Annotated in this window: 213 protein-coding genes, 2 tRNA genes and 1 pseudogene (1 of these 216 cut by a window edge); 113 read left to right on the forward strand and 103 right to left on the reverse strand. The window is 68.6% G+C overall.

Features of this window, described 5'->3' with window-relative positions; genetic code table 11:
- Window positions 1–439: 439 nt before the first annotated feature.
- The gene (locus tag FEK34_RS18335) at window positions 440–1,075 is read left to right on the forward strand and encodes a hypothetical protein (protein WP_138449183.1); all 636 of its coding nucleotides are present in this window, start codon (window positions 440–442) and stop codon (window positions 1,073–1,075) included.
- Between the two features lie 25 nt (window positions 1,076–1,100).
- On the opposite strand, the gene FEK34_RS18340 is transcribed toward FEK34_RS18335, so the two are convergent.
- The gene (locus FEK34_RS18340) at window positions 1,101–1,541 is read right to left on the reverse strand and encodes a hypothetical protein (protein WP_138449185.1); all 441 of its coding nucleotides are present in this window, start codon (window positions 1,539–1,541) and stop codon (window positions 1,101–1,103) included.
- Window positions 1,542–2,010: 469 nt separating this feature from the next.
- Between FEK34_RS18340 and FEK34_RS18345 the strand changes: the two genes are divergently transcribed.
- Window positions 2,011–2,928, forward strand: a complete 918-nt coding sequence (locus FEK34_RS18345) for a hypothetical protein (protein WP_138449187.1) — start codon at window positions 2,011–2,013, stop codon at window positions 2,926–2,928.
- A gap of 113 nt (window positions 2,929–3,041) precedes the next feature.
- Here FEK34_RS18345 and FEK34_RS18350 read toward each other — a convergent pair whose 3' ends face one another.
- Both FEK34_RS18350 and FEK34_RS18355 read right to left on the reverse strand, forming a co-directional pair.
- A complete protein-coding gene (locus FEK34_RS18350; RefSeq protein WP_138449189.1) occupies window positions 3,042–3,479 on the reverse strand; it encodes a MerR family transcriptional regulator in 438 nt (145 codons plus the stop codon).
- 76 nt (window positions 3,480–3,555) lie between these two features.
- The gene (locus FEK34_RS18355) at window positions 3,556–3,945 is read right to left on the reverse strand and encodes a MarR family winged helix-turn-helix transcriptional regulator (protein WP_138449191.1); all 390 of its coding nucleotides are present in this window, start codon (window positions 3,943–3,945) and stop codon (window positions 3,556–3,558) included.
- A gap of 196 nt (window positions 3,946–4,141) precedes the next feature.
- Between FEK34_RS18355 and FEK34_RS18360 the strand changes: the two genes are divergently transcribed.
- Both FEK34_RS18360 and FEK34_RS18365 read left to right on the forward strand, forming a co-directional pair.
- The gene (locus tag FEK34_RS18360) at window positions 4,142–5,470 is read left to right on the forward strand and encodes an MFS transporter (RefSeq protein ID WP_138449832.1); all 1,329 of its coding nucleotides are present in this window, start codon (window positions 4,142–4,144) and stop codon (window positions 5,468–5,470) included.
- Window positions 5,471–5,723: 253 nt separating this feature from the next.
- Window positions 5,724–6,593: an NAD(P)-dependent oxidoreductase gene (locus FEK34_RS18365; protein WP_138449193.1), complete on the forward strand. Its 870-nt coding sequence runs from the start codon at window positions 5,724–5,726 to the stop codon at window positions 6,591–6,593.
- Between the two features lie 87 nt (window positions 6,594–6,680).
- Here FEK34_RS18365 and FEK34_RS18370 read toward each other — a convergent pair whose 3' ends face one another.
- A complete protein-coding gene (locus tag FEK34_RS18370) occupies window positions 6,681–7,121 on the reverse strand; it encodes an Lrp/AsnC family transcriptional regulator (RefSeq protein WP_138449195.1) in 441 nt (146 codons plus the stop codon).
- A gap of 79 nt (window positions 7,122–7,200) precedes the next feature.
- On the opposite strand from FEK34_RS18370, the gene FEK34_RS18375 reads away from it, so the two are divergent.
- The 4 genes from FEK34_RS18375 (at window position 7,201) to FEK34_RS18390 (ending at window position 9,507) form a co-directional block, all read left to right on the forward strand.
- On the forward strand, window positions 7,201–7,938 hold the full coding sequence (locus FEK34_RS18375) for an AzlC family ABC transporter permease (protein ID WP_249359374.1): 738 nt from the start codon (window positions 7,201–7,203) through the stop codon (window positions 7,936–7,938).
- Window positions 7,931–8,254: a branched-chain amino acid transporter permease gene (locus FEK34_RS18380; protein WP_138449199.1), complete on the forward strand. Its 324-nt coding sequence runs from the start codon at window positions 7,931–7,933 to the stop codon at window positions 8,252–8,254. The genes FEK34_RS18375 and FEK34_RS18380 overlap by 8 nt, the downstream gene beginning before the upstream one ends.
- 42 nt (window positions 8,255–8,296) lie before the next feature.
- On the forward strand, window positions 8,297–9,094 hold the full coding sequence (locus FEK34_RS18385; protein ID WP_138449201.1) for a thioesterase family protein: 798 nt from the start codon (window positions 8,297–8,299) through the stop codon (window positions 9,092–9,094).
- 80 nt (window positions 9,095–9,174) lie between these two features.
- Window positions 9,175–9,507 carry a thioredoxin family protein gene (locus FEK34_RS18390; protein ID WP_138449203.1) on the forward strand — a complete coding sequence of 111 codons (333 nt, stop codon included), beginning with the start codon at window positions 9,175–9,177 and terminating at the stop codon, window positions 9,505–9,507.
- 28 nt (window positions 9,508–9,535) lie between these two features.
- Here the strand turns inward: FEK34_RS18390 and FEK34_RS18395 are convergent, their stop codons facing one another.
- Window positions 9,536–9,871: an MmcQ/YjbR family DNA-binding protein gene (locus FEK34_RS18395; RefSeq protein ID WP_138449205.1), complete on the reverse strand. Its 336-nt coding sequence runs from the start codon at window positions 9,869–9,871 to the stop codon at window positions 9,536–9,538.
- Between the two features lie 200 nt (window positions 9,872–10,071).
- On the opposite strand from FEK34_RS18395, the gene FEK34_RS18400 reads away from it, so the two are divergent.
- The gene (locus FEK34_RS18400) at window positions 10,072–10,734 is read left to right on the forward strand and encodes an O-methyltransferase (RefSeq protein WP_138449207.1); all 663 of its coding nucleotides are present in this window, start codon (window positions 10,072–10,074) and stop codon (window positions 10,732–10,734) included.
- Between the two features lie 40 nt (window positions 10,735–10,774).
- Entirely contained in the window at window positions 10,775–10,942 is a 168-nt protein-coding gene (locus FEK34_RS30055) for a hypothetical protein (protein WP_171048273.1), read from the forward strand.
- Window positions 10,943–10,992: 50 nt separating this feature from the next.
- Here the strand turns inward: FEK34_RS30055 and FEK34_RS18405 are convergent, their stop codons facing one another.
- Complete coding sequence (locus FEK34_RS18405; protein WP_138449209.1) at window positions 10,993–12,138, reverse strand: CHAP domain-containing protein; 1,146 nt, start codon at window positions 12,136–12,138, stop codon at window positions 10,993–10,995.
- Window positions 12,139–12,443: 305 nt separating this feature from the next.
- On the opposite strand from FEK34_RS18405, the gene FEK34_RS18410 reads away from it, so the two are divergent.
- The 8 genes from FEK34_RS18410 (at window position 12,444) to FEK34_RS18445 (ending at window position 21,851) form a co-directional block, all read left to right on the forward strand.
- Window positions 12,444–13,082, forward strand: a complete 639-nt coding sequence (locus FEK34_RS18410) for a hypothetical protein (protein ID WP_138449211.1) — start codon at window positions 12,444–12,446, stop codon at window positions 13,080–13,082.
- A gap of 212 nt (window positions 13,083–13,294) precedes the next feature.
- Entirely contained in the window at window positions 13,295–14,920 is a 1,626-nt protein-coding gene (locus FEK34_RS18415) for an acyl-CoA synthetase (RefSeq protein ID WP_171048274.1), read from the forward strand.
- A gap of 176 nt (window positions 14,921–15,096) precedes the next feature.
- The gene (locus FEK34_RS18420) at window positions 15,097–16,746 is read left to right on the forward strand and encodes an acyl-CoA synthetase (RefSeq protein ID WP_138449215.1); all 1,650 of its coding nucleotides are present in this window, start codon (window positions 15,097–15,099) and stop codon (window positions 16,744–16,746) included.
- A 67-nt stretch (window positions 16,747–16,813) separates the two neighbouring features.
- Window positions 16,814–17,377 (forward strand): hypothetical protein, encoded by a 564-nt coding sequence (locus tag FEK34_RS18425; protein ID WP_171048275.1) that lies wholly within the window; start codon window positions 16,814–16,816, stop codon window positions 17,375–17,377.
- 475 nt (window positions 17,378–17,852) lie between these two features.
- Complete coding sequence (locus tag FEK34_RS18430) at window positions 17,853–19,307, forward strand: PepSY-associated TM helix domain-containing protein (RefSeq protein WP_138449217.1); 1,455 nt, start codon at window positions 17,853–17,855, stop codon at window positions 19,305–19,307.
- A 403-nt stretch (window positions 19,308–19,710) separates the two neighbouring features.
- Window positions 19,711–20,412, forward strand: coding sequence for a hypothetical protein (locus FEK34_RS18435; protein WP_138449219.1), 702 nt, complete (start codon window positions 19,711–19,713; stop codon window positions 20,410–20,412).
- Window positions 20,413–20,577: 165 nt separating this feature from the next.
- On the forward strand, window positions 20,578–21,087 hold the full coding sequence (locus FEK34_RS18440; RefSeq protein WP_138449221.1) for a GNAT family N-acetyltransferase: 510 nt from the start codon (window positions 20,578–20,580) through the stop codon (window positions 21,085–21,087).
- Between the two features lie 410 nt (window positions 21,088–21,497).
- Entirely contained in the window at window positions 21,498–21,851 is a 354-nt protein-coding gene (locus FEK34_RS18445; RefSeq protein ID WP_138449223.1) for a hypothetical protein, read from the forward strand.
- Window positions 21,852–22,019: 168 nt separating this feature from the next.
- Here FEK34_RS18445 and FEK34_RS18450 read toward each other — a convergent pair whose 3' ends face one another.
- Window positions 22,020–22,988 (reverse strand): hypothetical protein, encoded by a 969-nt coding sequence (locus tag FEK34_RS18450; protein ID WP_138449225.1) that lies wholly within the window; start codon window positions 22,986–22,988, stop codon window positions 22,020–22,022.
- 378 nt (window positions 22,989–23,366) lie between these two features.
- The gene (gene galK, locus FEK34_RS18455; RefSeq protein WP_138449227.1) at window positions 23,367–24,506 is read right to left on the reverse strand and encodes a galactokinase; all 1,140 of its coding nucleotides are present in this window, start codon (window positions 24,504–24,506) and stop codon (window positions 23,367–23,369) included.
- A 138-nt stretch (window positions 24,507–24,644) separates the two neighbouring features.
- Between galK and FEK34_RS18460 the strand changes: the two genes are divergently transcribed.
- From FEK34_RS18460 to FEK34_RS18470, 3 genes are read left to right on the forward strand one after another with little or no spacing between them, the layout of a single operon-like run.
- Entirely contained in the window at window positions 24,645–25,202 is a 558-nt protein-coding gene (locus tag FEK34_RS18460; protein ID WP_249359376.1) for a pyruvoyl-dependent arginine decarboxylase, read from the forward strand.
- On the forward strand, window positions 25,199–25,768 hold the full coding sequence (locus tag FEK34_RS18465; protein ID WP_138449229.1) for a hypothetical protein: 570 nt from the start codon (window positions 25,199–25,201) through the stop codon (window positions 25,766–25,768). Before FEK34_RS18460 ends, FEK34_RS18465 begins: the two co-directional genes overlap by 4 nt.
- On the forward strand, window positions 25,768–27,294 hold the full coding sequence (locus FEK34_RS18470; RefSeq protein WP_138449231.1) for a GGDEF domain-containing protein: 1,527 nt from the start codon (window positions 25,768–25,770) through the stop codon (window positions 27,292–27,294). The genes FEK34_RS18465 and FEK34_RS18470 overlap by 1 nt, the downstream gene beginning before the upstream one ends.
- A gap of 16 nt (window positions 27,295–27,310) precedes the next feature.
- On the opposite strand, the gene FEK34_RS18475 is transcribed toward FEK34_RS18470, so the two are convergent.
- On the reverse strand, window positions 27,311–28,048 hold the full coding sequence (locus tag FEK34_RS18475) for a DUF6319 family protein (protein ID WP_138449233.1): 738 nt from the start codon (window positions 28,046–28,048) through the stop codon (window positions 27,311–27,313).
- 328 nt (window positions 28,049–28,376) lie between these two features.
- Here FEK34_RS18475 and FEK34_RS18480 point away from each other — a divergent pair, with 328 nt between their 5' ends.
- Both FEK34_RS18480 and FEK34_RS18485 read left to right on the forward strand, forming a co-directional pair.
- On the forward strand, window positions 28,377–30,023 hold the full coding sequence (locus FEK34_RS18480) for a class I adenylate-forming enzyme family protein (RefSeq protein WP_138449236.1): 1,647 nt from the start codon (window positions 28,377–28,379) through the stop codon (window positions 30,021–30,023).
- 300 nt (window positions 30,024–30,323) lie between these two features.
- Complete coding sequence (locus FEK34_RS18485; protein ID WP_138449238.1) at window positions 30,324–31,169, forward strand: nuclear transport factor 2 family protein; 846 nt, start codon at window positions 30,324–30,326, stop codon at window positions 31,167–31,169.
- Between the two features lie 71 nt (window positions 31,170–31,240).
- Here the strand turns inward: FEK34_RS18485 and FEK34_RS18490 are convergent, their stop codons facing one another.
- The 4 genes from FEK34_RS18490 to aztB form a co-directional block, all read right to left on the reverse strand.
- Complete coding sequence (locus tag FEK34_RS18490) at window positions 31,241–32,053, reverse strand: class I SAM-dependent methyltransferase (protein WP_138449241.1); 813 nt, start codon at window positions 32,051–32,053, stop codon at window positions 31,241–31,243.
- 160 nt (window positions 32,054–32,213) lie between these two features.
- Window positions 32,214–33,368 carry a zinc metallochaperone AztD gene (gene aztD / locus FEK34_RS18495; RefSeq protein WP_138449243.1) on the reverse strand — a complete coding sequence of 385 codons (1,155 nt, stop codon included), beginning with the start codon at window positions 33,366–33,368 and terminating at the stop codon, window positions 32,214–32,216.
- Window positions 33,369–33,424: 56 nt separating this feature from the next.
- Window positions 33,425–34,339: a zinc ABC transporter substrate-binding protein AztC gene (aztC, locus tag FEK34_RS18500; protein WP_138449245.1), complete on the reverse strand. Its 915-nt coding sequence runs from the start codon at window positions 34,337–34,339 to the stop codon at window positions 33,425–33,427.
- The gene (gene aztB / locus FEK34_RS18505) at window positions 34,336–36,330 is read right to left on the reverse strand and encodes a zinc ABC transporter permease AztB (protein ID WP_138449248.1); all 1,995 of its coding nucleotides are present in this window, start codon (window positions 36,328–36,330) and stop codon (window positions 34,336–34,338) included. The genes aztC and aztB overlap by 4 nt, the downstream gene beginning before the upstream one ends.
- Before the next feature lie 60 nt (window positions 36,331–36,390).
- Between aztB and aztA the strand changes: the two genes are divergently transcribed.
- Both aztA and FEK34_RS18515 read left to right on the forward strand, forming a co-directional pair.
- The gene (gene aztA / locus FEK34_RS18510; RefSeq protein ID WP_138449250.1) at window positions 36,391–37,065 is read left to right on the forward strand and encodes a zinc ABC transporter ATP-binding protein AztA; all 675 of its coding nucleotides are present in this window, start codon (window positions 36,391–36,393) and stop codon (window positions 37,063–37,065) included.
- A 128-nt stretch (window positions 37,066–37,193) separates the two neighbouring features.
- Window positions 37,194–38,192, forward strand: a complete 999-nt coding sequence (locus FEK34_RS18515; protein ID WP_138449252.1) for an AurF N-oxygenase family protein — start codon at window positions 37,194–37,196, stop codon at window positions 38,190–38,192.
- 9 nt (window positions 38,193–38,201) lie between these two features.
- On the opposite strand, the gene FEK34_RS18520 is transcribed toward FEK34_RS18515, so the two are convergent.
- The 3 genes from FEK34_RS18520 to FEK34_RS18530 all read right to left on the reverse strand — a co-directional run bounded on the left by FEK34_RS18520 (window position 38,202) and on the right by FEK34_RS18530 (window position 39,889).
- On the reverse strand, window positions 38,202–38,942 hold the full coding sequence (locus FEK34_RS18520) for a TetR/AcrR family transcriptional regulator (RefSeq protein ID WP_171048277.1): 741 nt from the start codon (window positions 38,940–38,942) through the stop codon (window positions 38,202–38,204).
- A 148-nt stretch (window positions 38,943–39,090) separates the two neighbouring features.
- Window positions 39,091–39,164, reverse strand: a tRNA-Met gene (locus tag FEK34_RS18525).
- A gap of 651 nt (window positions 39,165–39,815) precedes the next feature.
- Window positions 39,816–39,889 (reverse strand) — tRNA-Met (locus FEK34_RS18530).
- A 600-nt stretch (window positions 39,890–40,489) separates the two neighbouring features.
- Between FEK34_RS18530 and FEK34_RS18535 the strand changes: the two are divergent.
- Window positions 40,490–40,822, forward strand: a pseudogene (locus tag FEK34_RS18535) (transglycosylase family protein); the annotation flags it as partial.
- Window positions 40,823–40,980: 158 nt separating this feature from the next.
- Here the strand turns inward: FEK34_RS18535 and FEK34_RS18540 are convergent.
- The gene (locus FEK34_RS18540; protein ID WP_138449255.1) at window positions 40,981–43,983 is read right to left on the reverse strand and encodes a UPF0182 family protein; all 3,003 of its coding nucleotides are present in this window, start codon (window positions 43,981–43,983) and stop codon (window positions 40,981–40,983) included.
- A gap of 543 nt (window positions 43,984–44,526) precedes the next feature.
- Here FEK34_RS18540 and FEK34_RS18545 point away from each other — a divergent pair.
- Complete coding sequence (locus FEK34_RS18545; protein WP_138449841.1) at window positions 44,527–45,084, forward strand: PPA1309 family protein; 558 nt, start codon at window positions 44,527–44,529, stop codon at window positions 45,082–45,084.
- 37 nt (window positions 45,085–45,121) lie between these two features.
- Here the strand turns inward: FEK34_RS18545 and FEK34_RS18550 are convergent, their stop codons facing one another.
- The gene (locus FEK34_RS18550; RefSeq protein ID WP_171048278.1) at window positions 45,122–46,147 is read right to left on the reverse strand and encodes a YlbL family protein; all 1,026 of its coding nucleotides are present in this window, start codon (window positions 46,145–46,147) and stop codon (window positions 45,122–45,124) included.
- Between the two features lie 160 nt (window positions 46,148–46,307).
- On the opposite strand from FEK34_RS18550, the gene FEK34_RS18555 reads away from it, so the two are divergent.
- The 3 genes from FEK34_RS18555 (at window position 46,308) to FEK34_RS18565 (ending at window position 50,252) form a co-directional block, all read left to right on the forward strand.
- A complete protein-coding gene (locus FEK34_RS18555; protein ID WP_138449258.1) occupies window positions 46,308–47,723 on the forward strand; it encodes a zinc-dependent metalloprotease in 1,416 nt (471 codons plus the stop codon).
- A 248-nt stretch (window positions 47,724–47,971) separates the two neighbouring features.
- Window positions 47,972–48,832, forward strand: coding sequence for a hypothetical protein (locus tag FEK34_RS18560; RefSeq protein WP_249359378.1), 861 nt, complete (start codon window positions 47,972–47,974; stop codon window positions 48,830–48,832).
- A 76-nt stretch (window positions 48,833–48,908) separates the two neighbouring features.
- Window positions 48,909–50,252 (forward strand): ABC1 kinase family protein, encoded by a 1,344-nt coding sequence (locus FEK34_RS18565; RefSeq protein ID WP_138449261.1) that lies wholly within the window; start codon window positions 48,909–48,911, stop codon window positions 50,250–50,252.
- Window positions 50,253–50,295: 43 nt separating this feature from the next.
- On the opposite strand, the gene FEK34_RS18570 is transcribed toward FEK34_RS18565, so the two are convergent.
- From FEK34_RS18570 to FEK34_RS18585, 4 genes are all read right to left on the reverse strand, one after another.
- Entirely contained in the window at window positions 50,296–50,853 is a 558-nt protein-coding gene (locus FEK34_RS18570; RefSeq protein WP_138449264.1) for a hypothetical protein, read from the reverse strand.
- A 265-nt stretch (window positions 50,854–51,118) separates the two neighbouring features.
- On the reverse strand, window positions 51,119–51,442 hold the full coding sequence (locus FEK34_RS18575) for a WhiB family transcriptional regulator (RefSeq protein WP_014352469.1): 324 nt from the start codon (window positions 51,440–51,442) through the stop codon (window positions 51,119–51,121).
- Between the two features lie 137 nt (window positions 51,443–51,579).
- Window positions 51,580–51,897, reverse strand: a complete 318-nt coding sequence (locus FEK34_RS18580) for a hypothetical protein (RefSeq protein WP_138449266.1) — start codon at window positions 51,895–51,897, stop codon at window positions 51,580–51,582.
- 106 nt (window positions 51,898–52,003) lie between these two features.
- Window positions 52,004–54,160, reverse strand: a complete 2,157-nt coding sequence (locus tag FEK34_RS18585; protein WP_138449848.1) for an ATP-dependent DNA helicase UvrD2 — start codon at window positions 54,158–54,160, stop codon at window positions 52,004–52,006.
- A 155-nt stretch (window positions 54,161–54,315) separates the two neighbouring features.
- Between FEK34_RS18585 and FEK34_RS18590 the strand changes: the two genes are divergently transcribed.
- The gene (locus FEK34_RS18590; RefSeq protein WP_171048299.1) at window positions 54,316–54,546 is read left to right on the forward strand and encodes a mycoredoxin; all 231 of its coding nucleotides are present in this window, start codon (window positions 54,316–54,318) and stop codon (window positions 54,544–54,546) included.
- A 29-nt stretch (window positions 54,547–54,575) separates the two neighbouring features.
- Here FEK34_RS18590 and nudC read toward each other — a convergent pair whose 3' ends face one another.
- Window positions 54,576–55,475, reverse strand: a complete 900-nt coding sequence (gene nudC / locus FEK34_RS18595) for an NAD(+) diphosphatase (protein WP_138449270.1) — start codon at window positions 55,473–55,475, stop codon at window positions 54,576–54,578.
- Window positions 55,476–55,509: 34 nt separating this feature from the next.
- On the reverse strand, window positions 55,510–56,580 hold the full coding sequence (locus tag FEK34_RS18600) for a potassium channel family protein (RefSeq protein ID WP_171048300.1): 1,071 nt from the start codon (window positions 56,578–56,580) through the stop codon (window positions 55,510–55,512).
- Between the two features lie 175 nt (window positions 56,581–56,755).
- Here FEK34_RS18600 and FEK34_RS18605 point away from each other — a divergent pair, with 175 nt between their 5' ends.
- The gene (locus FEK34_RS18605; RefSeq protein WP_138449272.1) at window positions 56,756–57,166 is read left to right on the forward strand and encodes a DoxX family protein; all 411 of its coding nucleotides are present in this window, start codon (window positions 56,756–56,758) and stop codon (window positions 57,164–57,166) included.
- Here FEK34_RS18605 and FEK34_RS18610 read toward each other — a convergent pair.
- Complete coding sequence (locus tag FEK34_RS18610; protein ID WP_138449274.1) at window positions 57,141–60,494, reverse strand: ATP-dependent helicase; 3,354 nt, start codon at window positions 60,492–60,494, stop codon at window positions 57,141–57,143. The two genes, FEK34_RS18605 and FEK34_RS18610, sit on opposite strands and share 26 nt — an antisense overlap.
- Window positions 60,491–65,338, reverse strand: a complete 4,848-nt coding sequence (locus FEK34_RS30870) for a PD-(D/E)XK nuclease family protein (RefSeq protein WP_432760970.1) — start codon at window positions 65,336–65,338, stop codon at window positions 60,491–60,493. Before FEK34_RS30870 ends, FEK34_RS18610 begins: the two co-directional genes overlap by 4 nt.
- 181 nt (window positions 65,339–65,519) lie before the next feature.
- On the opposite strand from FEK34_RS30870, the gene FEK34_RS18630 reads away from it, so the two are divergent.
- The 11 genes from FEK34_RS18630 to FEK34_RS18680 all read left to right on the forward strand — a co-directional run bounded on the left by FEK34_RS18630 (window position 65,520) and on the right by FEK34_RS18680 (window position 78,892).
- A complete protein-coding gene (locus FEK34_RS18630) occupies window positions 65,520–66,296 on the forward strand; it encodes an alpha/beta fold hydrolase (RefSeq protein ID WP_138449276.1) in 777 nt (258 codons plus the stop codon).
- Entirely contained in the window at window positions 66,296–66,604 is a 309-nt protein-coding gene (locus FEK34_RS18635) for an MGMT family protein (protein WP_138449278.1), read from the forward strand. The genes FEK34_RS18630 and FEK34_RS18635 overlap by 1 nt, the downstream gene beginning before the upstream one ends.
- A gap of 80 nt (window positions 66,605–66,684) precedes the next feature.
- Window positions 66,685–67,428, forward strand: coding sequence for a VOC family protein (locus FEK34_RS18640; protein WP_138449280.1), 744 nt, complete (start codon window positions 66,685–66,687; stop codon window positions 67,426–67,428).
- 137 nt (window positions 67,429–67,565) lie between these two features.
- Window positions 67,566–69,326: an NTP transferase domain-containing protein gene (locus FEK34_RS18645; protein WP_138449282.1), complete on the forward strand. Its 1,761-nt coding sequence runs from the start codon at window positions 67,566–67,568 to the stop codon at window positions 69,324–69,326.
- Between the two features lie 374 nt (window positions 69,327–69,700).
- Complete coding sequence (locus tag FEK34_RS18650) at window positions 69,701–73,435, forward strand: nitrate reductase subunit alpha (protein ID WP_138449284.1); 3,735 nt, start codon at window positions 69,701–69,703, stop codon at window positions 73,433–73,435.
- An 11-nt stretch (window positions 73,436–73,446) separates the two neighbouring features.
- On the forward strand, window positions 73,447–75,219 hold the full coding sequence (narH, locus tag FEK34_RS18655) for a nitrate reductase subunit beta (protein ID WP_249359382.1): 1,773 nt from the start codon (window positions 73,447–73,449) through the stop codon (window positions 75,217–75,219).
- Between the two features lie 142 nt (window positions 75,220–75,361).
- Window positions 75,362–76,042, forward strand: a complete 681-nt coding sequence (narJ, locus tag FEK34_RS18660) for a nitrate reductase molybdenum cofactor assembly chaperone (RefSeq protein WP_138449288.1) — start codon at window positions 75,362–75,364, stop codon at window positions 76,040–76,042.
- Window positions 76,039–76,797, forward strand: coding sequence for a respiratory nitrate reductase subunit gamma (gene narI / locus FEK34_RS18665; protein WP_138449290.1), 759 nt, complete (start codon window positions 76,039–76,041; stop codon window positions 76,795–76,797). Before narJ ends, narI begins: the two co-directional genes overlap by 4 nt.
- Window positions 76,798–76,864: 67 nt before the next feature.
- A complete protein-coding gene (locus FEK34_RS18670; protein WP_138449292.1) occupies window positions 76,865–77,287 on the forward strand; it encodes a DUF7718 family protein in 423 nt (140 codons plus the stop codon).
- 6 nt (window positions 77,288–77,293) lie between these two features.
- Window positions 77,294–77,716 carry a hypothetical protein gene (locus tag FEK34_RS18675; RefSeq protein WP_138449294.1) on the forward strand — a complete coding sequence of 141 codons (423 nt, stop codon included), beginning with the start codon at window positions 77,294–77,296 and terminating at the stop codon, window positions 77,714–77,716.
- Window positions 77,717–77,890: 174 nt separating this feature from the next.
- Window positions 77,891–78,892 (forward strand): alpha/beta hydrolase, encoded by a 1,002-nt coding sequence (locus FEK34_RS18680; protein ID WP_138449296.1) that lies wholly within the window; start codon window positions 77,891–77,893, stop codon window positions 78,890–78,892.
- 12 nt (window positions 78,893–78,904) lie between these two features.
- On the opposite strand, the gene FEK34_RS18685 is transcribed toward FEK34_RS18680, so the two are convergent.
- The 3 genes from FEK34_RS18685 to FEK34_RS18695 form a co-directional block, all read right to left on the reverse strand.
- A complete protein-coding gene (locus tag FEK34_RS18685) occupies window positions 78,905–79,543 on the reverse strand; it encodes an NUDIX hydrolase (RefSeq protein WP_138449299.1) in 639 nt (212 codons plus the stop codon).
- Between the two features lie 161 nt (window positions 79,544–79,704).
- Window positions 79,705–80,787 carry a CapA family protein gene (locus FEK34_RS18690; RefSeq protein ID WP_138449302.1) on the reverse strand — a complete coding sequence of 361 codons (1,083 nt, stop codon included), beginning with the start codon at window positions 80,785–80,787 and terminating at the stop codon, window positions 79,705–79,707.
- Between the two features lie 14 nt (window positions 80,788–80,801).
- Complete coding sequence (locus FEK34_RS18695) at window positions 80,802–81,161, reverse strand: VOC family protein (protein ID WP_138449304.1); 360 nt, start codon at window positions 81,159–81,161, stop codon at window positions 80,802–80,804.
- A gap of 172 nt (window positions 81,162–81,333) precedes the next feature.
- Here FEK34_RS18695 and FEK34_RS18700 point away from each other — a divergent pair, with 172 nt between their 5' ends.
- Both FEK34_RS18700 and FEK34_RS18705 read left to right on the forward strand, forming a co-directional pair.
- Window positions 81,334–81,789 carry a VOC family protein gene (locus FEK34_RS18700; RefSeq protein ID WP_138449306.1) on the forward strand — a complete coding sequence of 152 codons (456 nt, stop codon included), beginning with the start codon at window positions 81,334–81,336 and terminating at the stop codon, window positions 81,787–81,789.
- Window positions 81,790–81,864: 75 nt separating this feature from the next.
- Window positions 81,865–82,200 (forward strand): TfoX/Sxy family protein, encoded by a 336-nt coding sequence (locus FEK34_RS18705; RefSeq protein WP_138449308.1) that lies wholly within the window; start codon window positions 81,865–81,867, stop codon window positions 82,198–82,200.
- Here the strand turns inward: FEK34_RS18705 and FEK34_RS18710 are convergent, their stop codons facing one another.
- On the reverse strand, window positions 82,201–82,671 hold the full coding sequence (locus FEK34_RS18710; protein WP_138449310.1) for a flavodoxin family protein: 471 nt from the start codon (window positions 82,669–82,671) through the stop codon (window positions 82,201–82,203).
- 156 nt (window positions 82,672–82,827) lie between these two features.
- Window positions 82,828–84,201: an MFS transporter gene (locus FEK34_RS18715; RefSeq protein WP_138449312.1), complete on the reverse strand. Its 1,374-nt coding sequence runs from the start codon at window positions 84,199–84,201 to the stop codon at window positions 82,828–82,830.
- 38 nt (window positions 84,202–84,239) lie between these two features.
- Here FEK34_RS18715 and FEK34_RS18720 point away from each other — a divergent pair, with 38 nt between their 5' ends.
- A complete protein-coding gene (locus tag FEK34_RS18720) occupies window positions 84,240–84,632 on the forward strand; it encodes an ArsR/SmtB family transcription factor (RefSeq protein WP_138449314.1) in 393 nt (130 codons plus the stop codon).
- A gap of 235 nt (window positions 84,633–84,867) precedes the next feature.
- On the opposite strand, the gene FEK34_RS18725 is transcribed toward FEK34_RS18720, so the two are convergent.
- The 6 genes from FEK34_RS18725 to FEK34_RS18750 all read right to left on the reverse strand — a co-directional run bounded on the left by FEK34_RS18725 (window position 84,868) and on the right by FEK34_RS18750 (window position 92,981).
- Complete coding sequence (locus FEK34_RS18725; protein WP_138449316.1) at window positions 84,868–85,623, reverse strand: sirohydrochlorin chelatase; 756 nt, start codon at window positions 85,621–85,623, stop codon at window positions 84,868–84,870.
- Window positions 85,620–86,840 (reverse strand): uroporphyrinogen-III synthase, encoded by a 1,221-nt coding sequence (locus FEK34_RS18730; protein WP_138449318.1) that lies wholly within the window; start codon window positions 86,838–86,840, stop codon window positions 85,620–85,622. The genes FEK34_RS18725 and FEK34_RS18730 overlap by 4 nt, the downstream gene beginning before the upstream one ends.
- Window positions 86,837–87,238 (reverse strand): nitrite reductase small subunit NirD, encoded by a 402-nt coding sequence (gene nirD / locus FEK34_RS18735; RefSeq protein WP_138449320.1) that lies wholly within the window; start codon window positions 87,236–87,238, stop codon window positions 86,837–86,839. The genes FEK34_RS18730 and nirD overlap by 4 nt, the downstream gene beginning before the upstream one ends.
- A gap of 129 nt (window positions 87,239–87,367) precedes the next feature.
- On the reverse strand, window positions 87,368–89,917 hold the full coding sequence (gene nirB, locus FEK34_RS18740; RefSeq protein WP_138449322.1) for a nitrite reductase large subunit NirB: 2,550 nt from the start codon (window positions 89,915–89,917) through the stop codon (window positions 87,368–87,370).
- A 26-nt stretch (window positions 89,918–89,943) separates the two neighbouring features.
- Complete coding sequence (locus tag FEK34_RS18745; RefSeq protein WP_138449324.1) at window positions 89,944–91,419, reverse strand: nitrate/nitrite transporter; 1,476 nt, start codon at window positions 91,417–91,419, stop codon at window positions 89,944–89,946.
- 296 nt (window positions 91,420–91,715) lie between these two features.
- The gene (locus tag FEK34_RS18750; protein ID WP_138449326.1) at window positions 91,716–92,981 is read right to left on the reverse strand and encodes a CynX/NimT family MFS transporter; all 1,266 of its coding nucleotides are present in this window, start codon (window positions 92,979–92,981) and stop codon (window positions 91,716–91,718) included.
- A 64-nt stretch (window positions 92,982–93,045) separates the two neighbouring features.
- Between FEK34_RS18750 and FEK34_RS18755 the strand changes: the two genes are divergently transcribed.
- Together FEK34_RS18755 and FEK34_RS18760 are read left to right on the forward strand one after the other, a co-directional pair.
- Window positions 93,046–93,729, forward strand: coding sequence for a FadR/GntR family transcriptional regulator (locus tag FEK34_RS18755; RefSeq protein WP_138449328.1), 684 nt, complete (start codon window positions 93,046–93,048; stop codon window positions 93,727–93,729).
- 217 nt (window positions 93,730–93,946) lie between these two features.
- Entirely contained in the window at window positions 93,947–95,422 is a 1,476-nt protein-coding gene (locus FEK34_RS18760; RefSeq protein ID WP_138449330.1) for an MFS transporter, read from the forward strand.
- Window positions 95,423–95,532: 110 nt separating this feature from the next.
- Here FEK34_RS18760 and FEK34_RS18765 read toward each other — a convergent pair whose 3' ends face one another.
- The 3 genes from FEK34_RS18765 to FEK34_RS18775 all read right to left on the reverse strand — a co-directional run bounded on the left by FEK34_RS18765 (window position 95,533) and on the right by FEK34_RS18775 (window position 98,896).
- Entirely contained in the window at window positions 95,533–96,384 is an 852-nt protein-coding gene (locus tag FEK34_RS18765; RefSeq protein ID WP_138449332.1) for a TIGR02569 family protein, read from the reverse strand.
- 76 nt (window positions 96,385–96,460) lie between these two features.
- Window positions 96,461–97,645 carry an adenylyltransferase/sulfurtransferase MoeZ gene (moeZ, locus tag FEK34_RS18770; protein WP_138449334.1) on the reverse strand — a complete coding sequence of 395 codons (1,185 nt, stop codon included), beginning with the start codon at window positions 97,643–97,645 and terminating at the stop codon, window positions 96,461–96,463.
- 171 nt (window positions 97,646–97,816) lie between these two features.
- Window positions 97,817–98,896: a DUF3152 domain-containing protein gene (locus FEK34_RS18775; RefSeq protein ID WP_432760963.1), complete on the reverse strand. Its 1,080-nt coding sequence runs from the start codon at window positions 98,894–98,896 to the stop codon at window positions 97,817–97,819.
- 189 nt (window positions 98,897–99,085) lie between these two features.
- Between FEK34_RS18775 and FEK34_RS18780 the strand changes: the two genes are divergently transcribed.
- Entirely contained in the window at window positions 99,086–99,778 is a 693-nt protein-coding gene (locus FEK34_RS18780; protein WP_036539112.1) for a TetR/AcrR family transcriptional regulator, read from the forward strand.
- A 198-nt stretch (window positions 99,779–99,976) separates the two neighbouring features.
- On the opposite strand, the gene FEK34_RS18785 is transcribed toward FEK34_RS18780, so the two are convergent.
- Entirely contained in the window at window positions 99,977–100,204 is a 228-nt protein-coding gene (locus FEK34_RS18785) for a DUF3107 domain-containing protein (RefSeq protein WP_138449335.1), read from the reverse strand.
- Between the two features lie 116 nt (window positions 100,205–100,320).
- Window positions 100,321–100,869 (reverse strand): YceI family protein, encoded by a 549-nt coding sequence (locus FEK34_RS18790; RefSeq protein ID WP_138449337.1) that lies wholly within the window; start codon window positions 100,867–100,869, stop codon window positions 100,321–100,323.
- Between the two features lie 102 nt (window positions 100,870–100,971).
- On the opposite strand from FEK34_RS18790, the gene FEK34_RS18795 reads away from it, so the two are divergent.
- On the forward strand, window positions 100,972–101,799 hold the full coding sequence (locus tag FEK34_RS18795) for a helix-turn-helix transcriptional regulator (RefSeq protein WP_249359386.1): 828 nt from the start codon (window positions 100,972–100,974) through the stop codon (window positions 101,797–101,799).
- Window positions 101,800–101,806: 7 nt separating this feature from the next.
- Here the strand turns inward: FEK34_RS18795 and FEK34_RS18800 are convergent, their stop codons facing one another.
- Entirely contained in the window at window positions 101,807–102,508 is a 702-nt protein-coding gene (locus FEK34_RS18800) for a ferritin-like fold-containing protein (protein WP_138449341.1), read from the reverse strand.
- An 81-nt stretch (window positions 102,509–102,589) separates the two neighbouring features.
- The gene (locus tag FEK34_RS18805) at window positions 102,590–103,636 is read right to left on the reverse strand and encodes an alpha/beta hydrolase (RefSeq protein ID WP_138449342.1); all 1,047 of its coding nucleotides are present in this window, start codon (window positions 103,634–103,636) and stop codon (window positions 102,590–102,592) included.
- A gap of 484 nt (window positions 103,637–104,120) precedes the next feature.
- Here FEK34_RS18805 and FEK34_RS18810 point away from each other — a divergent pair, with 484 nt between their 5' ends.
- The 5 genes from FEK34_RS18810 to FEK34_RS18830 all read left to right on the forward strand — a co-directional run bounded on the left by FEK34_RS18810 (window position 104,121) and on the right by FEK34_RS18830 (window position 109,297).
- Window positions 104,121–105,944 (forward strand): DEAD/DEAH box helicase, encoded by a 1,824-nt coding sequence (locus FEK34_RS18810; RefSeq protein WP_138449344.1) that lies wholly within the window; start codon window positions 104,121–104,123, stop codon window positions 105,942–105,944.
- Window positions 105,945–106,103: 159 nt separating this feature from the next.
- Window positions 106,104–107,330: an Rv3212 family protein gene (locus tag FEK34_RS18815; protein WP_138449346.1), complete on the forward strand. Its 1,227-nt coding sequence runs from the start codon at window positions 106,104–106,106 to the stop codon at window positions 107,328–107,330.
- A 196-nt stretch (window positions 107,331–107,526) separates the two neighbouring features.
- Window positions 107,527–108,135 (forward strand): acid phosphatase, encoded by a 609-nt coding sequence (locus FEK34_RS18820; RefSeq protein ID WP_432760964.1) that lies wholly within the window; start codon window positions 107,527–107,529, stop codon window positions 108,133–108,135.
- Window positions 108,132–108,617 carry a GNAT family N-acetyltransferase gene (locus FEK34_RS18825; protein WP_138449350.1) on the forward strand — a complete coding sequence of 162 codons (486 nt, stop codon included), beginning with the start codon at window positions 108,132–108,134 and terminating at the stop codon, window positions 108,615–108,617. Before FEK34_RS18820 ends, FEK34_RS18825 begins: the two co-directional genes overlap by 4 nt.
- Window positions 108,617–109,297, forward strand: a complete 681-nt coding sequence (locus FEK34_RS18830) for an endonuclease V (protein ID WP_138449352.1) — start codon at window positions 108,617–108,619, stop codon at window positions 109,295–109,297. The genes FEK34_RS18825 and FEK34_RS18830 overlap by 1 nt, the downstream gene beginning before the upstream one ends.
- A 106-nt stretch (window positions 109,298–109,403) precedes the next feature.
- Here the strand turns inward: FEK34_RS18830 and FEK34_RS18835 are convergent, their stop codons facing one another.
- Window positions 109,404–109,820: a hypothetical protein gene (locus FEK34_RS18835; protein ID WP_036539136.1), complete on the reverse strand. Its 417-nt coding sequence runs from the start codon at window positions 109,818–109,820 to the stop codon at window positions 109,404–109,406.
- Between the two features lie 76 nt (window positions 109,821–109,896).
- Here FEK34_RS18835 and FEK34_RS18840 point away from each other — a divergent pair, with 76 nt between their 5' ends.
- A complete protein-coding gene (locus FEK34_RS18840; RefSeq protein ID WP_048833595.1) occupies window positions 109,897–110,841 on the forward strand; it encodes a diacylglycerol/lipid kinase family protein in 945 nt (314 codons plus the stop codon).
- Window positions 110,842–111,091: 250 nt separating this feature from the next.
- Window positions 111,092–111,346, forward strand: a complete 255-nt coding sequence (locus FEK34_RS18845; protein ID WP_011211115.1) for a WhiB family transcriptional regulator — start codon at window positions 111,092–111,094, stop codon at window positions 111,344–111,346.
- 103 nt (window positions 111,347–111,449) lie between these two features.
- On the opposite strand, the gene FEK34_RS18850 is transcribed toward FEK34_RS18845, so the two are convergent.
- Window positions 111,450–112,964, reverse strand: a complete 1,515-nt coding sequence (locus FEK34_RS18850; RefSeq protein WP_014352519.1) for a sensor histidine kinase — start codon at window positions 112,962–112,964, stop codon at window positions 111,450–111,452.
- Window positions 112,965–112,996: 32 nt separating this feature from the next.
- Entirely contained in the window at window positions 112,997–113,212 is a 216-nt protein-coding gene (locus FEK34_RS18855; protein WP_138449354.1) for a biotin/lipoyl-binding carrier protein, read from the reverse strand.
- A 250-nt stretch (window positions 113,213–113,462) separates the two neighbouring features.
- On the opposite strand from FEK34_RS18855, the gene FEK34_RS31390 reads away from it, so the two are divergent.
- Window positions 113,463–113,537 (forward strand): 50S ribosomal protein bL37, encoded by a 75-nt coding sequence (locus FEK34_RS31390; RefSeq protein WP_022597109.1) that lies wholly within the window; start codon window positions 113,463–113,465, stop codon window positions 113,535–113,537.
- A gap of 96 nt (window positions 113,538–113,633) precedes the next feature.
- Here FEK34_RS31390 and rsrA read toward each other — a convergent pair whose 3' ends face one another.
- Both rsrA and FEK34_RS18865 read right to left on the reverse strand, forming a co-directional pair.
- Entirely contained in the window at window positions 113,634–113,933 is a 300-nt protein-coding gene (gene rsrA / locus FEK34_RS18860) for a mycothiol system anti-sigma-R factor (RefSeq protein WP_014352522.1), read from the reverse strand.
- Window positions 113,930–114,583 (reverse strand): sigma-70 family RNA polymerase sigma factor, encoded by a 654-nt coding sequence (locus tag FEK34_RS18865; protein ID WP_014352523.1) that lies wholly within the window; start codon window positions 114,581–114,583, stop codon window positions 113,930–113,932. The genes rsrA and FEK34_RS18865 overlap by 4 nt, the downstream gene beginning before the upstream one ends.
- A 369-nt stretch (window positions 114,584–114,952) precedes the next feature.
- Between FEK34_RS18865 and ybaK the strand changes: the two genes are divergently transcribed.
- Both ybaK and FEK34_RS18875 read left to right on the forward strand, forming a co-directional pair.
- Window positions 114,953–115,447, forward strand: a complete 495-nt coding sequence (gene ybaK, locus FEK34_RS18870; RefSeq protein ID WP_138449358.1) for a Cys-tRNA(Pro) deacylase — start codon at window positions 114,953–114,955, stop codon at window positions 115,445–115,447.
- 153 nt (window positions 115,448–115,600) lie between these two features.
- Complete coding sequence (locus tag FEK34_RS18875; protein ID WP_138449360.1) at window positions 115,601–115,909, forward strand: hypothetical protein; 309 nt, start codon at window positions 115,601–115,603, stop codon at window positions 115,907–115,909.
- 147 nt (window positions 115,910–116,056) lie between these two features.
- On the opposite strand, the gene FEK34_RS18880 is transcribed toward FEK34_RS18875, so the two are convergent.
- Complete coding sequence (locus FEK34_RS18880) at window positions 116,057–116,857, reverse strand: SOS response-associated peptidase (protein ID WP_138449362.1); 801 nt, start codon at window positions 116,855–116,857, stop codon at window positions 116,057–116,059.
- Between the two features lie 145 nt (window positions 116,858–117,002).
- Between FEK34_RS18880 and FEK34_RS18885 the strand changes: the two genes are divergently transcribed.
- The 4 genes from FEK34_RS18885 to rsgA all read left to right on the forward strand — a co-directional run bounded on the left by FEK34_RS18885 (window position 117,003) and on the right by rsgA (window position 121,681).
- A complete protein-coding gene (locus tag FEK34_RS18885) occupies window positions 117,003–117,560 on the forward strand; it encodes a hypothetical protein (RefSeq protein ID WP_138449364.1) in 558 nt (185 codons plus the stop codon).
- A gap of 272 nt (window positions 117,561–117,832) precedes the next feature.
- Entirely contained in the window at window positions 117,833–119,335 is a 1,503-nt protein-coding gene (locus tag FEK34_RS18890; RefSeq protein ID WP_138449366.1) for an aldehyde dehydrogenase family protein, read from the forward strand.
- 61 nt (window positions 119,336–119,396) lie between these two features.
- Window positions 119,397–120,683, forward strand: a complete 1,287-nt coding sequence (gene aroA, locus FEK34_RS18895) for a 3-phosphoshikimate 1-carboxyvinyltransferase (protein WP_138449368.1) — start codon at window positions 119,397–119,399, stop codon at window positions 120,681–120,683.
- Entirely contained in the window at window positions 120,680–121,681 is a 1,002-nt protein-coding gene (rsgA, locus tag FEK34_RS18900) for a ribosome small subunit-dependent GTPase A (protein WP_138449855.1), read from the forward strand. Before aroA ends, rsgA begins: the two co-directional genes overlap by 4 nt.
- A gap of 69 nt (window positions 121,682–121,750) precedes the next feature.
- Here rsgA and FEK34_RS18905 read toward each other — a convergent pair whose 3' ends face one another.
- The 3 genes from FEK34_RS18905 to secA form a co-directional block, all read right to left on the reverse strand.
- Window positions 121,751–121,990: a hypothetical protein gene (locus FEK34_RS18905; RefSeq protein ID WP_138449370.1), complete on the reverse strand. Its 240-nt coding sequence runs from the start codon at window positions 121,988–121,990 to the stop codon at window positions 121,751–121,753.
- A gap of 124 nt (window positions 121,991–122,114) precedes the next feature.
- Window positions 122,115–122,855, reverse strand: coding sequence for a DUF3558 domain-containing protein (locus FEK34_RS18910; RefSeq protein ID WP_138449372.1), 741 nt, complete (start codon window positions 122,853–122,855; stop codon window positions 122,115–122,117).
- 291 nt (window positions 122,856–123,146) lie between these two features.
- Entirely contained in the window at window positions 123,147–125,981 is a 2,835-nt protein-coding gene (gene secA, locus FEK34_RS18915; RefSeq protein ID WP_138449374.1) for a preprotein translocase subunit SecA, read from the reverse strand.
- Window positions 125,982–126,311: 330 nt separating this feature from the next.
- On the opposite strand from secA, the gene FEK34_RS18920 reads away from it, so the two are divergent.
- The 6 genes from FEK34_RS18920 to bluB all read left to right on the forward strand — a co-directional run bounded on the left by FEK34_RS18920 (window position 126,312) and on the right by bluB (window position 133,306).
- Window positions 126,312–127,736, forward strand: a complete 1,425-nt coding sequence (locus tag FEK34_RS18920; protein WP_138449376.1) for a WS/DGAT/MGAT family O-acyltransferase — start codon at window positions 126,312–126,314, stop codon at window positions 127,734–127,736.
- 37 nt (window positions 127,737–127,773) lie between these two features.
- Window positions 127,774–128,304 (forward strand): DUF6912 family protein, encoded by a 531-nt coding sequence (locus FEK34_RS18925; RefSeq protein ID WP_171048305.1) that lies wholly within the window; start codon window positions 127,774–127,776, stop codon window positions 128,302–128,304.
- Window positions 128,305–128,425: 121 nt separating this feature from the next.
- Window positions 128,426–129,574: a ferredoxin reductase gene (locus FEK34_RS18930; protein ID WP_138449378.1), complete on the forward strand. Its 1,149-nt coding sequence runs from the start codon at window positions 128,426–128,428 to the stop codon at window positions 129,572–129,574.
- Window positions 129,575–129,702: 128 nt separating this feature from the next.
- Window positions 129,703–131,133, forward strand: a complete 1,431-nt coding sequence (locus FEK34_RS18935) for a fatty acid desaturase (protein ID WP_138449380.1) — start codon at window positions 129,703–129,705, stop codon at window positions 131,131–131,133.
- A 95-nt stretch (window positions 131,134–131,228) separates the two neighbouring features.
- Window positions 131,229–132,482 carry a fatty acid desaturase family protein gene (locus FEK34_RS18940; protein ID WP_138449382.1) on the forward strand — a complete coding sequence of 418 codons (1,254 nt, stop codon included), beginning with the start codon at window positions 131,229–131,231 and terminating at the stop codon, window positions 132,480–132,482.
- Between the two features lie 170 nt (window positions 132,483–132,652).
- Window positions 132,653–133,306, forward strand: coding sequence for a 5,6-dimethylbenzimidazole synthase (gene bluB / locus FEK34_RS18945; RefSeq protein WP_138449384.1), 654 nt, complete (start codon window positions 132,653–132,655; stop codon window positions 133,304–133,306).
- Between the two features lie 96 nt (window positions 133,307–133,402).
- On the opposite strand, the gene FEK34_RS18950 is transcribed toward bluB, so the two are convergent.
- From FEK34_RS18950 to FEK34_RS18980, 7 genes are all read right to left on the reverse strand, one after another.
- Window positions 133,403–134,695, reverse strand: a complete 1,293-nt coding sequence (locus tag FEK34_RS18950) for an acetyl-CoA C-acyltransferase (protein ID WP_138449386.1) — start codon at window positions 134,693–134,695, stop codon at window positions 133,403–133,405.
- Between the two features lie 172 nt (window positions 134,696–134,867).
- Window positions 134,868–135,551, reverse strand: a complete 684-nt coding sequence (gene hpf, locus FEK34_RS18955; RefSeq protein WP_249359419.1) for a ribosome hibernation-promoting factor, HPF/YfiA family — start codon at window positions 135,549–135,551, stop codon at window positions 134,868–134,870.
- Between the two features lie 242 nt (window positions 135,552–135,793).
- Complete coding sequence (locus tag FEK34_RS18960) at window positions 135,794–136,426, reverse strand: ComF family protein (protein ID WP_138449389.1); 633 nt, start codon at window positions 136,424–136,426, stop codon at window positions 135,794–135,796.
- 60 nt (window positions 136,427–136,486) lie between these two features.
- Entirely contained in the window at window positions 136,487–138,310 is a 1,824-nt protein-coding gene (gene lpqB, locus FEK34_RS18965; RefSeq protein WP_138449391.1) for an MtrAB system accessory lipoprotein LpqB, read from the reverse strand.
- Window positions 138,307–140,157, reverse strand: a complete 1,851-nt coding sequence (gene mtrB, locus FEK34_RS18970) for an MtrAB system histidine kinase MtrB (RefSeq protein WP_432760965.1) — start codon at window positions 140,155–140,157, stop codon at window positions 138,307–138,309. Before mtrB ends, lpqB begins: the two co-directional genes overlap by 4 nt.
- A 39-nt stretch (window positions 140,158–140,196) precedes the next feature.
- Entirely contained in the window at window positions 140,197–140,874 is a 678-nt protein-coding gene (gene mtrA, locus FEK34_RS18975; protein ID WP_014352544.1) for an MtrAB system response regulator MtrA, read from the reverse strand.
- A 78-nt stretch (window positions 140,875–140,952) separates the two neighbouring features.
- Window positions 140,953–141,600: a dTMP kinase gene (locus tag FEK34_RS18980; protein WP_138449393.1), complete on the reverse strand. Its 648-nt coding sequence runs from the start codon at window positions 141,598–141,600 to the stop codon at window positions 140,953–140,955.
- 192 nt (window positions 141,601–141,792) lie between these two features.
- On the opposite strand from FEK34_RS18980, the gene FEK34_RS18985 reads away from it, so the two are divergent.
- Window positions 141,793–142,017: a hypothetical protein gene (locus FEK34_RS18985; protein ID WP_138449395.1), complete on the forward strand. Its 225-nt coding sequence runs from the start codon at window positions 141,793–141,795 to the stop codon at window positions 142,015–142,017.
- A 60-nt stretch (window positions 142,018–142,077) separates the two neighbouring features.
- Here the strand turns inward: FEK34_RS18985 and ahcY are convergent, their stop codons facing one another.
- The 9 genes from ahcY to cofD all read right to left on the reverse strand — a co-directional run bounded on the left by ahcY (window position 142,078) and on the right by cofD (window position 150,590).
- Window positions 142,078–143,562 carry an adenosylhomocysteinase gene (gene ahcY / locus FEK34_RS18990; protein ID WP_138449397.1) on the reverse strand — a complete coding sequence of 495 codons (1,485 nt, stop codon included), beginning with the start codon at window positions 143,560–143,562 and terminating at the stop codon, window positions 142,078–142,080.
- A gap of 90 nt (window positions 143,563–143,652) precedes the next feature.
- Complete coding sequence (locus tag FEK34_RS18995) at window positions 143,653–144,813, reverse strand: alkane 1-monooxygenase (protein ID WP_171048282.1); 1,161 nt, start codon at window positions 144,811–144,813, stop codon at window positions 143,653–143,655.
- 296 nt (window positions 144,814–145,109) lie between these two features.
- Entirely contained in the window at window positions 145,110–145,730 is a 621-nt protein-coding gene (locus tag FEK34_RS19000) for a TetR/AcrR family transcriptional regulator (protein ID WP_138449401.1), read from the reverse strand.
- A 41-nt stretch (window positions 145,731–145,771) separates the two neighbouring features.
- Window positions 145,772–145,954 (reverse strand): rubredoxin, encoded by a 183-nt coding sequence (locus FEK34_RS19005; RefSeq protein WP_040869242.1) that lies wholly within the window; start codon window positions 145,952–145,954, stop codon window positions 145,772–145,774.
- 23 nt (window positions 145,955–145,977) lie between these two features.
- Window positions 145,978–146,160: a rubredoxin gene (locus FEK34_RS19010; RefSeq protein ID WP_138449403.1), complete on the reverse strand. Its 183-nt coding sequence runs from the start codon at window positions 146,158–146,160 to the stop codon at window positions 145,978–145,980.
- On the reverse strand, window positions 146,157–147,401 hold the full coding sequence (locus tag FEK34_RS19015; RefSeq protein ID WP_138449405.1) for an alkane 1-monooxygenase: 1,245 nt from the start codon (window positions 147,399–147,401) through the stop codon (window positions 146,157–146,159). Before FEK34_RS19015 ends, FEK34_RS19010 begins: the two co-directional genes overlap by 4 nt.
- 197 nt (window positions 147,402–147,598) lie before the next feature.
- Window positions 147,599–148,117: an NUDIX hydrolase gene (locus FEK34_RS19020; protein WP_138449407.1), complete on the reverse strand. Its 519-nt coding sequence runs from the start codon at window positions 148,115–148,117 to the stop codon at window positions 147,599–147,601.
- Window positions 148,114–149,460: a coenzyme F420-0:L-glutamate ligase gene (locus FEK34_RS19025; protein WP_138449409.1), complete on the reverse strand. Its 1,347-nt coding sequence runs from the start codon at window positions 149,458–149,460 to the stop codon at window positions 148,114–148,116. Before FEK34_RS19025 ends, FEK34_RS19020 begins: the two co-directional genes overlap by 4 nt.
- Complete coding sequence (cofD, locus tag FEK34_RS19030; protein WP_212748784.1) at window positions 149,457–150,590, reverse strand: 2-phospho-L-lactate transferase; 1,134 nt, start codon at window positions 150,588–150,590, stop codon at window positions 149,457–149,459. The genes FEK34_RS19025 and cofD overlap by 4 nt, the downstream gene beginning before the upstream one ends.
- 377 nt (window positions 150,591–150,967) lie before the next feature.
- Between cofD and FEK34_RS30065 the strand changes: the two genes are divergently transcribed.
- From FEK34_RS30065 to FEK34_RS19065, 7 genes are all read left to right on the forward strand, one after another.
- Window positions 150,968–151,201, forward strand: a complete 234-nt coding sequence (locus tag FEK34_RS30065; protein WP_029901515.1) for a WhiB family transcriptional regulator — start codon at window positions 150,968–150,970, stop codon at window positions 151,199–151,201.
- A gap of 92 nt (window positions 151,202–151,293) precedes the next feature.
- Window positions 151,294–151,773, forward strand: a complete 480-nt coding sequence (locus FEK34_RS19040) for a metallopeptidase family protein (RefSeq protein WP_165448897.1) — start codon at window positions 151,294–151,296, stop codon at window positions 151,771–151,773.
- A gap of 141 nt (window positions 151,774–151,914) precedes the next feature.
- Window positions 151,915–152,295: a DUF3499 domain-containing protein gene (locus tag FEK34_RS19045; RefSeq protein WP_036539183.1), complete on the forward strand. Its 381-nt coding sequence runs from the start codon at window positions 151,915–151,917 to the stop codon at window positions 152,293–152,295.
- A gap of 68 nt (window positions 152,296–152,363) precedes the next feature.
- Entirely contained in the window at window positions 152,364–153,740 is a 1,377-nt protein-coding gene (locus tag FEK34_RS19050) for a phosphomannomutase/phosphoglucomutase (protein WP_138449411.1), read from the forward strand.
- A gap of 235 nt (window positions 153,741–153,975) precedes the next feature.
- On the forward strand, window positions 153,976–155,199 hold the full coding sequence (locus FEK34_RS19055) for a tobH protein (protein WP_138449413.1): 1,224 nt from the start codon (window positions 153,976–153,978) through the stop codon (window positions 155,197–155,199).
- A complete protein-coding gene (manA, locus tag FEK34_RS19060; RefSeq protein WP_138449415.1) occupies window positions 155,199–156,419 on the forward strand; it encodes a mannose-6-phosphate isomerase, class I in 1,221 nt (406 codons plus the stop codon). The genes FEK34_RS19055 and manA overlap by 1 nt, the downstream gene beginning before the upstream one ends.
- A gap of 174 nt (window positions 156,420–156,593) precedes the next feature.
- Window positions 156,594–157,514, forward strand: coding sequence for a cation diffusion facilitator family transporter (locus FEK34_RS19065; protein ID WP_138449417.1), 921 nt, complete (start codon window positions 156,594–156,596; stop codon window positions 157,512–157,514).
- Window positions 157,515–157,576: 62 nt separating this feature from the next.
- Here FEK34_RS19065 and FEK34_RS19070 read toward each other — a convergent pair whose 3' ends face one another.
- Together FEK34_RS19070 and FEK34_RS19075 are read right to left on the reverse strand one after the other, a co-directional pair.
- The gene (locus FEK34_RS19070; protein ID WP_138449419.1) at window positions 157,577–158,650 is read right to left on the reverse strand and encodes an HtaA domain-containing protein; all 1,074 of its coding nucleotides are present in this window, start codon (window positions 158,648–158,650) and stop codon (window positions 157,577–157,579) included.
- 101 nt (window positions 158,651–158,751) lie between these two features.
- The gene (locus FEK34_RS19075) at window positions 158,752–160,218 is read right to left on the reverse strand and encodes a phytoene desaturase family protein (protein WP_138449422.1); all 1,467 of its coding nucleotides are present in this window, start codon (window positions 160,216–160,218) and stop codon (window positions 158,752–158,754) included.
- Between the two features lie 193 nt (window positions 160,219–160,411).
- On the opposite strand from FEK34_RS19075, the gene FEK34_RS19080 reads away from it, so the two are divergent.
- Window positions 160,412–160,624 (forward strand): DUF4287 domain-containing protein, encoded by a 213-nt coding sequence (locus FEK34_RS19080; RefSeq protein ID WP_138449423.1) that lies wholly within the window; start codon window positions 160,412–160,414, stop codon window positions 160,622–160,624.
- A 1-nt stretch (window position 160,625) separates the two neighbouring features.
- Here the strand turns inward: FEK34_RS19080 and FEK34_RS19085 are convergent, their stop codons facing one another.
- The 3 genes from FEK34_RS19085 to rfbD are packed head-to-tail and all read right to left on the reverse strand — an operon-like array spanning window position 160,626 to window position 163,541.
- Window positions 160,626–161,705, reverse strand: a complete 1,080-nt coding sequence (locus FEK34_RS19085; protein ID WP_138449425.1) for a sugar phosphate nucleotidyltransferase — start codon at window positions 161,703–161,705, stop codon at window positions 160,626–160,628.
- Between the two features lie 43 nt (window positions 161,706–161,748).
- On the reverse strand, window positions 161,749–162,648 hold the full coding sequence (locus FEK34_RS19090) for a glycosyltransferase family 2 protein (RefSeq protein ID WP_171048283.1): 900 nt from the start codon (window positions 162,646–162,648) through the stop codon (window positions 161,749–161,751).
- On the reverse strand, window positions 162,645–163,541 hold the full coding sequence (gene rfbD, locus FEK34_RS19095; protein ID WP_138449427.1) for a dTDP-4-dehydrorhamnose reductase: 897 nt from the start codon (window positions 163,539–163,541) through the stop codon (window positions 162,645–162,647). The genes FEK34_RS19090 and rfbD overlap by 4 nt, the downstream gene beginning before the upstream one ends.
- A gap of 203 nt (window positions 163,542–163,744) precedes the next feature.
- On the opposite strand from rfbD, the gene FEK34_RS19100 reads away from it, so the two are divergent.
- From FEK34_RS19100 to FEK34_RS19110, 3 genes are all read left to right on the forward strand, one after another.
- Window positions 163,745–165,205, forward strand: a complete 1,461-nt coding sequence (locus FEK34_RS19100) for an LCP family protein (RefSeq protein ID WP_171048284.1) — start codon at window positions 163,745–163,747, stop codon at window positions 165,203–165,205.
- A 39-nt stretch (window positions 165,206–165,244) separates the two neighbouring features.
- Entirely contained in the window at window positions 165,245–165,967 is a 723-nt protein-coding gene (locus tag FEK34_RS19105) for a TIGR03089 family protein (RefSeq protein ID WP_138449868.1), read from the forward strand.
- A 125-nt stretch (window positions 165,968–166,092) separates the two neighbouring features.
- Complete coding sequence (locus FEK34_RS19110; protein WP_138449430.1) at window positions 166,093–167,397, forward strand: cytochrome P450; 1,305 nt, start codon at window positions 166,093–166,095, stop codon at window positions 167,395–167,397.
- Between the two features lie 51 nt (window positions 167,398–167,448).
- Here FEK34_RS19110 and FEK34_RS19115 read toward each other — a convergent pair whose 3' ends face one another.
- Window positions 167,449–169,017 carry a carboxylesterase/lipase family protein gene (locus tag FEK34_RS19115; protein ID WP_432760966.1) on the reverse strand — a complete coding sequence of 523 codons (1,569 nt, stop codon included), beginning with the start codon at window positions 169,015–169,017 and terminating at the stop codon, window positions 167,449–167,451.
- Between the two features lie 173 nt (window positions 169,018–169,190).
- On the opposite strand from FEK34_RS19115, the gene FEK34_RS19120 reads away from it, so the two are divergent.
- Window positions 169,191–169,409, forward strand: a complete 219-nt coding sequence (locus tag FEK34_RS19120) for an FmdB family zinc ribbon protein (protein ID WP_104359927.1) — start codon at window positions 169,191–169,193, stop codon at window positions 169,407–169,409.
- 12 nt (window positions 169,410–169,421) lie between these two features.
- Here the strand turns inward: FEK34_RS19120 and FEK34_RS19125 are convergent, their stop codons facing one another.
- The 4 genes from FEK34_RS19125 to FEK34_RS19140 form a co-directional block, all read right to left on the reverse strand.
- Window positions 169,422–169,697: a SelT/SelW/SelH family protein gene (locus tag FEK34_RS19125; RefSeq protein ID WP_036539236.1), complete on the reverse strand. Its 276-nt coding sequence runs from the start codon at window positions 169,695–169,697 to the stop codon at window positions 169,422–169,424.
- Between the two features lie 37 nt (window positions 169,698–169,734).
- Entirely contained in the window at window positions 169,735–170,127 is a 393-nt protein-coding gene (locus FEK34_RS19130; RefSeq protein WP_249359388.1) for a YchJ family protein, read from the reverse strand.
- A 76-nt stretch (window positions 170,128–170,203) separates the two neighbouring features.
- On the reverse strand, window positions 170,204–170,572 hold the full coding sequence (locus tag FEK34_RS19135) for a hypothetical protein (RefSeq protein WP_138449432.1): 369 nt from the start codon (window positions 170,570–170,572) through the stop codon (window positions 170,204–170,206).
- Between the two features lie 113 nt (window positions 170,573–170,685).
- Complete coding sequence (locus tag FEK34_RS19140; protein ID WP_138449434.1) at window positions 170,686–173,112, reverse strand: AAA family ATPase; 2,427 nt, start codon at window positions 173,110–173,112, stop codon at window positions 170,686–170,688.
- Window positions 173,113–173,574: 462 nt separating this feature from the next.
- Between FEK34_RS19140 and FEK34_RS19145 the strand changes: the two genes are divergently transcribed.
- From FEK34_RS19145 to FEK34_RS19165, 5 genes are read left to right on the forward strand one after another with little or no spacing between them, the layout of a single operon-like run.
- A complete protein-coding gene (locus tag FEK34_RS19145) occupies window positions 173,575–176,082 on the forward strand; it encodes a DUF5691 domain-containing protein (RefSeq protein WP_138449437.1) in 2,508 nt (835 codons plus the stop codon).
- The gene (locus FEK34_RS19150) at window positions 176,079–176,969 is read left to right on the forward strand and encodes an AAA family ATPase (RefSeq protein WP_138449439.1); all 891 of its coding nucleotides are present in this window, start codon (window positions 176,079–176,081) and stop codon (window positions 176,967–176,969) included. The genes FEK34_RS19145 and FEK34_RS19150 overlap by 4 nt, the downstream gene beginning before the upstream one ends.
- Complete coding sequence (locus tag FEK34_RS19155; protein ID WP_138449442.1) at window positions 176,966–179,437, forward strand: DUF5682 family protein; 2,472 nt, start codon at window positions 176,966–176,968, stop codon at window positions 179,435–179,437. Before FEK34_RS19150 ends, FEK34_RS19155 begins: the two co-directional genes overlap by 4 nt.
- The gene (locus tag FEK34_RS19160) at window positions 179,434–180,627 is read left to right on the forward strand and encodes a VWA domain-containing protein (RefSeq protein WP_138449444.1); all 1,194 of its coding nucleotides are present in this window, start codon (window positions 179,434–179,436) and stop codon (window positions 180,625–180,627) included. Before FEK34_RS19155 ends, FEK34_RS19160 begins: the two co-directional genes overlap by 4 nt.
- Complete coding sequence (locus FEK34_RS19165; RefSeq protein WP_212748785.1) at window positions 180,624–181,922, forward strand: ADP-ribosylglycohydrolase family protein; 1,299 nt, start codon at window positions 180,624–180,626, stop codon at window positions 181,920–181,922. Before FEK34_RS19160 ends, FEK34_RS19165 begins: the two co-directional genes overlap by 4 nt.
- Before the next feature lie 46 nt (window positions 181,923–181,968).
- Here FEK34_RS19165 and FEK34_RS19170 read toward each other — a convergent pair whose 3' ends face one another.
- The 4 genes from FEK34_RS19170 to FEK34_RS19185 form a co-directional block, all read right to left on the reverse strand.
- Window positions 181,969–184,557, reverse strand: coding sequence for an ABC transporter permease (locus FEK34_RS19170; protein ID WP_138449877.1), 2,589 nt, complete (start codon window positions 184,555–184,557; stop codon window positions 181,969–181,971).
- Window positions 184,557–185,333 carry an ABC transporter ATP-binding protein gene (locus FEK34_RS19175; RefSeq protein WP_138449446.1) on the reverse strand — a complete coding sequence of 259 codons (777 nt, stop codon included), beginning with the start codon at window positions 185,331–185,333 and terminating at the stop codon, window positions 184,557–184,559. Before FEK34_RS19175 ends, FEK34_RS19170 begins: the two co-directional genes overlap by 1 nt.
- A 79-nt stretch (window positions 185,334–185,412) precedes the next feature.
- Window positions 185,413–187,263 carry a serine/threonine-protein kinase gene (locus tag FEK34_RS19180; RefSeq protein WP_138449447.1) on the reverse strand — a complete coding sequence of 617 codons (1,851 nt, stop codon included), beginning with the start codon at window positions 187,261–187,263 and terminating at the stop codon, window positions 185,413–185,415.
- Window positions 187,264–187,428: 165 nt separating this feature from the next.
- The gene (locus FEK34_RS19185; protein WP_138449449.1) at window positions 187,429–188,949 is read right to left on the reverse strand and encodes a serine/threonine-protein kinase; all 1,521 of its coding nucleotides are present in this window, start codon (window positions 188,947–188,949) and stop codon (window positions 187,429–187,431) included.
- A 110-nt stretch (window positions 188,950–189,059) separates the two neighbouring features.
- Here FEK34_RS19185 and FEK34_RS19190 point away from each other — a divergent pair, with 110 nt between their 5' ends.
- The 5 genes from FEK34_RS19190 to FEK34_RS19210 all read left to right on the forward strand — a co-directional run bounded on the left by FEK34_RS19190 (window position 189,060) and on the right by FEK34_RS19210 (window position 193,425).
- The gene (locus FEK34_RS19190) at window positions 189,060–189,830 is read left to right on the forward strand and encodes a deoxyribonuclease IV (RefSeq protein ID WP_138449451.1); all 771 of its coding nucleotides are present in this window, start codon (window positions 189,060–189,062) and stop codon (window positions 189,828–189,830) included.
- Between the two features lie 104 nt (window positions 189,831–189,934).
- Entirely contained in the window at window positions 189,935–190,870 is a 936-nt protein-coding gene (locus tag FEK34_RS19195) for a TauD/TfdA dioxygenase family protein (RefSeq protein ID WP_138449453.1), read from the forward strand.
- A gap of 226 nt (window positions 190,871–191,096) precedes the next feature.
- On the forward strand, window positions 191,097–192,329 hold the full coding sequence (locus FEK34_RS19200) for a CaiB/BaiF CoA transferase family protein (RefSeq protein WP_138449455.1): 1,233 nt from the start codon (window positions 191,097–191,099) through the stop codon (window positions 192,327–192,329).
- The gene (locus tag FEK34_RS19205; protein WP_138445802.1) at window positions 192,326–192,505 is read left to right on the forward strand and encodes a hypothetical protein; all 180 of its coding nucleotides are present in this window, start codon (window positions 192,326–192,328) and stop codon (window positions 192,503–192,505) included. Before FEK34_RS19200 ends, FEK34_RS19205 begins: the two co-directional genes overlap by 4 nt.
- A complete protein-coding gene (locus tag FEK34_RS19210) occupies window positions 192,496–193,425 on the forward strand; it encodes a hydroxymethylglutaryl-CoA lyase (protein ID WP_138449457.1) in 930 nt (309 codons plus the stop codon). The genes FEK34_RS19205 and FEK34_RS19210 overlap by 10 nt, the downstream gene beginning before the upstream one ends.
- Window positions 193,426–193,556: 131 nt before the next feature.
- On the opposite strand, the gene FEK34_RS19215 is transcribed toward FEK34_RS19210, so the two are convergent.
- The gene (locus FEK34_RS19215; RefSeq protein ID WP_138449879.1) at window positions 193,557–194,690 is read right to left on the reverse strand and encodes an MCE family protein; all 1,134 of its coding nucleotides are present in this window, start codon (window positions 194,688–194,690) and stop codon (window positions 193,557–193,559) included.
- A 240-nt stretch (window positions 194,691–194,930) separates the two neighbouring features.
- Here FEK34_RS19215 and FEK34_RS19220 point away from each other — a divergent pair, with 240 nt between their 5' ends.
- Window positions 194,931–196,283 (forward strand): cytochrome P450, encoded by a 1,353-nt coding sequence (locus tag FEK34_RS19220; RefSeq protein ID WP_138449459.1) that lies wholly within the window; start codon window positions 194,931–194,933, stop codon window positions 196,281–196,283.
- Between the two features lie 81 nt (window positions 196,284–196,364).
- On the opposite strand, the gene FEK34_RS19225 is transcribed toward FEK34_RS19220, so the two are convergent.
- Genes FEK34_RS19225 through FEK34_RS19255 form a run of 7 tightly spaced genes read right to left on the reverse strand, consistent with a single transcriptional unit; the run spans window position 196,365 to window position 202,205 of the window.
- Complete coding sequence (locus FEK34_RS19225) at window positions 196,365–196,850, reverse strand: glutathione peroxidase (protein ID WP_138449461.1); 486 nt, start codon at window positions 196,848–196,850, stop codon at window positions 196,365–196,367.
- Window positions 196,847–198,070 carry a cytochrome P450 gene (locus FEK34_RS19230; protein WP_138449463.1) on the reverse strand — a complete coding sequence of 408 codons (1,224 nt, stop codon included), beginning with the start codon at window positions 198,068–198,070 and terminating at the stop codon, window positions 196,847–196,849. Before FEK34_RS19230 ends, FEK34_RS19225 begins: the two co-directional genes overlap by 4 nt.
- A gap of 22 nt (window positions 198,071–198,092) precedes the next feature.
- Window positions 198,093–199,343 carry a hypothetical protein gene (locus FEK34_RS19235; RefSeq protein WP_138449465.1) on the reverse strand — a complete coding sequence of 417 codons (1,251 nt, stop codon included), beginning with the start codon at window positions 199,341–199,343 and terminating at the stop codon, window positions 198,093–198,095.
- Between the two features lie 4 nt (window positions 199,344–199,347).
- Complete coding sequence (locus FEK34_RS19240; RefSeq protein ID WP_138449467.1) at window positions 199,348–199,899, reverse strand: nuclear transport factor 2 family protein; 552 nt, start codon at window positions 199,897–199,899, stop codon at window positions 199,348–199,350.
- Complete coding sequence (locus FEK34_RS19245) at window positions 199,899–200,147, reverse strand: ferredoxin (protein ID WP_138449468.1); 249 nt, start codon at window positions 200,145–200,147, stop codon at window positions 199,899–199,901. Before FEK34_RS19245 ends, FEK34_RS19240 begins: the two co-directional genes overlap by 1 nt.
- Window positions 200,144–200,953, reverse strand: a complete 810-nt coding sequence (locus FEK34_RS19250) for an SDR family oxidoreductase (RefSeq protein ID WP_138449470.1) — start codon at window positions 200,951–200,953, stop codon at window positions 200,144–200,146. The genes FEK34_RS19245 and FEK34_RS19250 overlap by 4 nt, the downstream gene beginning before the upstream one ends.
- A gap of 46 nt (window positions 200,954–200,999) precedes the next feature.
- Window positions 201,000–202,205 carry a cytochrome P450 gene (locus FEK34_RS19255; RefSeq protein WP_138449472.1) on the reverse strand — a complete coding sequence of 402 codons (1,206 nt, stop codon included), beginning with the start codon at window positions 202,203–202,205 and terminating at the stop codon, window positions 201,000–201,002.
- 301 nt (window positions 202,206–202,506) lie between these two features.
- Between FEK34_RS19255 and FEK34_RS19260 the strand changes: the two genes are divergently transcribed.
- The 8 genes from FEK34_RS19260 (at window position 202,507) to FEK34_RS19295 (ending at window position 211,317) form a co-directional block, all read left to right on the forward strand.
- Window positions 202,507–203,985 carry an aldehyde dehydrogenase gene (locus tag FEK34_RS19260; RefSeq protein ID WP_138449474.1) on the forward strand — a complete coding sequence of 493 codons (1,479 nt, stop codon included), beginning with the start codon at window positions 202,507–202,509 and terminating at the stop codon, window positions 203,983–203,985.
- Between the two features lie 32 nt (window positions 203,986–204,017).
- Entirely contained in the window at window positions 204,018–204,770 is a 753-nt protein-coding gene (locus tag FEK34_RS19265) for an SDR family oxidoreductase (RefSeq protein WP_138449476.1), read from the forward strand.
- Window positions 204,767–205,654: an NAD(P)-dependent oxidoreductase gene (locus FEK34_RS19270; protein WP_138449478.1), complete on the forward strand. Its 888-nt coding sequence runs from the start codon at window positions 204,767–204,769 to the stop codon at window positions 205,652–205,654. The genes FEK34_RS19265 and FEK34_RS19270 overlap by 4 nt, the downstream gene beginning before the upstream one ends.
- Before the next feature lie 67 nt (window positions 205,655–205,721).
- Complete coding sequence (locus tag FEK34_RS19275; RefSeq protein ID WP_138449480.1) at window positions 205,722–206,156, forward strand: carboxymuconolactone decarboxylase family protein; 435 nt, start codon at window positions 205,722–205,724, stop codon at window positions 206,154–206,156.
- A 264-nt stretch (window positions 206,157–206,420) separates the two neighbouring features.
- Window positions 206,421–207,893, forward strand: a complete 1,473-nt coding sequence (locus FEK34_RS19280; RefSeq protein ID WP_138449482.1) for an FAD-dependent oxidoreductase — start codon at window positions 206,421–206,423, stop codon at window positions 207,891–207,893.
- A 19-nt stretch (window positions 207,894–207,912) separates the two neighbouring features.
- Window positions 207,913–208,491 carry a TetR/AcrR family transcriptional regulator gene (locus FEK34_RS19285; protein WP_130917605.1) on the forward strand — a complete coding sequence of 193 codons (579 nt, stop codon included), beginning with the start codon at window positions 207,913–207,915 and terminating at the stop codon, window positions 208,489–208,491.
- A gap of 37 nt (window positions 208,492–208,528) precedes the next feature.
- On the forward strand, window positions 208,529–209,005 hold the full coding sequence (locus FEK34_RS19290) for a nitroreductase family deazaflavin-dependent oxidoreductase (protein WP_138449484.1): 477 nt from the start codon (window positions 208,529–208,531) through the stop codon (window positions 209,003–209,005).
- Window positions 209,006–209,106: 101 nt separating this feature from the next.
- Window positions 209,107–211,317 (forward strand): molybdopterin oxidoreductase family protein, encoded by a 2,211-nt coding sequence (locus FEK34_RS19295; RefSeq protein ID WP_138449486.1) that lies wholly within the window; start codon window positions 209,107–209,109, stop codon window positions 211,315–211,317.
- A 13-nt stretch (window positions 211,318–211,330) separates the two neighbouring features.
- Here the strand turns inward: FEK34_RS19295 and FEK34_RS19300 are convergent, their stop codons facing one another.
- From FEK34_RS19300 to FEK34_RS19320, 5 genes are all read right to left on the reverse strand, one after another.
- Window positions 211,331–212,104 (reverse strand): nucleotidyl transferase AbiEii/AbiGii toxin family protein, encoded by a 774-nt coding sequence (locus FEK34_RS19300; protein ID WP_138449489.1) that lies wholly within the window; start codon window positions 212,102–212,104, stop codon window positions 211,331–211,333.
- The gene (locus tag FEK34_RS19305) at window positions 212,101–212,748 is read right to left on the reverse strand and encodes a type IV toxin-antitoxin system AbiEi family antitoxin domain-containing protein (protein WP_138449493.1); all 648 of its coding nucleotides are present in this window, start codon (window positions 212,746–212,748) and stop codon (window positions 212,101–212,103) included. The genes FEK34_RS19300 and FEK34_RS19305 overlap by 4 nt, the downstream gene beginning before the upstream one ends.
- A 118-nt stretch (window positions 212,749–212,866) precedes the next feature.
- The gene (locus tag FEK34_RS19310; RefSeq protein WP_138449497.1) at window positions 212,867–213,478 is read right to left on the reverse strand and encodes an MBL fold metallo-hydrolase; all 612 of its coding nucleotides are present in this window, start codon (window positions 213,476–213,478) and stop codon (window positions 212,867–212,869) included.
- Entirely contained in the window at window positions 213,475–214,560 is a 1,086-nt protein-coding gene (locus FEK34_RS19315) for an S-(hydroxymethyl)mycothiol dehydrogenase (protein WP_138449501.1), read from the reverse strand. The genes FEK34_RS19310 and FEK34_RS19315 overlap by 4 nt, the downstream gene beginning before the upstream one ends.
- 174 nt (window positions 214,561–214,734) lie before the next feature.
- Window positions 214,735–215,064 carry a hypothetical protein gene (locus FEK34_RS19320; protein ID WP_138449503.1) on the reverse strand — a complete coding sequence of 110 codons (330 nt, stop codon included), beginning with the start codon at window positions 215,062–215,064 and terminating at the stop codon, window positions 214,735–214,737.
- A gap of 63 nt (window positions 215,065–215,127) precedes the next feature.
- Between FEK34_RS19320 and FEK34_RS19325 the strand changes: the two genes are divergently transcribed.
- Genes FEK34_RS19325 through FEK34_RS19335 form a run of 3 tightly spaced genes read left to right on the forward strand, consistent with a single transcriptional unit; the run spans window position 215,128 to window position 216,948 of the window.
- Window positions 215,128–215,616 carry a hypothetical protein gene (locus FEK34_RS19325; protein ID WP_249359390.1) on the forward strand — a complete coding sequence of 163 codons (489 nt, stop codon included), beginning with the start codon at window positions 215,128–215,130 and terminating at the stop codon, window positions 215,614–215,616.
- Window positions 215,597–216,115, forward strand: a complete 519-nt coding sequence (locus FEK34_RS19330) for a DUF6879 family protein (RefSeq protein WP_138449507.1) — start codon at window positions 215,597–215,599, stop codon at window positions 216,113–216,115. The genes FEK34_RS19325 and FEK34_RS19330 overlap by 20 nt, the downstream gene beginning before the upstream one ends.
- Window positions 216,112–216,948, forward strand: a complete 837-nt coding sequence (locus FEK34_RS19335) for a helix-turn-helix domain-containing protein (RefSeq protein ID WP_138449511.1) — start codon at window positions 216,112–216,114, stop codon at window positions 216,946–216,948. Before FEK34_RS19330 ends, FEK34_RS19335 begins: the two co-directional genes overlap by 4 nt.
- Before the next feature lie 428 nt (window positions 216,949–217,376).
- On the opposite strand, the gene FEK34_RS19340 is transcribed toward FEK34_RS19335, so the two are convergent.
- A complete protein-coding gene (locus FEK34_RS19340) occupies window positions 217,377–218,240 on the reverse strand; it encodes a GNAT family N-acetyltransferase (RefSeq protein ID WP_138449514.1) in 864 nt (287 codons plus the stop codon).
- Window positions 218,241–218,300: 60 nt separating this feature from the next.
- Window positions 218,301–218,576, reverse strand: coding sequence for a hypothetical protein (locus FEK34_RS19345; RefSeq protein ID WP_138449516.1), 276 nt, complete (start codon window positions 218,574–218,576; stop codon window positions 218,301–218,303).
- 316 nt (window positions 218,577–218,892) lie between these two features.
- On the opposite strand from FEK34_RS19345, the gene FEK34_RS19350 reads away from it, so the two are divergent.
- On the forward strand, window positions 218,893–219,513 hold the full coding sequence (locus FEK34_RS19350) for a hypothetical protein (RefSeq protein WP_138449518.1): 621 nt from the start codon (window positions 218,893–218,895) through the stop codon (window positions 219,511–219,513).
- A gap of 168 nt (window positions 219,514–219,681) precedes the next feature.
- On the opposite strand, the gene FEK34_RS19355 is transcribed toward FEK34_RS19350, so the two are convergent.
- Complete coding sequence (locus FEK34_RS19355; RefSeq protein WP_138449520.1) at window positions 219,682–220,809, reverse strand: acyl-CoA dehydrogenase family protein; 1,128 nt, start codon at window positions 220,807–220,809, stop codon at window positions 219,682–219,684.
- A 9-nt stretch (window positions 220,810–220,818) separates the two neighbouring features.
- The gene (locus tag FEK34_RS19360; protein ID WP_138449522.1) at window positions 220,819–221,991 is read right to left on the reverse strand and encodes an acyl-CoA dehydrogenase family protein; all 1,173 of its coding nucleotides are present in this window, start codon (window positions 221,989–221,991) and stop codon (window positions 220,819–220,821) included.
- Between the two features lie 242 nt (window positions 221,992–222,233).
- On the opposite strand from FEK34_RS19360, the gene FEK34_RS19365 reads away from it, so the two are divergent.
- Window positions 222,234–223,049: a hypothetical protein gene (locus FEK34_RS19365; protein ID WP_249359392.1), complete on the forward strand. Its 816-nt coding sequence runs from the start codon at window positions 222,234–222,236 to the stop codon at window positions 223,047–223,049.
- 22 nt (window positions 223,050–223,071) lie between these two features.
- Here the strand turns inward: FEK34_RS19365 and FEK34_RS19370 are convergent, their stop codons facing one another.
- A complete protein-coding gene (locus FEK34_RS19370; RefSeq protein ID WP_138449525.1) occupies window positions 223,072–224,211 on the reverse strand; it encodes an epoxide hydrolase family protein in 1,140 nt (379 codons plus the stop codon).
- A 93-nt stretch (window positions 224,212–224,304) separates the two neighbouring features.
- Here FEK34_RS19370 and FEK34_RS19375 point away from each other — a divergent pair, with 93 nt between their 5' ends.
- From FEK34_RS19375 to FEK34_RS19395, 5 genes are read left to right on the forward strand one after another with little or no spacing between them, the layout of a single operon-like run.
- A complete protein-coding gene (locus FEK34_RS19375) occupies window positions 224,305–225,264 on the forward strand; it encodes a helix-turn-helix transcriptional regulator (protein WP_138449527.1) in 960 nt (319 codons plus the stop codon).
- Between the two features lie 42 nt (window positions 225,265–225,306).
- Window positions 225,307–226,281, forward strand: a complete 975-nt coding sequence (locus FEK34_RS19380) for an alpha/beta hydrolase (protein WP_432760967.1) — start codon at window positions 225,307–225,309, stop codon at window positions 226,279–226,281.
- Window positions 226,282–226,323: 42 nt separating this feature from the next.
- Complete coding sequence (locus tag FEK34_RS19385) at window positions 226,324–226,695, forward strand: hypothetical protein (protein ID WP_104897988.1); 372 nt, start codon at window positions 226,324–226,326, stop codon at window positions 226,693–226,695.
- Window positions 226,688–228,001 carry a PPE domain-containing protein gene (locus tag FEK34_RS19390; protein WP_138449529.1) on the forward strand — a complete coding sequence of 438 codons (1,314 nt, stop codon included), beginning with the start codon at window positions 226,688–226,690 and terminating at the stop codon, window positions 227,999–228,001. Before FEK34_RS19385 ends, FEK34_RS19390 begins: the two co-directional genes overlap by 8 nt.
- An 8-nt stretch (window positions 228,002–228,009) precedes the next feature.
- On the forward strand, window positions 228,010–228,753 hold the full coding sequence (locus FEK34_RS19395) for an ESX secretion-associated protein EspG (protein ID WP_138449531.1): 744 nt from the start codon (window positions 228,010–228,012) through the stop codon (window positions 228,751–228,753).
- Window positions 228,754–228,763: 10 nt separating this feature from the next.
- Here FEK34_RS19395 and FEK34_RS19400 read toward each other — a convergent pair whose 3' ends face one another.
- Window positions 228,764–229,396 (reverse strand): phosphoribosyltransferase, encoded by a 633-nt coding sequence (locus FEK34_RS19400; protein ID WP_104897985.1) that lies wholly within the window; start codon window positions 229,394–229,396, stop codon window positions 228,764–228,766.
- Window positions 229,397–229,407: 11 nt separating this feature from the next.
- Window positions 229,408–230,262 (reverse strand): carbon-nitrogen hydrolase family protein, encoded by an 855-nt coding sequence (locus FEK34_RS19405; protein ID WP_138449533.1) that lies wholly within the window; start codon window positions 230,260–230,262, stop codon window positions 229,408–229,410.
- Between the two features lie 62 nt (window positions 230,263–230,324).
- On the opposite strand from FEK34_RS19405, the gene FEK34_RS19410 reads away from it, so the two are divergent.
- Window positions 230,325–230,686 carry the beginning of a DEAD/DEAH box helicase gene (locus FEK34_RS19410; RefSeq protein ID WP_138449535.1) on the forward strand. It continues 1,441 nt past the right edge of the window, so 362 of the gene's 1,803 nt are visible here — the first part of the coding sequence; it begins with the start codon at window positions 230,325–230,327; its stop codon lies beyond the right edge, outside the window.

Raw genomic sequence — 230,686 nt, forward strand, 5'->3', positions numbered from 1 at the left:
GCACGCGGCATCGGCCCGGCGGCGCATCATGTGCCGGAAGAAGGCGTCGTGTGGGTTCGACGGAGCAGTGCTCATAGGGGGACGCTATCCACGCCGGTCGGCTACGCAGTAGTACGAGACCGAGCAGTCTGCACGGCGCTGCGCGGGTTCACATCCGTCGCAAAGCCCTCTCGCGCTGGAGAATCCAATCCGGCATCTGGGCAAGCAGCTAATCCGCGGTCAGCGGAATTGTCCACCGGCGAGCATACGGTCACGCGCAGCGTGAACGGCATGAAGCTGTAGGGTTTATGCGGTGAACGAGCTGCTTACCGCCGTTCACAGGGAGGGATTCGATCGTGATAGCACGCAGGCGACGGCCGCCGATTCGGCTGAGGCAGAGCACCGCTGAGCCTCGGCAGCAGGAGCTTCGTGTAACCGAACACGAGCCCAAGTCGATCTGATGGCCCACTACCCCGCCGAACGAGCAGACGTCGCCGTCCCCGCGCAGCCTCGCTACGGCATGGAAACCGTCTCCGACATGCTGCGGATGTCGAACTCACGCGAATGGCGCGATCTGTTTTCACTGGAACTCCAGCAGCCGCTGCCGAACGTGTGCAGTGAGCACGGGCGACCTGCCGTCGACCGCTGGAAGACGGTCGTCACCTTCCGCCGAACCTCGCGTGGGATCGAGCAGCAGGGTGTTGGCGTCACCCTTCGAGGGTTCGGTGCCGACATCTTCAAACTCGGCATCAATATCCCGCCGGTCGCCGGAGATCTCCACGGCGAGTGGCCGGTATGCGCGAAATGCGTTCGCCGCACGACGCTATTGCGTTGGGTGGCCCGCGTTTTGATCGTCATCGGCCTCCCGCTCCTGCCTGCCCTCCTGATCGCCCTCCAGCTCGGTGTCGACCGCATCCACCCCGCATGGGTCGTCGCGTTCTTTCCCGGCTGGTTCCCGGTCGGCCTGTTCATCGCGATGCTCGTGTACCAGGCTGCGGCTCAATTCATTCGCTTCGCCCCAATCGTCGATCCGGACAAGATAACGATTCGAGCCCACCCGGATTTCGCCACAGCCGTAGCCGAACAGCGGGGCTGATCTCCGCGCCGCGGCGGCGAAGTATTCACGTCGTCGCGGCTGTTGGATCCGTACCGAGGTCGATAATCTCCGGCGGATCCCAGCACAGGACATTGAGGCAACTCTCGTCCACGAGGAAGAACTCCCGCATCCCGCCTTCCTGTGCACGCCAAAACGATGGCCGACGCCGCTCCAGATCCAGCCAGCCGCCGCCCATGACCTCCCACAACCAGCCATTGGGTTCGCTGTAGGTGTTCCAGTACTCGGTGAGGTCCTGCTCGTCCATCACCCGGAATCCCACGGGTCGACGGAAGACGACCTGGGCATAGGAAAAGCCGGCGCCTTGGATGGCGATTGTCAGGTCGCCGTCGTAGTGGAGGTCTCGCACCACCTTGCGTGAGTATCTCGCGGACTCGGCTACCAGACGGCATTGCGGTTCACAGGTGTATACATGGTCGGCTTCATCGTTGCCGGTGCCGTGCATCATCGTTGAATCATCCCCATACTCCGATCATCCCGAATCAGCAGGTATGCCCGCGGCAGCAAATTACTTGCCGCCTGCAGCGAATCTCGTGCGACAGACCGGTTCGCGAACTCTTCGGTGCGAGCCGAATGGCATCGAGGGCGTGGCGAGCGTCATGTCGACCGGCACGCCGGAATCCCGAGATTCGCACTGGAAGTCGTCGATGCCAGGGCCGCCCGGGTAGTGCCGACCGCATACCGCCGAATCGGAGGTGAGGGTCGGCTATGGTGATCGCGATGAACGGGGAGCGACGGGCCGGCGCGGCCATTCGGTCGATATTCGGTGCCGGGCTCATGCTTGCGGCCCTGCGGTCGGCGGATGCATTTCCGACGACCCGCCTGCCGCGACCGTTCCGCTGACGATCAACGACTACGGCCGGCCGCTGTCGGAGGAAATGCAGCGTCGGCTGTGGGTAGCGGCGAAGATACGGGCGTTGGATCCGTGCGGATTCATGGATATGGGCGAGGTCGGCGAGCTGGGCGAGGTAGAGCAGTTCGGGCCCGACCCGTACGGCGGTCCCGGATCGTGCCGGGCGGGGGTTGTGCCGCCAGGCATCGCGCCGAAGTCCTTCGGGCTGGCCGAGATCACCGTCGATCTGGAGCGGGAGGCACCTGACGCGGGCACGGAGCCACTGACCGAGGATGGGCTGGTGTACGCCGACGAGATGTACGACGGCAGCAGCCTCGGCTGCGGACGGCTGATCCGCCTCGACATACCAGAAGCACGCGATACCTCCGGTCGCTCGATCGACGGTGCGTTCATGAGCGTTGTCGCCGAAGGCTTCGGGCGCTCCCCCGACGGCGGCAACGACCTCGCACGGAACTGCGCGATCGCCGATCGGCTCACCATCGGTGTCGTGGACTTGATCCGCGGCGAGCAATCTCCCCAGCGTGCCGATGCGGATATCGCCGCGCCGCTAGGTGACCGCACGTCCTGCGACCTGTTCGAGCACATGCCGCAGGACTACCGGGTCGACGACTGGGTTCCGACGTCGAGCCCGTACCTGTGTGATTTCGATGTGGCCGGGCCGGGAATCGGAACCAACGACGGTTCGGTGCGCGCCCTCATCGACACCCGGATGGACGAGGAGGCAATCGATCCCGGTCCGCTCGAGGAGGAGATGGCGCCGACCCGGCATCCCGTCGACGACCATCCGGTTCTGATTCTCACCAAGGATGACGTCTGCCGGGCACGGATGCCGGTCGGCGACGTCATCGACGGCAACCGCTCCGGATTCGACCTCGACGAGCACGATGCGAACATGGGCCGAGTGCGCACGGTTATCGAGCTCGAGGGCACATGCGCCGCGGTTCAGCCGCTACTGCCCGCGGTGGTCGCCAGCTTCGGGTGAACCGATAGCGGCGGCACCGGGAAGCGGGCCGCCGCCGAAGCCGCCGCACGCGCCGAGCGAGCAGCGGCTGTGCGGGTCGGCACCCGACCCGCACACGACCACCGGTCCCGCCCTCAACCGAGATCGCGCGACCGCGGACGAACAACGCTCGACGCCAGACCCGGCGCGGTGAACTCGCACACCGGCGAAGGCACCGGTTCACCCGGGTCCGGTTCATCCAGCCGGTCGAGGAGCCATTTCCGCACCCCCTGCAACTGCCCGATGAGGTCGTCGACTTCGGCCAGTTTCCTGCGGTACACCTCCGCCGACGCCTCGCACGAATCACCGGATGGGTTGCCGGCTTGCAGGCATTCGACGAACGGGCGGATCTCCTCCAGTTCGAAACCGCACTCCTGCAGGGTGCGGATCTGGCGCACCACGCGGTAGTCGTCCTCGCTGTAGACGCGATATCCGCTGGCGTCGCGGCTTGCGCGCAGGAGCCCGCGCGACTCGTAGTAGCGCAGGGCGCGCGTGGTAGTCGACGCGCGTTCGGCCAATTCCCCGATCCGCATCCCGGTCCTTTCCGATCCGCGCAGGTGCGCGCTACCGGTGACAACCGCCCGCGGCCGGATCTTCATCCGGACCGGGTCAGGTCAGGTGCTTGCGCAGCACTTCCTGGTGGGTCGGGCGGGCGGCATCGAGGCGTTCGCGGCCCGCGGCGGTGAGTTTCAGGAAGTTGGCGCGACGGTCGAAGTCGCAGGTGGCGCGCTCGACGAGCCCGGCCTTCTCCAGCCTGGTCACGGTGCGCGACAGCGCGCTCTGGCTCAGGTACATCTCGGTCTCGATGTCTTTCATCTTGACCTTCTCCGCCTGCGCTTCGCCGCAGCGCCCGCCGAGGACCTGGAGCAGCTCGAACTCGCTGAGGCCGAGCTGATGCTGTGCCTGTAGCGCGCTCTCCAGCTCACAGGACGTGCCGTGGTAGAGGCGGAGCGTTTCGGACCACTTCGCGCAGACATCTTTGTCGGTGTCGTGGTACATGAGCCGAGGTTAGCATGTCAAGGCATTTTATGCACGTGCATTACATGTGTTGACATTCAATGCGTGTGCATTTAAGTTACCTTTCGTGACCACGACAACGGCACCCCAGAACCTCACTGCTCCTACTACTTCCGAACCAACCGCGAGTGGTTGGGGGCCCAAGCTGTGGGCCATCCTGTTCGTCGCCGGTCTGGCGATGTTCCTCGACGCGCTCGACGTCTCCATGGTCGGCGTCGCGCTCCCCTCGATCGGCGAAGACCTGGGCCTGGACACCTCTGCGCTGCAGTGGATCGTCAACGGCTACATCCTCGGCTACGGCGGACTGCTGCTGCTGGGCGGACGAGCCGCCGACCTGCTCGGCCGTCGCCAGGTCTTCCTGACGGCACTCGTGGTCTTCGGAATCGCCTCGTTGATCGGCGGCATCGTCGATGACGGCGCGTTGCTGATCGCCACCCGCATCATCAAGGGCGTCGCCGCCGCCTTCACCGCACCGGCCGCGCTGTCCATCATCACGACCACCTTCAAGGAAGGCCCCGACCGCAACCGGGCCCTGTCGATCTTCACCATCTTCGGCGCCACCGGCTACGCCTCCGGCCTGATCGTGTCGGGCCTGCTCACCGGCATCGACTGGCGGCTCACCTTCTACATGCCGGTCGTCGTCGTCGCGATCGTGACGGTCACCGCCTACTTCGTCATCCCGCGCAACGTCGAAAAGGAAGAGGGCCGTATCGATTTCACCGGCGCGGTGCTGCTGACCGGCGGCATGCTGGCGGCGGTCTACACGATCGTCACCGCTCCGGAGACCGGCTTCACCCCCACCGTCATCGCGACCACCATCCTCGCCGTCGGCCTGCTGTCCACGTTCTTCGTGGTGGAGAACCGGGTGAGCCACCCGCTGGTCCGGTTGAGCATCTTCAAGGTGAAGTCGATCGTGCGGGCGAACCTGGCCGCACTGGCGATCTTCGGTTCCTACCTGAGCTTCCAGACCATCGTGTCGCTCTACCTGCAGAACACGCTGGAGTGGGAGCCGCTGCAGATGGCGCTGGCGATGGCGCCGACCGGCATCATCGTCGCGATCCTGTCGCCGATCGCCGGCAACTTCATCGACCGCTTCGGCACCACCCCGATGATCCTGGCCGCCCTGACCTCGTTCGTGGCCGGCTACGTGTGGTTCCTGACCCGCGGCGGCAGCGCCGACCCGAACTACCTGGTGGACTACCTGCCCGCGTTCCTGCTGCTCGGTCTCGGCTTCGCACTCGGGTTCTCCGCGGTGATGGTGCAGGCCACCGAGGGCATCGCCGACCATGAGCAGGGCCTGGCCTCGGGTCTGGTGCAGACCTCGTTCCAGATCGGCGGCGCGGTCGTGCTGGCCATCGCGACCGGCCTGATCAGCGACGCCGCCACCGACGGCATCGCCGGCTACCGGCCGGGGCTGTACCTGGTGACCGCGGTCGCCGTGATCGGCCTGATCGCCTCCGCCTCGGCGGTGCTTGCCCGCAAGCAGGCGGTGGCCGAGCTCGCGTAAGCGGATTCGACAACTGAACAGCAGTGGGGTCGCCGGATCGGCGGCCCCACTGCCGTACGTACCGGGCGTCGCCCGACCCGAGTCGTGGCCATTCCCAAATCGGATCCTGGCGCGAACGCCAGGACCTCATGGGTTACCTCGGCGTAAGCAACTCCACTGAAAAGTACGTACTTGCTGGGTTGTTCCGACGATTCGACACTCGGAGGTGACGACGAGGTCCCAGAACCTCACCGCCGAATGATCGGAGATCGCCATGACCGAACCCACGCCCGTCACCGTCCTCGGGCTGGGCTCGATGGGCAGCGCACTCGCCGGAGCTCTGCTCGCGGCAGGCCATCCCACCACGGTGTGGAACCGAAACCCGCAGCGCGCGGCGGCTCTGGTGGACTCCGGCGCGCTTCCACGGCTGCGGATCGCGTGCGCGGTAGCCGACAATCATGTGATCGTCTCGTGCCTCAGCACTTTCGCGGTCACCCGCGAGGTTCTCGCCGAGGCAGATCTGCGTGACCGTGACCTGATCACCCTGAACAGCGGCAGCCCCGCCGAGGCACGGGAATTCGCACAGTGGACGACCGGCCGCGGGGCGCGCTACCTCGGCGGTGCGATCAAGAACGTCCCGTCCGCTGTGGGTGATCGGGACACGTTGCTGTACTTCGGTGGCGATCGGGCCGTCTTCGACGAGCATGCGGAGCTCTTGCGTGTGTTCGGCGGTGAGATCGAATTCCTCGGCGCGGAACCGGATCTCGCCGCGCTCTACGAGGCAGCCGTGGGTGCGACGCTGCTGCCCGCCCTGCTCGGCTTCCTCGAGGGAGCGGCGGTGCTGGCCGCGCGCGGTCGCGAGGCGCGGACGATGGTCGGCTATTCCGTGAAATGGTTGCAGATGATCGAGTCGATTCTTCCGGTCATCGCCGAGGAGATCGATCACCGCGACTACACCCGCCTCGGCGCCTCGGTCGAGGTGTTCCACCATGCGATCGAGCAGGATCGGCAGATCGGCGCCGAATCGGGCGTCGATATGTCCTGGCACGAGCCGATGCACGAATTGTTGCGGCAAGCGGTCGCCGAAGGGAGGGCTGAGCAGAGCATCACCGCGCTCATCGAACTGCTGACCGACGACAGCTGACGTGCGGACCGTGGACCCGGCGGTGCGGTTGGCGCTCCGACCCGCGCCCCCAGTTGGGTCGCACCCGCGAGTCACCGCAGGGTGTTCTCATCCGAGCTGCTTGAGGTTCTTCATCGTGAACCGGGAGTTGACGCGCCCGATCTTCGGGATCGTCATCACCTTCGTGCGCAGGAATACCTCGTAGGAGTCCAGATCCGCGACGGCGACGCGCGCGAAATAGTCGGGGGTGCCGAACAACCGGCGCAGCTCCCTGACCTCGTCGAGCCCGGTCATCGTCTCCTCGAAGCGGGCGACGGTTTCAGCATCCTGGCCTTCCAGAGTGAGATCGAGCAACACCTCGAACGCCCGCCCGACCGAGCCGGGGTCGATGACGGCCCGGTAGCCGCGGATGACGCCCTCCGATTCGAGCCGCTGCACCCGCCGCAGACAGGGCCCCGGGGTGAGCCCTACCCGGCCGGCCAGTTCGACGTTCGTCAATCGCCCGTCAGCCTCCAGCTCGGCGATGATTGCGTGATCCAGCGAGTCCATGCATTCATATTGCGCTGACTGCCCGATTCCGCGCAATGTATGCAACCAAAGAGCAAGCGAATTGCGCGACCATTATCGGGTGCAGCAACTCGACCCGACGCCCGCCCTCGCGGTGCCCTCCAGATCCCGGCAGGACCAGATCGCCGCGGGTATCGCCGATTCGGTGTCGGCCGGCCTCGGGATCTTTCCGCTGGGCATCGCACTCGGCCTGCTGGTGGTGCAGGCGGGGCTGCCGTGGTGGCTGACGCCCGCGCTGTCACTGGCGGCGTTCGCCGGTTCGCTGGAACTGCTACTGGTCGGCATGGTGGCGGCGACCGCGCCGCTGGTTGCGGTGGCGATCACCGTGTTCGTGGTGAACTTCCGGCACGTGTTCTATGCGTTCTCCTTCCCGATTCACCTGGTGCGCAACAGGTTCGCGCGGGTGTACAGCGTGTACGCGATGATCGACGAGGCGTACGCGGTGTCCGCGGCGCTGCCGCCCGCGCAGCGGTCGGGACCCCGCCTGCTGACGATGCAACTCGCCTCGCAGGCGTACTGGGTCGGTGGCGGTCTGGTCGGCGTCGCGATCGGTGCGGTGATCCCGGGGCCGATCAAGGGGCTGGAGTTCGCGCTGTGCGCCCTGTTCACGGTGCTCGCGCTCGATGCCTGCCGCTCCCGGCGCGACCTGCCGTCGGTGCTGCTCGCGGTGCTCGCCGTCGGCACTGCGCTGATCCTGACGCCGCACGTCGCGCTGTTCGTGGCGCTGCTGGCGTTCGTGGCGCTGCTGTTGATCCGGTATCGGCTCGCCGGGCGCAAGGCGGTGGCCGTCGATGCCTGATACCGGCTATCTGCTGGCGGTGCTGGTGATCGTCTTCTCGATCACCTTCGCCCTGCGCGCGGTCCCGTTCGCCGTGCTGAAACCGCTGCGCCGCTCGCATCTGGTGCGCACGCTCGCGGTGTGGATGCCGGTCGGCATTCTCGCGATCCTCGCAGCTACCAGCCTGCACACCACCATCGCCGAGGACGGCGCGGCGCTCTACGCAGTGCTCGCGGTGGCCGTGACCGCCGCCGTCCATCTGCTCTGCGGCCGGCGCACCCTGCTCAGCGTCGGAATCGGGACAGGTGTGTATGTCGTGTTGCTCAATCTGCTCTGATCCACATAGACCTTCGCCAACCAGTGAGGAGCGTGCCCGCCCATGACCGACCCGGCTGATCGACCCTGCTACTTCCGCCGGATCGGTGCGCAGCGATACCTGCCGACCGAGTACACCGGCGGTGCGTGGCGGGCCGACGAGCAACATTTCAGCCCACTCGGCGGTCTGATCGTGCACGCCATCGAAACCGCACGCGCCCGCGACGGCCGGCCCGAGCTGGCGATGAGCCGGATCACCTTCGACATCCTCGGCCAGATCGGCCGGGAGGAATTCGACATCGAGGTCCGCACGATACGGCCGGGACGCACCATCGAGTTGACCGAAGCCACCGTCGTCATCGCGGGACGTCCCGTGGTCAGCGCCCGCGCCTGGCTGCTGGCGACGCAGGACACCAGCGCCGTCACCGGAGGTGAACCCGATCGGCTGCCCGCACCCGAATCACTCGAGCGGTGGCGGATCGGCGAGCTGTGGCCCGGCGGCTACATCACCTCCCTCGACGTCCGGACCACCGCCGCACCGCAACCGGGCCGCACAACGGCCTGGATCTCGACGCCGGTCGCGCTGCTCGACGGCGAACCCAGCAGTTCGCTCGCCGATTTCGTCGCTCTCGTCGACACCGCCAACGGCATCGCGGTCCGCCAGGATCCCCGGAAGTGGATGTTCCCCAACGTCGATCTCTCCATCCACCTCTACCGTCAACCGCAGGGGTCGTGGACCGGGCTCGACACCTCCGTCGTCTTCGGCGAGCAGGGCCAGGGTCTCACCACGACCGTCCTGCACGACGTGCACGGGCCGGTCGGTCGCGCGGAGCAAATCCTCACCGTTCGTCCGCTCGGCTGACGGATCCGTCGCGGCTTGCCTTGACCTCGACGTCAACCTCTAGCGTCGGCCCCGTCCGACAACAGCGACAGGAGACGACGATGACCACCACCAGCAACGCGGTGACCACGGTGACGGATGCGACGTTCGCGAACGAGGTTCTGCGCTCGGAACTTCCGGTTCTGGTCGACTTCACCTCCGACCACTGCGGCCCCTGCCGGATGATCTCACCGGTCCTCGCCGAGATCGCCGCGCAAACACCGCAGTTGAAGGTGGTGACCCTCGATGTGGACGCCAATCCGGAGATCAGCGCCGCCTACGCGGTGATGGCGATGCCGACGTTGATGGTGTTCCGGTCCGGCGAACCGTCGAAGCGGCTGGTCGGAGCGCGCTCCAAGCGACGGCTGCTCGACGAGATCGCCGACGTCCTCTGAGGTGGTGTGGCGGTCGGGCGCGTGGTCATCAGGCGTCGTCGAGCAACTGACGCGGTGCGGCCTGGCGCCAGGAGTCGGCGACGATCGCCTCCATTTCCTCGCGGTCGTCGAGGGCGGCCAACCGCACCCGCACCCACGCGTTGGCCGCTTCGTGCGAGGCGATCCAGAACTTGGCGGGTTCGGCGGCGACGAGTTCATCGCGTTCGATGATGGGACAGCGGACCGCCATGGAGGTTTCGGCTTCGGGAAGGGTGAGGAAGAGCTTGCCCGCCACCCGGAACGTGGGCATGCCCCAGGTGAACTGCTCCGCGGTCTCGGGTAAGGACAAGGCGAAGGCGCGGACATCGTCCCCGGTGGCACTCATGCGCCGAATTCTTCCAAACCCCACCGACACTGCCCGGCGCCTCTCATCGCAGGCGACGGGTTGGATCCGGCGCTCTGGGCGCCGAGCGTGACGGCCACCGCCGCTGCCCTGCCGACTGGGCCGCCAGACCTGCCTGCCGGGTTCGGTGCGTCGCGAGTCGCTCGATGTGCCCGCCGGCCCATCGTGGAAGAATTTCCGGCATGACGAATGCCGAGTGGGCGGCCGTCGACCGGTACCTGGTCGACACCGTGGTGGGCGACGCCGACGCGGATGTGCTGGAAGCCAACGCGGCCGCCGGGTTGCCCGCGATCGACGTCTCGCCGGCGCAAGCGAAGTTCCTGCATCTGATCGCGCGGTCGATTCGCGCGCGGCGGGTGCTGGAGATCGGAACGCTCGGCGGGTACAGCACCCTGTGGCTGGCACGGGCCGTCGGACCGCAGGGCCGGGTGGTCACCATGGAGTACGAGCCGAAGCACGCCGAGGTCGCGCGAGCGAATCTGGACCGCAAGGGCGTCGGCGAGTGGGTCGATATCCGCGTCGGCGCCGCGCTCGACAGCCTCCCGGCGCTCGAAGCCGAAGGCCAGGACCCGTTCGACCTGGTGTTCATCGACGCCGACAAGGTCAACAACGCCAACTATGTGCGCTGGGGCCTGCGGCTGACGCGGCCCGGATCGGTCATCATCGTCGACAATGTGGTGCGCGGCGGAAAGATCACCAACGGCCACTCCGAGGACGCGGCGGTCCGCGCGAGCCGCGAAGTACTGGAACTGATGGACAGCGAACCGCGACTGGACGCCTCCGCGCTGCAAACCGTCGGCAGCAAAGGATGGGACGGGTTCGCGTTCGCGCTGGTCACCGGCTGACGGGCAAGCCCGGGCGCCCCACTGTGGTTATCGTGGGGACATGGGCGTGATCGGCGAACTGTTCCCCGGCAAGAAGCTGACCGACGAAGGCAGCGCGGACAGCAATGGTGAACCGCATCGTCCGCAGCTCGATATCGATCTGAGTGCGGGAGTCATCCGGGTGACGGGCACTGCGAAACCTGGCTCCGAACCAGAGCCGGAAGACTAATCGACGCCCGGCCGCACAGCGCCGGTGCCGGATGCGGATCTCCTGCCTCGCTACACCGCCACCTGCGCCGACGACGCCGGCGGATGGATGACACCGGCAAATCCCCGGTCCAGACTGTAAGTATTGCGTTGCACGGCTTTACCGGAGTTTCCCTCGACGACGGTGACCGTATTACCGTTGCGTGCGACCACTAGGCCGATATGGTTCTGATGGCCCCACACGATCATGTCGCCGGGTCGTGCGCCCGACACGTTATCGGCCCAACCCCACCGCCGGGCATCCGACCAGACCGCACTGACCAGGTTCTTATTGGTCCAGTTCACATCCATGCCGGCTTGCGTCCACGCCCAGTCGGTGAACGAAGCACACCACTCGTTGTTGATGTTGTACGGCCGGTTCACCCGGTTGTCGGCGTACTCGGAAACACCGATCTCGCCTTCCGCAGCCCGAATGGCGGCGTCGATCGCAGCCACACCGGTCGACGGCGAAAAGCTCGCCGCGTTGGCCGTCCACGGTGTCGGATATGGCGAGGAACCGCTCGAGCGCGTATAGCTCGCCGGGGCGGCTCCACCTGACGGCACACTGATCGGACTCCGCCCGCCCATCGTGCTCGCAGCATTGGCCATCACCGGCTTCGCACCCTGCGTTGCCGCGCGAATCGCGTTGGCTTTCTCCTGGATCCGGGTGCTCGCGTCATCGATGAGGTCGTGCACATCACCGGTGGTGCGCAACGCGATGGCGGCAAGGCGACCGGCGACGTGCGGCGCGATGTAGTCCTGGTCTTTGCTCGGGCCAGGAGCATTCGCGAGGGCTTCGCTCAGGGTACGAACTTTGCCCATCACCTGACGATAGGTGCCGTCAGCAGTGCTGAAGGTCTCCGACACCGAGCCGTCAACCCTCTTGCCCTTGGTGTCCAGTTCGTTCTCGATGGCCTGGAAATCGCTTTTGCGCGAACCGTATTTCTCCAGTATGACCGTCTTCGCCTCGACACCGTCGATATCGGAGTTGCGCAGCAGCTTCGCTTTTCGCAGCTGTTCCAGCAGATCCGGTTGCGCGGCCGGCTCACCCGAGGCGAACTGCATGACGCTCGCCCGCAGCGCATGCTTGACCATCCTGACGACCGACACCAGGCCCGGCGGGAAGTCGCCGCGGACGGGGATACCGTCGATTTCCGCGAGATCGGTCTGCAAGCTCATAGACGGCACCGCCTTTCGGCCGACCGGATTGCCGTCCCCCGTGGGCTGACATACAGGAGCATCCGGATCCTCACTCGCCCACGACCATCAGGTCACCCGATGAACGACACCTGCGACGCCTCGAGTATCACCGATTCCCAACCTTGGGAATGAGCCACGACGATATTTCCCCGGCGGCGCGTCTCGGCGGCAACCCTGGACAGTGCGGCATATCGCCGGCAACCTGGCCGCCGGACCGTTTCGCTTCGAGAAACGGATGCGTTTCGAGCTGTACCCAGGAATGAATCTTCCGAAGGAGACAGGCAATGCCACGCTCGAGCTTGATGTCGCGCTTCACCACCGGCCTGGCGGCGACCGCCGCGGCCGCCATGCTGTTCACCGGGCACGCTGCCGCCGAACCGCAGACCGTCGACTGGACCGCCGCCGCCGAGCAGTTGCGCGAGGTCGCGACCGGCAACCCGGCCGCCGAACAGGCCATCGACCGGATGCTGGCCGACCCGCAGCGCCTCGACGACGCCGCCGAGGAGGTGGCGCTGCCCGCGCAGCCGTTCCAGATCCCGGCCCAGTCCGATATCGGGCGCGGCGGCGGCGCCGGGGTCTACGGTTCCGGCGTCGCACTGGGCATCGACGGCTTCCGCTTCGGATTCTTCGGCGGCCCCGGCACCATCGCCCCGAACCAGACCGGCGCCAAGCTCGAGGTGATCTGGCTGAACCTGTCCAACGGACGCAGCGGCACCGAGGTGCTCACCGAGCACAACGACATCCCGGTCGACACCACGATCCGTTCGCGCGTGATCGATCCGGGGCCGGGCATGGTCGTCGCCGCGGTCTACGGCACCCTGTGGCACCGCTGGTCGGTTCCGGTCAGCGATCAGCACCCGGACGGGTTCCAGTACCAGAAGGCGACCATCTCGTTCCCATCCATGGGAGCAGTCGTCAATTGACAGCCGTCACTCACTGAGGTCGGGCGCGTTCTGTGAGGTCACGGGCGCGCCCGCGCTCATCTGGGGGTTTGTCCGCCAGGGCGGACATAGGGTCCGATATGTCGCGTTTGGCTGTGACCTGTCACACGTGCGCTGCTACGGTAGGCATCCGATATGCCCGTTCGATTCGCTAGGTCGAGTACCGACGCGAGAGTTCTGTGGAGGTGTTCGTGGTGAACCTGGCGCATACGCTGGAAGCCGTCAAAGCGCTGGGGGTGTTGCGCTCGCGTGGGGTCAGCGATCCCAAAGCGCCGCTGGAAACCCTGAAGACCATGAAGGAGACGCGGGTCTACGGCCCGCACGCCGCGCTGGTCCGGCATTCGGCCCGGATCGCTCCCGACCAGGTCGCACTGGCCGACGAGCGCGGTGAACTCACCTACCGCGAACTCGACGAGCAGTCCACCGCCGTCGCGCGCGGCCTGAAGTCCGCAGGCCTGACCGAGGGCATGGTCGTCGGCGTCCTGGCCCGCGATCACCGCGGCCTGATCCTGGCCGAGGTGGCCGCCGCCAAGCTCGGCGTGCGGATCGCACTGATGAACACCGGCTTCGCCAAGCCACAGTTCGCCGAGGTGTGCGCCCGTGAGAAGGTCAAGGCGGTGCTGCACGACAGCGAGTTCCTCGGCCTGCTCGACGCCCTGCCCGCGGATATGCCGCGGTTTCTGACCTGGGTCGATGAGGGTGCCGCAGTGCCCGAGGGCGCCACCACCTTCGATGATCTGATCGCGGCGAACTCCACCGAGCCGCTGCCCGCCCCCAGCAAGCCGGGCGGCTTCATCATCCTGACCAGCGGCACCACCGGCCTGCCCAAGGGCGCCCCGCGCACCAAGGTGACGCCGATGGCCACCGCGCAGTTCGTGGACCGGGTGCCGTTCCCGCGCCGCGGCACCATGGTGATGGTCTCGCCGCTGTTCCACAGCACCGGGCTCGGCACCTGGCTGGTCGGCACCGTGCTCACCAACAAGATCGTGATGCGGCGCCGCTTCGACGCCGAGGCCACGCTGAAGATGATCTCCGATCACAAGGCCGAGATGCTGGTCGCGGTGCCGACCATGCTGCACCGGATGACCGAGCTGCCCGCCGAGGTGCGGGCCAAGTACGACCTGTCCTCGCTGAAGGTGATCCTGCTGGCAGGCTCGGCGCTGGCGCCGGAGCTGTGCACCCGGGCCACCGAGGTGTTCGGGCCGGTGCTCTACAACCTCTACGGCTCCACCGAGGTCGCCATCGCCTCCATCGCCACCCCCGAAGAACTGGCGAAGGCGCCCGGCACCGTCGGCCGCCCGCCGATCACCTGCGATGTGCGGCTCTACGACGACAACGATCAGCTGGTGAAGGACAAGAACGTCACCGCCCGCATCTTCGTGCGCAGCGGCGCGCCGTTCGAGGGCTACACCGACGGCAGGCACAAGCAGATCATCGACGGCTACATGTCCAGCGGCGACGTGGGCCACTTCAACGATGACGGCCTGCTGATGGTCGACGGCCGCGATGACGACATGATCGTTTCCGGCGGCGAGAACGTCTTCCCGCAGGAGGTGGAGCAGCTGCTGCTCGAACGCGAAGACGTTTTCGACGCGGCCGTGGTCGGCGTCGACGATGTCGAGTTCGGTAAGCGCCTGCGCGCCTTCGTCGTCCCCGAGCCCGGCCACACCCCCGACGCCGAGCAGATCAAGACCTTCGTCAAGGAGAACCTGGCCCGGTACAAGGTGCCGCGCGAGGTGATCTTCCTCGACGATCTGCCGCGTAACCCGACCGGCAAGCTGCTGCGCCGGGTGCTGGTGGATTACCAGGTCGAACAGTAATTCGCAGCTGCCGATGCCGGGGTCGAGGTGACATCGACCCCGGCATCGGCGTCCCTGAGACGAGCAACACAACTCGCGAGTAATGCTTGCTATTGTTAGCACCAGCACTGGATCCCGAGGTTGCGATCCACCCCACCCCGGTCACGGTGGCTGGATCGCGGAAGGTTGTTTGCCGCATGTCTCTGTCGACCCCCGCCCCCGTCCGCAAGGCGCGTGACCTCGCCCTGGGCGTGAATGTCATGGTCAAGCGCGGGTTGTTCAACCCGCTGCGCCTCGATCACGGGGCCCGCTCGTTCATCAACATGCGCAGGTTCGGCCCGTTCGCCGGCGTCGTCATGCATGCCGCGCAGACCCGGCCGAATGCCGCCGCGATCGTCGACGACCACGGCGAACTCACCTTCGGCCAGCTCGATGAGCTCTCCAACGCCTTCGCCCGCGGACTCGCGACCATGGGCATCGGTCAGGGCGATGTGGTCGCGGTGCTGGCCCGCGACCATCGCGGCATGGTGCTGAGCCTGCTGGCCACCGGCAAGCTCGGTGTGCGCGCGGTTCTGATGAACACCGGATTCGCCAAACCGCAGTTCGCCGACGTCGCCGAGCGCGAAAAGATCAAGGCGGTACTGCACGACAGCGAGTTCTTCGACCTGATGAGCGCCATCCCCGCCGATATCCCCCGCGTCCTCACCTGGGTGGACGAGAAGGACGGCGCCGATCCCTCGATCCCCACCATCGAGTCGCTGTCGGCGGGCCGCTCCACCGAGTCCATGCCCGCCCCGGCCAAGCCCGGCGGCATGGTGATCCTCACCAGCGGCACCACCGGCACGCCGAAGGGCGCGCCGCGCGATCGGGTCAGTCCGTTCATGTCGGCCCAGTTCCTGGACCGGGTTCCGCTGCCCAAGAACGGCACCATGGTGATGGCGGCGCCGATCTTCCACGGCACCGGCCTGTCCCAGTTCACCCTCGGTCTCGCGCTCGGCAACCGGGTGATCTTCCAGCAGCGCCGCTTCGATCCCGAGCTGACGCTGGCCAATATCGTGAAGCATCGCGCGGATTCGCTGGTCGTGGTGCCCACCATGTTGCAGCGCATGCTCGACCTGCCCGCAGACGTGCTCGCCAAATACGACATGACGCCGCTGAAGGTGATCTTCGCGGCCGGCTCGGCGATTCCGCCGGACGTCGTGGTGCGCACCGCCGAATACTTCGGCGACGTGCTCTACAACCTGTACGGCTCCACCGAATGCGCGGTGATCACGGTGGCCACGCCGGAAGATCTGCGCAAGGCGCCGAGCACCGCGGGTCGCCCGCCGGCGGGCATCCGGATCGCGCTCTACGACGAGAACCGCAAGCTCATCACCGAGCCGAACGTCACCGGCACAATTTTCATCGAGAACGCGCACGGCTTCCGCGCCTACACCGACGGCCGCACCAAGGAGCGGGTGGACGGGATGATGTCCAGCGGCGACGTCGGCCATTTCGACGAAGACGGGCTGCTGTTCATCGACGGCCGCGACGACGACATGATCGTCTCCGGCGGCGAGAACGTCTTCCCGCAGGAGGTCGAGCACCTGCTGTCGAACCGCCCCGACGTGCTGGAAGCGGCCGTCGTCGGCGTGGACGACCGCGAGTTCGGCAAGCGGTTGCGCGCCTTCGTGGTGCCCGGACCGGACTCCGCGCGCGACGTCCAGGAGATCAAGGACTACGTCAAGCAGAACCTGGCCCGCTACAAGGTGCCGCGCGAGGTGATCTTCCTCGACGAACTGCCCCGCAATGCCACCGGCAAGCTGCTGCGCAAGCCGCTGGTCGAGATGGACGTCGACGCGACCTGAGGTCCGCCCGCTACCTCCGATCGCCGAGGTAGTCATCGGCCGAATACCGCTCAGTTATCATCAGCGCGTGATTATCGGATTCGGCCGACCCCCTGCGGATGACCGCAGCGGCATCGCGCGGTTGCGCGGTGGGGCGGCCGGATCGTTGTCGGGTGCGGTGTCGGTGGCGGCGCACGGCTGGGCCTCGGGTGGGATGGCGCCGAGCAGCGCCACCCTCGCCCTGCTCGTCGCGGCCGCCGCGGTCGTCGGCGCGCTGGTCGCCGGGCTCGCGCCATTGCGGACCGGATCAGCCGGACTGGTCACCGTTCTCGCGGCGGGCCAGCTCCTGGGCCACCTCAGCATGGGCTGGGGCTCCGGACATCTGCATCACGGTGACCTGCAACTGACGCCCGCGATGATCGCCGCGCACCTCGTGGCCGTCGCGGTCGCGGCCATCCTCATCCGGGGCACGGAATTCGCCTACCGCATCGGCGGCTCGGCACTGGCGCGGGTACTGCCGCTGCGGTATCACCCGCCCGCGATCGCCGGGCCCGCGCCGCTGCGCACCAGTTATCGTGATCGCGTCATCCTGTGGGTGCTCGCGGCCGAATCGACGCGGACGCGTGGTCCGCCGTCGGCTGTTCGTCTCTGAGTTCCCTCCCCGGACACAAGACGATGTGCGCGATGCCGCACGCATTGCGCGTGATCGCCGTAGTCCCGTGTCGTTGCCACTACCGCTCTGCGTGAATTGGTGCGGTTCCGTTCCGGCTCGCCGCGGTCGCCTGTGCGTGTTCAGCGCTACCCGAAGACACGTGAGGTCGCCGCACACGCGGACGGATGCGTCGCCATCCGGTCGTGTGATTGCCGTGTGATCACGCACGTGACGCGCCGGCGCCGGTACGTGAGCGGCCGGCGGTGCGCAGCGGCGCACCCTTCGGCACAACGCGCTGGACGCTTGTGTTGCCCGGTCCGATCCGAGCAGCGGTGATCCAGCGTTCGCGCGATCGTCTCTGTGCGTCCGGGGTCCATCTCGCCCACTCTTATGCGCTGTCGTCGAACACCCCAGGTCGTACCGAAGGTGCACGTCGACGGCCGGGCGTCTCATACCAGGACATAGTCGAACAACGATGAGTACCACCGATATCGAGACTCCGCAGCAGGAGTCCGCTTCCCCACCCGGACCGCGACGGTCCGGCGTGGGTGCCGCCGCGCGCGCATTGGCGCTGCGGCTGCATTTCTACGCCGGCGTCTTCGTCGGTCCGTTCATCCTGATCGCGGCGATCACCGGCGCGCTGTACGCGATCTCGCCGACGCTGGAGTCGATCGTCAACCGCGATCTGCTGCACGTCGAATCAACCGGGCCCGCACAACCGATCTCGGCGCAGGTCGATGCCGCCGTCGCCACCCGCCCCGATCTGACGCTGGTCGCGGTCGCACCGGCGCCCGAATCCGGCGACACCACGCGGGTCATCTTCAGCGATCCGGCGCTCGGTGAATCCGAACGCCGCGCGGTGTTCGTCGACCCGGCGACCGCGACACCGGTCGGCGAATCGGTGGTCTACGGCAGTTCGGGTGCGCTGCCCATGCGCACCTGGATCGACAAACTGCACCGCGACCTGCACCTGGGCGAACCCGGTCGGCTCTACAGCGAGCTGGCCGCGTCCTGGCTGTGGGTGATCGCGCTGGCCGGCCTGCTGCTGTGGGTGCGGCGAGTGCGGGCGCGGCGCGACCGCAATTCCGCAGGCTGGCTGCTGCTCCCGGACCGCTCCGGAAGCGGACGCGGACGCACCCTGAATTGGCATGGCGCCGTGGGTTTCTGGACCCTTCCCGTGCTGTTGCTGCTGGCGGCGACGGGTATGACCTGGTCGACCTATGCCGGCGAGAACATCGCGAACCTGCGGGAGAACCTCAGCTGGACCACGCCCGCCGTCAGCACCGCGCTGCCCGGCTCGGACGCGCCGGCGACGCATGCGGGCGGCGACCACCATCACGGTGGATCGACGCCGATGCCGACCGGTAACCCGGGTGATCGGGTGGCGCAGCTGGATCGGGTGGTCGAGGCCGGACGTGCTGCCGGCATCGATCGGCCCGCCGAAATCGCGATTCCCGCCGACGATGCGACGGCGTTCTCGATCAAGGAACGGCGCATGCCCGGTACCTACACCGTCGACGCCGTCGCGGTCGACGGCGCCACCGGTGCGATCACCGCGCGCCTGCCCTACGCCGACTGGCCGCTGATGGCCAAACTGTCCAACTGGGGCATCCAGTTCCATATGGGCCTGATGTTCGGCCTGCTCAACCAGCTGCTGCTGCTCGCGGTGATGATCGGGCTGATCACCGTGATCGTGCGCGGTTATCTGCTCTGGTGGAAGCGGCGACCCACCCGCGAGGCCGGGCGGATCGCCGTCGGCAAGCCACCACAGCGCGGATGGTTGCGGCGTAGTCCGCTGGTGCTGATCGTGCCGCTGGCCGCGGTCACGGTGGTGATCGGCTGGTTCGCGCCGCTGATCGGGATCAGCCTGCTCGCGTTCCTGGTGGTCGACGTGATCGTCGGCCTCGTCAGGAGCCGCGCCACCGCCTAGCTCCGATTCCGCGACGTAGGCCCGCCGGGCGGTGGGCCTGGTTCGTCGTGCGATACATCGCCTCGGTGCTGAGCCGAGGATTGGGTTCCGCGGCGCCTCGAACAATCAGGCGTAGGCCGGCGCGCGGGCGTACTCGCTGATCGAGTGTGCCTTCTCGTTCGACTGCGCGCGCCCGGTCGAGTGCGCCCGCTGTCTCGTCGGGATCGACTGTGCCCGAACGAATTCGGAACCGAAGCCGTGCGGCTCACGCCTGCCTCGGCAACGAGTCTGCGCAGCCATGCCCACGTCACCGCACGGGCGGCAACGACGGCTGCACAACCACGTCGGGTCGTCACCTGTCGGCATCGGCGGTACCGATACGACCCGCCTTCACCTCTACACACAGAACAAGGAAAGAACTCTCATGAAGATCACCAAGCTCGCCCTGATCACCGTCGCCGCGACCACCGCGCTCGGACTGACCGCTGCCACCGCACAGGCCGCGCCCGAGCCGGAGACAGAGGCGGTCGGCTTCACCGCGACGGCGACCGAGACGTCGAGCATCATCAGCACCGACGCGGGCTCCCTCGTAGTCGAGGACCGCGTGCTGAAGATCAAGGCGCCCAATGGCACCGTGCTGGCGGGGATGCCGCTCAGCTTCCGGGTCGACGAGTTCGAATTCCCGATCGCCGCCGATATCTCCGGCCGCACCGCGACCCTCACCCCGCAGTTCGACCTGGCCCATGCCGCGTATCGCCCGGTCGCCCTGCCCTTCGAGGACAAGGCCACCTACAAGTCCGAGTACGAGCGCGAGAAGGACGCCTGGAGCCGCATGACCAGCACCATCGGTCTCGGCGCCAGCGTCGCGACCTTGGTCGGCGGAATCGGCGGCGCCGCAGTGGGTTGTGTGCTCGGCGGCATCGCCGGCGCCACCATCGCCTCGGCCACCATCGTCGGATTGTTCGGACCGTTCATCCCCGCGGCCGCCGTCGGCTGCATCGGCGGCGTCCTAGCCGTCGGCAGCCTGGGCGCCGTCGTCGGCCAGATCCTGATCACCGCCCCCGTCGCCATCGGCGCCGCGATCCAGTACATCACCACGATCAACGCCCCGTTCCCAGCCAAGTGATCCGACGCTGCCGTGTCCCGGGCTTCCCGTGCCCTGGGGCACGGCAGCGTTCCCGCGGTCACGCGTGCACGGAACGTCGACGTTCAGCTGCGATGTCCGCCGGGAGCCGCGCTCGTCGATCGCCCTGAAAACGCCTCCGGCGCAAGGCAGTAGGAGGATCGACTCATGACGAGGGGTGAAGAGTCGACCGTCCGGGTAGCAGTCCGGGCGGATCTGGACGAGTGCGTCGAGCTGCTGGCGCAGGTGGCGGCGGAACGCAGGTGGATCGGGCTGGAGCCACCGTTCGATACCGCCGACGCCGCCCGCAAGATGGAGTCGACGATCGGTTCCGGCATGCACGGGGTGTTCGTTGCCGAGGTCGACGGACGGATCGCCGGCATGGCCTCTGTCCGGTTCGACTCGGCCGGTGTCACCGGCTTCGCCATGATGGTCGCCGCGGATCATCGCGGCCGGGGGTTGGGGCCGCAACTGCTGGACCGGGTGATCGAATGGTCTCGGGACAAGGGCGCCCACAAGGTCGGGATGAAGGTGTGGCCGCACAATCAGGCCGCGCTGGCGCTGTATCGCCGGGCAGGCTTCGAGGTCGAAGGCGTACTGCGGCAGCACTTCCGGCGGCGCAACGGTGAGCTGTGGGACGCGGTGATCATGGGTCTGCTGCTGGAAGGCGAACCGTGAAAACCGGCGACGAGCCCAGCGTGCATTGCTGACCGGGGTATTGCGCCGGTGGCCGGCGCCGGTGATCGATCCGGCGCTATCGACCGGCGGCGAGCGGGTTGCTGTCGACTGACGTGCATCCCTGAAGGTGTACCCCCGGAATCGGTCGCGGCGGCGCCTTTCCTGTGAGCCTCGGACTACGGGCGGTACTGCGGCGGGTAGGGCGGCTGTTGCGGGTAGGGCGCGGGGTAGGGCTGGTTCGGGGGTGGGTACGCGCCCTGAGGGTAGGGCGGAGGGGACTGCTGTGGGTAGGCGGGCCGGCCTTGTGGGGGTTGACCGTACGGATGGGGTGGGTACGGCTGGTGGGGTTGATAGGGCGGCGCAGGCTGCTGGGGATGTGCTTGGTGGGGCCGCGGGAATTGTGGCTGAGGTTGGTGCTGCTGCGCGAAAGGCGGTTGCTGGTGCGGCGGGAACTGTTGGGGTTGTTGCTGCCGTTGCTGGTCTCGGCGCTCGGAGTACTTGAGCCAGATGAGCACGCCGATGATGATCACGAAGACGAGGATGCAGAGAACGCCCCAGAACCAGTCGATCTCGTCGCCCTCACCGCCGCCTCCGCCACCGCCGCCGCGCCGGGCCAGGTTCGCATCCGCGGAGGCCGCCCAGACTGTTCCATCGGTCCACACCTGCGGTTCCAGACCGGTCAATACGTCGACGAATTGCATCAGCGGTTCCCCCCTCGACAAGCTCGATCCAGCCGACCCGTGCCGACCGAGCACCGATGCTAGCGCAGGCCACCGACAGCAACCGGACCGGGCGAGCCCACTGTTGGCGTCCAGGCGCGACTTTCGGCGGAATCAGATGCGTGCCCATTCGAGGAAATGCGGCGACCGAGCGGTGTGCCGCCACCACTCGATCGGCGCCCGCGCCGCACCCGTGTCAGACCAGGCGCGGGTTCAATCGTCCAAGCCGCCATGAGGAAACAGCAGTGCGGGCGAGGATTGTGCGAGGCCGGCGGACCGGCCGGTTCGGGAAGCGGGGACCCAGGGCGTTGGCTGCGCCTTGTCCGACGCCGGCGTCGCGGGCCGGGGCCGGGGGCGTCGCTCGCGACGGGTCTGCCTGACGCTGTCGGTGCGCCGGAGGCGCTCGCCTCGTTGCAGCAGGCGCTGCCTGCCGGCCTCGTCATCGTCGTCCGTGCGCCGTTCCAGCAGTTCGTGGTTGTGCTGCACCATGCGTTCGAACACCTGGTCCATGATGTCGTCGACGTCCTCGGCACGAGCCGGTTGACCGGCCACCACGGGCGGGGCGGACACTTCGTCGTGGACATCGGCGGCGCTGTCGGCCGGGTAGACCCGGGACCGTATGCACACGGCGATCACGGCGGTCAGCGCCACGACGACGCAGCAGATCAGGGCCTGGTCCGTCAGCGCGGCGGTCACGGCCTGGTGCGCCGGATCGGCGGCCGGTTCCTGGCCGCTGTCGCCGTTCCCGAAGAGAGACTTGACGATGTTGCCGAGCGTTTCCTTCAGCTCGTCATGATCTTCGGTCATTTTCTTCAACTCGGGCGATTTGCTGTTGAGGTACAGCAGCGTCACCGGAACCAACACCACATTGGCCATGGCGGCGGCGATCGCCACCGACCGTCCGACGCCGATCATCCGATGCAGCTGGGCCCCGATCAAGGCGACCACCGCGGCCGCCGCGATCAACGCGCCCCACCACCCGCTGATCGAGGCCACCGGCTCGTCGAAGATGCGCAGTGCGGGAACAGAGCCGTCGAGCCGACCGAATGCGTCGGTGCGCACATTCCCGTACGGGCCGGAGGCCGACAGCCACGGTTGGCACAGGAGGAGCAGGGTGAACACGCTCAGCGCCGTGATCGACCAGCACTGCCAGCCGGATCGGAATTCCGAACCGGTCCGCATATCGACGTCGGGGTGCCCGTGGGGTGCGTTGTCCATGAAATTCGAATTCAACCTTCGGAATTGCTTATTCCACCCCTGCGCGATATGCGAGGGGCTTGTTCACATCTTTTTGATGAGCCCTTGTCGCCATCGACGTTCACCAGATTAGAGCATCGGATACGCAGGTCAAATGACGTTTGGACGATAAAGAGACCCGCGCCACAATACTTTTCGGTAACTTAGCCTCATGGTCGCCTGCCCAGATTTGGGCGTGCGCGCCGAAAGGCCAGCATCGAGAAGTTTTCGGTGCGTCCGCAAACCACCGAGGTGCCGTGACGGCGTAGTGCAGCCTGTGACCAGACCCACGCGTATCGAGCGACCCGCCATCGGAGCCGACGATCACCCCACGCGATGTGCGCCCGCCGCAGGCGCTGCGATGAATACCCGCGGCTCGGGCAAACCGTTGCCGACCAACCCATCTCGCACCGCGGCGGTCACCTGATCGACAGCATCCTGGTCGACGAGTGCGATGACGCTGCCGCCGAACCCACCCCCGACCATCCGGGCCCCATACGCACCGGCCGCCAGCGCATCCGTCACGACGGCATCCAACGCCGGCGTCGACACCTCGAAATCCTCGCGCAACGAGGTGTGCGAGGCCGTCAGCACAGGCCCGATCTCGCGGGGGTCGGCGCCCCCACACAGCAGCGCGACAACCTCGAGGACCCGCGCGTTCTCGCCGACGACGTGTCGCGCTCTACGACGCAGTACCGGGTCGTCCAGCCGAGCGAGGGCGTCGAGGGAGTCGATCTCGCGCAGCGACCGCACACCCGATTCGGCTGCTGCGGCCAGACATTGGGCGCGGCGTTCGGCATAGCCGCTCTCGGCGAGGCGATGCGGATGGCCGGTGTCGACCACCAGTAATTCGAGGCCGGATCCGCGCAGGTCGAACGGAATCTGTTCGGCAGCGCCCGGTTCCGCACGGTCGAAGCGCCGGACATCGAGGAACAGCGCATGCCCTTCGGTGCACAGGATCGCCGCCGACTGGTCCAGGATGCCCGTCGGCACACCGACGTACCGGTTCTCCGCGGTGCGCGCCAGGTCGATCAGCTCGCGGTCGGACAGCCCGAGTTCGAACAGATCTCGCAGCGCGATGGCGACCGAGCAGCACAGCGCGGCCGACGACGACAGGCCCGCCCCGATCGGCACCCGGCCGTCGATGCGCAACTCGACCCCGCCCACCGGATGGCCCCGCCGCACGAACTCGGCCACGACGCCCAGCGGATACCTCGCCCACTCGGGCAGCGCGACACGCTCGTGCTCGAGCGCGCCCAGCCCGAGCGCGGTCCGCTCCCCCGGTCGCTGCCGCGATCGGAGCAGGATCCGGTCGTCGCTGCGGCGCCGGCCCGCGCACTCGACGGTCATCGGTAGCGCGATCGGCAGCACGTATCCGTCGTTGTAGTCGGTGTGCTCGCCGATGATGTTGACCCGGCCGGGCGCCACCCAGGTCGCGAAGCCGTCGTTGCCATCGTCGGGCATCGCTCCACTCTACGAGACACGCCGTGCGAGCAGTGGTTTCACCGCGACACGGTGCGGGCAGGGCGATCCTCGGTCACGCTCGGTCCGAAGGGTTGACCCCGCCCGCCTGCCGCGGGCCCGGCCACATGGGGAGCACGTGTGATCGATTCCGTCCGCCGCCGTTTCGGCCGGTCCTGGCCGCTGCGGCACCGCCCGACCAGCCGTCGTGAGAGCAGGCCGGCGCCGATCATTCAGGTCGCCGCAGCAACCGGTACCGGGCCCACCGCACTGGCCGCATTCGACGCTGCCCTGCGCGAGCTCGGTGTCGGCGAGGCGAATCTCATCCGGCTGTCCTCGGTGATTCCGGCGGCGGCCCACCTCGAGTCCGCCGATCGGATCACCATCCCGATCACTTGGGGCGACCGCCTCTATTGCGTCTACGCCGCCGGGCACGCCGACATCGCAGGTGCGCACGCCGCCGCGGGCATCGGGTGGACGAGGCGCGAGGACGGTGCGGGCCTGTTCGTCGAGCACGAGGCCGACACGGCCGACGAGGTCGAACACCTTGTCCGAGCCAGCTTGGCCGATATGGTCCGGCATCGCAGCGGACACTTCGGCCCGGTTCGGTTGCACACCACAGAAACTCGCTACGAGGACCGTCCCGCCTGCGCGGTGGTGCTCGCGGCGTTCGGTGGGGCCGGTTGGGGCCGACTATGAACCACTTGCACGTCACGGTCGAAACCGCGATCGGCCGCGAGCCCGCCGAACTGTTCCACGGCCTCTACGAGCAGGCCTTCGGTCCGCTGCGGACCAGGGCAGCGGCCAGGCAGGTGCTGCATCGCGAGGAGTTCCTGGCCGAGATGCGCGATCCACGGGTCCAGAAACACATCGCGCGCACCGGCACCGGCGAGCCCGTCGGGCTGACCACCTTGACAAGGCATTTGGAGACGGTGCCGTGGATCAGCCCCGAGTATTTCATTGCGAGATACCCTGAACACGCGGCCCGCGACGCGATCTACTACGCGGGTTTCACCCTTGTTGCACCAAGTGCGCGACAGGGGGCGGCGTTTCATGTCATGATCGAATCAGTTGTCCGGGTTCTGGTGGCTGAACGTGCCGCGGTCGGCTGGGACATCTGTTCGTACAACAACACTCGGTTCTGTTTCGCCGACGGCATCCGAGCGGTGCTCGAGGAGCAGGCAGACGTCGAAGTAGCAGTTGAGGATTCCCAGACCTACTACGCGGCCCGATTCATCGGAACGGGAGCGATGAAGGGGGGCTGATGGAACTCACCGGAGAGCAGTCGGCGGGTGGGCGATCGCACTTCGGACATCGGTGGCTGCGGTTCGTCCCCGGCGTCGCGATCGTCTTGATCGTGCTCCAAACTCTGCTCGATTCCCCCGCGCTGTCACTGACGACGATGGCCGTCGTGGTGGCCGGCGCACTCACCATGATCGGCACCGGCCTGCGTCGGCATCGCCCGCGGCGGCCGCTGCCGTGGTATCTGCTGTCGGCGTCGGCGGTGTCGTTCGCGGCGGGCATCGCGCTACGCGATTTCGCCGGCACCGACACCCGTCCCCTCGATGACGCCTTCACCCTGGCCGGCTACCTCGGCATCGGAGTGGCCGCGGTGTTCTGGTTGCGTCCCCGCCAGCTTCACACCGATTACGATCTGCTGCTCGACTCCGCGCTGATCGGGCTCGGCGCCCTGCTGGCCTCGTGGACCTTCCTGATCTCACCCGCGCTCCGCACCGACGGCCACCTCGGCCACGCCGTGGCGACGGCGATCTATCCGATCCTCGACGCACTGCTGCTGGCCCTGGTCGCCTACTCGGTGGCGACGACGACGCGTTCGGAGACATCGCTGCGCTTGCTGCACGGCGGGCTGCTGCTGGCCCTGCTCGGCGATCTCGGCTACAACCTCGAGGTCGCCGGCACTCCGGTGGCGGGCCGTGACGTGCTGCTCGCACCGCTGCTGCTGGCCTACACCCTGGTCGGGGTCGCCGCCCTGCATCCGACCATGACCTCGCTCGGCGCACCCCATCCGATCCATCCGCACCATTCCCGCCAGCGCGCCAGCTTTCTTGCCGTCGCGCTGATCGTGGCGTCGCTGATCCCGGTGGTGGGTTCGCGCCTCGGCACGGTGGACCGGGTGGTGGTGTCGACGCTGTGCGCGCTGCTGCTGATCGGGGTGCTGGTGCGCAGCGAGCGCGCCATCGTGCGCAGCGCACGCAGTGAGAAACGCGCCCAGTACCAAGCCGACCACGACATGCTCACCGGGCTGCTCAACCGGTCGGCGCTGTTGCGGGCGCTGGCGCGCAATCGCGGTCACTGGGCCGAACGACCGCTGTGCCTGCTGTTCATCGACCTCGACGGATTCAAGATGATCAACGACAGCTACGGCCACGCCGTCGGCGACGAACTGATCGCCAACGCGGCCTCGCGGATCCGCCGGGCAGTGCGCCGCGAGGATGTGGTGGCCCGGTACGGCGGCGACGAATTCGTCATCCTCGCTCCGCTCGACCGGCAGGAGGCCGACGGCCTCGCCAAACGGCTGCTCGCCACGTTCATGCGCCCATTCGAACTCAGTGCGGGCGAGGTGCCGATCACCGCAAGCATCGGCCTGGCGTGCAGTGGCCCGCGCGCCGCCGAAGCCGACATCTACGACCTACTGCGGGAAGCGGATTCGGCGATGTACCACGCCAAGGAGTACTCCCTCGGCTACACCTTCTACGACACGTTCCGAGACGAGACGCGCGCGACGCCCGAGACCGTCCGCCGCCCCTGGCAGCGCGAGACAGCGGTCTGAGCGCCGCCCGGGCGGGTCAGTCGGGCAGCTCGGCGAGCAGCTTCTTGGCCTCCTCCAGCTCGGCCTGCAACTGCTCGACCTTGGCCAGCTGCGCGACCCGCACTGCCTCCATGATCCCGCCGACCACCTCGGAGACTTCGGGGTGCAGCAGTTTCGCGGCCTGCGCGACGGCGGCGCTGTTCACCGGGAGCGCCCGCACGGTGCGCTTCTTACCGTTGACCACGTCGACGCTCCACTCACCGTCGGCGGTGCCGCTGATGGTGACTGTGACCTCGGCCGCCTTCGACTTGCGCGCGGGCGCCTTGGCGGCAGGCTTCGGCGGTGCGGGCGTAGCGGGCTGCTGACGCGCCGGGGCGGGCTTGACGGCACCGTTCGAGGCGGCAGACTCCTGCGCCGGTTTCGCGGCAGCGGGTTTCGGGGCCTGCTGCGGGGCGGGAGGAGTGGGCGCGGTGCTCGTCGGGGCCGACGGCTTGGTCACGGTGGGTGATTCCTTCCTGGTGGTCGACTTCGGCTGGGCGACGGCCTTGTCCCGCGCGGGCTTGGTCATCGTCACCTCGGCCGGGGAAAAGGACAGCACATCTTTGGAACCGGTGGGCCGGATCTGCAGGAAATCACCGTCGGACGGCTCACCGAGGGCGATGACCTTGCCCGAGCGCCCTTCCGGTATTCCCACAGCCGCGGCGGTGAACCACACCATCGGCGGGCGACCATCGGCGATCTCGGTGGCGATCTGCGCAATCTCGGTGTCCGACAAGGGTTGCGGTGTGTTCTTGGACTTTGTTCGCGGCGACGACATGGGGCTCTCCGGGCAATTCTCGCGTTTCGTGAAGGGGCCTGCGTGCACAGATGATGCCGCACCGCACCGACAAGTTCTCCCCGCACCCGGCGAATCCGCCCACCCGAGCACGCCCGGACAGCCCTGGCCGATCCGCATCGATCGGGCCGATCCCGCTACCACGACGAGCCGGTTGCGATAAGAATAGAACACGTTCTAGGAATAGTCCCGCTGGTGCACGGACTCGGAACAGGCAAGCCCGGACGCTCGGCGAGGCTCCCGGGAGAAACGAACGGCAGGAACCGCGATGACCGAAACCGTCGATCAGCAGGCGCTCACCATGGCCGCCATCGGCAAGCTCACCGGCCCCGGTGGGCCGTTCGAGATGACAGTGCAGCAGGTACTCGGCGCGCCGACACCGTTGCTCGTGCACCGCGAACGCAGCCTGGCCGATGTGCTCGCGGCCTCCACCCGCTGGGGCGATCGCGACTACCTGGTCACCGAGCACACGCGGCTGTCGTTCACCGAGCACGCGGCCGCCGCGGGCGCGCTGGCGCGGGCGCTGCGCGATCGCTACGGCGTCGGCAAGGGCGACCGGGTCGGCATCCTGGCCGCGAACACCCCGGAATGGGTGGTGGCATTCTGGGCGGCGCAATGCCTCGGCGCGATCGCGGTCGGTTACAACGCGTGGTGGGCTCCGCCGGAGATCTCCTACGGCCTCGGCCACACCACGCCCTCGGTGCTGATCGCCGACGCCAAACGCGCCGCCCGCGTCGCCGAATTGGGCATCGACGTTCCCGTCCTCATCATGGAGCACGACATCGCGGCCCTGATCGCCGAGTTCGGCGGCGGCGAGCTGCCGAAAACGCCGGTGGCCGAGGACGATCCCGCCGTCATCCTGTACACCAGCGGCACCAGCGGACGCCCCAAGGGCGTCACGCATTCGCATCGCAACCTCATCTCCGTCATCGGCTACCACCGCTTCAACGACGCGCTCGCGGCGGAATTGACCGGAACCCCCGACAACGGTGGCAGGCGATTCCTGCTCACCTCACCGCTGTTCCATATCGCCAGCCTGCACAATCTGGTCGTTCCGCGCCTGGTCAGCGGGGATACCGCGGTCATCCATCAGGGCTCGTTCGAGGCCGACCGGGTGCTGCGGCTGATCGAGCGGGAGCGGGTCAGCAATTGGGGCGCCATGCCGACCATGGCGACGCGCATGCTCGAATGCGATCTCGGCGCCTACGACCTGTCGTCGCTGCGCGCGTTCTCGCTGAATTCGGCGCCGTCCTCGGCGGCGTTGCAGCAGCGGCTGCGCGAGCAGCTTCCGGTGGCCCGCACCGCGCTGGTCACCAGTTATGGCCTCACCGAATGCAGCACGGCGGCCACCCTGGCCGCACCGGCCGAGCTCGCCGCCTTCCCGGATACCGTCGGCCGCCCGGTGCTCGGGGTGTCGGTGGAGATCCACGACGAGACCGGCGCCCAGCTGCCCGACGGGGAGGAGGGCGAGATCTGGGTGCACGGACCGTACGTCATGCTCGGGTACTGGAACGATCCCGCCGCGACGGCGGCCGCGATCACCCCCGATCGCAAGCTGCGCACGGGCGACATCGGCGTGCTGGAGGACGGCAGGTTGCGGCTGTCCGGGCGGCGCTCGGATCTGATCCTGCGCGGCGGCGAGAACGTCTACCCCACCGAGATCGAGCAGTGTCTCGACGAACATCCGGCGGTGGTGGAGAGCGCGGTCCTCGGCGTGCCGGATCCGGATCTGGGTCAGGCGGTGGCCGCAGTGGCGGTGGTCGAGAACCTCACCGACACCGATGAAGACGAGTTGCGCGCGTTCGCCGCCGAGCGCCTGGCCTACTACAAGGTCCCGGCCCGGTGGCGGCTCACCACGACCGCGCTCCCGCGCAATGCCACCGGGAAGGTCATCCGCGCGGGTCTGGAGCCGTGATCGCCCGGCTACAGCGAGACGATCAGCAGGAAGAGCGCTGTCTGGATGGTCTGAAACAGACGGTTCAGGTTCTGCTGGATTTCGGCGCTGCCCATGCCCGGCCTCCATTCGTCCGGCCGACGCACTCCCGAACGGGAGCGGTTCGGTATCCCTCCAGTGTGACAGAGCGTCGCGGTAAGGAAAGCCCCTGTTCACCTGGGCAGAGCCACCGTGGCATCGGTCCCGGGCGCCAGCAAACTAGAACTCGTTCTACCATGGGGAGGACCGCGGTGCCGCGGTCGGTTCGACGAAGGAGTTACCGTGCCCCTGGACGCATCCGGTGCGAGCCTGCTCGCCGCCGTCAAGGCCTCGCCACGGGCTGTCGCCGCACATGACCGGCAGGCCTGGGTCGGCCTGTTCACCCCCGATGCGACCGTCCGCGATCCGGTCGGCGCGCGCCCGCACACCGGTCGCGAGGCGATCGAGAGGTTCTACGACACCTTCATCGCACCCAACACCATCGAGTTCCGCGTCGACAACGACTTCACCGGGCCCGGCGTCGTCGTCCGCGATCTGAGCATCCTGACCACCATGTCGACCGGCGCGCAGGTGCTGGTGCCGATGCATCTGCGCTACGACCTGACCGAGGTCGACGCCGACCTGCGGATCACCCATCTCGCCGCGCACTGGGAGCTGCCGGCGATGGTGGCGCAGCTACTGCGCACGGGCGCACGGGGATTCGGCGCGGGCATGAAACTCGGCGCGGCCCTGGTACGCAATCAAGGTCTTGCCGGCGCGGCGGGCATGGCCCGCGGCTTCACCGGCGTCGGCCGGGCAGGCAAGCGGGTGGCGACGGAGCTGTTCGACGCGGCGACCGCCGGCGACACCGCGCACGTCCGCAGACTGCTCGGCGCGGGCACCGTCATCGAATGCCCCGCGGGCACGATCGTCTCCGCCGACGAATTCACCGCATGGGCGGGCGCGGGCCTGCAACCCGGCAAGATGATCGCAGCCGGCCGATCCGTCACAACGAGCGCGCTCCGGGCCGGCACACCCGCAGTGATCACCCTCGAATTCGCCCCCTACGCCCCCCGAATCCACCACGTCACCGCCTTCACCGAACGGGTGCCGGACGAGCCTCGCACAAGTTCCGGCGCCCTCGCATAGGCTCCAACCCGTCAAAAACGCCACAACCTATGCGGGAACCGCGTGAGGATAGTGGGCGCGGGTCGGGTTGGTTACTGTTGCGCGCGGGTCCAGACGATGCTGGGCGGGATGTCGCGTAGGACCGGCAGGCGGTCGAAGATGGGGGCGGTGACGGCGAGTACGCCGTGGGACGGGCCGTAGGACCTCACCCGGATTTCGGCGAACTTCGGGCTCCACTGGCGCAGCAATCCTTCGATGCGGCTGCGCTCGACGCCCCACGGCATGGGCGGCGCCGTGTAGGCGGGCGTCTTGCGGTAGCCCTTCATGGTTTTCCGGGAGAACCAGGGCGGGATCGTGTCGAACATCAGCTCGACGCCGGGGAAGCGCTCGACGATTGCCACGCACAGGCGGCGTACGTCGTCGGGCTCGAAGTACATGAAAAGCCCCTGCGCCGAGACGAACACACCGCGCTGCGGGTCCTCGACGTGGTCGAGCCAGGACAGGTCGAGCGCGCTGACCGGCAGATGACGGCAGCGGTCGGTCGCGGGCAGGTAGCGCTCGCGGATCTCGATGGCCTCGGGCACGTCGACACACAGCCACCGCACCGTGCCGTCGTCGCAGCGCTGGAACTGGGTTTCCAGGCCGGCCGCCAGTTCCACGACGGTGCCGCCCGGATGAGCGGCCAGCCAGGGGCGCAGTACCTCGTCGAAGCGCAGCGAGCGGACGGCATGGGTGCCGTCGGGTTTGCCGAAGGCCGCCTCGTAGTCGAAGTCGATGGATTCGTAGATGCGCACGCATTCCGCATCGCGCAGCACGGCGTCGGCGCGCAACGACTCACTGGCCCGGTTGTGCAAGGTCCACAGCATGGTCAGCGGGATACCGCTGAGCCCGACGTCACCGCTCATCAGATCCACCTCTTCCTGCCGCCGCGACGGCCGTTACCAGGAGGGATATCTCGGGTATGGGTAGCCTAACCACGAATCGGCCCGGGTAGGGTTCCTCGAAATGCGGGCGGGCCGTCGGCGGCCGAAACCACCGACGGCCCGGGACCTCGGTTCATGGGTGTCAGGAACTCACGCCGCTGAGCTCGTTCGGGCTCTCCGGCAGGCTCGCCGAGGCCGTCACCGCGCCGGTGGCGAGGTCGACGCGGTGCACCGACTTCGCTGCCGTATCGGTGACGTAGGCAATACCGTCGCGCACGAAGAGCGCCGGTCGCGGCTGCTGCCATTCCAGCGGTTCCTGCCACGGGTCGAGGACCGGGATGGTCTTGGTGACCGTGCCCGCGACCGCGTCGATGACGTGAATCTTGCCGTCGGTGCCGAGCACGAGCGCTTCACCCTGCGGGCCACGAGCCAGCGACCGGAAGGTGTAGCTGGTGCCGATATCGACCAGCCGTAGCGTGGCGGTGGTGGTGTCGATCAGCGAAATCTGCTGCGGGCGTTCGAGTTCGGCATCCTTGTCCTGCTTGTAGTCGCCGAGCACGATGGGCGAGACCTCGCTGCCGGCCTGGTTGCCGATCCGCCCGTACGGTGTCGGGCTGGTGACCTTGGTGATCTTGCCGTCGCGGTAGATCAGCGCGCCGGTCTGGCAGCCGACGACCACGGCCTCGCCCTGTGCGGTCGCTTCACCGTGCACGCCTGGGCAGTCCTCGTTGCGGGCGATCTCCTTGCGGTCGGCGTCGAGCACCACGATTCCGGTGCGCGATTCCTCGGTGCCGACGGTGAGCACCAGTTCGCCGTTGGCCATTTCGATCGCGACACCGTGATGCGGCGCGGGCGCCTTGTACACCTGGGTTTCGGGCTTGTCCTCACCCAGCCGGGTGGGGTCGAAGGAGGTCACTTCGCCGCTGCCGTCGGCGAACAGCACAGTGCGCCCGGCGTGAACGACGACGTGTCCCGGCTTCGCCGCGGGGAAGTCGACCCCGGTGAATCGGCCGTCGGCGGCGTCGAGCACCCGGAAGCCGTCCGCGGTGGACACCAGCATGTGCCGGTCGTCGCCGGCCGGGTTGAGCCGGTTGAATCCGTCCAGCGCGATATCGCCGGTGGTCGCGAGGGTGTCCGGGTCGAGCAGGTAGATGCCGCCGTCGTAGGTGACCGCGAGCGGGGCCTCGACAGGCGCTGCCGCCTGTTCTGTCTCATCGCTGCCGCAGCCGCTGAGCGCGACCGCCGCGGTCAGCAGGCCCGAGAGCGCCACCGTTGTGGTGCGGGTCCGAGTACGCATGTTGCTCCGTTTCCGTTGTACTGCTGAAGTTCTCGGCGTGAACGCACCGCCGGTGTTCACGGGGCCAGCCCGCTGACGATGGCCTCGGTATTGGCGCGCATCATCTCCAGATAGCTGCCCGCGCCCTGGCCGGGCGGGGTCAGCGATTCCGAATGCAGCCCGACCACCCGGACGTGCACGCCCGCCTGTTCGGCGAGTACACGCGCGAGCCGGTCCGGTTGCGCCGAATCCGCGAAGACCGCGGGCACGCCCGCATCGCGAATGGTGGCGGCCAGGTCCGCCAGATCCGATGGGCTCGCTGAGGCCAGGGTGGTGCCGCTCGGTATCACCGCACCCACCACCGCGAATCCGAAACGCTGTGCCAGATAACCGAAGACGTGGTGATTGGTGACGAGGTTGCGGCGCTCGGCCGGAATGCTCGCGAAGCGCTGGGTCATCCAGGCGGCGAGCCCGTCCAGCTCGGCCAGGTAGTGGTCGGCGTTCGCGCGGACGACACCCGCATCGATTCCCGGCACATGCGCGACGACCCGATCGCGGATGACCTCGACCGCACGCCGCACCCGCTGCGGATCGGTCCAGAAATGCGGATCCGGCAGCCCTGCCGTCGCTCCGGAACCGAAAGCTATCGGGTCGATCTCGGCCCCGACGTACACCGTCGCCACCCCGGCGTCGGCGGCGGCCTCGACGTTCCGGAGCACGCCCTCTTCCAGGCCGAGACCGTTGGCCACGATCAACCCCGCCCGCTCCAGTCCGGCGGCCTGCTGTGCCGATACGGCGAACGAATGCGGGTCGCCCGCACGCGGCATGAGGACCGACACCGGGGCGGCGTCACCGACGATCGCCTGGGTGATGTCGCCGAGAATGTCGGTGGTCACCACGACGCCACCGCGGTCAGGCCCGGAATCCGCGCATCCGGTAAGGGCCATCATCGCGGCGAGCAACGCGACGATCATTCGGGCGAGAACACTCATCGGCCGGTCTCCACCATCAGTTCCGGTGCGATATCGAGGGTGAAAGTCCGTGCGATACGCAGGTTGTCGTTGTAGTCGATCTCGTGCACGACACGCGCGGCCGGATCGTTGACGTAGGCGCGATTGGCGTCGACCACGATGACCGGGGCCGCCGCACCGGGCGCGAGCGGCGCGGCGAGCACCGTGGTCCGGGCGACCTCGGCGCCGGTCACCGGGTCGTAGCCGCGCAAGACGCCGTCTGCGGTGAGCGCCATGATCGGCGTGCCCGCCCCTGCGGTGTTGGTCGCGACCACCGGCCCGGTGGAGATGCGCGTCCATCGCTGGGCGCTCACATCGAGGACCCCGACACCGTCCGGGCCGGAGCGCGCCACCAGGGTGGTGCTCGCTGGGCGGTGGAAGAACGTGTCCGCGGGCTCGACCATGCCGTCGGCCGGCGCAATCCTGGTGGCGACGAAACGTCCGTCCTGCTCGGCCACCAGCACGGCCCCGTCGGCGCAACCGATCACCACGCCGCGGCGAGTGCCTGCCTGGCCGCGTGGATCCGGGCACGGCGCGTCGAGGGCGGTCACCTCGGCGCCGTCACGGGAACGCACCTCGAGACGACCCGAACGCGACGCGACCACCAGCCGCCCCGCGAACGGGACAACGGTCGCGTCGGAAATCGCACCCTGTTCCCGCACCGAACCTTCGTCCAGGGCAGCGCGATCCAGCAGGGTCGACCCCGTCGCCCCGATGACGGTCGCGATCGTCTTGTCGCTGTACGCGGCCGTCACCGGACCGGCGCCGACCCGACCGATCTCCCGCGCGGCGGCGCGGTAATAGTGCACGTGATCGCCGTGATCGACCATCCAGCTGCCGCTGTCGACCACCTGTGTCGACGCCGCACCCGACAGATACGCGTAGCGGCCGTCGCCCGCGATCGCGGTAACACCGGGAACCGGTCCGAGTTCGATCACCTCCTCGGTGATCAGATCGACCACCCGGACGGCTCCAGAATTGCGATCCGCGACAACCAGTCTCGGCTGCGCCTCGGCCGTCTCCTCCGCACCTGCGACATAGCCGTGCGGCGTCGGCTCGGCGGGCGCGGGTTCGGTGCCTGCGCCGCAGCCGATGAGCGGGAAGACCAGCGTCAACGCCGCGGCCACCGTCACCGGCGCGGTCGCTGTGCGCAGGTTCAACCGCTCCCGCAGCCGGGAGACCAGCGCGGACAGGAAAAACAGCCCGACCGCGGCCCCGGCGATAGTCGCGCCCGCGGCCGTACCGGCATGCCAGGAGATGAGCAGCCCGATCACCGTCGCGGCCGAACCGAACACCGCCGCCAGCGCCATCACCATCGGAATCCGGTGCGCGAACAACATCGCCGCGGCCGGCGGAGCGATGAGCAGCCCGAACACCAGCAGCGTCCCGACGATATGAAACGACGCCACGATGGCGAGGGTGAGCAGACCGACGAGCGCGAACTGAGCGCGCCGTGGCGCCAACCCGAGGGTCTGCGCGGTGCGCGGGTCGAAAGTGAGCGCGAGGAAGGCGCGATGCCCGAGCACGGCGACCACCAGCGCAATCAGCAAGGCGGCCAGCAGGAACAGCAGGTCCCGCTGCCCCGTCGCCAAGACGTCGCCGAAGAGGAAGCCGGTGAGGTCGACCGCGAAAGACTGCGACCGCGACACGATGATCACACCGATAGCCAGCATGCCGACGAACAGCAGACCGATGCCGGTGTCGGCCGATCGGCGCCGATTGCGGCTCAGCACAGTCACTCCCGCCGCCATCGCGGTTGCGCTCGCCGCCGCACCCAGCAGCAGGTTCCCGCCGAGCAGCGAGGCGATCGCGACGCCGGGCAGCATGCCGTGCGCCATCGCGTCGCTGAGAAAGGCCATGCCGCGCACCACAACCCACGTTCCGGCGATCGCGCACAGGCACGAGACCAGCAATCCGCCCCACAGCGCCCGCTGCACGAAAGACACCTCGAACGGGGCGAATAGCCAATCCATGATGCGACACCCTAGAATGGAAACGATTTTCATTACAAGTTAAGTGACGGGAGTCGCATCGTGCAAACACCGGATATCCGACTGACCGGAATCAGCGCGGGCTACCAGGGCCATCGGGTACTGCACGAGGTTTCCGCGACCCTCCCGAACGGCAAGGTCACCGCCCTGCTCGGACCCAACGGGTCCGGCAAATCCACACTGCTGGCCGTGCTCGCCGGCGTGGTGCCGCCGCTGGCCGGAACCATCACCGGACGCGACGGCCTTCGCCCCGCCTTGGTCGTGCAGCAAAGCGCGGTCCCGCCGACTCTGCCGATCACCGTCCGCGAGACGGTGGCGATGGGCCGCTGGGCCCATCGCGGGCCGTGGCGCAGGCTCAGCGGCGGCGACCACGCGATCGTCGACGAATGCCTGGATCGCCTCGCCATTACCGACCTGGCCGACCGCCGCCTCGACACCCTCTCCGGCGGGCAGCGCCAACGCGCGCTGCTGGCCCAAGCCTTGGCCCAGCAGTCACCGCTGCTGCTACTCGACGAGCCGACGACCGGGCTCGACCTCGAAGCCCGCGAACAGATCACTCGCACGATCGCCGAGGTCAGCGCGGCGGGCGTGACCGTCGTGCACGCGACACACGATCTGGACGACGCCTTGCGCGCCGACCACTGCGTACACCTGCGCGACGGACACGCCGTGAGCGAAGGCGAACCACGAACCACGCTGCTGGCACGTTCGTCCTGATCAGGCCGTTCCCACCGCTGACAGCGGCATCAATTTCATACCGGCCTGTATGTGGGGTTTACTGAGACGTCTAGTCTCAGTAAATTGGTCTATAGCGAGACCTACACCACACGCACGAGGAGACTCCGATGACGCCGTCGACTGTGCCGCTCACCCACGATGTCGGTAAGGACTACCGAGACGCTCTCCAGACACTGTCGGAAGGGTCGGTCAACCGGCGCTTCGACCCATACCTGGACATCGACTGGGATTCACCGGAACTGGCCATCGATCCGAAGGACCCACGCTGGGTCCTCTCACCGGAGATCGATCCGCTCGGCGCCACCCAGTGGTACCGGAGCCAGCCGCTCGAGCGGCAGATCGAGATCGGCCGCTGGCGCATCGCGAACTCCATCAAGGTCGGCGCCGCGTTCGAGACGATCCTGATCCGCGGAATGATGCAGTACATCATGAAGCTGCCCAACGGGTCGCCGGAGTTCCGCTACTGCCTGCACGAGATGACCGAAGAGTGCAACCACATCCAGATGTTCCAGGAGCTGGTCAACCGGATCGGCGTGGATGTGCCGGGCATGCGGCCGATCTTCCGGGCACTGTCGCCGTTCATCGGCGTGGCAGGCGGATACGCGCACGTCATCTTGTTCATCGGCATCCTCGGCGGTGAGGAACCGATCGACCACTTCCAGAAGGCGCTGATCCGCGATGGCGCGAATCTGCCGCCGATGGTGTTGCGCACCATGGAGATCCACATCGCCGAGGAGGCTCGCCACATCTCGTTCGCCGGCGAGTTCCTCAAGGCGCATATCGCGAAGATGAACCCGGTCAGCACCCAGGTCTGCGCGATCGCGTTCCCGCTGGCCATGCGCTGGCTCGCCGGCGAGATCATCGCCCCGCCACGCTCGTTCGCGGAGAAGTTCGACATTCCCCGCGAAGTGATCAAGGAAGCGTTCTGGCGCAGCCCGCAGTCACGCAAGATCCTGTCCGGCTACTTCGGTGATATGCGGGCGCTGGCCGACGAGATCGGGTTGATGAACCCGGTCACGCGGCGGTTGTGGAATGCGCTCGGCATCGGCGGCGATCACGCCCGCTACCGCAGCGAGCCCGACCGCCGGGTCCGGCACGCGGCTTGACTGTGCAGGTCAGCCGGAGGGTGCGCCGGGCCCGCTGAAATCACGCAGGATCGAGGACAGTTCGCGGTCGGGATCGACGTGTATGCCGCTGGTCCTGGCCGCGCCATCGAGTACGAACCATGTGATGGTTGCGAGTTCGTCGACGACCTGCGCTCTGGTTCGATCCGGCGCCGGATCCGATACCCAGGTCGACAGCACGCCCTCGACCATCGTCACGACCGCGAACGGCACCGAATCGAAGGGACTGGAGTCGGTGCCCATCAGTTGGGCGACCGTGGCGATCAGCTCGCTGCCGCGGGCGGCTATCCGCAATTTCAGGCGGGCCACGGCGTCGACGGTGTCTTCACCCTCGTACGCCGGGCCCGTCCGGGCGAATTCGGTCAGTCGCGGGTGGTCCGACATCCAGTCCGCGACCGCGCGGATGGTGCGGGTGAGGATCTCGCGCACCGAGCCGGTGGACATGTCGAGTTGTTCGTCGAGCTCGGCGGCGAAATCGTCGATCAGGTAGGACCGGATGCGCCGGTCCAGCTCTTCGCGTCCGCTGAACTGCCGATATACCACCGATTTGGCCACTCCGGCCCGTTTGGCGATGCGATGCACCGGGATATCCGCCCCGGGCGGACTCTCCTCGAGCAGTTCGACCGCGGCCCGCAGGATCGTCAGCTGGCGCTCGCTGTTGTGCCGCTCCCAGCGAGCCTCATAGCCACTGACCGCCCCCGGTATCTGCGGTTGCGGCGAAACCACCGACATGCCAGGCAGTGTACCGAGGCAGGCACCGCCCCCGTGGCGATGCGCCGGGGCGGCCATCGCGGTACCGGTGGTGTGGGCTCGCGTAGATCCGGCTCAGCGGGGCCGAAAATGGTTATGGCCCGGAACCTGGGGTTCCGGGCCACGGTTGTAGCGGGGACAGGATTTGAACCTGCGACCTCTGGGTTATGAGCCCAGCGAGCTACCGAGCTGCTCCACCCCGCGTCGGTAAACACCAGCTTACACACCTGCGGCTCGAGAACGTAATCGACTGCGGTGGCGGGACATTTCGTGTGGTCAGCAGGGTGCGAGGCCGCACGACTCCCGGTTCCTGAGAGCAGCCGATGCGTCGGCTCGGGGCCTCGAGCGCGCCTGGCCGGGCGTCATCCGGGCAGGGCGTCCAGGACATCACCCACCTCGCAGATGAACCGGCCTGCTGGCGTGAGTCCATCATGCGCGGCGCTGCCGGTTCCGCCGTCACGGTCGTGGTGGCGTCTTTACCGCGTCGAGCGAGCTGCGGTCGGCCGCAACCTCTCCTCGCCGACCGGCCAGCGACAGCGCCCGCGCGGTCCGCCCCGGCTCGGCGCGTCGAGGCCGGATCGCAACAGTAGGTCGCGCGAATTGCGAGTGGGTTCGAGGAGGTTCCGCACGAGCCCTGCACTATTCGGCTGGAGGCGTGCAGCGAATGCTTCTGAATTATCTTTCGGTCAGCGATATTCGGTCTTGCCGCCGAGCTGCTGGATACTTGCCGGTTTGCGGGGGTCGGGCCGATAGGCCGCCATGCACTCGGCGAGCCACCCGGCACGCGGCCGGATCGGGACTCGGCATAGCAAAAGACCAGGCCCGGAGGCTGGCGCCTCCGGGCCTGGTCTGTAGTAGCGGGGACAGGATTTGAACCTGCGACCTCTGGGTTATGAGCCCAGCGAGCTACCGAGCTGCTCCACCCCGCGTCGGTGAACACAACATTACACACGGGTTCGCGGCGATCGCAAACCAGCAGGTCAGACACATTTTCCGCACTACTCGACCCGCGCCGATCAACTCGATGACGGCCGGGCAGACGACGGCCGGCGACCACGAAGCGACTTGTTCGACGCGTTCACCGATGACCGGAGCCGGCGGTCGGCCTTGCCGTCCCACCACCGAGGCGCAGGCACCGAGACCGGGTTGCCGGGCGATAGCGAGCCACTGAAACGGGCCGATCGTGTGACCGGGGCAACGATTTCGGAGTGATCCCGAACACATAACGGTGTTATCACAATCGCCATTGGGTAAGGGCGAATCCTGTTTCTCACCAGCGAATACGCTCTAATGCTACCGATTCACGTGGATTCACCGGCAATAAATTGGAAGTTATCAAGACGTGATCGAACGAGATTTGTTCGTTACCGTCGTTGCCACGGCCCGGATCAAACCGAGATGGGCTAGAACCCGAACCGAAGAACACCGGAGACCCTGTCCCGCGGTTCGGAGTACCCCGACATCACACCTGGGGACAGGGGCCGACGGAGAACATCCGCCGCGCTGGTGGGCACAGGGAGGGAAACCACATGACTAAGAACCGGAAGTTCAGCACCCGCGCCCTCGGCCTGACCGCCATTGCTGGGGCTCTCGTTGCCGTCCCGTTCGGTCTTTCCACCGCCACCGCTTCGGCCTACTCGGGCAACTGGGACGCTGTCGCGGCCTGCGAGAGCGGCGGCGACTGGTCCATCAACACCGGTAACGGCTACTACGGCGGCCTGCAGTTCTCGCAGAGCACCTGGGAGGCCAACGGTGGCACCGGCTACGCGCACAACGCGAGCCGCGAAGAGCAGATCCGCGTGGCCGAGAACGTGCTGGCCACCCAGGGCCCCGGCGCCTGGCCGGTGTGCGGCGCCTACCTCTGAGTTCAGCAGGCGTCTGACGCCTGACTCAGCAGCGCAAACGAAACGGCGCTGTCATCCAGTGGATGACAGCGCCGTTTCTGCGTCGTCAGCTGGTCGGCGACCGGTGAGCGAGGGCGCGGGATCGAACCCGCGCCCTCGAACCCGCGCTCACCGGATCAGCGGCCGGCGTCCTGGTAGGCCTTGACCGCGGCCTCCAGTTCATCGAGCGCCTTGCCGAAGTCCGCGAAGTTGCCCGTCCGCATCGCGGTGCGCACGGCCTCGATCTTGCGGTCCAGCTCGGCGGCCGCGGCATCCTTGGCTCCCGAGGAACCGGCAGGCGGTGGCGGTGTCGAACCCTCGGCCGGCGGCGGTGCGCCGTTCTCCGCCGGTGGCGGCGTCGAACCCTCGACCGGGGGCGCCGTACCCGGCTGCGGCCGGATCGCCGGATCACCGCCCGGCGGAGTGGCCAGCGCACCCGCGCCCGGCAGCACCTGATTCAGTGCCTCGGCCAGCGTCGAGGCGTAACCGACCTTCACACTGCCCGCCTGATCGCGGTAGCTGACCAGCACCCGCAGCAGCTGCGGGAAGGTCGCGGTGTTGGGTCCGGTATTGCGCTCGTTGTAGAACGGCTCGACATAGAGGATGCCGCCGTCGGCGACCGGCAAGGTCAGCAGATTGCCGTATCTGATCTTGTTGGAGTTCGACAGCAGGGTCTTCTCCTGGGAGACCTGCGGCGCCGTCGTCATCGTGTTCTGCGTCTGCTGCGGACCCTGGGTCTGAGTATCGGTCGGCAATTGCAGGATGCGGAACTTGCCGTAACCCTCCGGATCGGAGCGCACCGAGATATAGGCCGACAGGAACTGCCGGTTGTAGCCGACCATCGCGCTGGTCAGGTTGAACACCGGCTTGCCGGTCTCCGGATCGCCGAGCAGCACGTAGTACGGCGGCTGGCTGGCGGTCACGCCCTCGACGGTCGGGTCGGCGGGCACCGACCAGAACGCGTTGTTGGTGAAGAACTCGCGCGGATCGTCGACGTGGTACTTGGTCAGCATCTCGCGCTGCACCTTGAACAGATCCTCCGGATAGCGGAAGTGCTCGCGCAGCTCGGGGCTGATCTCACTGGCCGGCTTCACCGCGTCCGGGAACACCCCGCGCCACGCCTTCAGCACCGGATCGGAGGAATCCACCTCGTACAGGGTCACCGTGCCGTCGTAGGCGTCGACGGTCGCCTTGACCGAGTTGCGGATGTAGCTGACCTCCTTGCGCGGCAGCAGGCGGCCGGTCTTGCGGTCGATGCTGTCCTCCACGGCGCCTTCCAGCGAGGAAATCTGCGCGTAGGGGTAGTTGTCCAGCGTGGTGTAGGCGTCAACGATCCAGACGATGCGCCCGTCGACGACCGACGGGTAGGTGTTGCCGTCGGTGGTCAGCCACGGCGCCACCTTCTGCACCCGCTCACGCGGATCGCGGTTGTAGAGGATCTTGGACTCCTCGCCGATGGCCGAGGAGAACAGGATGTTGCGCTCGGCGTACTTGGCGGCGAAGGCCAGCCGGTTGAACCAGTTGCCGATCGGCACGCCACCGGAACCGTCGTAGGTGAAGCGGGCATTGTCGGTGTCGTATTCACGGGGAGTCTGGCCCTCGGTGGCGCCGACGATCGCATAGTCCGGGTTCGACTGGGAGATCAGCTCGCCGTAGTAGATGCGCGGCTGATCGACCTTGATGCGCTGGTCTTCCTTCTTCGTGGACAGGTCGCTGACCATGAAGATCGGATAGCCGGAATCGCTACTGCCGCCGGCGGCGTTGGGATCGTCGGACTGCGGCCGGTTGACGCGGTTGGCGGGCGCGGCCACGAAGCCGTTGCCGTGGGTGTAGACGGTGTGCTTGTTGATCCAGTCGGTCTGGTTGCCGGTCAGCGACGACGGCGACAGCTCGCGTGCGCCGACGATGAAGTCCTGGACCTCACCGTTGATCGTGTAGCGGTCGATATCCAGCGACTCGGGGAAGCCGTAGAAGTTCTTCAGCTGACGCAGCTGGGTGAACGTCGGCGACAGGATGTTCGGATCGAGCAGCCGCGCATTGGCGATGGTGGCGTGGTCGACCGGGACGCTCGAGGGGTTCTTGCTGCTCTCGCCCGAGTAGGCGACGTAATCGATCTTGTCGTCGGTGATCCCGTAGGCCTTGCGGGTGGCGGCGATATTGCGCTCGATGTACTCGCTTTCCTTCTCCGCCGCGTTCGGGCGCACCGAGAACTGCTCGACCATCAGCGGCCAGACCGCCCCGACCAGCACCGAGGACAGCACCAGCAGCGCCGCCGCCATCGCGGGCACGCGCAGATCGCGCAGCACGATGCCGGCGAAGAAGGCGATGGCGCAGATGATCGCGATCGACATCAGGATCAGTTTGGCCGGCAGCACCGAGTTGATGTCGGTGAACGAGGCACCGTTGAAGGTGGGTTCCTTACGGCTGCTCATCAGCAGCTCGTACCGGTCGAACCAGTACGCGATGGCTTTGAGCAGCACGAAGGTTCCGGCGATCACCGCGAGCTGGATCCGCGCGGCGTTGGTGAGGGTGCCTTCGCGGCCGGACAGGCGCAGCCCGCCGAAGACGTAGTGGGTGACCAGGTTCGCGAAGAACGCGATGACGATCGCGACGAACAGCCAGTTCAGGATCATCCGGTAGAACGGCAGATCGAAGGCGTAGAAGCCGACGTCGAGGTTGAACTCCGGATCGGTCTCGCCGAAGGAGCCGCCGTGCAGGAACAGCTGCACGGTGACCCAATTCGATTGCGCCACCAGCCCCGACAGCACGCCGAGCAGCACCGGGATGCCGATGCCGAACAGCCGAAGCCTGCTCATCACGGTGGTGCGGTAGCGCGCGATCGGATCGTTGGGCCCGGCCGTCGGGACGAAGACCGGCCGCGAGCGGTAGGCCAGCATCAGCGCCGCCCACACCACCAGCCCGACCAGCAGCCCCACCACGGCGAAGATCGCGATTCTGGTCCACAGCACCGTGACGTAGACGTCACGGAATCCGACCTCACCGAACCACAACCAGTTCGTATAGGTGTCGACCAGTCGCGGTCCCACCAGCAGTAGCCCCGCCAATACGACGGCCGCCACCAGCAGCACACGGCTGCGGCGGGACAACGAAGGTAAGCCCGATGGGGGCCGCATGCCCACGATGCCACTCTCCAGGGTCCGGCGGCGCCAACGCCTGCACGCCGCAGTCCGATGTTCGATTGGTCCATTTCGGACCGTTGGCGCCCACTCTACGGAAATCGGACACCGCACAGGCGGCAGGGCGGGAACGCGATCGTCGCGCCGCCGCCACAGCAGCGACCGCCGCATGCGTACCCGCTCTCCGGAGACCTGCGCCGCCCGATACAACGGCAGGTCGTAGCCAGTTCCGTACGAGAGCGAGAGTCCAACGAGGTCCGGTCGCACCCAGCTCTGAACCACACGAGACGCTCGCAACCAGACACAACGGCCGGTGAACCCCATTTTTCGAGCGAAGCGAGACCGAGCCCCAAAGTTCGCGGCCCGTCTCGCGTTTCCGCTGCCGCTGCGCAAGCCGAAGGCAAGCAGCGGCAGCGGAAACGCGAGACACCCAGGGGCCGCGAACCCGCGGTGCCGCAGGCGCCGCCGATCAAACACAGCCCCGCGAACCCGCGACGCCGCAGGCGGCGCAAAATAGGCACAGTGAGCGCTGACCTGCATGCTGAAATGATCCTCGCCCGGTCGGTCCGGGAGGTGGCCGAGTTCGTCGACGCCGAGGGGTGGGGGCGTCCGCCGCAGATGTTCGCGCTGGTGCCGACGGCCGATCTGGTGGCGGCCGAGCCTGGTCTTGCCGATCAGGTCGATGCCGGCGACGAGTTGACTCCTATTGCGCAGGAGCCGTTTCCGGAGGATGTGACCGGCGGGTCGATCGCGTTGGAGGAGGTCCTCGCCACCACCAGCTGGCCGCCCGCGGTCGCCGGTTGCGTGCTGGTGCAGGAGATCGTGGTGTTGCCGCCGACGGCGGAGAGCACCCTCGATGACGCGTTGACGCCGTTGCTCGCCGACGACGATGCCGCCGATGCCGCGGGCCGGGCCGCCGCGCACGCGCACCCGGAGCGGCGGGAGGCCCGTCTGTTCGCGGCGGCGTTGCGGGAGGGCAGCACGCTGTGCCTGCTTCAGGTGCGCCCCGATGACGATGCCGACGAGTTCGCCGATCTCGAGCTGCGGACGTATCCGAATCTGGCGTCGAACGTGGTCGAGGCGTTGCAGGCCACGCTGGACTGATCCGGCGCGGGTACGGACCGATCCCCGTGAACGGTGACTATCCGCAGGTCACCGTCTCACGACCGGCGCTGAGATCCTCCAGCGACTGCACCGCGCCCGCGAGGTTTTCGACCTTGACCAGGCGCAGCCCGTCGGGGGTGCGCTGCCTGGCCTCGTTGCAGTTGGCGGCGGGCACCAGGAAGGTTTCGGCGCCCGCCTCGCGCGCGGCCATCATCTTGTACTGGATGCCGCCGATCGGACCGACTTTGCCGTCCTGGTCGATGGAGCCGGTGCCCGCGACGAACGTGCCGCCGTCCAGTTCGCCGGGAGTGAGCTTGTCGATCAGCGCCAGGCTGAACATCAGGCCCGCCGACGGCCCGCCGATGTCGGCGAGGTTGAAGGTGACCTCCATGGGCGGACGGGCGCCTTCACCTGGGGTGACGCCGAGGTAGCCCTTGTTCGGATCGTCCTCACGCGCGCCCAGGGTCACCTCGACGGTCTGCTCGGCATCGTCGCGGCGGATCACCATGGTGATCTTGCTTCCCGGCGGCAGTTTCCCGATCGCGTCGACGACGTCCTTCGGCTCGTTCATCGGGACACCGTTGATGCTGACGATCTGGTCGCCTTCCTCCAGCACCGCCTTGGCCGGGCCGTTGTCGGCGACGGTGCGCGCGAGCACAACGGTGGGCAGGCCGAGGAAGTTCATCGCCGCGACTTCGGCGTTGCTCTCGGAGTCCTTGAAGTCCTGCTGGTTGGACTTGTCGATCTCCTCACGCGACACCCCGGGCGGATAGACCTCCGAGCGCGGCACCAGCCCGTGCTCACCGCTCACCCAGAAACCGATCGCCTCGAAGATATTGAGACCGTCGCGCACGGAGACGGTTGTCATATTGAGGTTGCCGGTGGTCGGATCCACCTCGACACCGGTGACGTCGACGACCTGTTTGCCGTCCACTTCGCCGAGTGTGTTGAACGTGGGCCCAGGGCCGAGTGCGACGAAGGGCACGTTGAACCAGCTCCCCGCGACGCCCAGCACGAGCACCGGGATCAACGCGACGAGCAGAGTGATGATCCGACGATTCACGCGGCCAACAGTAGCGAGCGCTGCCGTGGCGGGGCGGCACCGGCGGAGGTTTGGCGGTTCGCGGGTGCCGGGCCGGGTTGCCGTGAGCGCGTTCACGGATGGGTGCGATTTCGCGGCGCGCGAACATCGTCGCCGGTCCGCGCCGCGTAACGTAATGGGTATGAGTGACCATCCGTTCGGATTCTCGAACCGCGACGACGACGATGACCGCAAACGAGGCGAAGAGCCGAGCGGTTCCGGCGCGGGCGACCCGTTCGGCTTCGGCATGGCCGGTTCCGGGGCCGGCGGATTCGATCCCGCGCAGCTGGGGCAGATGCTGACCTCGCTGGGCCAGATGCTCAGCGGTATGGGTCAGGGCATGGCCGCCCCGGGCGCGCAGAGCGGCCCGGTCAACTACGAGGTCGCCAAGCGGCTGGCCCGCCAGCAGCTGGGCGCGAGCGTGACCCCGGTGTCGGCGGGCACCGCCAGCGCCGTGGCCGACGCCGCGCATCTGGCCGAGGTGTGGCTCGACGGTGCGACGACGCTGCCCGCGGGCGCGACGAAGACGGCCGCGTGGACGGCCAACGACTGGATCGAGGAAACCCTGCCCACCTGGCAGCGGCTGTGCGATCCGGTGGCTCAGCAGATCTCCGGCATGTGGACGGCGAACCTGCCCGAGGAGGCCAAGCAGTTCGCGGCCCCGATGATGGGCATGCTCGGCCAGATGGGCGGGCTGGCGTTCGGCTCGCAGCTCGGCCAGGCCCTCGGCCAGCTGGCCAAGGAGGTGCTCACCTCCACCGATATCGGTCTGCCACTGGGACCCGCGGGCACCGCCGCACTGCTGCCCGCCGCCATCTCCGAGTTCAGCGCCGGGCTGGAGCAGCCCGAGAGCGAGATCATGGTGTTCCTCGCCGCCCGTGAGGCGGCCCATCAGCGGCTGTTCGGACATGTGCCGTGGCTGCGTCAGCAGGTACTCGGCGCCGTCGAGGATTACGCGCGCGGCATCAAGATGGATTTCTCCGCGCTGGAGGAGGCGGCCCAGAGCATCGATCCGATGTCGCTGACCGATCCCGGCAAGCTCGAGGAGATCCTGTCGCAGGGCACCTTCGAGCCGCAGACCACGCCCGAGCAGAAGCAGGCGCTGGAACGGCTGGAGACGCTGCTGGCCCTGATCGAGGGCTGGGTGCAGGTGGTGGTGGCCGAGGCGGTCGGTGAACGCCTGCCCGGTGCGGGTGCGCTGGCCGAGACGCTGCGCAGGCGCCGCGCCACCGGCGGTCCGGCCGAGCAGACCTTCGCCACGCTGGTCGGGCTGGAGCTGCGGCCGCGCAAGCTGCGCGAGGCGGCCGCGCTGTGGCAGCGATTGACCACCGACGCCGGCATGGAGGCGCGCGACGGCATCTGGGCGCACCCGGATCTGCTGCCCGACGCCAGCGACCTCGACTCCCCCGCCGGTTTCATCGATGCGGTGATCGGCGGCGGCGCGAATGCCTTCGACGATCCGCTGGCGCAGCTGGCCGAGACCGAGGCCAGGGAACGCGACGAGCGGAAGAAGTCGGGTGACTCGGGCGAGGAGCCCGGCGGCGAGACCGCTTCCTGATCGCCGGGGCCTCGGCCCGCGGGGTACGTCGACCGGCTGGACGCAGATCGGCAGTGCGGTGATGCTGTTCGACCACGACTTCCGGCCCGCACCGCACACGTGAGCACCGGGCGCGCGACGAGGCGCCGCCGTCGATCGACATCGATGGGTCGAAGCTGCTCGCCCCGCGGTTCGACCTGAGTCCAGCCTGTGGATAACTACCGGTTTCGCGACGGATCGCAAGCCCGGAACTCCGCATACTGCTGACCATGACATCCCTGTGCCTGCGCGGGCCGATGCTGCATCCGCGCCTGCTGGTCCTGACTCGGCCTTCCGGTGCGATCCAGCTGGGCTGGGATCCGGAGTCGGCGCGGCAACTGGCGATACCCGGGGTCGGCACCGATACCCTGCGGCGATTCCTGGATCTGCTCGACGGACTGCGCACCCGCCCGCAGATCATCTGGCGAGCCACCGAACTCGGCCTCACCGCCCAGCGCGCAAGTGAACTGCTGGCCACCTTGGATGACGCCGGGCTGCTGCTCTATCCCGACACCCCGGCCGGGCAGGTGCGCCGGGTCCGGGTGCACGGTCTCGGCCCGCTCTCGGATGCGCTCGCCGCTGGTCTGCGGCGGTTCGGGCTGCGGCCGGAACGATCGCGCGGCGGCAGGCTCGATCTGCGGCTGCGTCCGGATCTGGTCCTGTTGACCGACACCCTGATACCGGACCCGCGCCTGATCGACCAGCTGCTGCGGGAGCGGATCCCGCACCTTCCGGTGCACATGCGCGACGGGGTCGGCGTGGTGGGACCGCTTGTGCTGCCCGGCGAGACCGGCTGCCTGCGCTGTGCCGATCTGCTGCGCGCCGACTACGACCCGGAATGGCCTCGGGTGGCGGCGCAACTGCTCGGCCGGGTCGGCCATGGTTCGCGGCCGGAGATCGAGGCCACCGCGGCGCTGGCGTTGCGTGAGCTGGAGTCGATCATCGCGTGTTCGGCGCGCAGGCGCCCGGCCGTTCTGCATGCCCAACTGGAGCTCGATCCCGGGCCCTACCGCCTCCGGATCCGGCACCGGGCACCGCACGAACGCTGCGCTTGCCGCCGCATTCACACCGATCACGGTGCCCGAATGTGACGGGTACCACTCTACAACGCCGATTCTCAGCGGATTTCGATGGCACAGCGGCGGCCCGGTCCGCCATGATGGGTACGTGTCCGAGATCGTGCGCCGCAGCTCCTCCCGCAACGCGAAGTTAGCCAAGATTCCCCTCGGGATCGCCGGACGAGCCGCTGTCGGTTTCGGTAAGAAGCTGGCCGGTGGTGACAAGGGCGAGATCAACGCCCAGCTGAACCAGAAGGCCGCCGAGCAGCTGTTCACCGTCCTCGGAGAGCTCAAGGGCGGGGCGATGAAGTTCGGCCAGGCGCTCAGCGTCATGGAGGCCGCGGTTCCCGAGGAGTTCGGCGAGCACTATCGCGAGGCGCTGACCAAGTTGCAGGCGGCCGCCCCGCCGATGCCCATCGACACCGTGTACCGGGTGCTCGATCAGCAGCTCGGCACCCAGTGGCGGACCAGATTCCAGTCCTTCGACGACGCCCCCGCCGCCTCGGCCAGCATCGGCCAGGTGCATCGCGCGGTGTGGTCGGACGGGCGCACGGTGGCGGTGAAGGTGCAGTACCCCGGTGCCGACGAGGCCCTGCGCGCGGATCTGAAGACCCTGTCGCGGATGACCGGCCTCATCTCCTCGGTCATCCCCGGCGCCGATGTGAAGCCGATCCTCGCCGAGATCACCGAACGCACCGAGGAAGAACTCGACTACCGCAACGAGGCGAACAACCAGCGCACCTTCGCCAAGGCCTACGACGGGCATCCCGAGTTCGTGGTGCCGAAGGTGGTGGCCAGCGCGCCGAAGGTGATCGTCACCGAATGGCTCGACGGCACACCGGTTTCCGCGATCATCGCCGCGGGCAACGCCGATCCCGAAGGCACCAGCGAACTGCGCAACCGGGTCGCCACGCTGATGGGCCGATTCCATTTCTCCGCACCGGAACTGGCGGGCCTGCTGCACGCCGATCCGCATCCGGGCAACTTCATGATGACCCCGGACGGCAAGCTCGCCGTCATCGATTTCGGTGCCTGCGCGCCGCTGCCCCATGGTTTCCCCGAGGTGCTCGGCCGGATCCTGGCGCTGGCGGTCGACGAGGAATTCGAGGCGCTCACCGCGCTGCTGCACGAGAACGGCTGGGTCATTCCCGGGCGGGTGATCACTCATCAGGAGATCGCGGATTACCTGCGCCCGTTCACCGATCCGATCAAGTCCGATTCGTTCCACTTCACCCGTAAGTGGATGCAGCGGGTGGCCGGGCGGGCCTCGGATTTCAACAGTCCGGAGATGAAGACCGCGCGCGCACTCATGCTGCCCGCCGAACACGTCATGATCTTCCGGGTGCTCGCGGGCTCGATCGGCATCGCCGCTCAGCTCGATGCCGAGGTGCCGTTCATGCAGCTGGCCGCGACCTGGATGCCCGGCTTCCGCGAGCAGCGCAACAGCGCCTAGGCCATGCGGGCGCGCACTCCGGTGGGTGCGCGCCCGGTGTAGGTCAGGCGGCCGGTGGCAGCGGGGACGTTTCGTGGATGGTGACCACGACGGCGGTATCACCGTAGGGCGCAGACCCCATGGTGACGCCGTGATAGAGCCGCGCCAGCCCGGCCCGCATCCCGTACTTGGCTCGCAGGCCGGTGCAGATCTTGTCGAACAGCGGTCCGGCGCCGACGAATTCGGCGACGCCCTGATGCTGTCGCGATCCGACGGCGGGCTTGCCGCGCCAGTCGCCGGCCTGCACGATGACGCGCCGATCGCGGGCCAGATGCTGGGTCTCCAGCGAGTAGGACGACGTGCGGAAAGCGAGCCTGCCGCGATCGATCGGCACCACGAGGTGCGGTGTGGTGGTCCAGCGACCCGACGGATCCGCCCGCGTCACCAGGACGGTGCGCGCATCCCACCACAGCATGCCCGGATGCCATTCGCTCGGCCATTCGGCCGGGATCGGCGGGTGCTGCCCGGCATATCGGACCGCCGGTGCATTCGGGTGGGCAGCAGTGGCGGCGTTGCCGGTGGGCGCGACGGTGGCAACGGGATGGCCGACAGTGTGATTCATGCGTCGAAACCTCCGGGACAAGATTGTGGTTCTCCACCGCACAGTGCGGAAAACCTGAAACTCAAGGCATAGATTTCATATAGCAATGAACTGAGATGTTGGCAAGGTGTGTTCGCACACCGAACCCGAAACCCCTACTCCCCCAACACAAGGCAACCGCCCAGCCGGATCGGCTGGGCGGTTGGTCGTTCGGCGGTCCGCGGCCCGACCGGCGTGCCACCACCGGTATTCGGGCCGCGGACCCGGCGCGCCGTAGGCGCGGCCATCAGACGCATGTCGCGACCTTGCGGGGACGGCCACGGGGCCGCTTGCGAGCGATCACGACACCCTGGTCGAAGATCTCCCCGCCCCACACGCCCCACGGCTCACGGCGGTCGATGGCAGCGCTCAGGCAGCCCTTACGGATGGGGCAGGACGCGCACAGCGCCTTGGCCTGCTCCAACTGAACCGGGCTCTCGGCGAACCACAGGTCCGGGTCCCCTGCCCGGCACGGCAGGGTGGTGGTGACCTCCTGGTCACGGGGAGCGGTTGCCACGGTTCGGCATGTCACGTCAGCAGTGGCCGTCGGCCAGCTCTCTGCGGTGAACACGTCGTTCTCCTTCAGCTCGTTTGCAGCGGTTCGGTGTCGTTCATTCCGCGAAACCGGTGCTGCCGGCTGAAGGGCCGGAAAAATCTGGCCACGGTTTCGCTTCGTGCGATCCGTGGCCAGGAGGCGGGAAGAGTTCCCTACCTAGGTCGACATCTGAGTCGAGTCCTGATCACGGACGCTGGGTGTGCATTGCGGAGGCGTGCTGCCGGCACCGGCTCATTGCCGGTTTCGGCAAAGACGCCGGCGACTGCGGGTGCAGCGGCCGGATGCCAGCCCGCGCTGGGCTTGTCCTGCGGATCGATGAGAATCGGGGTGGGCGCGTAATCCAGGTGCGTACCGAAACCACCGACGCCGGACAGACCGATCCCCTGCATGGCGAGGATCCCCCGGGAGGCAGAAACAGCCGACGTGGACGCGCCGGTGCCCATCACGTCGAAAGCGGTGATGCTGTTCATTTCGTCTGCCTCCCTCCTGTACTCGTAATCTGTCTGAACTGTGCGCGCCGGGATGGCCTCCCGTTGCGTGCTACCCACCGTATGCGATCTCGGAAGAACCGACAACCTATTTTCTACCTGCGGTTTTGTGATTCTTTCCGGTGCGCGAGCGCACGAGCGCGATGACGTCGGCGCCGTACTGTTCGATCTTGCGCGCGCCGATACCCGAAATCGCCGCCAGAGCAGCGTCATCGGTGGGTAGTTGTTCGGCGATGGCGGTGAGCGTGGTGTCGGTGAACACACTGAACTCACGCAGCCGCTGGGCCTGTGCCTTCTCGGCGCGCCATTCCTGTAGTGCGGCAAGCAGTTCGGCGTCGAGTTCGGCGGGGCATTTGCGGCAGCGGCCCAGCATCGTCGCATAGGTGCCGATCAGCGGTTTGGCGCAGATGCGGCACAGCGGACGGGTGCCGTCGGCGGCGCGCTCGGTCGTCGGCGCGGCGATCCGCGACGCCGGGGAATCGTCGGGGACCAGGCCGTTCAGGAAGCGGGACCGGCGCCGGGTGCGGCGGCCGCCCTCGTTGCGGGCCAGTGCCCACGACAGCCGCAGATGTTCGCGTGCCCTGGTGACGCCGACGTAGAGCAGGCGGCGTTCCTCTTCGAGCGCGGCCTGATCGGCGACCGAGCCGTCGTCGGCGAGGACGTGCGCGATCGGCAGGGTGCCGTCGGACAGGCCGACCAGGAAGGTGGCATCCCATTCCAGGCCCTTGGCCGCGTGCAAGGACGCCAGCGTGACGCCCTGGACCGTCGGTGGATGCCTGGCCTCGGCGCGCGCGGCCAGCTCACGCAGTAGGCCGGGCAGATCGAGCTGCTCGTCGTGGGTGGTGAGTTCCTCGGTGAGCTGCACCAGCGCCATCAGCGATGACCATTTCTCCCTGGCCTGCGCGCCCGCGGGTTCGGTGGCGGTGAGGCCGAGCGGGGCCAGCACCGCGCGCACCAGGGTGACCAGGGCGGCGCCGGTGCGGGCCTGATCGGGCAGGTCGTCGCGGGCCGCGGCCTGGCGCAGTGCTTGCACGGCCTGGCGGACCTCGGCGCGGGTGAAGAAGCCTTCACCGCCGCGCACCTGGTAGGGGATGCCGCGCTCGGTGAGCGCCTGCTCGTAGGTTTCCGATTGCGCGTTGATCCGGTAGAGCACCGCGATCTCGGAGGCGGGGGTGCCCGCGGCGATCAGCTCGGCGATGGCCGAGGCGACGCCTGCCGCCTCGGCGGGTACGTCGTCGTATTCGGTGAAGGTCGGCTCCGGCCCGTCTGGGCGCTGGCCGATCAGCTGCAACCGGGTACCGGCGATGCGGCCGCGGGCCATCCCGATGACCCGGTTGGCCAGCGACACCACCTGCGGTGTGGAGCGGTAGTCGCGTTCGAGCCGGATGACGGTGGCGTCGGGGAAGCGGCGCGAGAAGTCCAGCAGGTGGGCGGGGCTGGCGCCGGTGAAGGAGTAGATGGTCTGGTTGGCGTCGCCGACGACGGTCAGGTCGTCGCGGTCACCGAGCCAGGCATCGAGCACCCGCTGCTGGAGGGGGGTGACGTCCTGGTATTCGTCGACGACGAAACAGCGGTAGCGGCCGCGGAATTCGTCGGCCACCGCCGGATAGTCCTCGAGCGCCGCGGCGGTGTGCAGCAGCAGATCGTCGAAATCGAGCAGCAGGCCGTCCGGTGAGGTTTTGAGCGCTTCGTAGCCGGTGTAGACCTGCGCGATCCGTTGCGCGTCGAACGGGAGATCGCGGTGATGACGCGCGGCGGCGGCCGGGTAGTCCTCCGGTGCGATGAGCGAGGACTTGGCCCATTCGATCTCGCTGAGCAGATCGCGCACACTCTCGGTGCCCGAGGGCAGTCCCGCCCGGTGCGCGGCCTGGGCCACCACCGGGAACTTGCTGTCGAGCAGCCGCCACGGCACGTCGCCGACCACTTGCGGCCAGAAGTAGCGCAGCTGACGCAGCGCCGCCGCGTGGAAGGTGCGCGCCTGCACCTGGTTCGCCTCGCCGCCGAGGCCGAGCGCGCGCAAACGTCCGCGCAGCTCCCCCGCCGCGCGCGCGGTGAAGGTGACCGCGAGCACTTGATCGGCCTTGACCTGCCCGGCCGCGACGAGATGCGCGATCCGGTAGGTGATGGTCCTGGTCTTGCCTGTTCCCGCGCCGGCGAGCACGCACACCGGTCCGCGCGGCGCCCGCACGGCGGCGGCCTGCTCGGGGTCCAGGGCGGAGAGGTCGAGTGCGGGCACGCGCTCCATCATGACAGCGCCCACCGACAACGGGGCGGCCGCCGGGTCGCTGCCGTGGCAGGCGGACGCGAGCACCTGTGATGGGCACGGCACCGGCGATCCGGAACAGGAACGCGCCACCGGGCGTTGCACGATCCGTGACCGAGCAGACTCCTGACCTGACGATGTACTCGACCACCTGGTGCGGCTACTGCCGCAGGCTGAAGAAGCAGCTGGACGAGGCGGGCATCACCTATGTCGAGATCGATATCGAGCAGGACCCCGCGTCCGCCGAGTTCGTCGGCAGCGTCAACGGCGGCAACCATGTGGTCCCGACGGTGAAGTACTCCGACGGCTCGACGGCGACCAACCCGTCGCTGGCCCAGGTCAAGCAGGCGCTCGCCGCCATCTCCTGAGCACCCCTCGTCTCCTGGACACACCGCGCTCAGTCGAGTGCGGCCCAGGACTCCACGATGGTGCGGGCGATCGAGATCGAGCCCGGCAGGAGCAGCTTGGCGTCGTCCGAGCGGTTCGACCAGTCGCCCGCGTCCAGCGCTTGGCGCACTTCGGCGCGGGTGAACCAGTGCGCGTCGGCGATCTCGCCGTCGGAGAACACCAGCGGCTGCGCCGGATCGGCGACGGCGCTGAAACCGAGCATCAGCGAACGCGGGAACGGCCACGGCTGGCTGCCGAGGTAGTGGATCTCGCTGACGTCTAGGCCGACCTCTTCGCGCATCTCGCGCTCGACGCAGCGCTCCAGCGATTCGCCCGCCTCCACGAACCCGGCCAGCAGCGAGAACAGGGTTTCCGGCCAGCTGTGCTGACGGGCCAGCAGCACCCGATCGGCGCCGTCGTGGATCAGGCAAATCACCGCGGGGTCGATGCGCGGGAACTCCTCGAGTCCGGTCTCGGTGGTGCGTGACCAACCGCCCTTGACCGCGACGGTCGCTGTGCCGTCCGCCGCGTGAAAGCCGGCTTTGTCGTGCCAGTTCAGCAGCGCGAGCGCGGTGGAGAGCAGTCCGGCGGTGAAATCGTCGACGGTGGCGGCCATGGCGCGCAGATCCAGCAGCGAGCCGGTGAGTTCATGATCGCGGACCGCCCACAGGTGCACACCGTCGGCGACGCCGAGGAATACCGCGGCCGGGTCCGGTTCGGCAGCCAGCTCGACCGCCTTGTCGAAGACCAGTGCGCCGTCATCGAAACGCACCTGGCCGCGCCGGTTGATGCGCAGCAGTTTCGCGGTGGACCAGCCCTCCTTCAACGCCTGCGGGTCGGCGCGCACCTCCTCGGCCCGGTCGACGGCGGAACGGGACAGCAGCGGAACGCTGTTGAGCTGGAATGCCACAACGCCGAGCTTAGTGGAGGCCCGGCGGCCGGGATCAGCGCCCGGCGCGGCGCAGATACAGCAGCTTGTCGCCGTGGTCGAGGGCGTCGACCTCCGGTTCACCGACCCGGATCAGCTCGCCGGCGCGCACCACGCCGAGCACGATGTCGCTGAGGTGGCGCGGCGATCCGCCGACCTCACCGGGCTCGACCTCGCGTTCGGCCACCGCGAAGCCCTGCTCCGGGGTCAGCAGATCCTCGATCATCTCCACCACCGTCGGCTTGGTGGTCGCGATGCCGAGCAGCCTGCCGGCGGTCTCCGAGGACACCACCACCGAATCGGCGCCGGACTGGCGCAGCAGATGGGTGTTCTCGGCCTCGCGGATGGAGGCCACGATCTTGGCGCTCTTGGTGAGCTCGCGGGCGGTCAGCGTGACCAGCACCGCGGTGTCGTCGCGGTTGGTGGCGACCACGATCGAGGAGGCGTTCTGCACACCGGCCAGCCGCAGCACATCCGACTGCGAGGCCGAACCGTGCACGGTGACCAGACCCGCGTTGGCGGCCGCCTCCAACGCGACCGAGTCGGTGTCGACCACGACGATCTCACTCGGCGACGCCCCGTCGCCGAGCATGGCGTCGATCGCGGTGCGGCCCTTGGTGCCGTAGCCGATGACGACGGTGTGATTGCGCACGCTGTGCCTCCAACGCTGAATCTTGAATGCCTGGCGGGACCGTTCGGTCAGCACGCTGAGCGTGGTGCCGACGAGCACGATGAGGAACAGCACGCGCAGCGGGGTGATGACGATGATGTTGACCAGCCTGGCCAGCGGGGTGACCGGCGAGATGTCGCCGTATCCGGTGGTCGACAGCGACACCGTGGCGTAGTAGAGCGCGTCCAGGAACGACAGCGGGTTCTCGGAGGCGTCCCGGTAGCCGTCGCGGCCGACGTACACCACCAGCGCCGCGGTGAACAGCAACCCGATTGCGAACAGCACTCGGCGGGTCAGCGAGATCCACGGGCTGGCTTGGGCTTCGGGAATGCGCAGCACACCGACGAGAGCGAAGTCCGGCCGGTCGGTCAGCCGCCCCAAACCGCTGCGCGCGCGGTCACCCAGGTCATCGAGCAACGCACTCACCGGTCCCTGTTTCCCCGGCGCCGATTCCGGTCGATGTCACCGGTTCCGGCATTGTTTCTCCCTCCGGCACAGCACGGGAGCCTACCCCGTCACCGCACCGGTCGAGCGCCTCGACGCGACGAGGTGGCCCTGCCGCCCCGCCGGGTAGCCGCTTAGAGTGGGCGGCATGGCAGTTTCCGAGTCCACCGCATCCGATACCAGCCGTAAGCCGGCGCTGCTCATGGCAGCGGCGCTGTTCGGGATGGGTGTGCTGCATTTCGTGGTTCCCAAGCCGTTCGATTCGATCGTGCCGCCCAAGCTGCCGGGCCGTGCGCGCACCTACACCTATGCCTCCGGGGTGGCCGAGATCGGTGTGGCGACCGCGCTCGCGGTGCCGCGCACCCGGAGCCTGGGCGGCCGCGTCGCCGCCGCCCTGTTCATCGCGGTCTTCCCGGCCAACATCCAGTTCGCGGTGGATTCGATGACCAACTCGAAGGCGGGCTGGCCGATCAAGCTGATCTCGGTGCTGCGGCTGCCGTTGCAGATCCCGATGATCACCACGGCGCTGTCGGTCAGCCGGCGGGCGCCGCGCGCCTGATCAGCTCGGTCAACTCGCTCGCGCCCGGCAGATCGACCGGTGCCACGGTGCGGCCGCTGCGCACATAGTGAAACGCCGCGCCGATCCGGTCGAGCAGTTCGTCGGGGTCGGCGCCGGTGCGCGCGGCCGTCAACCGCGCCCAGGCCAGGCGGTAGACGGCCAGCTGCACCGCGACCGCCTGCTCATCGGCGGCGTTCGGTTCGGCGCCGGTCTTCCAGTCCACCACGGTCCAGCGGCCGTCCGGTTCGGCGAAGACGGCGTCCATCCGGCCACGGATGACGGTGCCGGCGATGGTGGTCTCGAACGGCACCTCCACCTCGATCGGACTGCGGTGCGCCCAGCGCGAGGACAGGAACGCCTCCTGCATGCGCGCGAGTTCGGCATCGGCGCTGTCGGCGGTATCGGCGGCGCCGGGTAGTTCGTCCAGGCCGAGCAGACGGTCGGCGGCGAACCAGCGCTGCACCCAGGCGTGGAAGGCGGTGCCGCGCCGGGCCAGTGGATTCGGTGGATACGGCAGCGGGCGACGCAGCCGGGCGGCCAGCCGGGCCGGATCGGCGCGCAGCTCGACCAGCGCGGTCGCGGGCAGGCTGCTGGGCAGCTCCACTTCTTCGGTGACGCCGGTGGCGCTGCGATGTTCGGCCAGCAGGGCCTCCACATCGGCGGCCCAGCCGTCGGGGTCGTCCTCGTCTTCGGATGTGGCCGGGTCCGCCGCCAGTTCGGTCATCGCGGCGCGCACCAGCTGCGCGCCCTGTTCGATCGGGGCGCGGCGGCGGCCCAGTGGATCGCGCGGCCACTGCGCGGTGGGCGGGTTGTCGGTGAACGGGTTGACGGCGTCGGGTTCGGGCGGATCGTCCCAGCGGGCCAGTTCCGCGGCACCGTGGGCGGGACTGCCCGGGTCTTCCACGGCCTGTCTCAGTTCGAGCAGGAACTCCGAGGGCCCCTTGACCGACGGGCTCGAATCCGACCAGTAGTGACCCGAAACCAGCAGCATCCGTTCTGTTCTGGTGAGCGCGACGTAGAACAGCCTGCGGTCCTCGTCGAGGCGGCGGCGGTCGAGGGCGGCCTTGTGGTCCTTGATGGCACGGTCCAGATCGGCACGGTCGTAGAGGTCGGTTAGGTCGAGGACCGGCACACCGTCGGCGCCGTCGTCGTCGCGGGCGCGGTCGCCGCGCAGCGAGGTGGGCAGTTCGGCGAGGGCGCCGAGCCAGCTGCCGGAGGCCTTGCCGGACGGGAACACATCGCGCACCACATGCGGGACCGCGACGATCTCCCATTCCAAACCCTTGGCCGCGTGCACCGTGAGCACCTGCACCCGATCCTTGGCCACCTCCACCTCGCCCGGTTCCAAACCGTTCTCCACCGATTCGGCGGCGGTGAGGAAGGCCAGCAGCCCGCTCAGGGAGGCACCCGAGTCACCGGCGTAGCCCGCGACAACCTCGGCGAAGGCATCCAGATGTTCGCGGCCCGCACCCGTTCCGGACATGGCGCGTCGGGCCTGGGTCTCCACGCCGACGCCGATGGTGCGTTCGACGTCGGCGACCAGCTCGGTCAACGGCTGCCCGCTGCGTTCGCGCAGGGCCGCCAGTTCGCGACCGAGGGCGACGATGCGGCGGTAACCGTCGGGCGAATACTGTTCTGCCGGACCGGGATCGGCGATCGCGTCGGCGAGCCCGGCCTGCTCGGCCGGTTCCGGGGCAACCTCACGCAACGCGACGGCCAGGGCCGCGCCGTCGGTGATATCGCCGGTGGCCGCACTGCCGCGTCCGATCGACAACTCGCGCGCCCGCTGGGCCAGCGCCGACAGATCCGAGACACCGATGCGCCAGCGCGCGCCGGTCAGGATGCGCACCGCCGCGCTGCCCGCGCCGGGTTCGGCGATCAATCGCAGGGTGGCCACGACATCGGCGACCTCGGGGGTGGCCAGCAGGCCGCCGAGGCCGACGATCTCCACCGGCAATCCCTGCTCACGCAGGGCTTCGGCGATCGGCGCGGCATCGGCGTTGCGGCGCACCAGCACCGCGGAGGTCGGCGGCTGCTCGCCCGCGTCGTGGCGCGCCTGCCAGTCGGCCGCGATCCGGGTGGCGAACCACTCGCGCTCGGCGGCCACGGTGTCGGTGAGCGCGAACGCCACGGTGCCGGGTTCGGCGGCGGGTTTGGCGCGCAGTGCGTCGACGGTGACGCCGCCGCCCTCGATCGCCTTGCGGCGCAACGGTTCTGCCACCAGATTGGCCAGCGCCAGCGCCTCGGGCGGATTGCGCCAGCTGGTCAGCAGTGACAGCGTCGGCGCTGGCACACCGGGCGCGGCGGGAAAGTCGGTGGCGAAGCGCGGGAGGTTGGCCGCGGAGGCGCCGCGCCAGCCGTAGATGGACTGCATGGGATCGCCGACGGCCGTCACCGCGGGGCGCTCGCCGACGCCGTCGCCGCCGAACAACGCGGCCAGCAGGATGCGCTGGGCGTGGCCGGTGTCCTGGTATTCGTCGAGCAGGACCAGCCGGAAGCGGGCCCGTTCGGCCGCGCCGACCTCGGGGTGCTCGGCCGACAGCCGCGCCGCCAGCGACATCTGCGCCCCGAAATCCAAGGCGCCGCGCCGGCGCAACGCCTCACCCAGCTGCCGCACCAGCGGCAGCAGCGCCACCCGCTCACGCTGCACCCTCAGGATCTTCAACAGCTCCTGGCTCGGGCCGCCGCGCTGACGCGGACCGGCAGGCAAGGTATGCACCAGCTTCTCGAGTTCGGTGTGCGCCTCGGCCAGCTCCTCCGGCTCCACCAGATGTTCGGCCAGCTGCCCCGACAGCGCCAGCACCGCCTCGGTGACCGACACCGGCGTGCGCTCGGTGTCCAGATCGCCGTCCCAGGTGCGCACCACCTGATGGGCCAGCTGCCACAGCTGGGTTTCGGTGAGCAGCGTCGCCGAGGGCTCGACCGGCAGCAGCAGGCCGTGCTCGGTCAGCAGCCTGCCCGCATACGAGTGGTAGGTGCTGATCTCCGGTTCCGCACCGGCCAGCGAGGCGCGCAGACCGCCGCTGGGATCGAGTTCGCGCAGCAGCGGCGCTCCGGCGAGCCGGGCCAGGCGGGTGCGGATGCGGGTGGTCAACTGCTGGGCCGCTTTCCGGGTGAAGGTCAGGCCCAGCACTTCGTCGGGCAGCACCAGGCGATTGGCGACCATCCAGACCACGCGCGCCGCCATCGTCTCGGTCTTACCCGCGCCCGCACCCGCCACCACCAGCGTCGGCCCGGGCGGAGCCGCGATGACCGCGGCCTGCTCGTCGGTGGGCGGCGGCAGGCCGAGGGCCTCGGCGAGCTGCCAGGGCGTGACCCGCGCACTCATTCGTCGGTCACCTGGCGTCCGGTGTCCTGGACCGGGCAGCTGCCCGCGACCGCGCAGTGACGGCAGCCGTCATTGCGCATGGCGAGATAGCTGGGACCCCTGGTGGCGGCCGCGGCCTCGTGGATGGTGCCGCGCCAGGCATGCAGGGCGTCGGCGTCGAGAGGTTGCTGGGTGCGCTGGGTGGCGCCGTCGCGGGTGTGCGGTTTGGCGACGTAGACGAGGCGGGCGCCGCCTGGTTCGCCGAGCTCGAGGCGGGACTCGCTCGGGTTGTTGGAATCGCGCGGCCCGGTTCGCGCGGCGTCGGAATCGTGTGCGAGGTCGCCGGGCTCACCGGAATCGCTGCGCCCGTCGGCGTCGCCGCGGCCATCGGCATCGCCGGGTTCGTCGGTGTCGCTGCGCCCGTCGGCGTCACCGGGTTCGTCGGTGTCGCTGCGCCCGTCGGCATCGCCGGGTTCGTCGGCATCACCGCGTCCGTCGGCATCACCGCGTCCGTCGGCATCACCGGGTTTGTCGGTGTCGCCGGGTTTGTCGGCATCACCGCGTCCGTCGGCATCACCGGGTTTGTCGGTGTCGCCGGGTTTGTCGGTGTCGCCGGGCTCGTCGGTGTGGCCGGGCTCGTCGAGATCCCCGGTCCCGGCCAGCCCCGTCGACGCGTCACCGAGATCGTTTCGCGCACTCGTGGATTCACCCGAGAGGGCGTCGAGCGCACCGAAAGCGGCGGCGACCTGGTAGGTGGCCAGCTGGGCGTGGTCCTCGGCGGCCTTGACCGAGACTGGGTTCTTGCCGGTCTTCACATCGACGATGACGAAGCGGCCCTGCGCATCACGTTCGAGGCGGTCGACGCGGCCGCGGATGCGCACGGGAGGCTCGTCGCCGGAGCGGGGCGGCAGCACACAGTCCACCGGCACCTCGATGCCGACCTGGGTGAGTTCGCCGCGGGTGTTGTCGACCCAGGACAGGAAGGTTTCCAGCATCGCTTCGGTGCGGCGGCGCTCCTGCCGGGAATGCCAGCCCTGATCGGTCTCGACCGACTGCCAGACCGCCTGGAGCGCGGCCCGCACCTGGCTGGTCGGCACCTTCCCGGCCAGGGCCTGGACCAGGGTGTGCACCAGGTTGCCCTTGACCGCGTGCGGGTTGTCGCCGTCGGTGCCGCCGTGACGTTCCAGCGCCCAGCGCAGCGGACAGGTGCGCAGCAGTTCCACCGTCGACGGCGAGAGCGCGACGGCGGATTCGTCGTCGTCCCACAGCGGGCGTTCGGAACTGAGCTCGGCGGTGCCGTACCAGTCGTCGGGGGCGGTGCCGCGCACGCCCGCGTCCGCGAGCCGGGCCAGATGGCGGGCGGCCCGGCGGCGGCGCTGCGGATCGGCCTCGGGATCGCAGACCACCCCGCGCAATTCGGCCACCAGCGAACCCATCACCAGCGCGCGGCCGGGATCTTCGACCGGCAGCGCGCCGGGTTCGCCGTCGTCGTCGTGCCCGAGCAGTTCGGCCAGGAACCGCGACGGCACCAGATCACGGTCGCCCGTCACCGATTCCACCGCGGTGACCAGCAGCGATCGGCGCGCGCGGCTGCACGCCACCAGCAGCAGCCGGCGTTCCTCGGCCAGGATCGGCGCGGCCCGGCTCATTCGTTCACCCTCGGTGAGCACGCCGGCGGCGACATCGACCAGATCCTCGGTATGCAGCAGGGTGCCGCGCGGACGCGGATCCGGCCAGATCCCCTCCTGGACACCGGCCACCGCCACCACATCCCACTCCCGGCCCGCGGCGGCGTGCGCGCTGAGCAGCTCGACCGCCTCGACGGGATTGGTACGCACCGAGGTGTCGTGCGGAATCTCCTGGTGCAGCAGGTATTCCACGAAACCCTCGATGCCGGCCCGTGGCAGCCGGTCGACATAGGCCGCGGCGGCGTCGAACAGGGCGACCGCCGCGTCCAGATCCCGATCGGCCTGCGCACCGGCGGCGCCGCCGCGCTCGGACTGCGCGACCCAGCGCCGCTCCAACCGCGATCCGGTCCACAACGCCCACAGCACATCCTCGAGCCCGCCCCCACGCCGCCGCGCCTTGCGCGCCCGGTCCAGCGCGGTCAGCGCCCGCCGCAGCGGCGCGGATTCGACCTCCGTGAGGCCGGCGAGGATCCGCTGGTCGCCGACGCCGAGCAGCAGATCGCGCAGGACCTCGGCGGAGGATTGTTCGGCGGGCGAGGTGGTGCGCCGGTCGCGCAGCAATTCGTCTTGAGAGCCGCCGGCTGGGTTGCCGGCTATCGGCTCGCGCGGTCCGGCGGGGCCGTCCTCATGGTCGAGCGCGAGAGCGCGAGAGGGGTCCGGCTCGGTGTTCGCTAGAACGGCGTCGAGGCCAGGCTGCTCGTCTTCGCCGGCCGCGTCAGGTGATCGGTCGTCGGAGGCAGCGGTGTTCAGGCCGTGCGCGGCGTCGAATTCCGGCGCACCGACCTGGTCGGAGTCGAACTCCGGGCGCACGTTTCGGTCGGCGGCGGCTCTCGGTGTTCGGGCGCGCCCGCGTTGCTGCGCGCCTGTCGCGGCGTTCGGCAGGATCTCGGCATCAGTGCCGACATCGACGTCGGCGTTCGCGTCGGCACCGGCGTCGGCGTTCGCATCGGCATCGGCATCGGCGTTCGCATCGGCATCGACGTCGTCGTTCGCGTCGGCGCCTTCCGTGACGAGTCCGTAGCGCTCTTCTTCGCGATCGTAGGGATCGGGATCGATGCCGTACCAGTCGGCGTCGGCGGACAGGCGCGACGCCTGCTCGATCGTCCACTCGGGGGTGATGTCGGCGTCGATCGGGTCCGGCGGGGGGAGCAGGTCGGGCGGTTCGGAGACGAGCGCGTCGACTGGGACATGCAGGTCGGCATCGGCCGGGTCCGGCGGCGGCAGCAGGTCGGGAGGTTCCGGCGCGTGAGGGTCGACCGGGATGTGGAGAGCGGTGTCGGCCGGGTCCGGCGGCGGGAACAGATCGTCCCGTTCAGTGCTGGAAGCGCCAGGGGCCGAGGGGGTTTCGGCGTCAAACGGCGACAGGCCGTCACCGTGGCGGCTGGCGGCGCGTTCCAAGCCGAGCGCCGTGCGGCGGATACCTCGGCGCAGCCGGCGCAGGGCGATCTGGTCGGCGGCGCCGAGCGGGCCGGAGAGCAGGTCGAGGGCGTCGTCGGGGGTGAACAGCGCTTCGTGACGGTGCGGGGTCGCGGCCGGGTCGGCGCTGGTCGCGGCTTCTGAGGCGAGGATCGCGCGCAGCGAGGCCAGCATCCAGGCCGCGCCGCGTCGCCGCGCCACGGGGGTGTCGAGGGCGGGCTGGCGCACCGGCACCCCGGCGGCTAGCAGGGCGCGGCGCAGTGGCGGCAGCGACAGCGGGACCGACCGCACCACGACCGCCATGCGCGACCACGGCACCCCGTCGGTGAGGTGCGCGCGGCGCAGGTGGTCGGCGATCAGCGCCGCCTCCTTGGCCGGGGTGGCGAGCACTCGGACGCGGACATCGGCCCCGGTTTCCGGCGCGCTGTTCGCTTGGCTCTCCACCCGCGGGCGTTGCGGTGCACTGCCGGGCAGACGGGCCGCGACCCGCGCCACCGCCAGCCGCACCGCGGGCACCGAACGATGGTTCTCGCGCAGCACGATGCGCTGACGGTCCGGCACGTCGAGGTCGAGCAGGAAGCGCGCGTCCGCGCCGCGGAAGGCGAACACACCCTGATCGGGATCACCGGCGATCACGGTAACGGCCGCGCCCGCGCTCAGCACCCGCACCAGCATCGCGGCCTGCGGGTCCAGATGCTGGGCGTCATCGACCAGCAGATACCGCACCCGCTCACGTTCGGCGGCCAGCAGCTTGTCATCGGTGGCCAGCGCGTCCAACGCCGCACCGACGAGTTCGGCCGCGTTGAGCGCAGGCGCGGACGCCTCCGGCGCCGCCACCCCCACCGACCAGCGCAGCAGCATCGCCTGCTCGTACCGCGCCGCGAACCGGCCCGCCGCCACCCATTCGGGCTTGTCCCGCTCCCGGCCCAGCCGGATGAGATCCTCGGGACCCAGACCGCGTTCGGTGGCACGCAGCATCAGATCGCGCAGTTGATCGGCGAATCCGGCCAGCCCGAGCGCGGGATGCAAGCGCTGCGGCCACAGGTGCGTCGCGCCCTCGGCGATATCGATCAGATCGCCCCGCAACATCTCCCGCAGCACGGCATCCTGCTCCGACCCGGTCAGCAACCGTGGCGGCGGATTGCCGTGCGCGACGGCGTGGCGGCGCAGCACGGAGAAAGCGTAGGAGTGAATCGTGCGCACGAGCGGTTCGCGAGTCGCGCCGGGCACTCCGAGGAAGTGCGCCGCGTCGGCTGCGGCAGCGCTGGACTCGGGAGCCGGCGCCGCATCGGTGCGATCGCCTTCTTCCTCGAAGGGCACCGCAGAGCCCGCCGCCAGTCCCCCGGACCGGGCGCCGGTTTCCGGACCGGGTGGTCCGTCTCGCCGCACCCCGTCGCCGCTGTCCAACGCCGCGTCCAGCTCGTCGAGGGCGAAGAGTCCCGCCTCATCCCAGGGCGCTTCCGGGTCCGGCGGCGGTTCGAACAGGCTGTCGCCGGGTCCGGGATCGTCGGGCGGCAAGGCGGGTTCCGGCGCGATCTCGACCGGTGCCGAGAGTCGCGCGGTGATCGCGTCGCGCACGGCGGCGGCCGCGTTCTTCGAGTGGGTGAGCAACAGCACCGACTCCGGATCGGCGCCCGCGGCGATCCGGTCGGCGGCGAGGTCGACCAGCAGGGCGGTCTTGCCGGTACCGGGGCCGCCGAGAACTTGCCACACGCCGGTGCCGGGGCGGATCGATCCCGGGTCGGCAGCGGTGGCGAACAGCGCGCGGACCTCGGCGCTCCAGACCCTTGGTCCGGGCGCCGCCACCTTCCGGCGAACCAGCCGCACGGCGTTATCCGATCGCACCACGGGGGCTATTGCAACAGACGAGGCCGACACTCCCGGTGGCGGCGCCGCGCCGCCTGGTGCTGCGACCGAATTGGTCAACGGTCAAAATGTCATCGTGTCCCCACTTCACGTTCACCGTTTCGGACCGCGCACCGGCCCGGTCGTGCTAGCCCTGCACGGGGTGACCGGCCACGGCAGGCGCTGGGCCGACCTGGCCGAACGGTTTCTGCCCGATGTCCGGATCGTCGCACCCGACCTGCGCGGACACGGTCGTTCCACCTCACTTCCGCCGTGGAATTTCGAGACGATCGTGCAGGATCTGGTCGAGCTGCTGGCCGAGGAGACCGACGAGCCGGTGGTGCTGGTCGCGCATTCGTTCGGCGGCGCGTGCGCGCTGCATCTGGTGCACAACCATCCGCAACTGGCCCGCAACCTGGTGCTGCTCGATCCGGCCATCGCCTTGGACCCGACGCGCCTGCACGAGATCGCCATGTCGACGCTGGCCTCCCAGGACTACGACGACGTCGAGCAGGCCAGGATGGACAAGCTGCACACCGGCTGGGGTGACGTCGCGCCCGAGCTGTTGCAGGCCGAACTCGACGAGCATCTGATGCCCACCGCGAACGGCCGGGTGGGCTGGCGGATGAGCCTGCCCGCCATCAATTCCTACTGGGGCCAGCTGGCCCGCCACTACGTGCTGCCACCGCAGCAGCTGCCGACGGTGCTGGTGCAGGCCATGAAGGTGGATCCGCCGTTCGTCACCCCGGAGTTCCGGGAGGCGCTCACCACGCATATGGGCCCGAACCTGACCGTGCACGAATGGGATTGCGACCACATGGTGGCCCAGGCCCTGCCCGAGCGGACCGCCGAACTCATCCGCACCGTGCTCTGATGCCGACCAGCGACGCCGAGATCGAACGCGTCCGCGAGCTGGTCGCCTCGATCCCGCGCGGGCGGGTGGCCACCTACGGCGATATCGCCGCGGCGGCTGGCCTGTCGACGCCGCGCACCGTCGGCTGGATCATGCGCACCGACTCCGCCGACCTGCCCTGGCATCGGGTGCTCGGCGCCGCGGGACGCCCTGCCGCGCACCTGGCCGACAAGCAGCTACGGTTGCTCGCGGCCGAGGGTGTTCCGGTGCGCGATGGCCGGGTGGACCTGCGCGCCGCCCGCTTCGTCTTTCCCGACGACCACCCCTGAGCCCTCCTGGACAGGCGAACAGCACGCCGAGTAACACGCAATTCACCCCTTCCGAGCGAATCTGCGGTTACCGTGGAGACATGACCACCCGTCTGGCGTGTGTGGTATTCGATGCGGACCAGCCACGTATGGTGGCGGATTTCTGGGCGCGGCTGCTGGGCTGGACGGTGACGCTGGACCGTCCGGGTGAGGTCGATGTCGCGGGGCCGGACGCCGCGGGCTCCGACCTCGCGCTGACCTTCATTCCCGCATCTCGCGCCAAGACCGGTAAGAACCGGATCCATCTCGATGTCGCCAGCCGATCCACCGACCATCAGCACATGCAGGTCGATCGCGCCATGGCGCTCGGCGCACGCGCGGTCGACATCGGCCAGGGCGAAGTGCCGTGGACGGTGCTCGCCGATCCCGAGGGCAACGAGTTCTGTGTGCTCGAACCACGCGAGGAGTACGTGGACACCGGCGCGGTGGCCGCGATCGTGGTCGACACCTTCGACCCACAGAAGCTCGCGCAATTCTGGTCGGTCGCCTCCGGCTGGCCGATCTCGCGCGCCGGCTCGCCGGTGACCGGGCTGCGCTCACCGACCGGGGTCGGTAGCTGGCTGGAATTCGTCGAGACCTCCGAGGCCAAGCAGGGTCGCAACCGCCTGCGTCTCGACGTCGCCGCGTTTCCTCCCGACGACCCGACGGCCGAGATCGCCCGGCTCAGGGCCGCCGGTGCGCGCACGATCGAACCCTCAGGTCCCGAACCGGGTCTACCGCTGGCCGACCCCGAAACCAACGAGTTCTACCTGCTCTCACCCGACTACGACGGCTCGGCGCTCTGAACCGGCTTCCAGTACGCGCCGTCGACGGTGTGGCGGGCGCGCGATCCCGTCCGCGCACCCCGGCGCGCGCCACACGGTCGCCGGGGGTCGTCGAACTAGCATGGACCCATGTCGAACCACAGCGAGGGCCGCGGCCGGTGACGGCCGCCGATGCGATCGTGCTCGCCGGGGGCCGGGCGAGCCGGATGGGTGGTGTCGACAAACCGGCGATCGTCATCGGGGGACGGTCCATGCTGAATGTCGCGCTCGACGCGGTCGCGGCCTGCGGGCGGACCGTCGTCGTCGGACCACGCAGGGCCGAATTGGATCCGGCCGTCCGGCAGGTGCGTGAGGTGCCGCCGGGCGCGGGACCGGTCGCCGCGATCGGCGCCGGGCTGCGTGCACTCGGCGCCGAGGCCGCCCCGCGCATCGTGGTACTCGCCGCAGATCTGCCGTTCCTGACCGAATGGGCGGTGGCCGATTTGCTGCGGCGCAGCGATCAGTCCGGGGCCGACGCGGTATTCGCGGCCGACGAATCCGGCCGCCCGCAATACCTGATCGGTGTGTGGCGCCGCGACGCGCTGACCGCGCGGCTCGCCCGGCTGGATTCGCTGGTCAATCAGCCGATGAAGGCGCTGGTGCCGGACGACACGGTGATGGTGCGGTTGGACGGCATCACCGATTGCGACACCGACGAGGAGGTGCGCGCCGCCCGGGCCGTCGCCGATGCCGGCCATGCTCCTGGCCACCTGCCGCCGCCGTCCACCCTCGACGAAGCGCGACAAACATTGCGCGACAACCTCTCCCGGCTGACCTCCTATCACACCGAGCTGTTCGAGGTCACGGGTGCGGCGCTGGCGGCGCCGATCCGGGCGGCGGGGCCGCTGCCGCGATTCGACGTCTCGGCCATGGACGGCTACGCCGTCGCGGGTGACGGGCCGTGGCGGTTGCGCGCCGATATCGGTTTCGCTGGTGGACAGCGTCCGGTCGGGCTGCTCCCGGGTGAGGCCGTGCGGATCGCGACCGGTGCGCACGTGCCCGACGGCACCACCGCCGTGCTGCGCGACGAGTTCGCCGATGTCGGCACCGACAATTACCTGCGCCGGCTGCCCGACACGCCGGTCCGCGGCGATATCCGCCACCGCGGCGAGGATCTGGAGCGCGGTGACCTCATCGCCGAGGAGGGCACTCCGGTCACGCCCGCGCTGATCTCCACTGCCGCCGCGGTGGAGGTACCCGAAGCCGCGGTGCGCGGGCCGGTGCGTGCCCGGATCATCATGACCGGCGACGAGATTCGCGCATCCGGCCCCTTGCACGGCGGGCAGACTCGCGATTCCATCGGCCCGATCCTGCCGGATCTGCTGGCCAGGCACGGCATTCGCACCGTTGACCGGGTCCACCTGCGTGACACACCGCATGGCTTCGACGAGGTGCTCACCGGCACCGAGGGTTTCGACCTGCTGGTCGTGGTAGGGGCGACCGGTTCCGGCGCCGCCGATCAACTCCGCGCCGCGCTCAGCCGCGCCGACGCCCGCATCCTTGTGCATCGTTTGCGGCTGCGCCCGGGCGGCTCGACCGTCGTCGCGGAGCTGAACTCGGGCGCGACGGTCCTCGGCCTACCCGGAAATCCGTTCGCCGCCGTCGCGGTGCTCACCGCCCTGGCGGGTGCGGTGGTCGAGGGCCGCACCGGTGCCCGTCCGGCGCGACCGCTGCTGGGACCACTGCACAACGCGAGCGAGATCGCCGGCCCGGTCCCGCGCATCGTCCCCGCCGTGGCAGACCCGAGCGGCGGCTGGCGCGGCGAACCCGCGGTCCGCACCGCCCACCTCGGTGGGCTACTCGGCCACGACGGACTCGTCATCGTGCCCGCCGACGCCCCCGACGGTGTGCTGGTCGAATTCCTGCCGCTGCCGGGCTGAGATACGCCGCATCGAACTCGCGTCGCCGGGGAAAAGATCGGAAATTCGGCAAATAATCGCGAATAGGAGTGGTGCCCGCCACTTTCGCTGTGTTAACAAATGTAAAGCGACCGAGAAGCGGCGGTTTCCAAAGCTTCACCGATCGGTCCCGGAGCCGGCCTCGTAACTCTGGACACCGGGTGCCGGTGGCGCGTTTTCCCAGGTCGCGCCCGCTATCGAGGTACTGTCCGTACCCCGCGGAATGACAACCGGGTTGCGCTCACCTCACAGCTCACCAAGGCGCGCTGAGCGCTGTGAGAGATTCGTTTGGACGCCGGTCGCCGCCTCCTTACAGTCGGGACATCAGCCCGATTTCACCGCTCGAAGGGGGCGTCGTGGTTAATTCACGCACTCAGGGTTCCGCGCCCTCCGATTCGGCTCACCGGCCCGACGCCGGCGACGCCCTCCTGCGGCTGGGCAAATACTTCCACCGCGGCGAAATCTCCGCCGACCACCGCACCGTGCACAAGACCGGCGGCCGCAGCGCCGACGAGTTCTACCGCGACCGCTGGTCCCACGACAAGGTGGTGCGCTCCACCCACGGCGTCAACTGCACCGGCTCGTGTTCCTGGAAGATCTACGTCAAGGACGGCGTGATCACCTGGGAGTCGCAGCAGACCGACTACCCCTCGGTGGGATCGGACAAGCCCGAATACGAGCCGCGCGGCTGCCCGCGTGGCGCGTCGTTCTCCTGGTACACCTACTCCCCCGCCCGGGTGCGCTACCCGTATGTGCGCGGCACCCTGCTCGAGCTGTATCGCGAGGCCAAGGCGCGACTCAAGGACCCGGTGCTGGCCTGGGGTGAGATCGTCGAGGACCCCGAAAAGGCCAAGGCCTACAAGGAGGCTCGCGGTAAGGGTGGCTTCGTCCGTGCGGAGTGGTGGGAAGCCGCCGAGATCGCGGCCGCCGCACACGTCTACACGATCAAACAGTACGGGCCCGACCGGGTGGCCGGCTTCTCGCCGATTCCGGCCATGTCGATGGTCAGCCATGCGGTGGGCGCGCGGTTCATCTCGCTGCTGGGCGGTTCGATGCTGTCGTTCTACGACTGGTACGCCGACCTGCCGGTGGCCTCACCGCAGGTCTTCGGCGATCAGACCGACGTGCCGGAGTCGGCCGACTGGTTCGACGCCGGCTACCTCATCATGTGGGGCTCCAACGTCCCGGTGACCCGGACCCCGGACGCGCACTACATGACCGAGGCCCGCTACCGCGGCCAGAAGGTCGTCGTGGTCTCCCCCGACTACGCCGACAACACCAAGTTCGCCGACGAATGGGTGCCCGCCCGCCCCGGCACCGATGCCGCGCTGGCCATGGCCATGGGCCATGTGGTGCTCAAGGAGTTCTTCGTCGAGAAGTCCACGCCGCGCTTCCTCGACTACATCAAGCGCTTCACCGATCTGCCGTACCTGATCACGCTCGACGAACGCGACGGCGTCTTCGTTCCCGGCAAATTCCTCACCTCCGCCGACCTCGGCAGCGGCGCCGAGGCCGCCGAATTCCGCACCGTGCTGCTGGATGCCGACGGTAATCCGGTGGTGCCCAACGGATCTCTGGGCGACCGCTTCGGCGAGGACGGCACCGGACGCTGGAATCTGGATCTCGGTGACGTCGATCCCCTGCTGACCCTGCACGGCCGCACCGACGACGCTGCGGCCGTGCAGTTCCCGCGCTTCGACACCGACACCCCGGATGTGCTGACCCGCGGCGTGCCGACGATGTTCCTGGCGGGCAAGCGCGTCACCACGGTGTTCGACTTGTTGCTGGCCCAGTACGGCGTGGCGCGCAGTGGCCTGCCCGGCAGCTGGCCCACCGGATACGACGACCCCTCCGAGCCCTACACCCCGGCCTGGCAGGAGTCGATCACCGGCGTGCCCGCCAAACAGGCCGCCCGCATCGCCCGCGAATTCGCCGATAACGCCGACCGTTCCGGCGGCCGTTCGATGATCCTGATGGGTGCGGGCACCAACCACTGGTTCCACTCCGACCAGATCTACCGCGCGTTCTTCACCTTGACGCTGCTGACCGGCTGCCAGGGCGTCAACGGCGGCGGCTGGGCCCATTACGTCGGCCAGGAGAAGTGCCGTCCGGTGACCGGGTGGTCCACGCTGGCTTTCGCGACCGACTGGCAGCGTCCGCCGCGCCAGATGCAGGGCACCGTGTTCTGGTACCTGACCAACGATCAGTGGCGCTACGACCCGTTCACCTCCGACACCTTCGCCTCCCCGCTGGGCGAAGGCCGGTTCGCCGGCCGCACGGCCGCCGACAATATCGCCCTCGCCAGCCGTCTCGGCTGGATGCCGACCTATCCGACGTTCGACCGCAATCCCCTCGATCTGGCCGACGAGGCCGAGCAGGCGGGCAAATCGCCGGCCGAGCACGTGGTCGACGGCTTGAAATCCGGTGAGCTGAACTTCGCCTGCGAGGACCCCGACGCGCCCGAGAACTTCCCGCGCGTGCTCACCGTGTGGCGAGCCAACCTGCTCGGCTCCTCCGGTAAGGGCAACGAATACTTCCAGAAGCATCTGCTGGGCTGCGGCTCCAACCTGCAAACCTCCGACGCCACCGGCGTGCGCCCGCAGGAGCTGAACTGGCGCGAGGAAGCACCCACCGGCAAGCTGGATCTGCTGCTGTCGCTGGACTTCCGGATGACCAGCACCACGCTGTTCTCCGATATCGTGCTGCCCGCCGCCACCTGGTACGAGAAGCACGACCTGTCCTCCACCGACATGCACCCGTTCGTGCACGCCTTCTCCCCCGCCATCTCCCCGCCGTGGGAGGCCAAGACCGATTTCGACGCCTTCCACCGGATCGCCCGCGGGTTCTCCTGGATGGCGGAAAAGCATCTCGGCGTGCGCAAGGACATCGTCGCGGTGCCGTTGCAGCACGATTCGCCCGATGCCATGGCCCAGGCCGGTGGACGCGTGCTGGACTGGAAAGCCGGTGAATGCGAACCCATTCCGGGTAAGACCATGCCGAAACTGGTGGTCGTCGAGCGCGACTACGGCAAGATCGCGGAGAAGATGGCCGCGCTCGGGCCGCTGGTGGAGACGCTCGGCCTGACCACCAAGGGCGTCACCACGCTGCCCGATCAGGAAGTCGAATACCTGGCGGGTATGAACGGCACGGTGGTGTCGGGCGTCGCGCAGGGACGTCCGTCGCTGGCCAAGGACACCCACGCCGCCGAGGCCATCCTCGCGCTGTCGGGCACCACCAACGGCCGCCTCGCCGTCGAAGGTTTCGAGGCGCTGGAACGGCGCACCGGCACCGAAATGGCCGATCTGGCCGCCGAACACGAGGGCAAGCGAATCACCTTCGCCGACACCCAGGCCCGCCCCGTCCCGGTCATCACCTCGCCGGAATGGTCCGGCAGCGAGACCGGCGGCCGCCGCTACTCCCCGTTCACCATCAACAAGGAACGGCTCAAGCCCTGGCACACCCTCACCGGACGCCAGCACTTCTACCTCGACCACGACTGGATGATCGAACTCGGCGAACAGCTGCCGATCTTCCGGCCACCGCTGGACATGACGGCGCTGTTCCGCGAACCGAACGTCGGCGAGGTCGGCGAACGCGGCGTGACGGTGCGCTACCTGACCCCGCATTCGAAGTGGTCGATCCACTCCGCCTACCAGGACAACCTGCACATGCTGACGCTGTCACGCGGCGGGCAGACGATCTGGATGTCGGAGAAGGACGCGGCGAAGATCGGTGTTGCCGACAACGATTGGATCGAGGCGATCAACCGCAACGGTGTGGTCGTCGCCCGCGCCATCGTCAGCCACCGGATGCCCGAGGGCACCGTGTTCATGTACCACGCCCAGGACCGGGCGGTGGACGTACCGCGTATCGAGGGTCCCGACGACAGCGCGGCCTCCGGTAAACCCTTCAACGGCAAGGGCAAGCGCGGCGGTATCCACAACGCGCTCACCCGGATCATGATCAAGCCCTCCCACCTCATCGGCGGCTACGCCCAGCAGTCGTTCGCCCTGAACTACCACGGGCCGACCGGAAACCAGCGCGACGAAGTCACCACCATTCGTCGGCGCAGCCAGGAAGTGGAGTACTAACTATGCGCGTCATGGCACAGCTGGCGATGGTCATGAACCTCGACAAATGCATCGGCTGCCACACCTGTTCGGTCACCTGCAAGCAGGCCTGGACCAACCGCGGTGGCACCGAGTACGTCTGGTTCAACAATGTGGAAACCCGGCCCGGTCAGGGTTATCCGCGCCAATACCAGGACCAGGAGAAGTGGAAGGGCGGCTGGGCGCTGAACAAGCGCGGCAAGCTGACCCTGAAGTCCGGGTCCAGGATGAAGCGGCTGCTCAACATCTTCGCCAACCCGGACCTGCCGACGGTCGAGGACTACTACGAACCGTGGAGCTACGACTACGACAACCTGCTGTCCTCCCCGCCCACCGACACCACCCCGGTGGCCCGGCCGAAATCGCTGATCACCGGCGAGGACACCAAGGTCACCTGGGGTGCCAACTGGGACGACGACCTGGGCAGCGGCCCGGAGCAGGTCGGTAAGGACCCGCTGCTCGGCAAGCTCGAGAAGAAGGTGAAACTGGAGTTCGAAGAGACCTTCATGTTCTACCTGCCGCGCATCTGCGAGCACTGCCTGAACCCCTCGTGTGCCGCCTCGTGCCCGTCGGGTGCGATCTACAAGCGCGCCGAAGACGGCATCGTGCTCGTCGACCAGGACAAATGCCGTGGCTGGCGCCAGTGCATCACCGGCTGCCCGTACAAGAAGATCTACTTCAACCACAAGACCGGCAAAGCCGAGAAATGCACGTTCTGCTATCCGCGCGTCGAGGTCGGCATCCCGACGGTGTGCTCGGAGACCTGCGTCGGACGGCTGCGCTACATCGGCGTGATGCTCTACGACGCCGACGCCGTGCTCGAGGCCGCTTCCGTCACCGACACCAAGGACCTGTACCCGTCGCAGCTCGGCGTGTTCCTCAACCCGCACGACCCGCGAGTGATCGCCGAGGCCGAACGGGCGGGCATCTCACCGGATTGGATTCAGGCCGCGCAGGATTCGCCGGTCTACAAACTGATCGTCGACTACCAGATCGCGCTGCCGCTGCATCCGGAATACCGCACCATGCCCATGGTCTGGTACGTGCCGCCGCTGTCGCCGGTGGTCGACGTGCTGTCGGAGACCGGGCACGACGCCGAGGACGCGGGCAACCTGTTCGGCGCCATCGACGCGCTGCGCATCCCGGTCGAGTACCTGGCCGAACTGTTCACCGCCGGTGAGATCGGCCCGGTGCGAGCCTCCTTGCAGCGGCTCGCGGCGATGCGCTCGTTCATGCGGTCGGTGAACCTGGGTATGGAGCCCGATCCGTCGATCGCGCCCTCGGTGCGGTTGGAGCCGGAGGAGATCGAGGCGATGTACCGGCTGCTGGCCATCGCCAAGTACGAGCACCGCTACGTCATCCCGCAGGGCGCGACGTCCAAGGCGCACGAACTGGATTCGCTGGCCACCGGCTGCTCGCTCGACACCGACGGCGGTCCGGGGATGACCGCGTTCGACCAGATGGTGGAGAAGTTCCAGCTCACCGACACCAATCAGGCCGCGCCGGAGGAGAAGTCGGGGCGGATCAACCTGCTGAACTGGGACGGCAAGAGCACCTCGGGGCTGCTGCCGAGTGCGAACAACGGCCACGCCGGCGATCAGGCCGTGCACGGATCCGGCGGCGGGACGAACGGGAAAGCCGGGGATCATGCCGTCAACGGGTCTACCAACGGGGTGAACGGCAACGGAGCCGGCGGCACGGACACGCCCACTCCCGGCGGCGAACTGGCCGACACCGCGGGTAGTTCGACAGGCGGACGGCCATGAGCGGGCCGTCGCGTCACTGCGCGGCGCCGACCCCCACCATCGCGAAACCCGCCGCGTCGGGCCGGACCCATGTGGTCGCCGAGGCGCGACAGGACGTGCTTGCTGCGTCTGCCACCCGCGTGAATACGACCGGAGGCTCGCCATGGCGCTGCTGAAGATCCGGCGGCGTCCGGAACCCGTTGTCGCCCTGAGTGATCGCGACCGCCGACTGGTGTGGCGCACCGCCGCGCTGCTGCTCGACTACCCGAGCGCGGACACGCTGAAGGTGCTCGACCAGCTGGCCGAAGCGGTGGCGCAGCTGCCCGACGCGGTGCGGTCGCCGCTCGAGGCCGTGGTGCTGCATCTGCGAACGACTCCCCCACTGGAACTGGCCGCGCAGTACGTCGAAACCTTCGATATGCGCCGCCGGGCCAGCCTGCACCTGACGTTCTACGCCTACGGCGACACCCGCAAACGCGGTATGGCGCTGCTGCGGTTCAAGCACGCCTACCGGCACGCCGGGGTCGAACTCGGCGACGAGGAACTGCCCGACCATCTGCCGGTGCTGCTGGAGTTCGCGGCCACCGTCGACCCGATCGGCGGTGAGCGCCTGCTCGGCGAGCATGTCCCGGTGCTGGAGCTGCTGCGACTGTCGCTGTCGGACAGCGGTTCCCCCTACGCGGGTGCGCTAGCGGCTGTCGTCGCCACGCTGCCGCCGCTGACCACCGCCGATCGGCGCAAGATCGCCGAACTCGCCGCCCAGGGTCCGCCGGAGGAAGAGGTCGGGCTCGACCCCTTCGCGATGGATCCCACGATGTTCGAACAAGCCGAAGGCCGTCGATGAACACTGCACTGCACCTGCCGACCGAACTGTGGCTGATCCTGCCCTACATCGCCTTCACCTCGTTCGTGCTCGGCCACATCTGGCGCTACCGCAACGACCAATTCGGTTGGACCACACGCTCTTCACAGGTCTACGAGACCCGCCTGCTGCGGCTGGGCAGCCCGCTGTTCCACTTCGGCATGGTCGGCGTCTTCGGCGGCCACGTGCTGGGCGTGCTGATCCCCGAATCGTGGACCGAGGCCGTCGGCATCAGCGAGCACACCTACCACCTGATCGCCGTCGGCGCGGGTTCGGTCGCTGGGCTGTCGGTGCTGGCCGGCGTCGCCATCCTGCTCTACCGCCGCTTCACCGTCACCGCGGTCCGCAAGGCCACCACCGGCAACGACAAACTCATGTACGCGCTGCTCACCGCCGCCCTGGTCACCGGCCTGATGAACACCTGGGGCGCCAACCTGCTGTTCGGCACCTACAACTACCGCGAAACCGTCTCTCCCTGGTTCCGCAGCCTGTTCACCCTCAACCCCCAGCCCGAACTGATGGTCGACACCCCCTGGCCGTTCCAGCTGCACGGCCTGGTCGTCCTCACCCTGGTCTTCCTGTGGCCCTACACCCGCCTGGTCCACATGTTCAGCGCCCCCATCGGCTACCTGGTCCGCCCTTATGTCGTCTACCGCAGCAAGGAAGTAGCCGCTCCGGACAAGCGACGTTACTCCCGCGCCTGGGATTCGCCGGTGACTCCGGAGCGGTGGAGGTAGGGGCCGACTCAACCGGGATCATCGGTCGCAGTGCGTTGTTGGGGGAATGAGCCGCTAGTGTTGCCGCGTGGTCCGACGTGGTCAGCAGAACAAGCGAGCGCTCCGCGAGGCGAGCAAATCGGCATTCGAACAGCTCGATTCACCTCATGGAACCTATGCCCCGCCCGACCGTGAAAAGTGTCGCTATCGGCAATGGGACACCCCTGTCGATGACCTCGGCACCGTCCGACTGCAATTCAACATCTGGCGAGCCAACGGGCAGATCGCAGATTTTGTGATCAATGTGCAAGTCTTGACATCAGACGGTTGGACGTCGGTTGAGCGGGTCGACTGCTGCCACGGGCATTGCCATCTGCACGTCGACAACGACGACGAGAACGCTCGCAGCCTCTACAAACTCGACGGGCCAGCCGACGTGGAACATGCGTTCAGCCGAGTTCAGGTCCTGGCAGACCAACGAGCGCGTATCATCCGTGACAGAGGAGCGTGATTGATCATGAACCAGTCACTGCTAGACGCATTTCGTCGCGAGGTGAATTTCAATCTCGCGATGGGTGCTCTTGCGGACTATGAACTGCCGGTGACGGGTGTCGATGGCAGCTGCCCAGTAGTCGTCGCGCTCGAGGATGAAGCACTGTCCACACTTCTCGGTCGGATTCGCGCCGTCGGCGGCTACGCCAATCTGTTCGTGCGTGGCGACGGCACGGTACGGATGGCGTCGGTCATCGATGAATCCTGCGCTCTGGTCGATGCGTCGGATGACATGACTCCATATGGCGAACGCCCGGATCCGAACGCAACGGTCGGTATGTTCCTCGACTGGGTGCAGAAGTGCCCACACGGGGTCAAAATCTCCAACGCCGTCGGCCAACCCGCCTGGGCACGTGATGCGAAGCCCGTCCAGTTGACTCCCGCCTAACTGCCAGCCGTTATCGGTTGGTCCTCGGTGGCCTCATTGCCGCGGAACATGAGGGAGGAGTTCCTGGACGTTGGCTCGGCGGTGTGTCACTCGATACTGGTCGTGCCGACACACTCGCCGAACACGCCGATCGGTGTACGAGGCGCGCCGTAGGTTCGTGGTAGAACACCAGTCATGTACCGGCTCCCGCGATGCCTGGTGTCCCTTCTCGCGCTCGGCGCGTTCCTGCTACCCACCGCAGTGGTGGCGGTGATCTTTCCCGCTCCCGCGGCCGCTGCCCCCGGCGCCTCCGCGATCCTGTCGGTGCGTCCGCTGGGTGGGCGCCAGCTCGAGGTGGTGGTCCATTCGGCGGCCATGAACCGGCCGATCACGCTGTGGATGTCACATCCCGGCGCCGGCGCCCCCACCCTGTACCTGCTGAACGCGGTGGACGGCGGCGAGGACGGCGGACCGTGGACGCGGCGCACCGATGTGGCGCAGTTCTTCGCGGACAAACACGTCAATGTGGTGGTGCCGATGGGTGGGCGGGCCAGCTACTACACCGACTGGCTCGCCGACGATCCGGTGCTCGGCCGCAACAAGTGGGAGACGTTCCTGAGCCGGGAGCTGCCGCCGCTGCTGGCCGACCGGTTCCAGACCTCGGGACGCAATGCCGTTGCGGGCCTGTCGATGTCGGCCACTTCGGCGCTGAATCTGGCGATCCGCTCGCCCGGCCTCTACCAGGCCGTCGGGGCGTTCAGCGGCTGCACCCGGACCAGCGATCCGATGGCGGTGGCCACGGTGTTCACCCAGCTCGGCGTGTTCGGCGCGAACGCCGTCAATATGTGGGGCCCGCCCGGGCATCCGGCCTGGGCCGAGCACGATCCGATGCTGCATCTGGACCGGCTGCGTGGGCTCGCGGTCTACGTCTCCTCCGGTAACGGCGGGCCGGGCGTCCACGAAACCCTCGCCTCGCCCGATATCAACGGCAACCCGATCAAGCTGGCCGACCGCATGCTCGTCGGCGGCGCGATGGAGACCTTCGTCAGCGGATGCACCCGCCCGCTGGTGGACAGCCTCGCCGCGCAGCGCATCCCGGCGACGGTCAACCTGCGCGCGGGCACGCATGCGTGGGAGTACTGGCAGGACGACATGCATCAGTCGTGGTCGGTATTCGCGCCGGCGCTCGGGGTCTAGCGGCCCGTCGCGTCATTCCCAGGCGAAACGGGGCTGTTCGATGTGATCGACCCTGGTATGCCTGCGATGCAGCGCCACCTCACGGAACTGATACATGATCGCCGCTGTCGGCGCGTGCAGATGACCGCCGAGCAGCGGCAAACGGATGAGCGGGCGATCGGACCCGTCGATGCGACCGAACTCGGGCGTGACATCCAGTTCCGTGAACGAAATCCGGTGCACGATAGCCACTTCGGCGGGATTGGGTATCACCACCGGATCGGCGCCTGCCCACACCACCACCGGAGTCATGAGGTAGCCGGATCTGGTCGGATAGTCGTCGAGTAATCCGAGCACATCCGATCGCATCAGTTCGACCCCGAGTTCCTCGTGTAGTTCGCGCAGGGCCGCCGCGATCGCGTCCTCACCGGCGTCCAACCGGCCGCCCGGCAAGGCGAACTGTCCGGCATGCGCCCGCAGCGTCGGTGCGCGTTCGGTCAGCCAGATCCCCGGGCCTTCCGGGGCGGTCACGACGGCCAGCGCCACCGCGGCGGGCTTGTAGCCGTCCGGTTCGACGGTTCGGCGGGGGAACCGGCTCAGTGCGTCGGCCAGCGCGGTCCTGGTGTCGTCATCGGACCAGCTCGTCCATTGTTTCGCGCCGTCGTCGGACATCCACGCACCTCACCGTCGTTCGAACCGTCCGGCGGTCGCGGCAGCGAGATGCGCTGGCGGAGGCATCCTGGCCGGCGGCCGGTATTCATCCGACGATAACGCTGCTCATCTCCCTGCGAGGACGCGGACGTTCGCTGTGCGGGAACACCGTGCGCAACCGGTCAGATCGTCAGCAGGTCGTCCGCATCGAGATGGACCCGCGTCCCGAACCGGGCACTGATATCGGCGAGCCGGTCCCGCAACCAGCGCGCCTGGACACCGCCGGCCCGCCGCAACCGCATCCGCCGCACACACAGCGGCAGCATCCGCACAGTTGGTTCGCCCCCGACGGTGACCAGGTACAGCAGGCGCAGATCCGGTCGGTACGTCTCATGACCGCCGATGCCCTCGTAGTCATCGATGACGTCACCGCACCCGTACAGAATCGGTTTACCGCGCCACACCTCGATCGGCCGCGGATGATGCGCCGAATGACCGTGCACGATGTCGACCCCCGCCCGGATCAAGCGGTGCGCGAATTCCTGTTCGCTCCTACTGATTCCGTAGCCCCAGTTGGGCCCCCAGTGCACCGACACGATCAGCAGGTCACCGGGGCGTCGATGGGCCGCGAGCTGGGCGGCGATCTCCTCGGCGCTGCGGGCGCCGGGACGATCGATCCACCACAGGCCCGGCCGGTCCGGGCCCGCCGCCCACGACGCGGGAACGCCGCTGGTCCTGGCTCCCACCGAAACGACCAGCGCGCGGCGGCCTCGAGCCAGCGGCAAGATCGCGGGAGCTCGGGCGGCCGCCAGATCCCGGCCCGCGCCCACCGCCCGGATCGGCGTCCGCGCCAAAGTGTCGAGGGTGTCGAGCAGGCCCTGCCGCCCGAAATCGAGGGCATGGTTGTTGCCGAGCGCGCAGGCGTCGGGCGCGATCGCGGTGAGGGCCGCGATATTGCCCGGGTGCATCCGGTAGTGGATGCCCTTGTCCGGTTCGAAGTCGCCGTCGGCGGTGATCGCGGTTTCCAGATTGAGGACCCGGATATCGGGTGCGAGGTCGTCGAGGATCCGCGGCACCTCACCCCACGGCCAGTCGGCGGCGACCGGCCGCGGTATGGGGCCGTTCACCCGCTCGGCGGCTTCGACGTACTGCCTGGCGTCGCGCACCCAGCCCTCGCGCAGCTCGGGGCGGCCCGGTCGCGGCAGAATCTGGTCGACGCCACGGCCGAGCATGACGTCGCCTCCCAGCAGCACCGTGACCGGCATGGTCGCTCGGCTGATCAGTCCAGGTCGTGTGCGGTCGGATGCAGCGGCTCGTAGAGGCCGATCTCGCCGGCGCCGGGCACGGTCACCCTGGTGACCCGGCCCCATCCGGCCTCCTCGATCTCGTCGGCGATCTCGACGCCCTTGGCGCGCAGCTCGGCGATCGTGGACGCGAGGTCGTCGCACATCAGATACATCTCGGTGCGACCGCCGTCGGCGGGCCCGGTGGGGTGCACGGCCAGCTCGGCGGGCGGCGACTTGAAGATCAGCCAGCCGTGTCCGGCGTCCACATGGGCCAGGCCGAGGACGTCACGGAAGAACGCCCGGGCGGCCTCGGCGTCGCTCGCGTAGAGGATGGAATGCGCACCGGTGATCATGTCGAAACGCTATCAGCGTCGGTGTGCGGGTCGTGGTTGTTTGCGCACCTCGCCGACCACATCGGATCCGATCGAAAAAACGTCTGGCGAATCGAGGCAGATGTGTCGAGAAGGTCGAGGGGGCTCCGACTACGGGATGACAGCACGTCACACCCGAACAGAGGAGAACATCATGTCCAGCGTCAACACTTTCCTGTGGTTCGACACCGCCGCCGAGGAGGCCGGCGAGTTCTACGCGTCGGTGGTGCCGAATTCGCGGGTCGTGGAGGTCACCCGCAATGACGACGGGGCGGCTTTCGTCGTCACCCTCGATCTCGACGGGCACGCGGTCACCCTGATGAACGGCGGGCCGGGCCATCCGCACTCCGACGCGGCGTCATTGCAGATCGTCGTCGACTCCCAGGAGGAGGTCGACCGCCTGTGGGACGCCCTCACCGACGGCGGCAAACCCGGGCCGTGCGGCTGGCTCACCGACCGCTACGGGCTGTGGTGGCAGGTGGTGCCGTCGGCGCTGCCGAAGCTCATGGGCGGCGACGATCCGGCGAAAACCATCGCCGTCGGCACGGCCCTGCGCACCATGTCCAAGATCGATGTGCGGGCCTTGCAGGACGCCTACGACCGCGCCTGATTCCGGTGTCTCCGGCGAATCCCGGACCCGCCGATCGGTCCGGGATTGTCGGTGCCGGGGTCCACACTGTGTCCCATGGCATACGACGAGGAACTGGCCGAACGCATCCGCGACCTCATCGAGCCCGGCCCCACCGTCGCCGAACGCAAGATGTTCGGCGGCCTGTCCTTCCTGATCGGCGGCAATATGGCGCTGGCCGTGAGTGGGAAGGGCGGGCTGCTGGTCCGGGTCGGTCCCGAACTCGGCGAACAGCTCATCGACGACGGCGACGTCCAGCAGGCGGTGATGGGCTCGCGGGAGATGACAGGCTGGGTCCGGGTGGCCGCGACGCACGTCGAGGACGACACCCGCCTGCGCGAATGGGTGGACCGAGGCGTCGGGTTCGCCCGCTCGCTGCCTCCCAAGGATTGATCAGGCGGTTTCGACCCGAGCGCGCAGGTTCTCGGCGAACGACCGGGCGGCCTGGAGGTCGTTGTCATCGGGATGGCCCTTGTGGAGGCCGCCGACCAGCCGCAACGGCAGCCAGGTGTCGTATCCGCGGCAGGTGAAGGTGTCGACGACGTCGAAACCCTTCTGCTCGAGCGTGCGGCTCAGGCTGTGCAGGTAGCGCCGGAACGGCGGTTCGGCGAGCCCACTGGTGGCGAACACGAACGCCTTGCCGCGCTGCTGTGCCGACAGCGAAGCGACGAACTCCCGCAGTTCCGGATAGAGGTCCATGTAGCGCACACCGGAACCGAATCCGACCAGGTCGTAGGTGGCAAGCTCGCCCGCGTCGACCCGATCCGGATCGACCACTCGTGCCTGGAGTGCCTCGCCCATGACCTCGGCGATACGCCTGGTGTTGCCGTGCGAAACCGATGCGCACACGATGATGGCCTTCATATCGAAGCTCCCAGCGTTTGTGGTGTCCGGCGGGGGTTCGAGGCGTGCCGTGGGCCCCGCCCCCTCGGAGCCCGGTGGACAGCCTACGGGCACACGACGTGCTCGGTGACCGGAATGCCGTTGTCTTTCCGAGGGGTTGGGGCCGAGGGTTCGCACTCAACCGGCAAGAGCGAGGTCACCTGCCGACCGGCTGGGCCAGCGCGGGTGTTCGGCATCGATGACGAACTCGTGCGTGTGCTGGTACAGCCGCTCGCTCACCTGAACGGCGTCGGTCAGCCGGGCCGGGTCGATGGTGCCCACTTCGTGCAGGTGGGTGATCACCGCCGGGTCGTGCCGTGGCCAGGCGCGCAGCGCCACGATGAGTCCGGTGGCGGCGAGCACGGCCAGGGTGACCCAGGTGAGGGTGAAACCGGCTGCGGTGCTGAGCCATCCGGTGATCGGGTAGGTGATCAGCCAGGCCACGTGGGAGAGCGAGAACTGCGCGGCGAACAGGGCCGGGCGATCGGCCGGCCGCGACGAGCGCCGCAACACCTGACCGGTCGGGGTCAGCACGGCGGCGGTGCCTGCGCCGATCAGCGCCCAGACGGCGAGCACTGCGCCCCAGCGCCATTCGCCGACGGCAGCCGTCGACAAGGCGATGGCTGAGCCGAGGCCCGCGAGCAGGGTGGCCGCGCCGGTGAGCATCACCGGCCGGGGACCGACGTGGTCGAGTACCCGGGGCAGCGTCAGCGCGACGAGCATGGTGCCGAACCCGTTGGCGGCCAGCAACAGCGCCACACCGGATTGGGTGCCGCCGAGGGTGTCGCGCACATAGTTGACGGTGTTGACCATGACCACCGAGCCCGCCGCCGCGACCACCAGGTTCAGGCCGAGCAGCCCACGCAGCCGTGGCGTGGCGGCGAAGATGCGCATGCCCACCGAGATGCGGGCCAGGAAGGAGGCGTCCGATGCGGTGCCCGCGTCCGGGATCCGCGTCGCGATCACCAGCACCGCCGACACCACGAAACCGATGGCGGTCCCGACGAACAGCCAGTGGAAGCTGACCAGCGCCAGCGCCGCCGCGGCGAGCATCGGGCTGAGCAGCGTCTCCATGGTCGCAGCCAGCTGCGAGGCCGACAGCGCCCTGGTGTACTCGCGTTCATCGGGCAGGATGTCGGGGATGATCGCCTGATAGGTCGGGGTGTAGGCGGCCGAGGCGGTTTGCAGCACCGCGATCAGCACGTAGATCTGCCAGATCTGGTCGATGAACGGCAGCGCCAGCACCACCAGCGCACGGATCACATTGAGGCCGACGAGCAACAGCCGCCGGGGGAACCGGTCGGCATAGGCCGCCACGATCGGCGCCACCGTCACATACACGAGCATCTTGATGGTGAGCGCGATGCCGAGCACCGCCGCGGCGTCGGCCCCAGCGAGTTCGTAGGCGAGCAGGCCGAGCGCCACCGTGGTGAGCCCGGTACCGAACAGGGCGGCCACCTGGGCGGTGAACAGCCGCAGATAGTCGCGGTTGGCGAACAACGAGGTGATCATCGGGCGCTCCTGCTTCCTACGAGGTCTATTATCTACGTATGGATGCAGATAGCAAGAAACTGCCGCCCCGTATTCCCGACGACGAACTGAACCTGGTCGTCGAGATCTTCCGCATGCTCGCCGACGGCACCCGAATCCGCGTCCTCTGGGCCCTGACCAGCGGCGAACGCTCGGTCAACGAACTCGCCGAGTACGTAGAAAAGCCCGCGGCCTCGGTCTCCCAGCACCTGGCCAAACTCCGCATGGCCCGCCTCGTCCGCACTCGCCGCGAGGGCACGACGGTCTACTACAGCATCGAGAACGCCCACGTCCGGCAGTTGGTGATCGATGCGATCCACAACGCCGAACATGCGGGGCCGGGGGTTCCGCCGCACCATCGCGCCGATGCGGACGTGCCCTCGATCTCACATCGGATCGGCGGTCAGAACTGAGGTAACGGTAACGTGCCGAGTACTACTGATCGCGCAATCGCGACACCACGGCACCTCTCTCATTCGCGGTCGTTGCGCGAGGGGTATATGAGGCTGACGGCATGCCGCGGCCAAGTCTCATGAACCTCGTCGGGATACGCGCATCAAGCGGTGCACGCCATATCCCACCGAGAGCTTCCAGCTGCTCGGTGGCGGCCGACGACCTGCCTGAATGCGAGTCAGGACGTGTCGCCCCTCACCGCACCCGGGTCCGCACCAACTCCCGCGCTCCGGCCCGGTAGCGCTCGGTGATCAACCGCACCACGGCCGGGTGAACCCCGATCGGTTCGGCGACACCGTCCGCCCCCGCGTCGTGCAGGCGCTGCTGGAAGAGGCCGTGGGCCAGCAGGTAGGAGGCGATGAAGACGCGCTGGGCGCCGGTTTCGCGCAGTTCCGTGACGACCTCCGGCACCCGGGGTGCGCCGGTGGCGACGTAGCCGATGCGGACCGGCGTGCCGAGGTGTTCGGCGAGCATGCCCGCGGCGCGGCGGACGTCCTGGCGGGCCCGGGCGTCCGACGAACCGGCGGCCGCGAAGACCACCGCATCGCCGGGGCGCCAGCCTGCCGCGCGCAGGCGCAGGCGCATGATCCGGGCCAGGGCCGGATCAGGACCCATGGCCGGTGTCACCGCGACGGCCGGGTGGGCGCTGTCGTCGATTTCGCGGGGGACGTCCTGGTAGACGTGGTAGCCCGACGCCAGGAACGCCGGAACCACCACGGCCGGAACGGAATCCGCGTGGTCGGCCAGATCGCGCAGCACCTCCGACGGCGAGGGGCCGAGGACGTCGACGAACGCGGTGCGCACGCGGGGCACGCCGCCGAATTCCTCCACACCGTCCAGCGCCGGACGGTCGAGCTCACGCGCGACCGCCTCGGCCAGGCTCGCGATCATCTGCACGCCCTTGGTGCTGCGGGTGCCGTGCGCGACCAGCACCAGGGCGGGCGCGCTCACCACGTGACCGCCTGGGCAAAGCGTGGTGCCCGGGTCGGCGTTCCGACTCCGGGCACCACGGGACGTGGGTTGTTGTCGGTACATTCGGCCGGGTCCAGCGCCAATCGGTAGCCGCGCTTGACCACGGTCTGAATGGCTTTCGGGGTGCCGAGACCCGCCCGCAGCCGCGCGATCGCCGTCTCCACGGCATGGGTGTCGTCACCGCCGCCGGGCAGCGCCGCCAGCAGATCCTCCCGGGACACGACCCGGCCGGGCTGACGGGCCAGCGAACGCATCAGCGACATCGGCGCGGGCGCGAGCTGACGCACCACGCCGTCGACGACCACGCATCCACCGCGCACGCTGATCGTGTGCCCGGCCGCGTGAATCCGGTTGGCGCGCCGCGGCAGTTCCTCGGCGACGTGACGGGCCAGCGCACCCAGGCGTGCTCGCGCGGGCATCGACGTCGGCACCCCGAGCTCCTCGAGCGGGGCCGCGGTGATCGGCCCGACACAGGCGGCCAGCACCCGCCCGCGCAAGGCGTGCAGCAGACCCTCGATCATCCCGGTTTCCTTGGCGCGCATCAACATCGACGCCACAGCGGGTGCGCTGGTGAAGGTGACGCAGTCCAGGCTCGAGGTGACGATGGCCTCGATCAGCTGGTCCATCGGGCCCTGGTCGTCGGGCGGAGTCCAGCGATACACCGGCACCGGCACCACATCGGCGCCGGCGCAGCGCAGCACCTCACAGAAGTCGGGCACCGGCTCCCATTCGGTGGTCGCGCCGTGCAGTTGCACCGCGATCCGCACGCCTTCCACGCCTTCGGCCAGCAGGTGATCGAGCACCTCGGCCGAGGACTCCGAGGCCGGCGACCATTCCTCACGCAGTTCGGCAGCGCGGATGGCGCCCTTGGCCTTCGGGCCGCGAGCCACCACCCTGGTGCTTGCCAAAGTGTCGCGCAACTGTTCGGCCAGCCCCCAGCCTTCGGCGGCCTCCATCCAGCCACGGAACCCGATGCCGGTGGTGGCGACGGTGATCTGCGGCGGATCGTCGACCAGCCTGCGGGTCACCCGTTCGAGCTCGTTGTCGTCGGCCAGCGGAATGATGCGGATGGCGGGCGCGGACACAATGGTCGCGCCCCGCCGGGTGAGCAGGGTGGCGAACTCCTCGGAACGCCGTGCGGCCGTGATGCCGACCGTGAAGCCCGCGAGCGACGCGCCCGCGTCGAGAGTCGTCATGCCGATCCGTCCGAGTCCATACCGCCGACGACGGGTTCGTTCGACACCGAGACGATGCCGTCGTCGACGCGCACCCGGTACACCGGCAGCGACACCGACTCATCGTCGAGGCAGCGCCCGTCGATCAGCGAGAACGCCTGCTTGAGCAGCGGCGAGGCCACCACGGGCACGCCACCCCGGTCGCCGATGATGCCGCGCGACATCACCGCGGCCCGGCCGAACGGGTCGATATTGCCGACGGCGTACACCGCGCCGTCGGAGTGCAGGAACAGCGCGGCCTGGCGGCCGCCCTTCAGCAACACCGCAACGCCGCGGCCTGGGATCAGGTAGTCGAGACGGCAGGCCTGGGTCCATCCGGTGGTGGCCGGGGCAATGCCGGTGGTTTCGATCACGGTCATCGGGGTTCTCCTCCAAACGCCTTACCCATTGGTACCGGCGCCCTGTTTCCTCGCGGTTAAGCAGTCATTTCCCGGGCGTAGCAGTTGCGGCGGGGACGAGATCCCGGGCACACGCCGCGCCCTGCCGGCTCAGGCCCGGCTGCCGACCCCTGGCATCTCGGGCAGTCCGAGCAGGACCGGCACCTTGCGCTCGCCGCTGTCGTCGAACGAGATCGTCGGGTCGGCTTCCTCGGGCGCGTTGACGAAGGACACGAAGCGCGAGAGCTTGTCCTCGTCCTCGAGCACCGCGGCCCATTCGTCGCGGTAGCCCTCGACGTGCTTGGCCATGGCCGCTTCCAGGTCGGCGGCGATGCCGAGGCTGTCCTCGCAGACCACCTGCTTGACGTACTCGATGCCACCTTCCAGCGATTCCTGCCACGGCGCGGTGCGCTGCAACCGGTCGGCGGTGCGGATGTAGAACATCAGGTAGCGGTCGATGTACTTGATCAGCGTCTCGTCGTCGAGCTCACCGGCCAGCAGCACGGCGTGCTTCGGGGTGAGGCCGCCGTTACCGCCGACGTAGAGGTTCCAGCCGTTCTCGGTGGCGATCACGCCGACGTCCTTGCCGCGCGCCTCCGCGCATTCGCGAGCGCACCCGGACACCGCCAGCTTGAGCTTGTGCGGGGAACGCAGTCCGCGGTAACGCTTTTCGAGCAGCACGGCCATGCCGACCGAATCCTGCTGGCCGTAGCGGCACCAGGTGGAACCGACGCAGCTCTTGACCGTGCGCAGCGACTTGCCGTACGCGTGACCGGATTCCATGCCCGCGTCGACCAGCCGCTTCCAGATCAGCGGCAGCTGGTCCACCCGCGCACCGAACAGGTCGATGCGCTGACCACCGGTGACCTTGACGTAGAGGTCGAATTCCTTGGCCACCTCGCCGATCACGATCAGCTGCTCGGCGGTGACCTCACCACCGGGCATCCGCGGCACCACCGAGTAGGTGCCGTTCTTCTGCAAGTTGGCCAGGAAGTGGTCGTTGGTGTCCTGCAACGCGGCCTGCTCGCCGTCGAGGATGTGATCGCTCGAGGTCGAGGCCAGGATGGAGGCGACGGTGGGCTTGCAGATATCGCAGCCGGTGCCCTTGCCGTACTTGCCGATCAGCTCGGAGAAGGTGCGGATGCCGGTGACCTGCACGATGTCGAACAGTTCGGCACGCGACTGCTCGAAGTGCTCGCACAGCGCCTTGGACATCTCGACGCCGGACTGCTCGAGCAGCTTCTTGATCATCGGCACACAGCCACCGCAGGAGGTACCCGCGTTGGTGCAGCTCTTGACACCGGCGATATCGCAGGCGCCCTCGGCGATGGCACCGCAGATCGCACCCTTGCTGACGTTGTTGCAGGAACAGATCTGCGCGTCGTCGGGCAGGGCGTCGGCGCCGAGTTCGGCACCGGCCGGGGAGATCAGCGCGGCGGGCTCGGCCGGCAGTGGGCGGCCGACCAGCGGGCGCAGCGCCGCGTACTGGGAGGCGTCGCCGACCAGGATGCCGCCGAGCAGGGTCTTGGCGTCATCGGAGATGACCAGCTTGGCGTAGGTGCCCTTGGCGGCGTCGTGCAGCACCACCGACAGCGCGCCCTCGGTGGTGCCGTGCGCGTCACCGAAGCTGGCGACGTCGACGCCGAGCAGCTTCAGCTTGGTCGACATATCGGCGCCGGGGAACTCCCCCGCCCCGCCGAGCAGCCGGTCGGCCACGATCTCCGCGGTGGTGTAGCCGGGCGCGACCAGGCCGTAGCAGACACCCTCGACCGCGGCGCATTCACCGACGGCGTAGATGTTCGGGTCCGAGGTCTGCAGACCCAGGTCGGTGATGATGCCGCCGCGCGGGCCCACCTCGAGGCCGGCTTCGCGGGCGATCTCGTCACGCGGACGGATGCCGGCGGAGAACACCACCATCGCGGCGTCGATGGTGCTGTCGTCGGACAGGGTGACCTTGAGCTTGGTGGCCGGGTCGGCGCCCTCGACCGTCTCGATCGAGGAGGTGCCGACACCGGTGTGCACGTGCAGGCCCAGATCGGTGACCAGCTTCTCCAGGATGGCGGCGCCGCCGGCGTCGACCTGGGCGGGCATCAGCCGGTCGGCGAATTCGACGACGTGCGGGGTCATGCCGAGCAGCCGCAGCGCGTTGGCCGCTTCCAGGCCCAGCAGACCGCCGCCGACGACCACACCGTGCGCGCCGGGACCGGCCGCGGCGGCGGTGTCACGGATGCCGTCGAGGTCGTCGAGGGTGCGGTAGACGAAGCAGCCCTCGCTGTCGTGGCCGGGCACCGGCGGCACGAAGGCGTAGGAACCGGTGGCCAGCACCAGCGCGTCGTAGCCGATGGTCTCACCGGTGGAGGTGGTGATCTTGCGGGCGGCGCGGTCGATGGATTCGGCGCGCTGGCCCAGCCGCAGCTCCACCAGATCGTCGCCGTCGTACTCGTTGCCGGGCAGGGCGAGCGCGCTGGCATCCCAGTTGCCGACGTAGGACGAGAGCCCGACGCGGTCGTAGGCGGCCAGCTTCTCCTCGCTGAGGATCACGACCTGCCACTGGCCTGCCTCGTCGCGGGAGCGCAGCGCCTCGACGAATCGGTGCCCGACCATGCCATGGCCTGCGACCACCACGGTCTTGCGCTGAGTGGGTTCGACTGTCGGATTCATGACTGTCCCTCCGTGGATGATCGGTGTCAGGCGCGAGCCGACGAGTTGGTGGACCGGGTGGTGGAGTTGGCGGCCTCGGCTTCCAGAACCAGGGCCTCGGCCTCGACCACGACGTCGGTGCCGGAGTCGCGGACCCGCATGCTCGGCCTGCGCAGGAACACTGCCCAGGTGACGAGGGCGCAGGCGACGTAGAAGCCCATGAACACCCAGAAGGCGGTGGTCGCGGACTGGGTGGACGCGTACGACGAGCGCAGCACCAGGTTGATGCCGACACCGCCGAGCGCACCGATGGCGCCGACGAACCCGATCAACGCGCCCGAGGTGTTCTGCGACCAGGCGGCCTGCTCGGCCGGGCTCGCGTCCAGGCTCTTGGACTTGGCGTCGAACACCGACGGGATGATCTTGGTGACCGCGCCGTTGCCGAACCCGGAGAGGATGAAGAGGGCGATGAAGCCGATGACCATGATGGTCATCACGCTGCCGTCGGCCACACCGCCGTTGCGGTCGGCCATCATGCTCGCCAGCCCGACGACGAGGGCGGCGGCCATCATCGCGCCGAAGACGACGATGGTGACCTTGCTGCCGCCGATGCGGTCGGCCAGTTTGCCGCCGTACGGGCGAGCCAGCGAACCCAGCAGCGGGCCGATGAAGGCAATCGACGCGGCATGCACGGCGGCCTGCGCGACGGTGTCGCCGCCCGCCTTGAAGCTGATCTGCAAGATCTGGCCGAAGGCGAAGCTGTAACCGATGAACGAACCGAAGGTGCCGATGTAGAGGAAGGCGATCGCCCAGGACTGCGGCACCTTCAACGCCGTCACCATGTAGGACAGGTCGGCCTTCTGGTTCTTCAGGTTGTCCATGAACAGCGCGGCCCCGACACCGGACAGCGCGACGAGCACCAGGTAGATCGCGCAGATCAGGGAGCCGTAGCCATCGCCGAGGGTGGCCAGGACCAGCAGACCGAGCAGCTGGATGACCGGGACGCCGATATTGCCGCCCGCCGCGTTCAGGCCCAGCGCCCAGCCCTTGAGCCGCTGCGGGTAGAAGGCGTTGATATTGGTCATCGAGGAGGCGAAGTTGCCGCCACCGAAGCCGGCGAACGCGGCCACGATCAAGAACGTGGTGTACGAGGTGCCCGGCTGGTTGATGAAGTACAACGTCAGCAGTGTCGGGATGAGCAGCATGAACGCGCTGAAGATGGTCCAGTTGCGTCCGCCGAAGCGGGCGGTGGCCACGGTGTAGGGGATCCGCAGCAACCCGCCGACCAGGGTCGGCACCGCCGCGAGAAAGAACTTGCCCGCCGGGTCGATACCGAACTCGTCGGCGGGCATGAACAGCACCATCACCGACCAGATCGACCAGACCGAGAAGCCGATGTGCTCGGCGACCACCGACCAGATCAGATTGCGCTTGGCGATGTCCTTGCCGCCTGCTTCCCAGGCCGCGACATCCTCGGCATCCCAATGCTCGAGGTTGCGGTTACGCGTCAGCGTGCTCAACAACAGGGCCTCCCAAAATCGGTTGGCCCAACGGTAGGAAACGGGTATTGCCGGAATGCTGCGGAAAATGACCGTCAAATCAACGGTTGCTCACGCTGCACGGGAAATGTGGGTGAGATGTTTCCGGCATGTGACGCAACGGTTTCCGCAGGTGTCCAATCGCCTGCTCGCGCGCTTCGCCGCGGTGAGGTCGCCTGTCAGCATGACCTGCGTCACGCTCGGCCGCAAGTCCTACGAATGCACCGCGATGACATCCGGCGCCGCTGCCGATGTCCTCGCAGCGGCACCGGGAGCCTGGTTCAGCGGGCCGACCAGGTGTCCTCGAGCATGCGCGGCTTGCACGCCTGCCAGGCGCCGGCCAGCAACACCAGCACCGCCACCCCGAGGAAGGCGAACGGCACCGCCCAGCCGCCGGTGGCGGTGTGCAGCATGCCGAACAGCACCGGGCCGGCGCAGGCCACCGCGTAACCGACGCCCTGGGTGAAGCCCGACAGCGAGGCCGAACCAGCCGGGGTGCGGGTGCGCAGGTTGATCAACGTCAGCGCCATCGGGAAGGTGCTCGGGCCGAGCCCGAGCACGATCACCCACAGGATCGGCGCGCTCATCGGCGCGATCAGCAGCGCGGTGAAGGCGACGAAGAAGCACACCGCGCAGCCGATCACCACCGGGAACGGATTGGACATCCGGGCCGCAACGGTCGGCGCAGTCAGCGCGGCGATCAGGCCGACCACCGCGAACAACGCGACCATGGTGCCGCCGAAGGCCGCGCTCGCGCCGGCGTCGGCGAAGATCGTGGGCAGCCAGGTGAACATCGAGTAGGTGGTCAGCGAGGTCATGCCGAACATGCCGGCCATGCCCCAGGCCACCGGTGAGCGCCAGGCCTTGCCGGTGGCGGCGTGCGGGTCGGCGGGCAGGGCGGTGGTGTCGGCCTTGTCGCGGCCGCGCCGGTCGCGCAGCACGCCGAACCACGGGATGGCCGCGGCGAAGCCGAGCAGCGCCCACATACCGAGCGAGATCCGCCAGCCGTGCGCTTCGGCGACCGGCACCGCCACCAGCGCGGGCAGCACGGTGCCGATCTGCACCATGGTGATGTAGAGCGCGCTGACGATCGCGAGCCGGTCCGGGAAGTACCGCTTGACCAGCGGCGGGATCACGACGTTGCCGACACCCATGCCGCCGAGGGCCAGCGCGGAGAAGACGAACAGTTCCGCGGTGCCGGAGACGAACACCCGGATGAGCATGCCGAGACCGGCCATCAGCATGGCGACCAGCGCGGTGCGTTCCAGGCCGAGCCTGCGCACCATGACCGGCGTCAGCAGGCCCGACAGCGAGAACATCAGCGTCGGGATCATGCCGAACACGCCGACGACGGCGGTTCCGTATCCGATCTCGTGGCCGATCTCCTCGGCCAGCGGAGTGAAGGCGGTGACCGCGACGCGCAGCACCAGCGCCGACATGATGATCGCCGCGAGTACGAGCAGCCGGCCTTCGGTCAGCGCACGACGACGCGCGGCCGTCGGCGAGCCTGCGGGGCTGCTGGTGGTCTCGGGCAGGGTTGCGGTCACCGAGAAATCATAGGATGACCGGATGACGGGAGCAAGCCGATGTGACGAGCGGTACCCTGTTGCGGTGCAACCCGTCCGCCGCACCAGTCTCATCGCGCAGGTCACCGAACAGCTCCGGGCCGAAATCCGCTCGGGCCGTTGGCCGATCGGCTCACGCATACCCACCGAGCCCGAACTCGCCGAACTCACCGGCACCGGGCGAAATACCCTGCGCGAGGCGGTGCAGGCACTCGTGCACGCGGGCATGCTCGAACGCCGTCAGGGCTCGGGCACCTACGTGATCGCCAACTCCGAGGTCAGCGGCGCACTGGCGAAGTATTTCGCCGACGCCCAGGAACGCGACATTCTGGAACTGCGCCAAGCGCTCGACACCACCGCCGCCGCCCTCGCCGCCCAACGTCGCGACGAGACCGATATCGCCACCATGCGGCGGTTGCTGGAAGAACGCAGCAAGTCATGGGACGACGACAACCCCGCCGCCATCGAAGCCGACGTGCAACTGCACCGCGCCATCGTCGTCGCCAGCCACAACGCGGTGTACCTGGAGTTCTACGATTCGCTGCTGCCGGTCATCGAGGCGGGCATCCGGTCGCGGACCTCGAAGTACGGCGATTCCTACGACGCCGAACATCGCGAACTGGTCCAGGCCGTCATCGACGGCGATCCCGAACGCGCCGCGCAGGCCGCCCGCTGCTTCCTCGGATCCCTGCTCGCCGAGTACCCAGCACCGGGCAGCGAGGGCGAGTAACCAACCGGTCACCGGTGTGCCGGATCACCGGTGAGGCGGATGTGCCGCGATCGTCACCGCACGCCACGTGAGCGCAACAACCGGCTCCTACCTTGTGATTCGACCGCTCAGGCACCCGAGGCGTTCGCACGAACCGCCCGGGCCCGCACGCCGCTGCGATGAGGCAGCAGCGCTGCCACGATGAGGGAGCGGTCGCAGTGCGATCGAGAGGGAGCCGATGACCGCGACAATCGACACCGGCAGTCACACACCGTCGTTCACCTATCAGAGGCGCGGACGCTGGATCGACACCTGGGAGCCGGACGACCCACAGTTCTGGGAATCGGGCGGGGCGCGAACGGCCCGCAAGAATCTCGCGTTCTCGGTGTTCGCCGAGAACCTCGGATTCAGCGTCTGGGTCATCTGGGGCTCGGTCGTGACCAGCATGGGCGCTGCCGGATTCGGCTTCCTGGCCGGGCTCGGCAAGGGCGACCCGGTCGCGGTGAGCAATGCCCTGCTGCTCACCTCCACCCCGACGCTGGTCGGCGCGGCACTGCGCATCCCCTACACCTTCGCCATCCCCCGCTTCGGCGGCCGCGCGTTCACCGCGTTCAGCGCGGCGATGCTGTTGCTGCCGACGCTCGGACTCGCCTACTTCGTCAACCAGCCGCAGACCCCGATGTGGGTGTTCCTGCTGCTGGCGGCGCTGGCCGGCGTGGGTGGCGGCAACTTCTCCTCCTCGATGGCCAATATCTCCTTCTTCTTCCCAGAAGGGAAAAAGGGTGCGGCCCTCGGCATCAACGCCGCGGGCGGCAATCTCGGCGTCGCGCAGACCCAGCTGATCCTGCCGCTGCTGATCACCCTCGGCACGCATCTGACCGCGAAGGACCCGGCGGGCTACCGGCTCGGCATCACGCTGGCCGTGCTGGTGTGGGTGCCGTTCATCCTGATCGCGACCATCGGCGCATTGCGCTGCATGGACAGCCTGCGCACCGCGAAATCCGACGGCAGGTCCTATCGGCTCGCGCTGACCAACCCGCACACCTGGGTGATGTCGCTGCTCTACATCGGCACCTTCGGTTCATTCATCGGGTTCTCCTTCGCCTTCCCCACCCTGATCAAGGCGAACTTCCCGAACCTGGCGAACATCGGCTGGATCACCACCCTGGGCAACCTGGCCTTCCTCGGCGCCCTGGTCGGTTCGTTCAGCAGGCCGTTCGGCGGCTGGATCTCCGACCGGGTCGGCGGCGCCAAGATCACCCTCGGGGTGTTCGGCGGGATGGCCGTCGCGGTGGCGTTGATCATGGCGGCACTGGAGCTGAAAAGCTTTCCGCTGTACCTGATCTCGTTCCTGCTGCTGTTCGTGCTCACCGGCATCGGCAACGGCTCCACCTACCGGATGATCCCGTCGATCTTCAGCGCCGAGGCGAGCAAGTACGCCGCCGAGCACGATCTCGATCCGGCCGAGGCGGCGGCGTCGGCCAAGCGGCAGGCGGGTGCGGCGATCGGCGTCATCGGGGCGATCGGCGCCTCCGGCGGCTACCTGCTACAGCAGGCACTTCGACTGTCCAACATCAACTTCGGCAGCATGTCACCCGCGTTCTGGGCGTACGCGATCGCCTTCCTGGTGATGGCCGGGGTGACGTGGTGGTTCTACCTGCGCTCGTCGTTCGCGGTGGCACGGGTGCCATCACTGGCGTACGCGAACGTCTGAGTTCGGTTCGGCCGCACCGGGTGTGGCGTCGTCGATGCGGCGACGGCGCACCCGGTGTGTCGTTCGCCAGCGCCCGGATCGACACCGAGTCGAACCCGCGGCCCGGCGAGTCAGAGCAGGAATCGCACCATGTCCGCGGTACGGGCGAGACCGGGCAGCGCCTCCGGCGTGGATCGTGGATGCAGGGCGTGCACCGCGAGCCGGAACATCACCGCCCGCAACAACATCTGCGGCCACTCCGGCAGATCCGACCAGCGCTCCAGCAGCCCGTCGTCGGCACCACCCCACGACAGCGCGTCCACCACGACCACACCCGCCGCCCACGCCGCCGGGCGCCAATAGGGGGTGATATCGCTGAGGCCGGGAGTGTCGGCGCCGGAGAACAAGACCGTGCCGAACAGGTCACCGTGCACCAGCTGCGCCGGGGTATGCACCGGCTTACGCAGGGTGGCCAGCTGCCCGATCAGCTCCACGCTGTGCCTGCCGTCCGGTGACGTCGCGGGCAGCGTGCCGCCCGCGCGCAGGCTGCGCAGCGGCACCGGCTCCCAGGCAGCGCGGTCCGCGGCGACGAACACGTCGACGTCCATCCACGGCGCCACCGGCGGCTGCACCAGGAACCGCGGCCGTTCCAGATGCGCGGTGGCGGCATGCAATCGCAGCGACACCGACACCACCTCGTCGTGCCGGGGTTCGGGAATGCCCTCCAGGAAGGTGTCGGCGCGCCAGCCGGAGACCACATAGCGGCCGTCGGTGGCACGCACCGGACGGGCCAGGCGCAGCCCGTCCACCTTCAGCGTTTCCCGCACCTTGGCCGACCAGGCCGCCCTGGCGTGATCGGCGACCGGGCTGAGCACCACGTCACCGAGGCGCCAGCCGCCTTCCCAGTCGCCCAGCGCAATCGGCGTCACCTCGCGCAGGCCGAACGTGGCTCGCACATGCTCGGGAGGCTCCACAGATGTCACGGCCGTACCGTACTCCCGGCGACGCGCCCGAAACGGGCGCCGCGCCGAGATTGCCGGCGATGTGCCGGACCGCCGCTCAGTACACCGGTAGTGAGGGATCGACCTGGTTGGCCCAGGCGATCACACCGCCCTGGAGATGGGTGGCATCGGCGAAGCCCGCGCGCTTGAGCGCGGCCAGCGCCTCCGCGGACCGGATACCGGTCTTGCAGTGCAGCACGATCGGCCGGTTCTGCGGCAGCTCCGACAGCGCCTCACCGGACAGGATGCGGTCCTTCGGGATCAGCGTCGCACCCTCGATGTGCACGATGTCCCACTCCACCGGCTCACGCACGTCGACCAGATGCACCGGCTTGCCGGCGTCGAGCATCTCCTTGAGCTCGCGGGCGGTGATCGTGGAACCGGCGGCGGCCGCCTGGCCCTCCTCGCTCACCACACCGCAGAAGGCGTCGTAGTCGATCAGTTCGGTGATCGGCTGACGTTCCGGATCGCGGCGCAGCTTGATGGTCCGGTAGGTCATGTCCAGTGCGTCATAGACCATCAGCCGGCCCAGCAGCGGGTCGCCGATGCCGGTGATCAGCTTGATCGCCTCGGTCACCATGATCGACCCGATGGACGCGCACAGCACACCGAGCACACCGCCCTCGGCGCAGGAGGGAACCATGCCCGGCGGCGGGGCCTCCGGGTAGAGGTCGCGGTAGTTGATGCCGCGGCCGTCGGGGGCGTCCTCCCAGAACACCGACACCTGGCCCTCGAAGCGGTAGATCGAACCCCAGACATAGGGCTTGCCCGCCAGCACGGCGGCATCGTTGACCAGGTAACGGGTGGCGAAGTTGTCGGTGCCGTCGACGATCAGGTCGTATTCGGAGAACAGCTCGACGGCGTTGTCCGGCTCCAGCCGGATCTTGTGCAGCCGCACGTCGATGCCGGAGTTGATCTCCAGGATCGAATCGCGGGCACTGTCGGCCTTGGAGCGGCCGATATCGGATTCGCCGTGGATGATCTGACGTTGCAGATTGGACAGGTCGACCTCGTCGAACTCGACGATGCCGAGCGTGCCGACACCGGCGGCGGCCAGGTACAGCAGGGCAGGCGAGCCGAGCCCGCCGGCGCCGATCACCAGCACCTTGGCATTCTTCAGCCGCTTCTGCCCGTCCACACCCACATCGGGAATGATCAGGTGGCGGCTGTAACGGGCGACCTCGTCCCTGGTCAGCTCTGCGGCCGGCTCGACCAGTGGCGGCAGGGACTTCGGTGATGACACGTCCAGAACTCCTCGAATCGAATGGGCCGGTCACGATGCGTGTGGGCGCACGTCGTGGTGCGCTACCGGTGCAACACCGACGACACGGCCGTTTCTTCCCCGCCCATGGTCGCGCATCGGCGGGACCGGGCGGCAACCGGGCCGGGGCCCATGACTGCCGATGCGAGCGATTCAGCCGCGCGGGTACGGCCAGGGATTGAACCGGCAGCGCTTACCGTCCATCGGCACCACACCGTCGGGATCGAGGGTGGCGATGACGTTGTTCTCCACGCCGAAGGTTTGCTGCATCATCACCGGCGCCAGCCCGCCGTCGGTCTCACACGGCTGATGCTGGTGGTAGCCGATGGCGTGGCCGACCTCGTGGTTGACCAGGTATTGCCGGTAGGAGCCGATATCGCCCTCGAACGCCAGCGCGCCGCGCACCCAGCGGGCCTCCGACAACACCACCCGGCCCAGGTCGGAGTTGTAGCAGGAGGAGTCGATCTCGATCTCGAAACCGCATGCGGTGCGGGTCGTTTGACGCGAGGTGAGCGATACCCGGAAATCCGGCTCGCCCTGATCCACCCGGCGGAAGGCGAACTTGCGGTCATGAGTCCAGCTCTTCGGATTGGCCAGCGTGGAGTCGACCATCTTGGCCACCGAGGCGTCGCCGCCGTAGCCGGTGGTGTCGAGTCCGTCCTCGATCTCCACGGTGTAGCTGAACACGTACTGCTCGCCGATGCCGACCTGCGCGCTGGTCCCCGGCACCACCCGCCAGGTTCCTGCGCCGGTCTCCACGAACTGGCCGCCCTCGGGCAGCGCACCGGTGGGCAGATCATCCGGGAACTTGCCGTCACCGGGCGGGGCGCCGATGACGCCTTCACTGGCCGCGGGCGGGCTCAGCCGCCCGAATCCGGGTTCGCCCGCCGCGGGCGCGGGCTCGGGACCCGTGCGGATCGCGTCGACGACCACGATGAGCGTCACCGCGAACAGCACCGGCAACGCATACGCCCGCCACCCGTAGGTGGAGACGAATCGGCCGATGGCGCTCTGCTTCTTCACATCCCGCGACGGTCGCGGGGCCCGCGAGCGAGCCTTCTCATCCGGTGCGGTGGGGTCCCAGCGAGCGCGCAATGGTTGCCGCGAACGGTCGGAGGTGCCGGAGTCCGGCCATGCCACGGGGCTCGTCACTGCGGAACCGGAGTCCTCGGAACCATGGGGGCGGTGCGCATCGCGCCCGCCACCGGTCGGCTTTTCCGGTCGGTCGGTCACGGGAAAAGCCTCTCACAGTGCGAAAGACCGCGGCACCGGGCATTGCCGGGCCGGTAGATCACTGCGAGATTTCTCACCGATGGCTATGCATTCACCACCCCCATCGGAAAGTGTGACGCGAGCGGGTATCGTGCTGTGGATAACCCGGTGCACACCCCTTTTGCCGGGGAATCGACTGGGAGATCCGAAATGACTGACCTCGTGGACCGGATGACGTCCCGCAGAACGTCGTCCGAGGCCATGACCCCGGCCAAGCGCGGCACCAGGCTGCCGCGCGACGAACGACGCCAGCAGCTGCTCGCCGCTGCCAGTGAGGTGTTCGTACTGCGCGGCTACCACGCCGCGGGTATGGACGAGATCTCGCAATGCGCGGGCGTCAGCAAGCCGGTGCTCTACCAGCACTTCACCAGCAAGCTCGAGCTCTACGTCGCGGTGCTGCAGAACTACGTCGACATGCTGGTGTCGAGCGTGCGCCAGGCGCTGCGCTCCACCACCGACAACAAGCAGCGCGTACGCGCGGCGGTGCAGGCGTACTTCGACTTCGTCGACAACGAGATGCAGGGCTTCCGGCTCGTCTTCGAATCCGACCTGACCAGCGAACCGCAGGTGCAGCGTCGCGTGGAGCAGGCCACCGAGGCCTGTGTGGACGCCGTCTTCGATCTGGTGGCCCACGACTCCGGCCTCGACCCCTACCGCGCCCGCATCCTCGCCGTCGGCCTGGTCGGCGCGAGCCAATTCACCGCGCGCTACTGGCTGGAAGCCGACCGCCCGATCCCCAAGGACGAGGCCGTCGACACCACGGTCGCACTGGCATGGGGCGGGCTGTCCCACGTGCCACTGCACCCGATAGAGCAGGTGCTGCGCGCCCGCGACGAGCAGTAAGTTCAGGCATTAGACGAGATTATGGCCCCCACCAGAAACCTGGTGGGGGCCATAATCTTCTTCTGGACGACCTTGCCAGAGCGCGGAGAGGGTAACTCACCGGGCACGCCCGAAATCGGATCACAAGGTGACCGCCGGCCGCCGGCGTGGGTCTATACGGCTCTCAGTCTGGCCAAAATCGCGGAGAGGCGGACAGCGCTAGACGGCGGCGAAGCCTACGCGGCCACCGGTGGCGGTGCCGATCTCGACGTAGGCGACCTTCGCGGCCTGGATCAGGAACTTGCGGCCCTTCTCGTCGGTCAGCGCGACGACACCGCTGTCACCGCTGAGGGCACCGGACACCAGCGCCTCGACCTCGTCGGGGGTCTGCGAGCTGGTGATGACGAGCTCGCGCGGGCTATCCGAAATACCGATCTTGACCTCCACGGCCAACCTCCGAACATAGAGTCGTGTGCTGTCGCACCAAGGCTAATGCAGCCCCGCGGGGTGCAGGCACCTGACCGCCTGCGCTGTCAGCGAAACACCCGCACCGTGCGCGTCCGCTACTTCGGCTCGACGAGCTGGATGTCGAGTTCGACCTTGACCGCGTCGCTGAGCATGCCGGGCAGCGGGCCGCCGACACCGAAGTCGGTGCGCTTGATGGTGCCGGTCGCGGAGAATCCGGCATGGTTGTCGCCGGTGGCGCCGAACTCCTGCACCCCGCCCCATTCGACCTCGAGGGTGACCGGCTTGGTGATCTGACCGAGCGTCGCCTCGCCCTCGACGGTGAAGGTCTCCGCGATCCGCACCGGCTCGGTGGCGCGGAAGGTCAGCGTCGGGCGGTTGGCCACGTCGAGGAAGTCGGCGGTGCGGACGTGAGCGTCGCGGTCGGGGTTGCCGGTGTCGAAAGAGTCGAGGTAGATGGTGGCGCCGATGGTCGCGGCACCGGATTCGTCGACGACGAATTCGGTCTCGAACTTGGTGAAGCTGCCGCGCACCTTGGAGATGCCGAGGTGACGGATGGTGAACGCGACGGTCGAGTGCGCGGGATCCAGGGTCCAGGATCCGGGGCGCAGCTGCTGGGTAGCGGTGGTGGTCTCGGGTGTAGTCATGGCTTCCACCATGACCGGACCGCGGTCCGCTAACCAGACCGCCGTTATCCTGGCCCTGGCAGGGCGCGGATAAACCGCCCCCGACGAGGCACGATGGACGGCATGGCACGAAGCAGGTTCGCCGAATTCCTGGTCGCCCGGCGTGCGGAGCTACGCCCGGGCGATCTCGGGTTGCCCGAGGGTCGCCGTCGCCGCACCCCGGGTTTGCGCCGCGAGGAGGTCGCGGTGCGGGCAGGCGTCAGTGCCGACTATCTGGCTCGGCTGGAGCAGGGCCGCGACAACAATCCGTCGCCCGCGGTGGTGGAGGCGCTGGCCGACGCGTTGCTGCTGCGCGGTGAGGCGCGCTACCAGTTCAATATCCTCGCGCTGACCGCGGCCGACGGGTCGCGCTGTCCGGGCGGAGAGGCCGAGCCGGAGCAGGTGCCCGAGACCATCCAGCAGGTGCTGCGCGCGCTCGCGCCGACCCCCGCCTTCGTGGTCGGCAGGCAGTTGAACGTGCTCGACTGGAACGCCGCCTGGGCCGATTTCGCCGCACCGCTCGGGCTGCTCGACGATTCCTCGCCCAATCTCGCCCGGTTCACCTTTACTCATCCGGCCGCACGGCGGGTGCTGCGCAATTGGTCACAGGCCGCGGACGCGTTCGCGGCGGCCCTCAATCGCGCGATGGTGCGCTGGCCCGCCGACGACGCCCTGCGCGAGACGATCGATCGATTGCGCGGCCACCCGGACTTCGCCGAACGCTGGACCCCGCAACGACTCAACGAGCCGACCGTGCCGCTGCTGCGCTTCGACCATCCCGTGCTCGGTGACGTGGACGTGCCATTCGAGACCTTGGAAACCACCGGCGATCAGAGCCTGGTCGTCTGGCTCACCGACCGAGTCCAGGCCACCGGCCTGCACCTGGTCCGCGATCGCGCGGCCAACCAATAGCGGCGACCTAGAGCCCGAGCACCGCCATCCGTTCGGCGTGGCTGGCCTGCATGCGCTCGAAGAGGGTGGCGATGCCGTTGAGGTCGCCGGTGGCGGCGAGCACCAGTTCGGTGAGCTCGTCGCGCTGGGCCATCACGTACTGGGCCTGGGTGATCGCCTCGCCGAGCAGCCGGCGACCCCACAGCGTCAGCCGGTCGCGCTCGGAACGGCTGGCGGCCACCGCGCGGCGCACCTCGTCCACCACGAACTGCGAATGCCCGGTCTCGGCCAGCACATCGCGCACCACGGCGGCGACGTCGGGGCTGAGCACGCCGGCGATCTCGCGGTAGAAGTCGGCGGCGATGCCGTCACCGACGTAGAACTTCACCATCGACTCGAGCCACGTCGACGGGTCGGTGGAGGCGTGATAGGCGTCCAGGGCGCGCACGAACGGCGCCATCACCTCGAAGATGTCGGCCCCGCGCTCCGACAGCGCCGCCTCGAGCAGCGTGAAATGCTCCATTTCGGCGGCGGCCATCTTGGCCACCGCGACCTTGCCGCGCACGGTCGGCGAGAGCTTGGCCTCCTCGGCGAGCCGGTAGAACGCGGAGATCTCACCGTAGGCGAGCACCGCGAACAGATCGGTCACCCCGGGATGGTCGGCGGGAATGGACGGCGAAACCGGGCCGGTCGGCGAAACACCCAGCGCGGCAGGTGACTGTGCTCCCATGGGTCACCAGCGTAATACCCGGCGCGCGGCGCGTCGCGGCTCGACCCGTGCGCCAGCGCCGGGTACGCCGCCGCCGCCCGGTCAGGCCCCGGTGGCGAGGAATTTATCCAGGTAGGTCCAGGTCGTGTCGCGTGCGGTGGGACCGGTCAGGATGCCGAGATGGCTACCCGGCGCGGTTTCGTAGCGCACCGAGGCGGCGCCGCTGAGCGTGCGCAGTCCGGCTTCCACGGCGGCAGCCGGAGTGATGACGTCGCTCGGGCCGCCGACCAGCAGCACCGGCGCGGTGACGTCGGCGAGCGCGATGCGCCGCTGCCCCAGCCGGACCACGCCGCGGCCGATGTCGTTGTTCAGGATCAACCTGCCCCACAGCTGGCCGTAGAACCGGCCGGGATAGCCGGGCATCTCGGCCATGAACCGGTCGATGGTCTCCATCCGGGCCAGGGTCTCGGTGCGGGCGATATTGCTGGCGACGAACCACGGCCGCTTGAGTTCGCGTTCCCAAGCGGTGGCCCGGTAGGCGAGCCGGGTGAGTCCGGCCGGCACCCCGCCGGCCGCGCGCACGACCGTGGAAACCGCCTGGCCACCGGTCAGTTTGGCGACCGCGCGCAGCTGCGGGATGCCGGTCATCTTGTCGTAGTCCAGTGGCGCGCCGACCGCGGTGATCGACCGGATCGGCAGCTGCGTGTTCGCCGCGGCGGTCAGCAGGGACAGCGTGCCGCCCAGCGACCAGCCGATCAGATCGACGGGCGCGCCGCCGCGATCGGCCGAGGCGCGCAGCACGGCCTCGGGCAGGATGTCGTCGATCCAGTCCTCGAAGCCCATCCGGCGGTCGGCGAAGGTGATGTCGCCGTAGTCGACCAGGTACGGCGCGCGGCCGGTCTCCAGCAGGAACCGGGCCACACTCTGGTCCGGGCGCAGGTCGAAGCAGGTGGCGGGGGCGGCGAGCGGGGGCACGAGCAGCACCGCGGAATCGGCGTCGGCGGATGCGCCGTCGAAACGACGCAGCGTGCGATGGGGCTGATCCCACAGCACGGTCGACGGTGTCGGTTCCGGATCGGCCACACCGGAGCCGAAGGTCAGGGCCCAGGCGTTGCGCGCGGCGAGGGTGACGGTGTCTGCGATGCTCACCACAGCAATGTCTCACATCCGGTACCGCCGGTAACACCCACGGTGTGACGAACGGGGCCTCCGATGGCCCCGACTGTCGCCGATATCACCCATTCGCCACGCCCGATGAATTGCCTTGTCGCGCACTACCGATCGCGGGTCTACGCACCGAAAACGAACTAATGGCCTGGCGATTTTCGCGCCGGATTTCCGGGCGGAGCACAATATCACGCTACAATCACCACGGACAACGAAAATTTCGCGCCCGATCGAGTTACCCGATCATCCCCCGACACAGCTGTCGGCCCGGCGCGCAAGACGATGTCCACGGAAAATGTGCGCGCACCAGATCCGCGTCACCGATGCGCCGCGCCGATGTCTCCCAGGCAGCCCCCTCTCCGGCGGGTACCGCTGACATCCGGCAGCGACCGGTGAGTATCACAGGCGGATACGTGGTCGTCGCGGACCGGCCGGTCCGCCCCACGCCTCGTGCGCGCGTGACGCGATAACGAGGAAGGCACGAACCCTGAGCAAGATCACAGTCGAACAGGAACCGGGACTGGCGGACACCCTGCTGACGGCCGAACTGGACGAAACCCATACCGCCCCGACTTTCACCGAATTGGGGGTGCGCCCCGAAATCGTGCGCGCGCTCGGCGAGATGGGCATCGAACGCACTTTCGCCATCCAGGAACTCACCCTGCCGCTGGCGCTGGCCGGCGAAGACCTCATCGGCCAGGCCCGCACCGGCATGGGCAAGACCTTCGGATTCGGTGTTCCGCTGCTGCATCGCATCGCCACCGCCGAATCGGGCACCACCCCGCTGGACGGAACGCCGCGGGCGCTGGTCATCGTGCCCACCCGCGAACTCTGCATCCAGGTCACCAAGGACCTGGAAAACGCGGGCAAATACCTGACCAATCACCAGGGACCGCTGAAGGTGGTCTCGATTTACGGTGGCCGCCCGTACGAAGCGCAGATCGAGGCATTGCGCCATGGTGTCGACGTCGTCGTCGGCACCCCCGGCCGGCTGCTCGACCTGGCCAATCAGCAGCATCTGATTCTCGGCAAGGTCGGCGTGCTCGTGCTCGATGAGGCCGACGAAATGCTCGATCTGGGCTTCCTGCCCGATATCGAACGCATTTTGGGCATGGTCCCGGATAAACGGCAGACGATGCTGTTCTCGGCCACCATGCCGGGCCCGATCATCACCCTGGCCCGCACATTCCTCACCCGCCCGACCCATATCCGGGCCGAGGAGCCGCACGATTCCGCGGTGCACGATCGCACCGCCCAGTTCGTCTACCGGGCGCACGCGCTCGACAAGAGCGAATTGGTCGCCCGCGTGCTGCAGGCCGAGAGCCGCGGCGCCACCATGATCTTCACCCGCACCAAGCGCACCGCGCAGAAGGTGGCCGACGATCTGGCCGAACGCGGTTTCGCGGTCGGCGCGGTACACGGTGACCTCGGCCAGATCGCGCGCGAGAAGGCGCTGACGAAGTTCCGCAAGGGCACCATCGACGTGCTGGTCGCCACCGATGTGGCCGCCCGCGGCATCGATATCGACGACGTCACCCACGTCATCAACTATCAGTGCCCCGAGGACGAGAAGACCTACGTGCACCGCATCGGCCGTACCGGCCGCGCCGGCCGCACCGGCGTCGCGGTGACGTTGATCGACTGGGACGAACTCAACCGCTGGGCCGGCATCGACAAGGCCCTCGGCCTCGGCATCCCCGAGCCGGTCGAAACGTATTCGCGTTCACCGCATCTGTTCTCGGATCTGGGCATCCCGGAAGGTGTCACCGGCACCATCCGCAAGCCCAAGCCGGAACGCGACGAGGACGCCGAGGTCGTCGAGCGGCCCGAGCGCACCCCGCGCAAACGCAATCGCAGGCGCACCCGTGGCGGCAAGCCGATCGACGGCGAGGCCACCACGAGCACCGGCGACGCCGGCGAGCAGGGCGAGGCGGCGGCCGGTTCGGCTCCTGCCGAGGACGCTGCCGGTGACGACGGCGAACGTCCGGCGCGGCGCAGGCGTCGTCGGCGCAAGTCCACGGCCGAGGACGGCGCCGCCACCGGCACCGCCGAAGCCACCGGCGAGCCCAGCGACACCGCCGAGGCGACCAGCACGGCCGACGTGAACGGCGCTGCTGAGGCACGCACCGCCGAGGCGACAGCCGCCGAGACCACCGACACCGAGGCCGGCGGCGAGCAGCCCGCGCGTCGCAGGCGTCGCCGCCGCAAGCCGGCCGCCGAATCCGCGGAAGCCTCCGCCGATGCGGCCACGCCGGTCGAGTCGAACAGCACCGCAGGCGTCTCCGCCTGATCGAACACCCCCGAAATGCTGGTGGGCGCGAACCGCGCCCACCAGCATTTTTCGTCTGCGAGCAGTGGCGCGCGCCCACTCCCGGCACGCACCGGCGCCGCCGGCCGCCGGGCACGGCGATGTCATCGGCGCTCGCACCGATCCGCTAATCTCGCACACGTGCTCGCACCCGAGCGGCGGACCCGCGCCGACATCCTCATCGCGGTCGCGATCGCCCTCGTCCTGGCGATCGCGGCTCTGGTGGTGTGGATCCAATCGGATGCGCGCGGCACCGAGTCGGTCGTCGCCGATACCCCCGTCGACACCCCGCCTGCCGCGTCGGCGCTGCCCACCGCGCTGCGCGAACTCTGGCGCGCGCCCGATGGGGCGAGCACGGAGGCGCTCACCTCCGGTGGTGTGGTGGTCACCGCGGACGGCGGCACCGTCACCGGACGCGATCCGCGCACGGGAAACGAAATCTGGCACTACCGGCGCGATATCCCGCTGTGCGGCGTGCAAGCCCAGTTCGGCACCGTGATCGCGGTGTATCGCGACGATCGCGGATGCAGCCAGACCACCATGCTGCTCGGCTCGGACGGCTCGCGCACCACCGCCCGCAGCAGCGATATGGACTCCGAGATCGCACTGTCGGTCGACGGCACCTACGTGCTGGCACAGGGGCCGCGCCGGCTGGAGATGTGGCGTTCGGATCTGGTTCGCACCCTCGAGTACGGCCATGTCGAGGCCAAAGAGATCCCCAAATCCCAGCCGCGCCAGGGCTGTTCGCTGATATCGGCGAGCTCGAGCCCGTCCCGGCTCGCGGTACTGGAGCGCTGCCCCGGCGACGCCGCCAACCGGCTGACAGCCCTGGATCCGGCGCCCAAGGACTACCGCGTGCCCAAGGAATTCGGTTCCCGCGTGCTGAACGGACCCGGTGCCGATTCACCCGACGCGGAAGTGATCGCGGTGTCGGACAACAGGATCGTGGTCTACCTGCCGGGCACCACCGCACCCGAGCCCGCACCGCCACGGCTGGCAGTGTTCGATGCCACCGGCAATCCGCTGGTCTCACACGAACTTTCGGCTCCGCTGACCGAGACGACCACCACCACCCGGATCGGATCGGCCTATCTGGTGTTCACCGGCAACAGCCTGATCGCCTTGAATGCCAGTACCTTCGACCCGATGTGGACCGCCGCGGGCGCGCTCGGCGGACCCGCGTTGATGGCCGGTCACATCCTCATGCCGGTCGAGGGCGCCATTGCCGCACTCGACCCGGCCACGGGGGCGGAGACCACCCGTATTCCGGTGGAGCGCACGGGCTATGACGGCTCCCCCATCGCGCTCGGTGTGCTCGGCGACGTCGTACTCGAGCATCGCGGCGATCAGCTGGTGGCGTTCGGCTGAGCCCGTTTCTGTCGGTGCCTCGTGGCACACTCACCGCCATGCGCAGGGCAGCCACGAACCCCACCACAGCCCCGAGCCTGGGCAGCGCTGACCTGGAGGCGTCCGCCGGGCGCGGTGGCGGCGTCGACCGAGTGACACCGTCGCGATCCACCGACGGCCGCACCCCGCTCGAGCGCGGTGGCTCATGATGGATCACATGTCCGAACTCGAGCACGCCCGGCTGATCGTCCTGCGCCACGGGGAGACCACGTGGTCCGCGCAACGCAAACACACCAGCATCACCGACCTGCCGCTCACCGAGCGTGGCGAACAGCAGGCCCGCGCGGCCGGACAGCTGCTCACCGACCTGAAACTGCGCACCCCGCTCGTGTACACCAGCCCTCGGCTGCGCGCGACGCACACCGCGGAACTGGCCGGGCTCGCATCGGCCGTCATCGACACCGACCTGGCCGAATGGGATTACGGCGACTACGAGGGCCGCACCACCGCCGAGATCCGCGAGACGGTGCCCGGCTGGACGGTCTGGACCCACCCGGTGCCCGGCGGGGAATCCGCCGAGCAGGTCCGCGCCCGCGCCGACCGGGTCCTGTCCACCGTCACCGAACAGCTCGCCGAACGTGATGTGGTGCTGGTCGGGCACGGGCATTTCTCCCGCGTGCTCATCGCCCGCTGGTGTGAGTTCGAGGTGCGCGAAGGCCGCCGGTTCGCCATGTCGACCGGCGCGGTCAGCGTGCTCGGCTACGACCACGGCGCGGCCACCGTGCGCGGCCACAACCTCGTCCCGGCCGAGGAGTTGGCGCGATGACCGCCACCGCGATCCGCCGTGCGGTTCCCGAGGATGTGCCCGCCCTGGTCGAGCTGGTCTACGACCTGGCCGAATACGAGAAGGCCAGGCACGAGTGCACCCTCACCGCCGAACAACTGCGCACCGCGCTGTTCGGGCCCGCGCCCGCCCTGTTCGCCCATGTCGCCACCCTGGACGAGCAGGTCGTCGGGTGCGCCATCTGGTTCCTGAACTACTCCACCTGGGACGGTGTGCACGGCATCTACCTGGAGGATCTGTTCGTCAAGCCGCAGGCGCGCGGCACCGGGCTCGGTAAGGCGCTGATCGCGGCGCTGGCCGAGGAGGCTGTGCGCAACGGATACAGCCGGGTGTCCTGGTCGGTGCTCACCTGGAACACCCCGTCGATCGAGTTCTACGAATCCCTCGGCGCGGACGTCCAGGACGACTGGGTGGGCTACCGGCTGTCCGGTGCGGCGCTGACGGCCCTGGCCGGGAGTCGCTGATGCGGCTGTCGCTACCGCAGCGGTGGCCGGCCTCGGAAGCCGAGGCGAAGGCGATGCAGGACGAGCTGCGGCCACTGGTACGGGCCGAGAACCCGCGACCACCACGGTTTCGCACCATCGCCGGGCTCGACTCCGCCTACCACGATGACGGCACCGTCGCCGCCGCCATCGTCGTGGTGGATGCGCAGACCCTCGACACCGTCGACACCACCGTGGCCTACGGCACCGCCGCCTTCCCCTACATTCCCGGACTGCTCTCGTTCCGCGAGATGCCCACCACCGTCGCCGCGCTCGAACAGCTGACAACCACGCCCGACCTGCTGGTCTGTGATGCCCAGGGCCTGGCCCACCCGCGCCGCTTCGGGTTCGCCTGCCATGTCGGCCTCGTCACCGGGCTGCCGACGATCGGGGTGGCCAAATCCGCGTGGGGCGACTGCCCGGAACCGGGACCGGAGCGCGGCGCGCAGGCCGACATCACCATCGACGGCGAGATCGTCGGCCGGGTCCTGCGCACCCGCGCCGGAGTGAAGCCGGTGTTCGTCTCGGTGGGCCACCTGATCGACCTGGACACCGCCTGCGCTCAGGTGCTCGCGCTGACGCCGCACTACCGGCTGCCGGAGACGACTCGACGCGCCGATCACCTGTGCCGGCAGGCGCTGAAAGACGCGATCGCCCGCTGAGCCGATCGTGCCGGGGCTCGATCGTTCGATCAGCCGGATCGTCGGTGGTTCGCCTCGGGCACCTTCGATCCGGCCGACGGCGTGCGGGCAGGTTCGGAAGCGCCCCTCAGTCCGGGTCGATCCCGTACTCGCGCGCCATCCACCGACTGGTGGCCGGTGTGAACAACAACACCAGCGCACCGACCACCACCACGCCGAGCAAGGCGCCGTAGAACGGCTGATGGGAATCGGTCAGCAACGACCACACCACCGGCAACAGCAGCAGCTGCGCGATCACCGCGATGGCACGACCCCAGCGGTGGCCGAGCAGCAGACCGATGCCCGCCGCGAGCACCGCACCGCCCAGGATCACGAACCACGCGGCCGTGCCGTAACCGCTGGCCTGGCTCTGATCGTGACCGAGCAGACCACGCACCACCAGCACGATCGCCACCGTCACCGCGACGGCGCCCTCCAAGGCCACCAGCCCACCGGCGCCACGCACCGTGCCCGGCACCGTTCCGACGTCATCTCGCTCAGCCACCCGACCAGGGTAGGTCGCGGGCTCGACGGCCGTGGCATCGGCCGAACCGGTAACCCGGCTGAATTAAGGTGCGTAGGTGCGGACGTTGTTGATCGTGAATCCGAATGCCACCTCTACCACCGCGGCCACCAGGGATCTGCTGGCCCACGCGCTGGAGAGCCGGACGCAATTGACCGTCGCCCATACCCAGCATCGCGGCCATGCCGCCGAGCTCGCCCAGTGGGCGGCGACCAATGAGATGGATCTCATCGTGGTGCACGGCGGCGACGGCACCGTCAACGAGACGATCAACGGATTCCTGCCGCTGCCGCAGGTGGACGACGGTCAGGCGTGGCGGCCCAGGCTCGGGGTGATCCCCGGCGGCTCGGCCAATGTCTTCGCCCGCGCCCTCGGCCTGAAACCCGATCCGGTCGCGGCCACCAACCAGCTGATCGACCTGCTGTCGGTGAACGACGACCGCCGCATCGGGCTCGGCATCGCCGACGATCGATGGTTCTGCTTCAGCGCGGGAGTGGGCCTGGATGCCGACGTGTGCGAGGCCATCGACGCCAGTCGCGCGAACGGAAAAGCCGCCACTCCGGTGCGTTATCTGGCGACCACGGTGCGCCAGTTCTTCCGGGCCAAACGGCACAAGCCCGAGGCCACCGTCATCGTCCCCGGGCACGACCCGGTCGAGGGTGTGCATTACGCATTCGTGACCAACACCAGTCCGTGGACCTATCTGAACGCCACCCCGGTGCGCACCAACCCCGGTACCGCCTTCGAATCCGGGCTCGGTGTGTTCGCCATGCGATCCATGGCGTTGCTGCCGACGTTGCGGGTCGCGGGCCAACTTCTGGCACCGAACGGAAACCCGAAGTCACGCAAATTGTTTCGCGAAGACGACGTGGCGTCGGTGCGAATCGAGACCGATCAGGAGATCGGCCTGCAAATCGATGGCGACTTCATCGGCAAACGCAACGTGGTGGATTTCACCGCGGTCCCCGACGTGCTGGAAGTCGTCGCGCCGCGCCCTTCGTGAGACGCGCCGGAGTGAAAAACATCGCTGTTGTGCTGCGAAAACCCGGCGGAGCGAGTACAAAGGACCGGGCAAGCTCCCCTTGCGGGACCTTCAGAGCGTGAGCTTCCCCACGGTGACCTGGATACCTATTGACATCTACGGTGTTCGTGAAAGCATTCACAAGCAACCGTGCGGAAATCTTCAGGTCGCACAAGTGAACTATCCACAAACCATCGGCGCCATTTGTGGCGCCCAGTGAAGGAGCAGAGGAATGGACTGGCGCCACAAGGCCATCTGTCGCGACGAGGACCCCGAACTGTTCTTCCCGGTGGGTAACAGTGGTCCGGCGCTCGCGCAGATTGCCGATGCCAAGCTGGTCTGCGCTCGATGCCCCGTCACCGCCGACTGCCTGTCGTGGGCCCTGAAGTCCGGACAGGATGCCGGTGTGTGGGGAGGCATGAGCGAAGACGAGCGTCGGGCGCTCAAACGCCGCAACGCGCGCACCCGCACCCGCACGGTCGTCTGACCCTCGGTCAGACGAGCGATTCGGGCCCCAGCCCGGACCCGAATCGCATTCGGCCCGGCACCCGCAGAGGTGCCGGGCTTGTTGTTTGTCGGGCTGAAAACAGTCAGCGTCCTGAGCGCCGGCCCAACGGGACCCGCAGCACCGCGTCCGTGCCGATATCGGCACCGGGATGCAGGCCGATGGAACCGCCCAGTTCGGCCGTCACCAGCGTCCGCACGATCTGCAGGCCGAGCCGGTCGGAGGATTCCAGGCTGAAACCGGGGGGCAGGCCGCGGCCGTCGTCGCTGATGATGACGTCGAGCCAGCGCGCCGAACGCTCGGAACGAATCGTCACGGTGCCGTTCTCGCCGGCATCGAAGGCGTGCTCGATGGCGTTCTGCACCAGCTCGGTCAACACCATCACCAACGGTGTCGCCCGCTCCGCGGAGAACACACCGAGCGAACCCGCCCGGCGCACCTTGATCCGTGCGGTGTGCACGGTCGCGACGTCGGCCATGATCGGCAGCAGCCGGTCCACCACCTCATCGAGGTCGACCTCTTCGTCCACCGACATCGACAGCATCTCGTGCACCGAGGCGATGGAGGTGACGCGGCGGACCGATTCGGTCAGCGCGACCTGCGCCTCCTCGTTCTCGGTGCGGCGGGCCTGCAACCGCAGCAGCGCGGCCACGGTCTGCAAATTGTTCTTCACCCGGTGATGGATCTCCCGGATGGTGGCGTCCTTGCTCAGCAGCGCGCGGTCGCGGCGCTTGACCTCGGTGACATCGCGCACCAGCACCGCGGCACCGGCCAGCTCACCGTGCGGGCGCAGCACCAGCGTGCGCAACAGCACCGTCGCGCCCCTGGCCTCCACCTCCATCCGGCGCCCGGTGCGACCGGCCAGCGCGGCCTGGATATCGCCGACCACTTCCTGCGCGTCGAACGGATCGGTGATCAGCGAACGGGTGGTGACGGCCAGATCCTGCCCGGCCAGATCGGCTTGCAGGCCCATCCGGTGATAGGCCGAGAGCGCGTTGGGACTGGCATAGGTGACGATGCCCTCGGTGTCGAGCCGGATGAATCCGTCGCCGGCGCGCGGGCTGGAATGGGTGGCGGCGCGATCCTCGGTGGTCGGGAAGGTGCCGTCGGCGATCATCTGGCACAGATCGTCGGCGCAGGCCACATAGGCGATCTCCAGCGTGCTGCGCACCTTGGACCGTTGTAGATCGGTGTCGCGGCTCAGGACCGCGATCACGTCGTCGCCGCAGCGCACCGGAATGGCCTCGCGGATGGCGTCGACCGGATACGGGTGGTAGACGCCCTTGGCGTCGGCCTCACCGTCGGTGCGCACGATCCGGCCGGTGGTCAGGGCCTCGAAGACCTGCGGATGTTCGGTCCGCAGCGCCTGGGTCCCGACGAGATCCTCGTAGTGCACGGTGGGCGCGGTGGTGGGCCTGCACTGCGCCACACACACGATGTCGGCGCCATCGGTGACCGGCCCCGCACCCACCCACAACAGCAGATCGGCGAAGGACAGATCCGCGAGCAGCTGCCAATCCCCCACCACCCGTTGCAGATGATCCACCGCGACGCCGGGTAGATCGGTGTGTTCGGCCAGCAGCTCGCTCAGTGTCGCCATGATCGATCAGTCGCTTCGATTCCGCCGCGCGCTCAGGAGATGACGGCGATCAGATCGCCCTGCTGCAGGACCTGGCCCGGGGTGACCGCGATCGAGGTGACCTCGCCGCCGACCTCGGTGATCACCGGAATCTCCATCTTCATCGATTCGAGCAGCACCAGAGTCTGGTCATGGGTCACCCGGTCACCGATCGCGACCTCCACCGTCAGCACGGTCGAGACCATCTCCGCACGCACTTCCTCAGCCATGACACCCCGTTCGCCTCTGTTGTATGGGTCACCGCCGTGGGCGGTGAGGTCCCGCTGACGATATAGCCAATCACACTCCCGGCCACCGCCTTCGCCGAGGAATCCCCCGGCTGCCGTCGCGGGGGTGTGCGGTAGATTGGCACGGGCCCCGCACCGGCGGGGAGGATTCGTCTTTCCCCGTGCACGCGGGGGGACTATCCCAATTATCGACGAGTTCCCCGCGCAGGCGGGGGTGATCCGGGAGCTACCGATGGGTAAACGTGGCCGTAAGAAGCGCAGCCGCAAGGGCAACGCCGCCAACCATGGCAAGCGTCCGAACGCCTGACGCGCGTTCGCTCGGTCTTCGACCGAAACACGAGCGGCACGTCACTTCCTGACGGAAGGACGTGCCGCTCGTTCGTTTTCCGGGTACCGGACCCGCTCAGGACTCAGCCGACTCGATGCGGGTGGACTCCTGCCGCATCGTCACCGACCGGCGGATCTCCACGGTCAACCGCTCGCGCAGCGAATCCGGCGCGCGGTCGCCACCGCATTTGCGGCTGAGCAGGCCCTTGAGCTTCTCCTCGATGCCGTAGGCCTCGATGCACGGCGCGCAGTGATCCATATGGTGCTGTAGCCGCGCACGGGTCGAGTCGTCGCATTCACCGTCGAGCATCAGCCACACATCGGCGAGTACCGCCGTGCAGTCGAGCTCCATGTCGGGATCGTGCTCGGCGCTCACTGCTTGACCTCCTGGCGCACCGTGTCCGCGGTGGACGCGGACGTGTCGTCTGACGTGCCCCCGGCGCGGTTGAATCCACGTTCGCGCGCCACGTCGGCGAGCAAACCCTTCAATTGCTTACGGCCGCGATGCAGCCGGGACATCACCGTACCGATAGGAGTGCCCATGATGTCGGCGATCTCCTTGTACGGGAAGCCTTCGACGTCGGCGTAGTACACCGCCATCCGGAATTCCTCCGGCAGCTCCTGCAACGCGGCCTTGATGTCGTCGTCGGGCAGCGCGTCCAGCGCCTCCACCTCGGCCGAGCGCAGACCGGTCGAGGTGTGCTCGGCGGTCGCGGCCAGCTGCCAGTCGGTGATCTCGTCGGTCGGGTACTGCGCGGGCTGACGCTGCTTCTTGCGATAGGAGTTGATGTAGGTGTTGGTCAGGATCCGGTACAGCCAGGCACGCAGGTTGGTGCCCTCTTTGAAGGACTTGAAGCCCTGATACGCCTTGACGTAGGTCTCCTGCACCAGGTCCTCGGCGTCGGCCGGGTTCCTGGTCATCCGCAGCGCGGCGCCGTAGAGCTGGTCGAGCAGCGGGAGCGCGTCGCGCTCGAACCGCTGAGCCAGCGCGGTCGGATCCTCCGCCACGTCTTCGTCGCTCGTCACAGGTGTCCCTTCGATCGGCGTCCCCGCCAAATCTACCGGCACCACTGTTTCCGCCGGGAACCGAGCTTGCGGGACCTCGGTCCACACCGGGCGTTCTTCGACCAGAACGGGCAAAGCTCCTCCTTCATGAACTGCGCCGGACCAGCGCGGCGGCGGAATGCGAGCCGTCACGCACTCCACCGGAATCACGCGCGAGCGCTGTACCGATGCAACAGAGGAACCACCGGCCGTGTTCCCGCACCCGTGTCGACCGGTCGCCGGTGGCGTCGAATCCGGTAGGTGCGCCCATTCGAGGCCGGCGGGTGCCGGGAGGGGACGTGTATGCGGCGGCGGTGAAATCGGCTCGACAGGCGCCTTAGGGTGACCGGTATGGCACGAGCCTCAACCCCCGCCATCCGCACCCTGGTGCAGGCCGCGGTCGAGCACCGGGTGCACACCTACACTCACGACCCGCGCACCGACTCCTACGGCACCGAGGCGGTCGACGCGCTCGCGGCCGAGCTCGGCCTGGATCCCGGGCAGATCTTCAAGACCCTGGTGCTGGAACTGTCCACCGGGTCGCTGGCGGTTGCGGTGCTTCCGGTGCCGCGGAGCCTGTCGCTGAAGGCGGCCGCCGCCGCACTAGGCGCACCCAAAGCGGCTATGGCCGACCGGGCGAAGGCCGAGCGCAGCACCGGCTATGTGCTGGGCGGAATCTCACCGCTGGGCCAGCGCAAGGCGTTGCCGACCGTGGTGGACGCCTCGGCGAACCGCTGGGAACACATTCTGTGCAGTGCCGGCCGGCGTGGACTCGAGATCGAACTGGCACCGGCCGACCTGGCCCGATTGACCGGAGCGGTCATCGCGCCGGTCACCGCAGGCTGAAGCCGGTGGCCGCAGGCTGGAGCCGACGGCCGCGAGCTGAAATTCGGTGTCGCCGCGAAGGAAACACTGTGGCGCCACGCCGGTAAACCTCGCCTCGGGCGGTTCGGTGTGCGTCAATTGAAGCGCCAAGTTTCCGACCGATCCGAGGATGTGATGCGAATGTCTCCGCGCCAACGTCTGCGCACCACGATCGTCGCCCTGTCCGGGGCGTTGATCCTGGCCGCGGGCCCCGCGGTGCTGTCGGCCCCGGCCGCGGTCGCCGCGCCGCAGGGCGGCCAGCCCACCTACCCGTTCGACGGCGGGGAAGACGGCGGCACCGCCCACGAGCCGAAGAAGGACGAGCGCGCCCAGCGGGCCGAGGAATTCGGCGGCGGGCTCGCCAGCGAGGTCATCGACCTGGCCGCGAACATCCTCAAATGCGGTTTGAACGTCGTGACGCCGACGGTGGGTTGCTCGATCTGAGACGCGTGTGCAGTGTGTGACGGGCCGGGTCGTCCGGATACCGGATAGCCCGGTCCCGTCACTGTGTCCTGTCGCGGCCCGCTGCCGCGGACCCGCGGAGCCGCACCCGGCGCACAGGCGGGCGCATGGGTGGTGCGAGCGCCCGGATCACAGCAGGCTGATCTGCTCCGACTTCTCCTTGTCGTCGGCCGGTTCCAGCAGTTCCGGGCCGTTGTTGCGCACGCTGTTGACCAGTGGCGACACCGGCCGCGCGGTGATACCGGCGACCAGCTCCGGCGCCGGTGGTTCCAGCAGTTCTGCGGGCGCGGGATGATCCGGGTCCAGCCAGGCGTCCCAATGCTCACGCGGCATCGGCAATGGCATCCGATCGTGGATGCGGGTGAGATCGCCGATGGCGTCGGTGGTCAGGATCGTGCATGAGAGCAGCGGCTCGGATTCTGGCTGGGTCTTATCGCGCCACACCGACCACAGGCCCGCCATGTACAGCCGCGAACCATCCGCGTTCGACATGAAGTACGGGTGTTTGACCACCTTGCTCTTGGCGCCGGACGGATCCGGCTGCACCAGCCACTCGTACCAGCCGTCCATCGGCACCAGGCACCGGCGGTATTTCACCGCGTCCCGGAACGACGGTGTGGTGGCGGCCTTGTCGGCGCGCGCGTTGAACAGCGGTTTGCCCTTCACCGGCACGCCCGGTTCGGCCGCCTTGGTCCAATGCGGGATGAGACCCCAGCGCATGCGGCGGATCCGCAGGCGCGGGTCGTCGTCGGGGTGGTCGTGGTCGTGGCGTTCGACCACGGTGAGCACCTGCGTCGTCGGGGCGACGTTGTAGTTCGCGCCGCCGCGATCGGAGTTCTCCGGCCCGGTCTCCTCGCCGGTTTCATCGATCGCGTCGAGCTCGACCGCGAGCCGGCCGGGGTTGGTCGTCGTCGCATAGCGTCCGCACATATCCCGATAGTGCCACCGGGCACCGACATCGACAGCCGACTTCGTGCCGCACCGCGGATTCACGCCCCGGCGGGCCGCCCGGAATCCCGCGCCGACCTGGGGATCACTGCTAGCGTGAGCGGAATCTGACGAAGAGGAGAGATCCATGCTTCGATCCAGTTTCTTCCGCATCGGGATTGGCAGATTCTGCGCGGCCGTCGCGCTCGGCGTCCTCACCGCCACCGCAGTGCCCGCTGTCGCCGCCGCACAGGATCCGCGACCACCGGTCGACCTGAACACCTCGGTGGCGGGTTCCACCATCGACTACACCATCGACAACATCCCCAACCGGCGCGATACGTTCCCGGTCATCCGTGGCGAATGCACCACCGCGGTGGTGAACGTCCTCGTCGCCGCGCCGATCCTCGCGCCCGCCGCCATCGACACCCTCAGCGGACGTGAGCCGGATGTGTTCGCGCTGTTGCAGCGCCTGATCGCCGAGGGCGCGCTCGCGGCGGGACCGCGGATCCAGTTCGCTTCCGCGACCGGGCAGATCAGCGGATCGTTCACCGATATCCCGCGTGGGGTCTATGTGGTGGGCACGACCTGCAATATCGACCCGATCAGTGGCGAATTCGATCCGAATCTGTTCGATTTCTCGCCCGCCGTGGTCGTCGACCTACGCTCGGGCTCAACTGCTCCGGCGCCCGCTCCCGTTCCCTGAACGCTCGAACCCTGCTGTGACGAACGGGTTCCCACCGAGGGAATGCTCGCCGATGCCGGGATCGAGGCGCGGAAGGCGCGCATACTGACGGGGATGACGCCGGAGAGGGCCGAATCGATCGGCCCGAACTGGTGACACCCTGAGAGTAATGCCATAACATTCTCTCAACGAGTCGGAGGGTTTCCTCCGGCCCGCTCGGCATGCGCCCGACAAGCCACGCCACCACCCAGCGCCCAGGCGGACCGTCCGGGCGCCCGGCACGAGGAGCCCCTGTGACAACGACCGACGCCGCCCCCGCGGAAAAGGTGCTCACCTCGGTCGATCCCGCCTCCGGCGCGACCCTGGCCACCTACCCCATCGCCGACGACGACGCCGTCCGCGCCGCCGTCGCCACCGCCCGCAAGGCCGCCGAGACCTGGGCCGCACTCGATTTCGACGAGCGCCGTAAAGCGCTGCTGCGCTGGTCGAGCCGGCTGGTCGCCGATTCCGACGAGTTCTGCGCGCTGATCCACGCTGAGAACGGCAAACCGCTCGACGACGCCTTCCTCGAACTCATGCTCGCCCTCGAGCACATCGCCTGGGCGGCCAAGCACGCCAAGAAGGTGCTCGCGCCCAAGAAGATCTCCCCCGGCGCGCTGATGTCGAACTTCTCGGCCCGGCTCGAGCAGCGCCCGCTGGGCGTGGTCGGTGTGATCGGCCCGTGGAACTATCCCGTCTACACCCCCAACGGTTCCATCGCCTACGCGCTCGCCGCGGGCAACACCGTGGTGTTCAAGCCGAGCGAGTACTCCACCGGCATCGGCAATTTCCTCGCCGAAGCGTTCACCAAGGCCAACCCGGACCTGCCCGAGGGCGTGTTCAGCACGATCAACGGCTACGGCGCGACCGGCGCGGCGCTGGTGCGGGCGGGTGTGGACAAGATCGCGTTCACCGGCTCGCCCGGCACCGGCCGCAAGATCATGGCCGCAGCCGCCGAGTCGCTCACCCCGGTGCTGCTGGAATGCGGCGGTAAAGACGCGGTGATTGTGGCGCCGGACGCAAATGTGAAAGCCGCGGCCGACGCGGTGGCCTGGGGCGCTACCTCCAACAGCGGCCAGACCTGCGCGGGTGTCGAGCGGGTATATGTGCATCGGTCGATTCGCGACGAATTCGTCGCCGAAGTGCGCCGCATCCTCGCCGAGGTCAAGCCCGGCGCCGAGGCCGGCGCCAACTATGGGCCGATGACGATGCCCAGCCAGGTCGACATCGTGCGCCGCCACATCGACGACGCCATCGCCAAGGGTGCGACCGCCGTGGTCGGCGGCCCGGAATCGGTCAAGGCGCCGTTCATCGAGCCGGTCGTGCTGCTCGACGCTCCCGAGGATTCGGCTGCGGTCAAGGAGGAGACCTTCGGACCCACCATGACCATCCGCACCGTCGACAGCGTCGACGAGGCGATCGCCCTGGCCAACGACTCCACCTACAGCCTCGGCTCGGCGGTGTACTCGCGCAAACAGGGCCTCGAGATCGCCCGCCGGCTGCGCGCCGGGGCCACCTCGGTGAACTCGGTGCTCGGCTTCGCCGCCATTCCTGGACTGCCCTTCGGCGGCAGCGGCGATTCCGGCATCGGGCGTATCCACGGCGAACAGGGCCTGCGCGAATTCGTCAGCCCCCATTCGATCGCGATCCAGCGGTTCAGCATCCCCGGCATGGCCCTGCTCAGCTACTCCCGCACCCAGTCGACCATGAAACTTCTGCGTCGCCTGGTGCCGGTGTTGCACGGGAGACACACGTAACAGATCGGGCGGATTCCACGCCGCCCGTGTATCCGCGCCGCACATAAGCGAAGATGGACTGGTGAATTTCTGGCCAGCGCCCCATGTCGACGCCCCCGTGCACGCGACCGTGACCCTGCCCGGATCGAAATCGATCACCAACAGAGCATTGATCCTGGCCGCCCTCGCCGAGGGGCCGTCGACGATCACCGGTGCGCTGCGCAGCCGCGACACCAACCTGATGATCGACGCACTGCGGGCCCTCGGCGTCCGCATCGACGGCGACGCCGAAACCCTCACCGTCACGCCGGGCGAGCTGCGTGGCGGTGCCGTCGACTGCGGGCTGGCGGGCACGGTGATGCGGTTCCTGCCGCCGCTGGCCACCCTCGCCACCGGTGCGGTGGCCTTCGACGGGGACGCGCAGGCCAGGGTCCGGCCGCTGCGCACCATCCTGGACGCGCTGCGCGGGCTCGGCGCGCGGATCGATGGCGACGCGCTGCCGTTCACCGTGCACGGCAGCGGATCGCTGCGCGGCGGCGCGGTCACCATCGACGCGTCGGGCTCCTCGCAGTTCGTTTCCGGCCTGCTGTTGTCGGCCGCGCGCTTCGAGGAGGGCATCACCGTCCATCACGACGGCAAGGCGCTGCCGTCGATGCCGCATATCGAGATGACGGTGGAGATGCTGCGCCGCGCCGACGTCGAGGTGGAGGCTCCCGCCGACAGTCGCAAGGCGCAGACCTGGACGGTGGCGCCGGGCGCTATCGCCGCCGTGGACTGGGATGTCGAACCGGACCTGTCGAACGCGACGCCGTTCCTGGCCGCTGCGGCGGTCACCGGCGGCAGCGTCAGCATTCCGCACTGGCCGCGGCTGACCACCCAGCCCGGCGACGTCATCCGCGAGATCCTGGTGCGGATGGGCGCCGAGGCGCGCATCTTCGATGGTGTGCTGACCGTCAACGGGCCGGACCGGCTCGCGGGCATCGATATCGACCTGCACGATGTCGGTGAGCTCACCCCCACCGTCGCCGCGCTGGCCGCCCTCGCCGATTCGCCGTCCTATCTGCGCGGCATCGCGCATCTGCGGGGGCACGAGACCGACCGGCTGGCCGCGCTGTCCACCGAGATCAACCGGCTCGGCGGCAATGTCACCGAAACCGAGGACGGGCTCGAGATCGTCCCCGCGCCGCTCACCGGCGGGCAGTGGCATTCCTACGCCGACCACCGGATGGCCACCGCGGGCGCCATTCTCGGTCTCACCGTGCCGGGGATCGAGATCGAAGACATCGGAACCACCGCGAAAACCCTGCCGAACTTCGTGGCGCTGTGGGAGCGGATGCTCGATCCCGCCGATCAGGGAGCGGTGCGCTGAGCCGGCGCGGCCGCTCCCTCGCCGGCTACGACGAATCCGATGTGCGGGTGCGTCCCGGCAAGAGCTCGCGTCCGCGCACCAAGACCCGCCCGCAGCACAACGATGCCGAAGCCGCCATGGTGGTGTCGGTCGACCGTGGCCGCTGGGGTTGTGTGCTCGACGGCGATCCGGACCGTCTGATCGTCGCCATGCGGGCGCGCGAGCTCGGCCGCACGCCGATCGTCGTCGGCGATCAGGTCGACGTCGTCGGGGACCTGTCCGGTAAGCCCGACACCCTGGCCAGGATCGTGCGCGTCGCCGAGCGGCGAACGGTGTTGCGCCGCACCGCCGATGACACCGACCCCTTCGAACGGGTGGTGGTCGGCAATGCCGAACGCCTGTTCATCGTCGTCGCGCTGGCCGATCCGCCACCACGCACCGGTTTCGTGGAACGTGCCATGGTCGCCGCGTATGCCGGTGGCCTGCAACCGATTCTGTGCCTGACCAAACACGATCTGGCCGCCGACTCCGAATTCGCCGCCCTCTTCGACGATCTCGAGCTCACCATCGTCTACGGCGGCATCGACGATCCCATCGAGCCGGTGCTCGAGCTGCTCACCGGCCACCTCACCGCCTTCATCGGCCATTCCGGTGTCGGCAAATCCACCCTCGTCAACCGGCTGGTCCCCGATGCCGACCGTGCCGTCGGCGAGGTCTCCGGCGTCGGCAAAGGCAAACACACCTCCACCCAATCGGTCGCGCTGCCGCTACCGGGCGGCGGCTGGGTGATCGACACCCCCGGCGTGCGCTCCTTCGGCCTGGCTCACATCACCCCCGACGACGTCATCGCCGCGTTCACCGACCTCGCCGACGCGATCGAAGACTGCCCGCGCGGCTGCACCCACCTGGGCCCACCCGCCGATCCGGAGTGCGCACTGGACCAACTGCCCGGCAAGGAACGCCGCGTGGCGGCGATTCGTCAGCTGCTGACGGCGTTGAATTCCAACGATCACTGGTAGTCGGGCGCAGGGCCGCCCATCGCATCTGTGCCGGTGAGTGGGGTGATGGCCCCACTCACCAGCCGTCGGTCAGTGGCAGACCGGCTGCCACAGCGTGCCGCACCACATGCGGCTCAACGCCTCGGAAGAGCCGGCGGTGAGGAAGTCGGCCGAACCGCTGCTGACGATTCCGCTGCCGTCGATGTGCGCGGTCGTGGGCTCGGCCTCAGTGAGCCGCAGGCCCGCTTCGGCGTGCGCGGGGGCGATGGACATCAGCATCGCGCCACCCAGGAGGGCACCCGCGACGATGTGGCGATGGAGACGAGTCATGTCAAACCTGTTCTTCTTCAGTGACTTCCGGGCTCACGGAGTGCGCTCCCGGTTGAATAGTCGGCATCATGTGATGGCCCGTTACATAACGAACCGCTATTTACGGAAGACCCGGATTGCGGGGTCATGGCAGGTATGCGGCCAGCGCCTCACTGACGACGGCCGTCTGTCCGCACGACTGGCCCACCTCGGGTTTGCCACCGTGCAAGCGCAGCGAGAACATGACGCTGCCGTCCGGGACGACCACGCTGACCGCGCAGGTCGACATGTTCACATCCTGGATCGACCGGTACTTGACCGCATCGCGTCCATCGACGTACACCGAGGTGTACTCCTTGAATTCGGGGTCCTGACGCACCTCGTCGAGCGACCGATCGGTGGAGACCACCGTCATGTCGAAGGCGCCGTCGGCGGATTGCCACTGGCAGGTGAGCCAGTCCGGACGCCAGGAGCCGGTGATGTTCTGCTCAGTGGAGGCATCCAGTCCCGCTGCCGACAGGGCCGATTCGGGCAGCGCGCAGGGGTCCCACAGCCCGGCGCCGCCCGGGGCCGGAGTCGGTTCCGCCGGCTCCGGAGCCGGTTCCGCCGCCGGTCCGGTCGCGGGTGCGCCCTCACCGGGCTTGTCCCCGGGTTCCGGCGGATCTACCGGATCCGGTGCCGCGCTGCCGCTTTCCGCACCGGACTCGCCGGGCGCGGCGCTGCCGGCCGTCGTGGACGCGGCACCGGCGGTGGTGCGGGCCGCGGTCGAGGTGACCGTTTTTCCGTCACCCGGAAGTGCCTCCCCCGTTTCGCCGCCGCATCCGGCGAGCACCAGCCCGACACTGCACGCGATTGCGATGCCCAGCACCTTCGTACGTCTCATCATTGTCGAGATTCCCTTACTGCCAAGCATTCTCGAGGACCTTCGGCCATCCCGTCAGGAACTTCCGGGGCTCACGAGCGTGAACCCGACAGCTTGATCGACAACGAAAAACGAGCCGTTACATAGCGGCACGCTGTGAGGGTCGGGAGAGGCGCCGCATGGAGTACCGGAAAGCCACAACCCGCAGACCAGGGCTACTCGCGGTCGCCTCGGTCGAAATCACAACGCGCGGTAGATACCCGGGTATGGCGAAGGCGCCCATGGAAACCCATGGGCGCCTTCACAAGTGTTCGCTCAGTGCTTGCGACGCGACTTCGGTGCGCGCTTGCCCTTGGCCTGAGCGCGGGCGGCTTCGCGGCGTTCGCGGCGGGTGCCGTGGGTGTCGTCGCCGTCGCCGTACTCCTCCGAGGCGCTGTGCACGGCGGCGTGGCCGCCCTCGTCGGGGCCGGAGTAGCTCAGGCCGCGGGGGCCCGAGGTGTCGATGCCCTTGGCGCGCAGGGCCGCGGGGGCACCGTTGGCGGCGGGCTGGGCCGGGGCCGGCGCGGGGGCGGCCATGGCGCCGACCGGGGAACGCAGGCCGGGGTCGACCGCGACGCCCTCGGGCTGCGGCTGCTGCACCTCGACCTGGAGGTTGAACAGGTAGCCGACCGATTCTTCCTTCAGGCCGTCGAGCATCGCGGTGAACATGTCGAAGCCCTCGCGCTGGTATTCGACCAGCGGGTCACGCTGGGCCATCGCGCGCAGGCCGATGCCCTCCTTGAGGTAATCCATCTCGTAGAGGTGTTCGCGCCACTTGTGGTCGAGCACCTGCAACAGCACCTGGCGCTCCAGGGTGCGCATGCTGCCCTCACCTGCAAGCCCGTCGATCTCGGCCTCGCGCTTGGCGTAGGCGTCGTGCGCGTCCTGAAGCAGCGCTTCGAGCAGCTCCTCGCGGGTGAGTTCGCCGGCCTCGCCGATGCCGGTTTCGCCGACCAGTTCCTTGTAGTCGATACCGACCGGGTACAGCATCTTCAGTGCGGTCCAGAGCTTCTCCAGATCCCAGTCCTCGACGTAGCCTTCGGCGGTGGCGCCGTCGACGTAGGCGGTGATCACATCGGTGATCATCTCCTGGACCTGGCCCTCCATGTCCTCACCGCGCAGGATCCGGTTGCGCTCGCCGTAGATGACGGTGCGCTGCTGGTTCATCACCTCGTCGTACTTGAGGACGTTCTTGCGGATCTCGAAGTTCTGCTGCTCGACCTGGGTCTGCGCGCTCTTGATGGCCTTGGACACCATCTTCGCCTCGATCGGCACATCATCGGGCAGGTTCAGCCTGGTCATGATGGCCTCGAGCGCGGCGCCGTTGAAGCGGCGCATGAGCTCGTCACCGAGGGAGAGGTAGAACCGCGACTCGCCCGGGTCGCCCTGACGGCCGGCGCGACCACGCAGCTGGTTGTCGATACGACGCGATTCGTGCCGCTCGGTACCGAGCACGTACAGCCCGCCCGCCTCGCGCACCTTGTCGGCGTCTTCGGCGGTCTGCGCCTTGACCTGTTCGAGGGTCGGCAGCCAGGCGGCTTCGTACTCCTCGGGGGTGTTCACCGGGTCCAGGCCCTGCTTGCGCAGCATGATGTCGGTGATGATGTCGGGGTTGCCGCCGAGCACGACGTCGGTACCACGACCGGCCATATTGGTCGCCACCGTGACCGCACCGGGCCGGCCGGCCTCGGCGATGATCTCGGCTTCCTTCTCGTGGTACTTCGCGTTCAGCACGTTGTGCGCGATCCCGCGCTTGGTGAACTGCTTGGACAGGTACTCCGAGCGCTCGACGCTGGTGGTACCGATCAGCACCGGCTGACCCTTTTCGTGCCGCTCGACGACGTCGTCGACCACGGCGGCGAACTTGGATTCCTCGGTCTTGTAGATGAGATCGGCCTGGTCGGCGCGGATCATCGGCTTGTTGGTCGGAATCGGGATGACGCCGAGGTTGTAGATCTGGTGCAGCTCGGCCGCCTCGGTTTCGGCGGTACCGGTCATGCCCGAGAGCTTCTCGTAGAGGCGGAAGTAGTTCTGCAGCGTGATGGTGGCCAGCGTCTGGTTCTCCGGCTGGATCTCGACGCCTTCCTTGGCCTCGATCGCCTGGTGCATGCCCTCGTTGTAGCGGCGGCCGACCAGGATGCGGCCGGTGAACTCGTCGACGATGATCACTTCGCCGTCGCGGACGATGTAGTCCTTGTCGCGCTGGTAGAGCTCCTTGGCCTTGATGGCGTTGTTCAGGTAGCTCACCAGCGGCGAGTTGGCGGCCTCGTAGAGGTTGTCGATACCGAGCTGGTCTTCGACGAATTCGACACCGGCCTCGTGCACACCGATGGTGCGCTTCTTGATGTCGACCTCGTAGTGCAGGTCCTTCTTCAGCAGCGGCGCGATTCGCGCGAATTCGGCGTACCACTTCGAGGAGGCGTCGGCCGGACCCGAGATGATCAGCGGGGTGCGCGCCTCGTCGATGAGGATGGAGTCGACCTCGTCGACCACGGCGAAATTGTGCCCGCGCTGGACCAGGTCCTCCAGCGAATGGGTCATGTTGTCGCGCAGGTAGTCGAAGCCGAACTCGTTGTTGGTGCCGTAGGTGATGTCGGCGCTGTAGGCCAGGCGACGCTGCGCGGGCGTCATGCCGGACAGGATCGAGCCGACCTCGAGCCCGAGGAAACGGTGCACGCGGCCCATCCACTCGGAGTCGCGCTTGGCGAGGTAGTCGTTGGTGGTGACGATGTGCACGCCGTCGCCGCTGATGGCATTGAGATAGGCGGGCAGCACCGAGGTCAGGGTCTTGCCCTCACCGGTCTTCATCTCGGCGATGTTGCCCAGGTGCAGCGCGGCGCCACCCATGATCTGAACCTTGTAGTGCTTCTGGTTCAGCACCCGCCACGACGCCTCCCGCGCCACCGCGAACGCCTCCAGCAGCAGGTCGTCGAGGGTTTCACCGTCGGTGTAGCGCTGCTTGAACTCCTCGGTTTTGGCGCGCAGTTCGTCGTCGGTGAAGTCCTCGTAGTCGGACTCGAGCGCGAGAACCTCCTCGGCGAGGTGGGACAGCCGCTTGACCATGCGACCCTCACCAATCCGTAGCAACCTCGTCAGTGTCAGCGCAGGCACGGGTCTCGTCAGTCCTCTGGTCGGTGTGTCGTCGTGTCCCCGGCCCCCCGGGCCGGTACGCACGGCCCGCGTGGTGCGGAAGCCGCAGCTCGCTTCATGGTAATGCGGCACCCATGGTAGGCGCCGTGGTCAGCCGCTTGCAGGGCCGGGCCGAGGACGGGCGAGGCAGCCACCGCCACACGCGGTGTCGATGTGGATGAACCCAACGGTACCCGTGCACGACGTATTCGCTCCAGATGCCACAGAATGGGACATGAATCGATGTAGCGGCACCACAATGGTCGGGACGGGCTGCTCGCAGAGGCGGCACGGGAAGGAGCATCGGGCAGCGTGATCACGAGGCTGACGCCGCAGGACGCGTCCTTCTATCGACTCGAGTCGAGCAGCAACCCGATCCACATCGGCTCTCTCGCGATCCTCCAGAACACCACCGCCGATCCGGGCGACGGGCACGGCAAGCCCGTGCTCGACTACGACCGCCTGGTCGATCTGGTCGAGTCCCGGCTGTCGCTGGTGCCGCGCTACCGCAGGAAGGTGCGCGAGATCCCGCTGTCGCTGGGCAGGCCGGTGTGGGTGGAAGACAGCCGATTCGACATCAACTACCACATCCGCCGCTCCGCGCTGCCTGCTCCCGGCAGCGACGAGCAGCTGCACGACCTGGTGGCGCGGCTGTCCTCGCGGCCGCTGGATCAGGGCAGACCGCTGTGGGAGATGTATCTGATCGAGGGCCTGTCGGGTGGGCGCTGCGCGATCTTCACGAAATCGCATTCCGCCCTGGTCGACGGCGAGAGCGCGTTGGAGATCGGGCACGTCATCCTGGATTCGGGCACCTCACCGCGTGGCTTCGCCCAGGACGCGTGGTGCGCCCCGCGGGAGCCGAGCGATACCGAACTGCTGGTCGGCGCGCTGACCCAGCTGGCGGGCCAGCCCAGCGAGGCGATCGAGGTGCTGCGCGAAGCCGGGTCGAGCGGCTTCGGGCTGATCGGTACCACCGGGCGCGCGGTCGAATCGGTGGTCTCGGCGGTGCGATCGGTGACCACCGGCGCCCCGGACAGCCCGCTCAATGCCCGCACCTCCCGGCAGCGCCGCTTCGACGTCGTCACCACCGGTCTCGAGGATTACCGCAAGATCAAGCGCCGCTTCGACTGCTCGATCAACGACGCGATCCTCGCGGTGGTCACCGGTGCGCTGCGCAACTGGCTGCTCTCGCGAGGAGAAGCGCTGGTCGATTCGAGCGTGCTGCGGGCGGTGGTGCCGATGTCGGTGTACGTCGACGGCGCCGACGACACACTCAACCCGGCCGGTGAGGTGTCCTCGTTCCTCATCGACCTGCCCGTCGGCGAACCCAACCCGGTGATCCGGCTCTCCCATATCTCGCACGCCACCGAGGCCACCGCCAAGAACCGGCGCGGCGTGCGGGCGCGCACCCTGGTGCATCTGGCCGGGTTCGCCCCGGCGAGCCTGCACGCGATGAGTGTGCGGGCGGCGAGTACCTTCGCAGAACACACGTTCAATCTGGTGATCACCAACGCGCCGGGTCCGCAGCAGCCGATGTACATCGGTGGCGCGCGGATGCTGGAGATGTATCCGGTGTCGCCGTTGCTGCGTAATCAGGTGACGAGCATCGGGATCACGTCCTATGACGGGCGGGTCTTCTACGGGCTCAACGCCGACCGCGACGCGATGGCCGATATCGGGGTGCTGTCGGCGTCGGTGCACGAATCCATGGAGGAGATGCTCGGTGCCTGCCTCTGAGAGCAAGCTGCGCGTCTATGTGCCCGCGACCGTGCCGATGCTGCGCGAACTGGTCGAACAGCGTGAGCTGCGCGCGGTCGGCTCGACCGCGTTCGCGGTCACCCCGGCGCTGCGGGAGGCCTACGCCTCCGGCGACGACGAGGAACTGGCCGAGGTCGCCATGGGCGAGGCCGCGCGCGCCGCGCTGCGGTTGATCGCGGCCGAGCGCGACGCCATCACCGAAGCCATGGCCGCCGGCGACGAACCCGACGACGACGCGCCTGCCACCCTGCCGGACGCCCCGGTCTACCGCAGGGCGGTGATCGCCGCCGACGTCACCGGCGCGAAGCTGCGCCCGGACCTCGACGACGCCGTGGTCCGGCTGTCCGGCCCGATCACCTACGACCGGATCGCCTCGGTGCACGTCGACCTGGCCGACGCCGAACCGGCGGTCGCCAAGGCGGTCGACGTCATCGATGCCGCCGACCTCGGCGATCCGGACGCCGAATTCGTCCTCGGCGACGCCGAAGATCATCAGCTGGCCTGGTACGCCGCCCAGGAACTGCCGTTCCTGCTCGAATTACTCTGAGCCGAGTGAATCGCTGGCGGTCCTGACACCGCCGCGCCGAGCGGCTAACCTACGATGCCGTAACCTTGCGGACAGGCGGTGTACCGCCTCCGCCCACGAATCAGGGAGACGAACGGCAGCGATGGTTTTCAAGAATGTCCGCGATTGGCTCGAGGCACCGGCCGCGAGCGTCGCCGAGCGTGGCGGACGGTTGAACGTGCTGCGCGGCGCGGTGGCCAGGGTGACCACCCCGCTGCTGCCCGACGACTACTTGCACCTGGCCAACCCGCTGTGGTCGGCCAGGGAGCTGCGCGGACGCATCGTGGACGTGCGCTCGGAGACCGCCGATTCGGCGACCCTGGTGATCAAGCCGGGCTGGGGCTTCGACTTCCAGTACCAACCGGGCCAGTACATCGGCATCGGCCTGCTGGTCGACGGCCGCTGGCATTGGCGCTCCTACTCGCTGACCTGTCCTCCGGACTGGACCGATTCCGACTCCGCCGGGCGCAAGGGCAAGCAGAAGGTCATCTCCATCGCGGTGAAGGCGATGCCGGAGGGCTTCCTGTCCAGCCATCTGGTCAACGGCGTCCCGGTGGGCACCATCGTGCGCCTGGCCGCACCGCAGGGCTCGTTCGTGCTGCCGTATCCGCCGCCGGCGAAGGTGTTGTTCCTCACCGCGGGCAGCGGTATCACTCCGGTGATGTCGATGCTGCGGGCGATGGATCGCCGCGACGTGGTCACCGATGTGGTGCACATCCATTCCGCGCGCACCGCCGAGGACGTCATGTTCGGCGACGAGCTGCGCGAGCTCGACGCCAAGCATCCCGGCTTCACCGCCCAACTTCAGCTCACCGGCCAGCAGGGCAAGTTCAGCGTGGCCGCGCTCGACGAACGCATCCCCGATTGGCGCGAACGCCAGACCTGGGCGTGTGGCCCGCTGCCGATGCTCGACGACATCGAAAAGCATTGGGCCGAGGCGGGTATCAGCGAGCGGCTGCACGTCGAGCGGTTCGAGATCGAACGTTCCGCGGTCGGCGAGGGCGGCACCGTGACCTTCGGGCGCAGCGGCCGCACCACCGAGGTGGACGGCGCCACCAGCCTGCTCGAGGCGGGCGAGGCGGCCGGTGTGCAGATGCCGTTCGGCTGCAGGATGGGCATCTGCCAGACCTGTGTGGTCACCATCGCCGCCGGGCACGCCCGCGATCTGCGCAATGGCAACGAGAAGCGCGAAGGCGAGAAGGTCCAGACCTGCGTGTCGGCCGCCGCCGGAGACTGCACCCTCGACATCTGACCGATCTCGCACCGATCGGACTCCACTGAATCGGGTGTTCGGCGGGTACCCTCTGGGTAAGTCGACTACGGCCCTCGCGGCCGATCGGATACGGCCCGCCGGGCTGATCGAAGACAGAAGGGACGCCGGTGGCCATCACCGACATCAAAGCCTTTGCCCATCTGACGGCCACCGACATCGAGACCCTCGGACATGAGCTCGATTCCGTGCGCCGGTCGGTGGAGCAGTCGCTGGGCGAACGCGACGCCAAATACATCCGCCGCACCATTGCCGCGCAGCGTGCGCTGGAAGTGGCCGGGCGGGCCGTGCTGTTCGGCAGCCGCAACCGCTGGGCCTGGGTGACCGGCACCGCGCTGCTGTCGGTGGCCAAGATCATCGAGAACATGGAGCTCGGCCACAACATCAGCCACGGCCAGTGGGACTGGATGAACGATCCGGAAATCCACTCCACCACCTGGGAATGGGATATGACGGGCCCGTCGGCGCAGTGGCGCCGGGCGCACAACTATTCCCATCACACCTACACCAACGTGCTCGGCAAGGACGAGGACCTCGGTTTCGGCATCCTGCGGATGACCAGGGACGAGCCGTGGCGCCCGGTGCACCTGGTGCAGCCGGTGGCGAACCTGATCCTCGCGGCGACCTTCGAGTGGGGCATCGCGCTGCACGACTGGAGCATCGAGAAGGAACTGGCCGGCGTCCCGCCCCGTCAGCTGAAGTCCGAACCCAATATCGAGTTCGGCCGCAAGATCGCCCGCCAGGTGGCCAAGGACTTCCTGTTCTATCCGGCACTCACCGGCCCCGCCTTCATGTCGACGCTCAAGGCCAATGCCACCGCGAACCTGATCCGCAACCTGTGGGCGTACGCGGTGATCTTCTGCGGCCACTTCCCTGACGGCGCCGAGAAATTCACTATCGAGCAGCTCGAGGACGAGACCAGCGGCGAGTGGTATCTGCGCCAGATGCTCGGCAGCGCCAATTTCAAGGCCGGGCCGGCGATGGCGTTCATGAGCGGCAACCTCTGCTACCAGATCGAGCACCACCTGTTCCCCGACCTGCCGAGCAACCGCTACGCCGAGGTCGCCCAGCGGGTGCGCGAGCTGTGCGACAAGTACGACCTGCCCTACACGACGGGTTCGCTGGGCAAGCAGTACCTGCTGGCGTTCCGCACGATCCACAAGCTCGCTCTTCCGGACCGGTTCCTGCGCCGCACCTCCGACGATGCGCCGGAGACGTCGTCCGAACGCAAATTCGCCGGCATCACCCTGCCCTCGCCGGTGACGAACTGGACCGGGACCGAGCATCTGCACTGGTCCATCGACCCGGCCACGGGCCGCCGTCGCGGCCTGCGCTCGGCCATGCACGAGGCCAGGACGGTGCTCCAGGAGAAGGCCAGGCACGAGAAAGAGGTGCTGCGCGAAGCCAAGCGCGCCCTCAAGGAGAAGGCCAGGCACGAGAAGGAAGTGCTGCGCGAGGCCAGGCGCTCGCTGAAGGAGCGGGCCAAGGCCGAGCGGGAGTCGCTGCGCCGCGAGTACCGGCTGCGGCGGGCGGGAAAATAACAGCTTCCACCGGCTGAACGCAATGCGGGATTTGCCACAGTTTCGGCAAGATCTCGATAACCTACGGTCTCGTAACTTACGGTACTGTAACCGCCATGGCGATCTCGGATGTCAAGGAGTACGCGCACCTCACCGAAGCCGATGTGGAAGCACTCGGCGCGGAGTTCGACGCGATTCGGCGGGATATCGAATCCTCGCGTGGTGAACGGGACGCACGCTACATCCGCAATGTCATCAGGTTGCAGCGTGCGCTCGAGATCAGTGGCCGCACCGTGCTGTTCGCCAGCTTCCTACCGCCGGCCTGGCTGGCCGGCGTCGCCCTGCTCGGCACCGCCAAGATCATCGAGAACATGGAGATCGGGCACAACGTCATGCACGGCCAGTGGGACTGGATGAACGATCCGGAAATCCACTCCAGCTCCTGGGAATGGGACAACACCGGCCCGGCCAAGCACTGGAAGCACACCCACAACTACCTGCATCACAAGTACACCAATGTGCTCGGCATGGACGACGACATCGGCTACGGCCTGCTGCGGGTCACCCGCGACCAGCGCTGGAAGCCGTTCTACCTCGGCAACCCGGTCTACAACCTGGTGTTGCAGTTGTTCTTCGAGTACGGCGTCGCCATCCAGCACCTGGAACTGGGCAAGCTGGCCGCGGGCAAGTACAAGCCCGGCTCCCCCGAGCGGGCCGAGTTCGAACGCAAGCGTTCGGAGGTGCTCACCAAGATCGGTAAGCAGACGCTCAAGGACTACGTGGTGTTCCCCCTGCTGACGGGCCCCGCGTTCTTCAGCACGCTCACCGCCAACCTGGCCGCGAACATGGTTCGCAATGTCTGGACCAACGCCGTCATCTTCTGCGGCCACTTCCCCGACGGCGCGGAGAAGTTCACCAAGGCCGATATCGACAACGAGACCCAGGGCGAGTGGTACCTGCGGCAGATGCTCGGCAGCGCCAACATCTCCGGCGGCCCGATCATGCACTTCATGACCGGCAACCTGAGCCATCAGATCGAGCACCACATCTTCCCGGACCTGCCGAGCAACCGGTACGCCGAAATCGCGGTGCGGGTGCGCGCGCTGGCCGAGAAGTACGACCTGCCCTACACCACCGGCTCGCTGCCGGTGCAGTACTTCAAGGCGTGGCGCACCATCCTCAAGCTGTCGCTGCCGAACAAGTACCTGCGCCACACCGCCGACGACGCCCCCGAAACCGCGTCCGAGCGCCGGTTCAACGGCAACACCGCGCCGAGTTTCGACCCGGTCACCGGTCGTCGTCGCGGACTGCGCACGGCGCTGGCGGAGGGGCGCCGCCGCTTCGCCCGCAAGGCCCTGCCGATCGGCTGAAACCGGCGTCCGCGGTCCCGTCAGCGTCCACCGGCCCGCCATCGCCCTTCGGGGGTGTGCGGGCCGGGAACGCACCACAGCGTCGCGGTCAGGCCGTTATCCGGGCATGTGACAGCGACCTCGACCGGAGGTTCGGCAGCGCTTCTCAGGCCCCATGATTGACTCTCGGGGTGAGTGCTCCACAGATATCCGTGTACGACGCCATCCGGATGCGACGCGATGTCCGCGCCGAATTCACCGGCGAGATCGTCGACGACGACACCCTGTGGCGCATCCTCGACGCCGCCCATCGCGCGCCGAGCGTGGGCAATTCGCAACCGTGGGATTTCACCGTGGTGCGTGACCGGCACCGGTTGCGCGGTTTCGCCGAGCACGTCGCGGGCAAGCGCCGCGAGTTCCACGACAGCCTGCCGCCGGAGCGCGCGGCCACGTTCGACCCGATCAAGATCGAAGGCATCGAGGAGAGCGGCACCGGGATCGTGGTCACCTACGACCACGACCGCGGCGGGCCGCACGTACTCGGACGCGCCACCGTCCCCGAAACCGGCGTCTACTCAGCGGTTCTCGCCATCCAGAACCTCTGGCTGGCCGCGACCGCCGAGGGCATCGGTGTGGGCTGGGTGTCGTTCTACGAACCGGAGTTCCTCGCCGAACTCATCGGCGTCCCGGAGGGGATTCGCCCGATCGCCTGGCTGTGTGTGGGACCGGTGCACGAATTCCAGCAGGTACCCGATCTGGAGCGATTCGGGTGGCGTACCGGCCGCCCGTTGGACGAGGCGGTCCACCACGAAACCTTCGGGCGGCCACACCGATCCACCCGCTGAACCACATCGCGGGAGCGCACCGGTCTGCGTGCCGCAGCGGAGGACCGGCCGTTTCCGTGGTGCTCCGGTCCTCCACCGCATAGCGCGGCCGGTTGCTCAGATCCGTTCGAGCACCGCAGAGGCCCCGATACCACCCGCCGCGCAGATGCCGAGCAGGGCGGTCTGCTTGTCCGACAGCGCCAGCTCGTTGGCCATGGTCGTCACCATCCGGGCCCCCGTCGCGCCGAAGGGATGCCCGATCGACACCGAGCCACCGTGCACGTTCAGCTTGTCGATATCGACCTCACCGACGGCGGTATCGCGGTCCAGCCGGTTCTTGGCCCATTCGTCGCTGGCCAGCGCCGACAGCACCGACAGGGTCTGGGCGGCGAACGCCTCGTGGATATCGACCAGATCCACGTCGGCCAGCGACATACCCGCCTTGTCCAGCGCCCGCGGCATGGAGATGGCCGGGCCGATGAGCACCTGATCGGTGGGATCGACACTGACATAGCTCCAGGAGCGGAACGCCGCGAGCGGCTGGTAGCCCAGCGCCCGCGCGGTCTCCTCACTCATCAGCAGCACCGCCGACGCACCGTCGGTGAGCGGGCTGGCATTGCCCGCGGTGACGCTGCCGTCCTCGGCGAACACCGGCTTCAACTCGGCCAGCTTCTCGATGCTGGTGTCGGCGCGGACCAGGCCGTCGCGAGTGATCCTGGCGCCGTCGGGTGTGTCGACGGCACGCACCTCCCGGTCGAAACGGCCGGAGGCGATGGCCGCGGCGGCCCGATGATGGGAGCGGGCGGCGAACTCGTCCTGGGCGGCCCGGCCGATGCCGTGGATGCGCGCCATCTTCTCCGCCGACTCCCCCATCACCTCACCGGTGGTGCGTTCGGCGATCTTGGGGCGCGAGGGCAGCAGATCGGTGAACGGCGCCAGCTGCGAGATCGCCGACAGATAGTCCTTCGGTTTCGGTTTTCCCAGCGCCAGCGGAGCCATCGCGTGCACGATCTTCTGCGGTAGCTTGACCTCCGCGCCGCTGGTGGAATCGCTGCCGCCGGCGATCATGATGTCGTATTCACCGCGTTCGATGGCCGCGGCCGCCGAGGTCACCGCCTGCAAACCCGAGGCGCAGGCCCGGGTGACGGTGTAGCCCTCACAGCCGGGGTCCAGCTTCAGGTCCAGGGCGATCTCGCGCGCGATGTTGGGCGCCGCGCTGGGCAGCACCACCCCGCCCCACACGATCGCCTGCACCTGATCACCGGCCAGGCCGGTGCGTTCCAGCAGACCGCGGACCGCGATATCGGCGAGGTCGATCGAGTCCAGCCGGGTGTAATCGGTGAACGCGCGCACAAACGGAGTCCGTGCGCCGGAGACGATTACGGCACGGCGAGCAGCCCTGGTAGCCATGCGAATTCCTTTCCACTATCGGACCCTCCAACTTACTCTGAAGTAAGTTAAGCGTCGAGGAAACCGCCGGAAACGACGAGACCCGGCCGGCGCTTCGCGCACCGGCCGGGTCGCCGGGAATCATCGGAATGGCCGGGGCGGCGGTGCTCGAACCGCGGCCTCGGCGTGGCCGTCAGGCCAGTCGGATCAAGCCGTAATCGAAGGCATGTCGGCGATAGACCACCGAGGGTCGGTCGGTTTCCTTGTTGTGGAACAGGAAGAAATCGTGCCCGACGAGCTCCATCTGATACAGCGCGTCGTCGACGGTCATCGGCGTATCGGGATGCACCTTCGTGCGCACGATGTGGCCGGGGCCCGCCGCGTAATCGGTGTGCTCATCGCTTTCCCGGCCGCGGGACTCGTCGGGATGCTCATGCGCCCCGCCGCCCGGCTGGAACAGCGACTCATCGATCAGGTCCGCGGTGGCCTGGGCGACCGAGACCGGTGTCTTCTCGCCGTAGTGCACCCGGCGGCGGTCCTTGGTGCGGCGCAGTCTGCTCTCCAGCTTCGCCGTCACCGATTCGAAGGCGGCGTAGAAGTTGTCCGCGCAGGCTTCCGCGCGCACGACCGGACCTTTACCGCGGGCGGTGATCTCCACACGCTGGCAGGCCTTGCGTTGACGACGATTGCGCTCGTGGAACAGTTCGACATCGAACAGGAATATCGACGGGTCGAAGCGTTCCAGTCGAGATAGCTTCTCCGACACATAAATTCGGAAATGGTCGGGGACCTCGACATTGCGGCCCTTCACCACGATGTCGGCGCGGGTGGCTCGTGGTCGGTCCGCCTCGGGTTGCTCGGCCCGCTGAGCGTCCAGCGTCGTAGGATCTACATCTTGCACTGAAGGTCGTGAAGTAGTCGTCACGCGTACCTCCCGGATCTGGCCGCACGACCCGATTGGCGTGCGGCGGGATTGAGACGTGCCGATCGATCTGCCGGATGACAGCCGCTCGGCACCATTTGTCCGAGACCCACCTCCAAACTGCCGGTTCGGGTGTGTGACCGCGACGCTAGTACGACAACCGCTGGTCCGCCACTGTTCACGCAAATTTCTCGAAGTCAAGCCGCGCACAGCACCACCACCGCGTCGACGGCAACCCCCGCCCCGGTCAGCGCACGGATCGACTCGGCGGCGGTCGCGCCGGTCGTCAGCACATCGTCGACCAGCACGACCTGCGCGTTTGCCGGCAGCACCGGAATAGGAGCGGTCATGATACGGCCCCGCAGATTGTGTCTGCGTTCACCGGCGGACAGACCGACCGAATCGTGTACACCCCGCCACACGGTCAGCACCGGCAGCACCTGGCAACCGGCCAGCCAACTCGCCGCCGCGTGGGCCGAACGCACCACCGGATCGCCGCCGCGGCGCCGGGCGGCGACCCGGCGGCTGGGTGCCGGGATCAGCACCAGTGGCCGGGTGTCGGCCCGCAACCGGGCCAGGCCGCGGGCCAGCGCTCGGCCGAGTGGGTGGGCAAGGTCGCGCCTGCGGCGTTCCTTGGCGGCCAGTACCGCGCGGCGCGGCGGGCCGGCGTAGTGGCTCAGCGCCCAGCACGGGACGCCGGGATCGGTGCGCGGGCGGACCCGGTGCGGGGCGCCTGCCAGATGGGCGTCGCACCGCGCGCACCAGCCGAGGCCCGCGCTTGCACAGCCGGCGCATTCCAGGGGCAACACCAGATCCAGCAGTGTCCGCATCGCCCGAGTGTGCCCGCACCCACCGACACGATCGCCCGGATCCGCGACGGGAAGCGCGGATCAGCCGGGCAGGATCGGCACCGCGCTCGCTCCGAGGCCGGGCACCTCACGCCAATATTGTTCGCCGCCTTCGGGATTGGTGGTGAACTCCAGGACCGCGCGGGAATCGGCCACGTACTGGTGGTCCGGGGCCGCGGTCACCGTGCGCACCGGCGGGGTGAGGTTGCGGGTGGTCTGCGAGATCAGCTGGGAGCCGTCGATGGAGACGGTGCTGACCGGGTCGACGTCACCGTCGCGCGCCAGGATGATGGTGTCGGCCGTCAGCCAGTTCAACGAGACCGCCGGCGTGCTGAGCCCGACCGCGATCGGCAGCGGTGAGGTCAGCGCGAACTTGCCGTCCGGGCGCCGTTCGACCACCGCCACGTACACCTTGCCGTCGGCGATCAGGGCGGCCCGCACACCGGATCGCGCGATCCTGACCTCCGTGATGGGCAGCCGCAGCCCGCTGGAGCCGCTGGTCAGCGCGGAGATGTCGACATCCTGCACCGAGACGTTGCCGGTGGAGCGGTCGTTGACCACCCGGATCACCCGCTCACCGTCGATCACCGCCCAGGCGGCCGTACCGTCGACCGTCCAGGACGGCCGGCTGATGGTGGTGCCTTCGGCGACCGGGAACTGATTGCCGCCATAGCTGCCGATCATCAGCGTCCGCGGCGGTTCCGGTGCCGGCCTGCCCGCATCCGCGACCGCGGCGACCAGCTGGCCGTCGGGGGTGATCGCGACCGATTGCAGATTGCGCACCGCACCGAAATAGCCGGGAGCCGGGACGATCCCGTTGCCGTTCACCTCGACGAGGGCGCCGTCGCGCAGCGCGTGCAACCCGGTCTCGTTCTGCGCGAAGGCCTCGGGACTGTACTGGTGGATATCGGCCACCGACCAGCCGTTGGCGGCGTAGCGCTCATCGAGCGGTTTGCCGTCGGCCAGCAGCAGATACGGGCCGAGGACGTCGGCCTTGGCCAGCGTGAGCACGATCTGGGCGGCCAGCAGTTCCCGTTCGCGCGGCGCCAGCGTGGAGGCTCCCGCGAGGTCGATGCGGACTCCGCCGAGGCCGACGCCGACTTCCTCCGGGTCGCCGTTGGCCTTGGTGATCGGCCCGCGCAACGTCACCCGCCTGGCGTCGAGTTCATTGAGGACCACGGGGGCGATGGCCGGCTGCGGACCCTCACCGAGCAGGGTGAGCAGCCGCTGGGTCAGCTGGTCCTTCGGCGAGGCGATCCAGCGCGGGTCCGGCACCAGCGCGCTGCCGGTCGGGTCGACGAAGTACAGCACGTAACGGCGGTAGAACTTGGCGAAGGCGGGCTTATCGATGACGACGCCGTCGGGCAGCTCATCGATGCGCCATTCGCCATCGGTCTTGCTCATCTCGACCTTGTATTCGAGCGGCGGGCCGTCGATGGCGCGGTAGGCGCCGTCAGGGGCGAGCTCGGCGACCCGCTGGGCGCGAATGCGGTAGGTCGCGGTGGTTTCGGTGCGCGATTCCAGCAGGGTGTCGGGCCGCTCGACGATCACCGTGCCCGCGGCGTCGTTCCATTTGGTGGCCGCCGACGGGTTCATGTACTGCCTGGCGGCCAGATGCCGGTTGGTCGGGTCGGCGCTGGCTTGCAGGAAGTCCAGCAGCAACAGGCCGGGGTCGCGACCTTCCAGTGGCGCGGGCGGGCCGGCGGAGGTCGGTTCCCGGTTGATGGTGCCGAGCGCCTCCGGCTGCGAGGTCTCCGGCAGGCTCGCGCAACCACCCAGCAGCAGGACTCCGGCCAGCGCGGCCGCCAGCGCGGCGAGTAATCGCCCGCGCGGCGAACTGCTCGGGTCGGTGGGCCGCATGGTCATGGTTGTTTGTCTCCGGTGTCGGTGAGCACGGCGTCGGTGGGTGAGCCGGTGCCGGATGCGCCGTCGGTGGGCGCGCCGGTCTGGGTGGCCCGCGCATCCTCGGCCGGTACGGACGTCGCGGTATCGGACTCCTGGCCCGGTCCGGAGGCCGGCGCCTCGGCCGGTCCTGACCCGCCTGCACCCGCCGCGGATTCGGCATCCGCCGCGGGCAATTCGGCGACCCCGCGAACCTTGCGCACGCCCGGCTCCAACGGCAGCGGGCTCTTGCCCATCTTGCGGCCACGCACCAGCGGCAGCGTCAGCCGGAAGCTGGCGCCGACGCCCAGCTCACCCCAGGCCTCCAGTTTGCCATCGTGCAGATTCGCGTCCTCGACGCTGATCGACAGGCCCAGCCCGGTACCGCCGGAGCGCCGCATCCGCGACGGATCCGAGCGCCAGAACCGGCTGAAGACCAGCTTCTCCTCTCCCGGCCGCAGCCCGACACCCTGATCGCGCACGACCACCGCGACGGCATTGGCCTCGCTGTCGCCGCGCATCCGGATCAGCACCGGCTTGCCCTCGCTGTGGTCGATGGCGTTGGCCAGCAGGTTGCGCAGCACCCGCTCCACCCGGCGCGGGTCGACCTCGGCGACCACCGGTTCCTCGGGCAGGTCGACGACCACCTCCACGCCGGATTCCTTGGCCAGATGACGCACCGTCGACACCGCGGCGCGCACACACATCCGCACATCCAGCGATTCGACCTGCAGTTCGGCCACACCCGCGTCGTGGCGGCTGATCTCGAGCAGGTCGTTGAGCAGCCCCTCGAACCGGTCCAGCTCGGTGACCAGCAGCTCGGCGCTGCGCGCCAGGGCAGGGTCGAGGTCTTCGCTGCTGCTGTGAATCAGGTCGGCGGCCATGCGCACCGTGGTCAACGGTGTGCGCAGCTCATGGCTGACGTCGGAGGTGAACCGGCGTTGCAGATTGCCGAACTCCTCGAGCTGGGTGATCTGGTTGGACAGGCTCTCGGCCATCTCGTTGAACGCCTCGGCCAGCCGCGCCATATCGTCCTCGCCGCGCACCAGCATCCGTTCGCGCAGCCTGCCGTCGGCGAAGCGGCTGGCGATCCGCGCCGCCGACCGGATCGGCAGCACCACCTGCCGGGTGACCAGCGCGGTGATCGCGGCCAGCAGCACCAGCAACACCAGACCGCCGACCATCATGGTGCCGCGCATCAACGCCAGCGACCGTTCCTCGTTGGCCAGCGGGAAGATCAGGTAGGTCTCCAGCGTCGGGTTGTCGGCGCTCGGGCTGCCGATGATGAGGGCCCGGCCCTGGTAGCCGTCCGGATCGTCGACCGTGGCGAACTGGTAGCTGACCTGGTTGCCCTGCACGAACCGGCGCAGCTCGCCCGGGATCTGCTCGATCGGGCCCGCGGTGATCTGCTGCGGCGGGGTGCCGCCGACGATGCTCAACGCCGAATCGAAGCTGCCCGCCGCGCTGCCGGACCGGCTCTCGCCACCGCGGTCGGACACCGCGGTGCGCGCGTCGGCCAGGCGCTGGCGCAGCAGCGCCGGATCGTGGGCGCCCTGGAGCTGACTCTGCACGGTGGCGCGGGCGCGGTCCATCTCCTCGATCGCCGCGTTGATCTTGGCGTCCAGCAGCCGATCGGTGATCTGGCTGGTGAGCACCACACCGAGAATCGTGATGACGATCAGCGACAACGTCAGCGTCGAGACGATGACGCGCAGCTGCAACGAACGCCGCCACAGATGGCCGAGCGAACTGCCGACACCCTTGAACCACGCACCCACCGGCGCGAGCCCTCGCTGTAGCGAGGCGAGGCGGCCGCCTTCGTGCTCAGGCAAGCCGCCGCCTCCGAGTCATCGACCCGGACCGACGACCGATCACGGCGGTCCGGCCTTGTACCCAACCCCACGCACGGTCAGCACGATCTCCGGGTTCTCGGGATCCTTCTCGACCTTGGCGCGCAGGCGCTGGACGTGCACGTTCACCAGACGGGTATCGGCGGCGTGCCGGTAACCCCAGACCTGCTCGAGCAGGACCTCACGGGTGAACACCTGCCGCGGTTTGCGCGCGAGCGCCACCAGCAGGTCGAATTCGAGCGGGGTCAGCGAGATCTGCTGACCTTCCCGGCTCACCTTGTGCGCGGGCACGTCGATGACGATGTCGGCGATGGTGAGCAGTTCGGCGGGCTCTTCTTCGGTGCGGCGCAGCCGCGCGCGCACGCGGGCGACCAGTTCCTTCGGTTTGAAGGGTTTGACGATGTAATCGTCTGCGCCGGACTCCAGACCGAGCACCACGTCGACCGTGTCGGTCTTGGCGGTGAGCATCACGATCGGGACCCCCGAATCGGCCCGCAGCACGCGGCAGACGTCGATGCCGTTCATACCCGGCAGCATCAGGTCCAGCAGCACCAGATCGGGGCGGATTTCCCGGACCGCCGACAGCGCCTGCGTGCCGTCGCCGACCACATGCGGGTCGAACCCTTCCCCGCGCAGGACGATCGTGAGCATCTCTGCGAGTGCCATATCGTCGTCGACGACCAGAATCTTCGGCTTCATATCTCTATGTTGTCATCTCCCACGCCAGTATCGGGCCACCACGCGCATTACTGGTGCATGCGCGCCGCATATCCAACCTTATTCGCCCAGGATTTCCACACAACGGCCGAGTAGGGCGTCTCGATCGTCATCGGATCGGTATATCCACCACGGGCCGTACCAGTCCCGCTCGGCCAGCTCCCGGTACACCGCACCGGTGCGCGCCTGTAATCCGCCGTCGCGCTCGTAGGCGTCGAGTGCCCGCGCCGAGTCGAGTTCGCCGCGCCTGCGGGCACGTTCGGCGGCCACCTCGGTGGGCACATCGAGCAGGACGGTGAGCGCGGGCACCGGCAGCTTCATCCGGCCGAATTCCAAATCGCCCACCCAGTCGATGATTTCGCCGTCGGCGGATTGTTCGGCGCGAGCCGCCGAATACGCTGCGTTGGAAGCGACATAGCGATCGAGGATCACGATGTCGTTGCTGTCCAACAGGTTCGACAGCTCCAGCGCCGCGTCGGCGCGATCGAGGGCGAACAGCACGGCCATGCCGTTGATCGAGCCCGCGAGATCGCCGTGCGAGCCGCGCAGCGCCTCGGCCGCGAGGTCGGCGTGGATCGAGCGGCCGTAGCCGGGGAAGGCGAGTGTGCCCGCGCGCAGCCCACGCGCGCGCAGGGCGGCAAGCAGGCCCTCGATCAGCGTCCGCTTACCGGCGCCGTCGAGCCCTTCGACCGCGATCAGTTCACCCATGGCCAGCAGGGTACTCGGGGCCGGGAGCGCCCGGAAATCGCCGGTCGACCGGGCGGAACTCTGAAGCGCCCGTAATTCTAATCCCACCGGATTCGGGGTCTCGCGACCATCGAGCCCACCCGGCATGGTCATTGGGCCGGAAGCCGTCCGGCGACCGAGCGCCTGCTCGCAATACCCCTACAGGGAGAACACATGTCGATCACACGCCTGTCGTACGCCGCCGCCGTCGCGCTCGCCGTCACGGTGGCCGGCGGCACCGCCACCGCGGCGCCCCTGACGCTGGAACCCGCGGCTCCGGTCGCGACCACCCACGTCGACGACAACGGCGGAACCGGCAGCGCCAGCGGGAGCGCCGAGACGGTGCTCGGACTGCTGGAGATCCTGATGAGTGGCTGCACGCCCGGCACGGTGTGCTGAACCCGATAGCCGAGTGGCCCGCCGACGGATGCGTCGACGGGCCACCGGCGGATCAGCGGATCAGTAGCGGTAGTGGTCGGGCTTGTAGGGGCCTTCGACGTCCACACCGATGTATTCGGCCTGGTCCTTGGTGAGCTTGGTCAGCGTGCCGCCGAGCGCCTCGACGTGGATGCGGGCGACCTTCTCGTCCAGGTGCTTGGGCAGGCGGTAGACCTCGTTGTCGTACTCGTCGGGCTTGGTCCACAGCTCGATCTGGGCGATCACCTGGTTGGAGAAGCTGTTGCTCATCACGAACGAGGGGTGGCCGGTGGCGTTGCCCAGGTTCAGCAGACGGCCCTCCGACAGCACGATGATCGACTTGCCGGACTCCTTGAACGTCCACAGATCCACCTGCGGCTTGATGTTCAATTTCATTGCGCCCGAACGCTCCAGCGCCGCCATATCGATCTCGTTGTCGAAGTGACCGATATTGCCGAGGATGGCCTGATCCTTCATCGCCTTCATGTGATCGAGGGTGATGATGTCCTTGTTGCCGGTGGAGGTGATGACGATATCGGCATCGGCGATGGCCTGCTCCACGGTGACGACGTCGTAGCCGTCCATCAGCGCCTGCAACGCGTTGATCGGGTCGATCTCGGTGACCTGCACCCGGGCGCCCTGCCCGGCAAGCGATTCCGCGCAGCCCTTGCCCACATCGCCGTAACCGCAGATCAGCACCTTCTTGCCGCCGATGAGCACATCGGTGCCGCGGTTGATGCCGTCGATGAGGGAATGGCGGGTGCCGTACTTGTTGTCGAACTTCGACTTGGTGACCGAGTCGTTGACGTTGATCGCCGGGAACACCAGCTCCCCCGCCGCCGCGAACTGGTACAGCCGCAGCACACCGGTGGTGGTCTCCTCGGTGACGCCACGCACGCTCTCGGCGATCTTGCTCCACTTGCCCTTGTCGGTCTCGAACCGCTCCCGCAGCAGGTTCAGGAACACCGTGTACTCGGCGGAGTGCTCCTCGTCGGCCGGCGGGACCACGCCCGCCTTCTCGAACTGCGCACCACGCAGCACCAGCATGGTGGCGTCGCCGCCGTCGTCGAGGATCATGTTGGCCGGCTCACCGGGCCAGGTCAGCATCTGCTCGGCCGCCCACCAGTACTCCTCGAGCGTCTCGCCCTTCCAGGCGAACACCGGGGTGCCCTTGGGCTCGTCGACGGTGCCGTTCGGGCCGACCACCACCGCGGCGGCGGCATGGTCCTGGGTGGAGAAGATGTTGCACGAGGCCCAGCGCACCTGCGCGCCCAGCGCGGTCAGGGTCTCGATCAGCACCGCGGTCTGCACCGTCATGTGCAGCGAACCCGAGATGCGCGCGCCCTTCAGCGGCGCCACGTCGGCGTACTCGCGGCGCAGGGCCATCAGGCCGGGCATCTCGTGCTCGGCCAGCCGGATCTCCTTACGACCGAACTCGGCCAAGGACAGATCCGCCACCTTGTAATCGATGCCGTTACGGACATCAGCGGTCAGCGACGTACGTGCGGGAAGTTCTGAGGTCGTCATGCGCCTGGATCAGCCTCTCTCCGGATATCGGTTCCGGACCAAGGCTAGTCGCTCCCGCGGCGGTGCTGCTCGGCAACCGAGCCACCGGGTTCAGGTCGCGGGGACCCCGTGGCGGGCCAGCATCCGAACACGCCTGCGCGGAGCGATATTGGCGCGGGTGATGTCGCCGTCGTAGTGCGCGAGCACCCGCGGATCCATCACTCGCCGCCACAGCGGTGGGATGGCGGCGAGCAGGATCATCGTCGCGTAGCCCGCTGGCAGTTGCGGCGCTTGCTGCGAGCTGCGCAGCGTCTGGTAGCGGCGGCCGGGGTTGGCGTGGTGGTCGCTGTGGCGCTGGAGATGGAACAGGAAGATGTTGGTGACCAGCCGGTCGCTGTTCCAGCTGTCGCGCGGCGAGCAGCGCCGGTAGCGGCCGCTGGGCCTGCGTTCGCGCAGCAGCCCGTAGTGCTCGACGTAGTTGACCGTCTCCAGCAGCATGACGCCGATGACGGCCTGGAGCAGCAGATAAGGCAGGATCCGCACGCCGAAGGCCAGCATCAGGCCGCCGAACAGCACCACCGTCATCGACCAGGCCTGCAGGATGTGGTTGTGCACGCTCCACCAGCCGAGGTCGCGGCGGGCCAGCCGGTCGCGCTCGAGCCGGATGGCCGAACGGAATCCGCCGGACACACTGCGCGGCAGGAATTCCCACAGCGATTCGCCGAGCCTGGCGCTGGCCGGATCCTCCGGCGTGGCCACCCGCATGTGGTGGCCGCGGTTGTGCTCGACGAAGAAGTGCCCGTAACCGGATTGGGCCAGCGCGATCTTGGCCAGCCAGCGTTCCAGCCGCTCGACGCGGTGGCCGAGCTCGTGGGCGGCGTTGATCCCGATACCGGAGACCAGGCCGAGGGTGGAGGCCAAACCGAGTTTGTCGACGACGCTCAGTTCGTCGCCGGACCACAGATAGCCGGCCACGACCAGGCCGAGCAGCTGGATGGGCAGGAACAGGTAGGTGCACCACCGGTAGTAGCGGTCGTTGGACAGCAGCTCGTAGTCCTCCTCGCGCGGGTTGCTGCCGTCCTCGCCGACGAGTTGATCCAGCACCGGAATCACGATCAGCACGATGATCGGGCCGATCCACCAGAAGATAGTCCACCCGGTATGCAACACCAGTTGAGAAGGCAGCAACGCGCACGCGGGCGCGATGAGACCGAGAAACCACAGGTGGCGTTTGGGATCGGCCGATCCCCTCGGTTTGCCAACCGTTTGCACGCTTGCCCCGCTAAAAATGAACCCTGACACCAACGGACATCCATAGTCTCAGACGTGTGGTCTGTTACACCTTCCCTTGCGCGCGAAACGTGGTGACCGTTACAGCGCTGATAAGGGCGGGTTGTCCCATCAATCATGTGATGGACATCACGGCACACTAGTCGCTAATCTTTTCGGCCCGCGCGGCAGGGGTCGCGGCGACATAAAAAGGCCACCGTGGCGTAACTGGATGGTCTCGCGGATGCACCCGGGCTGCGATTCGGGCACGCGCGGGCATCGCCCCGGCAGCACCGCAGCTACTGCACCCCGCGCGCGGCCAGAATCGCCTCCACATACGGACCGAGCAGCGCGCTCAGTTCCTCGGGTGCGTCGCGCCCCGGAGCGGGCGGGGTGGGGATGTAGCTCAGCGCGATCCGCACAAGCGCCTGGGCCAGCACATCGGCCTCGGCGGCGGTGGCATCGACCCAACTGTTGCGGAACGCGACCGACAGTCGTTCGGTGGCGTGCTCGACCAGCGGCTCGGCATCGAGGGTGATCAGCCGCAGCAGGTCGAGCTTGACCTCGCCGGCGACCAGTGAACGCACGAGCGGGTCGGCGGCGGCTTCGATGAAGAAGCCGGACAGTCCCTGGCGGAATGCGGCGCGCGCATCGCCGACGTTGTCATCGATGGCGGCCCCGACGTGGTCGACCAGATCGTCGGCCAATCGCAGGGCATAGGCCTGGGCCAGGCCCGCGCGCGAGCCGAATTCGTTGTACAGCGTCTGCCTGCTGACACCGGCGCGAGTGGCCACATCACCGAGGGTGATCTTGGACCAGTCGCGCTCGGTGAGCAGTTCGCGCATGGCGTCCAGGACCGAGCTGCGCAGCAGCTCCCGTGCGGCCTCCTGATAGGGAAGTCTGGACCCGTTGCGCGGCATGCCTGCGACCATGGCACGGGCATCTGTCGCAGTCAAAAATCTCACGACCGCTCGATCTCGACCATGAAGAAATCGGCCTTGGCGGCGCCGCAGTCCGGGCAGGTCCAGTCGTCGGGGATGTCGTCCCAGCGGGTGCCGGGCGCGATGCCGTCCTCCGGCCAGCCCTCGGCCTCGTCGTATTCGAAGCCGCACTGGATGCACTGGTACAGCTTGTATTCGGTCATGTCACCTCTCCTCGTCCGCCGGTCTACCGGCTCGCCTGGTCGCTGCCGACCGGCTCGAAATCGATCTTTTCCCGCACCCCGCAGTCCGGGCAGCACCAGTCGTCGGGCACCGCGGACCAGGGCGTTCCCGCCGGAAAGCCCTCATGTGGCTCGCCGGTGGCCTCGTCGTAGACGTAGTCGCACACCGGACACCGATACGCGCTCACGACGTCGCCTCCTGCCCGGTCGCGCCGTAGCGGGCCAGCACCTTGTCCCGCTTGGCCGGGTGGATATTGGCCCTGGTGATGTCGCCGTCGTAGTGCGCGAGCACCCGCTTGTCCATCACCCGGCGCCAGATCGGCGGGAAGTAGGCGAGCAGGATCATGCTCGCGTAGCCGCTGGGCAGATTCGGCGCGCCGTCCCAGCTGCGCAGCGTCTGATAGCGGCGGGTGGGATAAGCGTGATGGTCGCTGTGGCGCTGTAGGTGGTACAGGAAGATGTTTGTCACCAGGTGGTCGCTGTTCCAGCTGTGCACCGGCGCGGGGCGCTCGTAGCGGCCGCTGGCGGTGCGCTGCCGCACCAGCCCGTAGTGCTCGAGATAGTTGACCGCCTCGAGCAGGCTGAATCCGATGACCGCCTGCAACAGCAGATACGGCAGCACCTCGATGCCGAACACCGCGATCAGCACCGCGAACAGCAACACCGACATCAGCCAGGCGCTGAGCACCTCGTTCTGCAAGGTCCACGGCTTCTTGCCGAGCCGCTCCAGGCGGGTCTTCTCCAACCGCCACGACGAGCGCAGGCCGCCGACGACGGTGCGCGGCCAGAAGGCCCAGAACGTCTCGCCGACCCGTGAACTCGCCGGATCCTCCGGAGTCGCGACGCGCACGTGATGACCGCGGTTGTGCTCGATGTAGAAGTGGCCGTAACAGGACTGGGCCAGGGCTATGCGCGAGAGCCAGCGCTCCAGATCGACCTTCTTGTGGCCGAGTTCGTGGGCGGTGTTGATGCCGATCCCGCCGATGATGCCGACCGTGATGGCCAGGCCGATCTTGTCGACCACCAGCAGGCCACCCTCGATACCGAGCCAGCTCAGATCGTCGGCGGTGATCAGGTAGCAGGCCATGATCAACGAGGCGTACTGGAACGGCAGGTAGAGGTAGGTCAGGTAGCGGTAGTACCTGTCGTTTTCCAGCCACTCCATCACCTCGTCGGGCGGGTTGGAGCCGTCCGGGCCGAAGAAGATGTCGGCCAGCGGGATGACCAGATACACCAGGATCGGGCCGAGCCAGAACGGCACATGCGCCAGGCCGGTCCAGCCCAGTTCGTTCAACGCCCAGATGAGCGGAAGCCCGATGGTGAACAGTCCGGTGGGCGCGAACAGACCCCACAGCCACATATACCGCTTCCGGTCCCGCCAGGCCGGCGTCTCGGCCGCCAGACCTGCGGTTTCGGCATCAGTCGACATCGTCGTCTCCTTCATGCGACGCACATCACATGTGATGTGCACTACCACCTTAAGTTGACGATAGCCTTTGCTTTGTCCTCGGTCTATACAAATGGATCAATTTGTAAAGCGTCTGTGATCTGGATGCCCGCCCGTGATGCCCGGACATAAAAGGGCGCCCGCACAGGCTGTGCGGGCGCCCTGGCGAGGGTCACGGTTCAGCGGATCAGCACGTCGGCATCGTCGGGCAGCGCATCGATCGGCCACCATCGCAGATCGGTCGACTCGGCGCTGCGCACCGGCACCGCCCCGGCCGGCGCGGTGATCCGGAACAGCAGATCCAGATGACGGGTCGGCACCCCGAGCGAGCAGGTGATCGGATGCGCCTGCGCACCGTAGAGGCCGGGCTCCAAGCGCAGCCCCGCGATGCCCGACTCCTCGGTGGCCTCCCGGAGTGCGGCATCGGCCACCGTGACGTCGCCCTCCTCGCAATGCCCGCCGAGCTGGATCCACCGGCCGACCCGAGGATGCAGCGTCAGCAACACCTCGCCGCCGTCGGCGGAGAACACCACCGCGGACGCGGTGATATGCCCCGCGGCGTGCTCACGCAGACATCCACGCGGCGCGGAGCCGAGAAAGGCCAGCATCGCCTCGCGCAGCGATGCGTCCGGCCCCGCGGCGGGCGACCACGCCTCGAGCAGCTCGGTCGCCGAGGCGTGCAGCGACTCCGCGCTCACAGCTCGACCAGCGCGTCACCGGGCGCGCGCGGCGGACGCGGGGCGAGCTCGTCGAGCGGGTGGCCGATCGCGATGGCGCCCAGCGGGTTCCAGTCGCCGGCCAGGCCGAGCACCTCGCGCGTCGCCTCCGGCGCGAAGATGGTCGAACCGATCCAGCAGCTGCCGAGCCCCTCGGTCGCCAGCGCCACCAGCAGCCCCTGCACCGCAGCGCCCACCGCGACGGTGAACATCGTCTGCTCGGCGGCCCGGCGGCGATCGTCCGGATAGTCGTGCGCGCCATCGGGCACGCAGCACGGGATGATCACCTCGGGCGCGTCGAAAAGGATGCGGCCGCGCGCGATCCGGCGTTCCACCCGATCAGCGGGCAGGCCGTCGGCGGTGAGATCGGCGCGCCACTTGTCGGCCATCGCCGTCAGCAGACGCTCCCGCAGCGCGCGATCGCGCAGCCAGACGAAACGCACCGGCCGGGTGTGATGCGGGGCCGGGGCGGTTAACGCCACCGACACCGCCGCGCGCACACGTTCCGGATCGACGGGGTCGGCGGCGAACTCGCGCACCGACCGCCGCAGCAGTACCGCCTGCGAGCGACCCAGCTCGATCGCCTCGGCGGTGCCGAGCCAGAACAGGTCGTCGGTGCCGCCGCGCACGAGATCGGCTGCGTTGGAACCGTCGTCGGTGACCGGCAGCCCGCGCACCACCGCCACCGGGACACCGCCGAGCTTGCCCTTCACCAGATCGGCGGCCGCGGCCAGCTCGTCGGCGATGGCAACCTGGGTGACGTGCAGTTCGTTGCCCTGCCCGTCGACCGCGCCCGCGTAGTCGTGCAGCACCCGCAACCCGGAGGCGCCGATCGCCGCATCGATCTGGCCGTTGCGCCAGGCCCGGCCCATGGTGTCGGTGACGACGACGGCGACCTGCACCCCGAGCCGCTCGGCCAGCGCCGAGCGCAACGCCTTCGCGCTGGCGTCGGGATCGACTGGCAGCAGCACCAATTCGCCCTGCTCGACATTCGATCCGTCGACCCCGGAGGCGGCCTGCACGATGCCGAGCCGGTTCTCGGTGATCAGGGTGCGCCCCTTGCGGGCCAGCACCCGGACGGCTTCCTGATCGACCAGCGCCCGCCGGGCGGTGTCGCGTTCCTCCGGGTCCAGCGGTGCGGCGACGATGCGGCCCTCGACCTTGGCGACGATCTTGCTGGTGACCACGAGCACGTCACCGTCGGCCAGCCAGGGCGCGTTCGCGGCGATGTGTTCGGCGAGGTCGTCGCCGGGCCGGAATTCCGGCAGCCCGGTGATCGGCAGCAGCCGCAGCTCGCCCGCGGCGTGGTCGGCGGGCCCGGTCACGGCTTGATTCCCGCCAGATCCAGTGCCGCACGCACCATTTCGGCGGTGGTCGGCGGATCGGTCATCAGCAGGGGCACGCTGCGGACCTCGACGCCGGGCACCTCGGCGGTGTCGGTGGTGTGCACCAGCCAGCCGTCGAGGATGCCGGTCGCCGAGCGCGCGCCGTAGTGCCGGCCGACCGCCTCGGCCGAGGTTTCCACGCCGATCACCGACAGGCACTCATCGGCCATGCCGCGCAACGGTTTTCCGTCGATCACCGGAGAGATGCCGATGACCTTCGCGTCGGTGGTGCGCAGCGCGCCGCGGATGCCGGGCACCGCGAGAATGGCTCCGATGCTCACCACCGGGTTCGAGGGTGCGAGCAAGACCACATCGGCAGATCCTATGATATCGATCACATTTGGCGCCGGTTTGGCTTGATCCGCGCCGATTGTGGCGAATCCATGAGTTTCGATACCCGCGCGGTATCGAACCCACCACTCTTGGAAATGGATCGCGCGGCGTTCGCCAGGGTTGTCCGGGTCACTCACAACGACGTGGGTTTCACATCGATCATCGGTTGCCGGGATCAGTTTCACACCGGGTTGCCATCGATTGCACAGCGCTTCGGTCACCGCTGATAGCGGGTAACCGGCGTTCAGCATTTCCGTGCGAACCAAGTGGGTGGCGATATCGCGGTCACCCAGCCCGAACCAGTCCGGCTGCGCGTGGTATTTCGCCAGCTCTTCCTTGGCGTGCCAGGTTTCGCCGACCCGGCCCCAGCCGCGTTCGGTATCGATGCCGCCACCGAGGGTATACATGCAGGTATCGAGGTCGGGACAAATTCGGAGCCCGTGCATCCACACGTCGTCGCCGACATTGACGATCGCCGAAACGTCGGCTTCGGGCAGAAGTTCCCGAACACCTTGAAGGAACCGCGCACCACCCACTCCGCCGACCAGGACGGCGATGCGGGGCCCATTGACGGGTGCGATGTCCGCTTGTTCTGAAGTCACATCCACATAGCCTAAGCGTCGCCCGATCGGCCCCGCTTCGAGCCATATTTGCTGGTCATTTGCTATGCGATGGTTCAAGATCGTCTTCGAAAGCGCTGCCGGATAGTAACGGAATAGCGACAGCGGCTTGACCATCGCTGCGTCCGGCGTGTCTAATCACAGTCATGTCATTCCGGGATCGCGCGAGAGTTCAAGGCGCGAACGGTTTTTCGAACGAATGTTCGAACGGGACGGCATGCTCGGGGATGTCCGCGAGACAACGTCGCGGAGTAGTGCCGTCGGTAGGCGTGTTGGTCCGGCGGAAAGAAGCATTCTGCGCTAACACACAGTGAGGAGGCGGAGCGATGGCCAATGAGCTGGCCCCTTCGGGCATGCCGGGCGGCGTATCGCAAACCGATTCCACGGCAGGCGCAGCACGTAGCGTCTGCGCAGAGGCCGGGTGGAAGGACCACGAGGGGGGTGAGCGAGACTCGGCGCCCCGACTCAGCTTGGTCGTGCCGGGTTTCGACGAGATGTTCGAGTCGATCGAAGAACAGTGGCAGGAACGTGCCCTGTGCGCGCAGACCGATCCGGAGGCGTTCTTCCCCGAGAAGGGCGGCTCGACCCGCGAGGCGAAACGGATCTGCATGGGCTGCGAGGTTCGGGACGAGTGCCTGGAATACGCACTCGCACACGATGAACGCTTCGGCATCTGGGGCGGTTTGTCCGAACGCGAGCGCCGCAGGCTCAAGCGCGGCATCGGCTGAGCAACGACCGGCAAGGTCCCGGCCGGCCCGCCTCGGCGCCTGCGGCCGGGGCGGGCCGAGGTGGGCAACCGCACCTGACTAACGTTTGCGGTATGGCACGTTCGCGCAATCGTCGTCCCCCGACAGCCCGGTCGGTGACCCGCCGTGGCCGCGGGGTACGCGGGCCGATGCTGCCGCCGACGGTCCCCGCCTGGCGCACCCGCGGGCAGAAGTTCGACCGCCTGGTGCTCGAGGCGTTCGCTCCGCTGGATTCGCGGTGGCACGACCGGCTCACCAAGCTCGATATCGCCGTCGACGATGTGCCGAAAATCCGTCCGCTGCACCCTGATTCGGTCACCTGGCCGGACGAGGTGGTAGCCGACGGACCGGTGCCGCTGTCGCGGCTCATCCCGGCCGGCGTCGACCGGCACGGCACCCCCATCCGCGCTCGCGTGGTGCTGTTCCGCAAACCGCTCGAGCTGCGGGCCGGCGATCCGGACGATCTCGTGGATCTGCTGCGCGAGGTCCTGGTCCAGCAGATCGCCACCTATCTCGGCGTCGATCCGGACGTCATCGATCCCGAACCGAACTGACTCCCGGCTGGGTGGAGCGGCCCGGAAATCCCGCGCCGACCCCGGCCGAGTGACGCACGACGCGCCGATGGGACGGGATTCACTGAGCGTGTCTGCCCACCCCCGGCCGTCAAGGGGGTTACTCTCACTGGCGTGATTCCCATGCGTCGTTGCTGCCGACCAGGTTGCAAGAATCCGGCCGTCGCGACGCTCACCTATGTCTACTCGGACTCCACCGCGGTGGTCGGTCCGCTCGCGACGGTAGCCGAACCCCACTCCTGGGACCTCTGCGAGACCCACGCCTCGCGCATCACCGCCCCCAAGGGCTGGGACATGGTCCGGCACGAAGGCGGATTCTCCTCCAGCACACCCGACGACGACGATCTGACCGCACTGGCCGAGGCGGTCCGCGAGGCCGGACTACGCCGCCGTCCGCCCGAACCCGACCAGCGCGGCTACCGCGACTACACGCCTCCGCCGCCGCGCACCACCCGCACCGGGCGCCGCGGACATCTGCGTGTGCTGCCGGATCCGCCCAGCTGAGACCGTGCCCGCGGGCAATCGCCGGGACCATGTGAGCGCCACACCCGCCGGGCACTAGGGTGTTCGCTATGACAGTCGCCCGCTCTGCCGATTTCGTGAACGCGGTGATCAAGGCCTACGACGTCCGCGGTGTGGTCGGTGACCAGATCGACGCCGAATTCGTCTCCGACGTAGGCGCTTCGTTCGCGCGGCTGATGCGCGCCGAGAACGCGCGGCGCATCGTCATCGGACACGATATGCGCGACTCCTCCCCCGAACTGGCGGCCGCCTTCGCCGAGGGCGTGCTCGGGCAGGGCCTCGATGTGGTGCACATCGGCCTGGCCTCCACCGACCAGCTCTACTTCGCCTCCGGCAAGCTGGACTGCCCCGGCGCGATGTTCACCGCCAGCCACAACCCGGCCCAGTACAACGGCATCAAGCTGTGCCGCGCCAAGGCGCTACCGGTGGGCCAGGACACCGGCCTGGCGACCATCGCGGCCGAGGTGACCGCGGGCGTACCCGGCTACGACGGCCCCCGCGGCAGCGCTACCGAGACCGACCTGCTCGACGACTACGCCGGCTTCCTGCGCGAACTGGTCGACCTGTCCGGCATCCGCCCGCTGACGATCGCCGTGGACGCGGGCAACGGCATGGGCGGCCACACCGTGCCCGCGGTGCTCGGCACCCTGGCGCAGGTGAAGATCGTGCCGCTGTACTTCGAACTCGACGGCAGCTTCCCCAATCACGAGGCCAACCCGCTCGACCCGAAGAACCTGCTCGACCTCCAGCGGCTGGTCCGCAGCAGCGGCGCCGATATCGGTCTGGCCTTCGACGGCGACGCCGACCGCTGCTTCGTGGTGGACGAGAACGGTGACCCGGTCTCGCCGTCGGCGATCACGGCGCTGGTCGCCGAACGCGAACTCGGCAAGGAGCCGGGCGCGGTGATCATCCACAACCTGATCACCTCGCGCGCGGTGCCCGAGCTGGTCACCGAACTGGGCGGCACCCCGGTGCGCACCCGGGTGGGCCACTCGTTCATCAAGCAGCAGATGGCGGCCACCGGCGCGGTGTTCGGCGGCGAGCATTCCGCGCACTACTACTTCCGGGATTTCTGGGGCGCCGACTCCGGCATGCTGGCCGCACTGCACGTGCTGGCCGCGCTCGGCGAGAAGGACCGCCCGGTCTCGGAGCTGATGGCCTCCTACAACAGCTACGCGGCCTCCGGCGAGATCAACTCCACCGTCGACGACGCCGCCGAACGCACCGGCGCGGTACTGGACGCCTTCGCCGACCGGGTGGTGTCGGTGGACCGCCTCGACGGCGTCACCGTGTACCTGCCCGACCACGCGTGGTTCAACCTGCGCGCCTCCAATACCGAACCGCTACTTCGTCTCAACGTCGAAGCCAGATCGCCGGAGGAAGTAGACGCACTCGTAACCGAGATCCTGAGCATCGTCAGGTCCTGACTGGGATAGTGGAATTACTAAGGAAAGGAATCACACGCTCGGGATTCGAGCGTACGGGCGGAGCGATCTTCCCAACCCTGGATCCCGGGCATAGTCGGTTCCCGACTGGAATAGTGGAAGCACAGACCTTGGATTCGCCCGGCCCCATCCGGAGTGGCACGGTCCCGGTGGGCAGCACATCGAAGGGTGCGGGCCGACGGCGAACACAGCGCGATGAGGGGAGGTGGGACGCCCGATGATCGCTGGAACACCGGTGCTCGACCTCGACGACGCGGAGTCGCTCGAGGCAGCCGACAGCGGCGGCGCCCTGCGCTCGGCCGCATCCGGTGGCGCCCAGATCCGCGCCACCGCGGCCGCCGTCGACGAGGGCATCCTGGAGCGGCTGGACGGTCTGCGCCCACGCAGTCTGGTCTTCGTCTGTGGTCCCGGCCGGGCTACTCGCGCGGCGCGGCTGCTGATCACCGCGCTCGGCGATCAGGCCGGGCTGCCGATCGTGCCCGTCGTCGCGGTACCGCCGTGGGTCGGTCCGCTCGATGTCGTGGTTGTCGCGGGCGATGACGCCGGCGATCCCCGGCTCGTCGACGCCGTCGACCGGGCCCAGCGCCGCGGCGCGGAAGTCATCGTGGCCGCACCGCACGAGGGTCCGCTGCGCGCGGTCGCCGCAGGCCGCTCGGTGCTGCTCTCGCCGCGGCTGCCGGTCCGCGATCACAACCGGCTGCTGCGTTATCTCGCGATCGGTATCGCGGTCTTGCGGGCGATCGATCCCGCGCGCAGTGCGCCGTCGCTACCCGCGCTGGGCGATCTGGCCGATCTGGTGGATGCCGAGGCGCTACGCGACGGCCCCCAGCACGAGGCCTTCCGCAATCCGGCCAAGACCCTGGCCACCCGGATGCAGCAGCGTGCGCTCGTCCTTGCAGGCGACTCCCCCGCCGCCACCGAACTCGCGGGCCACGCCGCCGAGGTGCTGTTGCAGTCGGCGGGGCGCATCGCCACCGCGGTCGATCTCGCCGGTGCTGTCGCCGCGCAGCCGCGCATGGTCGCCGCGACCGGCGAATCCGCCCCCGACTACGACCCGCTGTTCCATGACGAGCAGCTCGACGGTCCGGCCCCGGTCGAGCGGATGCGGGTGCTGGTGCTCAGCACCGACCCCGACGAGGTGGCCGCGCGCCGCAAACTCGCCATTTTCTCCGGCGCCGGTTCCGGCCTGGTCGACGCCGACCTGGTCGCCGCCGACCTCGACCTGCTGCGCAGCGATCTCACCGATCCGGCGGCCCCGAAGCCGGAGGAATCCGAGGGCGAGGCCACCGTGCGCGGCGGCGACCTGGAACGTCTCGCCGTGCTCGCGCTTCGGCTCGAAATGACCGCCGCCTACCTGCGCCTGATCGGTAACCGCGAGGTCACCACCGGTGCGGCCCCCGAACAGTTCGGCTCGGACCAGTTCGACGGGGGACGCTACTAGTGCACGAACTCGTCGGTGCGCTGCGCTCTTACGCATGGGGCTCGCGCACCTCGCTCGCCAAGCTGTGCGGTCGTCCGGTCCCCTCGGCACATCCGGAAGCCGAATTGTGGTTCGGCGCCCATCCCGCCGACCCGGCGCAGGTGCGGATCGGCAACGGCTCGACCACGTCACTGCTGGAACTGGTCTCGGCCGATCCGGATCGGGAACTCGGTCCGGCCGCACCGGAATTCGGTGGCCGGCTGCCGTTCCTGCTCAAGATCCTCGCCGCCGAGGAGCCGTTGTCACTGCAGGCCCATCCCAGTTCCGCGCAGGCCGCGGCCGGCTTCCACCGGGAGAACCAGGCCGGGGTGCCGCTGGATTCGCCGATGCGCAACTACCGCGACGAGAACCACAAGCCGGAACTGGTGGTGGCGCTGGACCGGTTCGAGGCGCTGGCCGGATTCCGCGAACCGAAACGTACGGTGGAATTGCTGCGCGCGCTCGATGTCGCGGCCCTGGAGTCGTACGCGGATCTGCTCGCCGCCCAACCGGATTCGGCCGGGCTGCGCACCCTGTTCACCACCTGGATCACGCTGCCGCAGAACGTGCTGGCCACGCTGCTGCCGCAAGTACTCGACGGCTGCGTGCGCTATCTGTCCAGTCGCAAACGCAAGTTCGCCGCCGAGGCCAGGACCGCGCTGGAACTGGCCGAGAACTATCCGGGCGATGCGGGGGTGCTGGCCGCGCTGCTGCTCAACCGGTTGACCCTGGAACCCGGCCAGGCCCTGTTCCTCGACGCCGGCAACCTGCACGCCTACCTGCGCGGGCTCGGCGTGGAGATCATGGCCAACTCCGACAACGTGCTGCGCGGCGGCCTCACGCCCAAGCACGTCGATGTCCCGGAGTTGTTGCGGGTCTTGGATTTCGAGCCGATCGACCTGCCGATCGTGCTGCCCGAACCGGCCGGTGACGGATCGGTGCGCTACCGCACGCCCGCGCCGGAATTCGCGCTGCGGCGTTTCGATCTGACCGCCGGTTCGGCGCTGGTTCCGCTCACCGAGGCCGGTCCCGGCATCGTGTTGTGCACGGCGGGTTCGGTGCGCCTGTTCCAGGGCGGATCGGAGTTGGTGCTCGAACGCGGTGCCGCGGCCTGGATCTCGGCCGCCGACAGCGACGTCCGCGCGCAGGCCGCCGACGGCCCGGCCCAGGTGTTCTGCGCCTGCGTCGGCGGGGCGCCCTGACCGGTTCGCCGAGGCGAGCCGGCGCATCGGGCCCGCTATCCGGATCCTCCGGCAGCGCGCGGCGAGCGACTCGCATAGTCTGTTTCGCGGCCCGGTCCGGTCCGGCAAGGACCGATCGGAATCCGACGGCGCACCACGGCGACGGTGCGGCACATCGAACAGGAGGGCGGCCGGATGTCGGCTAGTGGTGGGAAGAAGGCGATTGTCGCCGCGTTGCTGGCGAACGCGGGCATCGCGGTGGCCAAGTTCGTCGGTGCGGCGATCACCGGATCGGCGTCCATGCTGGCCGAGGGTGTGCACTCGGTGGCCGACACCTCCAACCAGGGCCTGCTGCTGCTCGGTCAGCGCCGCGCCGAGAAAGAGGCCGATGAGCTGCACCAGTTCGGCTATGGGCGCAATCGCTACTTCTACTCCTTCGTCGTCGCGCTGGTGCTGTTCACCCTCGGCTCGGTGTATGCGATCTACGAGGGCATCCACAAGATCCAGCATCCGGAGGACCTGAGTTCACCGCTGGTCGCTGTCGCCATCCTGGTGATCGCGATCGGCCTGGAGACCTACAGTTTCACCACCGCCGTGCGCGAATCGCGTCCGCTCAAGGGACAGGCCAGCTGGTGGCGCTTCATCCGCAACTCGCGCAGCCCGGAGCTGCCGGTGGTGCTGCTCGAGGACACCGGCGCACTGGTCGGCCTGGTCTTCGCCCTCGCGGGCGTCGGCCTGACCATGATCACCGACAACGCGATCTTCGACGGCATCGGCACCCTGGCCATCGGCGGGCTGCTCGGCGTGATCGCCATCGTGCTGATCATCGAGATGCAGAGCCTGCTCATCGGTGAGGGCGCCACCCCCGAGGAGGACCGGGCCATCCGCGCCAACCTGGTCGACGGGGAGCGCATCGACCGCATCATCCACCTCAAGACCCAGTACATGGGCCCGGAGGAGCTGCTGGTGGCCGCGAAGGTCGCCATCACCCCCGGCCTCGACATCGGCGCCATCGCGACCGCGATCGACGATGCGGAGGCGCGAGTGCGGGCCGCCGTGCCGTCCGCACGGGTGATCTATCTGGAGCCCGACCTGTACCGGACGCAGCCGGCCTGACCGATCCCAGAGATGAGCGCCCCTCCACCGCAGCCGCCGTGGAGGGGCGCTGTCGGTAGCGCTCAGCCGATGTGGAAGCTGACCGGCGCGGCCTGAGTATTCGCGTATGGCAGTAGCGAGGTCGGCCGCAGCGTCGGCTCGAAACGCGCGGGTACCGCGGTCCACTGCGTTGCGCCCGGGGCCGGGCCGGTGTCCAGGCGGGCCACCCGCGTGCGGGCCAGCGAATCGGCGCCGACGGTGTCGGAGGTCGAGGTCTCGGCCGACAACCAGGTGCCCTCGCGGGTGAATTCGATCCAGGGGTTCGCGATGGCGATCTCGCCGAGATGGAAGCGGGTCGCGGCGACGACGGTGCCACGGTAGCGCAGCGTGCCGTAACCGGCCGCGTCGAGATCGGCGGAGTCGAAGGTGAATCCGAGGCTGCCGTCGTCGTGGACGCCTGCGCCGCCGGAACCGGCCAGGGTGCCCTGGAGGGTATCGGTGACGGTGGATTCGAAGTCCGGGGCGAAGGCCCAGCGCAGATCCCGCGGAGGCGGTGCGGGGGCGTTCGGGCCGGGCGCCGGATCGAACACCACCGGTGCGGCCAGCTCCTGGGCCGGGTTGACCGCCTCGGCCGCGCCGTAGGTGTAGACGCCGAAGCGCGCGCCGGCGGGGATCTGCTCGGGCAGCGCCACCCGCAGGGTCGCGGTGAACTCGCCGTCGGGCTCGAGTTCGACCCACTGGTGGCGGATGGTGCGCTGGAAATCGAGCGGTGCGCTTGGCACCCGGTCCAGCGCCGATCTCGACAGCACCCACTGCACCGCCGACCGTTGCGCGGCGCGCGCACTGGTCGGCGCGCCTTCGGAGGGCCGCCACTGCGGGGCGAAGGCGCCGAAGGTGACGAAGGTGCCGTGCGGTACTCCGGGCGGGACCGGTACCGGCAGACCGGAGGTGTTGGCCTCCGGATCGAAACCGCGGCCCTTGACGACGATGGTGTCACCGACGTGGACGGCCGTATCGGCCAGCGGAGTCCGGCCGTCGGCGGTGAACAGCTCGATCGCGGGCGCGGGCTGGGCGGTGGCGGTGGGCGCGACGCCGACGACAGCCCCGGTGCCCGCGACCGCGGCGACGGCGACGACCGCCAGCAGTGTTGTTCTCACACCTGCGAATCTATGACGTGAGGGATCGGTCGTCGTAGGGGCGTTCGGCCCCTACCGGCGTGACCTCCGCCATGGTCACCGAACGCTTCGGACGGACGGCGTCAGGCGCCCCCTGCCGTCGAGCGCAGCAACTCCAGCGGATCGCGGCGTACACCGAAGCGCGAACGCAGTACGTGCTGGGCGGCGTGCAGGCCGGACATGCCGTGCACTCCGGGACCGGGCGGGGTCGACGACGAGCACAGGTACACGCCGGGCAGCGGAGTGGCGTACGGGTTCCAGCGCGCCAGCGGGCGGAAGGCGGTCTGGCGCAGGTTCATCGCGCCGGCGGAGATATCGCCGCCGACATAGTTGGCGTTGTGCGCGGGCATCTGCGCGGCCGTGCGCACATTGGTCGCGAGGATCAGATCGCGGAAGCCGGGGGCGAACCGTTCGACCTGCGCGATCACGGCGTCACTGATATCGCGATCGGACCCGTTGGGAACATGGGCGTAGGTGTAGAAGGTGTGTTTGCCTTCGGGCGCACGGCTCGGGTCCACCACGCCGGGCTGGATGGACAGCACATAGGGCCGCTCGGCGTGTCGCCCGGCGGCGACGGCCCGTTCCGCCGCCATCGCATCCTCGCGGGTGCCGATCAGATGCAAGGTCCCGGCCGACGCGCAGCCCTCGGCCTGCCAGGGCACCGGGCCCGAGAGCGCGAAATCGATCTTGCACGCCGCGCCGCCGTAGCGGAACCGGCCGAGCTTGCGCCGGTAGCGGTCCGGCAGGCGCTCCCCGCCCAGGCGCAGCAGTTCGGTGGGCGCGGTATCGAGGACGATCGCGCGGGCATGTTCGAACTCCGCCAGCGAATCGACCCGATGCCCGGTGATCACCCGCCCGCCCAGCCGCTCGAGCTCGCCGATCAGCGCGTCGACGATGGCTTGGCTGCCGCCGCGCGGGATCACCCAGCCGCCGGCGTGGGCGAGCGTGCCGAGCAACAGTCCCGCCCCGACGGCGGGCAGGGCGCGCGGTTCAGTGATCGCGTGCGCTGCCACACCCGACAGCAGCGCAGGCGCCTGCTCCCCCTCGAACCGGACATTCCACAGCGGCGAGCCCTGTTCGAGCATGCGCAGCCCGAACCGCACGGCGGTCGGCGACAGCGCGGGCACGTGCCGCATATCCGACATGGCCAGATCCACCACCTGCGGCCAGTCCCGCACCAGCGGTTCGAACAGCGAACGCCACGCCCGGCCGTCCTCGCCCAGCCCGTCGACCGTGCGCTCGAGATCGCGCCAGGCGACCCCCGCCCGCCCGCCGGCGAGGGGATGCGCGTAGGACGCCTCCGGCGTCAGCAGCTCCACGCCGTGCTCGGCGAGATCGAACGCTCGGAAGAACGGCGAGGCCAACGCCATCGGATGCGCGCCGGCGCAGGTGTCGTGATGGAAGCCGGGCAGCGTCACCTCGGCGGTCCGGCACCCCCCGCCGGCGGTGTCCTGCGCCTCGTACACCTCGACCGACAGCCCGGCCCGCGCGAGCACCACCGCCGCCGCCAGCCCGTTGGGACCGGACCCCACCACCACGACATCAGCCATCTCCCGATTGTGCCGTGCGTCGCGGGGCGCGCGCTGTCGGCAGGTTCACGTCCTGGTACGAGCGCCGAGGCAATTCCAATCGGCGTGTACAGATTCGGTGTGACCGGCGACACGTCCGGGCGGCGATGATTTCCGAGCCGCCGCAGCCGTCTGTACGAATAGCACGACCATGCGAGAACGATCAGGAGATCCGATGACCAAACCGCACGGCCCCGCGTCCTACTTCCCCTCCATCGAGGCCAAGTACGGCCGCGGCATCGACGAGTGGAAGACCGCGATGGCCGAATCGGGCCGCGCCTCGCACAAGGAGCTGGTCGACTGGCTGAAGACCGAGCACGGCTTCGGGCACGGCCACGCCAACGCCATCACCCAGCATTTCCTGCACCCGGAGAAGTGGGCGTCCTGACTCAGACGTCGGTGGAGAAGCGGATCCCGCCGTCGGGGATCTCCACCCCGGGCCAGACCCGCGCACCACGCAGCAGCTCGCAGCGGGCGCCGACGCTGGCGCCGTCACCGATGACGGCGTCGCGGACCAGCGCCCGCGGGCCGATCCGGGCACCGAAGCCGATGATCGAACGCTCGACGGTCGCCCCGGCCTCCACCCGGGCGCCGTCGAACAACACCGCACCGTCGAGGCGGGCACCGGCACCGACCTCGGCGCCGCGGCCGACCACGGTGCCGCCGATGAGCAGCGCACCCGGCGCCACACCCGCACCCTGATGCACCAGCGATTCACCGCGCTGACCCGGCAGGGCGGGCGAAGGCGCGATGCCGCGCACCAGATCCGCCGAGCCGCGCACGAAATCTTCCGGGGTGCCCATATCCCGCCAGTACGAGGTGTCGACATGCCCCTGCACCCTGGCACCCTCGGTCAGCAGCGCCGGGAACACCTCACGCTCCACCGACACCGGACGCCCGGACGGGATCTTCTCGATGTACTCGCGCCGGAACACGTAGCAACCGGCATTGATCTGGTCGGTCGGCGGATCCTGGGTCTTCTCCAGGAACGCGGTGACCCGGCCGTTCTCGTCGGTCGGCACGCAACCGAAGGCCCGCGGATCGCTCACCCGCACCAGATGCAGCGTGACGTCGGCCTTGGTGGACTCGTGCGTGTCGAGGATCGCGCCGAGATCGGTGCCGCCGAGGACGTCGCCGTTGAACACCATGACGTTGTCCGCGCGCAGCTTGGGCAGCACATTGCGGATGCCGCCGCCGGTGCCCAGCGGCTCGGTCTCGGTGACGTATTCGATCTCGAGGCCGAGGTCGGCGCCGTCACCGAAGTGTTCCTCGAAGACTTCGGCCTTGAACGAGGTGCCCAGCACCACGTGGGTGATGCCCGCTTCGGCGATCCGGGCCAGCAGGTGGGTCAGGAACGGCAGACCCGCGGTGGGCAGCATCGGCTTGGGTGCCGACAGGGTCAGCGGACGCAGCCGCGTCCCCTGACCGCCGACCAGAATCACGGCGTCGGTGCCTGAATGTCCTGACATCGAGGGTCCTCTGTTCACAGTGGATCGTCCGCGAGCGGTGCACTCACGAAGCTTCGTCGCGCGCCTTCGCGCGCAGCGCAGATCGAACCGCAATCCGGGAGCGAACCGCAAGTCCGACCCGCAGCGCCAGCCGCAACGGGGCCTGCCACCAGTGCGGATGCCGGTCGGCCTGGAAGCGGTAGGCGCTGGCGTGGTGGGCGGGCAGCATCAGCTCGGGATGCCTGCCCGCGGCGTGCCCCTTGGCGTGGGTGACCTCGGCGGTGGGCACGAAGACGTTGTGCCAGCCCGCGCGGCCCATCCGGTCGCCGAAGTCGACGTCCTCCATGTACATGAAGTAGCGCGAATCGAAGCCGTCGATGGCGTCGAACGCGGCGCGGCGCACCAGCAGGCACGACCCGGACAGCCAGCCGACGCTGCGTTCGGAGATCTGCTCGTTCTCCTGCCGGTAGCGCACGGTCCAGGGGTTGGACTTCCAGATGGAACCGAGAATGGCGTGACCGGCGCCGTCGAGCAGGCCCGGCACCGAACGCGCGGACGGGTAGATGCTGCCGTCCGGTTCCCGCACCATCGGGCCGAGCGCACCGGCACGCGGCCAGCGCTGCGCGGCGGCCAGCAGCTCATCGATGGCGTCGTTGCCCCAGCGGATGTCCGGATTGGAGATGACGATGAATTCGATCGACGGGTCCAGTTCGGCGACGGCCCGGTTGATGGCGCCGCCGTAACCGATATTGCCTCCGGTGCGTAGCAGCCGCACATGCGAATTGGCCTCGGCCACCATTTCCGGCACACCGTCGACCGACCCGTTGTCGGCCAGGATCACCTGCGGCTTTTCCGCGGTAGCGGTGGCCAGCGTGCTGATGAAGTGCTCGAGGTGCTCGCCGGGCGAGTAGGTGACCGTGACGACGGCCAGGCTCGGCTGACCCGTGGAATCGGAGGGGCTCACAGCGGTCCAGCGTAACTGGAGCGGCGGCGCAGCGCGTCGTCGAGCGCCGAGCGCCAATCCCGCAGCGGCGTCAGGCCGGCATCGGCCCAGGACGCGCCCGACAGCACCGAATACGCCGGGCGCCGAGCGGGTCTGGGGAATTTCGAGGAATCGCAGGGCCGCACCCGCTGCGGATCGGCGCCGACCCCGGCGAAGACCGCCTGGGCCAGATCGAACCGGCTCGCGGTACCGGCATTGGTGGCGTGCAGCAGCCGCGGAGCCTGCGGTGTGCGCGCCAGTTCCAGCAGGCCGAGCGCCAGATCGCCGCCGTAGGTGGGGCAGCTGAGCTGGTCGTCGACTACGTCGATGGTGTCGCGTTCGCGTTCCAGCTTCAGCATCGTCGCCACGAAGTCGGCGCCCGCCGCGCGGAACACCCAGGACGTGCGGACCACGTGCGCCTGCGCGGCAGAGTCCAGTACCGCGTGTTCGCCGGCCAGTTTCGACTGTCCGTAGACCGACACGGGCGCGGTGAGGTCGGTGGTCTCGTAAGGCCGGGTCGCGGTGCCGTCGAAGACGTAGTCGGTGGAGATATGGATCAGCCGCGCGCCCACCTCGGCGCACGCCGCCGCCAGCACCGCGGGGCCCGTCTCGTTGGCCGCGAAGGCCGCGGTCCGCTCGGATTCGGCGGCGTCGACGTCGGTGAAGGCGGCGCAGTTGATGATCACGTCACCTGGGCCGACGATCGCGCGGACGGCGCCGGCGTCGGTGATATCGAGGTCGCGGTGACCGAACGCACGCGCGGCGGGCGCGAACCGCCGCAACTCGTGGCCGAGCAGCCCGCCGGCGCCGGTGACGACCAAGCGCTCGGCCAGGGCGGGGTCGGCGGGCGTTTCCGGCGGTGTAGCGGCGCTCATGCGGTCAGTCTGGCACGCCGTGACACCAGCGGTTCGGCTCCACCACCGTTGCCGTTGGTTAGCCTCGTGATGGGGCTGGGTGTCATGAGCGACGCTGAGTCGAAAGGACTGGAATCGATCGCCGGGTCCGTCGAGCGGACCCGACGGGGTGGAGAGGACTGCAGGTGGCGCAGCGCAGGGCGGCAAGTGGGGGTGGCGCACCGATGTCCCGCACGGAATGGGAACCGGGTTCGTTCGGCCCGATGCGTGCGCTGGTGGCCGTGATCGCTGTGCTGGTGCTGGTGGTCACCGGCCTGGCCTGGCGCAGCGTGGACAGCCTCATCTCCAATATCGAACGCATCTCCGATCTGGGCCTGGGCGGCGGTCGTGACGGCGCGGTCGACATCCTGCTGGTCGGCGTCGATTCGCGCACCGACGCGCACGGCAACCCGCTGACCGACGCCGAGCGCGCCATGCTGCACGCCGGCGACGAGATCGGCACCAACACCGACACCATCGTGCTGGTCCGGGTCCCCAACGACGGCAGCTCCGCGACGGCCATCTCCATCCCCCGCGACTCCTACGTCGACATCCCGGGCCTCGGCAAGGGCAAGATCAACTCCGCCTATGGCATCACCAAGCAGCAGGAACAGCAGGAACTGCTGGACGAGGGCGTCGCCGAGGACGAGGCCGAACGCAAGTCCACCCAGGCGGGCCGTCAGGCGCTGGTCAAGACGGTCGCCGGGCTGACCGGCATCACCGTCGACCATTACGCCGAGGTGAGCCTGCTCGGGTTCGTGCTGCTCACCGACGCCGTCGGCGGAGTGGACGTCTGCCTGAACAATCCGGTCGACGAATGGATGTCGGGCGCCTCGTTCCCGGCGGGCAGACAGCGCCTCGACGGCCCGCGCGCGCTGAGTTTCGTCCGTCAGCGACACGACCTGCCGCGCGGCGACCTGGACCGTATCGTGCGCCAGCAGGTGTTCATGGCCCAGCTGGTGCAGCAGGTGCTCAGCAAGGACACCTTGAGCAATCCCGGCAGGCTCAGCGAGTTGAGTGAGGCCGTCGGCCGCACGATCGTGCTCGACGAGGACTGGGATGTGCTGGCATTTCTGCAACAACTCCAGGACCTGACCGGCGGCAAGGTCACCTTCGAGACCATCCCGGTGGCCGACCTCAACGGCACCTCCCCCGACGGCGAATCGGTGGTGCGGGTGGAGCCGAAAGCGGTCAAGTCGTATGTGGCCTCGCTGGTCGGCGAGGAGAGTGAGGAACCCGAGACGCCCGCCGTCACACCGTCGTCGGTCACGGTCAACGTGTTCAACGCGAGCCTGGTCGGCGGTCTGGCCGGTCAGGTATCTCAGGCCTTGAGCGCCAAGGGCTTCCAGCAGGGCGAGGTGGACAATTACTCCGGCGACCCCGTCACCAGCAGCCGGGTGCTCGCGGCCTCGACCTCGGACCCGAAGGCCAAAGCGGTGGCCGAGGCGCTGGGCGGCCTGACGGTGCTCGCCGACGAGACGGTTGCACCGGATACGGTGAGCGTGGTGCTGGCGAGCGACTATTCTGGTCCCGGGTCGGAGGCGGGCAGCATGTTCGACTTCGACACTCCGTCGACCTCCGCCACCCCCGTACCGCCCGCTCCGCCGATCGATGCAGGCAAGAACGGACCGACATGCGTGAATTAGCCACCGCGCAGCCAACAGCCAGTGAGCGTGAACCAGCCGATGCGTGATCTCGAGCAAGCACTGACCCTCACCGAGGCGGTGCTCGACCCGATCCTCGCGCGCGAACCCGCGGGTCCGCGCGTCACCTACTACGACGATGCCACCGGGGCCAGGATCGAACTGTCCGGGCTCACGCTGGCCAACTGGGCGGCCAAGACCGCCAACCTGGTGCGCGACGAATTCGGGCTCACCCCCGGCGCGCGGGTGGCGGTGCTGCTGCCCGCGCACTGGCAGACCGCGGCGGTGCTGCTCGGCTGCTGGTGGGCGGGCACCGAGGTGGTGTTGCATCCGGACCCGGACGCCGACCTGGCCCTGTCCACCGTCGACCGGCTCGACGACACCGACGGCGCGGGCGAGGTCGCGGTGCTGTCGCTGGATCCGATGGGTGCGCCGGTGCGCGATCTGCCGATCGGCGTCACCGATTTCGCCACCTCGGTCCGCGTGCACGGCGACCAGTTCCTGCCCGGGGGCATCGGCGTGGCGCTGGACGGGATGTCGGTGTCGGAGGTACTCGCCGAGGCGCGCACTTCGGCGCTGCGGCAAGGCTTCTCCGAGGGCGATCGGGTGCTGTCGAGCACCCCGTGGGATACCCCCGCCGAGCTCATCGACGGTTTCGTCGCGGTTCTCGCCGCCGGGGCCTCGCTGGTCCAGGTCGTCAATCCGGACCCGGCGCTGCGTGAGCGGCGCGTGGAGACCGAACGGGTGACCGCGCTGCGCGGCTGAGACCGGCCCCGGCTCCTACCGTGGTATAGGTCGATTGTCCGACTCTGGGACGTTCCCGCCGCTGCGCCGGTTCCGTACCGTGGTGATATCGCACACACACATCAGACGATGGGGTCGGGTGAGAGATGAAGCCGCAGTATTTGTTCCGGTGGTTGTCGGTGCACGGTGCGCCACGCGCGATCCTGCGGACGCAGGCGCGCCGCGGCGATGCGTTCGCGCAGTTGATGGGCGGGCCCGTCGGGGTGGACGATCCCTATCCGCTGATCGAACAGTTACGCGGTGCGGGCGGGCTACAGCGCGCCGCGCTGTCGTGGGTCACCTTCGACCACGGGCTGAGCCGAGCCATCCTGCGTGACAATCGGTTCGGCGTGCGCGCACCCGAGAGCTTCGTTCCCGGACCCCTACAGCGGTTGGCCAAGCATTTCCCGATCCCACCCAATCCGGTGGAGCCGCCGTCGATGCTGGTGATCGACCCGCCCGAGCACACGAGGATGCGTAAACCGGTGTCCTCGGCGTTCACCCCGCGCGCCATCGGCAAGCTGCGCGATCGGGTCGAGAGCGTCACCACCGAGCTGCTCGACGCCCTGCCCGCGCACGGCTCCGCCGATCTGGTGCAGGCCTATGCCGCGCAGGTGCCGATCGCGATCATCTCCGAAATGCTCGGCTTCCCGGACGCGGACCGAGAGATGTTCCTGCGCTGGGGCGACCGGATGACGCCACTGCTGGACCTGGGGATCTCCTGGCGGGCCCACCAGAACGCCATGGACGCCACCCACTTCATGAACCACTATCTGATCGAGCACATCGAGCGCCTGCGCCGAAACCCGGGCGATGACATCCTCAGCTCCCTCGTCACCGCCGGCGAATTGAACACCGAGGAACTGATCGCGACCGCGAGCCTGCTCATGGGCGCGGGCTTCGAAACCACGGTCAACCTGATCAGCAACGGCGTCGGCCAACTGCTCGCCCACCCGGAACAACTCGCCCGGCTCCGCGAGGAACCCGAGCTGTGGCCGAACGCGGTGGAGGAAGTGCTGCGCTTCGATCCGCCCGTGCAGACCACGGCGCGCACCGCCATCGCGGACCTCGAATTCGAGGGCGTGCCGCTGCGAGCCGGCGCAACGATCGTGCTGTCGCTGGCAGGCGCCAACCGTGATCCAGCGGTCTTCGAGGATCCGGCCCGCTTCGACATCGCCCGGGCCAACGCCAAGGACCATCTCACCTTCAGCAGCGGCATCCACGTCTGTCTGGGCGCCAGCCTGGCCCGGATGGAAGGCACCTACGCCCTGCGCGCGCTGTTCGAGCGTTTCCCCGAGCTTCGACTGGAAGGCCCGCCGCGCCGCAGGCAGCTGTTCACGCTGCACGGATACGAGCAGATGCCGGTGAATCTGGGCCCGCGGGCGCGCAGCCCACAGCACACCGGCGTCTGAGCAGCCGGTGCCCGGGCGGGCCGGGGTGGGGATGGCCCGCCTGGGCACCGCTCAGGCGAAGCCGACCGCCTGCTCGCCCCAGGCGGTGTGCAGGTCGTGGTCAGGGTCGTCGACGACGCGGTCGACGGCGTCGATGAGCAGGGTGGTGCGGGTCTGCTCGTGATAAGGCGGCCAATGCTTGGACCCGTCGAGCGCGGCGGGCACGCCATGGTGGGCGAAGGCCAGCCAGCGCCGCATCATTCGTCCGGAGACCTCGGAGGCCACCTTGCGGCCGCCGAGCCAGAACGTCGGATCGTGGTTGAAGGTGCCGAAATTACCGAAGACATAGGGCAATTCGGTGGCATGCCCGGCCCCGACCCGCGCTGCCTTCAACATCGGAGTGGCATGGTCGAACCGGTACATCCAGGTGCGCGAATGCCGGGAATGGGTATCGGCCACCCAGTGCGCGGGCATCCGGAACGCGGCATCGGTGGACATGGCCAGCGCGCCGCGCGGCTTGGCCAGATCGGGGTAGGCGGAGGTGATCTCGGCGATGCGTTCGTGCGACATCCCCGGGTGACTTTCCTGCACCCCGTTGAGCATGGCGTTCACCGCTTCCGGGGTGACCGGCATGATCGGCGAGCGGAACAGCCGGAACAGCGACGCCTCGTCCTTGTTGGTGCCGATGATCAGCGGCACCCGGTGCGAAAGCCCGTCGCGGAAACGGTCGGTCGGATACCCTGGCAGCAGATCGCCGTCGACCACCGGGGCCGCGGCCAAGGTCCCGGGGGCCTGGATCGGCACCTCATCGATCAAGATCGCGGCCGCGTCGATGATCCGGTCGATCGGACATTCCAGCAGTTCGCCGGCGCGCTCGCGGGGCAGGTCGATCAGCTCCAGGAACCGCTCGGCAACACCGGCGGCGCGTTCCCGGCCGAAAACCGTTGTCGCGGGCGGACTCTGCGCGATCGCGCGATGGAACAGCCCGGCCGCGCGGGGCGCGGTGAGCAGCGCGGTCACGCAACCGCCGCCCGAGGATTCACCGAACAGGGTGACGTTGTCCGGGTCGCCGCCGAACGCGGCGATATTGCGCTGCACCCACTCCAGCGCGAACAGCTGATCGTGCAGGCCGAGATTGGGCACGAAATCCGGCGACAGCGACGACAGATCCAGGAAGCCGAGTGCCCCGATGCGGTAGTTGACGGTCACCACCACCACATCGCCGGTCTCGACCAGTTTGCGACCGTCGTAGATGCCCTGCGCCGCGGTGCCAAGGCAGTACGCGCCACCGTGCAACCACACCATGACCGGGTGCGGGCCGTCATCGGTGCCCGCCGGAGCGAAGACATTGAGCCACAGACAGTCCTCCCCCATCCGCAGGCCCTTGTCGATGGGAACGGTGTTGTCCATGTTCTGCGGCGCGATCTCACCGGGCTCGACGGTGTCGCGGACGCCGTCCCATGTCTGCGGTGGACGGGGCAGGGAGAACCGGTGCGGGCCTGCGGGTGCGGCGGCGTAGGGAACACCGCGCCAGACGAGCACACCGCCGTCGCGCACACCGCGCACCCGGCCGTATTCGGTCTCGGCCACCGGCCCGGACTCGTCCTGGGCGGCCGTCGCTCGCATCAACTCAGTGCTCATCGCGGACCCTCCTCATACCTCTGTCTATCGAGGGTACGACGGTGTTCATGACACCCGTGGTGACCGAAGCGAACCATGTGACGGCGCGTCGCGCCCGGCGCGTCGGCGGTGCAGCTCAGCGGGCTATTCCGCGGCGAATGTCTGCTGGGTCACCTGCTCGCTACACTCGGCCCATGCCGAGTTACAACTTTCGGTGTCGCAGTTGCGGTGACACGTTCGAGGTGAACCGTCCGATGGCCGAGGCGTCTGCGCCCGCCGCCTGCCCGAACGGGCACGACGACACCGTCAAACTGCTCACCACCTTCGCAACCGTCGGCCGGGCCGCCGCACCCGCGCCCGTCGCCGCCCCGCGCCCCGCCGGTGGGTGCTGTGGAGGCGGCTGCTGCGGCTGAGGCCGCGCACCTTCAGTCGCGGCGGTCGACGTGTCCGAGGTCGCGGTCCGGGGCCACCCGGTCACGCACCCGCTGCTTGAGCACCGCGATATCGGGGAAACCGCCGTCGGCCTTGCGTTCCCAGATCTGCTCGCCGTCGACGGTGATCCGGAAGACGCCGCCGGTCCCCGGGATCAGGGCGACCTCGCCGAGTTCGGTGGCGAAGGTACTCAGCAGTTCCTGCGCCATCCAGCTCGCGCGCAGCAGCCAGCGGCACTGGGTGCAGTACTCAATCGCGACACGTGGCATGCGGCGAACACTACCGGGGCCGGCGGCTACCGGGCGATCAGGCGCTGACGTCGCCGTCGAGGTAGACCCAGTGTCCGTCCTCGCGCACGAAGCGGCTGACCTCGTGCAGGGCACCGCGGCCGCCGGCGCCGTCGCGGTAGTGCGCGGTGAACTCGACCGTGCCGGTGTCGTCGAAGGGGCCGCCACGATCGGTGCGCTGGATCTCGAGGAACAGCCAGCGCTGGTCCGGGTCGAGTTCGAGGATGGCCGGGCGGGTGCGCCGATGCCAGGTCCGGCGCAGATAGTCGATGTCACCGACAGCGAAGGCGGTGTAGCGCGAGCGCATCAGCGCCTCGGCGGTCGGCGCCTCGCGCTCACCGGCCAGTATCGGCCCGCAGCAGCTGCCGAAGGGTTCACCGCGCCGGCACGGACATGGCTGCGTCTGATCCATGACATCGATCATGCTCACCCGCCGCCATCCGCGCCCGACCGGGGAACCGGCTGCCGCCCGGCGGACAGTCCCGTGCTCATCCGATCGCGGCGAGTTCGTCGGCGATGCGCGCGGTCTCCTCACGCCAGCGCCGCAGCTCGATGACGGCAGGCGCGAGTTCGTAGTCGTGATGGTGGGCCGCATGCGACAGCGCCGACCACAGTGTCGCGATCCGCGCGGCGGTGAACGGGCCGGCAAAGGTGCGCAGGGCCAGTAATTGGGCGCGCATGGGGCAGCGCATCAACTCCGGCGCCACCCGCATCCACAGCTCGTCGACGACCTGTTCCAGTGCGATCCGCAGAATCCACGCCGTCGCCCGCGACCACAGCCCACCCGCGTCGGTGACGGTGCCGTCGAGCAGCCCGTCGACGGCGGCCAGCCGCTCGGCGACGCTCGGACGGTCCACGCCTGCGGGGAACTCGTCGCGGGGCGGACCGTGCGGGCGGGGCCGCTGCGATCGCCCGCCTTTGCCACGCGTCCCACGACGACGCCGGCGCCGGGCGGGAGCGCCGTCCTCGCTCATCGCGCCAGCCAGTCGACGAGCTTTTCGGTATCGGCGATCAGCTCCTGCATGCTGCGCCCGATCGGCACATGCGCGCCCGCGGTGGCGTCGCGGAGTGCCGCGACGGCCCATTTTCCTTCGCGGGCAAGGTGTTTGCCCAGGTCTTCGATGCGTCCCGACGGGCCGAGGACCGCGAGCGCCACCATGGCCCTGGTCGACTGTGCGGTATCGATGAGCCGCTGCACCTCACGGTGGTCGACGCCGTCGGCGAGCAGCTTGCGCCGTGCCCGGGCCAGGCTCGCCGCTTCCAGCGCCGACCGGCAGCAGGTGGCGACGAGTTCGTCGGCGATCGCGGGCGGCAGCTGCGGGGTGCGGGTGAGCGCGCGGGCGTCGTCGAGATAGCGCAGCACCGGATCGCCGGACACCCGCACCTCGACCCGGGAACGCTCGCGCCGCTGCACCTCGAGCACCCTGGCATCGATCTGCATCCGCCGCACCGCTTCGGCCAGCCGCTCGTCATGGGTGAACACCACCACCTGCCGGGTCCAGGCCACCGTCGCCAGCACCCGGGCCAGCCCGTCGACCTTGGCCGGGTCCATTGCCTGCACCGGATCGTCGATCATGACGAAACGGAACGGGCTGTCCTCCACGGTCGCGCGGGGCAGGAACAGCGACAGCCCCAAGGCGTGCAGCTCGCCCTGGCTCATCACCCCGAGCGCGGCGCCGTCCACGTCGTCGACGGTGACATCGAGCAGGACCCGCCGCGCGGTGTTCACATTGCCTTGCAGCCGGATGCCGCCCAGTTCGACGTTGCTCTGCTGGCGCAGGCTGTGCCACACCCAGCGCGCCGTCGTCTCCAGCGGCGCCATCCGTTCCCCGCGCAGGCCGGCGGTGGCCGCCTTGAGCCACTCTTCGGCCTTGCGCACCGTGCGCAGCTCGTCCGCGTGCGCGGCCACCGCGCGGGCGCCGTCGAGCCAGGCGGCGATGCGCGGGGTCAGCGGCGCCCAGACCTCGTCGAGCCGGTCGAGTTCCTTGCGGGTGCCCTGCTGCAGGAAGTCGAGCTCGTCGACCAGGCGCGCGTGCGCGGCCAGCAACCGGCCGGGCAGCTCCGGGGTGTATTCGGCATTGGTGAGCGCCGCCCATTCCGACCAGGCCCGCCGGGCCGCCGCCGTATCGACGGTGGGTGGGTTGCGCGGATCGAAGGCCAGTTCCGCCGGTATCTGCTCCGGCAGCGATCGGGCCGCCCGCAACGCCTCGCTCAGTTCGCTGCGGGCGCCGGCCAGCGCGGCGACGCGCTCGCTCAGCTGGGCGATGGAGGCCTCGGCGGCCTGGGACCACTGCTGGTCGAGACTGCCCTGTCCGCACACCGGACACGGGCACGCACCGGTGCGCGCGGCGTGCTCACGGGCGCGGGTGAGCAGGTCGAGGATGCGCAGATCGGCCTCGGCGTCGGCCGTGGAGTCGCGGTCGAGCGCGGTGCCGCATTCGGCCAGCCGGGCGGCGACCTCGGCGACCTCGGCCTCCGACGGCAACCGCAGTCGCACGATGGCGCGCAGGCCCTCGGGTTCGCCACCCGGATCGGTGCCGAACAGTTCGGCTTCCACCGCTGCCAGATCCGGCGCGGGTGGGCGCAGCAATTCGGTCATCCGGATGGCGCGGTCGTCGGCCACGGCGGCCAGGTCGGCGAGCAGTTCGAGACGTTCCTGGCGGGAGTCGCGGGCGGCACGTTCGAGCTCGAGACGCCGCATCCGGATGGTCTCCTGCGCGACGGTGAGTTCATCGAGACCGAGCAGTTGATGCAGCGCGTCGAACAATTCGCTCGGTTTGCCGTCGACCAGCGCACCCAGCTCGCTGTAGGACAGGAACGGGCGATACAGCTCGAGCGGCACCGACCAGCGGCGCGCCGGGAACGGCGCCCGGCCCGCGGCCGTGCGCTGGGTCCACTGCGCCTCCGACAGCGCGGCGCCCGGTGCCCATTCCTTGACAACGGTGAGTTCGGGCTGCTCGCCACCGGCGAGCAATTCCAGTTCGATACGCGTGGATTCGGGTTCGTGCAGATTGCGCCAGCCCTCGCGCCAGGCCGCCGACCGGCCGTCCCAACGCCGGTTGCCGCCGGTCAGCGCCAGTTCCGCGGCCTCGGCGAAACTGGATTTGCCGCTGCCGTTGCGGCCGACCACCAAGGTCAGGCCGGGACCTGGCGCCAGCTCCAGGGTGGTCTCGGCGCCGATCCCACGGAACCCGCGCACTCGGATCGCGCGCAGGAAAATGCCCGTGGCGCCGAATTCCGCTGTGGATTCGCTCGATTCGAGATCGCCGAGAGCCGTCAGCACGGTGTGCGCGATATCCGCGGTGACCGCGGGATCGGATTCGAGCCGCCGCATGACCAGCTCGGCCAGCTGGGGCGCGTGCCGACTCCCCGTGCCGGTCTCGGAATTCGTGCGCATACACCACCCCCTGCACCACCGAACCGCGGCGCATCCTCCACCCCGCGCGCGGTCGCACTGTACGAAAGCTGTCCGAAACGCTACCCGATAGCCGGGCGCAGGCACAGACGTAGTTGAGGTACAGGCACAGACGAGAAACTGCCCGCGGGGATGGAATTGGCCATCGAAACGCGGGGCTGCGCTCCGATGTCCACCCCTCGCCAGCCCCGACGGGCAGCTCATTGGTGTGTCACCCTGTGCAGGGTGGCTCGGGCGAGCCGAACAGGTCAGAATGCCAGAGCTCACCCGCGCGCGCAAGCGCGAGCTCGGCGGACCCTTGCCGAAAAATTCGACGGCACAGCGGATTTCCCAGGTAGACGCGGGTGGCGAGGCAACTTGTCGGTGCGATGCGGTACAAATCCGGGGACCGACTGCAGGGGGCTCGAGGAGCGGGGGAAGTATGGAGCACGTGAGGCAGAGCCGGTGACTGCGCGCCAGAACCCGGCCGCGGCGCAACGGCGGGTGCGGGTGAGCGCGGGATTGGCCGAACTCGATATCTGGCTGGCCGACCAGGTGCGGACCGGGCTGGCGCAGTCGGATCGATCGTTCGGTGCGTTCGAGGCGATGGCGGCGCGCATGGTGGACGCGCAGGCGCCAGGGGTGGCGGCGATCCTGCGGCAGGTGCCCGCGGCCGTGATCACCCGCTCCGACTGGCCGCAGGTGGTGCTCGACCGGTACGCGCGGCTGCATCTGCTGGTCACCGCGCACCGCAGGCTCGACGAGCTCCCGCCGCCACTGGCCGCCAGCGTGCGCACCCATATCGGCTATCCCACCAGGACGGATTCGGTGCGAGCCGAACCCGCCGTCCGCGACCAATGGATGACTCTCGGCGTCCGCGTCACCGAGGACGAACGGCTCTACACCCGGCGCACCTGGCTGTACGGGCGGCGCAGCGGCCGCTGGGGGCTGCTGATCGACCACAGTTTCGGTTCGCCCGGCTTCGCCGTCGAAGCACCGGCACTGGGCATGATGGCCGAGGCCGACCTCCACTTCTACCCGGCGGCGGCGCCATTGCGGGCGCTGTGGGGCGCAACGCACGGTGGCGCCGAACCGTTCACCACGGTGCCGCGAGCGACAGGTCCCGGTATCGAGGCGGCCCTGAACCACTACGCCGACGCACTCGCTGCCGATCCATGGCTCGGCTCCTGGCCGATGCTGCTCGCCGACGTCGTACCGGTGCCCGGCGAACACGGCTGGCAACTGGCCGAATCCGGCGGCGCCGCGCTGCCACTGGCGACCGTCGAGCCGCCGTGGGACCTGCTCGGCGTCTCCGGCGGCCATCCGGTGACGGTCACGGCCGAATGGACCGACAGCGGCCTGCTGCCTTTGTCGGTGCTGGCCTCGAGTGAAGTGACCGATATCGGCACCGTGGTGAGCGGACCGGGCGGGCGCGGTGCGGTGGCCTCGGCCGAATTGGCCTCGGCGGCATTACTCGGCACCGCGCGCCGACCGCCACCGACCGCGGCGCTGCCTTCCCCCGTCGCCGCCGAGGTGCGGCGGTTGGACCACGATCCCGCCCTGCTTCTGCTCGAATCCGCCGCCCTGGATGCCGCCTTCGCTCGCGGTGGCGTGCTCCCGGGCCGCGCCGAGCTACCGGAACCGGCCGCGGACGATCCGCGCAGGCAGCTGCCGCGTGCCGCCGCCGAGCGGTTGAGCCGGCTGTTGCGCGACCGCTCGCGGTTCCTGCCCGAATGGTTGAGCGCCGCCGCGCCATTGGACTATCGCGTCCCCGAAGTGCTGTGCGCGCAACTGCTCGAGTACGCCGCGGGCCACGCCGACGCACGAGAACCCTTGCTGCGGCTGGCGGGAACGCGGGGCCGGTGGCTGGCGGAGCGAAATCCGGCCTGGCACACCTTGGTCCGCCATGGGGCGGCGGCGCCGGAGCCCACCGACTCCGAGGAGGCCTGGCGTTACGGGCAACCGGCCGAGCGAACCGAGTGGCTGGCCGCGCTGCGGCACCGCGATCCGGCTGCCGCACGGGCGGTGTTGCGGGCGGCCTGGGAATCGGAGTCCGGGCCGCTGAAGGCCGAGCTGCTGGCGGTTCTGAGAGACGGGATCGGCGCCGCCGACGAGCCGCTGCTGGAATCGGCGCTCGACGATCGTCGCGGCGACGTGCGCCGCACCGCGGCCGGGTTGCTGCGGCTGCTGCCGGAGTCGGCCTTCTCCCAGCGCATGACCGAACGCGCCAGGGCATGGGTGCGTATCGGCCGCAAGGCGCTGCACGCGCAGGTGACCATCGACCTACCGGACGAGCTCGATGCCGCGGCCCTGCGCGACGGCATCACCGATCGCACCGGCGAGTACAGCTATCGCTGGGCAGGCGCACCCGATGTCACCGCCGGGCGGCTACGGCATCTGGTGGCCGCCACCCCGCTCGCGCACTGGGCGCAGGTGTTGCATTCCCCGCAGCGCGCGACCGGCGCCGCCATCGACGACCGGTTCCGGCAACCGATGTTCGACGGCTGGGTCGATGCCACCCTCGCCGAACGCGATCCGCGCTGGGCCCGAGCACTGTTCGACGCCGGGGTGCCCTCGGACCTGGCCATGCTGCGGCGCCGCGAATTGTTCGGCCTGCTCCCGCCGGCCGACCGGACCCAGCATGTGCTGCGGCTCGACGGTGCCTGGTTGTCGGAGATCGAGGCGCTGCTACCGGCGATCGGGCACCCATGGCCGGAGCCGGCGGCCCGGCATGTGCTGCTGTTGCTGCAGGAACGGGCGCGAGCGGCCGAACGTCGTCCCGGCGCGCACGGCACCACACCGACCGCGCATCGGTCGTTGCTCACCGCCGCGTCGGTGCATCTGCCGCCGGCCGCGGCACCGCTGGCGACCACCCTGGCCCGGCGCTGCGGGGACCCGGCCTGGGCGCGGGCCTTCGACCGGCTCGCCGACGACATCATCACCCGATCGACGATGCTCGAGGAGTTGCAGTGACCACCACCGAATCCCATCTGCTGCGTCCGCACGCCGAACAGGCCTTCGCCGGCGAACTGCGGGCCCTGGCGGCCGTGGACGACCGGCCCCGGCCACCGTCGTGGCGGCTGTCGCCGTGGGCGGTGGTCACCTACCTGCTCGGGGGCACCCTCGACGACGGCACGGTGATCAGCCCGAAATACGTGGGCCCGCGCCGGCTGATGGAAGTCGCCGTGGCCACCCTGGCCACCGATCGGGCACTGCGCACCGGCGCCATCGCGCGGATCGAGGAACTCACCCGCATTCCCTCGGATGTGCAGGACGCGTTGATCACGGTGCTGTCGGAGAAGACGCTGCCGATTCCGGAACTCGGTGCGGAGGTGCAGGCCGCCAAGGGGTTCAATGTCATCGCCACCGCCAACGACCGCGACCGCGGGGTGAACGAGCTGTCCTCGGCGTTGCGGCGGCGCTTCAATACCGTGGTGCTGCCGCTGCCCGCGAGTGAGGAAGACGAGGTCGCCATCGTCACCCGGCGGGTCGCGCAACTGGGTTCGGCACTCGAGTTGCCCGAGGTACCCGCGGCCGCCGACGAAGTGCGCCGGGTGGTGCGAATCTTCCGTGAGCTGCGCGACGGCATCACCGCCGACGGACGGACGAAACTGAAATCGCCGTCGGGCACTCTGTCGACCGCCGAGGCGATCTCGGTGATCACCAGTGGTCTCGCGCTGTCGGCACATTTCGGTGACGGTGTGCTGCGTGCGGGCGATGTGGCGGGCGCGGTGCTCGGATCGGTGATCAAGGATCCGGTGGCCGATGCCGTGGTGTGGACCGAGTATCTGGAGGCCGTGGTCCGCGAGCGCCCGGAATGGTCCGATTTCTATCGCGCCTGCCGCGAGGTCGGCGGATGAGCGCAGCCACCGCCGATCCGGACACCGCCGACCCGGACACCGGCGAGCCTCGGACCCGGGTGTTCGGGATCCGTCATCACGGACCGGGTTCGGCCCGCTCGCTGCGCCTCGCGCTCGACCACTATCGCCCTGACATGATCTTGATCGAAGGGCCGGCCGACGCCGATCCGCTCACCGTCTTCGTCGACGACCCGGGCCTGGTGCCGCCGGTCGCCATGCTCGCCTACGTCCCCGACGCGCCGACCCGCGCCGCGTTCTGGCCGTTCGCGCAGTTCTCGCCGGAATGGCAGGCACTGCGCTATGCCACCGAACACGCTGTGCCCGTGCACTTTTGCGACCTACCCGCCACCACCGTGCTCGCGCTGGACGCCGAACCCGGCGACAACATCGACCCACTCGCCGAACTCGCCTCCGCCGCCGGATACGACGACGCCGAACGCTGGTGGGACGCGATCGTCGAATCGACCACCGACATCGACACTTTCGACGCGCTGACCGAGGCGATGGGCGCCCTGCGCGACAGCATCGCCCATGGCTCCCAACCGCCGCCCACCGATTCCCGCCTGTCTGCCGGATTCGACGGCACCGCTGCGGGCGCGGACTCCGCGACGAATTCGCGCCCGGCCGCGGCAGACCCGGATTCCGCGAACGGCGAGGAACCGACTCGCGGCGACGAAGAGCACGACACCACCGATTCCCGGCGCGGCGATCGCACGACCGGTGTTCGCCGCAGCAGTGAGCCGGGTGCGACGTCGCCGGCAATGCCTGCGGCGGGCATCGATGCGCACACCCTGCGACGTGAGGCCTACATGCGCCAGACCATCCGGAAGGCACTGAAGGACGGGGCACAGCGCGTCGCGATCGTATGCGGGGCCTGGCATGCGCCAGCGCTGGTCGAACCGCTGGGCCCCGCCGCCCCCGACGCGCGGCTGCTGAAGGGCTTGCCGAAGGTGAAGGCCCGGCTGACGTGGGTGCCGTGGACGCATTCACGGCTCTCCGCCGCCTCCGGATACGGTGCCGGTGTCACCTCCCCCGGCTGGTACCACCATCTGTTCACCGAGACCGAACAGCCCATCGCCCGCTGGCTGACCAAGGTCGCGGGTGCGCTGCGCAGGCACGACCTGCCGGTGTCGAGCGCGCACATCATCGAGGCCGTGCGGTTGTCAGAAACGCTGGCGGCGCTACGTGATCGGCCGCTGGCCGGGCTGTCGGAGGTCACCGAGGCCACCAGGGCGGTGCTGTGCGACGGCGATGAGAGCATGCTCCGATTGGTCGGCGCCGAACTGGTGGTCGGCGAGGCCATCGGCGCTGTCCCGGCTACTACGCCGACGGTGCCGCTGGACGCCGATCTGCGTGCCAGGGCCCGCACCCTGCGACTGAAACAGCAGCCCGAGTCCACCCTGATGGAATTGGATCTGCGCAAGGAACGCGACCGGCTCAAGTCCCGGCTCCTGCACCAGTTGCGGATCCTGGAGGTCGAGTGGGGCACGCCCACCGACAGCGAGGTGCGCGCCACCGGCACCTTCCGCGAAACCTGGACCCTGCGATGGGAACCGGAATTCGCGGTGGCGGTGATCGAGGCGTCACGCTGGGGCACCACCGTCGCCTCCGCCGCCGAGACCAAACTCCTCGATACCGCCGGTCGCGACGACCAGACCGTCGGCGATCTCACCGACGCACTCGGGCTGGCGCTACTGGCCGATCTGGGCGGCGCCGTCGGCGAACTCATCGGACGGCTGGAATCGGTGGCGGCACTGGACCACGACGTCACCCACCTGCTGGCCGCCCTGCCCGGGCTGGTGCGCACCCTGCGCTACGGCGACGTGCGCGGCACCGACACCGCGGCGCTCACCCACGTCGCCGACGGCATGCTCATCCGCATCTGCGCCGGCCTGCCCGGCGCGGTCACCGGCCTGGACACCGATGCCGCGCTGGAGATGCGCGCCCTCATCGACGCCGGGCACACCGCCATCCACATCCGTGACGACACCGAAGCGCGCGAGGCCTGGCTGGCGACCCTGCACCGCATCGCCGACCGCGACGACGTGCACGGCGCGATCGTCGGCCGCACGGTGCGGCTGCTGTGCGACGCCGACCGCATCGACCAGGCCGAATCCGCGCGCCGGCTCGCCGCGGCGTTGTCCATCGGCAGTTCCGCCGCGGCCAAGGCGGAGTGGATCGACGGTTTCCTCGGCGGACGCGGGCTGCTGCTGGTGCACGACCGCGAACTGCTGCGGCTGGTCGACGAGTGGCTGCGCACCCTCGACGACGATCAGTTCGTCCAGACCCTGCCGCTGTTGCGCCGGACCTTCGGCGCCTTCGAATCGGGCGAACGCCGCGCCATCGGTGCCGCTGTCCGCGACGGCGTCTCCGCCACCGCCGGTGCGGCGAACGTGCGGCAACTGGACCTCGACCGGGGCGCACGCGCGATGCGGGTGGTTGCCGAGATCCTGGGAGCACGGACATGAACGACTCACCCGATCGCACTCCGGCCGAGGCCGTCGACAGCGAATCCTCGGCTCGCCGTTGGCGTCTGGTGCTCGGCGCCGCGGCCGAACCCGAACTCGGCGGCCTCGGCGCGGCGGATGACGCCGCCATGGACGGCGCGCTGTCCACGCTCTACGACAGCGATCCACCCGCCGGTTCGGGCCCGCGCTCGGCCGGCTTGCAGGGGTCGGCGCCGCGGGTGGCCCGCTGGCTCGGTGATATCCGCACCTATTTCCCGTCGTCGGTGGTGGAGGTGATGCAGCGCGATGCCATCGAACGGCTCGATCTCACTCAGCTGCTACTGGAACCGGAGCTGCTCGAGGCCGTGAAACCGGACGTGCACCTGGTCGGCACCCTGCTCAGCCTGAACCGGGTGATGCCGGAAACCACCAGGTCCACCGCGCGGACGGTGGTGGAGCAGGTGGTGCGCGATATCGAGCGGAGGATGGCCGCGCGCACCGTGGCCGCGGTGAGTGGCGCGCTCGACCGCGCGGCACGGGTGAGCAGGCCGCGGCCTCGCGATATCGATTGGGATCGCACCATTCGCAAGAACCTGGCGCATTATCTGCCCGAGCAGCGCACCGTCGTCCCCGAACGGCTGGTCGGCTACGGCCGCCGCGCCAAGGCGGTGCGCCGCGATGTGGTGCTGGCCATCGACCAATCCGGCTCGATGGCCTCGAGCGTGGTGTACGCCTCGGTGTTCGGCGCGGTGCTGGCCTCCATGCGCTCGCTGCGCACCTCGCTGGTCGTCTTCGACACCGAGGTGGTGGATCTGACCGAGCATCTGTCCGACCCGGTCGACGTGCTGTTCGGCACCCAGCTCGGCGGCGGCACCGATATCAACCGCGCCCTCGCCTACTGCCAAACCCTGGTGACCCGCCCCGAAGAAACCCTGTTCGTGCTGATCTCCGACCTCTACGAGGGCGGCATCCGCGACGACATGCTGCGCCGCGTCAACGCCCTGAAGGAATCCGGCGTCCAGGTCATCGTGCTGCTGGCCCTGTCCGACGACGGCGCCCCCGCCTACGACCACGACAACGCCGCCGCCCTCGACGCCCTCGGCATCCCCGCCTTCGCCTGCACCCCCGACCGCTTCCCCGACCTCCTCGCCCTCGCCCTCAACCGCGGCGACATCCGCACCTGGGCCAACACCACCACAGGACGATCGTGACCGATAACGACCTGCCACTGCCGCCGAACCCGTGGCCGAACGGCCTGCCGGAACCATTCGTCTTCTCCGACGAACCACCCCTGCCCGGTATGCCGATTCCGGGCGAGGGTCTTCCGTTGCCACGGCCGTTGCCTCGGGAGTATGCGCGTTTGGCGGATATTCCGCCCACCACGTTCCCGATCGCACACGGGTGCCTGCTCGGTGGCGCCGTCGGTGATGCGCTCGGCGCCTCGGTGGAGAATCTGACGCTCAGCGAGATCCGGGAGCGGTACGGGCGGCGCGGGTTCCGCGGCAAAGTCGCCGAGTACAGCAATCAACCCACGGAGTTCACCGGCCGGACCTCGGAGGAAAGCCAGCTCGCGTTACTGGTGGTCGAGGCAATGATCCGGAGCAGCGTCCGCGCCAGGGAGCGTGGTACCGGTGGGCCGACGATCGCGATCTTGCAGTCGCTGTGCATTGAATGGCTACGTTCGCAGGTCGATTCGGTTCCGGATCAGGACTACCCACCCCACAGCGGCCTACTGGATCTGCCCGCTTTCGCCGAGCGTCGGGGCGCATCACGGACCGTCCTGAACGCCTTGCGCGCGGCGGCCGAGCGCGGTGGGCCGCGCCGCCCGCTCGGCACCATCACAGCACCGATCAACGACTCCAAGGGTTCCGCGTGCGCTGTTCGTGTGGCCGCTTGCGGTTTCCTCCCCAACCCGGCGTCCTCGTTCGACCTCGCCTGCGAGGCAGCCGCACTCACCCACGGCCATCCGAGTGGCTGGCTGGCCGCAGGTGCCTTCGCCGCGATCATTTCGGGTTTGTGGACCGGGCAGGACCTCGGTAGCGCGGTAGACCGGGCACGCACGGAATTGGCCCGGCACGAACACCACCACGAGGTATCGGAGGCACTCGCGCACGCCGTGCACCTCTCGGGTCGAGGTGAACCGTCCGCCGAGCAGGTGGAATCGCTGGGTGGCGGGTGGACCGCGCCGGAAGCCCTCGCCATGGCGACCTATACCGCGCTGGCTGCCGAGTTAGCAGGCGGGACGCCCAAGCAGATCGTCGAACGAGGCCTGTGCGCCGCGGTGAACCATTCCGGCGACAGCGACGCGACCGGGACGATGTGCGGAAATCTCCTCGGCGCACGCTACGGATATCAGGGCATCCCCGAAGCGTGGGCGGGCAAGTGTGAAATCGCCGGTCCGGTCTGGGAATTGGCGCACGATTTCAGCATCGAGTTCGGCCCTCGTCCGCCGAGCGATTCCAGCGGCTATATGGACTACGGCTGGATGGCCAAGTATCACAGCTGAGCGGACTCGGCTGGCGATAGCCGCCGTGCCATCGCCGGCCGAGTCCCTACAGGTCCGCGATGGCCGCCAGCGGTGGCGTCCGTGCCGCACGCACCGCGGGCCACAGGGCCGCGAGGACACCCACCACCGCGGAACCGATCAGCATCAGCACCAGTTGTCCCCAGGGGACGGCGATCTGGTCGAGGCCGAGGTCGCGGAGGGTGCGCAGGAATCCGACACCGAGGCCGAGTCCGAGGATCGCGCCGACGATGGCGCCGAAGACCGCTATCAGCATGGATTCCAGGTAGATGGTTCGGCGGACTTGGGCGCGCTGGGTGCCGACGGCACGCAGCATGCCGATCTCGCGGCGCCGCTCCACCACCGACAGCGCCAGGGTGTTGACGATGCCGAGGATGGCGATCACCACCGCGAGGGCGAGCAGGCCGTACAGGATGGCGAGCATGGTGTTGATCTGCCTGCCCTGTGCGCCCTTGAATTCCTCGCGGTCCTGCACCTGAACCAGCGAGGCCTCGGTGGCCTGGCCAGGGGCGGTGCCCGGTTCGTCGGCGCCGAACACCGACTGCACGGTGGCCTGTTCCAGACCGGTGCGCATGGCGGCGAGATCCGCGCCGGGTTCGGCCGCGACCAGAGCCAGCACGTTGATCCGCATGTTCGGTGGCATCACCTCGTCGAACACCGCGGGCGGCACCACCAGCGGACCCATCAGCGGCGACTTCCGGTAGATCCCGGCCACGGTGACGGGAATCTGCTTTTTGTCCATGCTGGTGAGCGTGATCTGCTGCCCCGCGCTCAGATCGTGTTCGGTCGCTTCGTCTTCGGCGACGAGGATGTCGCGTTCACCGAGGGTGCCGGTGCCGCTGAGGATGTCGTAGTTCAGCACCCGGTCCAATGGCCCGTCGGGTGAGGTGCCGAATTCCTCGTCGTCGTCGATCTTCACGCCGACGCCGCGAATCGCGACGACTTCCGCCACGCCGGGTACTCCGCGGGCGGCTTCCACCGCCGGCCCGGGCACGCCGATCGCCTGCGGCCCACCCATCTGTGGACCGGCCAGCACATAATCGGCCGCAACACCCTTGTCGACCAGCACACCGACGCTCGCCTTCGCCGACGCGCCGAGCATGCCGATGGCCGAGACCAGCATCAGCCCGAGGGTGAGCGCGAACGCCGTCGCCGCGGTCCGGCGCGGGTTGCGCACGGCATTGTTGCGCGCCATCGCACCGATCGGGCCGAACGGACGCAGCAGCAGGCCCAGCCCACCGACCACCGGCCGCGAGAGCGCCGGCGAGGCGAGCAGCACCGCGAAGATCAGTGCCAGCGCGCCGACACCGACGGTCGCCGCCGCCGTCCCGCCGGTCGACTGGGCGCCGACCACCACCAGCACCGCGCCGACCACCGCGAGCGCGAGCCCGAGCCAGGTGCGCACCCGCAATGATTCATCGGCCGAGGCGAATTCCTCGCGCATGGCCTGCACCGGCGGGATCTTCGCGGCCCGCCGCGCCGGCGCGTAGGCGCTGACCATGGTGACGAGCAGGCCGACCAGCAGGCCGACCAGGATGGTGCGCGGCAGCACCGCCATCGAACCGGTCGGCAGGCCGAGGTCGAAGGCGTTGAGCACGGCCGAGAGCCCGAAGGCCAACGCGACCCCGGCCGCCAGCCCGATGACGCTGCCGATCACACCGATGACGAAGGCCTCCGCGACCACCGAGCGCCCGACCTGCTGACTGCTCGCGCCGACCGCGCGCAGCAGCGCCAGTTCGCGCAAGCGCTGGGCGACGATCATGGAGAAGGTGTTGTAGATGATGAAGGTGCCGACGATCAGCGCGATCGAGCCGAAGGCGAGCAGGAAGTAGTTGATGAAGTTGAGCGCGTCGGAGATCTCGGCCTTCATCTCGGCGCGCACCTGCTCGCCGTTCTGCACCTTGTAGTCGGGGAAGGCGATGGCGATCTTGTCGCGCAGCTCGTCACCGGGGATGCCCTCGGCGGCGACGTCGACGTGGGCGACATGACTTCCGTCGGTGAACAACTTGCGGGCCTGGCTGTCCTCGAACAGCAATCCGATGAACCCACCGGTGTCGGCGGCGACGTCGTAGATGCCGGTGAGGGTGACCTCGAGCGTGCCCTGCGAGGGGACGAGGATCTTGGTCCGGTCCCCCACCTCGAGCCCGGCCCGCTCGGCTCCGCCGCTGTTCAAGGCGATCTCACCGGGCTGCGACGGGGGCGCGCCCGCGATGAACTTCTCGGGTTCGGAGATCGCCTGCTCCGGCGGCAGATAGGACTCGCCCCAACTCGGCGCGCCGCCGGTCTGCACGGCCTTCTTGCCTTCTGGATCGAGCAGCACCACCGCGCCGTTGACGCTGGGCGCGATGGCCCGCACGCCGTCCATCGCGGCGATCTTGTCCACCACGTCCTGCGGTACACCGAGCGACTGCCGTTCTTCCGGGCTGACGCGCACGTCCACGCCCCTGGCTTCGTCGGCGAAGATGCCGTCGAAGGTGCGCTGCAAGGTGTCGGTGAAGACGAACGAGCCCGCGATAAACGCCGTGCCCAGCACCACCGACAGCAATGTGAGCGCCAGTCGCACCTTGTGCGCGGCGAGGTTGCGCAAGGCGACCTTGCGCATCGGGTTGCCCGCCATCATTTGGTCTCCAGCGCCTTCATCTTGTCCAGCACCGATTCCGCGGTGGGGCCGCGCAATTCGTCGACGATGCGGCCGTCGGCGAGGAAGACGACCCGGTCGGCGAAGGACGCGGCGTGCGGATCGTGGGTGACGACGACGACCGTCTGCCCGAATTCGTCGACGGCGGTGCGCAGAATCGAGAGCACCTCACCGGAGGAGCGCGAATCGAGGTTGCCGGTCGGTTCGTCGCCGAAGATGATCTCGGGTTTGCCCGCCAGCGCTCGCGCGCACGCCACCCGCTGCTGCTGCCCGCCGGACAGCTCGCTGGGCCGGTGGGTCAGCCGGTCGGTGAGCCCGAGCCGCTCCAGCACCGTGTCGAGCCACTGTTGGTCGGGGGCACGGCCGGCGATGTCCAGCGGCAGGGTGATGTTCTCCAGCGCCGTCAGCGTTGGCACCAGGTTGAACGCCTGGAAGACGAAGCCGATGCGGTCGCGCCGCAGCCGCGTCATCTGTTTGTCCGACAGCTCGTTCAGGGCGGTGTCACCGATGCGCACCGTGCCCGAGCTGGCGCTGTCCAGCCCGGCCAGGCAGTGCATGAGGGTGGATTTGCCGGAGCCGGACGGTCCCATGATCGCGGTGAATTCGCCCTTGACGAATTCGGCCGACACCGAATCCAGCGCGGTGACCTGGGTGTCTCCGGTCCCGTACACCTTGGTCAGGTCTTCGGCGGTGGCCGCGACGACGGCCGGAGCCTGCGTCTGGGCCGGATCGATGCCAACGGCGTGCGAGGTCATGGTGACCAGTCTGTCGGCGTTCGCGCCGTCGCGCCATCGGGGAATCCACCCAGACCGCAGGGATGACCCGGCGAATCGTTCAGTTCGACGAGTTCAGCGGGGCCGACTTCCACCACGTCAGTACCTGATCGATGGTGCCGACGATGCCGTCGGTGTACATCAGGTACTGGGCGCGCTCGGGCTGACCGGTGAAGACGGTGATCATCTTCGGACCGTCGGAGTCGATCTTGTAGTTGGTGTAGGTCTGACCGCCGTTGGCATCGGAGGATTTGGTCGCGCTCGCGGGCAGCCCGTCGATCACCGCCTGCACATCGGCGGCGCTGTCGTAGACATAGAAGCGGTAGAACGGGTCGTCGTTGTCGGCGCCGCCGTAGCAGCGCCACTGCCAGCCGTAGTTGCCGAAATCGGGTTCGCCGGTCTCGGGTTCGGGTGCGTACTTCGGTTCGGTCTCCCAGCATTTGGCGTTGTGGTAGCCGACGTCACCGGTGCTCGAGGCCGGCACCATGGCCGGGAACTCCTTGCTGATCGAATCCGCGGTCGCCGGTACCGGGGCGACGCTGGTCGCGGTGGTCGTGGTCGAGGTCGAGCCGCTCGCCGAACTCGAATCGTTGCTCGCGACGGCGGCGACGATGCCGATGATCAGCACCAGCAGCAACACCAGGCCGACGCAGATGCCGATGATCAGGCCGGTGTTCTTCTTCGGCGCCTGCGGGGAGTACACCGGCGACATGGGCGGTGGCGACTGGTTGAACCCGGAGCGCTGGGCGTACGGATTCTGGTTGGCCATCGGCGGCGGTGCGGGCGCGTTGGGGCTGCTCGCGAAGGGCTGTGGCTGCCCGGTGCCGTGCGGCTGCTGCTGGGCGCCGCTCGGGTAGGGCTGTTGGTGGGTGCCGCTGCCGTGCGGCTGCTGGTGCGTGCCGCTGGGGAAGGGCTGCTGATGGGTCCCGCTGCCGTGCGGCTGGGCCGTCGCACCGCTGGTGAACTGCGCGTTGGCCGTCGGATACGGCGCCTGGGTCTGCCCCATGGCTGTGCGCGGCCCGCCCTGCAACGGCATGCCCTGCGCGGTCGGGCCCGCGATCGGCATGGCCGGTGAGCTCGGCATGCTCAGCGCCTGCTGGGCGGCGGCGGCGAACTCCGAGCAGGAAGCGAAACGATCGTCGGGCCGCTTGGCCATCGCCTTGGCCAGCACACCGTCGAGGGCCTGTGGCAGGCCGGGCCGCACCGAACTCAATGCCGGCGGCGGCGACTGGAGATGGCCCTGGATGACGGCGGCGGGGTTGGTGGCCTGGAACGGGCCGTGCCCGGTGAACAGCCAGAACAGCGTGCAGGCCAGCGAATACTGGTCGGAGCGGTGGTCCAGGGTCGCGCCGGTGAGCTGTTCGGGCGAGGCGTAGGCAAGGGTGGCGGTGAAGGTGCCGGTCTGGGTGAGGTGGCCGGTGTCGTCGCGCAGGCGGGCGATGCCGAAGTCGGTGAGATAGACCCGTTCGCCGCGGCCGCCCGTGGAGCGGGCCAGCAGGATATTGGCCGGTTTGACGTCGCGGTGCAGCACACCCATCCCGTGCGCGTAATCGAGCGCGTCGGCGGTCTCCTTGATGATCTGCACCGCGCGTTCGGGCGGCAACCTGCGCGGATCCACCGACGCGGCGTCGATGCCATCGATGTAGTGCATCGAGATCCACAGCTGCTCGTCTTCGAGCCCGCGGTCGTAGACGGTGACGATGCTCGGGTGGTCGAGCCGGGCGACCAGATCCGCCTCCCGTTCGAACCGCGCCCGCACCTCCTTGTCGAAGAACATCTCGCGGTTCAGCAGCTTCAACGCCGTCATCCGCGGCAGCCGCGGATGTTTCGCGAGGTACACCGAGCCCATGCCACCGCGCCCCAATTCGCGGTCGATGACATAGCCGGCGAAAACGTCGCCGTTGGCCAGCATTTCTGCTCCACTTCCCGCCGCTCACCGGGACCCACCGATGAACAGGCGTACAGGCAAAAAGAACACATGGTCGAACCTGTCTGGGCCCGACCACGGAAAGCACCGAAACCATAGCAGCAGTCGGGCACTCGGCCGCTGGTCGCGGGAGCCGGGCCGGGCGGCCGATCAGGCCGACTGCTCCGGTTCCGGGGGCCGGCGCGGCTGGGCCGGCGATCCACCGAACGGTGCCCGGCCGGTGCGTCGCGGGGCGCCTGGCAGGTCGATCACCGCCGGGGTGGGTGGTCGCCGCGGCGGCGGTCCGCTCTGCTGCGCCGGCTGCGGGATCGGCCGGGTACCGGGTGGCGGCGCGTCGCCCGAGTGGTGCTGCCCGCCGTGCGGTGGCGGAACGGCACCGGGCCCGCCATAGGGGCCGTTCGGCATCGGAGCGTGCTGGTGCGCCGGTCCGGACGGGAACCGGTGGTCCGGCCGTGATGCGGGTCCGCGCGAGTGCGGCACCACAGGTTGGCCGGTCGGTGAACTCGGAGGCGGCCCTGGCGGTGCCACCGGGTGGCCGGTCGGCGAACTCGGTGGCGGCCCGGGCGGCGGCGCGGCGTGTCGCGGCGGGGCGGGATGTGGCGGCATCCCCGGATAGTGCGGGCCGGGCACCCGGCCGTGCGGATGGCGATGCAGGGCGACACCACGCGACGGTGGAGCCGGATGGTGCGGCGGCGCGGGATGACGGGCAGGCGATCCGGGATGGCCGTGGTGGCGGCCCGGTGCCGCGGCATGACCGTGCGCCCCGGGATGGGCCTGCGGTGCGGCCAGGTGCGCGCCGTGCGCGGGCAGCCATCCGGTGTACGGCGGCGGCGCCCCGGCACTGCCCAGTGCCCGGCGCGCGGCGGCGGCGAATTCGGTGCAGCTGTCGAAACGGTCGGCCCGATCCTTGGCCAGCGCACGGGCCAGCACATCGTCGAGAGCCGGCGGCAACCCTGGCCGGACCCGGCTCAACCGCGGCACCGGGGCGGTGAGATGACCGTTGATCACCGCCGCCGGGCTCGGCGCCGCGTAGGGCGAATCGCCGGTCAGCAGCCAATAGAGCGTGCAGGCCAGGGAGTACTGGTCGCCGCGATGATCGAGCTTGGCGCCGGTGAGTTGTTCGGGGGCGGCGAAGGCCAGGGTGGCGGTGATGGTGTCGGCGGAGCTGAGTGTGGTGTCGCTGTCGCGCATACCGGCGATACCGAAATCGGTGAGCAGCACCCGTTCCGGCTGCCCGATCGGCGCCTTGGCGAGCAGGATGTTGGCCGGTTTCACATCGCGGTGCAGCACCCGATTGGCATGCGCGAAATCCAGCGCGGCCGCGGTCTCGGCGATGATCTGCACCGCGCGTCCCGGCGCGAGCACATTCACATCGGCGATGGAGGCATCGGCGCCGGGGACGAACTGCATCGAGATCCACAGCTGCCGGTCCTCGGCGCCGCGGTCGTAGACGGTGACGATATTCGGGTGATCCAGCTGGGCGGCCAGGTCGGCCTCGCGTTCGAAACGGCGGCGGATCTCGTTGTCGGTGTAGAGCTCCCGGTTGAGCAGCTTCAGCGCGGTCAGCCGGGGCAGCCGGGGATGCTTGGCCAGATAGACCGTGCCCATACCGCCGCGGCCGAGCACCTTGCGGATGGTGTAACCCACGAACTCGTCGCCAGGCGCCAGCACCGTACACACCCCCCTCTCCGGGTCGAATCCAATCCTACGGATGTATCTCCTCGACCCGCCAGGGCGCAACACCGGCGAAGGGTGTCGGTGGTGGTCGATATGGTGACTGCATGCGCATTGGAGCACATGTCCGGCTCGACAGCGATCCGATCGGCTGGGGTGAGAAACTCGGCGCCGATCTCATCCAGTTGTTCGTCGTCGATCCGCAGAGCTGGGATAAACCACAGCCGCATCCGCGGGCCGAGCAGATCCTGGCCAGCCCCATCGATGTGGTGGTGCATTCGTCCTATCAGATCAATGTGGCGAGCCTGAACAACCGGCTGCGCATGCCCTCGCGCAACGCCGTCGCCCAGCAGGCGAAGGCCGCGGCCGATATCGGCGCGTTCGGCCTGGTGGTGCACGGCGGGCACGTCCGCTCCGACGATGAGATCGAGGCGGGGATCGTCAACTGGCGCAAGCTGTTCGAACGCCAGCAGGACAAGGGCGGTTTCGCGGTGCCCATCCTGATCGAGAACACCGCGGGTGGAAACCACGCCATGGCACGGCATTTCGACTCCATCGCCCGGCTGTGGGACGCGGTCGGTGGGTTCGGTGCCGGCTTCTGCCTCGATACCTGCCACGCCTGGGCGGGTGGGGAAGACCTGGTCGGCGTGGTGGAGCGGATCCGCGCGATCACCGGCCGGATCGATCTGGTGCACCTGAATTCCTCGCGCGACGAGTTCAATTCCGGCGCCGACCGGCACGCCAATTTCGCCGACGGCACCATCGACCCGCAGCTGCTGGCCGAGGTCTGCCGCACCGCCGACGCGCCGGTGATCCTGGAGACCCCGGCCGAGGGCGTCGCCGACGATATGGCGTATCTGCGCGAACACGTCGGCTGAGAATCTCGGCGGCGTTGGGATCAGGCCGACCGTAAACCTGTCGATGCGGGCGGTGCGGTGGTGTGCTCGCGGTATCAACATCCGCTCTCCCGCGAAGGTGCCTCATGACCGTCGACAACGCCACATCCGCCGCCACCGTCTCGGTGGTCAAGCTCGGTTCCCGCATCGGTGCCCGGATCGACGGTGTCCGGCTCGGCGCTGATCTGGACGCCGCGACCGTCGCCACGATCCACCGCGCATTGCTGGAACACAAGGTGATCTTCTTCCGCGGCCAGCAGCACCTCGACGAGGACGGCCAGTACGCGTTCGCCCAGCTGCTCGGCAGCCCGACCACCCCGCACCCAACCGTCACCTCGGCGGGCGTCAAATCGCTTGCCATCGATTCCGAACGCGGCCGCGCCAACAGCTGGCACACCGACGTCACCTTCGTCGACCGGATTCCGAAGGCGTCGATCCTTCGCGCGGTCCGGCTGCCGAGCTACGGCGGCTCCACCACCTGGGCCTCGACCGTCGCCGCCTACGAGTCGCTGCCCGACCCGCTCAAACTGCTGGCCGAGAACCTGCGCGCGGTGCACACCAACGCCTACGACTACGCCACCCGCACCGGCACCGAACCCACCGATCCCCAGCGCGAGTACCGGGCCGAGTTCGAGTCGACGCTGTACGAGACCGAGCATCCGGTGGTGCGGGTGCATCCGGAGACCGGCGAGCGGGCGCTGCTGCTCGGCCATTTCGTCAAGAATTTCGTGGGGCTCTCGGCGACCGAATCACAGGCGTTGTTCCGGTTGTTCCAGGATCGGGTCACCAAGCTCGAGCACACCGTGCGCTGGAACTGGTCCGACGGTGACGTCGCGATCTGGGACAACCGCGCCACCCAGCACTACGCCGTCGACGACTACGACGATCAGCCGCGCAAGCTCACCCGGATCACCCTGGCCGGCGATATCCCGGTCGGCGTCGACGGGGCCCTCAGCACCGTCCGCACCGGTGATGCCGAGCACTACTCGATCATCGACGTACCCCGGCCCGCCGCTGCCTGACCGGTCAGGGTCCGGAGGCGGCAGCGCAGCATCACCACGCAGGACCCCCCGGGCAGGCGCCATCGAACACAGCTGCCTGACCGGTCAGGGTCCGGAGGCGGCAGCGCAGCATCACCACGCAGGACCCCAGGGCAGGTGCGATCAGATACCGCCTGACCTACCGGACACGACCCGCCCGGCGGAGGCGAACGCCGGGCGGGCGCGCCCATGGTTCACACTGTTGGCCATGAGCATCAGGCCCCTGGACGGTGTGCGCGTCCTGGAACTCGGCAATTATGTGGCCGCACCGACCGCCGGACGTATCCTCGGCGATTTCGGCGCCGAGGTGATCAAGGTCGAACGCCCCGGGACCGGCGACGAGCTGCGCAATTGGCGGCTATACGGCGGCGACACCTCGATGCTCTATCGCACCATCAACCGCAACAAGAAGTCGATCACGCTGGATCTGCGCACCGAGGCCGGGCGGTCGGTGGTGCTCGATCTGGTGCGCCACTGCGATGTGCTGCTGGAGAATTTCCGGCCCGGCATGCTGGAGAAATGGGGCCTCGGGCCCGAGATTCTCGAGCAGGCCAACCCAAATCTGGTGATCACCCGCATCTCCGCGTACGGCCAGACCGGCCCGCTGGCCGGCCGTCCGGGTTTCGCCGCGGTGGCCGAGGCCGTGGGCGGGCTGCGGGAGCTGGTCGGCGACCCGGATCGTCCGCCGGTGCGGGTGGGTGTGTCGATCGGCGACTCCATCGCCGGTATCTACGCCGCGTTCGGCACCGTGATGGCGTTGTTCCAGCGTGAGCGCAGCAGCACGGCGGTGCCGCTGGAGCAGCGGGTCATCGATGTGGCGCTCAACGAGGCCATTCTGTCGGTGATGGAGTCGCTGGTTCCGGACTATCTGGCCTACGGCATCAACCGCGAGCGGGTGGGCGGTCGGATGGAGGGCATCGCACCGAGCAATGCCTATCCGTGTTCGGACGGCACCAGCATCATCATCGGCGGTAACGGCGACGCCATCTTCCAGCGCTACATGAAGGTGATCGAACGCCCCGACCTCGCCGCCGACCCGGAACTCCAGGACAACGCGGGCCGCTGGCGCCATCGCGACCGCCTCGACGCCGCCATCGGCGAATGGACGATCCGCCATACCCGCGAGGAGGCGCTGCGCATCCTGGAAGAGGCCGCGATCCCGTGTGGGCCGATCTACACCGCGGCCGATATCGTCGCCGACGAGCAGTACGCGGCGCGCAATATGATCCAGCACTTCCCGGTCGACGTCGGCGAACCCGAACCCAAACAGGTGGGCTTCACCGGCATCGTCCCGGTGATCGGTGACCGGTCGCTGCCGATCCGGTCGGTGGGCCCGGATCTCGGCGAACACACCAGGCAGGTGTTGACCGAGCTGCTCGGCATGAGCGAGCCCGAGGTCGACGCCCTCACCGGCGCGCGGGAGCAGGAGGCGGCCTCGTGAGGCGCCGCCGTACCCCGCGCCGCCCACCGGCGCGCGGCAGCTGGGAGCTGAAGGCCCCCGAACACCGCCGCCCGACCGTGCACCCGAACCCGGCGGGCATGAACGAGAAGCCGTGCGGCGGGGTGATGTGTGTGCCGCCGCAGGCTCAGGACAAGCGGGCCCCGCGATGGCTGTGAGCGCCGCGCCGCTGCTGCGCGATGTCACCCTGCGCGACGGCCTGCAATTGACGGGTAAGCCGTTGCCGGTCGAGCACAAGGTCGAGATCGTGCGCCGGCTGCTGGCGCTCGGTGTGCCCGCGCTGGAGATCGGTTCGCTGGCGCGCCCGGATCTGGTGCCGCCGATGGCCAACAGCATGGAACTGGTCGCGGCGCTCACGCCGGAGGAACTCGAGCGCTGCTGGCTGTGGGTGGCGACGCCGCGTCATGTGGAGAAGGCCGCCGCGGCGGGCGTGCGTAATTTCCAGTACTGCTTCTCGGTGTCGGATGCGCACAACCGCGCCAATATCGGTCGCGATACCGAAGCCAGCGTGGCCGCCATGCCCGACGCCGTGCGGATCGCCCGGGAGGCGGGCGGGTCCATTCAGCTGTGCCTGGCCACCGCGTTCACCTGTCCGTTCGACGGCCCGGTCGATCCGCGGCGGGTGCTGGCCATCGCGGCCGATCCGCGCACCGAGGGCGCCGATGACATCGTGCTCGCCGACACCCTCGGGCAGGCCTATCCGGCGGAGGTCGCCGCCTTGGTGAGCGCGGTGCGCGAGCGAACTCCGCAGCGGCGCATCGTCTTCCACGGTCACGACACCTGGGGTATGGGCGTGGCGAACTCGCTGGCCGCGATCGGTGCGGGCGCCACCATGGTCGACGGCTCACTGGGTGGGCTCGGCGGCTGCCCGTTCGCGCCGGGCGCCAGCGGCAATACCGCCACCGAGGACCTGCTCTTCGCCACGCGCCCGGACTGGTTCACCCCTGCCGTGCTGGCCCAGTTGGCCGGGCTCACCGAGGAAATCCTCGGCGAACTGGGCGAACCGAACCGCTCGCGCACCACGCAGGGCGCGCGTTCGGAGGCACGGGCGTTCGACTGGGTGATCCGGGAGCCCTGACCGGGCGGCGACTCGCGGCCGCTCAGCGACTCGCCCGATCGCACCGACACCGGCCCTCGCCGACTGCCGTCAGACGGAGGCCGCTTGCCGCGGCGGTCCGGCTGCCGCGGAGACCGCACTCGGGTCGGTCCTCAGCGAGGTGCGACGCCTGGTAGCCCGGCGAACAGCACCTGGAATACCGATGGTCCGTTCAGGCGCAGGGTTGTCGTCGGTGCGTACGGGTCGGATTCGGCGGTATCGGTCACCACGTACGGTGCGTGCGAGCCTGGCACCCGGTCCAGGACGCCGTCACATCGCGGCCCGCCCGTCGCGTTGACCTTCGGCAGATCCTCCGGGAACTTGTAGGCTTCCCCGCCGTACATGAAGCTGGCGTTGAAGATCGCGCCCGGCTTCACGCCGCCGATCATCGCCTCGGCAAGTGGCAGCGCCCGCACCAGGCCGACGATCACGCAATTGAGCACCGGCCGGTATTCGTGCAGCAATTCGGCCGTGGGCAGCAGCAATTCGAGCCCGGTGGCCAGCGGCTGTTCACTCTCGGCCAGCACCGCGCCGGTGGTGTCGGCGAGGCCGATGAGATCGAGCAGCAGGGTGTCCATCTCGGCGGTGTGCGTACTGACGGTGCCGCTGGTGGCGGTGGCATTGCCGAGGGTGCGCAGTAGGTCGGGCGCGGTATCGGCGTAGGTCTCGGTGACCTGGGCCGCGCTCGCCATATCGCGGCGCAGCGCGGGCAGGTGCGGGTTGATCTCGCGCAGGTAGCGGTCGGCGTCGGCGAGCAGCTCGCCGATGGTCGCACCGCGTCCGTGCAGCGCGGTGCCGATGGCGGTGAGGGTGGCGTTGAGCTTGGCGGGATCGATCTTGCCGAGCACGTCGGTCAACTGCTGGAAGACGGTATTGAATTCCACGGTCACGTCCTGGGCGCGCACCACCGCCCCCGGACGCAGCGGCGCCGATGACGGGCGCGCGGACGCCACGAAGTTGACGTACTTCGCGCCGAATACCGTGGTGGAGCGGATATCGACGCTCGCGTCGGCCGGCACCAGCCCCAGCAGATCCGGATCCACTTCGAGCCGCAACCGCACCCGGTCCCCCGCGTGTTCGATGCCCGCGACCCGGCCGATCTGCGCCCCACGGAAGCGCACCTTGGCGTCCGGGTCGAGCACCAGTCCGCTGCGCGGCGCCTCGACGATGACGCTCGCCGTCGTCGCGAAGCCACCGGCATACATCGACCAGGTGAGTACCAGCACCCCGACGAGGCCGAAAACCATTCCGGCCGCGGCGATTTTCCATCGCAGTAGCTGCCACGTGACACGTAGCAGCACGAAACGTTCGGTCCCGGTGTGTTGTCTCGATTCCACCGCTCACCCGCTTACCGACGAACCGGTACGGCACTGCCGTCTTGCGGATCGGGCGCGATTGTCGATCGCTTGCCCGCTCCAGTTGTGTCGTAGTACTGTCCAGACACGTGTCCATCATATGTCTGGACAGTGATCACCGGGAGGTTTTCGATGACTCTGGTGCAGCCGCAACGAGTTTCCGGCGGCGACTCCGAATATGGCCATCTCGACGAGTTCCGGGTCGACCCGATCGCGCTGATGCGCCGTGTCCGGGAGGAATGCGGCGATGTCGGCGCGTTCGAACTCGCCGGCAAACGGGTCATCCTGCTGACCGGGGCCGAGGCCAACGAGTTCTTCTTCCGCGCGGGCGATGAGGATCTGGATCAGGGGGCGGCCTATCCGTTCATGAAACCGATCTTCGGTGAGGGCGTTGTCTTCGACGCCAGCCCCGAGCGCCGCAAGGAAATGCTGCACAACCAGGCCCTGCGCGGCGATCAGATGCGCGGGCACGCCGCGACCATCGCCGCCGAAGTGGATCGGATGGTGGCGAACTGGGGTGATTCGGGAGAAATCGACCTACTCGACTTCTTTGCCGAATTGACCATCTACACCTCCTCGGCCTGCCTGATCGGGGTGAAGTTCCGCAATCAGCTCGACGGCCGGTTCGCGCAGCTGTATCACGATCTCGAACGCGGCACCGACGCGCTGGCCTATGTGGATCCCTACGCTCCGATCGAGAGTTTCCGCCGCCGCGATGCCGCGCGCCGGGAACTGGTGGCGTTGGTGCAGGAGATCATGGACACCCGTGCGGCGAATCCGCCCGCCGACGCCAGCGATCGCGACATGCTCGACGTGCTGGTCTCGGTTCCGGGCGAGGACGGGAAACCGCGATTCAGCGCCAGCGAGATCACCGGCATCTTCATCTCGATGATGTTCGCCGGGCATCACACAACCTCGGGTACCGCGGCGTGGAGCGTCATCGAATTGCTGCGGCACCCCGAGCAGTTGCAGAAGGTGGTGGCCGAGCTCGATGAGCTCTACAGCGACGGCTCGGACATCAGTTTCGGTGCGCTACGCCAGATTCCGCAGCTGGAAGCAGTGCTGAAGGAGACGCTGCGGCTGCATCCGCCGCTGATCATCCTGATGCGGGTGGCGCGCGATGAATTCGATGTGTGCGGTAGCCGGATCGAGCCCGGCGATATGGTCGCGGCGAGCCCGGCGATCTCGAATCGGATCGCCGAGGATTTCCCGGACCCGGACACCTTCGATCCCGGCCGCTATATCGATCCGAACCAGGAAGACATCATCAACCGGTGGACCTGGATTCCGTTCGGCGCGGGCCGTCACCGCTGTGTCGGCGCCCCGTTCGCCTTGATGCAGTTGAAGGCGATCTTCTCGATTCTGCTGCGGGATTGGGAATTCGAGATGGCGTTGCCCTCGGAGCAGTACCGCAACGACCACAGCAAGATGGTGGTGCAGTTGGCGAAGCCGTGCACGGTGCGCTACCGCAGACGACGGAAATGAACGATGGGGCCCGCTCAGTAGAGCGGGCCCCATTCTCGTTGCTGCCTCGGAGCAGCGAAATGCGTCAGTGCGGATGGCAGGTCAGAGCAGCGCTTCGACCGCCGCCACCAGCGCGGCGTCGTCGGGAGTGGTGCGCGGACGGAACCGGCCTGCCACCGTGCCGTCGCGGGCGATCAGGAACTTCTCGAAGTTCCACTGGATATCGCCGGCCGCACCTTCGGCGTCGGCCGTCTCGACCAGGCTCTGGTAGAGCGGATGCCTGCCCTCACCGTTGACCTCGGTCTTCTCCAGCAGCGGGAAATCCACGCCGTAGGTCATCGAGCAGAACTGCTGGATTTCCTCCGCGGTGCCCGGCTCCTGGCCCATGAACTGATTGCACGGCACGCCGACCACGCTGAATCCGCGGTCGCCGTAGCTCTTCTGGAGTTCGACCAGGCCCGAATACTGCGGGGTCAAACCGCATTTGGAGGCCACGTTCACCAGCAGCACGGCCCGGTCACCGACGAGTCCGGCGAGCGTGGACGGCTCACCGGACAGCGTGCGCACCGGAATGTCTCGAACGTTCACTCGTATCGCACCTGCCAATTCTTGATTCCGTTGATCCACCCCGAGCGCAACCGTACCGGATCGGCCACCGGGGTGATCTCGGGCATCGCGTCGGCGATGGCGTTGAACATCAGGTCGATTTCCAGCTTGGCCAGGTTGGCGCCGACGCAATAGTGCGCGCCGGTGCCGCCGAACCCGACATGCGGATTCGGGTCGCGCAGGATGTCGAAGGTGAACGGGTCGGTGAAGCCCTCTTCGTCGAAATTGGCCGAACTGTAGAACAGGCCGAGACGCTGACCCTTGGCGATGTGCTGACCGCCGAGGGTGAGGTCCTCGGTGGCGGTGCGCTGGAAGGCCGTCACCGGGGTGGCCCAGCGCACGATCTCATCCGGCGCGGTGCGTGGGCGCTGCTCCTTGTAGAGCTCCCACTGTTCGGGATGATCCACGAACGCCTTCATGCCGTGGGTGATCGCATTGCGGGTGGTTTCGTTGCCGGCGACAGCGAGCAGGATGACGAAGAATCCGAATTCGTCGGAGCCGAGCCCTTCCCCGTCGAGATCGGCGTTGACCAGCTGGGTGACGATATCGTCGACCGGATCGGCCCGGCGCTGCTCGGCCATATTCCAGGCGTAGCCGAGGATTTCGGCCGAGGCCATCGTGGAATCGCCGTATTCGGGATCGTCGTAGTTGAGCATCTGGTTCGACCAGTCGAACAGTTTGCGCCGATCCTCCTGCGGTACGCCGAGCAGTTCGGCGATGGCCTGCAACGGCAGCTCGCACGCCACCTGGGTGACGAAGTCCCCGCCACCGGTCTTCTTGGCCTCGTGCACGATCTTGGCGGCCCGTTCGGTCAGCGCCGCACGCAGCCCTTCCACGGCGCGCGGGGTGAACCCTTTGGAAATGATCCGGCGGATCTTGGAGTGCTTCGGCGGGTCCATATTGACCAGCAGCGCGCCGGTCACCTCCATCTGCTCGGGCGTGATATCGCCCGGCAACCGGATGATCGCGCCCTTGTCCTGCGAGGAGTACAGCTCCGGGTGCCGCGAGATCTCCTTGATATCGGCCAGCTTGCTGACCACCCAGAAACCGCCGTCGCGGAAACCGCCGGAGCTCTCATCGGATTGGGCGTTCCACCAGACCGGCGCGGTCCGGCGCAGCAGCGCGAATTCCTCGACGGGGCTGCGTTCGGCCCAGAGGGCGGGGTCGGTGAAATCGAATCCCGGGGGCAAGGTCGTTGTCATGGGGTGTCCTTTCTGGAATCGCTCACACGACCGTGAGTGGCAGCGGGATGCCGCGATCGGCGAAGGCGAAGCCGGCACCGGTACTGACCTTGGCGATCGCGACCTCGATGGCTTCCCGGGCCGGTTCGTCGGCCAGCGCGATCCTGGCCGTCCATGCGTCGTCGGACACGGCGGTCTCGCTGACGTGGAAGCATGGATTCACCCCGCGCACCATGGCATCGAGAGCCTTGGTGTGCTCGGCATCGATCAGGGCGGGCCACGCGCCGTCGGCGACGGCATCGCTGTGTTTCGGGAAACGCAGCAGCACGGTGGCGTCGTCGGCGTCCACCCGAATGCCGGTATAGGGCAACGGATTGAACGCCGGATGATGGCGCAGCACCTCGACCAGCGCGGGAAGATCTGTGCCGAGACCGAGCGCCTTGCGCAGCCGTTCCGAGGTCAGGCCGGCGATACCGGCGAACTGTTTGCGCAGGATGTCGAGCGCGGATTCCTCCTCCGTGCGCCGGCGCACCGCGATCGCGAAGGCGAGGGTGAGCAGATGGTGTTGCAGGCACACCTCATCGGCCAGCCGGATCAGCGCCGAACGGGAGAAATCAGCGAAACGGATATCGCTGAGCAGCGGACCCGCATAGTCGCCTCGCCCCTCCTCGCCGGGGTCGATGGCCGTCAACCGGGTGTGCGCCGCCGCCGACCCCGCGACCAGCTCCGCGCCCTCCGGAACCGGTGGCGGGATATGGGCCGCATCGATGGTGACCGTCCACGCGCACACCGGTGTCCGGTCGGCGGGCTCGCGTGGCGGGCGATGCACCGGCCGGACCTGGGCGTGCGGATTGGTCGCCAGGGCCGTGGCGTCGAAGGTGGGATCTTCGATGTCATGGCACATGGCGATCACGAAATCGGTGCCGAGCGGCTCGACGTCGGCCAGCGCGCCGCAATGGTCGAGCCAGAATTCGCCGTGCCGCTCGTCGTGCAGCCGGTACCGGAAATCCATGAATTGCGGCGGTGCGCCGATATCGAACTGGAGCCCTTTGAAAATGGTCTCCACGGTGTCGCCGGTGAAACCAAGGGCCCGCTGCATGCGACGGGTGTAGACCGGGCTGGCCAGCTGCCATTCGGTGATGGCCACCTCGGTCATGCCTTCGCGGCCGAAAGCGCCGATGGTGTGCGCCATGCCGGAGCGATCGATCAGATGCCCGCTCAACAGCAGTTCGGGCAACAGCGTCGCGAGCGTGTCCCGCGACAGGTCCGCGTAATTGCTCACTGGTTCGGACATGGGTTCACCACAGCGGGACCGGGGATTCACCGATGCGGTACCAGCCGGGCAGCGGCTTACCCGATACCGAACGCTGGATCCGCTTCTGCATGCCTTCGGTCAGCGCGTTCTTCTGGATCATCTCCATGAACAGCGCCGACACATTGCCGAAGTCGAAGAAGTCGCGCTGCCACGACCATTGGAAGTTGCCGCCGTAGCGGAACCAGCTGCCACCGATGCCTTGCGGGCTGTAGTGGCTGCCGTCTTCGCGGGTGGCGTCGGCGAGCTGCTTCCACAACCCGATCACATTCCCGGAACGCTCATCGATGACGAATTCCTGATACGGATACGTCCACCCTTCCAGCCCCTGCATTTCCTGCACCAGCGCCAGATCCCGGATCTCGTCGCGGCCGACGGCCATGAATTCCTGGGTCGGCCCGTAGTTCCAGCCGTAGGTGGCGTCCTCGGTGTACATCTCCGCCAGCGGCGCCCAGTCGCCCTTGTCCTCGCAGCTGCGGTTCGCCTCCACCCAGCGCTGCACCATCTCGTCGAGTTCCGCGCGATCGAAACCTGCCATCACCGTCTACCTTCCTGGGATTCGCCGGTCCCGCTGGGCGCGGGATCGGTGCCGGCGTCGTCGACGATCGACAACGCCTGGGTCGGGCAGTACCGCACTGCCCGTTCGATGTCCGGGCGGGCGGCGTCATCGGGGTTCTCGTTCTCGATGACGACCTGCCCGCGTTTGGGCACTGTGAAGACGCCGGGGGCCTCGTCCTGGCAGACCGCGTGCCCCTGGCACAGATCCAGATCGACCCGAATCCTCACGACCCCTCCTGCTCCCGCCGGGAGGTGCGGCGTTCCCGCAGCGGCGCCTCGGGCTGCACCTCCACCGACACCAGATGCGATCCGCGCGGCGTGCTCACCACCGCGACCACCGCGGCGGCCAGGTCCGAGGCCCGCAGCATGTACGGGTACCGGGCGAAACCCCAGTCCTTCCAGTCCTCGAGCAGCGGCCCGACCACCTCGGGGGTGGAGTTCATACCCATGCCGGTGAGCGTGGGCCCCGGCCGCACCATGGAGGCGCGGACGCCGCTGCCCTCCAACTCCATCCGCAACTGGGTCACCATGTTCTCCAACCCGGCCTTGGCCGCGCTGTAGGCGCCGGTGCGCGGTCGCGGCGCGGGCGCGCAGTCGGAGGTGATCAGCACCAGATCGCCGCGCTGACGATCCACCATTCCCGGCAGCACCCGATGCACCAGGCGATGGGCACCGATCAGATGAATCTGCACCTGCTGGGCGAAACGCTCCGGATCCATCTCCTCGATCAGCGAGAAGTCGATATCGCCCGCACCGGAGACCAGGATCTCGGCCGGTCCGTGCGCCTGTTCGCCGGCGGCGACGAAGGCGTCCACCGAGGCCGTATCGGTGACGTCGAGCCGGTGCGCGATCGCCTCACCGCCGTCGGCGCGGATCTTTCCGGCCAGCTCTTCGCACAGTTCGACGCGGCGGGCGCCGAGGGTGACCGGGTGCCCGAGTTCGGCCAGCGCGACGGCCGTGGCGGCGCCGATGCCGGAGGACGCGCCCGCGATCAGGGCGGGCCTGCGGGCGGGGTGGGGTTCGAAGCGCGGCATCAGCGCACCTCCTGTCTCAGGGGCTGGTGGGGTCTGGTGGGTGATGTCATCGGGGCCGCACCGTGATCGGGAGCCGGGCGAACCCGCGCACATTGGTCGAATGCACCCGCTCGACCTCCGCCTCGTGCACCTCATAGGTGCGGGTGCGGGCGGCGAACTCCTCGAGCGCGACGGTGGCCTCCAAGCGCGCCAGATGCGCGCCGAGGCAGAAGTGCACGCCCGCACCGAAACTCACCAGCGACCCCTTGTCGTTGCGTTCGATGCGGTAGCTGTCGGCGTCTTCGAACACCTCGGAATCCCGGTTGGCCGAGCCGATCGCGAGCAGCACTTTCGCTCCCGCCGGGATGACGCCGCCGTGCAGCGCGATGTCGACGGTGGCGGTGCGCGCCACGATCTGACTGGAGGTGTCGTAGCGCAGGGTCTCCTCGACCCAGTCGGTGACCAGCCCCGGATCGGCGGCGACCTTGGCGTACTCCCCCGGATTGTGCGCGCCCCAGTACAGGGCGTTGCCGAGCAGCTTGGTGGTGGTTTCGTTGCCCGCGACCACCATCAGGAACATGAAGCCGATGATTTCCTGATCGGTGAGCCGGTCGCCGTCGATCTCGGCCTCCAGCAGCGCGGAGGTGAGATCATCGAGCGGCTGCTTGCGGCGCTGGGCGACCATCTCGGTGTAGTAGCCGATCAGCGCGACCGAGGCCTCGATGGCGCCCATCGGCACATCGAGCACGCCGTCCTCGCGGTGCACCACCAGGTCGGCGAGCCTGCGGATCTCGGCGCGATCGGCGGCGGGCACCCCGAGCATCTCGGAGATGACGTCCATCGGCAGTTTGCCCGCGAAATCCTCGATCCAGTCGAGCTTCTCACCCGCGAAGCCAGGTTCCAGGTGTTCGAGGGTCAGCTCGCGGATGCGGTCGGTCATCTCGGCGACCCGTTTGGGCGTGAACCCCTTGAACACCAGTCGGCGCATCCGCATATGCCGCGGATCGTCCATGGCCAGAAACGACATCACGTGATGGGCGTGCGGCCCCCATGCGGCGGGATCCAGCGACACCCCGTTGGCGCTGGAGAGCCGGGTGGCGTCGCGGAAGCCGGCGAAGACGTCGGCGTGCCGGGACAGCGCCCAGAAATCCAGGTCGGGGTTGTAGTAGAGCGGCGCCTCGGTGCGCAGCCGCCGGTAGACGGGGTAGGGATCCTCGTGGAAGGCGTAGTCGTAGGGATCGAAGATCAGTGGTTCCACCGACGCGGCTTTCATCGCGTCCACCTCGCATTCGATAACCAGTTCTCACCTGAGATCGGGTCGTCGCCGTCCGGTAGAGACACATAGCTGGACATGTGTCTGGACGGTACCAGCGTCCCGGCCCGCCGACAACGATTCCGGCGGTTTAGCCAGCATGATTGCCATTCGGGCGCCGTATCCAATGAACAAAAGATGTTTCCTCCGTTCGCTACGGACAGCCGCAGGAACACGACCATTTCCTAGAACAGGTTCTTGCCTAATCGAAAGAGTCCGGACTATATTCCGTACACCTGTCCAGACACGTACGGAGTCGACTATGAACAGTCTGCTGTCCGCAGACGGTGCTCCCCTGCTGATCGGCGGAAAGCTGATCGACAAGGGCGGCGCCGGCGTCTTCAGCACCGTGAACCCGGCCACCGAGGAGGAACTCGGGCACGCCGCCGATGCCGACGCCGCCGATATGGACGCCGCCATCGCCGCCGCCCGCACGGCCTTCGACACCACCGACTGGTCCCGCGACCACGCCTTCCGCGCGCACTGCCTCACTCAGCTGCGCACCGCGCTCCAGGACAATGTCGAGCAGCTGCGCGAGATCACCGTCGCCGAGGCGGGCGCGCCCATCATGTTCACCCGCGGACCGCAGCTGGAAGGCCCGATCGCCGACCTGGATTTCGCCGCGAAACTGGCCGAGACCTACAGCTGGGAAACCGATCTCGGCGTCGCCGCGCCGATGGGCATCAGCACCCGCCGGGTGCTGCGACGGGAGGCGACCGGCGTGGTCGGCGCCATCACCCCGTGGAACTTCCCTCACCAGATCAATTTCGCCAAGCTCGGCCCGGCGCTCGCGGCAGGCAATACCGTCGTGCTCAAACCCGCGCCGGACACCCCGTGGTGCGCGGCGGCGGTCGGCCGGATCATCGCCGAGCACACCGATATCCCGGCGGGCGTGGTGAACATCGTGACCTCCGGTGATCACAGTCTGGGCGCACAGCTGAGCTCCGACCCGCGCGTGGACATGGTGAGCTTCACCGGCTCCACCGCCACCGGCCGCGCGGTGATGACGGCGGCCGCGGCCACCATCAAGAAGACCTTCCTCGAGCTCGGCGGCAAATCGGCGGCCATCGTGCTCGACGACGCCGATATCGGCGCGGCCGTCGGCGTCACCGCGTTCTCGGTGTGTGTGCACGCCGGGCAGGGCTGCGCGCTGACCACCCGGCTGCTGGTCCCCCGCGCCGCCTACGACCAGGCCGTGCAGATCGCCGCGACCACCATGGGCGGTATCGTCCCGGGCGATCCGTCGGCCCCGGGCACGGTCTGCGGGCCGCTCATCTCGGCCCGCCAGCGCGACCGGGTGGAACGCTATCTGGCGATCGCCCGCGACGAGGGCGGGCGCATCGTGACCGGCGGTGGACGCCCGGCCGGACGCGACCGCGGCTACTTCATCGAACCGACGCTCATCGCCGACGTCGCCCCCGACTCCACCATCGCCACCGAGGAGATCTTCGGCCCGGTGCTCGTGGTGATTCCCTACGACGGCGACGACGACGCCATCCGCCTGGCCAACGACTCCCCCTACGGCCTGTCCGGCGCGGTGTGGGGCACCGATCCGGAGCGCATCCGCCGCGTCACCGACGGCGTGCGCACCGGAACCCTCGGCGTCAACGGCGGCATCTGGTACTCCGCCGACGCACCGTTCGGCGGCTACAAGCAGTCCGGCATCGGACGCGAAATGGGCGTGGCCGGGTTCGAGGAATACCTGGAAACCAAGCTCGTCGCCACCGCCGAACCCAGCTGACCGCCCCCATCACTTCATCAGGAGCTCACATCATGGTCCGTTTCACCGGAAAGTCGGCCATCGTCACCGGAGCCGCGCGCGGCATCGGCGCCGCGTACGCCCAAGCCTTGGCCGCCGAGGGCGCCAATGTCGTGGTCGCCGACCGCAATACCGAACTCGGCACGGCGGTCGCGGAGAAGATCGTGGCCGACGGCGGCTCGGCCGTCTTCGCCGAGGTCGACGTCTCCGACCCCGAATCCGCCACGGCGCTGGCCGATTTCACGGTCAAGGAGTTCGGCGGCATCGACCACCTGGTCAACAATGCCGCCATCTACGGCGATATGAAGCTGGACCTGCTGCTCACCGTGCCGTGGGACTACTACCAGCGGTTCATGAACGTCAACCTCAACGGCGCGCTGATCATGACGCGTGCGGTCTGGCAGCACATGGCCGCCCGCGGGGGCGGGTCGATCGTCAACCAGTCCTCCACCGCGGCCTGGGTGTACTCGGGGTTCTACGGGCTGGCCAAGGTGGGTATCAACGGCCTGACCCAGCAGCTGGCCTTCGAGCTCGGCGGTTCGAAGATCCGGATCAATGCCATCGCACCCGGACCTATTGATACCGAAGCCACCAAAACGGTGACGCCGGGTGTCATCGTCGAGGACATGATCAAGCGGCTGCCGCTCAAGCGGATGGGCACCCCGGAGGATCTGGTCGGCGCCTGCCTGTATCTGCTGTCGGACGAGGCGAGCTGGGTCACCGGGCAGATCTTCAATGTCGATGGCGGGCAGGTGTTCCGGTCGTGAGCACGTCTGCGGACGGCGCCAGGATCGGCTTCATCGGCCTGGGGAACATGGGCGCCCCGATGGCGAAGCGGCTGCTGGAATGGCCGGGCGGGCTCACCGTCTGCGATACGCGGGCCGAGGCGGTGGCGCCGTTCACCGACGCCGGCGCCGAGTCCGCGTCCTCGGCCGCCGAACTCGCCGCCAAATGCGCGGTGATCTCGGTGGTCGTGGTCGATGACGCGCAGGTCCGTCAGGTCGTGGGTGAGCTGCTGGAGACCGCGGCGCCCGGCACCGTCGTCGCGGTGCACTCCACGATCAGCGATTCCACGGCGGTCGAACTGGCCGCCCGATGCGCCGAGCACGGGGTGGAACTGGTCGACGCGCCCGTCAGCGGTGGGGCGGTCGGCGCCAACCGGGGTGCGCTGGCGGTGATGGTCGGCGGCAGCGAGACGGCCTTCGCCCGGGTGCGCGAACCGTTCGGCTGTTTCGGCGACCTCGTCGTGCACGCCGGGCCGGTGGGTGCCGGAACTCGAATGAAGCTGGCCCGCAACCTGGTTCATTTCGTCGCCTTCACCGCGGCCACCGAGGCGCAGCGGCTGGCCGAGGGAGCGGGTCTGGACATCACCACCCTGGGCAAGGTGGTCCGCCATTCCGACGCGGTGACCGGCGGGCCCGGTGCCATCATGCTCCGCGAGCGCACCGGACCGATCGCCGAGGGCGATTTCTGGCTGCCGATCATGGCCCACGTGCGCGACCTCGGCGACAAGGATCTGGCCTTGGCGCTGGATCTGGGCAAGCGGCTCGGCATCGACCTACCGCTGGCCGCCCTGGCTCGCGAGCACCTCGGGCCCGGTCTCGGTGTCCCGCAGGCGCCCGGCCGGCCGACCGAGACGGAGAGCCGATGACCTCGACATCAACCCACGCGCCGGCGCCATCGCACGCTCCGGCTCCCACGACCATGGAGATGCGCGCATGAGCGAGCCCACCGCCAACGGCACCGAACCCACCGTGCGTGAACGCGGCCTGGCGAAGATGGAGGAGGTGTACGGCACCCCGTTCCAGGACTATCCCAGCGACCATTTCGCGATGACCGCCGACCACCTGTTCGCCAATGTCTGGTCCCGGCCGGGCCTGAGCATCCGCGACCGCAGGCTGGTGCTGCTCGGCGCGCTCACCGCGCAGGGACTGATGGACACCGCGGCCATCCAGATCGGCGCGGCCCTGCGCAACGGTGAACTCACCGAGGAGGAACTGCACGAGATCGCGCTGTTCCTGTGCCACTACATCGGCTGGCCGACCGGCAGCAAGCTCGACATCTCGATCACCACGATCGTCGGGCAGCAGAAGAAGGCGGCGCGGGAGAAGCAGAAGCAGCAGGAGTCGTCCGCCGAACCGCCGAAGCCATGAGACAGCCGGGCCGCGAGATCGCGCCACACAGTGGGACAACACCTGGACACTCGGCGGCGCGGGGCACACGATGGCTCGAATCGGCACGCTCACGACCACGATCGTGGGGTCCAGGCCATAGACGTCGACGCATCCACGCCGCGGCACCGGGCGTCGACTCGGCGCCGACATCACCCACGGCGGCAGGTGCGGCCGGGGCGAGCCGGGCACTCGGTGCGCACCCGTGCGGCCCGCGCGGACACAGATTTGTGAGGAGTACACAGCATGGCTGAATCGACACCGACCACCGTTCGCCCGCTGCCGGTGACGGAGGTGGCGAGCTGGGATCACACGGCCGACGTCGTCGTCGCCGGGTACGGCATCGCCGGGGTCTGCGCCGCCATCGAGGCCGCGCGCGCAGGCGCGAGTGTGCTGATCCTGGAACGCACCGGCGGCTGGGGCGGTGCGGCCGCGCTGGCCGGCGGATTCATCTACCTCGGCGGCGGCACCCCGTTGCAGCGGGCGCTCGGCTTCGACGACACCCCGGAGAACATGGCGAAATTCCTGCTCGCCGCGCTCGGACCGGGCGCGGATCGGGACAAGATCGTCGACTACTGCGAGGGCAGCGTCGAACACTACGAGTGGCTGGTGGCCAACGGGGTGCCGTTCCGTGAGGCGTTCTGGGCCGAACCCGGCTGGGAGCCGCCGCACGACGAGGGTCTGATGTACACCGGCGGCGAGAACGCGGCGCCGTTCAACACCATCGCCGAACCCGCTCCGCGCGGTCACGTTCCACAGATGGCCGATAAACGCACCGGGGAGAAGGGCGGCGGCTACATGCTCATGAAGCCGCTGGCCGAGACCGCCGAAAAGCTCGGCGTCGGCGTCGAATACGACATCCGGATCCAGCGTCTGGTGGTCGACGGCGAGCGGGTGGTCGGCGTGATCGCCAAACGCTACGGCAAGCAGGTCGCCATCCGCGCCGACCGCGGTGTGGTGCTTGCCACCGGTAGTTTCGCCTACCAGCAGCAGATGATCGAGGGGTACGCACCGCGGTTGATCGGGCGGCCCGCCGCCGCCATCGAGGAACACGACGGCATCGGCATCCGGGTGGCCCAGGCCCTCGGCGCCGAGCTGGCCCATATGGACGCCACCGAGGTCGCGTTCTTCGGTGATCCGCAGCTGCTCGCGCGCGGCATCCTCGTCAACGGGCGCGGTCAGCGCTATATCGCCGAGGACACCTATCCCGGCCGGATCGGCCAGGCCACCCTGATCCAGCAGGACAATCAGGCCTATCTGATCATCGGCGAGGCCGCCTACGAAAAGGCCCTGACCACCGAGACTTCCACGCCGTTCTTCCGTCAGCCACCCACCTGGGCCGCGGAAACGGTGGCCGAACTCGAAGCCGACATGGGACTGCCCGCGGGTGCGCTCACCTCGACGGTCGAGGTGTACAACCGGCACGCCGCCGAAGGCGCCGATCCGCTGCTCGGTAAGAAGCCGGAATGGCTGATGCCGATCGAGGGCCCGGTGGCAGGCTTCGATATGCGTGGGTTCACCGCGGGATTCACCCTCGGCGGGCTGCGCACCGATCTGGACAGCCGGGTGCTGCACGTCGACGGCACACCCATCGCCGGACTGTACGCGGCCGGGCGCTGCACCTCCGGGATCTGCGCCGGCGGCTACGTCAGCGGGGCCTCGCTCGGCGACGGCAGCTTCTACGGACGCCGCGCGGGCATCGCCGCGGCCAAGAACTGAGAATGTAGTATCCAGACACATGTCCGAAGGCGATTCCATCATCCTCGAGGCGACCCGGCGTCGCCTCACCGAGAAGCAGGCCGACACCGTCGACAAGCTGACCAAGGCGGCGGTGGAGGTACTCGCGCGCGAAGGATTCGCGGGGATGACCATCCGGATGGTCGCCGCGGCGGCCGGGGTCGGCACGGCCACCGCCTACACCTACTTCTCCTCCAAGGAACATCTGGTCGCCGAGATCTTCTGGCGGCGGCTGGCGGCCTCACCGTCGCCGGTCAGCGACGACCCCGACCCCAAGGTCCGGGTGGTCGCCGAACTGCGCAATATCGCCATGCTCGTCGCCGATGAGCAGCAGGTGTCGGGCGCGGTGACCAGCGCGCTACTCGGCCGCGACCCGGATGTGGCGCATCTGCGCGGCCGGATCGGCGGCGAGATCCGCAAACGGATCGTGCGCGCGCTCGGTCCCGACGCCGACGACGATGTCGTCGAATCGCTGGAACTGCTCTACGCGGGCGCGCTGGTGCGTGCGGGCATGGGATACGGCTCGTATTCTGAAATCGCCGACCGCATCGAGAAATCCGCGTTGCTCATCCTCGGCTGAACCTCACCGGACCGACCTCACCCGAACGGAAATCGCCGTGCCGACACAACGCCCACCCAGACTCGATTCGCCGCTGGTACCGAAGATCATCAAGCTCATGTCGCGCGCGCATGTGTGGGTGTACAAGCGCAGCGGCGGCCGGATCGGCGGGACCTGGCGAGTCGGGGCGGCCTTCCGCAAACCCGCGCCCAATCTGCTGCTCGAACATCGAGGACGCAAGTCCGGCAAGCTGTTCACCACACCGCTGGTGTACCTCGAAGACGGCGCGAATCTGGTGGTCGTCGCCTCGCAGGGCGGGCTGCCGAACAACCCGCAGTGGTACCACAATCTGGTCGCCGACCCCGACGCCGCGGTGCAGATCGGCACCGAACGCCGGCTGGTGCGCGCGCACGTCGCCGACGACGCCGAACGTGCCCGTTTGTGGCCGATGCTGGTCGACCTGTACGCCGATTTCGACAGCTACCAGTCCTGGACCGACCGAAAGATTCCGGTGGTCGTGCTCGAACCCCGGTAATCCGGCTGCCCTGGGCGAGAAATCCGACCGTAGTCGGATCTATCCGGCCCGTTCACCCGATAGCGTGGACTACGACGTCGACAGAAGGGGCGGGTTCATCGATGAGCACGAGAACGGTCGCGCGGCAATGCACGCTGTGTGAGGCGCACTGCGGAATTCTGGTCACGGTCGAAGACGAGCGGGTCACCCGCATCGAAGGCAATCGCGAGGATGTGCTGTCGAAGGGTTACATCTGCCCGAAGGCCACCGCGATGGGCGGGCTACACCACGACCCGGACCGGCTGCGCACGCCGATGCGACGCGTCGGCGAACGCTTCGAACCGATCGGCTGGGACGAGGCATTCGACGAGATCGGCCGGCGACTACGCGCGATCCGCTCCGCCCACGGCCCGAGCGCCGTCGGCATGTACATGGGCAACCCTGCCGCGCACAGCACCTCGGTGCTCTACGGCGGCCTGCTGCGCGCGGCCCTGATGACGAGGAACTTCTTCTCCGCCTCCTCGATCGACCAGTTCCCGCAGGAATTCACCGCCTGGCGGATGTTCGGCTCCAATGTGCTGATGCCGGTCGCCGACATCGACCGCACCGACCGGCTGGTGATCCTCGGCGCCAACCCTGCGGTCTCGAACGGATCCATCACCACCATGCCGGGTGCGAAACAGCGCATCCGCGATGTGCGCGCCCGCGGCGGCAGCGTCGTCGTCATCGACCCGCGGCGCACCGAAACCGCGCGGCTGGCCGACGAACACGTCGCCGTGGCACCGGGCGGCGATGTGTATCTGCTGCTCGGCATGCTGCACGTCCTGGTCACCGAGGGCCTGTGCGACGAACGCGCGGTACGCGAACAGTGCGCGGGCTGGGAACGGTTGCGCCGCTTGGTCGCCGAGACCACCCCGGAATCCATGGCGCCGCACGCCGGCGTCGACGCCGACACCATCCGGCGCCTGGCCCGCGACCACGCGGCCGCGCCATCGGCGGTGCTCTACGCCAGGATCGGGGTGTGCCAGCAGGTCACCGGCACGCTGACGCACTGGCTGGTCAACACGATCAACGCCGTCACCGGCAATCTCGACCGGGCAGGCGGCCAGATGTTCGGCAGCCCACCGGTCGACGCCGCGCGCTACGCGAAATACCTGCCGATGGGCCACGGAGCGTGGACCGACCGCTCCGGCGCGCACAAATCCTTCCGCAGCGAACTACCCGTCGGTGTGCTGGCCGACGAGATCCTGACCGAGGGACCGGGGCAGATCAAGGCGATGATCACCTACGCCGGGAACCCGGTGCTGTCCACACCGCAGGGCGGGCGACTGGAAGCCGCGCTGTCGTCGCTGGATTTCTATGTCGCCGTGGACATGTACATCACCGAGACCACCCGCCACGCCGACATCATCCTGCCGCCAGTGTCGCCGCTGGAACGCGAGGAACTCAACATCCTGTTCCCAGTGTTCAGCGTGCGCAACAACGCCCGCTACGACGCCAAGGTGTTCGACCCGCCCGCCGGCGCCATGGAGGATTGGCAGATCCTGGCGCGGCTGATCACCGAGGTGGTGCCGCTGCCCGTCCGCCGGCTCACCGGGCGGGCCGTCAACGCGGTGTTCGCGCAATTGAGTCCGCAACGCATGATCGCCGGCGCCGTCGCGACAGGCCCGTACGGTGTCCTGCGCAAGGGCCGTAAAGGGTTGACCATCAAGCGGATCCGGGAGGCCCCCGGCGGCCTCGACCTGGGCCCATTGCGGCCGCGGCTGCCCGAACTCATCGGCACCCGCGACCACAGGGTGCAACTCGCGCCGCCGGATTTCCTGCGCGCCATCACCTCCATCCTGGACGACGCCGCAGCCGGTCAGGCACTCACCGCACCCGGCGAAGGCTTCGACCTCAAACTCATCGGCCGCCGCCACCTGCGCAGCAACAACTCCTGGCTGCACAACATCCCCGCGATGATGAAGGGCCGCGACCGCTGCACCGTGCTCATGCACCCCGACGACGCCACCGAACGCGGTCTCACCGAAGGTGATTCGGCGACGGTTGCCTCCCCCATCGGCGCGATCACCCTGCCGGTCGAGATCAGCGACGACATCCGCCGCGGCGTCGTCGCCATCCCGCACGGCTGGGGCCACGGCGCGCCCGGCGTCGGCTGGAGCGTGGCCGCCGCCCAGCCGGGCGTCAACGTCAACCTGCTACACGACCCCTCGCTGACCGACCCGCTCTCGGGCACGGCGGCGGTGAACAACACCTGGGTGCGGGTGAGTCCGGTATCGACCGAAGCGGCTCGCCCGACCGGCGAATCAGAGGCCATCGCAACACCCACGTAAGTCCGGGGAAGCGCTACGCCTGCTGGTTCTCACCACCGCCTCCGCTGATGTGTGCCCATGCCTGACGAACCGTCTTCAATGCGGTCTCGGCCGTCACCGTAAGCCGAGTTTGGCCAGCCAGCTGCGAATTCCATTCGTGAACGTCGGGTGGCCGTTCGAATAGGTGTGAACCGGGCAACCTGTTGGTCGGCCCATAGCGCCGATAGAGATTCCCCGCCGCGTCATCGATCGCTCCGATGCGCGAAAGTGCCCACAAGTCCCACAGATCGCGTGGTGCGCGACGGTTGTGCCAAGTCGCGGTCTTCCCTGCCGCAAAAGCAGGCAGCGTCGGCACAAGCAGGGTGGCAGCCGCAACGTCCTGATAGCGCTGTTCGAGACTGCGGCGTTCAGTCGGCCACAGGATGCGATCATGCGACGACAGCAGCTGGACCTTGACATTCAGTCCACTTGCAGAGCGAAGGTTGGCGGCGATGGTATCGGGGACATCACTGAGTGATGGCGCCCACTCGAGCCGACCGTACTGTCGAGCGACAGCGCGCGGCAGCGTGGCGTCGAGTTCCCGCGCGAGCGCAGTCCTGTTTCCGACCGCAACAAGATCGATGTCTTCGCTGAGCCTCCCTTGCGGGAGGTGGGTGCGTGCGAGTGCCGTTCCACCGATGAAATGGAGGCGGTCGCCAAATCGGTCACTGATCACCGCGAGGATATGGGAGATGAGATGGTCCCGTTCGACTTGCTCTGGCGACACACCGAAGACAGCTGCGACAGTATCTCGTTCGTCGATATTCACGACCGCATCCCAGCCCAGTCTTCGGCGCGCCGAAGCGCGGCCGTCGAGTTCTGCTCGGCGGCGAGTTGCGCAAGTCGCACGAGATCGCTGCTCTGGTAGAGAGCAGCGACGGCGGTGGGCACATCTGCTCCTGCATTGCCGAGCTGCGGGCGTCGAGCGAGATCCAGCACAGTCTGCTCGCGCGTGGTCGTCAATGCGGATCCGAGAGGAGTCTCGATGCGCTCTGCGTCGAGTGCATCGGTATCTCGTCGGACGAACCGAACCACGGCGGGGCGGTCGGTGAGCGCTATCGGCCGATGTTGGCTGGGAACTGCGATTAGCCCGGTAGCCAGTCCGCGGGGTATCGCCCCGAACACACGGGCGGCACTGACCCCCATCAGGACGACCCGATCCGGTCCGTAGATAGTCGAGGCGATACCTGCCGACACGGCCTCCAAGCCTGGTATCCAAGGACGGCCGACATGCTCCTGCGGGACCACCACGTAGTAACCACGCGCCACCCGGTGCAGAACACCACGCTCGGCGAGCCGCGCGAACTCGGGACGGGGATAGGCATATGTTTCCGTGGCGTCCTGGGGCCGGACGGTCCGAAGTGGTGCCCGTCCCAGATCCGGCGGCAGCGGAGAACCCTGTCGTGAAGCCATACCCACCTCCTCGGAGTATGCGTTACGTAGGCTGTAACCCTACGAAATGCATACTCTCCACGCAAGTCGCGCCGTGGACCGTACGGCTCTCGTCTGAGCACGCCGATCGCCCTACGATTCAGGCCGAGCTGGGAACATTCGCACGCTCGGCGCCCAGCGTGGTGTCGGGCCCGTGCCCGGTATGCACCACCGTCGGTCCCGGCAGCGCGAACAACCGGTCGTTGATCGAGGCCAAGATGGTCGGGTAGTCCGAATACGAGCGGCCGGTGGCACCCGGTCCACCCTCGAAAAGGGTGTCGCCGCTGAACAATTCGCCGAGATCGGGCAGGTAGAGGCAGCAGGAACCCGGGGAATGGCCCGGGGTGTGCAGCACCTCGAGGTGCGCGGTGCCCACCGGGATCCGCTGACCGTCGCCGAGCGCGGTGTATTCCAGGCCCGGATGGGTCTGCTGCCACAGCACATCGTCGTCGGGATGCAGGTAGATCGGTGCGCCGGTGGCGGCCGACAGCTGCGGGGCGACGGTGACGTGGTCGTTGTGGGCGTGCGTGCACACGATCGCGGTGACGCGCCTGCCCGCCACCGCGTCCAGGATCGGGCGGGCGTCGTGGGCGGCGTCGATGATCAGCACCTCGCTGTCGTCGCCGACCAGCCAGATGTTGTTGTCCACATCCCAGCAGCCGCCGTCCAGGCAGAACTGGCCGGAGGTGACGATGCGCTCGACCCGGGTCACAGCATGACCACCGAACGCAGCACCTTGCCGCCGTGCATGGTGTGGAACGCCTCTTCGACGGCGTCGAGCCCGATTCGTTCGGTGACGAACTTCTCCAGCGGTAACCGGCCCTGCCGGTACAACTCGATCAGCGTGGGGAAATCGCGTTCGGGCAGGCAGTCGCCGTACCAGGAGGATTTGAGCGCACCACCGCGGCTGAAGAAATCGATCAGCGGCATCTCGAGGGTCATGTCGGGAGTCGGCACACCGACGAGGACGACGGTGCCCGCCAGGTCGCGGGCGTAGAACGCCTGCTTCCAGGTCTCCGGGCGGCCGACCGCGTCGATCACCACGTCGGTGCCGAAACCGCCGGTGAGTTCCTGGATTTCGGCGACCACGTCGGCGCTGGAGGCATCGATGGTGTGGGTGGCGCCCAGTCCACGGGCCGCGTCGAGCTTGCTCGGGTCGCGGTCGACGGCGATGATCGTCGTCGCGCCCGCCAGCCGGGCGCCCGCGATCGCCGCGTCACCGACGCCGCCGCAGCCGATGACGGCCACCGAATCACCGCGGCCCACATTGCCGGTGTTCATCGCCGCGCCGAGCCCCGCCATCACGCCACAACCGAGCAAGCCGGCGACCGCCGGATCGGTATCGGGGTCGACCTTCGTGCACTGGCCCTCGTGCACCAGCGTCTTGTCCGCGAACGCCCCGATCCCGAGGGCCGGGGTGAGTGCGGTGCCGTCCTCGAGCGTCATCGGCGTGCTGGCATTGAAGGTGTCGAAGCAGTACCAGGGCCGCCCGCGTTTACACGCCCGGCACTGCCCGCAGACCGCGCGCCAGTTCAGCACCACGAAATCGCCCACCTCGACATGCGTGACGGCCTCCCCCACCGTCTCCACGATCCCGGCCGCCTCATGTCCGAGCAGGAACGGGAACTCGTCGTTGATGCCGCCCTCGCGGTAGGTCAGATCGGTGTGGCACACCCCGCAGGCCTGCACCCGCACCACCACATCGTTGGGCCCGGGATCCGGGATCACGATCGTGACGAGTTCCACCGGAGCACCCGATCGACGGGCGATGACACCTCGGACGTTCTGCGGCACGATCTCTCCTCTCTGCGCGGCGCGGCCCGGGCGGGCCACAGCTATCACCGTAGCCGGGCGCACGCACAGAACCGCCCTACCCGCGCCTCGAGTCCCGTTGACCGGAACAGCGCTCGGACAGGTGTCCATCAACATAGCCGCACCCACAGCACCGCCCACACAGCGGTCAGCGCGTCACGGCTCACCGAGCTGCTCGAACGCCCACCGCGCATAGGTGTTCTCCGGTTCCACGGTGATCACATCGGCTACCGCCACCAGGCGATCGGGCACAGCGCCGTCGAAATGCGCCGCACTGGGCACCACCACGGCTTCGGCGTCCAAGCTGCGCACCACATTGATCAGCCGGGTCACCGGCTCATCGGTCAGCGCGCTGAACACGACCGTCTTGGCCAGTTCGTACCCCAACCGCTTGGCCAGGCTCCGAATCCGGATCTCATCCCAGTCCTGCGCCACCCCGCAGACATCCCGCCGCACATACCCGATCGCCGTCGGCCGCCGCCACATCCGAACCCTCCGTTCACCCCGTTGGCAGGCACCCGACGCCGAGGGCTCGACACCCGGCGTCGCGTGCTGGAAGACGAGGTTATGGACCAGATTTCGACCGACCAAGAAGTTTGCTCGAGCTTGCGTCACCTATTGAAATCCCTGGCAACCCGGATCGGGTACCTCCACACTGGGGATCGCACGACGCACACTGACGCACATCTTCGGATGGAAGGATTGGCTATGCGGTTGCGTTTCCTGGGCAAGGGTGGTTCGAACACGAACGGCTGCCCGTCGCTGTACGTCACGGATCAGGAGTCGTATCTGATCCAGGGCTGGGTTACCGGACGATCCGGAACAGTGGAGATCCCGCACTTGCTGCTGGGGTTCACCGAACCGGATACCTTCGTCGGATCGGCCATGCTGGATACGGGCCGCGGCACATTCACCGTATCCGGCCGGCCGGTGACCGATGACGAGACACTCGGGCAGCTGGACCTCGCCGAGGATGAGATCGCAATAGAAGTACCGATGAACCGGAGGACCTTCTACGGTGTTGCTGCTGAGCGGTAAAGATTTCGACGAATTATTCCACGGGTGCAGGCAGGAAGCCTTCCATCTCGAAGTGCAGGATTCCTACGCGGTCGAAGGCGAGTCGGTGCCGTTCCGCAGATTCTTGAACGGGGAGACCGACGACTACCGGTGGATGCAGTCCTGGCTGACCATGGTCCGCGAAATCACCGCACGAGGAGCCGGGCTGCGCCGGGCGCGGGTGGTGACGGTACCGCACACCGATTATGTGCGATGGTCGCTGGAAGTCGCTCGGCAGAACATCGCGGCAGGTGAAGAAATCCGCTACCTCGCGCGTGATGAGATCGACCCGAGCCTCTTGACCTCGGATGATTGGTGGTTGTTCGACAATGCCACCGTCGCCTTCACGGCATTCGAGCCGAACGGCCGACTGGCGGGCGGCGCAGTCACCCACGATCCCCGAATCGTTGCCCTGTGCAGGGAGGTCCGCGATACGGTGTGGGGCCTCGCCCGACCGCACGCCGAGTACATCGACCGGTGACGGAATCAGCTCACGAAGCGCACGAGGCCCTCGGTCTTCGGCTCCGGGAACTGCGGCGTGACGCCGGACTGACCGGCCGCAGACTCGCACAGCTGGCAGGTTGGCATGAGTCCAAGGTGTCGAAGATCGAATACGGCAAGCAGGCTCCGTCCGAGGCCGACCTGCGAACCTGGTGCGCGCACACCGGAAGCCACGATCAACTGCCGGATCTCATCGCCACCTTGCGCAATATCGAGGCTGCATACATGGAGTGGCGCAAGATCCTGGGTACCGGTACTCGCCGGCGGCAGAAGCTGGCTGTCAAACTCGAACAGGACACCACGTGCACCCGCTGGTTCGAGCCGTTGGTGATTCCGGGGCTACTCCAGACCCCGGAGTACGCGCAGTGGATCCTCCAGAAGGTCACCGGGTTCTATTCGACCCCCGACGATGTCGACGCCGGGGTTTCCGCTCGGATGGAGCGACAACGCGTCCTCTACCACGGAAACCATCGGTTCTGGTTCGTCATCGCCGAGCAGGTTTTGCGGACCATGGTCGGTGATAACGAGATCATGCTCGGACAACTCGATCGGCTACTGACACTGATGTCGTTACCCCGGATATCACTCGGCATAGTTCCCGCCGATGCGACGTATGAGGCGCCGATTATCAACGGATTCGTGATGTTCGACAATCGGTTGGTACAGGTCGAAACCATCTCCGCCGAATTGAATGTGACCCAGCCGCGCGAAATCGCGCTCTACGGCCGCGCCTTCAGCATCCTGGCCGACCAGTCGGTGACCGGTGCCGATGCTCGGGAACTGATCCGGCGGGCGATCGAGGCGCGGCGGTGACGTTCACGCCCCGGTCCACCGCCGCGGCACCCGGCCTGGATTCGGCCGCCGATTTACAGCACGCCCCATGCTTGCAGCAGGTAGGTGACGTTGGCAGCGATGTTTGTGACGACGTTCGCCAGGTTCAATGCCGACGATCCGAGATCGATGATGTTCACAAATCCTCCTCATACGGCCCCGACCTCTACCCAAGGTAGCCAGATCGGAAACGTCTGACATCCGCCCAACGGATGAATCGCACGGATGATCCGCCGAGTCCGGATGGCCGACGAGATCGACGCCACAGGCACGGCCGCAGGTGAGCGGTTGCGTGGTCCGGCGTGAGACGTAACCGGTGCCGATCCGATAGCTGGGAAGCGCCCATTTCGTCTCGGTCACAGGCCGTAGAGCAATGCTCCGGAACATCACGATGACGACCGGTTCACCTGTCACCGGGAGCTGTCGAGCGGTGCCTCCCCGGACGGGTGCACGAATCGAAACGCGGCGTAATTGTCGACCGGCACGAAACCGAGGCCGCGATAGAGGCGGTTGGTGAGTTCGTTGCCGGTATCGGCGAACAGGCAGACCTCGACCGACTCGTCCCTGATCACCTGCGACACATGGGCGGTGAGCGCACTCGCGTAGCCCTTGCCGCGGGCCGCCGGCGGCGTGAACACCGGACCGATGCGCGACCAGCCGAACGACGGGAGCTGGCGGGCGACCAGGCTCACGGGTTCGCCGCCGTCTTCCCACAACCACCACGATCCCGCGCGGATCCGTTTGCGCAGTGCCTCCTCCGACGGCGCGCCCGCCGGGATGCCGGTCTCGACACGCATGGCCGTCATCCAGGACATGCACAGGTCCAGATCCGCTTCGGTGGCCTGACGGGCTGTACCGGGCACCGTGGGTGCGACGAGATCACCCAGGCGGTACAGCGTGGTGGCGAAGGCGGGAACGGGATCGCCGCCCAGCACCGTGCACCAGCGCTCGGCGAAGGCCTCGGCGACGGCGGTGGGGCCTTCCACCCCACCGGCTTCCGGTGAGGTGGTGGCGAAGGTGTCGGCGACGGCGGCGATGACGTCCGGCGAGAGCGCGCCGAGATAGATATCGCGATGGCCGGCCCGCATGGCGATGCCGGTGGCATCGGCGCCGCGCGCGGTAACGAAGACCGGCGGCACCGGCGGGCTGTCCAGCCCGGAGGCGATGTTGTTGATGGTGGTGGCGATCACCGTGTGCCGCAAGGGATCCTGTCGCAGCACCGCGCCGGCCGACTCACGGAACCGGACGGCGTCGCCGGTGGTCTCGATGTCCATGGAACCCAGGCTAGGCAACGAAGCCTGGTGCGTGCCCGCGTTTTTCGGCGGACTCGCCGGTCAGCTCGAGGCCGCGGTACCAGCCGCGTCGGCCCGCAGTTTGAGCAGGATCAGCCCGGCCGTGCAGGCCAGAATGAGTCCGGCGACGGTGATTTCGACGTGCAGACCCGCGATGCCGAGAATCGCACCGACGAGCCCACCGATGAAGAACACCCAGGCCAGCACCCGCGACAGCACGGCGGGTACGGCACGCGAGGGTGTGCCGCCGAGATTCGGCGACGGCGCCGTGGCCGGGGTGGCCGCGGCGGACAGTGGGGTGGTCGAAGAAGCTCCCATCATCTACTCCTCGATGACGCCGTTCTGAGTAATTCCGTGCGCGCCAACCGCTCGATGCGCTCTCATCCAGGTTTCAGGCGTCTCACGCGTAACTTGCATCACATACGCTACGACCACAACCAGTGGATTCTGCCGCACCCGGCTGCGCAACACGCCGAGGTGACCAGTTCGTTATCTGACCTAACAACGTTTCAGAGCAGGTCTGTGGTAGCCGATCGGCTACCGGCACATGCGGATAGCGCCCACCACCATCTGGCCGGGACCGCCCGGCTCGTCTAGGGTGAGCGCGACTCGTACTTACCCAGGAGCGTCACCGATGGAGAGCAACAGGGCGAAAATCGTCGGTCCGGTAGCGGCCGCCGGTGCCGTGTCCCTCGGTCTGGTCCTCATCGGCGCCTGCGGCGTCGGGCACGACGACACCTATGTGGCGCCGCCGCCGATCCGGTCCGGCCCGAATGCCCCGGCGCCTGTCGTCGAGGGCACCACCATCACCGCCTCGAAGGTCGTCATCCCACCCTCGCCCACCTGGAAGATCGCACCCGATCCCGGCCCGCGCCGCACCCTGCCCGCGCACTGGACCACCGAGATCCCCGGCGAGGATTCCAGCGACAGCGTCGACCAGGACTCCGAATCCACCACCCGCCGCCCCCGGCCGCAGCGGAACACGACGACGGAACCGCCCGTGACCAGCGAGGACTGGGAGCCCACCAGCACCCCGACCACGCGCCCGGCGCGCACCACCCGCCCGCTGCCGACCTACGAACCCGACAGCGCCGATCGGGAAACCCCGGACCCGGAGACGACCACCTTCACCCGGCCGACCACCCGGCCCGCCTACACCGAACTCCCGGGCACCGGACTACCGGAATCGGAATTCCCGCAGCCGACTCCGCGCGCACCGCACGTCCTGCCGACGCCCTCAGCCGGCGAGAACTGATTCGACCCGTCGCGGCGCCGTCATCCGGCGCCCCGGAGGTATCGCGGCTACGGACCCTTGCGCATCGCCCTTGTGTTCGACGAGGGCGGAAGTCGCTGCCCGTCACCCGGACCATGAACGGCGAACAGCCCCGGTGATTGCACCGGGGCCGCCCTACCGCTGAACCGCTTACAGTTCCGGCAACTCGTAGTTACCCACCTGCGACGCGAGCACATTGAGGTGCTCGAGCCCGCCGCCGAGCGTGCGCTCGATGGCGGTCAGGCGAGCGACGTAATGACCCACCGGGTACTCGGCGGTGACACCGATACCACCGTGCATCTGGATGGCCTCCTGGCCGACGTGCCGCGCGGACCGGCCAACCTGCAACCGGGCCCGCGAGATCGTGACCGCGTCGTCCTTACCGTCGGCCAGCGAAGCGGTGAGGTACAGGCTCATGCTGCGCGCCAATTCCAGCGACACATACATATTGGCCGCGCGCTGGGTCAGCGTCTGGAACTTCGACAGGGTGACGCCGAACTGCTTGCGCGTCTTCAGGTATTCGGTGGTCAGCCGCAGAGCCTCCTCCATGGCGCCGATGGATTCGGCGCACAACCCGGCCTGCGCCTGCGCGAGCACCGACCGCACCGCGGTGGCGGAGTCGGCGTTGTCGCCGAGCAGCTCACCGGGGCTGGAGTCGAATTCGAGCTGGGCGCCGCGCTGTCCGTCGACGGTGGCGTAGGAGGTGCGGTTGACCCCCTTGGCGTCGGCGGCGACCAGGAACAGCCCGACGCCGCCGTCCGGCAGGGTCGCGCTCACCACGAACTCGTCCGCGCAGTCACCGTGCGCGACCGGATTCTTCACCCCAGCGAGCACATACCCATCACCCTGCGGCACCGCGCGCGTGGTGATCTCGGCCGAGGGCCAGCGGATGCCCGGTTCGGCGTGCGCGAAGGCCAGCAGCTTGTTGCCCGCGGCCAGCTCCGGCAGGATCCGCTGCCGCTGATCGGCGGTACCCGCCGCGGCCACCAGCCCACCGGGTACGAGCACCGCGTCCAGAATCGGTTCCGGCGCGAGCCTGCGCCCGACCTCTTCCAGCACCAGCATGGTCTCCACCGGGCCGGCGCCCATGCCGCCGTCCTCCTCGGTGAAGCTCAACCCGAGTACGCCGAGTTCGGCCAGCTGACGCCACACATCGCGGCTCCAGCCGAGCTCGGTCTCGGTGACCTTCAGCCGGGTTTCGGAATCGTAGGTGCGGGCCAGCAGTTCGCGGACGGTGTCGCGCAGCATGACCTGTTCATCGGTGAGATCGAAATCCATGGTGTCGCCTCACAATCCGAGGATCGTGGAGGCGATGATGGTGCGCTGCACCTCGCTCGAACCTCCGTAGATGGTTGTCTTGCGATAGTTCAGATAGCCGGGGCCGCTGCGCTGAGCCCAGCCGGGCGAGGCGATATCGTCCGCGCCGACCGGAAGCGCGTCGGGGCCGGCGATGTCGAGCAGCAGCTCGGTGGCCGCCTGCTGCAATTCCGAACCACGCAGCTTCAACACCGACGACGCCGGATTCGGCTTGCCGTCGGAGGAGTTGGAGACCACCCGCAGCTGCGTCAGCTCCAGCGCCAGCAGTTCGTTCTCCAGGTCGGCCACCCGCGCGGCGAACAGCGGATCGTCGAGCAGGGTGCCCGAACCCGACCGGGTGGCGGCGGCGTACTCCTTGGCCACACCGATCTTGACCTTGGTGCGGCCGACGCCGGTGATGCCGGTGCGCTCGTTGCCGAGCAGGAACTTCGCGTAGGTCCAGCCCATGTTCTCCTCACCGACCAGCTGATCGGCGGGCACCCGGACGTTTTCGAAGAAGACCTCGTTCACCTCGTAGCCGCCGTCGATCAGCTTGATCGGGCGGATGGTGACGCCGGGCGACTTCACGTCGAAGAGCAGGAACGAGATACCCGCCTGCTTCTTCGACGCGGTCGGGTCGGTGCGGACCAGGCAGAAGATCCAGTCCGCGTACTGGGCCAGGGTGGTCCAGATCTTCTGGCCGTTGACGATGTAGGAATCGCCGTCGCGCACCGCGGTGGTGCGCAGCGAGGCCAGGTCCGAGCCGGCATCGGGTTCGGAGAAGCCCTGGCACCACCAGATGTCGAGCGCGGCGGTCGGCGGCAGGAAGCGCTGCTTGAGCTCTTCGGAACCGAAGTGGGCGATCACCGGGCCCACCATCTGGGCGTTGAACGTCAGCGGCTCCGGCACGCAGGCCAGCTGCATCTCGTCCTGCCAGATGTGGCGCTGCATCGGCGTCCAGTCCTTGCCGCCCCAGGCCACCGGCCAGTTGGGCACGGCGAGGCCGTTGTCGTTGAGGATCTTGTGCGCTGTGACGATGTCCTCGCGTGACAGTTCGTGGCCGTATTTGACCCGGTCACGGATGTCGGCGGGGATCTCGTTGCGATAGAACGTGCGCAGCTCGTCGCGGAAGGCGACGTCGTCGGGGGAAAGGGCTAGTTTCATACGCATCTCCCTGCGTGTCTCGTATCTCCCGGACCAAACTACCCCCTGGAGATCGTGCATTGTCGAGTGGATCACAACCGGGCGACACGCGTGCCCGCGCTCATACGGCCTGATCTGCGCTATCGCCGAGAGCAACCCCGGCGAACGGCTGCCACCCCTGGTACGTTGCTGCACGGGACGCGGGCCGTCCCATGGTTCGGATCGAGGGAGTTGAGTCAGTGAACGGCAGAACCATCGCACGTGTGACCGCGGCCACCGCTTGCCTGGCAGCAGGCGCCGCCCTGACGTTCACCGCGACGGCCACCGCCGATCCGGCGCCGACCCCGGTCGAGAAGGGACTGACCGCCCTCGCCGATCGCGCCGAGGGCGACAAGGCCGCCACCGCCGGCGTCGGCGCCCTGCGCGAGTACACCAACCTGGTCGACGTGGCGAAACTGCGCGAGATCAACGGCGTCTTCGCCCCCTTCGCCTACCCGGCGCCCACCTTCGGCTGCGGCGTCAACGGCCTGGTCACCACGATCATCGGCGCGGGCACGGCCAACGGTCCCGCCGCCAATGTCGGCGTCAACAGCGCGCCGGGCACCCTCACCTTCCACGCCACCCCGGCGCATTCCGGCGTCCCGCTGTCCTCGGGTCTCGTGGTGGCGTGGGTGAACATCAACAACGGCGCCAGCGGCATCGACATGCTCGACGAGCGCACCGACCTCGGCACCCCGGCGCTGGCCAAGTCCGTGAACAGCGGACCGGGCACGGTGCTGGCCTCGATGTGGGGCACCATCGACTACCCCGGCGCACGCTGCGTCATGATGCCGACCGTCGGCACCTTCTCGGTGGCCGAGCAGCCGGTGCAGCTGCCGCCGCCGCCCGCCGAGAGTCCGGCTCCCGCGCCCGCACCTGCTCCGGCGCCCGCCGAGTCCGGCAACGCCGGTTCCGGGCAGGCGGCGGTCGCCCCGCCCGCCCCCGAGGCCGCGCCCGCTCCGGCGCCCGCGCCTGCGGCGACCAGCGCCCCGGCCAAGCCTCAGGTGCCCGCGGGTACTCAGGTGCAGGGCGGTCACTGACCGCCACGCACGCCGAGTCCGTTCACCGGCGGACGGTGATCTTGTCGAAGAACGCGCGGATGTCCGCGACATGCCGATCGGGAACCTCCATCGCGACAAAATGATTGCCCGGGTTCTCCTCCGGCCAGTGCACGATGTCGTTGTCCTGCTCCGCCAGTCGCAACATCAGCGCCGAACCACCGCCGTAGGTCCCCGTCGGCACCAGCCGCTGGCCCTTCGGCCAGGCGAAGCCGTCCTCGCCGAGACCGTTGTACATCGGCCATGACGACGTGCCCGCGGTGTCGGTGAACCAGTACAGCGCGACAGTGGTGAGCAGGTGATCGCGCTCGATCGTGTACTGCGGCAGCGGCGAGAACTCGTGGAACTTCTGCACCATCCACGCCAGCAGGCCGACCGGCGAATCGGTCCAGGCGTGCGCGAAGGTCTGCGGGGCTGCGCGCAGTAGCGCGTGGTGGTCGACGCCGGTCATCCACTGCTGCATCAGATCCCATTCGGCGCGTTCGTCGTCGGTCATGGCGGGGACGTCCGCGGCGGTCGGCATGCCGATACCGCCGTCGAGGTGCACCCCGATCACCCGATCGGGCGCGGCGATCGCCATCTCCGGTGCGATGTAGGCGCCGAGGTCACCGCCCTGCACGCCGTAGCGCCGGTAGCCGAGCCGGTCCATCAGCGTCACCCACATCGCGGCCACCCGCGCGGTGCTCATCCCGGTCTCGGTGGGCGGGGCCGAGAAGGCGAAGCCCGGCACCGAGGGGACCACGACGTGGAAGGCCTGGGCGCCTTCGAGACCGTGGGCTCGAGGGTCGGTGAGCGGGCCGATGGTCTTGCTGAACTCGGCGAACGTATTCGGCCAGCCGTGGGTCAGCAGCAGCGGAATCGCCTCCGGGTCGGCGGAGCGCACATGCACGAAATGCACGTCGAGGCCGTCGATCTCGGTGATGAACTGCGGGAACTCGTTCAACGCCGCTTCCTGGGCGCGCCAATCGAATTCCGTGCGCCAGTAGTCGGCCAGCTCCTTCAGGTAGTCCAGCGGCACGCCGCGCTCCCAGTCCAGGCCCGGCAACTGGTGCGCACTCCAGCGGGTGCGGGCCAGCCGCTCGTGCAAGTCGTCGAGATCGGCCTGCGGGATGTCGATCCGGAAGGGGCGAATGGGGGCGGTCATCGGTTTCTCCTGTGGGCTCGGGGTCGATCCGAGAACTACGCTAGAACCCATATAGGACCGGTCAGGTCCTAGTTATCGGGAATCCTGAGAAATATGAACGACACTCCGGAACGCCTGCTGCGGCTGCTGTCGCTGTTGCAGACACCACGGGAATGGCCGGGCAGCGAACTGGCCGAACGGCTCGGCGTCACCGGACGCACCGTGCGCCGCGATATCGACCGGCTGCGCGCGCTCGGCTATCCGGTCGAGGCGACGATGGGCGCGGCCGGTGGTTATCGCCTGGTCGCCGGAACCGCCATGCCGCCACTGCTGGTCGACGACGACGAGGCGGTGGCGCTGGCGGTCGGGCTGCGGGCGGCCGCCGGGTCCGCCATCGCCGGGCTCGAGGAGGCATCGGTGCGCGCGCTGGCCAAACTCGAGCAGGTCCTGCCCGCGAAGTTGCGGCGCCGGGTGCGGGTGCTCGGGACCGCGTTGGCGGCGCCGTCGGATGCGGGTCCCGGAGTGGACGCCGAGGTGCTCACCGCGCTGGCCGTCGCGGTGACCAATACCGAGCGGGTTCGCTTCGACTATCGCGACGGCGCTGGTGCGCGCACCGCCCGGCACGCCGAGCCCGCGGGCCTGGTCCCGTCCCGGCGACGCTGGTATCTGGTCGGCTACGACCTCGACCGCGGGGGCTGGCGGATGTTCCGGGTGGACCGGGTCGAACGCGCCCGCCCGACCGGCGCCCGCTTCACCCCGCGCCCACTGCCCGCCGACGATCCGGCGGCCTACGTCGCCGGCCGCCGCACCGACTGGGGCACGCCGGTGCTGCACGTCAGCGTCACCATCGAGGCACCGCTGGCCCGGGTCGCCGGCCGGCTCGGTGACGATCCCGGCGACCTCACCGCCGTCGACGCCACCACCTGCCGGCTGGACTGCGACCGCGACGACTCCCCCGAATGGCTGGCGCAACGCCTGCTCGCCCTCGGCGCGCAGTTCCGGGTACACGAACCACCCGAACTCAGGGACCGGGTCCGGGACCTCGCCGAACGGGCGCTGCGAGCCGTTCGATAACCGCGCCCTCGAGACAGCCTTCGACGCGGCGGCTCGGCAGGCATGGCCTTCCCGATCACCGGCACCACGCTCACCGCCGCCGTCGCGACCATGGCCGAGACCGGGCTCGGCTTCTCCGGCGATGTGGACGACGGACCAGATGACGCCGACGCCCACATGGCGGCTCACGCAGGGCACCCGCCGAGCTGTGACCGATCCCATATTCGAACCCGCGAAACTACGCACCAGTACCAGAACGTGAGTCCCCAACTGCCCCAAGAACTCTGCGACGATGCGGTGATGGGTTACTTCGACGGCGCGCGCGGCCGGATGCATTATCGGCGGTGGCCGGACGAGGACCGGGCGGCGGTGCTGGTGCTGCTGCCCGGGATCGGTCAGCACAGCGGGCACTACCACCGGTTCGCGCGGGTGCTGCGCGGCGCGGGCATCGAGATGTGGGCCCTGGACACCGCCGGGCACGGGCTCAGCGAAGGCGATCCCGAACAGCCCGGCACGCTGCGTGAACTGGTGGCGGACGCGGTACCGATGATCGAGCTGGTGCGGGCGCAAGTCCCCGAGACGCCACTGGTCCTGATGGGTCATTCGCTCGGCGCGGTCACCGCGCTCGGCGCACTCGGCGCGGCCGTCCCACCTGCGGAGTCCGCCGATCCGGAGACGATCCGCGGCACCGACACCGTCGCCGCCGACTATCCGCTGGTCCCGTCGCTACCCGCGGAGACGCTGGCCGGGCTGGTGCTGTCCGGGGTGCCGCGCCGCGCGCTCGGCGGCGGCGCGCCGGAAGCCCCGGGAACGCCGCTGCCGCCGCGACTTCCGGTGCTGGCCGTGCACGGCGCCGACGATCGCCGCGCACCCGTCGACGCGATACGGGTATGGACGCAGCGCCACGACTGGGTAGATTTGCGGGAGTACGCCGACGCCGGGCACGATCTGCTGCACGAGCCGGTGCACGCGCGGGTCGCCGCCGACATCGCGGAGTGGACGCTGGGAGTCGTCAAGGGGTTGGCACGACGCTCGTGACCGACAGCTGCGCAGGCAGCCGATGGGAAGAAGGGGGACGAAGTGCAGCGCAACGATATCGCCGCACTCGGTACCGCGGTCGACAACGGCGATCTGTGGATCGACGGGGTCCTGGTGGCCGAGGGGGCGCACGAACAATGCGCCCTGCGCTACGAACAGCTCGCCGATCAGGTCGACATCCAGATCCAGCAGCTCGCCGCGGCCACCACGCTGCCGGGTTTCGGCGGCTTCGCCTCCGGTGACGCGCTGCGCCGCGGTTTCGAGGGCAAGGCCACCGACGCCATCGCGCAGCTGCGCGATTACGCGGCCGCCGCGCGCAGCCTGGCGCACACCTTCCGCGCCGCCGCCGCGGCCTACCGCGATACCGACGACGCCGTCGCCGCCGCCACCAGGAAGGTGGCCGCCGATGCGTGATATGCCGCGCGCCGCCGAACGCGGCGCCCACCAGCGCGTCGACCCCGACTACGCGTCGACGGTCGAGATCTTCGACAATCTCACCCACCAGCAGATCCATGCCGCCGTGCAGCAGTTGGCGCCGGCCACCCTGCTGGCCGGCCAGCAGGCCTGGCAGAACACCGCCACCGGCCTGACCGACGCGATCGACCAGGCGCACACCGAGATTCGCTCGGCCATCGCCGACGGCTGGCGCGGCGGTGCCGCTCAGCAGGCCGCCGCGGCGGTGCGCGATTTCGAGCAACTGGGCAGGCAGCTCGCCGATGTGATGACAGTGGTCGGGCAGCGGCTCGGGCAGGCCGGTGATGCGGCCGAGGCGCTGCGCGCCGCCGTGCCCGGACCCTCGGAGGCCGAACCGGATCTGGCCGCGGCGCTGCTGGATCCCGCGCGCGCCAGCGAGAACGTCACCGCGGCCAAGTCCGTCGAGAACTCCCGCCAGGATGTGGTCCGGGTGATGGAGAGCATCTACACCAGCGCGTTCATCCCCACGGGGGCCGGAATTCCCGCGTTCCCGGACGCGGTGGCCGGGGCGTCGGTCGATCATGCCCCGGAGTCCGCGCGGCCGGGCCCGGTGTCGATCGTGGTTCCCGATACCACCGGCGGCGCGCCGGTAGCGCAGCCGTCCGCGGTGAATGCCGTGGTCGCCGGTGGACCGCCCGCAGATCCGCAGCAGCCGATTGCCCCCGCGGATGAGGCGACCGAACCGGCGGCACCCGCGCCGCTGACGATTCCCGCGGCCGCCGCACCCGTCGTCGCCGGGGTTCCGGAGGCAGCACCGCAGGTGCCCGCCACCACCCCGGCCGCCGCCACCGCCCCCGCCACCGTCGCCGCGGCCGTGCCCGTCGACCGTCCGGCGGCCGCGCCTGCCACCCCACCGGCTGCTGCCGTCACCTCCCCCGCATCGGCCGTGGGCCCCGTCTCGGTTCCCGCGAACAGCGGCACCGACGACCAGCGCAAACGCGAGGAAAAGCGGCAGGATTCGCACGGCTCGAGCGGCGAGGCGATCACCGGCATGAGCGCCGGAGCCATGGGCGGACTGATGGGCGGCGCGCTGGCCGCCGCCGACACCACCCGTTCTGGTCCCGCGCCCGTCGCGCCGAAGCCCGCGCCGGCCAAGACCGACGAATTCGACGACGAGGACGACGACCTGCACTACGTCGACGACGAACTGACCTTCCTCGAACCGGGTGGCGAGGGCGGCGAGCTGATCGGCTCGCTCGACCCCACCACGCCGCCGGTCCTGGGTGAGTGGACCGAGCACGAGTGAACTGGAGCATGACCCCGGACCAGTTCGCCATGGCCTGGTCCCGGACCGACGGCGACCGCATCCCCTACCCGCTGGCCGTGCGGCTGTCGGCGCGCGACACCGCCGAACGCGCCGCGCAACTGCCCGCACTGACCGAATGGTGTGACCGCACCCTCGACGCCGACCTGGAGGCCGCCCTGCGGGTGCTGGCCCGGCCGGACGTATGCGTCGAGGTGTTCGGTGAACGCAGCGGCGAGGACGGCGTGACCACACCCGTCCGGGTGCTCGGCGCCGCCAGCGGCAATGTCGCGGTGGTGGCCGCACAACGCCCCGGGTCCGAACGCGATCGTGGTGCCGAGGTGATGGTGATGGCCGGCGGCGCCAAGTCACTGCCCGGCCGGGTGGTGTCGATGCTTCCCGGCTTCCCCGCGGGCACCGGCCCCCGGCTCAACTCGCCCCTGTCGCGGGTGATCGAGGACAGCCGCAATCTCGTCACGATGCCCGTCGCCGGGCCCACCGAACCGGCCAGGATCCGGACCCTGCTGCGGCAGCGCCGCGACGGCATCGGCCAGATCGTGGTGTCGGTGCGCCGTGACGAGGAACTGGATCCGTTCGGGGTGCTGTGCTGGGTGGATCTCACCGACGACGGCCGCTATCTGGTGCGTACCGGCAACAGCGTCGACATCGTCGCGGTGGATGCCGAACAGTTCACCGGCCACCTGCGGCCCATGGTCACCGCCGCGCAGCGGCGCACCTACGCCGAGCAATGGTGACGTCGCCGGACTAGGCGTCGGCATTGAGCAGCTCGGTCACCTCGTGGTCGGCGAGCTGGTGGAAATCGCGGTAGGCGTTGCCGACCCCGCCCAGGCTGGGCGGGACCAGCGGGCAGACCACGTCGTCGGCTTCCATCGCGACCCGGTCCATGGCTTCGGCCGAGGCCACCGGCACCCCGACCACGATCAGCTGCGGCATCCGCAGCCGCGCGACCCGGCAGGCCACCAGCATGCTGGCACCGGTGGCCATGCCGTCGTCGACGATGACGACGGTGCGCCCGCCCAGCGGGATCGGTTCGCGGTCGCCGCGCCAGATGGCCCGGCGGCGTTCGAGCTCGGCGCGTTCGATGCGCTCGATCTCGTCGACGCGGGCGCGGGTGAGTCCGGTGTGGGCCATGACATCGGTATTGATCACCCTGGCGCCGTCCTCGCCGATCGCGCCGACCGCCAGCTCGGGCTGCCACGGCACGCCCAGCTTGCGCACCAGCAGAATGTCGAGATCGCCGCCGATCACCTCGCGCACCGCGGCCGCGACCGGCACACCACCCCGCGGCAGACCGAGCACCAGGGGATTCGACGCGTGCAGGTAGGATAATCTCTTACCCAGCGCGCGACCGGCGGCGCCACGATCGCTGTACACCATTACTTCGAACGCTACTCCGCCACGCGCTCGACCACCTCGAATCGCCGCAGGTCCAGGCTGGGGTTGGCCAGCCGTACCTCGCTCACTCGTGCGAGTTCGGCGGTCGCGACGAGCACGCCGGGTTCGTCGGCCAGTTCGGCAAGGACGACGCCGGCCGGGTCCACGATCATCGACGCTCCCGCACCACGATGGGCACTCTGGTCGGCGGCGGCCACATAGACGGTGTTCTCGATGGCGCGGGCGCGCAGCAGCGTCGTCCACTGCTCGACCTTGCCCGGCCCCGGGATCCACTGCGCGGGCAACAGCAGCACGTGCGCCCCGGCCGCGGCCACCCGGCGGCAGCCCTCGGGGAAGCGCAGATCGAAACAGGTCTGCAATCCGAAGGTGAGCTCGCCCACGGTGAACATCGCCGGATCGGCCACCTCCCCCGGCCGCACGACCTCGGATTCGCGATGACCGAAGGCGTCGTAGAGATGCACCTTGCGGTAGTGGGTGAGCAGCGTGCCGTCCGGTCCGAGCGCGACGAGCGTGTTGTGGATGCGGTCCTCGCCCGGTGCGGTCGTCTCGACCACACCGGCCACCAGATGCACCCCGTAGTCGGCCGCGATCGCGGCGAGTCCGGTGACGAACGCCCCGGTCAGCGGCTCGGCGACGGCAACGACCCGATGATCGAGCCTGCTGATGGCGAACATCGAATACTCCGGCGCGACCACCACCTGCGCCCCGGCCTCGGCGGCCTCGCGCACATGCCCGCGCAGCTGATGCAGATTCTGCGACGGCTCGGTGGAGGGCGCGAACTGGACCACCGCGACCTCCACCCGCCCGGACCCGGTCGCCGCGGTCGCGGCCGTGTTCTGCGGTTGCATAGGTCTCACCGTATTGGCCCGGTGGCCGGGACAGCCACCGCGAGGCAGTAAACTGCTGCTCAATGAGCACAAATCAGGTCGACAGCGTTTCCAGCGACGACGAATCCGCCGCCGCGGGCGGCGATACCAGCCCTGTCGACCCCACTTTCGCCGATCTCGGCATCGATGACCGCATTCTGCGGGCCATCGCCGATGTCGGCTACGAATCGCCGTCGCCGATCCAGGCCGCGACGATCCCGCCGCTGCTGTCCGGCGCCGACGTCGTCGGTCTCGCGCAGACCGGCACCGGCAAGACCGCCGCCTTCGCCATCCCGATCCTGATGGGGCTGGAGGCCACCGGTAAGGCGCCGCGCGCGCTGGTGCTCGCGCCGACCCGTGAGCTGGCCATCCAGGTGGCCGAGGCCTTCGGCCGCTACGCCACGCA

This window comes from Nocardia cyriacigeorgica, assembly GCF_005863245.1.
In the GTDB taxonomy this organism is placed as follows: Bacteria; Actinomycetota; Actinomycetes; order Mycobacteriales; family Mycobacteriaceae; genus Nocardia; species Nocardia cyriacigeorgica_C.

Coding starts and splice junctions, on each gene's coding strand:
- FEK34_RS18335 (WP_138449183.1), top strand. CDS start 440: ATGGCCCACTACCCCGCCGAACGAGCAGACGTCGCCGTCCCCGCGCAG.
- FEK34_RS18340 (WP_138449185.1), bottom strand. CDS start 1,541: ATGATGCACGGCACCGGCAACGATGAAGCCGACCATGTATACACCTGT.
- FEK34_RS18350 (WP_138449189.1), bottom strand. CDS start 3,479: ATGCGGATCGGGGAATTGGCCGAACGCGCGTCGACTACCACGCGCGCC.
- FEK34_RS18355 (WP_138449191.1), bottom strand. CDS start 3,945: ATGTACCACGACACCGACAAAGATGTCTGCGCGAAGTGGTCCGAAACG.
- FEK34_RS18360 (WP_138449832.1), top strand. CDS start 4,142: ATGTTCCTCGACGCGCTCGACGTCTCCATGGTCGGCGTCGCGCTCCCC.
- FEK34_RS18365 (WP_138449193.1), top strand. CDS start 5,724: ATGACCGAACCCACGCCCGTCACCGTCCTCGGGCTGGGCTCGATGGGC.
- FEK34_RS18370 (WP_138449195.1), bottom strand. CDS start 7,121: ATGGACTCGCTGGATCACGCAATCATCGCCGAGCTGGAGGCTGACGGG.
- FEK34_RS18380 (WP_138449199.1), top strand. CDS start 7,931: ATGCCTGATACCGGCTATCTGCTGGCGGTGCTGGTGATCGTCTTCTCG.
- FEK34_RS18385 (WP_138449201.1), top strand. CDS start 8,297: ATGACCGACCCGGCTGATCGACCCTGCTACTTCCGCCGGATCGGTGCG.
- FEK34_RS18390 (WP_138449203.1), top strand. CDS start 9,175: ATGACCACCACCAGCAACGCGGTGACCACGGTGACGGATGCGACGTTC.
- FEK34_RS18395 (WP_138449205.1), bottom strand. CDS start 9,871: ATGAGTGCCACCGGGGACGATGTCCGCGCCTTCGCCTTGTCCTTACCC.
- FEK34_RS18400 (WP_138449207.1), top strand. CDS start 10,072: ATGACGAATGCCGAGTGGGCGGCCGTCGACCGGTACCTGGTCGACACC.
- FEK34_RS30055 (WP_171048273.1), top strand. CDS start 10,775: ATGGGCGTGATCGGCGAACTGTTCCCCGGCAAGAAGCTGACCGACGAA.
- FEK34_RS18405 (WP_138449209.1), bottom strand. CDS start 12,138: ATGAGCTTGCAGACCGATCTCGCGGAAATCGACGGTATCCCCGTCCGC.
- FEK34_RS18410 (WP_138449211.1), top strand. CDS start 12,444: ATGCCACGCTCGAGCTTGATGTCGCGCTTCACCACCGGCCTGGCGGCG.
- FEK34_RS18420 (WP_138449215.1), top strand. CDS start 15,097: ATGTCTCTGTCGACCCCCGCCCCCGTCCGCAAGGCGCGTGACCTCGCC.
- FEK34_RS18430 (WP_138449217.1), top strand. CDS start 17,853: ATGAGTACCACCGATATCGAGACTCCGCAGCAGGAGTCCGCTTCCCCA.
- FEK34_RS18435 (WP_138449219.1), top strand. CDS start 19,711: ATGAAGATCACCAAGCTCGCCCTGATCACCGTCGCCGCGACCACCGCG.
- FEK34_RS18440 (WP_138449221.1), top strand. CDS start 20,578: ATGACGAGGGGTGAAGAGTCGACCGTCCGGGTAGCAGTCCGGGCGGAT.
- FEK34_RS18450 (WP_138449225.1), bottom strand. CDS start 22,988: ATGCGGACCGGTTCGGAATTCCGATCCGGCTGGCAGTGCTGGTCGATC.
- galK (WP_138449227.1), bottom strand. CDS start 24,506: ATGCCCGACGATGGCAACGACGGCTTCGCGACCTGGGTGGCGCCCGGC.
- FEK34_RS18465 (WP_138449229.1), top strand. CDS start 25,199: ATGAACCACTTGCACGTCACGGTCGAAACCGCGATCGGCCGCGAGCCC.
- FEK34_RS18470 (WP_138449231.1), top strand. CDS start 25,768: ATGGAACTCACCGGAGAGCAGTCGGCGGGTGGGCGATCGCACTTCGGA.
- FEK34_RS18480 (WP_138449236.1), top strand. CDS start 28,377: ATGACCGAAACCGTCGATCAGCAGGCGCTCACCATGGCCGCCATCGGC.
- FEK34_RS18490 (WP_138449241.1), bottom strand. CDS start 32,053: ATGAGCGGTGACGTCGGGCTCAGCGGTATCCCGCTGACCATGCTGTGG.
- aztD (WP_138449243.1), bottom strand. CDS start 33,368: ATGCGTACTCGGACCCGCACCACAACGGTGGCGCTCTCGGGCCTGCTG.
- aztC (WP_138449245.1), bottom strand. CDS start 34,339: ATGAGTGTTCTCGCCCGAATGATCGTCGCGTTGCTCGCCGCGATGATG.
- aztB (WP_138449248.1), bottom strand. CDS start 36,330: ATGGATTGGCTATTCGCCCCGTTCGAGGTGTCTTTCGTGCAGCGGGCG.
- FEK34_RS18515 (WP_138449252.1), top strand. CDS start 37,194: ATGACGCCGTCGACTGTGCCGCTCACCCACGATGTCGGTAAGGACTAC.
- FEK34_RS18520 (WP_171048277.1), bottom strand. CDS start 38,942: ATGTCGGTGGTTTCGCCGCAACCGCAGATACCGGGGGCGGTCAGTGGC.
- FEK34_RS18545 (WP_138449841.1), top strand. CDS start 44,527: ATGATCCTCGCCCGGTCGGTCCGGGAGGTGGCCGAGTTCGTCGACGCC.
- FEK34_RS18555 (WP_138449258.1), top strand. CDS start 46,308: ATGAGTGACCATCCGTTCGGATTCTCGAACCGCGACGACGACGATGAC.
- FEK34_RS18560 (WP_249359378.1), top strand. CDS start 47,972: ATGACATCCCTGTGCCTGCGCGGGCCGATGCTGCATCCGCGCCTGCTG.
- FEK34_RS18570 (WP_138449264.1), bottom strand. CDS start 50,853: ATGAATCACACTGTCGGCCATCCCGTTGCCACCGTCGCGCCCACCGGC.
- FEK34_RS18580 (WP_138449266.1), bottom strand. CDS start 51,897: ATGAACAGCATCACCGCTTTCGACGTGATGGGCACCGGCGCGTCCACG.
- FEK34_RS18585 (WP_138449848.1), bottom strand. CDS start 54,160: ATGGAGCGCGTGCCCGCACTCGACCTCTCCGCCCTGGACCCCGAGCAG.
- FEK34_RS18590 (WP_171048299.1), top strand. CDS start 54,316: ATGTACTCGACCACCTGGTGCGGCTACTGCCGCAGGCTGAAGAAGCAG.
- FEK34_RS18605 (WP_138449272.1), top strand. CDS start 56,756: ATGGCAGTTTCCGAGTCCACCGCATCCGATACCAGCCGTAAGCCGGCG.
- FEK34_RS18610 (WP_138449274.1), bottom strand. CDS start 60,494: ATGAGTGCGCGGGTCACGCCCTGGCAGCTCGCCGAGGCCCTCGGCCTG.
- FEK34_RS18635 (WP_138449278.1), top strand. CDS start 66,296: ATGCCGACCAGCGACGCCGAGATCGAACGCGTCCGCGAGCTGGTCGCC.
- FEK34_RS18640 (WP_138449280.1), top strand. CDS start 66,685: ATGACCACCCGTCTGGCGTGTGTGGTATTCGATGCGGACCAGCCACGT.
- narH (WP_249359382.1), top strand. CDS start 73,447: ATGGCACAGCTGGCGATGGTCATGAACCTCGACAAATGCATCGGCTGC.
- narJ (WP_138449288.1), top strand. CDS start 75,362: ATGGCGCTGCTGAAGATCCGGCGGCGTCCGGAACCCGTTGTCGCCCTG.
- narI (WP_138449290.1), top strand. CDS start 76,039: ATGAACACTGCACTGCACCTGCCGACCGAACTGTGGCTGATCCTGCCC.
- FEK34_RS18675 (WP_138449294.1), top strand. CDS start 77,294: ATGAACCAGTCACTGCTAGACGCATTTCGTCGCGAGGTGAATTTCAAT.
- FEK34_RS18680 (WP_138449296.1), top strand. CDS start 77,891: ATGTACCGGCTCCCGCGATGCCTGGTGTCCCTTCTCGCGCTCGGCGCG.
- FEK34_RS18685 (WP_138449299.1), bottom strand. CDS start 79,543: ATGTCCGACGACGGCGCGAAACAATGGACGAGCTGGTCCGATGACGAC.
- FEK34_RS18690 (WP_138449302.1), bottom strand. CDS start 80,787: ATGCCGGTCACGGTGCTGCTGGGAGGCGACGTCATGCTCGGCCGTGGC.
- FEK34_RS18695 (WP_138449304.1), bottom strand. CDS start 81,161: ATGATCACCGGTGCGCATTCCATCCTCTACGCGAGCGACGCCGAGGCC.
- FEK34_RS18700 (WP_138449306.1), top strand. CDS start 81,334: ATGTCCAGCGTCAACACTTTCCTGTGGTTCGACACCGCCGCCGAGGAG.
- FEK34_RS18705 (WP_138449308.1), top strand. CDS start 81,865: ATGGCATACGACGAGGAACTGGCCGAACGCATCCGCGACCTCATCGAG.
- FEK34_RS18710 (WP_138449310.1), bottom strand. CDS start 82,671: ATGAAGGCCATCATCGTGTGCGCATCGGTTTCGCACGGCAACACCAGG.
- FEK34_RS18715 (WP_138449312.1), bottom strand. CDS start 84,201: ATGATCACCTCGTTGTTCGCCAACCGCGACTATCTGCGGCTGTTCACC.
- FEK34_RS18720 (WP_138449314.1), top strand. CDS start 84,240: ATGGATGCAGATAGCAAGAAACTGCCGCCCCGTATTCCCGACGACGAA.
- FEK34_RS18730 (WP_138449318.1), bottom strand. CDS start 86,840: ATGACGACTCTCGACGCGGGCGCGTCGCTCGCGGGCTTCACGGTCGGC.
- nirD (WP_138449320.1), bottom strand. CDS start 87,238: ATGACCGTGATCGAAACCACCGGCATTGCCCCGGCCACCACCGGATGG.
- nirB (WP_138449322.1), bottom strand. CDS start 89,917: ATGAATCCGACAGTCGAACCCACTCAGCGCAAGACCGTGGTGGTCGCA.
- FEK34_RS18760 (WP_138449330.1), top strand. CDS start 93,947: ATGACCGCGACAATCGACACCGGCAGTCACACACCGTCGTTCACCTAT.
- FEK34_RS18780 (WP_036539112.1), top strand. CDS start 99,086: ATGACTGACCTCGTGGACCGGATGACGTCCCGCAGAACGTCGTCCGAG.
- FEK34_RS18790 (WP_138449337.1), bottom strand. CDS start 100,869: ATGACTACACCCGAGACCACCACCGCTACCCAGCAGCTGCGCCCCGGA.
- FEK34_RS18795 (WP_249359386.1), top strand. CDS start 100,972: ATGGCACGAAGCAGGTTCGCCGAATTCCTGGTCGCCCGGCGTGCGGAG.
- FEK34_RS18800 (WP_138449341.1), bottom strand. CDS start 102,508: ATGGGAGCACAGTCACCTGCCGCGCTGGGTGTTTCGCCGACCGGCCCG.
- FEK34_RS18820 (WP_432760964.1), top strand. CDS start 107,527: ATGTCCGAACTCGAGCACGCCCGGCTGATCGTCCTGCGCCACGGGGAG.
- FEK34_RS18825 (WP_138449350.1), top strand. CDS start 108,132: ATGACCGCCACCGCGATCCGCCGTGCGGTTCCCGAGGATGTGCCCGCC.
- FEK34_RS18830 (WP_138449352.1), top strand. CDS start 108,617: ATGCGGCTGTCGCTACCGCAGCGGTGGCCGGCCTCGGAAGCCGAGGCG.
- FEK34_RS18845 (WP_011211115.1), top strand. CDS start 111,092: ATGGACTGGCGCCACAAGGCCATCTGTCGCGACGAGGACCCCGAACTG.
- FEK34_RS18850 (WP_014352519.1), bottom strand. CDS start 112,964: ATGGCGACACTGAGCGAGCTGCTGGCCGAACACACCGATCTACCCGGC.
- FEK34_RS18855 (WP_138449354.1), bottom strand. CDS start 113,212: ATGGCTGAGGAAGTGCGTGCGGAGATGGTCTCGACCGTGCTGACGGTG.
- ybaK (WP_138449358.1), top strand. CDS start 114,953: ATGGCACGAGCCTCAACCCCCGCCATCCGCACCCTGGTGCAGGCCGCG.
- FEK34_RS18875 (WP_138449360.1), top strand. CDS start 115,601: ATGCGAATGTCTCCGCGCCAACGTCTGCGCACCACGATCGTCGCCCTG.
- FEK34_RS18880 (WP_138449362.1), bottom strand. CDS start 116,857: ATGTGCGGACGCTATGCGACGACGACCAACCCCGGCCGGCTCGCGGTC.
- FEK34_RS18885 (WP_138449364.1), top strand. CDS start 117,003: ATGCTTCGATCCAGTTTCTTCCGCATCGGGATTGGCAGATTCTGCGCG.
- FEK34_RS18905 (WP_138449370.1), bottom strand. CDS start 121,990: ATGACTCGTCTCCATCGCCACATCGTCGCGGGTGCCCTCCTGGGTGGC.
- FEK34_RS18910 (WP_138449372.1), bottom strand. CDS start 122,855: ATGATGAGACGTACGAAGGTGCTGGGCATCGCAATCGCGTGCAGTGTC.
- FEK34_RS18925 (WP_171048305.1), top strand. CDS start 127,774: ATGCTGCGCGAACTGGTCGAACAGCGTGAGCTGCGCGCGGTCGGCTCG.
- FEK34_RS18930 (WP_138449378.1), top strand. CDS start 128,426: ATGGTTTTCAAGAATGTCCGCGATTGGCTCGAGGCACCGGCCGCGAGC.
- FEK34_RS18940 (WP_138449382.1), top strand. CDS start 131,229: ATGGCGATCTCGGATGTCAAGGAGTACGCGCACCTCACCGAAGCCGAT.
- FEK34_RS18950 (WP_138449386.1), bottom strand. CDS start 134,695: ATGGCTACCAGGGCTGCTCGCCGTGCCGTAATCGTCTCCGGCGCACGG.
- FEK34_RS18960 (WP_138449389.1), bottom strand. CDS start 136,426: ATGCGGACACTGCTGGATCTGGTGTTGCCCCTGGAATGCGCCGGCTGT.
- lpqB (WP_138449391.1), bottom strand. CDS start 138,310: ATGACCATGCGGCCCACCGACCCGAGCAGTTCGCCGCGCGGGCGATTA.
- mtrA (WP_014352544.1), bottom strand. CDS start 140,874: ATGAAGCCGAAGATTCTGGTCGTCGACGACGATATGGCACTCGCAGAG.
- FEK34_RS18980 (WP_138449393.1), bottom strand. CDS start 141,600: ATGGGTGAACTGATCGCGGTCGAAGGGCTCGACGGCGCCGGTAAGCGG.
- FEK34_RS18985 (WP_138449395.1), top strand. CDS start 141,793: ATGTCGATCACACGCCTGTCGTACGCCGCCGCCGTCGCGCTCGCCGTC.
- ahcY (WP_138449397.1), bottom strand. CDS start 143,562: ATGACGACCTCAGAACTTCCCGCACGTACGTCGCTGACCGCTGATGTC.
- FEK34_RS19000 (WP_138449401.1), bottom strand. CDS start 145,730: ATGCCGCGCAACGGGTCCAGACTTCCCTATCAGGAGGCCGCACGGGAG.
- FEK34_RS19005 (WP_040869242.1), bottom strand. CDS start 145,954: ATGACCGAATACAAGCTGTACCAGTGCATCCAGTGCGGCTTCGAATAC.
- FEK34_RS19015 (WP_138449405.1), bottom strand. CDS start 147,401: ATGTCGACTGATGCCGAAACCGCAGGTCTGGCGGCCGAGACGCCGGCC.
- cofD (WP_212748784.1), bottom strand. CDS start 150,590: ATGGTCAAGCCGCTGTCGCTATTCCGTTACTATCCGGCAGCGCTTTCG.
- FEK34_RS30065 (WP_029901515.1), top strand. CDS start 150,968: ATGTTCGAGTCGATCGAAGAACAGTGGCAGGAACGTGCCCTGTGCGCG.
- FEK34_RS19040 (WP_165448897.1), top strand. CDS start 151,294: ATGGCACGTTCGCGCAATCGTCGTCCCCCGACAGCCCGGTCGGTGACC.
- FEK34_RS19045 (WP_036539183.1), top strand. CDS start 151,915: ATGCGTCGTTGCTGCCGACCAGGTTGCAAGAATCCGGCCGTCGCGACG.
- FEK34_RS19050 (WP_138449411.1), top strand. CDS start 152,364: ATGACAGTCGCCCGCTCTGCCGATTTCGTGAACGCGGTGATCAAGGCC.
- FEK34_RS19055 (WP_138449413.1), top strand. CDS start 153,976: ATGATCGCTGGAACACCGGTGCTCGACCTCGACGACGCGGAGTCGCTC.
- FEK34_RS19065 (WP_138449417.1), top strand. CDS start 156,594: ATGTCGGCTAGTGGTGGGAAGAAGGCGATTGTCGCCGCGTTGCTGGCG.
- FEK34_RS19075 (WP_138449422.1), bottom strand. CDS start 160,218: ATGGCTGATGTCGTGGTGGTGGGGTCCGGTCCCAACGGGCTGGCGGCG.
- FEK34_RS19080 (WP_138449423.1), top strand. CDS start 160,412: ATGACCAAACCGCACGGCCCCGCGTCCTACTTCCCCTCCATCGAGGCC.
- FEK34_RS19085 (WP_138449425.1), bottom strand. CDS start 161,705: ATGTCAGGACATTCAGGCACCGACGCCGTGATTCTGGTCGGCGGTCAG.
- rfbD (WP_138449427.1), bottom strand. CDS start 163,541: ATGAGCGCCGCTACACCGCCGGAAACGCCCGCCGACCCCGCCCTGGCC.
- FEK34_RS19100 (WP_171048284.1), top strand. CDS start 163,745: ATGTCCCGCACGGAATGGGAACCGGGTTCGTTCGGCCCGATGCGTGCG.
- FEK34_RS19105 (WP_138449868.1), top strand. CDS start 165,245: ATGCGTGATCTCGAGCAAGCACTGACCCTCACCGAGGCGGTGCTCGAC.
- FEK34_RS19110 (WP_138449430.1), top strand. CDS start 166,093: ATGAAGCCGCAGTATTTGTTCCGGTGGTTGTCGGTGCACGGTGCGCCA.
- FEK34_RS19115 (WP_432760966.1), bottom strand. CDS start 169,017: ATGAGCACTGAGTTGATGCGAGCGACGGCCGCCCAGGACGAGTCCGGG.
- FEK34_RS19120 (WP_104359927.1), top strand. CDS start 169,191: ATGCCGAGTTACAACTTTCGGTGTCGCAGTTGCGGTGACACGTTCGAG.
- FEK34_RS19125 (WP_036539236.1), bottom strand. CDS start 169,697: ATGCCACGTGTCGCGATTGAGTACTGCACCCAGTGCCGCTGGCTGCTG.
- FEK34_RS19130 (WP_249359388.1), bottom strand. CDS start 170,127: ATGGATCAGACGCAGCCATGTCCGTGCCGGCGCGGTGAACCCTTCGGC.
- FEK34_RS19140 (WP_138449434.1), bottom strand. CDS start 173,112: ATGCGCACGAATTCCGAGACCGGCACGGGGAGTCGGCACGCGCCCCAG.
- FEK34_RS19155 (WP_138449442.1), top strand. CDS start 176,966: ATGAGCGCAGCCACCGCCGATCCGGACACCGCCGACCCGGACACCGGC.
- FEK34_RS19160 (WP_138449444.1), top strand. CDS start 179,434: ATGAACGACTCACCCGATCGCACTCCGGCCGAGGCCGTCGACAGCGAA.
- FEK34_RS19170 (WP_138449877.1), bottom strand. CDS start 184,557: ATGGCGGGCAACCCGATGCGCAAGGTCGCCTTGCGCAACCTCGCCGCG.
- FEK34_RS19175 (WP_138449446.1), bottom strand. CDS start 185,333: ATGACCTCGCACGCCGTTGGCATCGATCCGGCCCAGACGCAGGCTCCG.
- FEK34_RS19180 (WP_138449447.1), bottom strand. CDS start 187,263: ATGCTGGCCAACGGCGACGTTTTCGCCGGCTATGTCATCGACCGCGAA.
- FEK34_RS19190 (WP_138449451.1), top strand. CDS start 189,060: ATGCGCATTGGAGCACATGTCCGGCTCGACAGCGATCCGATCGGCTGG.
- FEK34_RS19195 (WP_138449453.1), top strand. CDS start 189,935: ATGACCGTCGACAACGCCACATCCGCCGCCACCGTCTCGGTGGTCAAG.
- FEK34_RS19200 (WP_138449455.1), top strand. CDS start 191,097: ATGAGCATCAGGCCCCTGGACGGTGTGCGCGTCCTGGAACTCGGCAAT.
- FEK34_RS19210 (WP_138449457.1), top strand. CDS start 192,496: ATGGCTGTGAGCGCCGCGCCGCTGCTGCGCGATGTCACCCTGCGCGAC.
- FEK34_RS19215 (WP_138449879.1), bottom strand. CDS start 194,690: ATGGTTTTCGGCCTCGTCGGGGTGCTGGTACTCACCTGGTCGATGTAT.
- FEK34_RS19220 (WP_138449459.1), top strand. CDS start 194,931: ATGACTCTGGTGCAGCCGCAACGAGTTTCCGGCGGCGACTCCGAATAT.
- FEK34_RS19230 (WP_138449463.1), bottom strand. CDS start 198,070: ATGACAACGACCTTGCCCCCGGGATTCGATTTCACCGACCCCGCCCTC.
- FEK34_RS19235 (WP_138449465.1), bottom strand. CDS start 199,343: ATGTCCGAACCAGTGAGCAATTACGCGGACCTGTCGCGGGACACGCTC.
- FEK34_RS19240 (WP_138449467.1), bottom strand. CDS start 199,899: ATGGCAGGTTTCGATCGCGCGGAACTCGACGAGATGGTGCAGCGCTGG.
- FEK34_RS19250 (WP_138449470.1), bottom strand. CDS start 200,953: ATGCCGCGCTTCGAACCCCACCCCGCCCGCAGGCCCGCCCTGATCGCG.
- FEK34_RS19255 (WP_138449472.1), bottom strand. CDS start 202,205: ATGAAAGCCGCGTCGGTGGAACCACTGATCTTCGATCCCTACGACTAC.
- FEK34_RS19260 (WP_138449474.1), top strand. CDS start 202,507: ATGAACAGTCTGCTGTCCGCAGACGGTGCTCCCCTGCTGATCGGCGGA.
- FEK34_RS19265 (WP_138449476.1), top strand. CDS start 204,018: ATGGTCCGTTTCACCGGAAAGTCGGCCATCGTCACCGGAGCCGCGCGC.
- FEK34_RS19275 (WP_138449480.1), top strand. CDS start 205,722: ATGAGCGAGCCCACCGCCAACGGCACCGAACCCACCGTGCGTGAACGC.
- FEK34_RS19280 (WP_138449482.1), top strand. CDS start 206,421: ATGGCTGAATCGACACCGACCACCGTTCGCCCGCTGCCGGTGACGGAG.
- FEK34_RS19285 (WP_130917605.1), top strand. CDS start 207,913: ATGTCCGAAGGCGATTCCATCATCCTCGAGGCGACCCGGCGTCGCCTC.
- FEK34_RS19295 (WP_138449486.1), top strand. CDS start 209,107: ATGAGCACGAGAACGGTCGCGCGGCAATGCACGCTGTGTGAGGCGCAC.
- FEK34_RS19305 (WP_138449493.1), bottom strand. CDS start 212,748: ATGGCTTCACGACAGGGTTCTCCGCTGCCGCCGGATCTGGGACGGGCA.
- FEK34_RS19320 (WP_138449503.1), bottom strand. CDS start 215,064: ATGTGGCGGCGGCCGACGGCGATCGGGTATGTGCGGCGGGATGTCTGC.
- FEK34_RS19340 (WP_138449514.1), bottom strand. CDS start 218,240: ATGGACATCGAGACCACCGGCGACGCCGTCCGGTTCCGTGAGTCGGCC.
- FEK34_RS19345 (WP_138449516.1), bottom strand. CDS start 218,576: ATGGGAGCTTCTTCGACCACCCCACTGTCCGCCGCGGCCACCCCGGCC.
- FEK34_RS19350 (WP_138449518.1), top strand. CDS start 218,893: ATGGAGAGCAACAGGGCGAAAATCGTCGGTCCGGTAGCGGCCGCCGGT.
- FEK34_RS19355 (WP_138449520.1), bottom strand. CDS start 220,809: ATGGATTTCGATCTCACCGATGAACAGGTCATGCTGCGCGACACCGTC.
- FEK34_RS19360 (WP_138449522.1), bottom strand. CDS start 221,991: ATGAAACTAGCCCTTTCCCCCGACGACGTCGCCTTCCGCGACGAGCTG.
- FEK34_RS19370 (WP_138449525.1), bottom strand. CDS start 224,211: ATGACCGCCCCCATTCGCCCCTTCCGGATCGACATCCCGCAGGCCGAT.
- FEK34_RS19375 (WP_138449527.1), top strand. CDS start 224,305: ATGAACGACACTCCGGAACGCCTGCTGCGGCTGCTGTCGCTGTTGCAG.
- FEK34_RS19380 (WP_432760967.1), top strand. CDS start 225,307: ATGGCCTTCCCGATCACCGGCACCACGCTCACCGCCGCCGTCGCGACC.
- FEK34_RS19390 (WP_138449529.1), top strand. CDS start 226,688: ATGCGTGATATGCCGCGCGCCGCCGAACGCGGCGCCCACCAGCGCGTC.
- FEK34_RS19395 (WP_138449531.1), top strand. CDS start 228,010: ATGACCCCGGACCAGTTCGCCATGGCCTGGTCCCGGACCGACGGCGAC.
- FEK34_RS19400 (WP_104897985.1), bottom strand. CDS start 229,396: ATGGTGTACAGCGATCGTGGCGCCGCCGGTCGCGCGCTGGGTAAGAGA.
- FEK34_RS19405 (WP_138449533.1), bottom strand. CDS start 230,262: ATGCAACCGCAGAACACGGCCGCGACCGCGGCGACCGGGTCCGGGCGG.